Origin of the sequence: Streptomyces tuirus (genome assembly GCF_014701095.1) — a bacterium.
GTDB classification, from domain to species: domain Bacteria; phylum Actinomycetota; class Actinomycetes; order Streptomycetales; family Streptomycetaceae; genus Streptomyces; species Streptomyces tuirus.
Window position 1 is genome coordinate 791,312 of the sequence record NZ_AP023439.1, and the last position, 183,689, is coordinate 975,000.

At 72.1% G+C, this 183,689-nt stretch carries 178 protein-coding genes, 2 rRNA genes, 7 pseudogenes and 2 riboswitches (2 of these 189 running past the window's edge); of the genes and pseudogenes, 91 read left to right on the forward strand and 96 right to left on the reverse strand.

What is annotated here, in order from left to right; all coding sequences use genetic code 11:
• On the reverse strand, window positions 1-1,222 hold the 5' portion of the coding sequence (locus IGS69_RS03715) for a sensor histidine kinase (RefSeq protein ID WP_190896943.1). It extends 1,355 nt beyond the left edge of the window; 1,222 of the gene's 2,577 nt are visible here — the first part of the coding sequence; it begins with the start codon at window positions 1,220-1,222; its stop codon lies off the left edge, out of view.
• 190 nt (window positions 1,223-1,412) lie between these two features.
• Window positions 1,413-2,186 carry an MHYT domain-containing protein gene (locus IGS69_RS03720; RefSeq protein ID WP_190896944.1) on the reverse strand — a complete coding sequence of 258 codons (774 nt, stop codon included), beginning with the start codon at window positions 2,184-2,186 and terminating at the stop codon, window positions 1,413-1,415.
• A gap of 192 nt (window positions 2,187-2,378) precedes the next feature.
• Here IGS69_RS03720 and IGS69_RS03725 point away from each other — a divergent pair, with 192 nt between their 5' ends.
• Window positions 2,379-2,978 (forward strand): class I SAM-dependent methyltransferase, encoded by a 600-nt coding sequence (locus IGS69_RS03725; RefSeq protein WP_190896946.1) that lies wholly within the window; start codon window positions 2,379-2,381, stop codon window positions 2,976-2,978.
• Window positions 2,979-2,987: 9 nt separating this feature from the next.
• On the opposite strand, the gene IGS69_RS03730 is transcribed toward IGS69_RS03725, so the two are convergent.
• Window positions 2,988-3,887: an oxygenase MpaB family protein gene (locus IGS69_RS03730; protein ID WP_190896948.1), complete on the reverse strand. Its 900-nt coding sequence runs from the start codon at window positions 3,885-3,887 to the stop codon at window positions 2,988-2,990.
• A 98-nt stretch (window positions 3,888-3,985) separates the two neighbouring features.
• Here IGS69_RS03730 and IGS69_RS03735 point away from each other — a divergent pair, with 98 nt between their 5' ends.
• Window positions 3,986-4,282 carry a hypothetical protein gene (locus IGS69_RS03735; protein WP_190896950.1) on the forward strand — a complete coding sequence of 99 codons (297 nt, stop codon included), beginning with the start codon at window positions 3,986-3,988 and terminating at the stop codon, window positions 4,280-4,282.
• Between the two features lie 135 nt (window positions 4,283-4,417).
• On the forward strand, window positions 4,418-5,290 hold the full coding sequence (locus IGS69_RS03740; protein ID WP_190896952.1) for a hypothetical protein: 873 nt from the start codon (window positions 4,418-4,420) through the stop codon (window positions 5,288-5,290).
• Between the two features lie 193 nt (window positions 5,291-5,483).
• Here IGS69_RS03740 and IGS69_RS03745 read toward each other — a convergent pair whose 3' ends face one another.
• Window positions 5,484-5,666: a hypothetical protein gene (locus IGS69_RS03745; RefSeq protein WP_010040978.1), complete on the reverse strand. Its 183-nt coding sequence runs from the start codon at window positions 5,664-5,666 to the stop codon at window positions 5,484-5,486.
• A 278-nt stretch (window positions 5,667-5,944) separates the two neighbouring features.
• Here IGS69_RS03745 and IGS69_RS03750 point away from each other — a divergent pair, with 278 nt between their 5' ends.
• Together IGS69_RS03750 and IGS69_RS03755 are read left to right on the forward strand one after the other, a co-directional pair.
• The gene (locus IGS69_RS03750; protein ID WP_190896954.1) at window positions 5,945-8,794 is read left to right on the forward strand and encodes a DEAD/DEAH box helicase; all 2,850 of its coding nucleotides are present in this window, start codon (window positions 5,945-5,947) and stop codon (window positions 8,792-8,794) included.
• Entirely contained in the window at window positions 8,791-10,068 is a 1,278-nt protein-coding gene (locus IGS69_RS03755; RefSeq protein ID WP_190896956.1) for an SWIM zinc finger family protein, read from the forward strand. Before IGS69_RS03750 ends, IGS69_RS03755 begins: the two co-directional genes overlap by 4 nt.
• A gap of 20 nt (window positions 10,069-10,088) precedes the next feature.
• On the opposite strand, the gene IGS69_RS03760 is transcribed toward IGS69_RS03755, so the two are convergent.
• Window positions 10,089-10,439, reverse strand: coding sequence for a hypothetical protein (locus IGS69_RS03760; RefSeq protein WP_190896958.1), 351 nt, complete (start codon window positions 10,437-10,439; stop codon window positions 10,089-10,091).
• A 228-nt stretch (window positions 10,440-10,667) separates the two neighbouring features.
• Window positions 10,668-11,834: a xylose isomerase gene (xylA, locus tag IGS69_RS03765; protein ID WP_190896960.1), complete on the reverse strand. Its 1,167-nt coding sequence runs from the start codon at window positions 11,832-11,834 to the stop codon at window positions 10,668-10,670.
• A gap of 130 nt (window positions 11,835-11,964) precedes the next feature.
• Between xylA and xylB the strand changes: the two genes are divergently transcribed.
• From xylB to IGS69_RS03795, 6 genes are all read left to right on the forward strand, one after another.
• Entirely contained in the window at window positions 11,965-13,407 is a 1,443-nt protein-coding gene (gene xylB, locus IGS69_RS03770) for a xylulokinase (RefSeq protein WP_190896962.1), read from the forward strand.
• A gap of 15 nt (window positions 13,408-13,422) precedes the next feature.
• The gene (locus tag IGS69_RS03775) at window positions 13,423-14,631 is read left to right on the forward strand and encodes an ROK family transcriptional regulator (RefSeq protein ID WP_190896964.1); all 1,209 of its coding nucleotides are present in this window, start codon (window positions 13,423-13,425) and stop codon (window positions 14,629-14,631) included.
• Window positions 14,632-14,855: 224 nt separating this feature from the next.
• Window positions 14,856-15,455, forward strand: coding sequence for an N-acetylmuramoyl-L-alanine amidase (locus IGS69_RS03780; RefSeq protein WP_190896966.1), 600 nt, complete (start codon window positions 14,856-14,858; stop codon window positions 15,453-15,455).
• Window positions 15,456-15,548: 93 nt separating this feature from the next.
• Window positions 15,549-15,947 carry a luciferase domain-containing protein gene (locus tag IGS69_RS03785; protein WP_185013545.1) on the forward strand — a complete coding sequence of 133 codons (399 nt, stop codon included), beginning with the start codon at window positions 15,549-15,551 and terminating at the stop codon, window positions 15,945-15,947.
• Between the two features lie 3 nt (window positions 15,948-15,950).
• On the forward strand, window positions 15,951-17,123 hold the full coding sequence (locus IGS69_RS03790) for a bifunctional class I SAM-dependent methyltransferase/NUDIX hydrolase (RefSeq protein WP_190896968.1): 1,173 nt from the start codon (window positions 15,951-15,953) through the stop codon (window positions 17,121-17,123).
• Between the two features lie 128 nt (window positions 17,124-17,251).
• On the forward strand, window positions 17,252-18,487 hold the full coding sequence (locus IGS69_RS03795; RefSeq protein ID WP_190896970.1) for a phosphodiester glycosidase family protein: 1,236 nt from the start codon (window positions 17,252-17,254) through the stop codon (window positions 18,485-18,487).
• A gap of 1 nt (window position 18,488) precedes the next feature.
• Here IGS69_RS03795 and IGS69_RS03800 read toward each other — a convergent pair whose 3' ends face one another.
• The 6 genes from IGS69_RS03800 to IGS69_RS03825 form a co-directional block, all read right to left on the reverse strand.
• On the reverse strand, window positions 18,489-18,683 hold the full coding sequence (locus tag IGS69_RS03800; RefSeq protein ID WP_185013539.1) for a hypothetical protein: 195 nt from the start codon (window positions 18,681-18,683) through the stop codon (window positions 18,489-18,491).
• Between the two features lie 122 nt (window positions 18,684-18,805).
• Window positions 18,806-19,669, reverse strand: a complete 864-nt coding sequence (locus tag IGS69_RS03805) for a phosphatidylinositol-specific phospholipase C/glycerophosphodiester phosphodiesterase family protein (protein ID WP_190896972.1) — start codon at window positions 19,667-19,669, stop codon at window positions 18,806-18,808.
• Window positions 19,670-20,002: 333 nt separating this feature from the next.
• Window positions 20,003-21,076, reverse strand: a complete 1,074-nt coding sequence (locus IGS69_RS03810) for an acyl-CoA dehydrogenase family protein (protein WP_190896974.1) — start codon at window positions 21,074-21,076, stop codon at window positions 20,003-20,005.
• On the reverse strand, window positions 21,073-22,290 hold the full coding sequence (locus tag IGS69_RS03815) for an acyl-CoA dehydrogenase family protein (protein ID WP_190896976.1): 1,218 nt from the start codon (window positions 22,288-22,290) through the stop codon (window positions 21,073-21,075). The genes IGS69_RS03810 and IGS69_RS03815 overlap by 4 nt, the downstream gene beginning before the upstream one ends.
• A complete protein-coding gene (locus IGS69_RS03820; RefSeq protein ID WP_190896978.1) occupies window positions 22,287-23,252 on the reverse strand; it encodes an NADPH:quinone oxidoreductase family protein in 966 nt (321 codons plus the stop codon). Before IGS69_RS03820 ends, IGS69_RS03815 begins: the two co-directional genes overlap by 4 nt.
• A gap of 117 nt (window positions 23,253-23,369) precedes the next feature.
• On the reverse strand, window positions 23,370-23,942 hold the full coding sequence (locus IGS69_RS03825; protein ID WP_190896980.1) for a helix-turn-helix domain-containing protein: 573 nt from the start codon (window positions 23,940-23,942) through the stop codon (window positions 23,370-23,372).
• Window positions 23,943-24,019: 77 nt separating this feature from the next.
• On the opposite strand from IGS69_RS03825, the gene IGS69_RS03830 reads away from it, so the two are divergent.
• From IGS69_RS03830 to IGS69_RS03850, 5 genes are all read left to right on the forward strand, one after another.
• Window positions 24,020-25,045 (forward strand): NAD(P)/FAD-dependent oxidoreductase, encoded by a 1,026-nt coding sequence (locus tag IGS69_RS03830; RefSeq protein WP_190896982.1) that lies wholly within the window; start codon window positions 24,020-24,022, stop codon window positions 25,043-25,045.
• A gap of 29 nt (window positions 25,046-25,074) precedes the next feature.
• A complete protein-coding gene (locus IGS69_RS03835; RefSeq protein ID WP_190896984.1) occupies window positions 25,075-26,613 on the forward strand; it encodes an ATP-dependent DNA ligase in 1,539 nt (512 codons plus the stop codon).
• Complete coding sequence (locus tag IGS69_RS03840; RefSeq protein ID WP_190896986.1) at window positions 26,610-27,068, forward strand: NUDIX domain-containing protein; 459 nt, start codon at window positions 26,610-26,612, stop codon at window positions 27,066-27,068. The genes IGS69_RS03835 and IGS69_RS03840 overlap by 4 nt, the downstream gene beginning before the upstream one ends.
• A gap of 76 nt (window positions 27,069-27,144) precedes the next feature.
• Window positions 27,145-28,530 carry an NADP-dependent succinic semialdehyde dehydrogenase gene (locus tag IGS69_RS03845; RefSeq protein WP_190896988.1) on the forward strand — a complete coding sequence of 462 codons (1,386 nt, stop codon included), beginning with the start codon at window positions 27,145-27,147 and terminating at the stop codon, window positions 28,528-28,530.
• A 25-nt stretch (window positions 28,531-28,555) separates the two neighbouring features.
• The gene (locus tag IGS69_RS03850; protein ID WP_190896990.1) at window positions 28,556-28,792 is read left to right on the forward strand and encodes a DUF6213 family protein; all 237 of its coding nucleotides are present in this window, start codon (window positions 28,556-28,558) and stop codon (window positions 28,790-28,792) included.
• Window positions 28,793-28,843: 51 nt separating this feature from the next.
• Here the strand turns inward: IGS69_RS03850 and IGS69_RS03855 are convergent, their stop codons facing one another.
• Window positions 28,844-29,281 carry a thiaminase II/PqqC family protein gene (locus tag IGS69_RS03855; protein ID WP_332836575.1) on the reverse strand — a complete coding sequence of 146 codons (438 nt, stop codon included), beginning with the start codon at window positions 29,279-29,281 and terminating at the stop codon, window positions 28,844-28,846.
• Window positions 29,245-29,511: a hypothetical protein gene (locus IGS69_RS35045; RefSeq protein ID WP_332836547.1), complete on the reverse strand. Its 267-nt coding sequence runs from the start codon at window positions 29,509-29,511 to the stop codon at window positions 29,245-29,247. Before IGS69_RS35045 ends, IGS69_RS03855 begins: the two co-directional genes overlap by 37 nt.
• 173 nt (window positions 29,512-29,684) lie before the next feature.
• On the opposite strand from IGS69_RS35045, the gene IGS69_RS03860 reads away from it, so the two are divergent.
• The 3 genes and pseudogenes from IGS69_RS03860 (at window position 29,685) to IGS69_RS03870 (ending at window position 32,041) form a co-directional block, all read left to right on the forward strand.
• Window positions 29,685-30,746: a type III polyketide synthase gene (locus IGS69_RS03860; RefSeq protein WP_190896991.1), complete on the forward strand. Its 1,062-nt coding sequence runs from the start codon at window positions 29,685-29,687 to the stop codon at window positions 30,744-30,746.
• Between the two features lie 40 nt (window positions 30,747-30,786).
• A pseudogene (locus IGS69_RS03865) lies at window positions 30,787-31,512 on the forward strand (cytochrome P450); the annotation flags it as partial.
• 7 nt (window positions 31,513-31,519) lie between these two features.
• Window positions 31,520-32,041 (forward strand): cupin domain-containing protein, encoded by a 522-nt coding sequence (locus IGS69_RS03870; protein WP_190896993.1) that lies wholly within the window; start codon window positions 31,520-31,522, stop codon window positions 32,039-32,041.
• Here IGS69_RS03870 and IGS69_RS03875 read toward each other — a convergent pair.
• Window positions 32,038-33,264, reverse strand: coding sequence for an acyl-CoA dehydrogenase family protein (locus tag IGS69_RS03875; RefSeq protein WP_190896995.1), 1,227 nt, complete (start codon window positions 33,262-33,264; stop codon window positions 32,038-32,040). The two genes, IGS69_RS03870 and IGS69_RS03875, sit on opposite strands and share 4 nt — an antisense overlap.
• Window positions 33,265-33,436: 172 nt before the next feature.
• Here IGS69_RS03875 and IGS69_RS03880 point away from each other — a divergent pair, with 172 nt between their 5' ends.
• The gene (locus IGS69_RS03880) at window positions 33,437-34,084 is read left to right on the forward strand and encodes a TetR family transcriptional regulator (protein WP_190896997.1); all 648 of its coding nucleotides are present in this window, start codon (window positions 33,437-33,439) and stop codon (window positions 34,082-34,084) included.
• A gap of 119 nt (window positions 34,085-34,203) precedes the next feature.
• Here the strand turns inward: IGS69_RS03880 and def are convergent, their stop codons facing one another.
• Window positions 34,204-34,743: a peptide deformylase gene (gene def, locus IGS69_RS03885; protein WP_190896999.1), complete on the reverse strand. Its 540-nt coding sequence runs from the start codon at window positions 34,741-34,743 to the stop codon at window positions 34,204-34,206.
• A gap of 158 nt (window positions 34,744-34,901) precedes the next feature.
• Between def and IGS69_RS03890 the strand changes: the two genes are divergently transcribed.
• The 5 genes from IGS69_RS03890 (at window position 34,902) to IGS69_RS03910 (ending at window position 39,444) form a co-directional block, all read left to right on the forward strand.
• Window positions 34,902-36,140, forward strand: a complete 1,239-nt coding sequence (locus IGS69_RS03890; protein WP_190897001.1) for a MurT ligase domain-containing protein — start codon at window positions 34,902-34,904, stop codon at window positions 36,138-36,140.
• 23 nt (window positions 36,141-36,163) lie between these two features.
• Window positions 36,164-36,892 carry a type 1 glutamine amidotransferase gene (locus IGS69_RS03895; protein WP_190897003.1) on the forward strand — a complete coding sequence of 243 codons (729 nt, stop codon included), beginning with the start codon at window positions 36,164-36,166 and terminating at the stop codon, window positions 36,890-36,892.
• Window positions 36,893-37,095: 203 nt separating this feature from the next.
• Window positions 37,096-38,121: a 6-phosphofructokinase gene (locus IGS69_RS03900; protein WP_190897005.1), complete on the forward strand. Its 1,026-nt coding sequence runs from the start codon at window positions 37,096-37,098 to the stop codon at window positions 38,119-38,121.
• Window positions 38,122-38,233: 112 nt separating this feature from the next.
• Window positions 38,234-39,184, forward strand: coding sequence for a cytochrome c oxidase assembly protein (locus IGS69_RS03905; protein ID WP_190897007.1), 951 nt, complete (start codon window positions 38,234-38,236; stop codon window positions 39,182-39,184).
• Window positions 39,185-39,264: 80 nt separating this feature from the next.
• Complete coding sequence (locus IGS69_RS03910; protein ID WP_030835374.1) at window positions 39,265-39,444, forward strand: hypothetical protein; 180 nt, start codon at window positions 39,265-39,267, stop codon at window positions 39,442-39,444.
• Between the two features lie 27 nt (window positions 39,445-39,471).
• Here IGS69_RS03910 and IGS69_RS03915 read toward each other — a convergent pair whose 3' ends face one another.
• The 4 genes from IGS69_RS03915 to IGS69_RS03930 are packed head-to-tail and all read right to left on the reverse strand — an operon-like array spanning window position 39,472 to window position 43,523.
• Entirely contained in the window at window positions 39,472-40,686 is a 1,215-nt protein-coding gene (locus IGS69_RS03915; protein WP_190897009.1) for a sensor histidine kinase, read from the reverse strand.
• Window positions 40,683-42,398, reverse strand: coding sequence for a sodium/solute symporter (locus tag IGS69_RS03920; RefSeq protein WP_190897010.1), 1,716 nt, complete (start codon window positions 42,396-42,398; stop codon window positions 40,683-40,685). The genes IGS69_RS03915 and IGS69_RS03920 overlap by 4 nt, the downstream gene beginning before the upstream one ends.
• Before the next feature lie 10 nt (window positions 42,399-42,408).
• Window positions 42,409-42,771 carry a hypothetical protein gene (locus IGS69_RS03925; protein WP_190904368.1) on the reverse strand — a complete coding sequence of 121 codons (363 nt, stop codon included), beginning with the start codon at window positions 42,769-42,771 and terminating at the stop codon, window positions 42,409-42,411.
• 2 nt (window positions 42,772-42,773) lie between these two features.
• On the reverse strand, window positions 42,774-43,523 hold the full coding sequence (locus IGS69_RS03930) for a LytR/AlgR family response regulator transcription factor (protein WP_190897012.1): 750 nt from the start codon (window positions 43,521-43,523) through the stop codon (window positions 42,774-42,776).
• A gap of 120 nt (window positions 43,524-43,643) precedes the next feature.
• On the opposite strand from IGS69_RS03930, the gene IGS69_RS03935 reads away from it, so the two are divergent.
• The 5 genes from IGS69_RS03935 to IGS69_RS03955 all read left to right on the forward strand — a co-directional run bounded on the left by IGS69_RS03935 (window position 43,644) and on the right by IGS69_RS03955 (window position 50,384).
• Window positions 43,644-44,159 carry an Lrp/AsnC family transcriptional regulator gene (locus tag IGS69_RS03935; RefSeq protein ID WP_190897014.1) on the forward strand — a complete coding sequence of 172 codons (516 nt, stop codon included), beginning with the start codon at window positions 43,644-43,646 and terminating at the stop codon, window positions 44,157-44,159.
• A 126-nt stretch (window positions 44,160-44,285) separates the two neighbouring features.
• Window positions 44,286-45,107, forward strand: a complete 822-nt coding sequence (ddaH, locus tag IGS69_RS03940) for a dimethylargininase (protein WP_190897015.1) — start codon at window positions 44,286-44,288, stop codon at window positions 45,105-45,107.
• A complete protein-coding gene (gene rocD / locus IGS69_RS03945) occupies window positions 45,104-46,357 on the forward strand; it encodes an ornithine--oxo-acid transaminase (RefSeq protein WP_232543429.1) in 1,254 nt (417 codons plus the stop codon). The genes ddaH and rocD overlap by 4 nt, the downstream gene beginning before the upstream one ends.
• A gap of 265 nt (window positions 46,358-46,622) precedes the next feature.
• Window positions 46,623-49,079, forward strand: coding sequence for a SpoIIE family protein phosphatase (locus tag IGS69_RS03950; RefSeq protein ID WP_190897016.1), 2,457 nt, complete (start codon window positions 46,623-46,625; stop codon window positions 49,077-49,079).
• A gap of 66 nt (window positions 49,080-49,145) precedes the next feature.
• Window positions 49,146-50,384 carry a PP2C family protein-serine/threonine phosphatase gene (locus IGS69_RS03955; RefSeq protein WP_190897018.1) on the forward strand — a complete coding sequence of 413 codons (1,239 nt, stop codon included), beginning with the start codon at window positions 49,146-49,148 and terminating at the stop codon, window positions 50,382-50,384.
• On the opposite strand, the gene IGS69_RS03960 is transcribed toward IGS69_RS03955, so the two are convergent.
• The gene (locus IGS69_RS03960) at window positions 50,385-50,840 is read right to left on the reverse strand and encodes an RpiB/LacA/LacB family sugar-phosphate isomerase (protein ID WP_190897021.1); all 456 of its coding nucleotides are present in this window, start codon (window positions 50,838-50,840) and stop codon (window positions 50,385-50,387) included.
• Window positions 50,841-51,192: 352 nt separating this feature from the next.
• On the opposite strand from IGS69_RS03960, the gene IGS69_RS03965 reads away from it, so the two are divergent.
• Window positions 51,193-51,912 carry a lysophospholipid acyltransferase family protein gene (locus tag IGS69_RS03965; protein ID WP_190897022.1) on the forward strand — a complete coding sequence of 240 codons (720 nt, stop codon included), beginning with the start codon at window positions 51,193-51,195 and terminating at the stop codon, window positions 51,910-51,912.
• A 100-nt stretch (window positions 51,913-52,012) separates the two neighbouring features.
• Here IGS69_RS03965 and IGS69_RS03970 read toward each other — a convergent pair whose 3' ends face one another.
• From IGS69_RS03970 to IGS69_RS04005, 8 genes are all read right to left on the reverse strand, one after another.
• Entirely contained in the window at window positions 52,013-53,614 is a 1,602-nt protein-coding gene (locus IGS69_RS03970) for an alpha/beta hydrolase (protein WP_190897024.1), read from the reverse strand.
• Window positions 53,615-53,750: 136 nt separating this feature from the next.
• The gene (locus tag IGS69_RS03975) at window positions 53,751-54,518 is read right to left on the reverse strand and encodes an urease accessory protein UreD (protein WP_190897027.1); all 768 of its coding nucleotides are present in this window, start codon (window positions 54,516-54,518) and stop codon (window positions 53,751-53,753) included.
• Window positions 54,515-55,192, reverse strand: a complete 678-nt coding sequence (gene ureG / locus IGS69_RS03980; RefSeq protein ID WP_190897028.1) for an urease accessory protein UreG — start codon at window positions 55,190-55,192, stop codon at window positions 54,515-54,517. Before ureG ends, IGS69_RS03975 begins: the two co-directional genes overlap by 4 nt.
• Window positions 55,193-55,305: 113 nt before the next feature.
• Window positions 55,306-55,980, reverse strand: coding sequence for an urease accessory protein UreF (locus IGS69_RS03985; RefSeq protein ID WP_190897029.1), 675 nt, complete (start codon window positions 55,978-55,980; stop codon window positions 55,306-55,308).
• A gap of 10 nt (window positions 55,981-55,990) precedes the next feature.
• The gene (locus tag IGS69_RS03990; RefSeq protein WP_190897030.1) at window positions 55,991-57,712 is read right to left on the reverse strand and encodes an urease subunit alpha; all 1,722 of its coding nucleotides are present in this window, start codon (window positions 57,710-57,712) and stop codon (window positions 55,991-55,993) included.
• Window positions 57,705-58,016: an urease subunit beta gene (locus IGS69_RS03995; protein ID WP_190897034.1), complete on the reverse strand. Its 312-nt coding sequence runs from the start codon at window positions 58,014-58,016 to the stop codon at window positions 57,705-57,707. Before IGS69_RS03995 ends, IGS69_RS03990 begins: the two co-directional genes overlap by 8 nt.
• 12 nt (window positions 58,017-58,028) lie before the next feature.
• Entirely contained in the window at window positions 58,029-58,331 is a 303-nt protein-coding gene (locus IGS69_RS04000) for an urease subunit gamma (RefSeq protein WP_190897035.1), read from the reverse strand.
• A 112-nt stretch (window positions 58,332-58,443) separates the two neighbouring features.
• Window positions 58,444-59,085 carry a TetR/AcrR family transcriptional regulator gene (locus IGS69_RS04005; protein WP_190897036.1) on the reverse strand — a complete coding sequence of 214 codons (642 nt, stop codon included), beginning with the start codon at window positions 59,083-59,085 and terminating at the stop codon, window positions 58,444-58,446.
• A 173-nt stretch (window positions 59,086-59,258) separates the two neighbouring features.
• Between IGS69_RS04005 and IGS69_RS04010 the strand changes: the two genes are divergently transcribed.
• Complete coding sequence (locus IGS69_RS04010) at window positions 59,259-60,251, forward strand: ABC transporter permease (RefSeq protein ID WP_190897037.1); 993 nt, start codon at window positions 59,259-59,261, stop codon at window positions 60,249-60,251.
• A gap of 337 nt (window positions 60,252-60,588) precedes the next feature.
• Here the strand turns inward: IGS69_RS04010 and IGS69_RS04015 are convergent, their stop codons facing one another.
• Both IGS69_RS04015 and IGS69_RS35160 read right to left on the reverse strand, forming a co-directional pair.
• The gene (locus IGS69_RS04015) at window positions 60,589-61,725 is read right to left on the reverse strand and encodes a baeRF10 domain-containing protein (RefSeq protein ID WP_190897038.1); all 1,137 of its coding nucleotides are present in this window, start codon (window positions 61,723-61,725) and stop codon (window positions 60,589-60,591) included.
• A gap of 240 nt (window positions 61,726-61,965) precedes the next feature.
• Window positions 61,966-62,145 (reverse strand): annotated as a pseudogene (locus tag IGS69_RS35160) (hypothetical protein); the annotation flags it as partial.
• Window positions 62,146-62,235: 90 nt separating this feature from the next.
• On the opposite strand from IGS69_RS35160, the pseudogene IGS69_RS34515 reads away from it, so the two are divergent.
• From IGS69_RS34515 to IGS69_RS04030, 3 genes and pseudogenes are all read left to right on the forward strand, one after another.
• Window positions 62,236-62,361 (forward strand): annotated as a pseudogene (locus IGS69_RS34515) (ATP-dependent Clp protease proteolytic subunit); the annotation flags it as partial.
• Between the two features lie 65 nt (window positions 62,362-62,426).
• A complete protein-coding gene (locus IGS69_RS04025) occupies window positions 62,427-62,672 on the forward strand; it encodes a hypothetical protein (protein ID WP_190897043.1) in 246 nt (81 codons plus the stop codon).
• Between the two features lie 345 nt (window positions 62,673-63,017).
• Window positions 63,018-63,219: riboswitch (cyclic di-AMP (ydaO/yuaA leader) on the forward strand.
• Window positions 63,220-63,223: 4 nt separating this feature from the next.
• Window positions 63,224-63,697 (forward strand): C40 family peptidase, encoded by a 474-nt coding sequence (locus IGS69_RS04030; RefSeq protein ID WP_190897045.1) that lies wholly within the window; start codon window positions 63,224-63,226, stop codon window positions 63,695-63,697.
• Window positions 63,698-64,227: 530 nt separating this feature from the next.
• Here the strand turns inward: IGS69_RS04030 and IGS69_RS04035 are convergent.
• Window positions 64,228-64,686 (reverse strand): ATP-binding protein, encoded by a 459-nt coding sequence (locus tag IGS69_RS04035; RefSeq protein WP_190897047.1) that lies wholly within the window; start codon window positions 64,684-64,686, stop codon window positions 64,228-64,230.
• Between the two features lie 213 nt (window positions 64,687-64,899).
• On the opposite strand from IGS69_RS04035, the gene IGS69_RS04040 reads away from it, so the two are divergent.
• Together IGS69_RS04040 and IGS69_RS04045 are read left to right on the forward strand one after the other, a co-directional pair.
• The gene (locus tag IGS69_RS04040) at window positions 64,900-65,760 is read left to right on the forward strand and encodes a helix-turn-helix domain-containing protein (RefSeq protein ID WP_190897049.1); all 861 of its coding nucleotides are present in this window, start codon (window positions 64,900-64,902) and stop codon (window positions 65,758-65,760) included.
• 9 nt (window positions 65,761-65,769) lie between these two features.
• Entirely contained in the window at window positions 65,770-66,000 is a 231-nt protein-coding gene (locus IGS69_RS04045; RefSeq protein WP_190897051.1) for a DUF397 domain-containing protein, read from the forward strand.
• Between the two features lie 72 nt (window positions 66,001-66,072).
• Here the strand turns inward: IGS69_RS04045 and IGS69_RS04050 are convergent, their stop codons facing one another.
• Window positions 66,073-67,200 carry an 8-amino-7-oxononanoate synthase gene (locus IGS69_RS04050; protein ID WP_190897053.1) on the reverse strand — a complete coding sequence of 376 codons (1,128 nt, stop codon included), beginning with the start codon at window positions 67,198-67,200 and terminating at the stop codon, window positions 66,073-66,075.
• A gap of 150 nt (window positions 67,201-67,350) precedes the next feature.
• On the opposite strand from IGS69_RS04050, the gene bioB reads away from it, so the two are divergent.
• The 6 genes from bioB to IGS69_RS04080 all read left to right on the forward strand — a co-directional run bounded on the left by bioB (window position 67,351) and on the right by IGS69_RS04080 (window position 73,320).
• On the forward strand, window positions 67,351-68,562 hold the full coding sequence (bioB, locus tag IGS69_RS04055) for a biotin synthase BioB (RefSeq protein ID WP_190897055.1): 1,212 nt from the start codon (window positions 67,351-67,353) through the stop codon (window positions 68,560-68,562).
• On the forward strand, window positions 68,555-69,907 hold the full coding sequence (locus IGS69_RS04060) for an adenosylmethionine--8-amino-7-oxononanoate transaminase (protein WP_190897057.1): 1,353 nt from the start codon (window positions 68,555-68,557) through the stop codon (window positions 69,905-69,907). The genes bioB and IGS69_RS04060 overlap by 8 nt, the downstream gene beginning before the upstream one ends.
• Before the next feature lies 1 nt (window position 69,908).
• Window positions 69,909-70,634, forward strand: coding sequence for a dethiobiotin synthase (bioD, locus tag IGS69_RS04065; protein ID WP_190897059.1), 726 nt, complete (start codon window positions 69,909-69,911; stop codon window positions 70,632-70,634).
• 60 nt (window positions 70,635-70,694) lie between these two features.
• The gene (gene bla / locus IGS69_RS04070) at window positions 70,695-71,621 is read left to right on the forward strand and encodes a class A beta-lactamase (protein WP_190897061.1); all 927 of its coding nucleotides are present in this window, start codon (window positions 70,695-70,697) and stop codon (window positions 71,619-71,621) included.
• Window positions 71,622-71,632: 11 nt separating this feature from the next.
• Window positions 71,633-72,568, forward strand: a complete 936-nt coding sequence (locus IGS69_RS04075) for an endonuclease/exonuclease/phosphatase family protein (RefSeq protein WP_190897063.1) — start codon at window positions 71,633-71,635, stop codon at window positions 72,566-72,568.
• A gap of 77 nt (window positions 72,569-72,645) precedes the next feature.
• Window positions 72,646-73,320: a class I SAM-dependent methyltransferase gene (locus IGS69_RS04080; RefSeq protein WP_190897065.1), complete on the forward strand. Its 675-nt coding sequence runs from the start codon at window positions 72,646-72,648 to the stop codon at window positions 73,318-73,320.
• Window positions 73,321-73,332: 12 nt separating this feature from the next.
• Here the strand turns inward: IGS69_RS04080 and IGS69_RS04085 are convergent, their stop codons facing one another.
• Together IGS69_RS04085 and IGS69_RS04090 are read right to left on the reverse strand one after the other, a co-directional pair.
• Window positions 73,333-73,707, reverse strand: coding sequence for a fic family toxin-antitoxin system, toxin component (locus IGS69_RS04085; protein WP_142165227.1), 375 nt, complete (start codon window positions 73,705-73,707; stop codon window positions 73,333-73,335).
• A 4-nt stretch (window positions 73,708-73,711) separates the two neighbouring features.
• A complete protein-coding gene (locus IGS69_RS04090) occupies window positions 73,712-73,951 on the reverse strand; it encodes a hypothetical protein (protein WP_020270799.1) in 240 nt (79 codons plus the stop codon).
• Between the two features lie 135 nt (window positions 73,952-74,086).
• Between IGS69_RS04090 and IGS69_RS04095 the strand changes: the two genes are divergently transcribed.
• From IGS69_RS04095 to mug, 8 genes are all read left to right on the forward strand, one after another.
• Window positions 74,087-74,902, forward strand: a complete 816-nt coding sequence (locus IGS69_RS04095) for an ABC transporter ATP-binding protein (RefSeq protein WP_190897067.1) — start codon at window positions 74,087-74,089, stop codon at window positions 74,900-74,902.
• 4 nt (window positions 74,903-74,906) lie between these two features.
• Window positions 74,907-77,474, forward strand: a complete 2,568-nt coding sequence (locus IGS69_RS04100; protein WP_190897069.1) for an ABC transporter permease — start codon at window positions 74,907-74,909, stop codon at window positions 77,472-77,474.
• 55 nt (window positions 77,475-77,529) lie between these two features.
• A complete protein-coding gene (locus tag IGS69_RS04105; RefSeq protein ID WP_190897072.1) occupies window positions 77,530-77,955 on the forward strand; it encodes a GNAT family N-acetyltransferase in 426 nt (141 codons plus the stop codon).
• A 177-nt stretch (window positions 77,956-78,132) separates the two neighbouring features.
• Window positions 78,133-79,473, forward strand: coding sequence for a hemolysin family protein (locus IGS69_RS04110; RefSeq protein ID WP_190897074.1), 1,341 nt, complete (start codon window positions 78,133-78,135; stop codon window positions 79,471-79,473).
• Window positions 79,470-80,483, forward strand: coding sequence for a hemolysin family protein (locus tag IGS69_RS04115; protein WP_190897076.1), 1,014 nt, complete (start codon window positions 79,470-79,472; stop codon window positions 80,481-80,483). The genes IGS69_RS04110 and IGS69_RS04115 overlap by 4 nt, the downstream gene beginning before the upstream one ends.
• A 138-nt stretch (window positions 80,484-80,621) precedes the next feature.
• Entirely contained in the window at window positions 80,622-81,401 is a 780-nt protein-coding gene (locus IGS69_RS04120) for an SGNH/GDSL hydrolase family protein (protein WP_190897078.1), read from the forward strand.
• A 91-nt stretch (window positions 81,402-81,492) separates the two neighbouring features.
• Window positions 81,493-82,935 (forward strand): adenylosuccinate lyase, encoded by a 1,443-nt coding sequence (gene purB / locus IGS69_RS04125; protein ID WP_190897080.1) that lies wholly within the window; start codon window positions 81,493-81,495, stop codon window positions 82,933-82,935.
• 22 nt (window positions 82,936-82,957) lie between these two features.
• Complete coding sequence (gene mug / locus IGS69_RS04130; RefSeq protein WP_190897082.1) at window positions 82,958-83,503, forward strand: G/U mismatch-specific DNA glycosylase; 546 nt, start codon at window positions 82,958-82,960, stop codon at window positions 83,501-83,503.
• Between the two features lie 4 nt (window positions 83,504-83,507).
• Here the strand turns inward: mug and IGS69_RS04135 are convergent, their stop codons facing one another.
• Genes IGS69_RS04135 through IGS69_RS04145 form a run of 3 tightly spaced genes read right to left on the reverse strand, consistent with a single transcriptional unit; the run spans window position 83,508 to window position 85,643 of the window.
• Window positions 83,508-83,939 (reverse strand): hypothetical protein, encoded by a 432-nt coding sequence (locus IGS69_RS04135; protein WP_190897084.1) that lies wholly within the window; start codon window positions 83,937-83,939, stop codon window positions 83,508-83,510.
• Between the two features lie 55 nt (window positions 83,940-83,994).
• A complete protein-coding gene (locus IGS69_RS04140; protein WP_190897085.1) occupies window positions 83,995-84,720 on the reverse strand; it encodes an ABC transporter permease subunit in 726 nt (241 codons plus the stop codon).
• A gap of 2 nt (window positions 84,721-84,722) precedes the next feature.
• A complete protein-coding gene (locus IGS69_RS04145) occupies window positions 84,723-85,643 on the reverse strand; it encodes an ATP-binding cassette domain-containing protein (protein ID WP_190897087.1) in 921 nt (306 codons plus the stop codon).
• Window positions 85,644-85,751: 108 nt separating this feature from the next.
• Between IGS69_RS04145 and IGS69_RS04150 the strand changes: the two genes are divergently transcribed.
• From IGS69_RS04150 to IGS69_RS04160, 3 genes are all read left to right on the forward strand, one after another.
• Entirely contained in the window at window positions 85,752-86,921 is a 1,170-nt protein-coding gene (locus tag IGS69_RS04150) for a sensor histidine kinase (protein ID WP_190897089.1), read from the forward strand.
• 14 nt (window positions 86,922-86,935) lie between these two features.
• Complete coding sequence (locus IGS69_RS04155; RefSeq protein ID WP_190897091.1) at window positions 86,936-87,598, forward strand: response regulator; 663 nt, start codon at window positions 86,936-86,938, stop codon at window positions 87,596-87,598.
• A gap of 88 nt (window positions 87,599-87,686) precedes the next feature.
• Window positions 87,687-88,835 (forward strand): ROK family transcriptional regulator, encoded by a 1,149-nt coding sequence (locus IGS69_RS04160; RefSeq protein ID WP_190897093.1) that lies wholly within the window; start codon window positions 87,687-87,689, stop codon window positions 88,833-88,835.
• Window positions 88,836-88,890: 55 nt separating this feature from the next.
• Here IGS69_RS04160 and IGS69_RS04165 read toward each other — a convergent pair whose 3' ends face one another.
• A complete protein-coding gene (locus IGS69_RS04165) occupies window positions 88,891-89,652 on the reverse strand; it encodes a GntR family transcriptional regulator (RefSeq protein WP_190897095.1) in 762 nt (253 codons plus the stop codon).
• 168 nt (window positions 89,653-89,820) lie between these two features.
• On the reverse strand, window positions 89,821-90,705 hold the full coding sequence (locus tag IGS69_RS04170; RefSeq protein ID WP_190897097.1) for an RNA polymerase sigma-70 factor: 885 nt from the start codon (window positions 90,703-90,705) through the stop codon (window positions 89,821-89,823).
• A gap of 109 nt (window positions 90,706-90,814) precedes the next feature.
• On the opposite strand from IGS69_RS04170, the gene IGS69_RS04175 reads away from it, so the two are divergent.
• From IGS69_RS04175 to IGS69_RS04195, 5 genes are all read left to right on the forward strand, one after another.
• Window positions 90,815-91,468: an NADPH-dependent F420 reductase gene (locus tag IGS69_RS04175; RefSeq protein ID WP_190904370.1), complete on the forward strand. Its 654-nt coding sequence runs from the start codon at window positions 90,815-90,817 to the stop codon at window positions 91,466-91,468.
• A gap of 107 nt (window positions 91,469-91,575) precedes the next feature.
• Window positions 91,576-92,406 carry an alpha/beta fold hydrolase gene (locus IGS69_RS04180; protein ID WP_190897099.1) on the forward strand — a complete coding sequence of 277 codons (831 nt, stop codon included), beginning with the start codon at window positions 91,576-91,578 and terminating at the stop codon, window positions 92,404-92,406.
• Between the two features lie 67 nt (window positions 92,407-92,473).
• Window positions 92,474-93,913: a MocR-like pyridoxine biosynthesis transcription factor PdxR gene (pdxR, locus tag IGS69_RS04185; protein ID WP_190897101.1), complete on the forward strand. Its 1,440-nt coding sequence runs from the start codon at window positions 92,474-92,476 to the stop codon at window positions 93,911-93,913.
• Window positions 93,914-94,040: 127 nt separating this feature from the next.
• Window positions 94,041-95,603, forward strand: coding sequence for an alkaline phosphatase D family protein (locus tag IGS69_RS04190; RefSeq protein WP_190897103.1), 1,563 nt, complete (start codon window positions 94,041-94,043; stop codon window positions 95,601-95,603).
• 109 nt (window positions 95,604-95,712) lie between these two features.
• Window positions 95,713-96,972 carry a GNAT family N-acetyltransferase gene (locus IGS69_RS04195; RefSeq protein WP_190897105.1) on the forward strand — a complete coding sequence of 420 codons (1,260 nt, stop codon included), beginning with the start codon at window positions 95,713-95,715 and terminating at the stop codon, window positions 96,970-96,972.
• An 8-nt stretch (window positions 96,973-96,980) separates the two neighbouring features.
• Here the strand turns inward: IGS69_RS04195 and IGS69_RS04200 are convergent, their stop codons facing one another.
• Complete coding sequence (locus tag IGS69_RS04200) at window positions 96,981-98,201, reverse strand: trans-sulfuration enzyme family protein (protein ID WP_190904371.1); 1,221 nt, start codon at window positions 98,199-98,201, stop codon at window positions 96,981-96,983.
• 67 nt (window positions 98,202-98,268) lie between these two features.
• Here IGS69_RS04200 and IGS69_RS04205 point away from each other — a divergent pair, with 67 nt between their 5' ends.
• Complete coding sequence (locus IGS69_RS04205) at window positions 98,269-98,760, forward strand: Lrp/AsnC family transcriptional regulator (protein ID WP_030835643.1); 492 nt, start codon at window positions 98,269-98,271, stop codon at window positions 98,758-98,760.
• Between the two features lie 31 nt (window positions 98,761-98,791).
• Window positions 98,792-100,483 (forward strand): DUF885 domain-containing protein, encoded by a 1,692-nt coding sequence (locus IGS69_RS04210; protein ID WP_190897107.1) that lies wholly within the window; start codon window positions 98,792-98,794, stop codon window positions 100,481-100,483.
• A gap of 103 nt (window positions 100,484-100,586) precedes the next feature.
• Here the strand turns inward: IGS69_RS04210 and IGS69_RS04215 are convergent, their stop codons facing one another.
• Both IGS69_RS04215 and IGS69_RS04220 read right to left on the reverse strand, forming a co-directional pair.
• Window positions 100,587-101,105, reverse strand: coding sequence for an immunity 21 family protein (locus tag IGS69_RS04215; RefSeq protein WP_190897109.1), 519 nt, complete (start codon window positions 101,103-101,105; stop codon window positions 100,587-100,589).
• A gap of 45 nt (window positions 101,106-101,150) precedes the next feature.
• Window positions 101,151-101,624 carry a rhodanese-like domain-containing protein gene (locus IGS69_RS04220; RefSeq protein WP_190897111.1) on the reverse strand — a complete coding sequence of 158 codons (474 nt, stop codon included), beginning with the start codon at window positions 101,622-101,624 and terminating at the stop codon, window positions 101,151-101,153.
• 93 nt (window positions 101,625-101,717) lie between these two features.
• On the opposite strand from IGS69_RS04220, the gene IGS69_RS04225 reads away from it, so the two are divergent.
• Entirely contained in the window at window positions 101,718-102,164 is a 447-nt protein-coding gene (locus IGS69_RS04225) for an Lrp/AsnC family transcriptional regulator (protein ID WP_190897113.1), read from the forward strand.
• 2 nt (window positions 102,165-102,166) lie between these two features.
• Here the strand turns inward: IGS69_RS04225 and IGS69_RS04230 are convergent, their stop codons facing one another.
• The 6 genes and pseudogenes from IGS69_RS04230 to IGS69_RS04255 all read right to left on the reverse strand — a co-directional run.
• The gene (locus tag IGS69_RS04230) at window positions 102,167-105,163 is read right to left on the reverse strand and encodes an AAA family ATPase (RefSeq protein WP_190897115.1); all 2,997 of its coding nucleotides are present in this window, start codon (window positions 105,161-105,163) and stop codon (window positions 102,167-102,169) included.
• Entirely contained in the window at window positions 105,160-106,323 is a 1,164-nt protein-coding gene (locus tag IGS69_RS04235; RefSeq protein WP_190897117.1) for an exonuclease SbcCD subunit D, read from the reverse strand. The genes IGS69_RS04230 and IGS69_RS04235 overlap by 4 nt, the downstream gene beginning before the upstream one ends.
• Before the next feature lie 200 nt (window positions 106,324-106,523).
• A complete protein-coding gene (locus IGS69_RS04240; protein WP_190897119.1) occupies window positions 106,524-107,150 on the reverse strand; it encodes a YigZ family protein in 627 nt (208 codons plus the stop codon).
• 27 nt (window positions 107,151-107,177) lie between these two features.
• Window positions 107,178-107,720, reverse strand: a complete 543-nt coding sequence (locus tag IGS69_RS04245; protein WP_190897121.1) for a SixA phosphatase family protein — start codon at window positions 107,718-107,720, stop codon at window positions 107,178-107,180.
• Complete coding sequence (locus IGS69_RS04250) at window positions 107,717-108,433, reverse strand: hypothetical protein (protein ID WP_232543430.1); 717 nt, start codon at window positions 108,431-108,433, stop codon at window positions 107,717-107,719. The genes IGS69_RS04245 and IGS69_RS04250 overlap by 4 nt, the downstream gene beginning before the upstream one ends.
• Window positions 108,434-108,535: 102 nt before the next feature.
• Window positions 108,536-108,790, reverse strand: a pseudogene (locus IGS69_RS04255) (ABC transporter ATP-binding protein); the annotation flags it as partial.
• Between the two features lie 146 nt (window positions 108,791-108,936).
• On the opposite strand from IGS69_RS04255, the gene IGS69_RS04260 reads away from it, so the two are divergent.
• On the forward strand, window positions 108,937-109,365 hold the full coding sequence (locus IGS69_RS04260) for a CoA-binding protein (RefSeq protein WP_190897123.1): 429 nt from the start codon (window positions 108,937-108,939) through the stop codon (window positions 109,363-109,365).
• 103 nt (window positions 109,366-109,468) lie between these two features.
• Window positions 109,469-110,709 (forward strand): annotated as a pseudogene (locus IGS69_RS04265) (4-hydroxybenzoate 3-monooxygenase).
• Between the two features lie 15 nt (window positions 110,710-110,724).
• On the opposite strand, the gene IGS69_RS04270 reads toward IGS69_RS04265, so the two are convergent.
• Window positions 110,725-111,093 (reverse strand): ArsR/SmtB family transcription factor, encoded by a 369-nt coding sequence (locus IGS69_RS04270; RefSeq protein WP_190897125.1) that lies wholly within the window; start codon window positions 111,091-111,093, stop codon window positions 110,725-110,727.
• 61 nt (window positions 111,094-111,154) lie between these two features.
• Between IGS69_RS04270 and IGS69_RS04275 the strand changes: the two genes are divergently transcribed.
• Window positions 111,155-112,339 (forward strand): cation diffusion facilitator family transporter, encoded by a 1,185-nt coding sequence (locus IGS69_RS04275; protein WP_190897127.1) that lies wholly within the window; start codon window positions 111,155-111,157, stop codon window positions 112,337-112,339.
• Window positions 112,340-112,399: 60 nt separating this feature from the next.
• On the opposite strand, the gene IGS69_RS04280 is transcribed toward IGS69_RS04275, so the two are convergent.
• Both IGS69_RS04280 and IGS69_RS04285 read right to left on the reverse strand, forming a co-directional pair.
• On the reverse strand, window positions 112,400-112,957 hold the full coding sequence (locus IGS69_RS04280) for a YbaK/EbsC family protein (protein WP_190897128.1): 558 nt from the start codon (window positions 112,955-112,957) through the stop codon (window positions 112,400-112,402).
• Between the two features lie 43 nt (window positions 112,958-113,000).
• Complete coding sequence (locus tag IGS69_RS04285) at window positions 113,001-113,573, reverse strand: XRE family transcriptional regulator (RefSeq protein ID WP_189593772.1); 573 nt, start codon at window positions 113,571-113,573, stop codon at window positions 113,001-113,003.
• A 97-nt stretch (window positions 113,574-113,670) separates the two neighbouring features.
• On the opposite strand from IGS69_RS04285, the gene IGS69_RS04290 reads away from it, so the two are divergent.
• Entirely contained in the window at window positions 113,671-114,528 is an 858-nt protein-coding gene (locus IGS69_RS04290) for a DMT family transporter (protein ID WP_190897130.1), read from the forward strand.
• A gap of 180 nt (window positions 114,529-114,708) precedes the next feature.
• Here the strand turns inward: IGS69_RS04290 and IGS69_RS04295 are convergent, their stop codons facing one another.
• Window positions 114,709-115,503: an acyltransferase gene (locus IGS69_RS04295; RefSeq protein ID WP_190897132.1), complete on the reverse strand. Its 795-nt coding sequence runs from the start codon at window positions 115,501-115,503 to the stop codon at window positions 114,709-114,711.
• A 112-nt stretch (window positions 115,504-115,615) separates the two neighbouring features.
• Between IGS69_RS04295 and IGS69_RS04300 the strand changes: the two genes are divergently transcribed.
• Window positions 115,616-116,143 (forward strand): gamma carbonic anhydrase family protein, encoded by a 528-nt coding sequence (locus IGS69_RS04300; protein ID WP_190904373.1) that lies wholly within the window; start codon window positions 115,616-115,618, stop codon window positions 116,141-116,143.
• 12 nt (window positions 116,144-116,155) lie between these two features.
• Here the strand turns inward: IGS69_RS04300 and IGS69_RS04305 are convergent, their stop codons facing one another.
• The 4 genes from IGS69_RS04305 to IGS69_RS04320 all read right to left on the reverse strand — a co-directional run bounded on the left by IGS69_RS04305 (window position 116,156) and on the right by IGS69_RS04320 (window position 122,569).
• A complete protein-coding gene (locus IGS69_RS04305; protein WP_190897134.1) occupies window positions 116,156-116,797 on the reverse strand; it encodes a DedA family protein in 642 nt (213 codons plus the stop codon).
• Window positions 116,798-116,879: 82 nt separating this feature from the next.
• Window positions 116,880-119,288 carry a phosphoketolase family protein gene (locus IGS69_RS04310; protein ID WP_190897136.1) on the reverse strand — a complete coding sequence of 803 codons (2,409 nt, stop codon included), beginning with the start codon at window positions 119,286-119,288 and terminating at the stop codon, window positions 116,880-116,882.
• Window positions 119,289-119,508: 220 nt separating this feature from the next.
• Window positions 119,509-121,371: an RICIN domain-containing protein gene (locus IGS69_RS04315; protein WP_190897138.1), complete on the reverse strand. Its 1,863-nt coding sequence runs from the start codon at window positions 121,369-121,371 to the stop codon at window positions 119,509-119,511.
• 760 nt (window positions 121,372-122,131) lie between these two features.
• A complete protein-coding gene (locus IGS69_RS04320) occupies window positions 122,132-122,569 on the reverse strand; it encodes a DUF4442 domain-containing protein (protein WP_190904374.1) in 438 nt (145 codons plus the stop codon).
• Between the two features lie 174 nt (window positions 122,570-122,743).
• Here IGS69_RS04320 and IGS69_RS04325 point away from each other — a divergent pair, with 174 nt between their 5' ends.
• Window positions 122,744-123,754 carry a hypothetical protein gene (locus IGS69_RS04325; RefSeq protein ID WP_190897140.1) on the forward strand — a complete coding sequence of 337 codons (1,011 nt, stop codon included), beginning with the start codon at window positions 122,744-122,746 and terminating at the stop codon, window positions 123,752-123,754.
• A gap of 155 nt (window positions 123,755-123,909) precedes the next feature.
• Complete coding sequence (locus IGS69_RS04330; protein ID WP_190897142.1) at window positions 123,910-125,214, forward strand: MFS transporter; 1,305 nt, start codon at window positions 123,910-123,912, stop codon at window positions 125,212-125,214.
• Here IGS69_RS04330 and IGS69_RS04335 read toward each other — a convergent pair.
• Together IGS69_RS04335 and tuf are read right to left on the reverse strand one after the other, a co-directional pair.
• On the reverse strand, window positions 125,176-126,021 hold the full coding sequence (locus IGS69_RS04335) for a spermidine synthase (protein ID WP_190897144.1): 846 nt from the start codon (window positions 126,019-126,021) through the stop codon (window positions 125,176-125,178). The two genes, IGS69_RS04330 and IGS69_RS04335, sit on opposite strands and share 39 nt — an antisense overlap.
• Before the next feature lie 78 nt (window positions 126,022-126,099).
• Window positions 126,100-127,269 carry an elongation factor Tu gene (gene tuf, locus IGS69_RS04340; protein WP_190897146.1) on the reverse strand — a complete coding sequence of 390 codons (1,170 nt, stop codon included), beginning with the start codon at window positions 127,267-127,269 and terminating at the stop codon, window positions 126,100-126,102.
• A 341-nt stretch (window positions 127,270-127,610) separates the two neighbouring features.
• On the opposite strand from tuf, the gene IGS69_RS04345 reads away from it, so the two are divergent.
• The gene (locus IGS69_RS04345) at window positions 127,611-128,402 is read left to right on the forward strand and encodes a TVP38/TMEM64 family protein (RefSeq protein WP_190897148.1); all 792 of its coding nucleotides are present in this window, start codon (window positions 127,611-127,613) and stop codon (window positions 128,400-128,402) included.
• Window positions 128,403-128,423: 21 nt separating this feature from the next.
• On the opposite strand, the gene IGS69_RS04350 is transcribed toward IGS69_RS04345, so the two are convergent.
• Complete coding sequence (locus tag IGS69_RS04350; RefSeq protein ID WP_190897150.1) at window positions 128,424-129,593, reverse strand: thiolase family protein; 1,170 nt, start codon at window positions 129,591-129,593, stop codon at window positions 128,424-128,426.
• 93 nt (window positions 129,594-129,686) lie between these two features.
• On the opposite strand from IGS69_RS04350, the gene IGS69_RS04355 reads away from it, so the two are divergent.
• From IGS69_RS04355 to IGS69_RS04365, 3 genes are all read left to right on the forward strand, one after another.
• Window positions 129,687-130,157 carry a winged helix-turn-helix transcriptional regulator gene (locus IGS69_RS04355; RefSeq protein WP_190897152.1) on the forward strand — a complete coding sequence of 157 codons (471 nt, stop codon included), beginning with the start codon at window positions 129,687-129,689 and terminating at the stop codon, window positions 130,155-130,157.
• 159 nt (window positions 130,158-130,316) lie between these two features.
• Window positions 130,317-131,192, forward strand: a complete 876-nt coding sequence (locus tag IGS69_RS04360; RefSeq protein ID WP_142165174.1) for an undecaprenyl-diphosphate phosphatase — start codon at window positions 130,317-130,319, stop codon at window positions 131,190-131,192.
• 108 nt (window positions 131,193-131,300) lie between these two features.
• Window positions 131,301-131,480: a hypothetical protein gene (locus IGS69_RS04365; protein ID WP_190897154.1), complete on the forward strand. Its 180-nt coding sequence runs from the start codon at window positions 131,301-131,303 to the stop codon at window positions 131,478-131,480.
• A 39-nt stretch (window positions 131,481-131,519) separates the two neighbouring features.
• Here IGS69_RS04365 and IGS69_RS04370 read toward each other — a convergent pair whose 3' ends face one another.
• The gene (locus tag IGS69_RS04370) at window positions 131,520-132,122 is read right to left on the reverse strand and encodes a DUF4291 domain-containing protein (protein WP_190897157.1); all 603 of its coding nucleotides are present in this window, start codon (window positions 132,120-132,122) and stop codon (window positions 131,520-131,522) included.
• A gap of 96 nt (window positions 132,123-132,218) precedes the next feature.
• Between IGS69_RS04370 and IGS69_RS04375 the strand changes: the two are divergent.
• Window positions 132,219-132,721: pseudogene (locus IGS69_RS04375) on the forward strand (nuclear transport factor 2 family protein).
• 250 nt (window positions 132,722-132,971) lie between these two features.
• Window positions 132,972-134,537, forward strand: a complete 1,566-nt coding sequence (gene lnt, locus IGS69_RS04380; RefSeq protein WP_190897158.1) for an apolipoprotein N-acyltransferase — start codon at window positions 132,972-132,974, stop codon at window positions 134,535-134,537.
• Here lnt and IGS69_RS04385 read toward each other — a convergent pair.
• Window positions 134,461-135,366: a Gfo/Idh/MocA family protein gene (locus IGS69_RS04385; protein WP_190897160.1), complete on the reverse strand. Its 906-nt coding sequence runs from the start codon at window positions 135,364-135,366 to the stop codon at window positions 134,461-134,463. The genes lnt and IGS69_RS04385 overlap by 77 nt on opposite strands.
• A gap of 145 nt (window positions 135,367-135,511) precedes the next feature.
• On the opposite strand from IGS69_RS04385, the gene IGS69_RS04390 reads away from it, so the two are divergent.
• Both IGS69_RS04390 and IGS69_RS04395 read left to right on the forward strand, forming a co-directional pair.
• A complete protein-coding gene (locus IGS69_RS04390; RefSeq protein WP_190897162.1) occupies window positions 135,512-136,024 on the forward strand; it encodes a DinB family protein in 513 nt (170 codons plus the stop codon).
• 124 nt (window positions 136,025-136,148) lie between these two features.
• Entirely contained in the window at window positions 136,149-136,670 is a 522-nt protein-coding gene (locus IGS69_RS04395; protein WP_190897164.1) for a hypothetical protein, read from the forward strand.
• Between the two features lie 16 nt (window positions 136,671-136,686).
• On the opposite strand, the gene IGS69_RS04400 is transcribed toward IGS69_RS04395, so the two are convergent.
• From IGS69_RS04400 to fabG, 5 genes are all read right to left on the reverse strand, one after another.
• Window positions 136,687-137,187: a hypothetical protein gene (locus tag IGS69_RS04400; RefSeq protein WP_190897166.1), complete on the reverse strand. Its 501-nt coding sequence runs from the start codon at window positions 137,185-137,187 to the stop codon at window positions 136,687-136,689.
• A 121-nt stretch (window positions 137,188-137,308) separates the two neighbouring features.
• On the reverse strand, window positions 137,309-137,992 hold the full coding sequence (gene ung / locus IGS69_RS04405) for a uracil-DNA glycosylase (RefSeq protein WP_190897169.1): 684 nt from the start codon (window positions 137,990-137,992) through the stop codon (window positions 137,309-137,311).
• A 92-nt stretch (window positions 137,993-138,084) separates the two neighbouring features.
• The gene (locus IGS69_RS04410) at window positions 138,085-139,671 is read right to left on the reverse strand and encodes an ABC transporter substrate-binding protein (protein ID WP_190897171.1); all 1,587 of its coding nucleotides are present in this window, start codon (window positions 139,669-139,671) and stop codon (window positions 138,085-138,087) included.
• Window positions 139,672-139,870: 199 nt separating this feature from the next.
• On the reverse strand, window positions 139,871-140,629 hold the full coding sequence (locus IGS69_RS04415; protein ID WP_190897173.1) for an SDR family oxidoreductase: 759 nt from the start codon (window positions 140,627-140,629) through the stop codon (window positions 139,871-139,873).
• Window positions 140,630-140,641: 12 nt separating this feature from the next.
• Window positions 140,642-141,403: a 3-oxoacyl-ACP reductase FabG gene (fabG, locus tag IGS69_RS04420; RefSeq protein WP_097215411.1), complete on the reverse strand. Its 762-nt coding sequence runs from the start codon at window positions 141,401-141,403 to the stop codon at window positions 140,642-140,644.
• Window positions 141,404-141,631: 228 nt separating this feature from the next.
• Between fabG and IGS69_RS04425 the strand changes: the two genes are divergently transcribed.
• Window positions 141,632-142,102, forward strand: coding sequence for an excalibur calcium-binding protein (locus IGS69_RS04425; protein ID WP_190897175.1), 471 nt, complete (start codon window positions 141,632-141,634; stop codon window positions 142,100-142,102).
• Between the two features lie 14 nt (window positions 142,103-142,116).
• Here the strand turns inward: IGS69_RS04425 and IGS69_RS04430 are convergent, their stop codons facing one another.
• A complete protein-coding gene (locus tag IGS69_RS04430; protein ID WP_190897177.1) occupies window positions 142,117-142,530 on the reverse strand; it encodes a DUF3037 domain-containing protein in 414 nt (137 codons plus the stop codon).
• The gene (locus IGS69_RS04435; protein ID WP_190897179.1) at window positions 142,527-143,282 is read right to left on the reverse strand and encodes a HipA family kinase; all 756 of its coding nucleotides are present in this window, start codon (window positions 143,280-143,282) and stop codon (window positions 142,527-142,529) included. The genes IGS69_RS04430 and IGS69_RS04435 overlap by 4 nt, the downstream gene beginning before the upstream one ends.
• Window positions 143,283-143,480: 198 nt before the next feature.
• On the opposite strand from IGS69_RS04435, the gene IGS69_RS04440 reads away from it, so the two are divergent.
• Window positions 143,481-143,969, forward strand: a complete 489-nt coding sequence (locus IGS69_RS04440) for a Rieske (2Fe-2S) protein (RefSeq protein ID WP_190897181.1) — start codon at window positions 143,481-143,483, stop codon at window positions 143,967-143,969.
• Here IGS69_RS04440 and IGS69_RS04445 read toward each other — a convergent pair.
• A complete protein-coding gene (locus IGS69_RS04445) occupies window positions 143,956-144,606 on the reverse strand; it encodes a cysteine hydrolase (protein WP_190897183.1) in 651 nt (216 codons plus the stop codon). The genes IGS69_RS04440 and IGS69_RS04445 overlap by 14 nt on opposite strands.
• Window positions 144,607-144,740: 134 nt before the next feature.
• Here IGS69_RS04445 and IGS69_RS04450 point away from each other — a divergent pair, with 134 nt between their 5' ends.
• The gene (locus IGS69_RS04450) at window positions 144,741-145,211 is read left to right on the forward strand and encodes a pyridoxamine 5'-phosphate oxidase family protein (RefSeq protein ID WP_030835784.1); all 471 of its coding nucleotides are present in this window, start codon (window positions 144,741-144,743) and stop codon (window positions 145,209-145,211) included.
• A gap of 116 nt (window positions 145,212-145,327) precedes the next feature.
• Here IGS69_RS04450 and IGS69_RS04455 read toward each other — a convergent pair whose 3' ends face one another.
• Window positions 145,328-146,230: a LysR family transcriptional regulator gene (locus IGS69_RS04455; protein ID WP_190897185.1), complete on the reverse strand. Its 903-nt coding sequence runs from the start codon at window positions 146,228-146,230 to the stop codon at window positions 145,328-145,330.
• Between the two features lie 75 nt (window positions 146,231-146,305).
• Here IGS69_RS04455 and IGS69_RS04460 point away from each other — a divergent pair, with 75 nt between their 5' ends.
• Window positions 146,306-147,259, forward strand: a complete 954-nt coding sequence (locus IGS69_RS04460; protein WP_190897187.1) for a DMT family transporter — start codon at window positions 146,306-146,308, stop codon at window positions 147,257-147,259.
• Window positions 147,260-147,294: 35 nt separating this feature from the next.
• On the opposite strand, the gene IGS69_RS04465 is transcribed toward IGS69_RS04460, so the two are convergent.
• Complete coding sequence (locus tag IGS69_RS04465) at window positions 147,295-148,626, reverse strand: aminotransferase class I/II-fold pyridoxal phosphate-dependent enzyme (protein ID WP_190897189.1); 1,332 nt, start codon at window positions 148,624-148,626, stop codon at window positions 147,295-147,297.
• 35 nt (window positions 148,627-148,661) lie between these two features.
• Between IGS69_RS04465 and IGS69_RS04470 the strand changes: the two genes are divergently transcribed.
• Window positions 148,662-149,348, forward strand: a complete 687-nt coding sequence (locus IGS69_RS04470; RefSeq protein ID WP_190897191.1) for a pyridoxamine 5'-phosphate oxidase family protein — start codon at window positions 148,662-148,664, stop codon at window positions 149,346-149,348.
• A gap of 45 nt (window positions 149,349-149,393) precedes the next feature.
• Here the strand turns inward: IGS69_RS04470 and IGS69_RS04475 are convergent, their stop codons facing one another.
• The 3 genes from IGS69_RS04475 to IGS69_RS04485 form a co-directional block, all read right to left on the reverse strand.
• On the reverse strand, window positions 149,394-150,344 hold the full coding sequence (locus IGS69_RS04475; protein WP_190897192.1) for a DMT family transporter: 951 nt from the start codon (window positions 150,342-150,344) through the stop codon (window positions 149,394-149,396).
• Window positions 150,345-150,566: 222 nt separating this feature from the next.
• Entirely contained in the window at window positions 150,567-151,571 is a 1,005-nt protein-coding gene (locus tag IGS69_RS04480; protein WP_190904375.1) for an EamA family transporter, read from the reverse strand.
• 85 nt (window positions 151,572-151,656) lie between these two features.
• Window positions 151,657-152,205: a Clp protease N-terminal domain-containing protein gene (locus IGS69_RS04485; protein ID WP_232543431.1), complete on the reverse strand. Its 549-nt coding sequence runs from the start codon at window positions 152,203-152,205 to the stop codon at window positions 151,657-151,659.
• 222 nt (window positions 152,206-152,427) lie between these two features.
• Here IGS69_RS04485 and IGS69_RS04490 point away from each other — a divergent pair, with 222 nt between their 5' ends.
• Entirely contained in the window at window positions 152,428-152,856 is a 429-nt protein-coding gene (locus IGS69_RS04490) for a type II toxin-antitoxin system Rv0910 family toxin (protein WP_190897196.1), read from the forward strand.
• 61 nt (window positions 152,857-152,917) lie between these two features.
• Here the strand turns inward: IGS69_RS04490 and IGS69_RS04495 are convergent, their stop codons facing one another.
• Complete coding sequence (locus tag IGS69_RS04495; protein ID WP_190897198.1) at window positions 152,918-153,553, reverse strand: PadR family transcriptional regulator; 636 nt, start codon at window positions 153,551-153,553, stop codon at window positions 152,918-152,920.
• Between the two features lie 166 nt (window positions 153,554-153,719).
• Between IGS69_RS04495 and IGS69_RS04500 the strand changes: the two genes are divergently transcribed.
• Window positions 153,720-154,538, forward strand: a complete 819-nt coding sequence (locus tag IGS69_RS04500) for a PhzF family phenazine biosynthesis protein (protein ID WP_190897200.1) — start codon at window positions 153,720-153,722, stop codon at window positions 154,536-154,538.
• Between the two features lie 50 nt (window positions 154,539-154,588).
• On the opposite strand, the gene IGS69_RS04505 is transcribed toward IGS69_RS04500, so the two are convergent.
• Together IGS69_RS04505 and IGS69_RS04510 are read right to left on the reverse strand one after the other, a co-directional pair.
• Complete coding sequence (locus IGS69_RS04505; protein ID WP_385864451.1) at window positions 154,589-155,329, reverse strand: CPBP family intramembrane glutamic endopeptidase; 741 nt, start codon at window positions 155,327-155,329, stop codon at window positions 154,589-154,591.
• 128 nt (window positions 155,330-155,457) lie between these two features.
• On the reverse strand, window positions 155,458-156,975 hold the full coding sequence (locus IGS69_RS04510) for a glutamate-cysteine ligase family protein (RefSeq protein WP_190897204.1): 1,518 nt from the start codon (window positions 156,973-156,975) through the stop codon (window positions 155,458-155,460).
• Between the two features lie 545 nt (window positions 156,976-157,520).
• Here IGS69_RS04510 and IGS69_RS04515 point away from each other — a divergent pair.
• From IGS69_RS04515 to IGS69_RS04525, 3 genes and pseudogenes are all read left to right on the forward strand, one after another.
• The gene (locus IGS69_RS04515) at window positions 157,521-158,105 is read left to right on the forward strand and encodes a hypothetical protein (protein WP_190897206.1); all 585 of its coding nucleotides are present in this window, start codon (window positions 157,521-157,523) and stop codon (window positions 158,103-158,105) included.
• Between the two features lie 446 nt (window positions 158,106-158,551).
• The gene (locus IGS69_RS04520; RefSeq protein WP_030835828.1) at window positions 158,552-158,755 is read left to right on the forward strand and encodes a DUF5999 family protein; all 204 of its coding nucleotides are present in this window, start codon (window positions 158,552-158,554) and stop codon (window positions 158,753-158,755) included.
• A gap of 241 nt (window positions 158,756-158,996) precedes the next feature.
• Window positions 158,997-159,137, forward strand: a pseudogene (locus IGS69_RS04525) (LacI family transcriptional regulator); the annotation flags it as partial.
• 124 nt (window positions 159,138-159,261) lie between these two features.
• Here IGS69_RS04525 and IGS69_RS04530 read toward each other — a convergent pair.
• The 4 genes from IGS69_RS04530 to IGS69_RS04545 are packed head-to-tail and all read right to left on the reverse strand — an operon-like array spanning window position 159,262 to window position 163,502.
• A complete protein-coding gene (locus IGS69_RS04530; RefSeq protein WP_190897208.1) occupies window positions 159,262-160,311 on the reverse strand; it encodes an endo-1,4-beta-xylanase in 1,050 nt (349 codons plus the stop codon).
• 54 nt (window positions 160,312-160,365) lie between these two features.
• Window positions 160,366-161,208 (reverse strand): carbohydrate ABC transporter permease, encoded by an 843-nt coding sequence (locus IGS69_RS04535; protein ID WP_190897209.1) that lies wholly within the window; start codon window positions 161,206-161,208, stop codon window positions 160,366-160,368.
• Complete coding sequence (locus tag IGS69_RS04540; RefSeq protein WP_190897211.1) at window positions 161,205-162,203, reverse strand: carbohydrate ABC transporter permease; 999 nt, start codon at window positions 162,201-162,203, stop codon at window positions 161,205-161,207. Before IGS69_RS04540 ends, IGS69_RS04535 begins: the two co-directional genes overlap by 4 nt.
• A 6-nt stretch (window positions 162,204-162,209) precedes the next feature.
• Window positions 162,210-163,502 (reverse strand): extracellular solute-binding protein, encoded by a 1,293-nt coding sequence (locus IGS69_RS04545; protein WP_190897213.1) that lies wholly within the window; start codon window positions 163,500-163,502, stop codon window positions 162,210-162,212.
• A 422-nt stretch (window positions 163,503-163,924) separates the two neighbouring features.
• Here IGS69_RS04545 and IGS69_RS04550 point away from each other — a divergent pair, with 422 nt between their 5' ends.
• The gene (locus IGS69_RS04550; protein WP_190897215.1) at window positions 163,925-165,904 is read left to right on the forward strand and encodes an APC family permease; all 1,980 of its coding nucleotides are present in this window, start codon (window positions 163,925-163,927) and stop codon (window positions 165,902-165,904) included.
• A gap of 1 nt (window position 165,905) precedes the next feature.
• Here IGS69_RS04550 and IGS69_RS04555 read toward each other — a convergent pair whose 3' ends face one another.
• A complete protein-coding gene (locus IGS69_RS04555) occupies window positions 165,906-166,505 on the reverse strand; it encodes a DUF1707 SHOCT-like domain-containing protein (protein WP_190897217.1) in 600 nt (199 codons plus the stop codon).
• Between the two features lie 128 nt (window positions 166,506-166,633).
• Between IGS69_RS04555 and IGS69_RS04560 the strand changes: the two genes are divergently transcribed.
• Together IGS69_RS04560 and IGS69_RS04565 are read left to right on the forward strand one after the other, a co-directional pair.
• On the forward strand, window positions 166,634-167,029 hold the full coding sequence (locus IGS69_RS04560; protein ID WP_190897220.1) for a TOBE domain-containing protein: 396 nt from the start codon (window positions 166,634-166,636) through the stop codon (window positions 167,027-167,029).
• A 70-nt stretch (window positions 167,030-167,099) separates the two neighbouring features.
• On the forward strand, window positions 167,100-167,519 hold the full coding sequence (locus tag IGS69_RS04565) for a TOBE domain-containing protein (protein WP_190897222.1): 420 nt from the start codon (window positions 167,100-167,102) through the stop codon (window positions 167,517-167,519).
• A 68-nt stretch (window positions 167,520-167,587) separates the two neighbouring features.
• Here IGS69_RS04565 and gcvP read toward each other — a convergent pair whose 3' ends face one another.
• On the reverse strand, window positions 167,588-170,473 hold the full coding sequence (gene gcvP / locus IGS69_RS04570) for an aminomethyl-transferring glycine dehydrogenase (RefSeq protein ID WP_190897224.1): 2,886 nt from the start codon (window positions 170,471-170,473) through the stop codon (window positions 167,588-167,590).
• 175 nt (window positions 170,474-170,648) lie between these two features.
• A riboswitch (glycine riboswitch) is annotated at window positions 170,649-170,744 on the reverse strand.
• Window positions 170,745-170,857: 113 nt separating this feature from the next.
• Here gcvP and IGS69_RS04575 point away from each other — a divergent pair.
• Entirely contained in the window at window positions 170,858-171,232 is a 375-nt protein-coding gene (locus tag IGS69_RS04575; RefSeq protein WP_031104789.1) for a PRC-barrel domain-containing protein, read from the forward strand.
• On the opposite strand, the gene IGS69_RS04580 is transcribed toward IGS69_RS04575, so the two are convergent.
• The 12 genes from IGS69_RS04580 to IGS69_RS04635 all read right to left on the reverse strand — a co-directional run.
• On the reverse strand, window positions 171,151-172,605 hold the full coding sequence (locus tag IGS69_RS04580; RefSeq protein ID WP_190897226.1) for a DNA polymerase IV: 1,455 nt from the start codon (window positions 172,603-172,605) through the stop codon (window positions 171,151-171,153). The two genes, IGS69_RS04575 and IGS69_RS04580, sit on opposite strands and share 82 nt — an antisense overlap.
• A 201-nt stretch (window positions 172,606-172,806) precedes the next feature.
• The gene (locus IGS69_RS04585; RefSeq protein WP_190897228.1) at window positions 172,807-173,490 is read right to left on the reverse strand and encodes a MerR family transcriptional regulator; all 684 of its coding nucleotides are present in this window, start codon (window positions 173,488-173,490) and stop codon (window positions 172,807-172,809) included.
• Window positions 173,491-173,805: 315 nt separating this feature from the next.
• Window positions 173,806-174,279, reverse strand: a complete 474-nt coding sequence (locus IGS69_RS04590) for a bifunctional nuclease family protein (RefSeq protein WP_190897230.1) — start codon at window positions 174,277-174,279, stop codon at window positions 173,806-173,808.
• Between the two features lie 84 nt (window positions 174,280-174,363).
• The gene (gene ftsR / locus IGS69_RS04595; RefSeq protein ID WP_190897232.1) at window positions 174,364-175,101 is read right to left on the reverse strand and encodes a transcriptional regulator FtsR; all 738 of its coding nucleotides are present in this window, start codon (window positions 175,099-175,101) and stop codon (window positions 174,364-174,366) included.
• Between the two features lie 53 nt (window positions 175,102-175,154).
• On the reverse strand, window positions 175,155-176,108 hold the full coding sequence (locus tag IGS69_RS04600) for an FHA domain-containing protein (RefSeq protein ID WP_190897234.1): 954 nt from the start codon (window positions 176,106-176,108) through the stop codon (window positions 175,155-175,157).
• Between the two features lie 61 nt (window positions 176,109-176,169).
• The gene (locus IGS69_RS04605; protein WP_232543432.1) at window positions 176,170-177,108 is read right to left on the reverse strand and encodes a DUF881 domain-containing protein; all 939 of its coding nucleotides are present in this window, start codon (window positions 177,106-177,108) and stop codon (window positions 176,170-176,172) included.
• A 5-nt stretch (window positions 177,109-177,113) separates the two neighbouring features.
• Complete coding sequence (locus IGS69_RS04610) at window positions 177,114-177,446, reverse strand: small basic family protein (protein ID WP_003988855.1); 333 nt, start codon at window positions 177,444-177,446, stop codon at window positions 177,114-177,116.
• The gene (locus IGS69_RS04615) at window positions 177,443-178,357 is read right to left on the reverse strand and encodes a DUF881 domain-containing protein (RefSeq protein ID WP_190897235.1); all 915 of its coding nucleotides are present in this window, start codon (window positions 178,355-178,357) and stop codon (window positions 177,443-177,445) included. The genes IGS69_RS04610 and IGS69_RS04615 overlap by 4 nt, the downstream gene beginning before the upstream one ends.
• 98 nt (window positions 178,358-178,455) lie before the next feature.
• Window positions 178,456-180,951, reverse strand: coding sequence for a mannose-1-phosphate guanyltransferase (locus tag IGS69_RS04620; protein ID WP_190897237.1), 2,496 nt, complete (start codon window positions 180,949-180,951; stop codon window positions 178,456-178,458).
• 114 nt (window positions 180,952-181,065) lie between these two features.
• Window positions 181,066-181,674: a CDP-alcohol phosphatidyltransferase family protein gene (locus tag IGS69_RS04625; RefSeq protein ID WP_190897239.1), complete on the reverse strand. Its 609-nt coding sequence runs from the start codon at window positions 181,672-181,674 to the stop codon at window positions 181,066-181,068.
• 109 nt (window positions 181,675-181,783) lie between these two features.
• Window positions 181,784-181,900, reverse strand: a 5S ribosomal RNA gene (rrf, locus tag IGS69_RS04630).
• Window positions 181,901-181,990: 90 nt separating this feature from the next.
• Window positions 181,991-183,689 (reverse strand): 23S ribosomal RNA (locus IGS69_RS04635) (it continues 1,422 nt past the right edge of the window).

The following is a 183,689-nucleotide window of genomic DNA, read 5'->3' on the forward strand; positions in this document are numbered from 1 at the left end:
TGCGGCGGGCGATCTCCAGGGCGCTGTTGCGCAGGCTGACCAGTTCCACGACGAGGCCGCGTCCGATGCGGACGGAGATGACGAGCGAGGCGGCGACGGCGGCGAGGCCGAGCAGGACGGCGGCGCCGGCCGGGGTGAGCAGTCCCCGGGTGAACGGGTCGGCCCGCTCGGCGACTCCGCGTGCCGCGTCGTCCTCGATGGTGCGCATGCCGTTCTGCACGCGCGCGTAGGGCGTGTTCCAGGTGCTCTCGGGTGCCGCTTCGACCGCCTTCGCGCCCGGCCCGCGGGCCAGGATTCCGTCCTCGACCTCGCCGAGGCCGGTGTAGGCACCGTCGGCGGCGAGGGCGTCCCAGGCGAAGCGTTCGGTGCCGCTCAGGTCCGCGACGGCCGACTCGGTGAGCGTACGGCGCAGATCGACGGCGCCGGTGAAGAGCCGGAGCCGCTCTCCGGTCAGGGTGCCGTCCAGGCGGGCACTCGCCAGTACCGCGTCCTCCCGGGCCAGCGCCTCGCCCGCGCGGGCGAATTCGAGCAGCACGCGCGCGTCCGAGCCGAGGTCGGCGTCCCGGATTCCGGTGAGGGCCCCTCCGACCTCGAACGCGGCCGAGATGGTCCCGGTGTAGCGGTCGTACGTCTCGGCCCAGCCCGCGTGCCCGTCCCGCACGGCGGTGCGCAGCGGCCGCAGTTGCTCCGCGCCGGAGACGAACGCCTTCAGCCGCTGGGCGACTCCGGCGGGCAGTTCCCCGCTGTCGGCGACGGTGGTGCCGTTGCCGAGGCGCAGTTGTGCGACGGCCCGGTCGGTGCGCCGGGCGAGTTCGTCCAGTTCGCCGGTGCGGACGGCGTTCGGGTCGGTGGCGCGGCGTACGGCGGCCGCGCGTTCGGCCTGGAGGGCGGCGACGGCGGCGGAGACGGGGGCGCGGACCGTGGCGTCGACGCGCTGGACCTGGCGGAGCCGGGAGACGTCCTGGGCAGTGGTGACCGTGGCGTAGGCCCACAGGGCCAGGAGGGAGACGACCGGCACCATCAGCAGAGAGATGATCTTGGCGCGCACGGTGCGGGGGCGTATGTGCCAGCGATCCGCGCGCGTGGGGGCCCCTGCCGGCGCGGCGTCCGAGGGCGTGTCGGGGCCTTCGTCGGCCGGTGGTCCGGCGTGCGCGCGGCGGCCGCGCACGGGAGAGGGCGGCGCGTCGGCGCCGGCTGTGGGGGTCCTACGGGGTGTTCGCATGGACTCCTCGCTCGGGAGTGGTTCGGGGCGTACGGGCCGAGGCCATGGCCAGGGGGACCCGGGGCTCGGGGCGTACGGGCCGAGGCCATGGCCAGGGAAACCCGGGGTTCGGGGCATACGGGCCGAGTCCCTGGCCGCAGCGGCCCTCGTGGCTCATCGGCCCTCCGAGGCACGGCCGGCGTCCGCCCGGCTAGGGGGCGACGCCCTGGACCGGCCGCTGGGCCGAGGCGGACGCCGCGCGCTCCCCCGCCGTCGGCGAAAGGGCGACGAAGGCCGAGGTCAGGAAGAGGTAGGAGCCGAGGCCGACGGCGAGGGGGAAGATGAACTGCATCGCCGTCGCTCCGGGCAGGGCCTGCGCGGAGGGCGTCACACGCACGCCCACCGCGAACATGCCGGTGTAGTGCATGCTGCTGACGGCCGCGCCCATGATCAGGGAGGCGATGGTGACCGCCACGGGCGACTTGATGTTGAGGGCCGCCCACAGGGCCGCCGTCGCGGCGACGACGGCGATCAGGACGGAGAGTGCGACGAGCAGCGGATCGTAGGTCACGTCGCCGTGCAGCCGGACGGCCGCCATGCCCAGGTAGTGCATGCTCGCGACGCCGAGGCCGGTGGTGAGCCCGCCGGCGAGCAGGGCCCGGCCGCGGTCCTTGCCGTAGCCGACGGCGAAGACGCCGGCGCAGACGACGACCATGGCGACGAGCAGGCTCAGGAGGGTGAGCGGCACGTCGTAGCGGATGTCGGTGCCGGTGACGCCGAAGCCGAGCATGGCCACGAAGTGCATGGTCCAGATGCCGGTGCCGATCGCCGAGGCCGCGGTGACGAGCCAGTTGCGGCGCGAGCGCCCGGTGGTGGCGAGCGCGCGCACGGTGCAGCGCAGACCGAGCGCGGCGCCTGTGCAGGCCATCACGTACGACAGTGCGGGGGTCAGCCACCCCAGGGCTGCGTGGTCCAGGTGTCCCATGGCCCAGGGACGCTAGACCCGGCAGAGGCGCGCGAAGGGGGCGCAGTTCGAAAGGTGTTGGAATATGACCCAAGGGTGTACCGGAGCGATCGGGTCACGCTCGAACGTGTGCGCTGAGACGTCATCCGTGCCTGTGCAGCGTCACCCCTGGCAGTGAGGCGTCATCCGTACCGGTGAGGAATCATGCGGTACATGAGCGACGAGCAGACGCGTGTTCAGGAGTTCTTCACAGCCCGCGCCGCCGACTGGGACAGCCGGTTCCCTGACGACGGGCCTGCCTATGCCGCCGCGGTCGCCGAGCTGGGGCTGCGGACGGGTGACCGGGTGCTCGACGCGGGGTGCGGCACCGGACGCGCCCTGCCGCCGCTGCGAGCCGCCGTGGGGGCCTCAGGGGCGGTCCTCGGGGCGGACCTGACCCCAGCCATGCTGCGGGAGGCCGTACGGGCCGGACGGGACCGTGACGGGCAGTTGCTCCTCGCGGACGTCGCGGCGCTGCCCCTGCGCTCGCGGTCGCTGGACGCCGTGTTCGGGGCGGGCCTCATCTCGCACCTCGGGAACCCGGCCGAGAACCTGCGGGAGCTGGCGCGTGTGGTGCGCCCCGGCGCGGTGCTGGCGCTGTTCCACCCGATCGGCAGGGCGGCTCTCGCGGCTCGCCACGGTCGCCCGCTCACCCCGGACGACCTGCGCGCCGAGCCCAATCTCGGCCCGCTGCTGGCCGGTTCCGGGTGGCGCCTGACGTCGTACGTCGACGAGGACTCCCGGTTCCTCGCGCTCGCCGTGCGCGAGGACTGAGCCGCCGCGTCACCCGGCCTCGGCGTCCGGCGCCCCGTGCCGCACGGGGCAGCCCCCGAGGCCCGGCACCGGGCGGGTGCCCAGGTCGGTGATCCGGTAGCCGTACGGGTAGCCCTTGATCTCCCGGTTCTGGCGGGCGAAGTGCGGGGCGCGCCGGGGCGGCAGCAGGCGCACGGCGCGGCCCCGGAGCCGCACGGCGCGACGCACCCACGCACGCGTGGCGTCACTGGGCGGGGTGTAGCGGAATGCGCGCAGCAGCGAGTCGTCGAGCAGCGCGAGGGTCGTGGGGCGCAGCAGGGGCGCGAGCGGGCCGGGGTACCAGGAGGCCATCAGGTCGAGCGTGGCATCCGAGACCCGCCGGGCGTCCTCGTCCCAGGCGAAGTGGGCGGCCTCGTAGGAGTCGAGGCAGGTCTCGAACTCCTCGTAGGTGCTGGGGATGTCCTTGATGCCCATGTGCCGGCCCAGAGTGCGGTAGTGGACGACACTGGCGACGGTCTCCTGGCGTGACATCCTGCGCCAGCCGTAGGCGTCGATCCACCGTTTCGGCATCACGACGAACGTGCAGAGCACGTAGCGCATGTCGTCGTCGCTGATGTCGTAGCTGCGGTGCATCTGGTTGATGCGGCGGATCGCGGTGCGGCCCAGGTCGCTGCCGAAGCCGTGCTCGACGATGGCGTCCAGGAGCAGCGAGGTGTCGTCGTAGCGCTTCTGCGGCCGGTCCGTGAGCTCCGCGGTGCGCGCGAGCAGCCGGCCGATGCCAGGGACGGCGTAGGTGCGGTACAGGGCCAGCTCCAGGGCGCGGGTGAAGTCCCAGGGGAACTCGTACGCCACGCTGAGCCGGTAGATCTCTGTAGCCTCCTCGTACGGGTCCATCCGCCGGATCTGTTCGAGCCGCGCATAGCGCTTCACCGTGCCGCCCCCTTCTGCCACAGGTTCTCCAACTTTACGTTGGTGACAGGGAGATGGATGACCGGGCACGGCAGGAGCACAGGGGGAAGGTGGTCAGCATGTGGGACAGGTTCCGCAAAGCCGGGGGACGGGTCGCCGATGCCATGCGCACGGAACCGAAGGCCGACGGGGACAAGCGTCCGCACAACCTCTTCGAGGCCGCGGCGACGTACGTGACGGCCGGGGCGCAGGACGACCAGGAGCGGGCCGACGAGGCGGCCGGCTGGGTGTCGCCGGAGGCGCTGTCGTTCGGCGTGAACGAGCTGGCCCGCCGGGCCGTGATCGCGCTGGCCCGGGAGCGCGGTGAGTCGCCGGAGACCGTGGCGCGCGGGTTGCTGGGACTGCCGGCGGCGTGATGCGCGCGGGCCGGACGGCCGATTCGCCCCGTCCGCCGGAAAACTGCAGCTCGGCGTGCGCATGCGAGGCCGTGACAAGGGGCTTGCGGGCGCACTAGGGTGCGCGCCGGTGGACGAACCGATGGGGAGGCTGGGATGGCCGGGACGGACGAGGAAGCCGTCGCCGCCGAGGACGATGCGCTCTATGTGCTCACGGCGGTGCTGCTGACGCCGGCGAAGTTCCCGAGTGTGCTGGGCGACGACTACCCCGAGGCATGCGCGGCGCTCGGTCTCGCGCCGCTCGCCGACGGGTACGGGCTGGTGCTCGGGCAGGACGGCGAGGGCGCCCGGTGGACGGTGGCCATCGACGACGTTTCCCTGGTGGCCGTCGCGATCGCGTCCTGGGACTGCGGCATGGAGTACGAGCTGTCGCCCGACGAGCGCACGGTCGTCGCGGCTCTGCCCGGCTGGCCCCTCGCGGTCGCCGTCGCGGCCCCCGGGGTGCCCGCGCCGCACGATCCGGGCCCGGAGGCGGACGACCGGCCTCCGCTGACTCCGCCGGACACCAGCGTCTGGGGGCCGGCGCAGCGGCGTCTGGGCGCGGACGAGATCGCGCTCCAGTGGGCGGTGTGGCGGGAGCAGGTCGACGACACGGAGTTCCCGACGCCCGCGGCCTCCGGAGAGCCGGGTGACGAGGGCGGACCGGACAGCGAACAGGACCGTGAGCCGGACGGCCGCGGGGAGAACGGGCAGATGGGGGGCCGCAGCGGCATCCGGCGTGTTCTCGCGGAGGCCCGCACGTACATCGACTCGCCGCCGCCGCTGGGCCGGGTGCGGTCGTCCTTCGCCTCAGGTGACGCCCGAACCCTGCGAGCCGACGGTCCGGGCTGGTCGCTCGTCGCCCGGACCGACGACATCGCCTTTGTGCTGCTCGACGAGGAACCCGGCGAGGTCCTGCCGGTGGGCCGGGGCCCGGAGCTGCCGGGTCTCCTCGACGCGCTGGACAAGATCGCCGTACGGCCGAACTGAGCCGGCCGGGCCGGGCTGAGCCGATTCAGCCGAGTCTGGCCGATCCAGACCGGTTTATCCGATTCGGTAGGCCCTGACTGATACAGCCTGGCCTGACCGACTCAGCCCGGCCTGGCCGACACGGCTGGGCCGAGGCAGTTCGGCTCGGCCCAGCCACCGCCGCACACATGAGGCCATACCGCGTCAGCGCGCCTCAGCGGCCGAGCTCCTTGCGCGTGGCGCGGCGCAGCCTGCGCCGCTGGGATGGATCCAGCGTGAGGTACGCGGCGGCCGGGACTCCCAGGATGATCAGGAGCGATGCCCACCAGGGCAGCCAGATCAGCAGGATGAGCCCGACCGCCACACCGCCCGCGGCGATCTTGGCGTTCTTCGACATGACTGTCGCCTCCTTCGCGGCCACTGCCGCTCTCTGTCTCGAAAACGGACCCGCCTCCACGGCGGTTCCGGACCGCGACCCTGAGACATCCCTGAGGTGCGACCCCGACGCACCCCCGAGACCTCCATGGTGACCCGGCTCACACCTCTTCCACACCCATGTGCACCGGAAGTGCTGTACTCTCGGCGACTCCGCTCTCACTAGTCAAATTTGAGGAATCAGCTATAGCCGAGCATCCGACTCTCCCGGCACCCTCCTCCGACCTCTCCGAACTGGCCATGTGCAGCTCCGTGTTCCTGCCCGGCGACCCCGCGCGCACGGGCAGGGTCGCCTTCTGGCGGCCGGACGGCGTCGCCCCCGTCGTGGATGCTTCGCCCGTCACCGACCTGACCGTCGCACTGCCCCGTGACGGCGGGATCGAGGCAGCCCGTGTCCCCGCCGCCCTGCTGCCGGTGGGCACGGCGCTTCCGGTCCTCACGCGTGCGCGTGCCGTCGGACACGGACATCGGTCCACCGTCTTCTGGGGAGCGGCCACCCTGCACGCCCTGCACCTCGTGGCGCGCGGACTGCTGCTGCCCGGACTGTCCCCCAGCGACCACGACGCCTGGCGCACCGGCCCGCTGCGCGCCCAGGACATCGAGGCCGTACGCCGGCTCGCCGCCGCGATGCCGCCCGAGGCGCACGCCACGCCCCTGGAAGGCGCCGGACCGCTGCTGCTGCCCGACCCTGAGCAGCTCCTGCGCGCCTTCCTCGACGCGGTCGCCGACACCCTGCCCCGCTCCCCCGCGGCGCCGCTGGTGACGGGCGGCCCCGCCTACAGCAGCCCTGAACCGGTGCGGCTGCCCGAGCAGCGCGCCTGGGCCGCCGATGTCGCCGCGGGCCACGACGCGGGCGTGCGGCTGTCACTGCGGATCGAGGCGGATGGACTGAAAGACGCGGCGGACGGTCTGACGGACGCGGCGGACAGTTTGGCCGACGCGGCGGACGAGGGCGCGGACGTCACGTTCCGGGCCGTGCTCCAGGTGCACAGCGTCAGCGATCCGGCGCTCGTCGCGGACGCCGCGGACGTCTGGGCCGGCGCCACGGGCGACGCCTTCGGCCCGCGCGCGCGGATGGACGCGCTGCTCGCGCTGCGCCGGGCCGCCCGGGCCTGGGCCCCGCTGACACCTCTGCTGTCGGCTGCCGTGCCGGACGCGGCCGAACTCGCCGACGAGGAGGTCACCGACCTGCTCGGCGCGGGTGCCCGCGCGCTCCGGGCGGCCGGGGTCGACGTGCACTGGCCGAAGGGGCTGTCCCGTGAGCTCAGCACGCACGCGGAGGTGGGACCCTCCGACGGCGGTCCGGAGTCCGGCAGGGAGTTCGCCGGGCTGCCGTCGTTCCTGTCCGCCGACGCGCTGCTCGCCTTCACATGGTCGTTCGCCGTGGGTGACCGGCGGCTGGACCGCGCGGAGCTGGACCGTCTCGCCGAGGCGAAGCGCCCGCTGGTGCGGCTGCGCGACCAGTGGGTCCTGATCGACCCTGAGGAGGCACGCCTGGCCCGCTCCGGGCAGGACCGCAAGGTGACACCGGTGGACGCCCTCGGCGCGGCCCTGACGGGCTGGGCGGAGGTGGACGGCCGCCGGGTCGAGGTGCGGCCGACCGGCTGGCTGGCGACGGTGCGGGAGCGGCTCGCGGACCCCGAGGGGCAGCAGCCCGTGGAGCAGCCTGCCGCCCTCGCCGCCACCCTGCGGGACTACCAGCGGCGGGGCCTGAACTGGCTCGCCGGTATGACATCCCTCGGCCTGGGCTGCTGCCTCGCCGACGACATGGGGCTGGGCAAGACGATCACGCTGATCGCCCTCCACCTGCACCGGCAGTCCGACGCCGGGTCCGCCGGACCGACCCTGGTGGTCTGCCCGACGTCCCTGATGGGCAACTGGCAGCGGGAGATCGAACGGTTCGCGCCCGGCACACCGGTGCGGCGCTTCCACGGTGCGCGGCGCGGCCTGGAGGGGCTGGCCGACGGGGAGTTCGTGCTCACCACGTACGGCACGATGCGCCTTGACGCGCCCCGGCTCGCCGGCGTTCCGTGGGGCATGCTCGTGGCGGACGAGGCCCAGCACGTGAAGAACCCGTACTCGTCCACCGCCCGGGAGCTGCGTTCCATCGGTGCACGCGCGCGCGTGGCGCTCACCGGCACCCCGGTGGAGAACAACCTGTCGGAGCTGTGGGCGATCCTCGACTGGACGACTCCGGGCCTGCTGGGCCGGCTCGGCACCTTCCGCCGGCGGTATGCGGAGGCCGTCGAGGGCGGTCAGGACCCGGCCGCGGCCGACCGGCTGGCCCGGCTCGTACGGCCCTTCCTGCTGCGCCGCCGCAAGTCGGACCCCGGCATCGCGCCCGAGCTGCCGCCGAAGACGGAGACCGATCACGCCGTGTCGCTCACCCGGGAGCAGGCGGCGCTGTACGAGGCCGTGGTGCGCGAGGCGCTCGCGGAGATCGCCGGCGCCGGCAGCATGGCCCGGCGGGGTCTGATCGTGAAGCTGCTGACCGGCCTCAAGCAGATCTGCAACCACCCGGCGCAGTACCTCAAGGAGGAGCGGCCGGTGATCTCCGGGCGGTCCGGGAAGCTGGAGCTCCTGGACGAGTTGCTCGACACGATTCTCGCCGAGGAGGCAGGCGTGCTGGTGTTCACCCAGTACGTGCAGATGGCCCGTCTCCTCGAACGGCATCTGGCAGCTCGCGGCACACCCTCGCAGTTCCTGCACGGAGGGACGCCCGTCGCCGAGCGCGAGGCCATGGTGCGGCGCTTCCAGGACGGCGAGGTGCCGGTGTTCCTGCTGTCGTTGAAGGCGGCGGGCACCGGGCTGAACCTCACCCGCGCCGAGCACGTCGTGCACTACGACCGCTGGTGGAACCCGGCCGTCGAGGCGCAGGCCACGGACCGCGCGTACCGCATCGGCCAGCTGCGGCCCGTGCAGGTGCACCGGATCATCGCGGAGGGAACGATCGAGGACCGCATCGCCGAACTGCTGCTGCGCAAGCGGAAGCTGGCGGACGCGGTCCTGAGCGCCGGTGAGGCGGCACTCACGGAACTGACGGACGCGGAACTGGCGGATCTGGTCGCGCTGCGAGGGGGCCTGCGATGACTCGGCACGAAGACGGCGACATGGAACGCACCTTCGCGGCACTGCCGCCCGCGCACGGGAAGGGCTTCGCGCAGACCTGGTGGGGCCAGGCCTGGCTGACGGCCCTGGAGAGCACGGCGCTGGACTCGGCGCAGCTCAAGACGGGCCGCCGGCTCGCCCGTGCGGGCGCGGTCGGGACGGTGTCGGTGCGCCCCGGGCGGCTCACGGCCGTCGTCCTGGACCGCGACCGTACGGCGCACCGGGCCGACGTCCTGCTGGAGGAGCTCTCGCCCGAGCAGTGGGACCGCTTCCTCGACATAACGGTGGAGCGGGCCGGTCACGTGGCGGCGCTGCTGGACCGGGAGATGCCGCCGCACTTGGTCGAGGACGCGGCGGACGCGGGAGTGGAACTGCTCCCGGGCCTGGGAGACCTGGAACCGGAATGCGACTGCGAGGCATGGGACCACTGCGGCCACACGGCGGCGCTCTGCTACCAGGTGGCCCGGTTGCTCGATCAGGACCCGTTCGTGCTGCTGCTGATGCGGGGGCGCGCCGAGGGTTCGGTGCTGGACGATCTCCAGAGCCGTAGCGGTACGTCCGCGGCGGAGCCCTCGGCTCCGGAGGGTGTGGACGCCGCCGAGGCGTACGCGGCCGGTGACATCCTGCCTCCGCTGCCGCCCCTGCCCGAACTCCCCGTCGAGCCGGGCGTACCGCCGTCCCTCGACACCGAGACTCCACCGGCCCCCGGCGTCGACCCGGCCGCGCTGGAGTTCCTGGCCGTGCGGACCGCCGTAGAGGCCCATGGTCTGCTCCGGGGAGCGCTCCGGGCGGAGCCCTGTCTGGAGGTGACGTCGGCTCAGGACGCGGTACGGCTGGCCGCGGGTGTTCCCGGGCCGGAGATGACCGACCGGCTCGCCGCCGGGTCGGGGCGCGGCAGGGAGGGGTTGGCGACGGCCGTGTGCGCCTGGCGTCACGGCGGTACGGAGGCACTGTCGGTCCTGGACGAGGAGTGGCAGCCGCAGGACGAGACGCTCGCACGCGCGCGTGCCGCCCTGGACTCGGCCTGGGAGACCGGTGAACGGCCTCAGTTGCGAGCCCGGGCCAACCGCTGGACGGTCGTCGGCGCACCGGTCCAGCTGCGCCTCGGACGGGACGGCCGCTGGTGGCCCTACCGCAAGGAGCGCAGCCGGTGGCAGCCCGCCGGGGGCGCCGCACAGGATCCGGCGACGGCGCTGGCGTCGGTGACGGCTGCGGCGTCGGCGGAGCCCGCCCCCGAAGAAGGGACCTCCCTCTGAAGATCTTGGGGGTGCGGGCGTCAGGGCACTGGTTCGCCGGGGTCCAGGGACGGAAGGAGCGATTCGAGATCGCTCGGAAGGTCACTGGGCAGATCGCTCGGCAGCTTGGTCGGGAAGCCCGACGGCAGCCGGGTCGGCAGATCGCTCGGCAGCCTGGAGGGCAGCTGGGTGGGGATGCCGAAGGACGGGGCGGGAGTGGCGCTCGTGCTCCCGCCGGACGGCTCCTCGTCCGACGAGTCACCCCGGTCCGAGGCCATCAGCACCACGAGCGACACGGCGGCGACGGCCACGAACACGACGAGGAGGACGAACAGCGGGTTCCGGCGCCGGGGAGGCCCGGGCGGATGCGGTGGTACGGGCGGCATGGCCATACCGACCAGAGTCGCCGCGCGCCCCTCGGGCCGGGAGGGGCGCACGGAAGCTGATACGGACTCATGGCGTGGACCGCATGATTCCGGAGCATGTCGGGCCCGCCGGCCGGCCGGACCATGACGGGCCCGCCGGCCGGCCGGACCATGACGGGCCCGTCGAGTCGACCAGCTGTCGGGCCCGGCGGCCGGCCGGAGTGACCGGCCGACGGCCCGCACGCGCGCGTGGCCTCAGCCACGTGCCCCCAGCAGATGATCCATCGCCAACTGGTCCAGGTGCTCGAAGGCCATGCCACGCGCGGCAGCCGCCTCCACGTCGAACGCCTCGAACGCCGACCGGTCGCCGAGCAGCGCCTGGAGGCCGTCCGCGGCGGTGGGCTGCGCCAGCTCGTCGAGACGGGCCGCGCCCAGGGCCTCCTGGACCTCCGGGTCGGCGCGGAAGGCGGCGGCGCGCTCCTTGAGGATGAGGTAGTTGCGCATGCAGCCGGCAGCCGAAGCCCACACGCCGTCGAGGTCCTCGGTCCGCGGCGGCTTGAAGTCGAAGTGCCGCGGACCGGCGTATCCGGCCGACTCCAGCAGGTCGACCAGCCAGAACGCGGCCCGCAGGTCGCCGGCGCCGAAGCGCAGGTCCTGGTCGTACTTGATGCCGGACTGGCCGTTGAGGTCGATGTGGAACAGCTTGCCCGCCCACAGCGCCTGCGCGATGCCGTGCGGGAAGTTCAGCCCGGCCATCTGCTCGTGCCCGACCTCGGGGTTCACGCCGTACAGCTCCGGCCGCTCCAGGCGCTCGATGAACGCCAGGGCGTGGCCCACGGTCGGCAGCAGGATGTCGCCGCGCGGCTCGTTCGGCTTGGGCTCGATCGCGAAGCGCAGGTCGTAGCCCTGGGAGGTGACGTACTCGCCGAGCAGGTCGAAGGCCTCCTTCATCCGGTCCAGAGCCGCGCGGACGTCCTTGGCGGCGCCCGACTCGGCGCCCTCACGACCGCCCCAGGCCACGTACACCTGGGCGCCGAGCTCGGCGGCGAGGTCGATGTTGCGGATGGTCTTGCGCAGGGCGTAGCGGCGCACGTCGCGGTCGTTGGCGGTGAACGCGCCGTCCTTGAAGACCGGGTGCGTGAAGAGGTTGGTGGTGGCCATCGGGACCTTCATGCCCGTGGCGTCCAGGGCCTGGCGGAAGCGCTTGATGTGCGCCTCGCGCTCGGTGTCGCCCGAGCCGAACGGGATCAGGTCGTCGTCGTGGAAGGTCACGCCGTGGGCGCCCAGCTCGGCCAGGCGCTGCACCGTCTCGACGGGGTCCAGGGCACGCCGGGTGGCGTCGCCGAAGGGATCCCGGCCCTGCCAGCCGACGGTCCACAGGCCGAAGGTGAACCTGTCCTCGGGGGTGGGCTGGTAGCTCATGCCGCGGCTCCTTGCTCGCTGAGGCTATTTCGTCATGCCGATTTACAAATTAGTATGCGGGCACCTCTCTGGGAAGAGACAAGGTGCCTCCGAACGGAGACACGTGCCGCGCGCAGTAGGGAGAAGCCCGATGTCAGCAGCCGAGGGTCCGCTCGTCGTCGGTGTGGACTCGTCCACCCAGTCCACCAAGGCGCTGGTCGTCGACGCGTCCACCGGACGGGTGGTCGCGAGCGGCCAGGCGCCGCACACGGTCTCCTCGGGGGCCGGGCGGGAGACCGATCCGCGCCAGTGGTGGGACGCGCTCTGCGAGGCCCTGCACCAGTGCGGTGAGGCGGCGCACGAGGCCGCCGCGGTGTCGGTCGGCGGGCAGCAGCACGGCCTCGTCACCCTGGACGGCCGGGGAAGTCCGGTGCGGCCGGCCATGCTGTGGAACGACGTACGCTCGGCGCCGCAGGCCCGCCGGCTGACGGAGGAGCTGGGCGGCGCGAAGTTCTGGGCGGAGCGCACCGGAAGCGTGCCGGCCGCCTCGTTCACGGTCACCAAGTGGGCCTGGCTGGCCGAGCACGAGCCGGAGGCGGTGCGCGCCACGAAGGCCGTGCGCCTCCCCCACGACTACCTCACCGAGCGGCTCACCGGGCAGGGCACGACCGACCGCGGCGACGTCTCGGGGACCGGCTGGTGGGCGTCCGGGACCGAGGCGTACGACGAGGAGATCCTGGCGCACGTGGGGCTCGATCCGGCCCTGCTGCCGCGTGTGGTCCGGCCCGGCGAGGTGGCGGGCACGGTGCACCGCCACGATCTGCCGTTCTCCAAGGGCACTCTGGTCGCACCCGGGACCGGCGACAACGCCGCGGCGGCACTGGGCCTCGGGGTGCGGCCGGGTGTGCCGGTGATGAGCCTCGGCACCTCGGGCACGGTGTACGCCGTGTCCCGGCACCGGCCCGCCGACCCGAGCGGCACGGTGGCGGGTTTCGCCGACGCCCGCGGCGACTGGCTGCCCCTGGCCTGCACCCTGAACTGCACGCTCGCCGTCGACCGCGTCGCGGCGCTGCTGGGCCTGGACCGCGAGGCCGTGGAGCCCGGCACGGCGGTGACCCTGCTGCCCTATCTGGACGGCGAACGCACCCCGAACCTGCCGCATGCCTCGGGCCTGCTGCACGGCCTGCGCCACGACACGACCGGCGGGGAGCTCCTCCAGGCCGCCTACGACGGGGCCGTGCACTCCCTGCTCGGCGCGCTCGATCTGGTCCTCGACGAGGACGCGGACCGTTCGGAGCCCCTGCTGCTGATCGGCGGCGGGGCGCGGGGCGCGGCCTGGCAGCAGACCGTGCTGAGGCTCTCGGGACGTCCCGTTCAGGTGCCCGAGGCCAAGGAGCTGGTCGCGCTCGGCGCCGCGGCGCAGGCGGCCGGGCTGCTGACCGGGGAGGATCCGGCGGCTGTCGCGCGACGCTGGGGCACGGCGGCCGGGCCGGTGCTCGACGCCGTCGACCGGGACGAGGAGACGCTGGCGAGGATCGCCGGGGTACTCTCCGACGCGGCTCCGCTGCTGGAGCGGCCCACGGACACCCACTGAGGACTGGCGTCAGGCATGACCGCACCGCTGCACGAGGCCCGTCCCGCCGGGCCGGGACGCGCCCTGCCCGACACCCAGCAGGGCATGCGCCGCCGCAACCTCTCCCGTGTCCTGCACGCCGTCCGCGACGAGGGGCCGCTGTCCCGGGCCGCCGTCGCCTCGCGGATCGGTCTGACCCGCGCGGCGGTCTCGACGCTCGTCGACGAGCTCATCCGCTCGGGGCTCCTCGAGGAACTGGGGCCCGAGCGGCCCGGCCGGGTGGGCCGCCCCGGTTCCGCGCTCGCGGTCAGCGCTCGCGGCCCGGCCGGGATCGGCGCGGAGGTCGGCGTCGACCATCTGGCGGTCTGTGCCGTCGACCTGCGCGGCGCGACCCGGTCACGGGCGATACGGCAGGGAGCCAACCGCGGCCGCTCCCCTCGGCCCGTGCTCGCGGAACTCACCGGCCTGATCCGGCAGGTCGTCGCCGAGGCGGAGGGCGAGGGCCTGTGGCCGGCCGGACTCGCGGTGGCCGTGCCGGGCCTGGTGGCGCGCGACGGCCGGACCGTCGTGCGCGCCCCGAACCTCGGCTGGCACGACACGGACCTCGGCGCACTGCTGCCGTCGGACCTTCCGCTGACGGTGGACAACGAGGCCAACTTCGGTGCCCTCGCCGAACTCTGGCTGGGCGACGACACGCCCCGCGACTTCCTGCACGTCTCGGCGGAGATCGGTATCGGTGCCGCGGTCGTGGTGGACGGCGGGCTGCTGCGCGGAACGCGCGGATTCGCGGGCGAGTTGGGGCATGTGCCGGTCCGGCCGGACGGGCCGGAGTGCGCCTGCGGCGGCCGGGGCTGCCTGGAGCAGTACGCCGGTGAGGAGGCCGTGCTGCGGGCGGCCGGCCTGGAACCCGACGAGGACCGGGTCGGGCTGCTCGCCGGGCGTGCCGCCAAGGGCGACGAGTCCGTACGGCGGGCCCTGCGCGACGCGGGTACGGCGCTCGGTGTGGCCCTGACGGGGGCGGTCAATCTGCTCGACCCGGAGAGTGTGGTCCTGGGCGGGGAACTGTCGGGTCTCGCCCCCTGGTTGCTGCCCTCGCTGCGGGAGGAGCTGGCGCGGCGCACGGCAGGTCCGGCCTGCCCCGTGTCCGTGTCCGGGCTGGGCCCTCAGGGGCCGCTGCTGGGGGCCGCGCACTCGGTGGTCCGGTCGGTGCTGGACGATCCGGCGGCCGTCGCCGCACAGGCCTGAGACGAACCGTCGCCCTCGTGGGCCGACATGTCCGAAGTCATCCAATCACCCGACCGGGTGAGGGAGTTGTCCACATCCGCGGGCCCGTCCACCGTTTCGCACCGCATCCTCCCGACCGACCGGCGGGCGCCGTAACTTGATCACAGCGAGCCGCGACCGCAACGGCCGCGGCTCCGCGCAGTTGAGCAAGAGACACCCTCCCGTCGAGCCCGGAAGGCACACCCATGCAACGGACCAGCCCCCTCCCCAGCAGGCGAGGCATCCTCGCGGCCGCCGCCCTCACCGCCGTCCCGGCGGCCCTGCTCCACAGCCCTCGGGCGGTCGCCGGGCCCCAGACCGTGGACCACCCCGGAGCGGCATGGCAGCCGGCGAACCGCGGCAACTACACGCCGTCGAACCGACCCCGCGCCCACCCGTTGCACTACGTGGTCATCCACGTGGCGCAGACGACCTGGTCCGGCACCCTGAACGTCTTCCGGAACCCGGAGAAGAAGGTGTCCGCGCACTACGTGGTGCGTTCCTCCGACGGCCGCGTGGCGCAGTGCGTGCGCGAGTCCGACATCGCCTGGCACGCGGGGAACTGGCACTACAACACCCGCAGCATCGGCATCGAGCACGAAGGCTGGGTGGACCGGCCCGGGTACTTCACCGACGTGATGTACGAGCGGTCGGCCCGGCTCACGGCCGCGATCTGCGAGAGGTACGGCATCCCGAAGGACCGCGCGCACATCATCGGCCATCACGAAGTACCGGGCAGCGACCACACCGATCCGGGCCGGCACTGGGACTGGAAGCGCTACCTCAGACTCGTCAAGTCCGCCTGAACGCCTGGTCGGGGCCCCGCGGTCCACCTCACGTCCCGGTTACAAATCGCTCAACCCCTGGTTGCGGGCGGGTGAGCAGGCGACGATGGGGTCATGACTCTGGCCCAGCGCGCCATGGAGCGCCTGCAGGCCTGGCCCGACCTGATGGCGGGCCCGGCGAGTTGCGGTACCGGAAGGGCCCTCCGTTCCGTCCGTGACGAGATCGTCCACTTCCACTCCGCACGGGATGTGGACCTCCACCTCACCCGCCGGGCCATCCAGCGCTTCCACTACGACCTCGCCGGTTCGAGTGCGATCCACCTGCTGCCCGGATCGTGCTGGGTGACGGTCCACCTCGACTGCGAGGCGGACGTCGACCTGCTGCTGAGCCTGGTGAGCATCGCCCTCAAGGCCCATCAGACCCCGCCCGCCGACGACGGCGAGCCGCGGCTCGCCGGGTGCAACTTCCACCGGGTCACGGTGCTGCCGCGTGACGCCGTGGCGGGCGGCTGAGCCTTGGCGGACGAACCGGAGGCGGTCAACGCCGAGGCCTGGGACGCGTACGGGGCGCACCATGTTCGACGGGGCACGGCGCTGCCCGAGGCAGCTCGGATCGACTGGGGGTTCGACGGCGGCGGGCCGGGCAGCGAGGTGCTGGGGGCGCTGACGGGCCGGCGGGTCCTGGACCTTGGATGTGGTCCGGCCCGGCACGCGGCCCATCTGGTCCGGGACCACGGTGCGCTGGTGGACGCGGTCGACGCCTCGGCCGGACAGTACGAGCGGGCCCGCGCCCGCTACGGCTCGCTGCCCGGGCTGCGGCTGGTCCTGGGCGACGCGGTGGACCAGCTGCGCTCGGCCGAGCCGTACGACGTCGTCTACTCGGTCAACGGCGTTCCGTACATCGATCCGCGCCGGCTGCTGCCCGCTCTCGCCGGGGCGCTGCGGCCGGGTGGCAGGCTCTGCTTCACGGTCCTGCACACGAACAGTCATGGTGACGGGCCGTCGGACCGGGTGGTCGCCCGGCCCGAGATCCTGCGGCTGGCGGGCGGCGGTGAGGTCACCGTCCACATGTGGGTTCTCACCCCGGAGCTCTGGACGGCGTTGCTCACCGAGTCCGGGCTGCGGGTGGAGGGGATCGACGTCCTCGACGCCCCGGAGGCCGGCAACCAGGCCTCCTACCGGCTCTTCCGGGTGACCCGGCCGGTCCGGGTCTCCTCCAGGCCGCGCGTCGACAAGCCGCCTCTGTCACACGCCGCGCTCGGGGTGGGTGCCATCCTGTACGGGCCTCGCGGGCTGCTGCTGGGCCGGCACCGGCGCGGGACGTGGGAGCTGCCCGGCGGGACGGTGGAACCCGGGGAGTCGTTGCGGGAGACGGTCGTGCGCGAGCTCGGCGAGGAGACGGGGCTCGTGGCCCGGCCCGAGGACGTCCGGCTGCTCGGGACGCTGCTGGACGACGCGGGCGGTGTCGTCCGTATGACCGTGGCCGCCCACGTCACCTCCTGGCGGGGCGAGCCGTCGGACCAGCCCGGGGAGAGCGTGGGCCGCTGGCGCTGGTTCGCCTTGGACCGGCTGCCGGAGGAGCTGTTCGTGTGCAGCGCACAAGCCCTCACCGCCTGGCGGCCCGGCCTGCCGATCGACCACACGCCCGCGCACTTCACGCCGTACGCCACCGGAACGGGCGACAGCTGAAGCACCCAGAGGGGTGCGTTTTTTCAGCCGTTCCCGCGTAGTCCGCGCTCAGCCACCCTGCCGGACCGCTGCGGTCTGGTGCACTGCCCCTGAGGATCCTGACAGTTGACGAGGCATCAGGGGGCACGGTGGCAGGTCGTCGCAGGCGATGGGGAGCGGGCAGAGCGGCACTGGCGTGTGTCACGGCGTTCGCCGCACTGACGGGTGCGGCCCTGGCGGGGGCGGCTCCAGCCGCCGCCGTCCAGAAGGGCGGACGGGTCGCGCCGGGCGTGACGTACGAGGAGTTCGACATCAAGGCGGCCAAGGGGGTGACGCACGCACATCTGCTGAGGGTCGACCTCGGTAACCCGCAGGTACGGGTCGATCTGCTCTACCCGGGGGCCGTGGCCTCACGCGCGCGGGTCTCGGCGATGGCGGACACCCAGGGCGCGGTCGCCGGCGTCAACGGTGACTTCTTCAACGTCAGCGAGACGCAGCACCCGGGCGTCGAGGTGACCGGGGCGAGCGTGGGTCCGGCGATCGCGGCCGGGCGGACGCTCAAGGCGGCGGTCCCGAAGGGCCAGCGTTTCGGGCCGGCACTGCCGCCCGGCACGACCACCGAGGACGTCTTCGGCGTCGGCACCGACGGGCGGGCGCGCCTGGACCGGCTCACACTCGCCGGTTCGGTCCGCACGGCCGAGGCGCAGCTGCCTCTGGGCGGGCTCAACCAGTACGCGCTGCCGGTGGGTTCCGTCGGCGCGTTCACCTCCGAGTGGGGCAGCGTCTCCCGGGTGCGCGCCACCTGCGGCACGGACACGGACCGGGCCGCTCCGTGCAGCACGGACACCTATGAGGTGACGGTCCGCGACGGCAAGGTCGTCTCCGCCGCCGACACCCCGGGCAGCGGTCCCATCGCCGCGGGGACGACCGTGCTAGTCGGCCGGGAGGCGGGCGCCCAGCAGCTGCGCAAGTTCTCCACCGGCGAGTCGGTCGAGGTCGAGCACGCTCTCGTGGCGGCCACGGACGGCGTCTCGTACCGGCTCGCCCTCGGCGGCTACCCGGTGCTGTCGGGCGGGCAGCCGCTGCCGGGCCTCGACAACACGACGTCGGCCGTCCGTACGGCCGTGGGGATCGCCGACGACGGACGGCGTCTGCTGCTGCTCGCGCTGGACGGAGCCGCCGCCTACCGCAGCGGTCTGACGATCTCCGAAGTCGCCGGCACCATGCGGAAGCTGGGCTCGCAGGACGCCTTCAGCCTGGACGGCGGCGGGTCGTCGACCCTGGTCGCACGGAAGTCGGGCGCGAGCACGGTCTCCGTGCGCAACCACCCCAGCGGTGGCGCCGAGCGTCTCGTGCCGAACGGCATCGGCGTGTTCTCGGGGTGACTCAGGGGCGCAGGCCGCTGACGATGTCCGCCGTCGCGGTGAGGCCGCTGTGGATGGTGGGGGCGATGCTGGTGCTGGCCAGGTAGAAGCCCAGCAGCAGGCAGACCAGCGCGTGGGAGACCTTCAGCCCGCCGTTGCGCAGGAAGATCACCGCAAGGATCACGAGCAGCAGCACCACAGAGATGGAAATGGCCATCGTCAACTCCTCCGCCACGCCGCCACGTCCGGTTCACGACGTTCGGGCGCAAGTGTGGCGTAGCGGAGGGTTCGTCCGGGCGGCTGACCTGTCCGCCGAACGTGTGGTGTTCTCCTGTGCGCCTAAGCCGGCCGGCGGGCGTCGAGGAAGGCCTCCAGTCCGGCGAGGTCGTCGGTGTTGAGGTGATCGACGCCCGCGTCGAGCAGTTCACCCCAGAGCGCGTCGCGGGCCGGACCGGCCAGGTCCGGAGTCGCCCAGAAGCGCACCTTCTGCCCGCGCCGGTGGGCGGCCTTCACGATGCCCCGCAGCTTCTGCCGCTCGGCGTCCGGGAAGGAGCCGACGCCCTGCCAGGTGAAGTTGAGTGCCCAGTTGTCGCTGATCAGCGGGATGAAGGAGGCCGGCGCCGGGCTTCCGAGGTCGGTGAGGCGGCCGTCGTAGAAGGCGTGCCGGACGGTCTGGGCCTCCATGGGGGCGCGGGCCGCGCGGTCGCCGGAAATCACGGCGGTGACCGGCCCGCGGTGCACGCGACCACGGGCGCAGGTGGTGAACAGGTGCCGGTAGCGGCGGAGATGGCGGGCGAGTTCGCGGTACGTCGAGGAGCCCTCGGTCTTGATGTCGATGAGCAGTTGCAGCGAGCCGCGGTAGCCCCGGTACACCGAGCCGTGGTGGGCGCGCACGCGGGCGGCGAGCGGATCGAGGTAGAGGGACTCGAGGGTGCGGGTCGGGTCGAGGTCCTCCGGGTCGTGGGCGACGAGGAGTTGGCCGTCGACGAGGTAGATGTCGGCCTCGACGCTGCCGAAGCGGTGGTCGAGGGCGTCGAGCAGCGGGCGGGGGTGCTCGTAGTCGTTGTGGGCGTGGGCGCGCCACAACGGCCGGGGCCCGGGCGTGTGCCGGCCCGCTGTCGCGGGGGCGGCGGGAAGGGCGATCGAGCCCGCGAGGGCTGCGCCGAGGGTGGTGAGGGCCGTGCGACGGGTGGTGAGGGCCATGCTCTGCCTCCCTGGAGGTGCCGTACGGGAACCCTGTGAGTATGGGTCCCGGGCAGGCTCAACGGGCAGGCTCGCGCACGGAGTTGGCCGGACGGCCGCCACTCGTTCACTTCGCCGCCAGGGGCGCGGGAAAGGGCCCGCCCCTGGTGACCGAGGCACACGAAAGAGTTCGCACCCGGCGGCCGAGGCACACGGAAGAGCTCTCCCCCGGCGGCCGAGGCACACGAAAGAGCTCACCCCGGGCGGCCGAGGCGCACGGCAAGGCCCGCCCCTCGCGGGACGGGCCTTGCCGAACTCTTCCCCCGCGGCTCGACGGCGTTGGGGAGCTGGACGTCAGGGAGCCTGGAGGTCGACCAGTGCGGCCAGTGCCTCGCGGTGGGCGCCCGGCGTGCCGTAGGCGATCGAGTCGGCCTTGGCGCGCTTGAGGTACAGATGCGCGGGGTGCTCCCACGTCATGCCGATGCCGCCGTGCAGTTGGACGGCCTCCTCGGCGGCGTGCACGGCCACCGGCGCGGCGTAGGCCTGGGCGACGGTGACGGCCACGTCCACGTCCTCGCCGTTCGACAGCGCGTCGGCGGCGTTGCGGGCGGCCGCGCGGGTGTTGACGACCTCCAGCCACAGCTGGGCCAGCCGGTGCTTGATCGACTGGAAGCCGCCGACGGGCCGGTTGAACTGCTTGCGTTCCTTGAGGTAGCGGACGGTCTCCGTGAGCGCCCACTCGGCCAGCCCGTACTGCTCGGAGGCGAGCAGCCCGGCGCCGGCGCGCAGGGCCCTGCGTACACCGGGTTCGGCGTCGCCCAGCAGCCGGCCCGGCGCGCCGTCGAGAGTGACGGTCGCGAGCGGCCGCGTCAGGTCCAGGGAGGGCCGGGGCGTGACGGTCGCGGCGGAGGCGTCGACCGCGTACAGACCGCCGTCGTCGCCCGGCACGAGCAGCACGTCCGCGACGGCCGCGTCCGCGATGCCGGTGAGTTCGCCGTGCAGCAGCCCGTTCTCGTGCCGGACGGCCTTGTAGGCGGCGCCCGGTGCGACGTTCAGGGCGACCGCGAGGGCGCCGATCTTCGTGCCGGTCGCGAGGTCGCGGAGCAGGTCGTCGGTGCCGCAGGCCAGCAGGGCCTCGGTGGCGACGACCGCGCTCGTCAGATACGGCACGGGCGCGACCGCGCGGCCCAGTTCCTCCAGCACGACGGCGGCTTCGCGGTGCGTGGCGCCCTGGCCGTCGAGTTCCTCGGGCACCAGCAGGCCGGCGAGGCCCATGCCCTCGGTGAGGGCCTTCCACAGGGCCAGGTGGTGCGGGGTGTCCGATTCGGTGCGGGCGATGACGCCGGGCGCGTCGCAGTGGTCGGTGAGCAGGTCGCGGACCGCGGCGCGCAGCGCCTCTTCCTCTTCCGAGTACAACAGGTCACTCATCGGGCGAGGTCCTTCCAGGCGACGTCCTTGTCGGTGCGCGGCTCGGCGGGCAGGCCCAGGACGCGCTCGGCGACGATGTTCAGCAGGACCTCGCTGGTCCCGCCCTCGATGCTGTTGCCCTTGGAGCGCAGGTAGCGGTAGCCGGCCTCGCGGCCGGTGAAGTCGACCAGCTCGGGGCGCCGCATGGTCCAGTCGTCGTACAGCAGGCCCTCCTCGCCGAGGAGTTCCACCTCCAGGCCGCTGATCTCCTGGTTGAGGCGGGCGAAGGCCAGTTTCATGCCGGCGCCCTCGGGGCCGGGCTGGCCGGCGACGAGCTGCTGACGCAGCCGTTCCGCGGTGAGGCGCGAGACCTCGGACTCCACCCAGAGCTTCAGCAGCCGCTGGTGCAGGTCGTGGGTGCGCAGCTCGGGCCGCTCGCGCCAGGTCTTCGAGATCGGGCCGATCATGCCGCCCTCGCGGGGCAGTCGCATGCCGCCGATGGCCACGCGCTCGTTGTTCAGCGTGGTCTGCGCGACCTTCCAGCCCTCGCCGACGGCGCCGAGGCGCCCCGCGTCCGGGATGCGGACGTCGGTGAGGAACACCTCGTTGAACTCGGCCTCGCCGGTGATCTGCCGCAGCGGCCGCACCTCGACACCCGGGTCGGTCATGTCGCAGACGAAGTACGTGATGCCCCGGTGCTTGGCCACGTCCGGGTCGGTGCGGGCGATGAGGATCGCCCAGCGGGCGACATGGGCGCTGGACGTCCAGACCTTCTGCCCGTTGACGACCCAGTCTCCCCCACTCTCGGCTTCGCTCGAGCGGGAGGGGCCCCCATCCTCACGGACGGCCCGGGTGCCCAGCGCGGCGAGGTCGGACCCGGCGCCCGGCTCGCTGAACAGCTGGCACCAGACCTCCTCGCCGGTCCACAGGGGCCGGAGGAAGCGCCGCTTCTGCTCCTCGGTGCCGTACTGGAGGATCGTCGGCGCGGCCATGCCGAGGCCGATGCCGATGCGCCGCGGGTCGTTGTCGGGCGCCCCGGCGGCCTCCAGCTCGGCGTCCACCACGGCCTGGAGGGAGCGGGGAGCGCCGAGCCCGCCGAGGCCCTCCGGGTAGTGCACCCAGGCGAGGCCGGCGTCGAAGCGGGCCCGCAGGAAGTCAAGACGGTCGGTGAAGGCCGGCGGGTGGGCGGCCAGCAACTCCCGGGTACGGTTGCGCAGTTCCTCGGCGTCGGTCATGCCGTCTCCTCCAGGACGACCGCGATGCGGCCGGTGGTCAGGCCGTCCGCCACCTTCTGCACGGCGGCGGCCGCCCCGCCGAGCGGCACGCGCTCGCTCACCAGCGGCTTGATCGCGCCCCGGGCGGCCAGCTCGGTGAGCTGCTCGTGGCAGTGCTGGACGAGCTTGGGGTGCTTGGTGTTGTACAGGCCCCAGTGCAGGCCGAGGATCGAGTAGTTCTTCACCAGGGCGTGGTTCAGGCCCGGGCTGGGGATCGTGCCGCCGGCGAAGCCGACGACCACGATGCGCCCCTCGAAGGCGACGACCTTCGTGGACTGGGTGTAGGCCTCGCCGCCGACCGGGTCGTAGATCACGTCGGCCCCTCGGCCGCCGGTGGCCTCCTTGACGGCGGCGACGACGTCCTCGGAACGCCGGTCGATCACCACGTCGCAGCCCAGCTCCCGGGCGACGGCCGCCTTCCCGGAGCCGCCGACGACACCGATGACGGTGGCGCCGGCGGCCTTCCCGAGCTGCACGGCCGCGCTGCCGACCCCTCCAGCGGCAGCGTGGACGAGCAGGGTCTCGCCGGCCTGAAGACCGGCCCGGCGGTGCAGACCGAACCAGCCGGTCTGGTAGCCGATGTGCAGGGCCGCGGCCTCGGCGTCGTCGAGGGCGTCCGGCGCGGGCAGCAGGGCTGCGGCGTCCGCGACGGCGTACTCGGCGAAGCCGCCGTGGGGCAGGGCCGGGTTGGCGATCACCCGGCGGCCGTCCTCGGTCTCACCGCAGATCTCCACGCCCGGGGTGAACGGCAGCGGGGGCCTGACCTGGTACTGGCCGCGGCAGAGCAGGGCGTCCGGGAAGTTGATGTTGGCCGCCCGTACCTTCAGCAGGACCTGGCCGTCACCGGGCGTGGGCGGCTCCACGTTCTCGAGCCGCATCACCTCGCCCGGCTCGCCGTTCTCGTGCACTTGCCATGCCTGCATGCGGGGCCTCCACGGGGGACTGCTTCGTCTGACCGGGGTCGGTTCGCATACTAAGCGGTCGCTTGCCGATCAGGGAACAGTCTCCGGGCAAAGTCACGCGCAGGGGGTTCTCGTACGTCACGCGCCCTTCGGCCGGGCCCGCACATGCATCCGCTCACCCTGTGGCCCGAACAGGCTGAGGAACTCCACGGGCCCCTCCCCCGTCGACCCGAACCAGTGCGGCACCCGGGTGTCGAACTCGGCCGCCTCCCCCGCCGTGAGCACCACGTCGTGCTCGCCCAGCACCACGCGCAGCCTCCCGGACAGCACGTACAGCCACTCATAGCCCTCGTGCGTGCGGGGATCCGGCTCCTGCCTGCGCTTGGGTTCGAGGACCTTGTAGGCCTGCAGACCGCCGGGCTGGCGGGTGAGGGGCCAGGCGGTGCGGCCGCCCATGACGATCGGCTTCGACCGCACGCGTGGATCACCGGGGGGCAGGGTGCCGACCAGTTCGTCCAGCGCCACCTTGTGAGCGCGCGCGATGGGCAGCAGCAGTTCCAGACTGGGTTTACGCAGGCCGGACTCCAGCCGCGAGAGGGTGCTGACGGAGATGCCCGTGGTCTCGGAGAGCGCCGCCAGGGTCACCTCCCGTTCCTTGCGCATCTGCCGCAGCCGGGGGCCCACGCTCGCGAGTACCTCGTCCGTCGTCATGGTCGTATTGCAGGTTCGGCAAAGTTGTTTGTCAATCCCGCAGGGCCGGGGCGACGCTCGGCAGCGGAGGTGGTCACATGACCGAGAAGTACGCAGTGGTCGTCATCGGCGGAGGTGCGGCGGGCCTGTCCGCGGCACTGGTGCTGGGGCGGGCCCGGCACCGCACGCTGGTGGTCGACGCGGGCGAACCGCGCAACGCCCCCGCCGCCCACATGCAGGGCTTCCTCACACGCGACGGCATGCCGCCCGCCGAGTTCCTGGCGCTCGGCCGGGAGGAGATCGCGCGCTACGGCGTGGAACTCGTGCGCGACCGGGTGGTGGAGGTGACGCGGGGCGAGGACCTCACCGGCGTCCAGGGAAGGGACGTCAGCGAGTCACAGGGTGAGGGCCTCACCGCGGCGCAGGGCAAGGACTTCACCGGGGGGCAGGGAGAGGACTTCACCGTGGTGCTGGCCGGCGGCCGGACCGTGCGGGCCCGGCGGCTGGTCGTCGCGACCGGGCTGAAGGACGAGCTGCCCGCGGTCGCCGGGGTCGCCGAGCGGTTCGGCCGGGACGTGCTGCACTGCCCGTTCTGCCACGGCTGGGAGGTGCGCGACCAGCCCTTCGGGGTGCTGGCGTCGAGCCCGGCGAGTGTGCACCAGGCGCTGATGGTGTCCCAGTGGTCGAAGGATGTGCGGTTCTTCCTGCACACGGTGGCCGAGGAGGAGCTGTCCGACGAGGATCTGCGCCGGCTCGCCGCCGCCGGGGTGGAGGTGGTGCCCGGCGAGGTCACGGGGCTGGTGGTCGAGGACGACCGGCTCACCGGCATCCGCCTCGCGGACGGCACGGAGCACGCGCGCTCGGTGCTGTTCCTTGCGCCCCGGGCCGTTCCGCGGACCGGCCTGCTGGAATCGCTCGGCGCCGAGCTGCACGACACACCGTTCGGCGCGTATCCGGTGGTCGACGCGACCGGCCTGACGACCGTGCCGGGCGTGTGGGCCGCGGGCAACGCGATCGGGTTCGCCGAGCAGGTCGTGCACGCGGCCAGCGGCGGATACCGGGCGGCGTCGGCGATCGTCGGTGATCTGCTGATGGCCGACCTCGACGCGGCCGCCCAGGTGTAGAGGGATCGCCTCCGGTGCACCATGGCTGCATGCTGCTGCACCGGCTGGCCCGCGTGTCCCAGGAGGTCGCCGCCACCTCGGCGCGGTCCCGCAAGACAGCCCTGCTCGCGGAGCTCTTCCGGGACGCGGAGCCCGACGACGTGCCGATCGTCATCCCGTACCTGGCGGGACGGCTGCCACAAGGGCGGATCGGCGTCGGCTGGAAGGTGCTGAGCCGCCCGGTCGAACCGGCGGCCGAGCCGGGCCTGACCGTGCGGGAAGTGGACGCGAGACTGGCCGAGCTCGCCAAGGTGTCAGGACCGGGCTCCCAGGCCGAACGGGCCCGGCTGGTCGGGGAGCTGATGGGCGCCGCCACCGAGGACGAGCAGCGCTTCCTGCTCGGGCTGCTCACCGGGGAGGTGCGGCAGGGCGCCCTGGACGCCGTGGCGGTGGAAGGGCTCGCCCAGGCGACCGGGGCGCCGCCCGCGGACGTACGGCGGGCCGTGATGCTCGCGGGCTCCCTCCAGACGGTCGCGCAGGCCCTGCTCGCGGACGGCCCCGCCGCCCTCGACCGCTTCCGCCTCACCGTCGGCCGTCCGGTCTGGCCGATGCTCGCGCACAGCGCCTCCTCGGTGGCCGAGGCGGTGGACAAGCTGGGCGCCTGCGCGGTCGAGGAGAAGCTGGACGGCATCCGCGTCCAGGTGCACCGGGACGGCGACACCGTACGGCTCTACACCCGCACCCTCGACGACATCACCGACCGGTTGCCCGAAGTGACGGCGGCCGCGCTGGAGTTGGGGGGCGAGCGGTTCATCCTGGACGGCGAGGTGATCTCCTTCGACGAGGCCGGGCGCCCGCGCTCGTTCCAGGAGACCGCCGGCCGCGTCGGCTCCCGCACGGACGTGGCGACCGCCGCCCGAGCCGTGCCGGTCTCCCCCGTCTTCTTCGACGCGCTGTCCGTCGACGGCCACGACCTGCTCGACCTGCCGTTCGCCGAGCGGCACGCCGAACTGGCCCGGCTGGTGCCCGAGCCGATGCGGGTGCGGCGCACCCTGGTGTCCGGGCCGGACGACACGCCCACGGCGGAGGAGTTCCTCGCCGAGACCCTGAAGCGCGGCCACGAGGGCGTCGTCGCCAAGGCGCTCGACGCCCCCTACAGCGCGGGCCGGCGCGGCGCCTCCTGGCTGAAGGTCAAGCCTGTCCACACCCTCGACCTGGTCGTCCTGGCCGCCGAGTGGGGCCATGGCCGCCGCACCGGCAAGCTCTCCAACCTCCACCTCGGCGCCCGCACCGCCGACGGCGGCCTCGCCATGCTCGGCAAGACGTTCAAGGGCATGACCGACGCGCTGCTCACCTGGCAGACCGAACGCCTCCAGCAGCTGGCCGTCGAGGCCGACGACCACGTGGTGCGAGTCCGCCCCGAACTCGTCGTCGAGATCGCCTACGACGGGCTGCAGCGCTCCACCCGCTACCCGGCCGGCGTCACCCTCCGCTTCGCCCGTGTCGTCCGCTACCGGGAGGACAAGCGCCCCGAGGACGCCGACACGGTCGAGACGCTGCTCGCCGCGCACCCGGAGGTGACGCCGTGAAGCGCAGCGCCGGTCTGCTGCTCTTCCACCCCGGCGACAACGGCCTCGAGGTGCTGCTCGGCCACATGGGCGGCCCGTTCTTCGCCCGGCGCGACGCCGGGGCGTGGACCGTGATCAAGGGCGAGTACGAGCCGGACGAGCCCGCCTGGGAGGCCGCCCGCCGCGAGTTCCAGGAGGAACTGGGCGTGCCCCCGCCCGACGGCGAGGCCATCGACCTCGGCGAGGTCCGGCAGACAGGCGGCAAGATCGTCAAGGTCTGGGCGATCCGGGCGGACCTCGACCCGGCGACGATCACGCCCGGCACCTTCCGCATGGAGTGGCCGCCGAGGTCGGGGCGGCTCCAGGAGTTCCCGGAAGTCGACCGGGTGGCCTGGTTCGGCCTCGACCGGGCCCGGTCGGTGATCGTCAAGGCCCAGGTGGCGTTTCTCGACCGGCTGGCGGAGCACTCGCCCTGAGGAGACGCTTCCGCGTTGCGGTTCCCTCCGCCGCGCGGGAAGGTCGAGACACAGCCCGCTCCGAGGGAGGTCGGTCATGCCCATCGCAACGGTGAACCCGGCGAACGGCGAGACGCTCAAGACGTACGAGGCCATGGGAGAGCAGGAGATCGAGCGCCGGCTCCAGCTCGCCGAGGCCACGTTCCGCACGTACCGGACGACGACCTTCGACGAGCGCGCCCGGCTGCTGCACCGGGCCGCCGACCTCCTCGACGAGGATCAGCAGGACATCGCCCGCGTGCTGACCACCGAGATGGGCAAGCCGATCCAGCAGGCCCGGGCCGAGGCGGCGAAGTGCGCCAAGGCGATGCGCTGGTTCGCCGACCACGCCGAGGAACTCCTCGCCGACGAGGAACCCGCCGACTCCGACGTGAAGGACTCCGGCGCCTCACGCGTGCGGGTCCGCTACCGGCCGCTCGGTCCGGTGCTCGCGGTGATGCCCTGGAACTTCCCGCTGTGGCAGGTGATCCGCTTTGCCGCGCCGGCCCTGATGGCAGGCAACGTGGGTCTGCTCAAGCACGCCTCGAACGTCCCGCAGACCGCGCTCTACCTGGAGGATCTCTTCCACCGGGCGGGCTTCACCGAGGGCACCTTCCAGACCCTGCTGATCGGCTCCGGCGCGGTCGACGAGATCCTGCGCGACGAGCGGGTCAAGGCCGCCACGCTCACCGGCAGCGAGCCGGCGGGCCGGGCGGTCGCCTCCACCGCCGGAGAGATGATCAAGAAGACGGTGCTGGAGCTGGGCGGCAGTGACCCGTTCGTGGTCATGCCGTCCGCCGACATCGACCGGGCCGCCAAGGTCGCGGTGACCGCGCGGGTGCAGAACAACGGGCAGTCCTGCATCGCCGCGAAGCGGTTCATCGTGCACACGGACGTCTACGACGCCTTCGCCGAGCGGTTCACCGCGGGCATGAAGGCGCTGAAGGTCGGCGACCCCATGGCCGACGACACCGAGGTCGGGCCGCTCGCCAGCGAGCAGGGGCTGCGCGATGTGGAGGAACTGGTCGACGACGCCGTACGCGGTGGAGCGCAGGTGCTGTGCGGTGGCGAACGGCCGGACGGACCCGGCTGGTACTACACGCCGTCGGTCCTCGCCGGCATCACCCGCGAGATGCGGATCCACCGGGAGGAGGCGTTCGGGCCGGTCGCGACGCTGTACCGGGCGGCCGACCTGGACGAGGCCGTGCTGATCGCGAACGACTCTCCGTTCGGGCTGAGTTCGAACGTCTGGACGCGGGACGAAGAGGAGGTCGACCGCTTCGTACGGGACCTGGAGGCCGGCGGCGTGTTCTTCAACGGCATGACCGCGTCCCATCCGGCGTTCCCGTTCGGCGGTGTGAAGCGGTCCGGGTACGGACGTGAGCTGTCCGGGCACGGAATCCGGGAGTTCTGCAACATCACCACTGTTTGGCATGGTGCGTGAGTGTTGCGGGGCTACGATCCCGTCTGTGAACCGCGAAGTGACTCTGCCTCTGATCGTCGACGACCGCGGGGCCTTGCAGGTGTCTGCCGCGGATGTCAGCAAACTCTTGCGGACGGTGGGGGGCCGGTGGGTGCGGCTCGTGGAGGGCGGGGAGTCGGGGCTGGACGAGGACACGGTGGCCGAGTTGGCCATCGAGCTGGCGAAACTGGCCGATCGCATCGATGTGGCGTGTATCGCGCACAGCAGTGGGACGGCGACGTAAGCGCCGGCGGGTGCGGGCGGTCCGCGGCCGCTCGCGCGGTTCCCCGCGCCCCTAGGGGCTCACGCCACTGAGTGCCGACCAGAAGCTCGCCTCGTAGTGCTGCAGGAGACGGCCGTATTCGTGTGCTCGCTCCTTGTCGAGGCGACCGGCGTTCAGGGCCGCCTCCACCGCCGCCACCGCCAGCCGGTCCAGCTCCGGTGCCGGCTGCGCGAAGAAGTCGAAGAAGGCGCAGGCCTCCTCGGTGAAGCCGTACCGCTCCCGCAGCGCGGTCGCGATCGTCGCGCAATAGCCGCCCCACGCCGAGAAGTTGGCCGTCAGCGCAAGGACCACGTCCGCCGGTGAGGCGTTCAGGGCCAGCCAGGCCACGTACGCGGGGTATGCCTGGCAGCCGGGCAGGGGCTCGTACGACGCCTCCCCCCGCTCGTCCACGCCGCACGCTCGGGTGAACGCCGTCAGCCGCTCACCCGCCAGCGCCTCGCCCTCGGCCAGCGCCGTGAAGTAGCCCGCGGCCTCCGGGTCGGTCGCTTTCCGCGCTCCGCCAGGAACGCGAACGCCCTGCGGTCCGCGGGAATCACCCGGGTCTGCTCCAGGGCCAGCGCGGCGAGTGTGGTGAGGGGAGCCGTGCCGTCGGCGATCCGGGGGACCAGCTCATTGGCCCGCGGATCGGGGGCGAGGGCCGCGGTCGTCGTCTCCAGCAGGGCCCGGGCCGGGTGCGTCATCGCGTCCTCCGTCGTCGCAGTGTCATGACGAGCCTGGCACGGCATCCCTGTACGGAGTAGTCCGGCGCGAAGTCGGCGAACGGGCGGGTGATCGTAGGTGGACCACCCTTGAGGTGAACCACCTTCTGACCGGGGCCGAAGGGCCTTCCGGGAGGCGAAAGCAGGCGCGGTTCATGGCGACTTTGTGCAGACCCTCGGTGTCCGTCCCAGAGCACGTGATCACGATGGAGGAGACGCTGGAGCTGGCGCGGGAGCGCCACGCCGGCCACCCCCAACTGCCGCTGGCCCTCCGGCTGATACAGAACACCGGTGTGCGCACGCGGCACATCGTGCAGCCCATCGCGGAGACGCTGAAGCACCCCGGGTTCGAGGACCGCAACAAGCTCTACGAGGCCGAGGCGAAGGCCCGGGTGCCGGCGGTCGTGCAGCGGGCGCTGGACGACGCGGAGCTGCTCACCACCGAGGTGGACCTGATCATCTACGTGTCGTGCACGGGCTTCATGATGCCCTCGCTCACGGCGTGGCTGATCAACGAGATGGGTTTCGACCCGACGACCCGTCAGCTGCCGGTGGCCCAGCTGGGTTGTGCGGCCGGCGGCGCGGCGATCAACCGTGCGCACGACTTCTGCACGGCGTATCCCGAGGCCAACGCGCTGATCGTGGCCTGCGAGTTCTGCTCGCTGTGCTACCAGCCCACCGACATCGGCGTCGGCTCGCTGCTGTCGAACGGTCTGTTCGGTGACGGCGTCGCCGCCGCCGTGGTCCGCGGCCGGGGCGGCGAGGGCGTCCGCCTGGAGCGCAACGGCTCCTACCTGATCCCCAAGACCGACGACTGGATCATGTACGACGTGAAGGCGACCGGCTTCCACTTCCTGCTGGACAAGCGGGTCCCGTCGACGATGGAGCCGCTCGCGCCGGTGCTGAAGGACCTGGCTGCCGACCACGGCTGGGACGCGACCGGGCTGGACTTCTACATCGTCCACGCGGGTGGGCCCCGCATCCTCGACGACCTCAGCACCTTCCTGCACGTCGACCCGCACGCCTTCCGCTTCAGCCGGGCCACGCTCACCGAGTACGGCAACATCGCCAGCGCCGTCGTCCTCGACGCGCTGCGCCGGCTGTTCGACGACGGCGGCCCCGGGGACCAGGCGCGCGGGCTGCTCGCCGGGTTCGGTCCGGGCATCACCGCCGAGATGTCCCTGGGCCGCTGGCACGGCGCGGACGAGACGAGGTGACATGAGGGAAGAGATGGTGCACCGGCAGGTCACCCGGCCGGCTGCCGCGTTCACGGCGCGCGGGGTGGCACGGGTGCGCGAGCGGTCCCGGCGCATGCTGGCGGAACTGGTCGACGAGATGCTCCAGGACGGCCCGCCCGCCGACCTGTGCGAGGCCGTGCTCGGCCCGTTCCCCGTCGCGGTGATCTGCGAGCTGATGGGCGTCCCGGCAGCCGACCGGCAGGGCATGCACACCTGGACCCGGCAGATCCTGTCCGCCTCGCACGGCGCCGAGGCCAGGGAGAAGGCCGAGAGGGAGATGCGCGCCTACTTCTCCGACCTCATCGGGCTGCGCGAGGGCGGCACGGGCGAGGACGTCGCCTCGCTGCTCGGCGCCGCCGTGGGCCGCGAGGAGGTGACCCTGGACGAGGCGGCCGGACTCGCGGTCCTCCTCCAGATCGACGGCGAGGCGGTCACGGGCATCAGCGGCCGGATGGTTCACGTCCTGCTGGCCCGGCCCGGGCTCGCCGATCGGTTGCGCGCCGAACCGGAGATCCGCCCCCGGGCCATCGACGAACTGCTGCGCCCGCTCCTGCACCCCGACGCGGTCGGGCTGTCCCGGATCGTCGGGGAGGACGCCATGCCGGCCCGGCTGGCGGCGGAGCTCCTGGTGGACGCGCTCCTCGACGGCGTGCCGGGCCTGCGGCTCGCCGTCCCGGCCGAGGACGTGCCGTTCGGGAAGGGCACGCGGTTGTCCGGGCCCGAGACCCTGCCCGTGACGTGGTGAGACGGCGATGACGGCGACCGAGGGGCTGCTCGTCCCGCCCGGCCAGGGCCGGATCATGCAGACCCCCGCACAGCACGTCACCTTCAAGGTGACCGGCACGTACTCGCGTGTGGCCTCCACGTTCGAGGTGGTCGTGCCGCCGGGCTTCGACGTCGGCGCCCATGTGCACACGCGCAGCGAGGAGTTGTTCTACGTGCTCGAGGGCGAGCTGGACGTCCTCGCGTTCGAGCCGCGGATCCGCACGCCCGACCGCTGGCAGAGGTGGGAGTCCGCCTCGGGCAACCGGGTGGTGCGGGCGACTCCGGGGACGGTGATCGTCGTACCCCCGGGGTGCCCGCACGCCTTCGCCAACCCGACGGACACCCCGGCCAAGCTGTTCTTCCAGGCGAGCCCGCCGCCGGACCACGAGCGGTACTTCGAGGAACTGCTGGAGATCCTCGACGGCGGGGGCCCGCCGGACCAGGCGGCGATCCGGGAACTGCGGGCGCGCTATGACATCGAGCAGCTGACGCCGCTCCGACACCGTTAGCGGATCGGCACACCGGCGAGGGTGCGGGCGATGACCAGGCGCTGGATCTCGCTCGTGCCCTCGAAGATGGTGTAAATGGCCGCGTCGCGGTGCATCCGCTCGACGGGGTACTCCCGGGTGTAGCCGTTGCCGCCGAGGATCTGGATCGCCTGGCCCGTGACCTTCTTGGCCGTCTCGCTCGCGAACAGCTTGGACATCGAGCCCTCGGCCGCCGTGAACGGCTTGCCGTTGACCGCCATCCAGGACGCGCGCCACACCAGCAGCCGGGCCGCGTCGATGGACGTCCGCATGTCCGCCAGCTGGAAGGCGACACCCTGGTTGTCGATGATCGGCCGACCGAACTGCTCCCTGGTCGTGGCGTAGTCGAGGGCGACCTCGTAGGCGGCCCGGGCGGTGCCGACCGCCATGGCGCCGACCGCCGGGCGGGAGGCCTCGAACGTGGCCATGGCCGCGTTCTTCACCCTCTCCCCACCCTGCTTCGCCTTCTCCCGCGCGCGGGCCAGCCGCTCGTCCAGCTTCTCCTTGCCGCCGAGCAGGCAGGAGCCGGGAACGCGCACGTTGTCGAGGATGACCTCGGCGGTGTGCGAGGCGCGGATGCCGTGCTTCTTGAACTTCTGCCCCTGGGCGAGCCCCGGCGTACCCGGCGGGACGATGAAGGAGGCGTGCCCCTTCGAGCCGAGCTCGGCGTCGACGACCGCGACGACGACGTGGACGTTGGCGATGCCGCCGTTGGTCGCCCAGGTCTTGGTGCCGTTGAGCACCCACTCGTCCTTGGCCTCGTCGTACACGGCCCGGGTGCGCATGGAGGCCACGTCGGAGCCGGCGTCGGGCTCGGAGGAGCAGAACGCGGCGACCTTGACGTCGTTGGCGTCGCCGTACATCTGGGGGATCCAGGTGCCGATCTGCTCCTCGGTGCCGTTGGCGAGGACGCCCACGGCGGCGAGGCCGGTGCCGACGATGGACAGGGCGATGCCCGCGTCGCCCCAGAACAGCTCCTCCATCGCCATGGGGATGCCGAGTCCGGTCGCGTCGAAGTACTGCTGGGCGTAGAAGTCCAGGGAGTAGATGCCGACCTTGGCGGCTTCCTGGATGACCGGCCAGGGAGTCTCCTCACGCTCGTCCCATTCGGCGGCCGCGGGGCGGATCACATCGGCCGCGAAGCCGTGCAGCCAGTCCCGGACCTCCTTCTGTTCGTCGTTGAGCTCCATGGTGAACTCGGCCATGTCGTCCCCTCCAGCGGCACACATGCATGTTACTTGCGGTAACAGCAGTCTGTTACCGACGGGTAGTGGAAGTCAACTCCTACCGACCGGTCGGCACCCGTTCGGTGTCCTGGGCATGCTTCAGTGCTAGTTTGCGCAGGCGTCATCGAAACAGCACGGGTGGGGAGAGACCATGGACACCACGCAGCGGACCGATCAGCAACGGTCCGCCGACCGCCGCCGGCGTGAGCTGCTGGAGGCCGCCGACCGAGTGGTGCTGCGCGACGGCCCGCAGGCCTCGATGAACGCGATCGCGGCGGAAGCCGGCATCACCAAGCCGATTCTCTACCGCCACTTCGGCGACAAGGGCGGACTTTACGCGGCCCTTGCCATGCGACACACCGAGGCGCTGCTGGACTCGCTCCGGGCGGCGCTGGACGCGCCGGCGGACCGGCGGGAGCGGGTCGAGGCGACCCTGGACACCTACCTCACGGCGATCGAGCTGCGGCCCCAGGTGTACCGGTTCCTGATGCACCCGGCGGAGGGGAGCCAGCCCGGCGGCGACCAGGGGTTCGATGTCGGCAAGCACAGCGCGCCGTTGCTGCGGCGGATGGGCGAGGAGCTGGCGCAGGTCATCGAGGAACGGCTGGATCTCGGACCGGGCGGGCAGCAGCTGGCGCGGGTGTGGGGGCACGGGATCGTCGGCATGATGCATGCGGCCGGGGACTGGTGGCTGGGGGAACGTCCCTGTTCCCGGGCGGAGTTGGTGCGGAGCCTGGCTGATCTTTTGTGGGGGCGGCTTGCGGCTGCGGGAGATCGGGTCGGGGGGCCGGGGTTCTGACCGTCGTTCGTCGCGTGCGGGCCGGTGGGGGTTGTTCGCGCAGTTGCCCGCGCCCCTGAGGCGTTGCCGCCCGGGCGCTCCAAGAGCCCGGGCGCCCCGGTGCCCTGAGGCGATGGCGCTCAGGGGTTCCAAGAAGCCCGGGCCACTTGCCGCATCAGCTTGCGGTGGCGCCAGCCCGTGAGATGGTCCGCGTAGATCCGGCCCTCCAGGTGGTCGCACTCGTGCTGCAGGCAGCGGGCGAAGAAGCCCGTGCCGTGGACCGTGACGGGGTCGCCGGTCATCGTGAAGCCCTCGACGACCGCGTGGTCGTGGCGTTCCGTGCCCGCTTCCAGGCCCGGCAGGGACAGGCAGCCCTCCGGGCCCCGGATCACCACGCCGTCCTTTTCGGCCAGGCGGGGATTGATCACATGGCCCACGTGCCGGACGTTCTCGTCGTCGGGGCAGTCGTAGACGAACACCCGCAGGGACTCGCCGACCTGGTTGGCGGCGAGTCCGACGCCCTGGGCGGCGTACATCGTCGCGAACAAGTCCTCGACGAGCCGGGCCAGTTCGGGGCCGAAGTCGGTGACCTCCGCGCAGGGGGTGTGCAGGAGCGGATCGCCGTGCAGGGTGAGGGGTCTCACGCGGCCGTGGGCGCCGGGGATGGAGCTCTGTCGCATGGCGGCAAGAGTAAGGTCCTGTCGGTCCGCGTCTCCCACACGAGTTCGCCACAGTGCCACGGTTCGGGAGTGCGAATGGATCTCGATAGGCTGAGGTCCACACCACGTGGCCGTCAGGCTTCAGGGCGCGGCGCGTACGCAAGGAGGATCGAGAACTGATGGCAGGCAACTCGGACCCGCTCTCGCCGCGGGCCAAGCTGGCCGTGACCGCGGGCAAGGCGGTCGCGGCGGCATCACGCGCCGCAGGGCGCGGCAGCGGTTCGGTGATCGGCGGCCGGGTCGCGCTGAAACTCGACCCCGACCTCCTCGCCCGGCTCGCCCAGAACCTGGACGTGATCCTGGTCTCCGCGACGAACGGCAAGACCACCACGACCCGGCTCATCGCCGAGGCACTGCGCGCGGCGGGCCCCGTCGTCTCCAACGCGCTCGGCGCCAACATGCCGGCCGGCATCACCTCGGCCCTCGCCGGCAGCTCCGACGCCCGCTACGGCGTCATCGAGGTCGACGAGAAGTACCTGGCAGGCGTCGCCCGGGACACCGCCCCGAAGTGCATCGCCCTGCTCAACCTCTCGCGCGACCAGCTCGACCGGGCCGCCGAGACCCGTATGCTCGCCGAGAACTGGCGGGAGGGACTCGCGGGTTCCAAGGCCGTGGTCGTGGCCAACTGCGACGACCCGCTGGTGGTGTGGGCGGCGTCGTCCTCCCCCAATGTGATCTGGGTCGCAGCCGGCCAGATGTGGAAGGACGACGCCTGGTCCTGCCCGTCGTGCGGTGGCGTCATGCAGCGCCCGGGCGACGACTGGTTCTGCGGCGAGTGCGGCTTCCGCCGTCCCACGCCGAGCTGGGCGCTCTCCAACGACCACGTCCTCGACCCGCACGGCTCGGCCTGGCCGATCCACCTCCAGCTGCCCGGCCGCGCCAACAAGGCCAACGCCGCCTCCTCGGCCGCCGTCGCCGCCGTGTTCGGCGTGCCGCCGCAGGTCGCGCTGGAGCGCATGTACCAGGTGCAGGCGGTGGCCGGGCGCTACGACGTCGTCCAGTTCCAGGGCCGTGACCTGCGACTGCTGCTCGCGAAGAACCCGGCCGGCTGGCTGGAGACGTTCTCCCTGATCGACCCGCCGCCCACGCCGGTCATCCTCTCCGTGAACGCGCGCGGCGCCGACGGCACCGACACCTCCTGGCTGTGGGACGTTGACTACACGCGCCTGACCGGCCACCCGATCTGCGTCGTCGGCGACCGGCGACTGGACCTGGCGGTGCGCCTGGAGGTCGCCGACCAGCACTTCCAGGTCTACGACAACCTCGACCAGGCCGTGGCGGCGTGTCCGCCGGGGCGCATCGAGGTCATCGCCAACTACACGGCGTTCCAGGACCTGCGCCGCCGCGTCGGCAACTGAGCACGAGACGTCAGGGGACTTTTGTGAGCGACAACCAACTGCGGGTCGTCTGGATCTATCCCGACCTGCTCAGCACCTACGGCGACCAGGGCAACGTCCTCGTCGTGGAGCGCCGGGCGCGCCAGCGCCGCCTGGACGTGGCCCGGCTGGACGTGCGTAGCGACCAGCCGATCCCGACCTCCGGCGACATCTACCTGATCGGCGGCGGCGAGGACCGGCCGCAGCGGCTCGCCGCCGAGCGGCTGCGCCGGGACGGCGGACTGCAGCGGGCCGTGGAGAACGGCGCCATCGTGTTCTCGGTGTGCGCCGGCTACCAGATCCTCGGGCACGAGTTCATCAACGACCTCGGCCAGCGCGAGCCCGGCCTCGGTCTGCTGGACGTGGTGTCGACGCGCGGCGAGGGCGCGCGGTGCGTCGGTGACGTGCTGGGCGACGTCGACGCCCGCCTCGGCCTGCCCCCGCTGACCGGCTTCGAGAACCACCAGGGCGTCACCCACCTCGGCCCCACCGCCCGCCCGCTCGCCCAGGTGCGCTTCGGCAACGGCAACGGCACGGGCGACGGCACGGAGGGCGCGTACAACGACACCGTCTTCGGCACGTACATGCACGGGCCGGTGCTCGCGCGCAACCCGCTGATCGCGGACCTGCTGCTGAAGCTGGCCCTCGACGTCAACGCGCTGCCGCCGACCGACGACCAGTGGTACGAGGCCCTCCGCAACGAACGCATCGCGGCTGCTCAGCAGCCTGCCTGACCGCGTCCGGGCAGCGTGCAGCGAGCACGCGTCAACCTGCTGGTCAACAGCCCGTCTGTCGGGCCATCCGCACAGGTGAGCGGGGTCGTCCAGCAGGCGGACGCGTGCTTCGGTCCGGGCCCTCGATGCCGCTAGGGTGGCGGGGATTCCAGCCGGACAACGTGGTCCGGTCCCCGGCCCACGTTGAGAAGGTATTTCGGGCTATGCGCATTGGTGTCCTCACGTCCGGCGGCGACTGCCCCGGCCTGAACGCCGTCATCCGGTCCGTCGTGCACCGTGCCGTCGTCGACCACGGCGACGAGGTCATCGGCTTCCGGGACGGCTGGAAGGGCCTCCTGGAGTGCGACTACCTCAAGCTCGACCTCGACGCGGTGGGTGGCATCCTCGCCCGCGGCGGCACGATTCTCGGGTCCTCCCGGGTCCAGCCCTCCCATCTGCGGGACGGTGTGGAGCGGGCCAGGGGCCATGTCGAGGAGCTCGGCCTCGACGCGATCATCCCCATCGGCGGCGAGGGCACGCTCAAGGCCGCCCGGCTGATGTCGGACAGTGGTCTGCCCGTCGTGGGCGTGCCGAAGACCATCGACAACGACATCGCGGTCACGGACGTCACCTTCGGCTTCGACACGGCCGTGGGTGTGGCGACCGAGGCCCTGGACCGGCTGAAGACCACCGCCGAGTCCCACCAGCGGGTCCTGGTCGTCGAGGTCATGGGCCGGCACACCGGCTGGATCGCGCTGCACTCCGGCATGGCGGCCGGCGCGCACGCCATCGTGGTGCCCGAGCGGCCCTTCGACATAGAGGAGCTGACCCGCCGGGTCGGCGAGCGGTTCGAGGCGGGCAAGCGCTTCGCGATCGTGGTGGCGGCGGAGGGGGCGAAGCCTCGCGCCGGGAGCATGGAGTTCGACGAGGGCGGCAAGGACATCTACGGGCACGAGCGGTTCGCCGGGATCGCCCGGCAGCTGTCCGTGGAGCTGGAGGGACGGCTGGGGAAGGAAGCCCGGCCGGTGATCCTCGGGCATGTGCAGCGGGGCGGCACGCCGACCGCCTACGACCGGGTGCTGGCCACGCGGTTCGGGTGGCATGCGGTGGAGGCCGTGCACCGCGGAGAGTTCGGGCAGATGACGGCGCTGCGCGGGACCGACATAGTGATGGTGTCGTTGGCCGAGGCCGTCAAGACGCTGAAGACCGTGCCGGACGAGCGGTACGCCGAGGCGGAGACCGTTCTCTGAGGTTGCCGTAGTCACCGCCGAACCGCCCCCGGTCGTAGCCGCGACCGGGGGCGGTTCTACTCTTGTGGGCGGACAACTTGCTGCACACCCCCACGAAACAGGAGCCGGCGGAATGGATCACAGCGGGCACGGCATGACCATGGATCTGCCGCCGTTCACGCTGGGGCGAGGGCTGGAGTGGTCCACGGACCCGTTTTTCCTCATCGCCTGTCTCACCGGGCTCGCCCTGTATGGGTGGGGCGTCGTGCGGCTAGTCCGGCGCGGGGACAAGTGGCCCGTGGGGCGGACGGTCGCCTTCACCATCGGCGTGCTGAGCGTCGTGCTCATGATGTGCACCCGGCTGAACGACTACGGCATGGTCATGTTCAGCGTGCACATGGTGCAGCACATGGTCATCAGCATGGTGTCGCCCATCCTCATCCTGCTCGGCGCGCCGATCACGCTGGCGCTGCGGGCGCTGCCGCCGGCGGGGCGGGGACGCAAGGGGCCGCGTGAGCTGCTGCTGATGTTCCTGCACAGCCGGTACATGCGGATCGTCACGCACCCGGCGTTCACGATCCCGCTGTTCATCGCGAGCCTGTACGGGCTGTACTTCACGCCCCTCTTCGACACCCTGATGGGCTCCAAGGCGGGCCACATCGCGATGATGGTGCACTTCCTCGCCGTCGGCCTGGTGTTCTTCTGGCCGATCATGGGCGTCGACCCGGGCCCGCACCGCCCCGGCTACCTGATGCGGATGCTGGAGCTGTTCGCGGGCATGCCGTTCCACGCGTTCTTCGGGATCGCGCTGATGATGGCGTCCGAGCCGATGGTCGAGACGTTCAAGAACCCGCCCGGCTCGCTCGGCATCGAGGCGCTGTCCGATCAGAACGCGGCGGGCGGCATCGCCTGGGCGTTCAGTGAGATCCCCTCCGTGCTGGTACTGGTGGCCCTGCTGTTCCAGTGGTACGCCTCGGACCAGCGGCAGGCCAGGCGCACGGACCGGGCCGCCGAGCGCGACGGGGACAAGGAACTGGAGGCGTACAACGCCTATCTGGCCTCGCTGAACACGCAGGGGCGCTGAAGACCTCTTCGGTACGGGCCGTGCGCGCCGGGCGTCCGCCGGGCACCATGGAGGGACCGAACCATGAGGAGGGTGTTGCGATGCCCGGTTCCACGAACGGTTCCAACTCTACGAAGACCATGGGAGCGCTCACACTGGGCGGGCTGGTCGTGGTGACGGCCTACACGGTGGCGCTCGGCAGCAACGGGTGGCTGTGGTTCGGCTGGGTCGTGCTGGGTCTGATCACGCTGGGACTGGTGGTCACCACGCGCAGCACCTGACCACTCCCCGGTCAGCCGGTGGGCGGCTCACTCCCCGGTCAGCCGCCCCGCCGAGTGTACGCCCGGCTGGTACTTCGGGAGCCGGACGGTGATCTTCATACCGGCTCCCGTGGCGGTCTCGATGACCAGCCCGTGGTCGTCGCCGTAGACCTGGCGGAGCCGGTCGTCGACGTTGGAGAGGCCGATGCCGCCCGAGGGGCTGACCTCGCGGGCGAGGATGCGGCGGAGCAGGCCGGGGTCCATGCCGGCGCCGTCGTCCTCGATGACGACGAGGGCCTCGGCGCCCGCGTCCTGGGCGGTGATCTGGATGTGGCACCTGCCGGAGGGCACGGCCTTGCCCTCCAGACCGTGCTTGACGGCGTTCTCGACGAGCGGCTGCAGGCACAGGAACGGCAGGGTCACCGGCAGCACCTCCGGCGCTATCTGGAGGGTCACGGACAGGCGGTCGCCGAAGCGTGCCCGCACGAGTGCCAGGTAGTGGTCGATGGCGTGCAGCTCCTCGGCGAGGGTGGTGAAGTCGCCGTGCCGGCGGAACGAGTAGCGGGTGAAGTCGGCGAATTCCAGGAGCAGCTCGCGGGCGCGCTCGGGGTCGGTGCGGACGAACGAGGCGATCACCGCGAGCGAGTTGAAGATGAAGTGCGGGGAGATCTGGGCCCGCAGCGCCTTGATCTCGGCCTCGATGAGGCGGGTGCGGGACTGGTCGAGGTCGGCCAGTTCCAGCTGGACCGAGACCCAGCGGGCGACCTCGCCGGCGGCGCGGACGAGCACCGCCGACTCGCGGGGCGCGCAGGCGACGAGGGCGCCGTGGACACGGTCGTCGACGGTGAGCGGGGCGACGACCGCCCAGCGCACCGAGCAGTCGAGGCTGTCGCAGGTGAGCCGGAAGGCCTCGCCCCGGCCGGTCTCCAGGGAGTCCGCGAGGCGTTCCATGATCTCGCTGCGGTGGTGGGCGCCGTCTCCGTCCCAGACCAGGACCTGTCTCAGGTCGGTGAGACAGAGGGCGTCCGTGCCGAGCAGGGAGCGCAGTTTGCGGGCGGACTTGCGGGCGGTCTCCTCGGTCAGGCCGGATCGCAGCGGGGGCGCGGCGAGGGAGGCCGTGTGCAGGGTCTCGAAGGTGGCGTGCTCGACGGGGGTGCCGAGTCCGGCGAGGCTCTTGGCCCGGGCGGTGCGGCGGCCGAGCCAGACTCCGAGGGCGAGCACCGGGAGCACGGCGACGCACAGGCCGGCCAGGAACCCGCTCATGCGCTCACCTCCGTGCGCAGTTCCTCGGGCAGGTGGAACCGGGCCAGGACCGCCGCGGTGCCGGGCGGGACCCGGCCGGGGGTGGCGAGGGACACCAGGATCATGGTGAGGAAGCCCAGGGGCACCGACCACAGCGCGGGCCAGGCGAGCAGGGCGTGCAGGGCGGCGCCCTCGCCCGGGTAGCCGGCCATGGTGGCGGCGACGGCGAGCAGGGCGGAGCCGCCGCCGACCAGCATCCCGGCGGCGGCGCCGGGCGGGGTCAGCCGCCGCCACCAGATGCCGAGGACGAGCAGGGGGCAGAACGAGGACGCCGAGACGGCGAAGGCGAGCCCGACGGCGTCGGCGACCGGCAGCCCGCCGACGAGGACGCTCGCCGCGAGGGGCACGGCCATGGCGAGGACCGTCCCGAGCCGGAAGTGCCGTACGCCCCGGGAGGGCAGGACGTCCTGGGTCAGGACGCCCGCGACCGCCATGGTCAGGCCCGAGGCGGTGGAGAGGAACGCGGCGAAGGCGCCGCCCGCGACCAGTGCGCCCAGCAGGTCGCCGCCCACTCCCCCGATCATGCGGTCGGGCAGCAGGAGGACGGCGGCGTCCGGATCGCCGGTGAGAGTGAGTTCGGGGGCGTAGAGGCGGCCGAGTGCGCCGTAGAGGGGTGGCAGGAGGTAGAAGGCGCCGATCAGGCCGAGGACCGCGACAGTGGTGCGGCGGGCGGCCACGCCGTGCGGGCTGGTGTAGAAGCGGACCACGACGTGCGGCAGGCCCATGGTGCCGAGGAACGTGGCGAGGATCAGCCCGTACGTGGCGTACAGCGGGCGTTCCTCGCGGCTCTCGGCCTGCGACGGGGAGAGGTCGCCGCCGCCGCTGCGCTCGGCCCGGGGGACGGGGGCGCCGGCGGGGAAGGTGAGGCGGGTGCCGCGTTCGATGCGGTGGGTGCCGGCGGGGAGTTCGAGGCGGGTGCCGGTGTGCGTCCGGCCGTCGACGGTGCCGGTCACCGCGACGCTCAGGGGCCGTTCGAGGGTGAGGTCGATGCTGTCGTCGACACGGACGACGCGCTGCTCGCGGAAGGTGGCCGGTTCGTCGAAGGCGTGCCGGGGTGCTCCGTCGCTCTGCCAGGTGAGAACCAGGAACAGGGCGGGGACGAGCAGGGCGGTGAGCTTCAGCCAGTACTGGAAGGCCTGCACGAAGGTGATGCTGCGCATGCCGCCGGCGGCGACGATGGCCGTGACGACGACGGCGACGATCACTCCGCCGAGCCAGTCGGGCGCCCCGGTCAGCACGGTCAGGGTCAATCCGGCGCCCTGGAGCTGGGGCAACAGGTACAGCCAGCCGACCCCGACGACGAAGGCACCGGCCAGCCGCCGCACGGCCTGGGAGGCGAGGCGGGCCTCGGCGAAGTCGGGGAGCGTGTAGGCGCCGGAGCGGCGCAGCGGGGCGGCGACGAAGAGCAGCAGGACCAGGTAGCCGGCGGTGTAGCCGACCGGGTACCAGAGCATGTCGGGGCCCTGGACCAGGACGAGTCCCGCGATGCCCAGGAAGGAGGCCGCGGAGAGGTACTCGCCGCTGATGGCGGCGGCGTTGAGGCGGGGGCCGACGGTGCGGGAGGCGACGTAGAAGTCGGAGGTGGTGCGGGAGATGCGCAGGCCGAAGGCGCCGACGAGGACGGTGGCGACGACGACGAGGGCGACGGCCGGGATGGCGTAGCTGGAGTTCATCGGTGGGGCTTCAGCGGTCTTCCACGAGGCGTATGAAGTCGCGTTCGTTGCGCTCGGCGCGGCGGACGTACCAGCGGGCGAGCAGGACGAGGGGGGCGTAGAGGCCGAAGCCGAGGACGGTCCATTCCAGGCTGCGGGCGTCGGGCATCGCCGCGAACAGCAGCGGCAGCGGTCCGACGAGCAGACCGAGGACGGCGAACACCGTGAGGGCGGCGCGCAGTTGGGTGCGCATCAGGGAGCGGACGTAGGTGTGGCCGAGGGTGGTCTGCTCGTCGATCTCGGTGCGCGGGCGGTAGTAGGAGGACGAGGTCCGGCCGGTCCGGCGGGGCGGGCCGGTGACGACGACGCGGCGTTCGGTGTGGTCCGGGGGCACGGTCACGGCCTCCTCATGAGCAGGTCGCGCAGTTCGCGGGTGTGGCGCCGGCTGACCTGGAGTTCTTCGGAGCCGACGAGGACGCTGACGGTGCCCGCGTCGAGGCGGAGTTCGCCGATGTGGCGCAGGGCGACGAGGTGGCGGCGGTGGATGCGGAGGAAGCCGCGGGTGCGCCAGCGCTCCTCCAGGGTGGACAGCGGGATGCGGACCAGGTGGCTGCCCTTGACGGTGTGCAGGCGGGCGTAGTCGCCCTGGGCCTCGACGTGGGTGATGTCCTCGACGGCGACGAAGCGGGTCACGCCGCCGAGTTCGACGGGTATGTGGTCCGGGTCGGGTTCGTGCACGGGGATGCGCGGGGCGGCGCCGCGCAGCTCGGCGGCCCTGCGGACGGCTTCGGCGAGCCGCTCCTTGCGGACCGGTTTGAGGACGTAGTCGACGGCCTTGAGGTCGAAGGCCTGCACGGCGAAGTCCTCATGGGCGGTGACGAACACGACGAGCGGCGGCCGGGCGAAGCCGGTGAGCAGCCGGGCGAGGTCGAGGCCGTCGAGGCCGGGCATCTGGATGTCGAGGAAGACGACGTCGATGGCTTCGGGCCCGCCGGGGCCGGACTCCAGGGCGCGGTTCATGCGGCGCAGCGCCTCGGTCGCGTCGCCGGCGCCCTCGGCGCTGCCGATGCGGGGGTCGGCGTGCAGGAGGTAGAGCAGTTCCTCCAGGGAGGGGCGTTCGTCGTCGACAGCCAGGGCGCGCAGCATGACCCGGAGTGTAGGGGTGATCCGTACGTCCGGGCATGTGCCGGGGGTGGACGTATCCGCTGGGTACGGTGCCCGCGCCGGGCGGGCGCGGGCGGGGGTGCCGGTGGATACAGTGCCCGCATGAGCAGCAGGTCCACGGCGTTCGACGAGCTCGACCGGAAGATCATCACGGCGTTGATGGCGAACGCCAGGACGTCGTTCGCGGAGATCGGCACGGCGATCGGGCTGTCGGCCACGGCGGTCAAGCGGCGGGTCGACCGGTTGCGCGAGACGGGTGTGATCACCGGGTTCTCGGCGACGGTGAAGCCGTCGGCGCTGGGCTGGCGCACGGAGGCCTACGTCGAGGTGTACTGCGAGGGCGCGGCGCCGCCGCGGCGGCTGGCGGAGGTCGTGCGCGACTACCCGGAGATCGCCGCGGCGATGACCGTGACGGGCGGCGCGGACGCGCTGCTGCACGTGCGGGCGCGGGACGTGGAGCACTTCGAGGAGGTGCTGGAGCGGATCCGGCAGGAGCCGTTCATCCGGAAGACGATCAGCGTGATGGTGCTGTCCCATCTGCTGCCGGAGAGTCCGGAGGCGGGGGCGAGTCAGCCGGCCCCCGAGGGGGTCGCAGGGGGCGCAGCAGACGTGCGCTGAGCGGCGACAAGACGCAGCGTTCCTGCGTGAACGCGCAACCTTTGTTTCTTGTCGGGCACCACCCTCAGTTCCTACCGTTGTGTCAACCCCCAGTCACACACCGTAAGGAAGCGGAGGGACCCCTCTGTGCCCGACTCCCGTGTGCCGCGCCGGCGGCGCTACCTCGTCTGCGAACCCAGACACTTCGCCGTGCAGTACGCGATCAACCCGTGGATGCACCCCGACGAACCCGTCGACGTGCTCCGCGCCCTGGACCAGTGGCAGGCGCTGGTCGACACCTACCGTGCCCACGGCCATACCGTGGACAGTGTGAAACCCGTTCCCGGCCTGCCGGACATGGTTTTCGCCGCGAACGCGGCGGTCGTCGTCGACGGCCGCGTCTTCGGCTCGCTCTTCCACGCGCCCGAGCGCCGCCCCGAGTCCGTGCCGTTCGAGGCGTGGTTCAAGGCGGCGGGCTACGAGGTGTACCACCCCGAGTCGGTGTGCGAGGGCGAGGGCGACCTGGTCCCGGCCGGCCGCTGGATCCTGGCGGGGACGGGCTTCCGTACGACCCGGGAGGCCCACAGCGAGGTGCAGGAGCACTTCGGGACGCCGGTGATCAGCCTGACGCTGGTGGATCCGTACTTCTACCACCTGGACACGGCTCTGTTCGTCCTCGACGAAGACAACATCGCCTACTACCCCGAGGCGTTCTCGCCGGGCAGCCGTGAGGTGCTGGCCCGGCTGTACCCGGACGCGGTGCTCGCCACCCGCGAGGACGCGATGGCGTTCGGGCTCAACTCCGTCTCCGACGGGCGCCACGTGTTCATCTCACCGGGGGCGACGGGCCTCGCCGAGCAGCTGGCCGGCCGCGGCTATGTCCCCGTCCCCGTCGACCTGTCCGAATTCCAGAAGGCCGGGGGCGGCATCAAGTGCTGCACCCAGGAGATCCGGGAGATCCGCTCATGACCGCACCCGTCCGCACCGAGGACTCGCAGGGGGACCGTGGCCCGCGGGAGACCCGTGGCTCGCAGGAGCTGATCCGCGCGGAGGAGCCGGTCCTCGCGCACAACTACCACCCGCTGCCGGTGGTCGTCGCCCGCGCCGAGGGCACCTGGGTGGAGGACGTGGAGGGGCGGCGCTACCTCGACATGCTCGCCGGGTACTCGGCCCTCAACTTCGGCCACCGGCACCCGGCGCTGATCGAGGCGGCCCATCGTCAGCTCGACCGGCTGACCCTCACCTCGCGCGCCTTTCACAACGACCGGCTCGCCGAGTTCGCGGAGCGGCTGGCCGCGCTGACCGGCATGGACATGGTGCTGCCCATGAACACCGGCGCGGAGGCGGTGGAGAGCGGCGTGAAGGTGGCCCGGAAGTGGGCCTACGACGTCAAGGGCGTGCCGGCCGACCGGGCGACGATCGTGGTGGCGGCGGACAACTTCCACGGGCGTACGACGACGATCGTCAGCTTCTCCACGGACGAGACGGCCCGTGCGGGCTTCGGGCCCTTCACGCCGGGTTTCCGGGTGGTGCCGTACAACGACCTGGCCGCGATGGAGGCGGCGGTCGACGAGACGACGGCGGCGGTGCTGATCGAGCCGGTCCAGGGCGAGGCGGGGGTGATCATTCCCGACGACGGCTACCTCGCCGGTGTGCGGGAGCTGACCCGCCGCAAGGGCTGTCTGTTCATCGCGGACGAGATCCAGTCCGGGCTCGGCCGCACGGGCCGCACGCTGGCGGTCGAGCACGAGCCGGTGGTGCCGGACGTGCTGCTGCTGGGCAAGGCGCTGGGCGGCGGCATCGTGCCGGTGTCGGCGGTGGTCGGGCGCCGGGAGGTGCTCGGGGTGCTGCATCCCGGGGAGCACGGCTCCACGTTCGGCGGCAATCCGCTGGCGGCGGCGGTCGGTACGGCGGTGGTGGAGCTGCTGGAGACGGGCGAGTTCCAGCGCCGGGCGGCCGAGCTGGGCGGCATCCTGCGCGACGGTCTGACGGGGCTGGTCGGCAAGGGCGTCGTCGGGTTCCGCTCGCGCGGCCTGTGGGCGGGCGTCGACATCGACCCCGCGCTCGGCACCGGCCGCGAGATCAGCGAACGCCTCATGCGGGAGGGCGTCCTGGCGAAGGACACCCACGGCTCCACGATCCGCCTGGCCCCGCCGCTCACCATCACGGCCGAGGAGCTGACGGGGGCACTCGCGGCGCTGGAGAAGGCACTGGGGTAAGGGGCACCCGGGTCACGGGGGGCAGGGGCGGAGCGCCCGGCACGGGCCGGCCGCCCCTGCCCCACGTGCCGCTCCGGGGCCCGGACCAGGGAGGTCCTGCGGACCCGCCGCGTCTCCCCCGCCGACTTCTGCCTCGGAAACCGAACGGTGCCTCAACCGCTTCCCCGCGCCCCGACCGGCCCTCCACAAGCCGCCCCTCGGTGCCAGAAGGGTGAAGATTGGGGCAAGAGGTGGTAGACCACTCTCAGCGACAGAGAGGTCGGCCGTGGGCGCAGACGAGGTGTACGGCGTTGCCCGGCAGCGGTTCGACGTGGCCGACGCGGCGCCCCTGTTGCTCGATCCACAGGGCGTGGTGACGGGCTGGACCAGCGGTGCCCGGCGTCTGCTGGCGTACCCGGCGTCGGAGGCGGTCGGCAGGAAGCTGGCCGAGCTGCTGGCCGCCGAGGACGCCGAGCGCGTGCCGGACCTGGTCGAGCGCTGCCGCAGGGACGGCGGCTGGACGGGACTGCTGACGGCCCGCCGCCGGGACGGGCACCCCGTGAAGGTCGCGGCGCGGATCACCTCGGCCGAGGAGCCGAACGGCGGCTCGCGCTGGCTGATGCTGCTGTCGGAGCTGGCGGACGCCCCCGGCTGGGACATGAGCCGTAGGGTCCTGGAGCAGATGGCGGCGTGCGCCCCGGTCGGTATCGCCATCGTGGACACGGACCTGCGCTTCGTGTGGTCGAACGCCGCTCTGGAGCAGTTCGGCGGCGGTCCGGCGCCGCGACGGCTCGGGCTGCGCTTCGCGGACGTCCAGCCGGGCATGGACGCCCAGGCGGTGGAGGCCCAGATGCGGCACGTGCTGGAGACCGGCGAGGCGGTGGTCGGCTACGAGCACGTGGGCCACGTGCGCTCGGCGCCACTGCGCGAGACGGCGCACATGCTGTCGTTCACCCGGCTCGAGGACGACCGGGGCCATCCGATCGGCGTCTACTACACGGTGGTGGACATGACCGACCGGCACCGTGCGCGGCAGCGGCTGGCGCTGCTCGACCGGGCCGGCGAGAGCATCGGCCGCAGCCTGGACCTCACGCGCACCGCGCAGGAACTCGCGGACGTGGCCGTGCCGGGGCTGGCCGACTTCGTCACCGTGGACCTGCTGGAGTCGGTGCTGCGGGGCGCCGAGCCGGCCCCCGGCCCGCTGGCGGACTCGGAGGAGCCGGTGGAGCTGCGCCGCGCCGGGTACCGGTCCGTGCAGGACCTCGCGGAGGCCGTCATCGAGGTCGGCGAGGTGGTGGCCTTCCGGGCCGGGACGCCGCCCTTCCGCTGTCTGGCCACGGGACGGTCCTGGCGCGCGGAGCAGCTGGACCCGCTGACCCGGGACTGGACCACGGACACCCCGAGCGGCCGCCGGGCCACGTTCCGGGAGCTGGGACTGCACAGCGTGATGACCGTGCCGATCCGTTCGCGCGGTACCACCCTGGGCATCACGACGTTCTACCGGCGCCACGACCGGGAGTTCTTCGGCGAGGAGGACCTGCGGCTCGCGGAGGATCTCGTCGCCCGCGCGGCCGTCTGTGTGGACAACGCCCGCCGCTACACCCGCGAGCGGGACGCCGCACTCGTCCTGCAGCGCAGTCTGCTCCCTCACCGGCTCCCCGAGCAGGACGCCGTCGAGGTGGCCGCGTGCTACCGGCCGGCCGACGAGCTGACCGGTCTCGGCGGCGACTGGTACGACCTCATCCCGCTGTCCGGGGCGCGCGTCGCGCTGGTCGTGGGCGAGGTGCCCGGGCACGGCATCGACGCCGCCGCGGCCATGGGGCAGCTGCGGACCGCCGTACGGACCCTGGCGGCGCTGGAACTGCCGCCCGAGGAGGTGCTCGCGCACCTCGACGACCTGGTGGCGCGGTCGGCGCGGGAGGAGGGTGCGGAGCCCGGGGCGGTGGGTTCCGCGGGGACGCAGGGCGTGGGCTCCGGGTGCCTGTACGTCGTCTACGACCCGGTCGACGGCGGGTGCTCGATGGCCGCGGCGGGGCATCCGGCCCCGGCCGTGGTGATGCCCGACCGCTCGGTGGTGTTCGTCGACCTGCCGCAGGGGCCGCCGCTCGGCGTGGGCGGCCCGCCGTTCGAGGCGGTCGAGCTGCCCCTCGCGGAGGGCAGCACGCTCGCGCTGCACACCGACGGCCTGCTGGCCCGGGGCGAGACCTGGGCCGTGGACGCGGGCCGGGAGCGGTTGCGCCGCGCGCTGGAGCAGGCGGGTCCGCTGGAGTCGTACTGCCGGTCCGTGGTCGACGCGCTGGTGCCGGCCCGCCCGCACGACGACGTGGCCCTGCTGATGGCGCGGACGAAACGTCTCGGCACCGAGCAGGTCGCGGCCTGGGAGTTGCCCTCGGACCCGGCCGTGGTCGCCGATGCCCGCCGCATCGCCACCCGGCAGCTGGCGCACTGGGGCCTGGAGGAGCTCGCCTTCACCACGGAGCTGGTGGTGAGCGAGCTGGTCACCAACGCCATCCGGTACGCCACCGGGTCCATCCGGCTCCGGCTGATCCGGGAGCGTGCCCTGGTCTGCGAGGTCCTCGACGGCGGCGCCACCGCACCCCATCTGCGCCATCCCCGTACGACGGACGAGGGCGGGCGCGGGCTGCTGCTGGTCTCTCAGCTCACGCAGCGGTGGGGCACCCGGTTCGTGCCCGAGGGGAAGATCATCTGGGCCGAGCAGGCCCTGCCGGACCCACCGGAATGAAGCCGGTCGAGGTTGGCTCATACCGTGCGAAACTGGTGTGATTCCGGCAGCGGTGAGGCGGCGGCCATGGCGGAGACGGCGATCGACTACGGTGCGGTGTTCAAGGCCCTGCCCGGCATGGTGGCGCTCCTGACACCCGAACTCGTCTACGCGGACGTCAACGAGGAGTTCGTCCGCGTCTCCGGCCGCTCGCGCGAGCAGCTCATCGGCAAGTACCTGTTCGACGTCTTCCCGGACAACCCGAACGACCCGGCCGCGACCGGCATGCGCAACCTGGAGGCCTCGCTGTACCGCGTCCTGGCCACTGGGGAGCGCGACACCATGGCCCTGCAGCGCTACGACGTCGAGGACCCGGAGCGGCCCGGCGAGTGGTCGAAGCGCTACTGGAGCCCGGTGAACGCGCCGCTGCTCGGCCCCGACGGCAAGGTCGTGCTGATCCTGCACCGCGTGGAGGAGGTCACGGAGCTGATCCGGGCCCGGGGCGGTTCTCCGGGGAACCGGAACAGCCGGGCCCGGGTGCTGGAGGCCGAGCTGTACACCCGCGCCCGTGAGCTGCAGGAGCTCAACGAGCGGCTGCGCCAGGCGCACTCCCGGGAGCGGGAGGTGGCACTGGCGCTGCAGGAGGCGATGCTGCCCGCGCCCCGGCAGGTCCGCGATCACCCGGCCGCCGTCCGGTACCGGCCCGCCGTGGGGTCCCTCAATGTGTGCGGCGACTGGTACGACATGGTCGACCTGGTGGGCGGCGACCGGATCGGCGTGGCCGTGGGCGACGTGGTCGGACACGGGCTGGAGGCGGCAGGTGTGATGGGCCAGCTGCGCAGTGCGCTCAGCGCGGCCTCCCGGGTGGCCGCGGGGCCCGCCCAGGCCCTGGACGTGCTGGGGCGCTACGCGCATGTGATCAACGGGGCCGAGTCGGCGACCGCCGTGACGACCTTCATCGACTGCGACCGCCACGTCATCACGTACAGCAGCGCCGGACATCCCCCGCCCGTGCTCGTCCACGCCGACGGCCGCACGGAGTATCTCGACCAGGCCACGGACACGCCGCTCGACGCCCGCCCGGACCCGATCCCGAGGCCCCAGGCCGAGACCGTGTTCACGCCGGGCGCCACGCTCGTGCTGTACACCGACGGTCTGATCGAACGGCGTCGCGAGGACATCGACAAGGGTCTGGAGCGGCTCGCCGACTCCCTGCGCGACCATCGTGACCAGGATCCCGAGAGCCTCGCCGACACCGTTCTGCTGGAGTTGCTGCCGCCCGGCGGTGCGACCGACGACACCGCGCTGATCATCGTGCGGCTGTGACTAAAGGCGGGTCTTGCCGTGGTCGAGCAGCCGGACGCGGTCCACGTTCTGCCGGTCCTCGGCGTCCGCGCTGGGCTCGCCGGCGAACCACGCGTCGAGGATCTCCGTCAGCAGCGGCTCCGAGGTCAGCCGCAGGCTGAGGGCGAGCACGTTGGCGTCGTTCCAGCGGCGCGCCCCGTCGGCCGTGTAGGCGTCCGTGCACAGGGCGGCCCGCACGCCGGGCACCTTGTTCGCGGCGATCGAGGCGCCCGTGCCGGTCCAGCAGCACACCACCGCCTGGTCCGCCGTGCCGTCGGCGACCTCGCGGGCCGCGGCCTCGGAACACACCGCCCACTGCGGGTCGTCGTCGGGGCGCAGCGCGCCGTGCGGGCGCACCTCGTGCCCCCGCTCGCGCAGCGCGGCCACGAGGGAGCGGGCGACCGGTTCGTCCATGTCGGAGGAGACAGAGATCCGCATGCCTGGCAGGTTACTCGCCGGGGCGGCCGGGACCACCGCCCACAGCAGCCGTCCGCCGGCAAGAGCCACCGGCCCGCCACGCACCCCCGCGATCGCGCCAGGCCACCCGTTCGGCTTGCCCGTCACCCGGGCGGCGCAGCACGCTGGTCCCGCGGTCCTCCCCAGCCGCATGAGCACCACCGGACGCCTCCACCTGACTGACCATCAGTCAATTGGCGAAGGATCTGTGCGGTCCGCCCGCACGAGGTGCCCGGTGGCCGTGCCTGCACCTACACTGGCACCCCACGACATGCCGGTTGACCTGCTGGAACGCGGCGGTTGAGTCCACCGCGAGAGTCGAGGAGCGCCCGCTTTGTTCTACTACCTGTTGAAATATGTATTGCTGGGCCCGCTGCTGAGACTGGTCTTCCGGCCTCGAATAGAGGGTCTGGAGCATGTTCCCTCGGAGGGCGCCGCCATCGTCGCCGGGAACCACCTGTCGTTCTCGGACCACTTCCTGATGCCCGCGATCCTCAAACGGCGCATCACCTTCCTCGCGAAGGCCGAGTACTTCACGGGCCCGGGACTCAAAGGCCGCCTGACGGCGTTCTTCTTCCGCAGCGCGGGGCAGATCCCGGTCGACCGCTCCGGCAAGGACGCGGGCCAGGCGGCGATCCGCGAGGGCCTCGGTGTGCTGAGCAAGGACGAGTTGCTCGGCATCTACCCCGAGGGCACGCGCTCGCACGACGGCCGCCTCTACAAGGGCAAGGTCGGAGTGGCGGTCATGGCCCTCAAGGCCGGCGTCCCGGTGATCCCCTGCGCGATGATCGGCACCTTCGAGGCCCAGCCGCCCGGCAAGGTCATCCCCAACATCCACCCCGTCGTGATCCGCTTCGGCAAGCCCCTGGACTTCTCCCGCTACGAGGGCATGGAGAACGAGAAGGCCATCCTGCGCGCCGTCACCGACGAGATCATGTACGCCATCCTCTCCCTGTCGGAGCAGGAGTACGTCGACCAGTACGCGGCCGTGGTGAAGGCCGAGGAGGCCGCCGCCGCCAAGGAGCGCAAGCGGCGGCGCATGCCCCTCGGTTGAGCTCTGCTGCCGGCAGAGGCACGTTCCGGCCGCCCGCGATATGAGTGAGGGGCGGCCGGTGTCCCGGCCGCCCCTCAGCACCGTGCGGAATCGGCTACGCCTACGGCTTCGGCGTGGCGTGCGGCGCGCAGGTCACGTCGGCGCCGTCCAGCTTGCCGGTGAGCAGGTAACTGTCCACGCGGGAGTTGATGCACGGGTTGACCAGGCCGGTGACGCCGTGGGAGCCGGCGTCCTTCTCCGTGATCAGACGGGAGCCCTTGAACCGCTTGTGCAGCTCCACGGCGCCCTCGTACGGGGTGGCCGCGTCACGCTCGGACTGGACGATGAGCACACCGGGCAGGCCCTTGCCGGTCTTGACGTTCACCGGCGTCTGCTGCTTGGCCGGCCAGGTGGCGCACGGCAGGTTCATCCAGGCGTTGGCCCACGTCATGAAGGGGTGGTCCTTGTGGAGCCGGGTGTTGTCCCGGTCCCAGGTGCGCCAGCTGGTGGGCCACTTGGCGTCGGCGCACTCCACGGCCGTGTAGACGGCGTTGCCGTTCTCCGAGGACGCGTTGCCCGCCGTGTCGGACAGGTCGGGGGCCGCGGCGTCGACGAGCGCCTGGGTGTCGCCGGCGACGTAGTTGCTGAAGACCGAGGCGGTCGGCGCCCAGGCGGAGTCGTAGTACGGGGCGCTCTGGAAGAAGGAGATGAGCTCGGCCGGGCCGACGACCCCGCCGATGGGGTTCTTCTTCGCGGTCGCGCGCAGCTCCAGCCACTTCGCCTGGACGGCTGCGCGGGTGGTGCCGAGGTGGTAGGTCGCGTCGTTCTGCGCGACCCAGTCCTGCCAGTCCTTCCAGCGGCCCTCGAACGCGACGTCCTGGTCCAGGTTGGCCTGGTACCAGATCTTGTCGCGGGAGGGGTTGACGACGCTGTCGACGACCATGCGGCGCACGTGGCCCGGGAAGAGCGTGCCGTAGACGGCGCCCAGGTAGGTGCCGTAGGAGACGCCGAGGAAGTTGAGCTTCTTCTCGCCGAGGGCGGCGCGGATGACGTCGAGGTCGCGCGCGGTGTTCGGCGTGGTCATGTGCGGCAGCATCGCGCCGCTGCGCTCCTGGCAGCCCTCGGCGTACTCGCGGGCCAGCTTGCGCTGGGCGAGCTTGTCCGCCTCGGAGTCGGGCACCGGGTCGGCCTTGGGCGCCTTGACGAACTCCTGCGGGTCGACGCAGGAGATGGGCGCGGACTTGCCGACGCCGCGCGGGTCGAAGCCCACGAAGTCATAGGCCTTGGCGGCGTTGGCCCAGATGGGGTTCTTGGCGGTGACCCGGGCCGGGAAGCGCAGTCCGGAGCCGCCGGGGCCGCCGGGGTTGTAGATGAGCGCGCCCTGCCGCTCAGCCTTCGTGCCCGTGTTGCCGATGCGGTCGACGGCGAGCTTGATCTGCTTGCCGTAGGGCTTGGCGTAGTCGAGCGGCACGGTGACGTACCCGCACTGGATCGGCTTGGCCAGGTTCCAGTCGGCGGGGCAGTCCTGCCAGTCGATACCGGCCTTCGCGGCCCGGGCGGCGGCGATCGCGGCGCCCCGCGCCTCGCGGTCCTGGCCGGAACCGCTGCCCGCGCTCGCGTTCGCGGTGGGCGCCGCGACGGCACCGGCTATCAGCGTGGCCGTGACGAGCGCGCCGGCCGAACCGAGCGCCGCCACCCGCTTCTTCGGTCTCGAACCCCTCAAGGGGGACCTCCCCGTACCTCGTTGCGATCAGTACGGGGGATCCTTCCTGTTGTGGGGTCCCTGACAACAGAGCCGGACGCCCTTCTTTGCCAATCCGATAAACGGAGAGGCCGTGCTGCTCTACGGACGCCTGTGTCTACGGGAGCGACGCGCATGCCTGGTCGAGCAGTCGCCGCAGTCTGAGGGCGTCCGGCGCCACCGCGGTCACCAGCGCCGCGGGTCCGGCGAGCGGCACGACCGAGGCCCCCTCCCCCAGCACCGTCGCGGACACCGGATCGGCGGCGAACTCCGGGCGGACGACGACCAGTTGTCCGACGGCCCGCTGCCCCGCCAGGACGGCGGGCCCGTCCCAGCCGCCCGGCGCGCCGGGCCCGCAGGCCAGTTCCTGGTCGAGCACGGCCTGCCCGCCGACCCGCACGGTCAGACGGCTCGTGAGCCGCCCGGGTTCCTCGCCGACGCGTCCGAGCACCTGCTCCTCGCGCAGCACCAGCCGGGCGGTGGGTGCGAGCTCGACGCGGGTGGTGACGTACAGGTCGCTGCCCTGGGTGGAGATCAACTGCTCGGGCAGCCAGTGCAGTTCGCCGTGACCGGCGACCTCGAGCCGGACGTCGTAGCGGGCCTCGCCCTTCGCCTGCCCGGGCAGCGCGATGGTGGCGGCGGCCGATCCGACGGACAGCCGCGCTCCCTCCTCCACCCGTCCCTCCACGGTGAAGTGGTCTCCGCCGAGCGGCCCGCTCATCGCGCCGACCAGCATGACCCGGGCCTCGGAGCCGGTGGCCCGGGTGCGCCGCAGGGCCAGGGGTCCGTCGCTCTCCAGCACGGGCAGCGACGTCCCGCCGCGCCCGTCGTCCCGGGCGACGATCCGTGCGAGGGAGCGCACCCCGGCCCCGCTCCGCACGTTCACGCGACCCACGCGGCGAGCTGCGCACGCACCCACGCGGCGACGTCCGCCACCCCGGCCTCGCTCCGCAACGACTGGAAGACGACCGGCAGTTCGGCGCGCTGCGCCTTGGCGTCGGCGGCCATCCGGGCGAGGTCGGAGCCGACGTAGGGGGCGAGGTCGGTCTTGTTGACGACGAGCAGGTCGGCGGTGGTGACGCCCGGTCCGCCCTTGCGCGGGATGTCGTCGCCCCCGGCCACGTCGATCACGAAGATCTGCGCGTCGACGAGCCCCTTGGAGAAGGTCGCGGTGAGGTTGTCCCCGCCGGACTCGACGAGCACCAGGTCCAGCGGTCCGACCGCGTCCTCCAGGTCCTCCACCGCCTCCAGGTTCGCGGAGATGTCGTCGCGGATCGCGGTGTGCGGGCAGGCGCCCGTCTCCACGGCGGTGATCCGCTCGGGCGGCAGCACGGCCTCGCGGAGCAGGAACTCGGCGTCCTCGCGTGTGTAGATGTCGTTGGTGACGACGGCGAGGGCCAGTTCGTCCCTGAGCGCCCGGCAGAGCGCGGCGACGGTCGCGGTCTTCCCGGATCCGACGGGGCCGCCGAGTCCGATACGGAGCGCTCTGCGGGTGCCGTCGGGGCGATGGGCGTCCGCGCTCACGGCGGCGGGGCCGTCGTGGGTGTGGTCGAGGTGCATGTGCGGCTCCTTGGGGTGGTGTGCGCTCGGGTCGGAGTGCGGGTGAGTGGGGGCTGATCGCGCAGTGCCCCGCGCCCCTGAGGGGGTCGGTCTTCAGGGCGTTCGGGGGCCGGCTACGACGCGAACAGCCGCACCGGCCACGCCGCATGCACCTCCGCCCCGATCTCCAGCAGAGGTGCCGACCCCGCGGGCAGGGCGTCGACCCCCTCGTCGACCATCTTCCGGGCCGCCTCCACCGCCCGGTCCGCGACCCGGTCCACCTCCGGCGCCAGCCGGGCCAGCACCCGCGTCGCGTCGAACGGATCCAGGCTCAGCAACCGCACGGTCGCCGACGCGGGCCCGCTCACGCTCTCGTACGCCGCGCAGTACGCCGCGTCCGTAGGTCCCAGCCCTGCCGCCCGGGCCGCCAGCCCGAGCACCACCGGCTGATGCGCGCCCTTGGGGAACTGTCTGCCGAGGGCGTCCAGTTCGGCGGACGGCCAGGTCGCCCGGGCGGCCCGCAGCAGCTGACGTCCCAGCTTCCGCGCGGCGACGCGCAGTGCGGGCGACGGCGTACGCGCGTCCGCGGCCCGGTCCAGCGTGACGGGGTCGATCCCGAGCGCCGCCGCCGCGGACAGTCCCGCCGCCGTCAGCCCCGCCGTGTGCAACCGCCCCCGGCAGAACTCCCCCAGGCTCGCCGCCCCGCTGATCCGGCCGGCCTTGACCGCCGCCTCGGCACCGCCGGAGTGCGCATGCCCCCCGGCGGGAAACCGCCCGTCGGCCAGGACGAGTAGCGCTGCACGCGACATCAGACCACCCTCAGAACAGGAAGTACCGCTGAGCCATGGGGAGTTCGGCCGCGGGCGCCGCCTCGACCAGTTCTCCGTCGATGTGCACGGCGAAGCTGTCGGGGTCGACCCGCACCTCGGGCCGGGCGTCGTTCTCGCGCATGTCGGCCTTGGTGACACCGCGGGTCGAAGCGATCGCCGCGAACCGCTTGCCGAGCCCCAGCCGCTCCGGCAGCCCCGCTTCGACGGCCAGGGGCGCGACGAAGTTGAGGGAGTTGGAGGCCGGTGCCCGCCCGATCGCCCCGTACATCGGGCGCGGCAGGATCGGCTGCGGGGTGGGGATCGAGGCGTTCGCGTCGCCCATCTGCGCGTAGGCGATCTGCCCGCCCTTGATGACGAGCTGCGGCTTGACCCCGAAGAACGCCGGTTCCCACAGCACCAGGTCGGCCAGCTTGCCGCTCTCCACCGACCCGACCTCTCCGGCCAGGCCCTGGGCGAGCGCGGGGTTGATCGTGTACTTGGCGACATAGCGGCGTACCCGGTGGTTGTCGGCGCGTCCGTCCCCGGGCAGGGCGCCCCGCCGCCGCTTCATCACGTGCGCGGTCTGCCAGGTGCGCATGACGACCTCGCCCACGCGCCCCATGGCCTGGGAGTCGGAGGAGATGATCGAGATCGCGCCCAGGTCGTGCAGCACGTCCTCCGCGCCGATCGTCGACGGCCGGATCCGGGACTCGGCGAAGGCCAGGTCCTCCGGCACCGCGGGGTTGAGGTGGTGGCAGACCATCAGCATGTCGAGGTGTTCCTCGGCGGTGTTGACGGTGAACGGCCGGGTCGGGTTGGTGGAGCTGGGCAGCACGTACGACTCGGACACCACGGTCATGATGTCCGGCGCGTGCCCGCCGCCCGCACCCTCGGTGTGGTACGCGTGGATGCCCCGCCCGGCGATGGCGGCGAGTGTGTCGCCGACGAAGCCGGCCTCGTTGAGCGTGTCCGTGTGGATCGCGACCTGGATGCCGGTCTGCTCGGCGACGGTCAGCGAGGCGTCGATGACGGCCGGGGTGGAGCCCCAGTCCTCGTGCAGCTTCAGTCCGAGGGCGCCGCCGCGGATCTGGGACAGCATCGCCTCGTGGGAGACGGTGTTGCCCTTGCCGAGCAGCCCGATGTTGAGCGGGTAGGCCTCCATCGCCTCCAGCATCCTCGCGAGGTGCCAGGGGCCGGGGGTCACGGTGGTGGCCTTGGAGCCCTCCGCGGGGCCGGTGCCGCCGCCGACGAGGGTCGTGATGCCCGAGGAGAGGGCCTCGTCGGCGATCTGCGGGCAGATGAAGTGGACGTGCGCGTCGATCGCGCCCGCCGTGAGGATGCGCCCGTTGCCGGCGATGATCTCCGTCTCCGGGCCGATGACCAGGTCGGGGTGGACGCCGTCCATGGTGTCGGGGTTGCCGGCCTTGCCGATGCCGGTGATCCGGCCGTCGCGGATGCCGACGTCGGCCTTGACGATCCCCCAGTGGTCGATGATGACCACACCGGTGATCACGGTGTCCGGCGTGCCCTCGGCGCGAGTGGCCCGCGCCTGGCCCATGGACTCGCGGATGACCTTGCCGCCGCCGAAGACGGCCTCGTCACCGGCGAGACCGGGGCCGCCGGAGCGGTCCTCCTCGATCTCGACCAGCAGGTCGGTGTCGGCGAGGCGGATCCGGTCGCCGGTCGTCGGGCCGAACAGGTCGGCGTACGCGGCACGCGAGATCTCAGGCATCGAGGGCACCTCCGGTCTCCCCGCGCAGGCCGGGCACCACACGGGCACCGGCCAGTGGCACGAGTTCGACGTCGACGGGGATCCCGGGCTCGAAGCGCACGGCCGTGCCGGCGGCGACGTTGAGCCGCCTGCCGCGCGCCGCGTCGCGGTCGAACTCCAGGCCGGGGTTGGCCTCGGCGAAGTGGTAGTGGGAGCCGACCTGGACGGGACGGTCGGCGGCGTTGAGGACGGTGAGGCGGACGACCTCGCGGCCCTCGTTGCAGACAATCGGCCCGTCGGCGAAGAGGATCTCTCCGGGAATCACGGCGCCTCCCCGTCAGACGATCGGGTCGTGGACGGTGACGAGCTTGGTGCCGTCCGGGAAGGTGGCTTCGACCTGGACGTCGTGGATCATCTCCGGGATGCCCTCCATGACGTCGTCCCTGGTCAGGATCTTGCGTCCGGAGGCCATGAGTTCGGCGACGGTGCGGCCGTCCCGGGCGCCCTCGAGGATGTGCGAGGTGATGAGCGCGACCGCCTCGGGGTGGTTGAGCTTCAGCCCGCGGGCCCGGCGCTTCTCGGCCACGTCGGCCGCCACGTGGATCAGCAGCCGTTCTTGCTCATGCGGGGTCAGTTGCACGTCCCACCTCACAGTCGTCACTCCGGGCCGTGCGGGGCCCGGTTGCCGCGGCCACGGGCAAAGTGCCAGGTGGCGTGGATCGGCAGGCTAATTGGACCGCGTTTCGGGCACGTTAACCGAGCTGTGATCCATCGCCGCCCTCGCCACGCATGCCCGTCAGTGCCCGCAGGCCGTCCTGGAGGACCTCGACCGGGGCGGGCCCGAAGAGGGACTGCTGGGCGATGAATCCGAGCACGCAGGCGATCATCGTGCGGGCCACATGGTCCGGCGCGACGTCCGCCCGCATCATGCCGGCCTCCTGATAGCCCTCGACGATCTTTCCCCAGGCCGCACGGACCGAGCCGTAGCCCTCCCGCAGGAGGGCCGCCAGCTCCTCATTGCGCAGCGTCTCCGTCCACACCTGGATGACGAGCCGCGGAAAGGCGGGCCGGCCGTCGACGACCAGGGACTCACGGGCGGCGAGGGTCCTGCCGAGGACCGAGGCGACGAGCTCGTCCGGCGGCGGGGGCGGACTCTGCCGCGCCGCCTCCTCGAAGGCCTCGCGGACGGAACCGAGCGTCTCGGCGACGATCGCGCCGATCAGCTCCTCCTTGCCGCTGAAGTAGCGGTAGACCGCCCCCGCCGAGAGGTCGACCTCCTTCAGCACGTCCTGCATGGACGTGGCGTGGAAGCCGTTGCGGGCGAAGCAGACCGCGGCACCGTCGAGGATCTGGCGGCGGCGGGCGTCGAGATGTTCCTGGGACACGCGAGCCATGATCCCCAAAGTAGAACGAATATTCATTCTTGACAAGACGGCGCGACGGGAGCACGGTGAGGAGACAGCAAAACGAACGATCCTTCTTTTTGGTTCGGTGCCGCTCGCTTCCGGTCGTCCCGTTCGCTTCCGGCCCCGCTCGCTTCCGGTCCCGCTCGCTTCAGGAGACCCTCATGCCTTCCCGCAACCGCCATGTGATCGCGGTCGTCGTCCTCGTGCCCGTCCTGGCCGCCCTCGCCCTGTGGGCCTTCGCCTGGCCGGCCTCCCGTATCGCACCCCGCGACCTGCCGCTGGGCGTGGCCGGACCGCCCACCGCGGCGGCCCAGGTCGAGCGGCAACTCGAGCGGCACGAGGGCGCCTTCGAGATCCACCGCTACGCCGACGAGGCCGCCGCCCGGGACGCCATCGAGGACCGGAGCGTGTACGGCGCGGTCGTGGTCACCCCGCAGGGGCCCGAACTGCTGACCGCATCGGCCGCGAGTCCGGTGGTCGCGCAGTTCCTCCAGCAGGCCGTGACCCAACAGGCCGCCGCTCAGGGCACACAGGTCAAGACGGTCGACGTCGTGCCCACCCCGGAGAGCGATCCGCGCGGCGCGGTGCTGAACGCCGCCGCACTGCCGCTCGCCCTGGCCGGCATCGCGGCGGGCGCTGTCGTCACCCTGCTGGGGCTGCGCGGCTCCCGAGCCGTGATCGCACTGCTCGGCGCATCGGCCTTGGTGGGCGTGATCGCGGCCGGGATCGCGCACAGCTGGCTCGGGGCGCTCAGCGGTGTCTGGTGGACGGAGGCGTCGGTGCTCGGTCTGTCCACGCTGGCCGTCGGCGGCGCCGTCGCCGGGCTCGCCGCCCTCATCGGCCCCGCCGGCACGGGCGTCGGGGCCGCCGTGGTGATGCTGATCGGCAACCCGTTCTCCGGCGCGACCTCGGCCCCGCAGATGCTGCCGGAGCCGGCCGGCGCGATCGGCCAGTGGCTCCCGCCGGGCGCGGGGACGACGCTGCTGCGCTCGGTGTCGTACTTCGACGGCGCGGCGGCGACCGGGCCGGCCCTCACCCTCGCCTGGTGGGCGGCTCTCGGCCTGGGCGCCGTACTGCTCGGCAGCTCACTCCGGGCCCGGAAGGCGGGCGGTGGACCCGCGGCCGAGCAGCGGGAGCTCTCGGCGGTGGCCTGACGCGCGCCGGAGGGGGCCGAAGAACGCGATGGAGTCCTGACCGGCCTGAAGGCGTGGTGCACACAGATGTCGTACACGTAGACGGTCCCCGGACACGTAGACGGTCCCCGGACACGTAGACGGTCCCCGGACACGTTGACGACCCCCGGACGCATAGACGGTCCCCGGAAAGTTCCGATCAACCCACTGCTCGTATCTCAGAATTCGCCGGGGACCTGGCCGGTGCCCGACAGGTACTCCGCGAGGGAGCCCTGTCGTGGTTGACCGGTCCTATTTACTATGATTACTCCGGTTATGCGGGGTGGTCAAAGGATCCGGCGGACTATCTCGCGCCGGTCTACTGCGGGGGAAGTTCGAAGCGCAGCAGTGCCCCGGCCTGGTGCGCGCGCAGTTCCGTCTCCGGCTCGATGTGCCGGACGTCGCCGCCGTCGTCGATGACGGACTGGGTCAGTTCGTCGATGACGTCGGGGACCTCGCGCAGCGGCTCCCCGCAGAGGGGGCAGGTCTTTCCCGAGCGCGCAAGCAGCCCGTCCCGGTCGCAGACGACGCCTGGGGCAACGGCCCCCTCGTCCACCGCCAGCGTCCGGATCGCGGCCAGCGAGGCCGCCCACAGCGTCTCGTCGAGCCCGACGGCGCTGGGCCGCCGGGCCGCCTTGGCTTCGAGGATCTCGCCGACGAGCTGTCGCTGCTCCTGGTGTGCGTGGTCGGAGACGAGCTCCTGCACCTTCTGCTTGATGTCCTCGGGCGTGGCGGTCTCGCGGTCGACGGTGAAACTGCCGATGAGCCGGTCACGCAGTTCGCGCGGGAGAAACTCGGTGAAGACCGGCACCTCATAGGAGTGGCCGCCGACGACGAGCAGGTCGAAGCGCCCGGTCCCGAACAGCTGCTTCAGCTCGCCGACGAGCCGCCGGTAGTGCCGTTTGCTGAGCTCGTCGGCCTTGTTGCGGACCCGGTTCTCGGCGAACCCGGCGGCGTAGTTGGGCTTGCGCAGCGTACGGTCGCGGATCGTCTCCAGCTCCCGTGCCTCGTCGATGTAGTGCTCCCAGACCTGGCCGGTCCCCTTGTCCACGATGACCGCGCAGGTGCGGTAGTACTCGTCGAGCACGCCCAGCATCGGACGGACGTACGGATCGGCGTCCACGACGATGCGTTCGCGGGTGCTTCGCGGCAGCCACACCTGCTCGTAGACGCCGTTGCCGCTGCAGGAGAAGACGGCGACAGCGCCCGGCCTGTGGGGCTCCTCCTCGAGCGATTTCCCGATCTTCGCGATGTCCTCGCGGAGCGAGAGCCGCGCGGCGTGCTCGAGTGAGCGGTCCTCCGCGAGGGGCTGGATGCGGTCCAGCAGGCTCGCCACCCGGGTCAGGAACGCGCGGCGGCCCGTCCTGTCCGGTTCCGCGGGGATGTAGAGCGAGACCAACGGTAGTCCGTTCCCGTTCAGCCGGAGAATTCGATCGACCTGGTCTTGCGTGATCATCACCGCTCCTCGCGCTCCGTGAGCCTCACTCGGCCCCGTTCCAGGTAACGCGGTGGACGCGGGTGCAGCAACCGCAGCGTGACTCGTTCCGTCGCTCCGGGGCTGCCCGCGCCGGGCGGGTCAGGCGCCACCAGGCCCGGGCGGTCGATTTCCCGGGCCTGGTGGCGCGCGGCCGTCCTGCGCTCCGGGCGCAGCACACCCGGTCGACAACGGCCCTCCGAGTCGACGAGTTCCCGATCTTCACTCCCCCGGGTGAGCCTGGTCCCGATCAGTGCCACGACGGCCCACTGATCCAGACGAAACCGCCTGGGCCGGGCCGGCCCGGCGGTGCTCCGCCGCGATGCCGAACCGCTGGGGTGCGCCAGGGGCGGCAGCGGCCTCGCGGACCGTGGAGACCGCGCTGACCACCTGCTGCTCCGCGACCTCCGAGAACCAGATTCCGGTGACGCAAAGAGACCCAGGAACGCGCTCCCCGAGTTCACCGAACGCACGGGCTCCGGGCAACGGACGATCCGTACTCGAAGCTCGACGATCTGCCTGGACCGGGCCGGTGCCGCCGCCTCGGTCCTGCTGGCGGCGGGCACGCCCGGCAAGCGATTCGCGCCGCCCGACGCCCGCCTGGTGATCCATCAGCCTGATCGACGGGATCATCCCGAGCCGCCAGGCCACCGTGGCCCCGCCGACCGGTCGGTGAGGCTCCGGTGCTCCCGGCCGAACTGCCGCCCCTGCCCGCCCTGACGCGGGCCGAGGCGGAACTGATCGAGCGTTACCTCGAGGTCGTCGACCTGCTCGGTCGTATCAACCCCGCCCAGGACGGCGACACCTACCGCGGACTACGCGCCGCCCAGGCCCTGGTCGGCAAGGCGACGGCGCTGCGTGACGCACTGGTGCTGGGCGGCGAGCGGCGCACCGCCCGGCTCACCCTGCCCCCGGAGTCCGTCAGTTGACGCGGAACCGTCGGTCCGGACGCAGCGCCGCCCACGATGCGTCCGGAGCTGAGTTGAAACGGACCAAAAGACGTACCGCTGTTCGGAGTAGGCAGGAGACGGATTTCCGGACCGTTCCGGTTGCGCAACGCGCGTAGCCGGTGGACGGAATGGGGCATTCCATCGCTGGTCCGGGGCTCCGCGAACCAGTGGACAGTGGCCCGAACGCACACGTGTCCACCCGAACGGGTGAGTGGTGAGTAACAACACAAATCCCCGGTTCCGTTGGGAAATCCGGACAGGCATGCGCCAAGATCCCTGTCTGACGACAAGCCCCCGCCGCTGTGGCGGGGCGATCCGGGCGGACGCCGAGTCCTGCCGCCGCCCGGATGACCGGTCGACAGGAGTGGATCGGCAGGAGTGGAGGACCCGAGCACGACGGGTCGCCGGGACGGTCACGCCATGACCGGCCCCGAGCAGCCCTTGGGGTGAAGCCGCGTCAGCGGCCGGGCAACTTTGTCAGCCCGAATCCGACAGGTCATCCTTCACAGGCGGCTGACGAAGGGTTGCGCATGACTGCGCTCAATCGTGTCCCGTCGCTCATGGCCCGGGCCGGCACGGCCTCGGCGCTCACCATCGCCGCGGTGGGCGGCTCCATCGTGGCGCCCGGCTTCGCATCCGAGGCGGCGGCGGCCACACCGGCGACCAAGGCACTCCAGATCGCGGCCTCCAAGAAGGGTGCACCTTACAGGTACGGGGCCACCGGTCCGCACCGGTTCGACTGCTCCGGACTCACGCTCTACTCGTTCAAGAAGGCCGGCAAGAAGCTCCCCCGCACGGCTGCCCAGCAGTACAACAAGACGCGCCACATCTCCGCCAAGAACCGCAAGGCGGGCGACCTGGTGTTCTTCCACTCGGGCAGCAACGTGTACCACGTCGGTATCTACGCGGGTAAGAACAAGCTCTGGCACTCCCCGAAGAGCGGGGACGTGGTGCGACTGCAGAAGATCTGGACCAAGAGTGTCTGGTACGGACGCGTGAAGTGATCCGCCCGGCGTGCGGCGGCGTCCTTGACGCGCCGCCGCTCGCCGGAGCGTGACACGGGGTCATGTGGTTACCCGTCACCACCACCCGTCTGAGCGTGCTGGTGTTCGCGTTCAGCGGTTCCGTGCGCTGCTGGTGGTCGACGTGACGTCGGGCCGGACCGGCGGTGTCGCCGCGGGCGCGACGACCTTCCTGGTCCGCGTCGGCCTGTGGGAGCTGCTCCCGCGGCACGTGCGGCGGGCGGGGCTGCATACGGAGACGGACGGCGCCGATGAGACCTCCGCGGAGGAGACGGCCGGGGGCCGCGTCGCGATCCCGCACCGCTGCGGCACACCGTCGGTCAGCCGTCAGGGCTTCCGGGGGGGGCGGCTGCGCACCGGGAGGTTTCGGCTCAGCACCGGTGACGGGCGCGAGGCGCGGAGCGGGCGTCATACACGTGGGGATGGCCCGGATGTGGGTCCCGCGGCCCGGGGTGCGCGGAGGGCACCCGCTGGATATGCCTTTCGCGTCCTCCTGAGGGGCTCCTGTGTGGCTAGGGCTCCTGCTGCACCGCTGTCGTCACCGGCCCGACCGGGACGACCCAGGGGAGTTCGATCGAGATGGTCTTGCCGCCCTCGCGAGTGGGGCGGATACGGAGCCTGCCGCCGCATTCCGCGGTCAGCCAGCGGATGATGACCAGACCGCGGCCGTTGTCCTGCTGGACGGCGGCCGGCAGGCGTCTGGGGAAGCGCGGATGGCTGTCCGTAACACCGATGCGCAGGTGCTCGTCCCGGTCCAGTTCGACGTCCACGGTGAACGTGGGCGACTGACCGAAGGTGTGCTGGACGGCGTTGGTGGCGAGTTCGGAGATGATGAGCCGGACGGTGTCGGACACTTCCGTGTCCACCGGCAGACCCCACTCCGCCAGCGTGCCCACCACGTAGGCACGCGCTGCGGAGACCGAGGCGGGATCGCTCGGCAGAGTGACGGATGCTTCCAGATGGTCTGCCATGGCGACCTCGTCCCTTTCCCACGGGACCACAGCCCGACACGGAGCGGATGGTTCGAGTACGGTCCCGGACTGGTGCTTCGTCGCCAGACTGCCACCAGAACACCCCCGAAGGACGGCGATCCACCAAGATATGCATATATCTGTCGCTCAAAGCGGTGAACTCTGCGACGCGAGACCGTATTTGGGTGGCTCGGAGGGAGTAAGGAGGAGCCCATGCAGCACGGTCCCGCGGTGCGCCGCCGGAAACTGGGCGCCGAACTGCGTGCGCTGCGCACCTCTGCGGGGCTCACGAGCGGTGAGGCGGCCTTGCTGGTGGGCTGGCACCAGTCCAAGGTCAGCCGGATCGAGACGGGCACGAGCGGGGTGAAACCGGCCGATGTGCGGTTACTTCTGGACGCCTACGGTGTGACAGACTCCCAACTTCGCGAACTGCTCATGGTGTTGGCGGGCTCCGACGACAGCGGCGGCCGGCACCACTGGTGGCACGCCTACCGCGGGGTACTGCCGCCGACCTACCGGGACTTCATCAGCCTGGAGTCGCAGGCCGGTGCGATGCGCACGCTGGAGACCACCGTCGTGCCCGGTCTGCTCCAGACGCCCGAGTACGCGCGTGCGGTGACCAGGGCCGCGGTGGAGGGACTTCCCGAAGACCGGCTCGACACGCTGGTCGAGGTGCGACTGGCCCGGCAGGACGTGCTGCGCGCGGATCCCCCGCTGAAACTCAGCGCTGTCCTGGACGAGGCGGTGCTGCGGCGCGAGGTGGGCGGACCCGGGGTCATGGCCCGCCAGCTGGAGCGACTGGTCGAGGCCGCCCGGCTTCCCCAAGTGCGCCTGCAGGTACTGCCGTTCGCCGCCGGGGCGCACATCGGTGTCACCGGCCCTTTCGTAATCCTGTCATTTTCGAGCACTTCTGATCTGGATGTGGTTGTTCTCGACCACTTGACGAGTAGCCTCTACCTCGAACGGAAAGAAGACCTCCAGGCCTACACGGAGGCCTTCAACGCCCTTCAGATCCACGCCCTTTCGCCCGAGGACTCGTTGGATTTCATCGCCGGGACAGCCGCCGGCGCGTAAGGAGGCACCATGCGTGCACTGCCTCGTCACGTCCCCTCAAGCATCGAACTGCACGGTGTGCGGTGGCTGCGCAGCAGCTACAGCACCGGCGCGAACAACTGCGTCGAGACCGCGCGTCCGGATGCCCCGCCCTGGGCCGGACTGCTCGCCGTGCGCGACTCCAAGGACCCGGCCGGACCCGCGCTGCTCTTCTCCCCGGGGAGCTGGGCGGCGTTCGCGGCCGGGGTGGAGCGCATGTAACCGCGTTCGATCAGTCCGTCATCGTGCGACGCACGGCCGTGTCACGCCGACTCATGGCCGCGTTTCGCCGACTCATGGCCGCGTCTCTCCGATCACCTGTACAGCGCGTTCGATCTGCTGAGCGGTCAGGTCCGCGCGTGCGGTCAGCCTGAGCCGTGAGATGCCGTCCGGCACGGAAGGGGGCCGGAAGCACCCCACGGCCAGGCCCGCCGCGCGGCACTGCGCCGCCCAGCGCACGGCGTCCTCGGGAGAGGGCGCCCGCACCGAGACCACCGCGGCGTCCGGACGCACCGCTTCCAGACCCGCGGCGGTCAGGCGTGCGTGCAGTTCGCCCGCCACCGCGCGGGCCCGCGCCGCCCGCTGCGGCTCGCCGCGCAGCAGCCGCAGGGCCGACAGGGCCGCACCCGCCGCCGCCGGGGCGAGTCCCGTGTCGAAGATGAACGTCCGGGCGGCGTTGACGAGGTGTCCGACGACCCGGGCCGGGCCGAGGACGGCTCCGCCCTGGCTGCCCAGCGACTTGGACAGTGTGACCGTCGCGACGACGTCGTCCGCGCCCGCGAGCCCCACCGCCTGCGGGGCCCCGCGGCCGCCGTCGCCGAGAACGCCCAGCCCGTGGGCGTCGTCGACGACCAGCCCCGCGCCGTGTTCCCGGCAGACCTCGGCCAGCTCGGCGAGGGGGGCCGCGTCGCCGTCGACCGAGAAGACCGTGTCGGACACGGCGATGGCCGTGCCCTCATGGGTGGCCAGCGCCTTGCGCGCGGCGTCCGGCTCGGCGTGCGCCACGACCTGGGTGGTCCCGCGGGCGAGCCGGCAGCCGTCGATGAGCGAGGCGTGGTTGCCCGCGTCGGAGACGATCAGGGAGCCGTGCGGGGCCAGCGCGGTGACCGCCGCGAGGTTGGCGGCGTAACCGGAGGAGAAGACGAGTGCCGCCTCGAAACCGCAGAAATCGGCCAGTTCCCGTTCGAGTTCGGTGTGCAGTTCGGTGGTGCCGGTGACCAGCCGGGAGCCGGTCGCGCCACCGCCCCAGGTCCGCGCCGCCCGGGCCGCGCCCTCGGTGACCTCGGGGTGGCGGGCCAGCCCGAGGTAGTCGTTGCTCGCCAGGTCGAGGAGCGGCGAATCGGCCGGACGAGGGCGCAGAGTCCGTACGAGTCCGGCGCGGGCGCGCAGCTCCGCCTGCTCGTCGATCCAGCCGAACGCCATGGGTGGTCCTCCGCGGAATTTGTAGGCAGTGCACAGACACTAGCGGGACCACCAGCAGGTCAGTGTGTGGCAATACCCACACCTCGAAGCGACTCTGTTGTGCGAACTCTCCTTTGCCCCGAGCACCTCCTTAGGACAGGATCGGATTCCATGGACCTGCTGAACACGCTGGTGGACAAGGGGCTTCGGCGCGAGCTGCCGACCCGCGACGAGGCTCTGGCCGTCCTCGCGACGTCCGACGACGACCTGCTCGATGTGGTGGCCGCGGCCGGAAAGGTGCGTCGGCACTGGTTCGGCCGACGGGTGAAACTGAACTATCTCGTCAACCTCAAGTCCGGCCTGTGCCCCGAGGACTGCTCGTACTGTTCGCAGCGGCTCGGCTCGACGGCCGGGATCCTGAAGTACACCTGGCTCAAGCCCGACCAGGCGTCCGACGCGGCGGCGGCCGGTGTGGCCGGAGGGGCCAAGCGGGTGTGCCTGGTGGCGAGCGGACGCGGCCCGACGGACCGCGACGTGGACCGGGTCTCCGAGACGATCAAGACGATCAAGGACAACAACGAGGGCGTCGAGGTCTGCGCCTGTCTGGGGCTGCTCTCCGACGGCCAGGCCGAGCGGCTGCGCGAGGCCGGCGCCGACGCCTACAACCACAACCTCAACACGTCCGAGGCGACGTACGGGGAGATCACCACCACGCACACCTACGAGGACCGGGTCGACACCGTGCAGAAGGCGCACGCGGCCGGTCTGTCCGCCTGCTCCGGGCTGATCGCCGGCATGGGCGAGACGGACGAGGACCTCGTGGACGTGGTCTTCTCGCTGCGTGAGCTGGACCCGGACTCGATCCCGGTCAACTTCCTCATCCCGTTCGAGGGCACCCCGCTCGGCAAGGAGTGGAACCTGACCCCGCAGCGGTGCCTCAGGATCCTGGCGATGACGCGGTTCGTCTGCCCGGACGTCGAGGTGCGGATCGCGGGCGGGCGCGAAGTTCATCTGCGCACGATGCAGCCGCTGGCGCTGCACCTGGCCAACTCGATCTTCCTCGGCGACTACCTCACCAGTGAGGGCCAGGCCGGCAAGGCCGACCTGGAGATGATCGCGGATGCGGGCTTCGAGGTGGAGGGCACCGGCCAGGTGACGCTGCCGGAGCACCGGGCCGCCGGGGGCTGCCACGACGGTGGCGGGGTCTGCGGTTCCGGGGGCGGCGGAGCGTGCGGCTCCGACGCCGCCCCGGAGGCCTCCGAGACCGGTACGGCCGCCGAGCCCCGTACGGCCGCCGAGCCCCGTACGGCCGCCGATGCCCGTACCGACCTGGTCGCCGTCCGCCGCCGGGGCGCCGGAACGGACCTCGCGCCCAATGCCTGAGCTGACGGTGCCCGGGCTGCTGGAGCTCGACCGGCGGCATGTGTGGCATCCGTACGGTCCGATGCCCGGACGGCAGGAACCGCTCGTCGTGGAGTCGGCGAGCGGGGTACGGCTGCGGATCGCCGACGGCTCGGGGGCGCCGGGTGGTTCGGCGGTCGCGGACGGTTCGGCGGTCACGGACGGTTCGGGCGTACCGGACGGTCCGCGAGAGCTGGTCGACGGGATGTCGTCCTGGTGGTCGGCGATCCACGGCTACAACCACCCGGTACTCAACGAGGCCGCGCGCGGTCAGTTGGAGCGGATGAGCCATGTGATGTTCGGCGGGCTCACCCACGAGCCCGCCGTACGCCTGGCGAAGCTCCTTGCCGACATGTCGCCCGAGGGCCTGGAGCATGTCTTCCTCGCCGACTCCGGGTCGGTGTCGGTCGAGGTCGCGGTCAAGATGTGCCTGCAGTACTGGCGTTCGCTCGGCCGCCCCGGCAAGCAGCGGCTGCTGACCTGGCGCGGTGGCTACCACGGCGACACCTGGCAGCCCATGTCGGTGTGCGACCCGGAGGGCGGGATGCACGACCTGTGGACCGGGGTGCTGCAGCGTCAGGTGTTCGCCGACCCGCCCCCGGCGGAGTACGACGAGGCCTACGCCGAGCACCTGCGGTCGCTGATCGAGCGGCACGCCGATGAACTGGCCGCGGTGATCGTCGAGCCGGTGGTGCAGGGCGCGGGTGGCATGCGGTTCCACTCCCCCGCGTATCTGCGGGTGCTGCGCGAGGCGTGCGACGCGCACGACGTGCTGCTGGTGTTCGACGAGATCGCGACCGGTTTCGGCCGTACGGGTGCGCTGTTCGCGGCGGAGCACGCGGCAGTGACGCCGGACGTGATGTGCGTGGGCAAGGCGCTGACCGGCGGTTACATGACGATGGCGGCGACGCTGTGCACCCCGCGGGTGGCCGACGGCATCTCGCGGGGCGAGGTTCCGGTGCTCGCGCACGGGCCGACGTTCATGGGCAATCCGCTGGCGGCGGCGGTGGCCTGCGCCTCGATCGAGCTGCTGCTCGGTCAGGACTGGCTCGCCGAGGTCAAGCGGATCGAGGCGGGGCTGCGGGACGGGCTCGCGGCGGCCTCGGAGCTGCCGGGCGTGACGGACGTGCGGGTGCTCGGCGCCATCGGCGTGGTGCAGCTGGACCACGCCGTGGACATGGAGGCGGCGACGGCGGCGGCCGTGCGCGAGGGCGTGTGGCTGCGGCCGTTCCGCGATCTGATCTACACGATGCCGCCGTACGTGACGGGCGACGAGGATCTGGCCCGGATCGCGCGGGCCGTGTGCGCGGCGGCGCGGGAGGGATGACATGCCGGTACTGGTGATCACGGGCACGGGCACGGAGGTCGGAAAGACGGTCGTGACCGCCGCCGTGGCGGCGACGGCGCTGGCCGCCGGCCGTTCCGTGGCCGTGCTGAAGGCCGCGCAGACGGGCGTCGGGCCGGACGAGCCCGGGGACGCCGCCGAGGTGGCGCGCCTGGCGGGCCCGGTGACGACGGCCGAACTCGCCCGCTTTCCCGAGCCGTTGGCGCCCGCCACGGCGGCGCGCCGGGCCGGGCTGGCCCCGGTCCATCCGCACGAGGTCGCGGAGGCCGCCGCCAAGCTGGCGACCGAGCACGACCTGGTGCTGGTCGAGGGGGCCGGTGGACTGCTCGTCCGGTTCGACGCGGTCGGCGGCACCCTCGCGGACGCGGCCCGGCTGCTGTCGGCGCCGGTGCTGGTCGTGACCGCGGCGGGGCTCGGCACCCTGAACACGACGGAGCTGACGGCGCGTGAACTGCGGGGCCGGGGGCTGGATCTGGCCGGGATCGTGATCGGCAGCTGGCCCGCGGCCCCCGATCTCGCCGCGCGCTGCAATCTCGCGGATCTGCCCGACGTGTCCGAGGCCCCCCTGCTGGGCTCGGTTCCGGCCGGCTCGGGCACCCTCTCCCCCGCCGTCTTCCGGGCGACCGCGCCACACTGGCTGGCGCCACGGCTGGACGGCTCGTGGGACGCGGAGGCGTTCCGGATCCGGGAGGCGCCCGGGGCGTACTGAGGGCTGGGGCGGGCGCGCGGTGAAACCGAGGCGGGCGTGGTTGCGTGTTGAATTACGTATGTGATCACCTCCGAAGGGACCACCTTGTACTCGAACGGACCACGCCTGTCCCGCCGTACGGCCCTCGCGCTGGGCACGGCCGCCGCTCTCTCGCTGGGCGGCGCCGGCACGGCCCGCGCCCTGCCGGGAACCGACGGCGTCACCGCGCGGCTGCGGGAGCTGGAGCAGGAGCACACCGCCCGGCTGGGCGTGTACGGCCGGAACCTGCGCACCGGCCGGACGGTGGCGTACCGGGCCGACGAACGCTTCCCGATGGCCTCGGTGTTCAAGACGCTCGCCGCCGCGGCCGTACTGCGCGACCTCGACCGTGACGGCGAGTTCCTGGCCCGGCGCGTGCACTACACCCAGGAGTACGTCACCAAGTCGGGCTACTCCCCCATCACCCAGGACCACGTCGCGACCGGCATGACCGTGGGCGAACTGTGCGACGCCACCATCCGCTTCAGCGACAACACCGCGGGCAACCTGCTCCTGAAGGAGCTGGGCGGGCCGACCGCCGTCACGCGCTTCTCCCGCTCGGTCGGTGACCGGATCACCCGGCTCGACCGCTGGGAGCCCGAGCTCAACTCCGCGGAGCCGTGGCGCGTGACCGACACGACCACGCCGCGCGCCATCGGCCTGACCTACGCCCGGCTGGTGCTCGGCACCGCGCTGGAGCCCCGGGACCGGGCGCGGCTCACGGACTGGCTGCTGCGCAACACCACCAGCACCGAGAAGTTCCGCAAGGCCCTGCCCGCCGACTGGCTGATCGCCGACAAGACCGGCGGCGGACGCTACGGCGGCAACAACGACGTCGGCATCACCTGGCCGCCGGACGGTCCGCCGATCGTGATGTCCGTCCTGACCACCCAGCCGGAGGAGGACGCCCCGGCCGACAATCCGCTGGTGGCCGGCGCTGCCGCCCTGCTGGCGGCGGAACTGGCGTAGGGGGTCGCGTGATGGGCACGGGAGGGCTGCGGCCGCGGGACGCCTGGCTCGTCGGCGGTGCCCTCGGGGTCGCCGGTCTGCTCGCCCTGCACTCCGCCGTGCCCAACGGGACCGGTCGGCTGGGGAGCCTGCTGGAGACGTTCCTGCCGTGGCTGGGGGCGGCGGTGCCCGTGTTCGGCTGCCTCGCCCTGCTCGGGCGGTCGGGGGCGGGGCTGCTCGCCTGCCTCGCCCCCATGGCCGTGTGGCTGTGGATGTTCGGCGGGATGTGGTTCTCCTCGCCCCCGGGCGCGTCCGACCTGACCGTCGTCCAGCACAACGTGGCCGACGACAACGCCGACCCCGCCGGCACCGCACGGGCCCTGCTCGCCACCCGCGCCGGGCTGATCGCCGTCGAGGAACTGACGCCCGCCGCACGGCCGGCATACCAGGACGTCCTGGGCGGGTCCCATCCGCACCGGGCGGTGCACGGCACGGTCGGGCTGTGGTCCGTGTACCCGCTGTCGGACGTAGGGCCCGTGGACATCCGGCCCGCGGGCTTTCCCGACAGCTGGCGGCGGGCACTGCGGGCCACGGTGTCCGCGCCCGGCGGCGAGCTGGCGGTGTACGTGGTGCATCTGCCGTCCGTGCGGCTGGGCGCGACGGGGCTCGCCTCGGCGGCCCGTGACGAGAGCGCCGCCCTGCTCGCGGGCCGGATCGCCGACGACCCGGCCCGGCGGCTCCTGGTGGTGGGCGACCTCAACGGCACCGTGCAGGACCGCGGGCTCGGGCCGCTCACCTCCCGACTCGACGCCCCGTCCACGGGGTTCGCGTTCAGCTGGCCGGCCGGGCTGCCGGTGGCGAGGATCGACCAGGTGCTGGGGCGCGGGGTCGAGGTGACAGAGGTGTCCGCACGGGAGGCGACCGGGAGCGACCACCTGCCGGTGCTGGGGCGGATACTCCTTCGGTAACCGGCAGGGGTGCGGCGGGCCCGTGCGGGGGACAATCGCCCTAAGGCGCTAGGCCAGCCTCGTCCGGGAGGTCCCCCATGCCGCTCCGCTCCGGCAAGGTGCCACGGGACGCCGTGCACCATCCGCTGTTCGCCCGCTGCTACGCCAGGGTCAGTGTCGCCGCCGAGACCCGGATGGGCATGGGCCGCATCCGCGGGAGACTGCTCGACGGGCTGTCCGGGCGGGTGATCGAGATCGGCGCGGGCAACGGGCTGAACTTCGCGCACTACCCGGGCACCGTCGCCGAGGTCGTGGCGATCGAACCGGAGCGGCGGCTGCGGCACCTGGCCGTGGAGGCAGCGCTGCGCGCCGAGGTGCCGGTGGACGTGGTGCCGGGCGCGGCGGAGGCGCTGCCGGTCAAGAGCGAGGGCTTCGACGCCGCCGTGGTGTCGCTGGTGCTGTGCAGTGTGCGGGACGTGCCCCGGGCGCTCGCCGAGCTGCGGCGGGTGCTGCGGCCGGGCGGCGAGGTGCGGTTCTTCGAGCACGGCCGGGGCGGTGGCCGGGCGATGACCTTCACTCAGCACGCCCTGGACCGGACGGTGTGGCCGATGCTGAGCGGGGGCTGCCACGTGGCGCGGGAGCCGGTGCGGGCGCTGCGGGACGCCGGGTTCGAACTCGGTCCTTACCGGCAGGTCCTGATGCCGCAGGAGGGGCCGCGGCTGCCCAGCTCGTACTGCGTGCTGGGCACGGCCTGGCGTCCGGTCAGTGGGTAGTGCGGCCGGTGGTCACAGGCTCCACTGGCGCAGCTCCTGCTCGATGTCCCGTACGGACGCCTCTCCGCTCTTGACCAGCCGGGCGAGGTCGCGGACCTGCTCGGGCGAGGTGATGACCTTGACGCCGCTGGCGACGAGGTAGGCGTAGGCGACGGCGGAGGCGAACAGGGCGTTGGAGCGCTCCAGCGCGGGCACGTGGAGCAGGAGCTGGAGGAGTGCCGCAGCGCGGGCGTGCGGGCTGTCGTAGACGGGGACGTCGAATATGGCGGCCTGGTGGCGGGCGACGGCGGCGACGAGGGCTCCCCAGTCGGTGACCTGGGGGTCTCCGGGGGTCTTGTGCTCGGCGAGCATCAGCAGCCAGGCGAGGTCGATCTCGAGGTTGTTCAACGCTTCAGTGGCGACCTTCGCGCGTGCCCTCACGGTCTGCGCCGAACTCCTCGGCGAAGACGGACTCGTACTGCTTCATGAAGTCGGCGGCGGCCTCCACGAAGGTGTGGCCGACCTCGCCGGTGTCCTGCCGGACCAGTTCCTCGATGTAGCGGTTGACGCTCATCCCGCGGGCCAGGGCGCGCTCACGGGCGGCGCGGGCGGTGCCCTCGTCGACGCGCACGTTCAGCTGGGTCTTCGCCATACCTCGAAGCTAGCGCGAGGGTGCTAGCACCGGCAAGGGCGGTGTCCGACCCGCGGAGGATACCGAGTGTGGGCCGGGTCACATTACGCTCGGGCAGGGCCAGGAGGTCCTGACGTCCACCCAGAGGAGGCGGCCTTGTCCACACCTGCTGCGGAGCACGCTCCCGGCCTCGCGCCGGCCGACGGGATCGCGGCCCGCGCCCGCGGTCTCACCAAGGCGTACGGCTCGGGCGAGACGGCCGTGCTCGCACTCGACTCGGTGGACGTGGACGTCGTCCGGGGCCGGTTCACGGCCGTGATGGGCCCGTCGGGGTCCGGGAAGTCCACCCTGATGCACTGTCTGGCCGGGCTCGACACCGTGTCGGCCGGTCAGGTGTGGCTCGGCGACACGGAGATCACGGGGCTGAGGGAGCGCGAGCTGACACGGCTGCGCCGGGACCGGATCGGCTTCATGTTCCAGTCGTTCAACCTCATCCCGACCCTGAACGCGCTGGAGAACATCACCCTGCCGATGGACATCGCGGGCCGGAAACCGGATGAGAAGTGGCTGGACCAGGTGATCGACACCCTGGGCCTGCGGGACCGGCTCCGGCACCGGCCGTCACAGCTGTCCGGCGGGCAGCAGCAGCGGGTGGCCTGCGCGCGGGCGCTGGCCTCCCGGCCCGAGCTGATCTTCGCGGACGAGCCGACCGGCAACCTCGACTCGCGGGCCGGCCTGGAGGTGCTCGGCTTCCTGCGCGAGGCCGTCGACCAGCTGGGGCAGACCGTCGTCATGGTCACCCACGACCCTGGCGCCGCCGCCCACTCGGACCTGGTCCTCTTCCTCGGGGACGGCCGGATCGTCGACGAGATGCGGCGCCCCACGGCGGAGGCGGTCCTGGAGCGGATGAAGAGGTTCGACGTGATCCGCACCCGGTACGAGGACGCCACCGCGTCACCCGAGGAGAACTGAGCCCGTGCTCAAGGCGACCCTGCGGAGCTTCCTGGCCCACAAGGGGCGGCTGCTGCTCTCCGCGCTCGCCGTCCTGCTGTCCGTCGCGTTCGTCACGGGGAGCCTGATCTTCTCGGACACCGTCAGCCGCACGTTCGACCGGCTGTTCGCCTCCACCGCGGCCGATGTCACGGTCAGCCCGAAGGAGGACCTCGACGAGGCGGTGCCCTCCGGCCGGACGGCCACCCTGCCGGCCGCGCTCGCCGAACGGGTCCGGCAGGTCGACGGGGTCGCGGCGGCCCGCGCGGACGTCAAGGTGAGCGGCCTCACGGCCGTCGACGAGGAGAACCGGCCGGTGGGGCCCACCACCGGGGCGCCGACGCTCGGCTACGCCTGGACCCCGAACGAGCGCAGCCCGGTCGAGCTGACCTCGGGTCATGCCCCGCGCGGTCCCGCCCAGGCGCTGATCGACTCCGAGACCGCCGACCGCAGGAACGTGCGCATCGGCGACCCGCTCACCGTGATCGCACCCCCCGGTTCGTTCACGGTGCGGGTCGTCGGCATCGTCACGTTCACGACGACGAACCCCGGCTCCGCGCTGCTCTACTTCGACACGCCCACGGCCCAGACGAAGCTGCTGGGCCGGCCGGGGACGGCGACCGCCATCTCGGTCGACGCGGCGGCGGGCGTCAGTGACGATCAGCTCAAGCGGCGCGTGGCCGCCGCGCTCGGCGCACACACCTACGACTTCAGGACGGCCGGCGAACAGGCCGAGTCGGACGTCGAGCAACTGGGCGGGTTCCTCGACGTCATCAAGTACGTGATGCTCGGCTTCGCCGGGATCGCCGTGCTCGTCGGCGTGTTCCTGATCGTCAACACCTTCTCCATGCTCATCGCCCAGCGCACCCGCGAACTGGGGCTGCTGCGCGCGCTCGGTGCCGACCGGCGCCAGGTCCGCGGCTCGGTGCTCACCGAGGCCCTGCTGCTCGGCCTGGTCGGCTCCACGCTGGGACTCGCCGCGGGCATCGGGCTCGCGGCGGGGCTGATCGGGCTGATGGGCCTGCTCGGCATGAACATCGACGCCGACGAGATGGAGATCGGCTGGGTGACTCCGGTGGCGGCGTACGTCGTCGGGCTCGGCGTCACCTTCGTCGCCGCGTACCTCCCGGCGCGGCGGGCCGCGGGTGTCTCGCCGATGGCCGCCCTCTCGGACGCGGAGGTCGCCGGGGTGGGCCGGCCACTGCGGATGCGCGCGGTGGCGGGCGGGGTCGTCGGGGCGGCCGGTGCGGCGGCGCTCGCGGGGTGCGCCGTGTCGCGGCAGACCTCGTCGGCGGCGTCCCTGCTGGGCCTCGGTGTGGTGCTCACCCTGATCGCGACCGTGATCGCCGGGCCGCTGCTGGTGCATCCGGTGATCCGGGTGCTCGGCGCGGCCTTCCCCGCGCTGTTCGGCTCGATCGGGCGGATGAGCCAGCGCAACGCCCTGCGCAATCCCCGCCGTACCGGAGCGACGGCGGCGGCCCTGATGGTGGGGATCGCCCTGGTGGGCGGGATGTCGGTGGCGAGCGAGTCGATGACCGCCTCGTTCGACCGGCAGATCGACAAGACCCTCGGCGCCGACTTCGTGATCCAGAACACCAACTTCCAGCCGTTCCCCGAGGAGGTCACCGGCAAGGTGCGCGGCACCGACGGGGTGGGCCTGGTCGTGCGCGGGCGGTTCACACCGGTCGCGGTGCGGCTCCCGGACGGCGACCGCGTGGAGACCACCGCCGCGGGCTACGATCCGCGGCTCGACGAGGTCGCCAACATCACCTACGCGCAAGGGGACTCCGCGTCCGCGCTCGGGCCCGGACGGCTCGCCATGGACCGGGACTTCGCACGCGACCACGGCGTGCGGGTGGGCAGCACGCTCCCGGTGGAGTTCCCGGGCGGACGCTCGGCCGAGCTGACGGTCGGCGCGCTCACCGACCAGGACGCCGCCGAGGGATTCGGCACCCAGGGCGGCCTGTTCTTCGGGCTGGGCACCCTGCAGCGGTACGCGCCGGGTGGACAGGACTCCGCGCTGTACGTCAACGCCGCCCCTGGCACGGGCGACGACGACCTGCGCGCGAACCTGGAAAAGACGCTGGATGCGTATCCGCAGGTGCAGGTGCGGGACCTGGCCGACTACAAGCAGTTGGTCCACGACCAGATCGCCGTCCTGCTCTACCTCGTGTACGCACTGCTCGGGCTGGCGATCATCATCGCGGTGCTCGGCGTGGTCAACACCCTCGCGCTGTCGGTGGTCGAACGCACCCGGGAGATCGGGCTGTTGCGGGCGATCGGGCTGGCCCGGCGTCAGCTGCGGCGGATGATCCGGCTGGAGTCGGTGGTGATCGCGGTGTTCGGCGCGGTCCTCGGGCTGGTGCTGGGGCTGGTGTGGGGGGTGTGCATGCAGCAGGTGCTGGCGCTCCAGGGCATGACGGCGCTGGCGATCCCGTGGGTCACGATCGTGCTGGTGGTGGTCGGTTCGGCGGTGGTCGGTGTGGTGGCGGCGCTGCTGCCGGCGTTGCGCGCCTCCCGCATGAACGTGCTGGCGGCTATCGCGCACGAGTGACGTCCGCATGGTGAAACGGTCTGACGCGGGCCGGCCCGGGTGATGTGATCTTGGGATGACCGAGTTGCGCATCCGGGCCGCGACGCCCGACGACCTCGACACCGTGCTGGCCTTCTGGAAGGCGGCCGCCGAGGGCACGAGCATCAGCGACGACCGCGCCGGCGTGGAGCGGCTCGTGGCGCGGGACCCCGAGGCGCTGATCCTCGGCGAACACGGTGGTGAACTGGTGGGCACGGTGATCGCCGGGTTCGACGGCTGGCGGTGTCATCTGTACCGGCTGGCCGTGCATCCGGACCACCGCCGCCAGGGCATCGCGTCCGCGCTGCTCGCCGCCGCGGAGGAGCGGTTCGTACGGCTCGGCGGGCGCCGCGCGGACGCGATGGTGCTGACGCGCAACGAGATCGCGCATCGGGCGTGGGATGCGGCGGGGTACGGGGCACAGGAGCAGTGGCGACGTTGGGTGAAGCCGCTCACCGAGTAGGCGCGGCCAGGGAACCGGTGATCGCGCCCGCAAGAGGACTTTGCCCATCCTTTACTCTTGAATGGCCACTCGGTCCTGCATGAAAGGTTGTGAGCGTCCGCCCATGGGCGAGCCTCCCCGTGCGCGACACCGCGCGTTCAGCCCCGTCCTGGAGAACGATGGAACGGGGGTGAACCGATGACCGAAGTGCTCCTCCTGCTGGTGGCGATCCTGCTCTCGCTCGCCTGTGGCGCCTTCGTGGCGGCCGAGTTCTCCCTCACCACGGTCGAGCGCGCCGAGCTGGAGCGGGCCGTGGAGCGCGGCGAGCGGGGCGCGGCCGGTGCGCTGAAGGCCGTACGGAATCTGACGTTCCAGCTCTCCGGCGCGCAGCTCGGCATCACCGTCACCAACCTGGTGGTCGGCATGCTCGCCGAGCCGTCGATCGCGGCCATGATCGCCGGTCCGCTGGAGGACCTCGGCGTCTCGCGCTCGGCGTCGCACAGCGTCGCGCTGGTGCTCGGTACGGCCGCGTCGACGGTGTTCCTCATGGTCGTCGGCGAGCTCGTGCCGAAGAACTGGGCGATCTCCTCGCCGCTGACCGTCGCCAAGACGGTGGGCAACGCGCAGCGCTGGTTCAGCGCCGCGTTCCGGCCCTTCATCACGCACCTCAACAACACGGCCAACCGGGTCGTGCGGCGGATCGGTGTGGAGCCGGCGGAGGAGCTCGCCTCGGCGCGCGGGCCGCAGGAGCTGGCGGCCCTGGCACGGCACTCCGCGAAGCAAGGCGCTCTGGAGGCGGACACCGCCGAGCTGTTCGTGCGCACGCTGAACCTCGCCGACCTGACCGCGGAGAACGTGATGACGCCCCGGGTGCAGGTCGTCGCGCTGGATGTGCAGGCGACCCTGGAGGACGTCGCGAACGCGACCCGGGCGACGGGCCTGTCCCGGTTCCCCGTCTACCGCGGGACCCTCGACTCGGTCGTCGGAACGGCCCACGTCAAGGACGTGCTGGCGGTGCCGGCCGAGCGCCGCAGGCGGATCCATGTCTCCGAGCTGATGCGCGAACCGCTGCTGGTCCCGGCGACGCTCACCGTCGACCGGCTCCTGGACCGGCTCTCCGGCAAGCGCACGATGGCCGTCGTGATCGACGAGTACGGCGGCACGGCGGGCGTGGCCACGCTGGAGGACATCGTCGAGGAGGTCGTCGGCGAGGTGCGCGACGAGCACGACCCGCACGAGACCCCGGACCTGGCCGCGGCCGGCACCGACGAGTCCGGGCACGCGCTGTACTCGGCCGACGGATCCGCGCGTGTGGACCATCTGGAACGGATCGGGCTGCGCGCGCCGGAGGGGCCTTACGAGACGCTCGCCGGGCTGGTGGCCACGGTGCTCGGCCGGATACCGGCCGCCGGAGACACCCTGGAGGTCGCCGGCTGGCACCTCGAGGTCCTGGACGCGACCGGGCGCAGGGCCGCCCGCGTCCGGCTGCGCGCCCCCCTCGACGACCACAAGCCCGACGAGAAGGGGGTGGAGCTGTGACCGCCGTCCAGTTGCTGATCGGACTGGCGACGCTCGTCGTCAACGCCTTCTTCGTCGGCGCCGAGTTCGCGCTGATCTCGGTGCGCCGCAGCCAGATCGAGCCCTACGCCGACCAGGGCGACCGGCGCGCCAAGAGCGTGCTGTGGGGCCTGGAGCACGTGTCCGCGCTGATGGCCGCCGCCCAGCTCGGCATCACGCTGTGCACGCTGGTGCTGGGCGTGGTGGCCGAACCGGCGATCGCGCATCTGCTGGAGCCGGTGTTCCACGCGGTGGGTGTGCCCGAGGGCGCGGGGCACGCGGTGTCCTTCGTGATCGCGCTGTCCCTCGCGACCTATCTGCACATGCTGCTCGGTGAGATGGTGCCGAAGAACATCGCGCTCGCCGAGCCGGTGCGCAGCGCGCTGGCGCTCGGACCGCCCCTGGTGGCGCTGTCCCGGGCGCTGCGTCCGGTGATCTTCACGGTGAACGCGTTCGCGAACGCCCTGCTGAAGCTGCTGCGGGTCGAGGCCCGCGAGGAGGTCTCCGCCTCCTACTCGGACGCGGAGATAGCGCAGATCGTGAAGGACTCCAGCGAGGCCGGCCTGATCGACGACCGGGCCCAGGAGCGGCTGCGCGACGCGCTGGAGCTGGGCCGCCGTCCGGTGCGGGACGTCGTGATGCCGCTGGAGGACGTGGTGTACGCGAAGGTCGGCGTCACGCCGGAGGAGCTGGAGCGGCTGTCGGCGCAGTCCGGGTTCTCCCGCTTCCCGGTGGTGGACGAGGGGCGGCGGATCGTGGGCTACCTGCACGTGAAGGACGCCCTGGAGGCCGCCGGGCGGCACACGCCGTTCCGGCTGCGGGACATGCGCCCCATCGCGCGCGTGCGTGAGCACACACCACTGGACGACGTCCTCACGGCGATGCGGGGCAGCCGCACGCACCTCGCGGCCGTCCTCGGCACGGACGGACGCATGGCAGGGCTGGTGACCATGGAGGACGTCCTGCGGGAGCTGTTCGGCCAGCGGGCTTGAGGCGGCGGGGCAGCGGGGGTGCTGTGCGGGGTGCCGGGGCTGCCGTGCGGGATCGCGGCCGGGGGGTTCGCTGTCGGTCGGCCCATTCGTGGACCGACCGACTGCTGGGTATGTGCACGGAGTACTATTTCCGTCGCCATGCAGACGAACCCCACCTACAGCAGCCTGGTCGCCGTCGGCGACTCCTTCACCGAGGGCATGTCGGATCTGATGCCCGACGGCACCTACCGGGGCTGGGCCGACCTGCTCGCCGCGCGGATGGCGGCCCGGACGCCCGGCTTCCAGTACGCCAACCTCGCGGTGCGCGGCAAGCTGATCCAGCAGATCGTCGACGAGCAGGTCGACGTCGCCGCGGCCATGGGGGCCGACGTGATCACCCTGGTCGGCGGGCTCAACGACACGCTGCGGCCCAAGTGCGACATGGGCCGGGTCCGCGCGCTCCTGGAGGAGGCCGTGGAGAAGCTGGCCCCCGCCTGCCGGCAGCTCGTGCTGATGCGCAGCCCGGGCCGGCAGGGCCCGGTCCTGGAGCGGTTCCGGCCCCGCATGGAGGAGCTGTTCGCCTGCGTCGACGAGCTGGCCGCCCGGCACGGCGCGATCGTCGTCGACCTGTACGGCGCGCCGTCCCTGAGCGACCCGCGCATGTGGGACGTGGACCGGCTGCACCTGACGGCCGAGGGCCACCGCCGGGTCGCGGAGGCGGTGTGGCAGACGCTGGGCCACGACCCGGAGGACGCCGAGTGGCACACGCCGATGCCGGCGACCCTGCCGCCGGGCTGGGTCATGCGGCGCGTGGCGGACGCCCGGTTCGCCCGGCAGCACCTGCTGCCGTGGATAGGCCGCCGCCTGACGGGCCGCTCCTCGGGCGACGGACTGCCCCCCAAGCGGCCCGAGCTGCTGCCGTACGAGGACCCGGCGTAGCCCCAGGTGGAGAGGGCCGGGTGCTCTCGTAGGTTCCGACAAGGACACCCGCGGCGCTGGCCTGCACGAATCGCCAGTAGAATCCGTGCACGTGACTTCCGCTCCCGCCAAGCCCCGCATCCCGAACGTCCTCGCCGGACGCTACGCCTCCGCCGAGCTCGCCACGCTCTGGTCGCCCGAGCAGAAGGTGAAGCTGGAGCGGCAGCTCTGGCTCGCTGTGCTGCGGGCCCAGAAGGACCTCGGGATCGAGGTGCCGGACGCGGCGCTCGCCGACTACGAGCGTGTCCTCGACACCGTCGACCTGGCCTCGATCGCCGAGCGCGAGAAGGTCACGCGGCACGACGTGAAGGCGCGCATCGAGGAGTTCAACGACCTCGCCGGGCACGAGCACGTGCACAAGGGCATGACCTCCCGCGACCTCACCGAGAACGTCGAGCAGCTCCAGATCCGGCTCTCGCTGGAGCTGGTGCGCGACCGCACGGTGGCCGTGCTGGCGCGGCTGGGCAAGCTCGCCGGCGAGTACGGCGAGCTGGTCATGGCCGGCCGCTCGCACAACGTCGCCGCGCAGGCCACCACCCTCGGCAAGCGTTTCGCCACCGCCGCCGACGAACTGCTCGTCGCGTACGGCCGGGTCGAGGAGCTGCTGGGCCGCTACCCGCTGCGCGGCATCAAGGGCCCGGTCGGCACCGCGCAGGACATGCTGGACCTGCTCGGCGGGGACGCCGGGAAGCTCGCGGACCTGGAGCAGCGGATCGCCACGCACCTGGGCTTCTCGCAGGCGTTCACCTCGGTCGGCCAGGTCTACCCGCGCTCGCTGGACTACGAGGTCGTGACCGCGCTGGTGCAGCTGGCGGCGGCCCCGTCGTCGCTGGCCAAGACGATCCGGCTGATGGCCGGGCACGAGCTGGTCACCGAGGGCTTCAAGCCCGGCCAGGTCGGCTCCTCGGCGATGCCGCACAAGATGAACACCCGCTCCTGCGAGCGCGTCAACGGCCTGATGGTGATCCTGCGCGGCTACGCCTCGATGACCGGCGAGCTGGCAGGCGACCAGTGGAACGAGGGCGACGTGTCCTGCTCGGTGGTGCGCCGGGTCGCGCTGCCGGACGCGTTCTTCGCTCTGGACGGTCTGCTGGAGACGTTCCTGACGGTGCTCGACGAGTTCGGCGCGTTCCCGGCGGTCGTCGCCCGTGAGCTGGACCGCTATCTGCCGTTCCTCGCCACCACCAAGGTGCTCATGGGCGCCGTGCGCGCGGGTGTCGGCCGGGAGCTCGCTCACGAGGCGATCAAGGAGAACGCCGTCGCCTCCGCGCTCGCCATGCGCGAGCAGGGCGCCGAGCGCAACGAGCTGCTGGACAAGCTGGCCGCCGACGCGCGCATCCCGCTGGACCGGGACCAGCTGGACGCGCTGATGGCCGACAAGCTGTCCTTCACCGGTGCCGCCGGCGACCAGGTCGCCACTGTCGTCGCCCGGGTCGAGGAGATCGTGAAGCAGCACCCCCAGGCCGCGGGCTACACGCCCGGCGCGATCCTCTGACGCGCCTGCCGGGTAGCCGACGGTGCCGCGTTTCACGCCCGAGGAGCTGGAGGCCGCCCGCGACCGCGTCGTGCCCGACGTGGTCGCGGAGGGTCTGCACGTCCTGTTCTGCGGCATCAACCCGGGCCTGATGACGGCCGCGACGGGCAACCACTTCGCCCGTCCGGGCAACCGCTTCTGGCCGGCGCTGCACCGGTCCGGCTTCACGCCGCGGCTGCTGAAGCCGTCCGAGCAGCATGAGTTGCTGGCGTACGGGCTCGGCATCACCAACGTGGTGGCGCGGGCCTCCGCGCGGGCCGACGAGCTGAGCGCCGAGGAGTACCGGGAGGGCGGGCGGCTGCTCGCGGCGAAGGTGGAAGGGCTGCGGCCGCGCTGGCTGGCCGTGGTGGGGGTGACCGCCTACCGTGCGGCCTTCGACGACCGCAAGGCCCGGGTGGGGCCGCAGGCGCGGACGATCGGCGACACGCGCGTGTGGGTGCTGCCCAATCCGAGCGGGCTGAACGCGCACTGGACGCTCGACACGATGGCCGAGGAGTTCGGACGGCTGCGGGAAGCCGCCGGAAGCTGATCGCCTACGGGGGGTCCGTCTCCGTGACCAGGGCCAGCAGTCGGACCTCGTGCCAGGGGTCCCGGTCCGCGACCGCCACGGCGACCCAGCGGCCCGTGCCCTCCAGCTCCCAGAGATGGGCGACGCCCGCCCGCGCGCTCAACTCCGCCCACGGCGCGGGTATTTCCTCGCGCTCGGTGCGCAGCAGCACGGTCTGCAGGTTGTACGGAGGTGTGTCGCCCCAGCGGGAGGCGAGGAGCTCGTAGACGGCGTCGCGGTCCTTCTCGAACTGGTCGATCGTCACCGCCCTCGTCGCCGGGTCGTCGTCGGTCGCTGCGTCTAACACCGCGAGGTGGTGACCGGGCCCCGAGACACCGACGTCCGACGGGCCGTGCTCCGCCGGAAAGGGGCGGTAGCACAGCTCGTCGATGAGGGCGATGTGCTGTGCGATGTTCATGGGTCCAGTAAACCCGCCCCCACTGACACTTGGCGGGGCATCAGCCGGCCCGCCCTCAGGCGTCCCTGCGGCGCACGCTCCAGGCTCCCGCCAGCAGGGCGGCGGCCGTCCACAGCCCGGTCACCGCGAGCCCCGACCAGGGCCCGAGCGTGCCGTCGTACGTCTCCCTCAGGACCAACTGCCCGGCCTTGTCGGGCAGGAAGTCGGCGACGGTGCCGGTGGCGTCACCGATCACGAACGACACGACGAGGATGAACGGCACCAGCAGGGAGAGGGTGGCCACGCCGCTGCGCAGCAGGGCGGCGACACCCGCGGCGAACAGGGCCATCAGCATGAGGTACACGCCGCAGCCCACGACTGCGCGCGTCTGCTCGCCGGTGCTGAGCGTGTCGGCCGCCGGCCCCAGCCCCGCCCGGCCCACCAGGAGCGCGGCGAGGGCCGTCACCAGCCCCGTGAGGAGCGCCGGTACGGCGATGACGGCCGCTTTGGCCGCGAACCACCGGCCGCGCCGCGGCACCGCGGCCAGCGAGAGCCGCAGCGCTCCCTGGTGGAACTCCGACGACACGGCCATCGCCCCGAAGGTGATGGCCGCGATCTGGCCCGGGAGGACGCCGGACAGGGACGTGAACAGCGGGTCGAAACCGGGGTCCGAGGCGTCGGAGACCCCGGCGAGCGCGGAGAAGGCCGTGGTCGCCGCGAACAGCGCCAGCAGCGCTCCCGGCAGCGAGCGCAGCGTGCGGATCTTCAGCCACTCGGAGCGCAGTACGGGCGTGATGTCCATGGTCAGGCCTCCTGGTGCTGTGCGGTGAACTCGGTCTCGGCCCCGGTGAGGTCGAAGTAGGCCTGCTCCAACGTGCCCTCTTCGGCGGCCAGTTCCAGCACGGGCACGCCCGCGGCCGAGGCGACGCGGCCGATGTCGTCCACCCGGGCGTCGTGCACGGTCCAGTGCCCGTCCGCGTGCTCTTCCGCGTCGTGGCCGTGCCGGGCGAGGGCCGACTTGAGCGCGACGGGGTCGGACGTGCGGATGCGCACGCGGGGCCGCACGCGCGCGTGGATGAAGTCCCGCATGGGGGTGTCGGCGAGGAGCCGGCCCCGGCCGAGGACGACAAGGTGGTCGGCGAAGGACGCGGTCTCGTTCATCAGATGGCTGGAGACCAGGACCGTGCGGCCCTCCTCCGCGAGCCGGCGCAGCAACCGCCTGATCCACACGATGCCTTCGGGGTCGAGTCCGTTGGACGGCTCGTCCAGCATGACCACCTCGGGGTCGCCCAGCAGGGCGGCGGCGATGCCGAGCCGCTGGCGCATACCCAGGGAGTACGTCCGCACGCGGCGCCGGGCCACCGGCGTGAGGCCCGTTTCCTCCAGGACCTCGTCTGCCCGCCGGTCGGGGATGCGGTTGCTCGCCGCCAGGACGCGGAGGTGGTCGCGGGCGGTGCGGGAGCCGTGCGCGGCCTGCGCGTCGAGCAGGGCTCCGACATGGCGCAGAGGTTCGTGGAGCGCCGCGTAGGGCCGGCCGCCGATCGTGGCGGAACCGGCGGTCGGCCGGTCGAGGCCGAGCACCAGCCGCATGGTGGTGGACTTCCCGGCGCCGTTCGGGCCGAGGAAGCCGGTGACGCGGCCGGGCTGTATCCGCACGGTGAGCCGGTCCACGGCACGCCGGCCGCCGAACTCCTTGGTGAGGTCCTGGACGTCGATGCTGGTCATGGCAGCAGCGTGACGGTCGGCCCGGGGTGCGGTCCTCCCCCGGCGGTGGAGATCGTCTCCCCCGTGCGGGGGAGGCTCGCTGTCAGTGCCGGCTGGCACGATGACGCCATGGTCCGCATGCTGCGCCCCTTCACCCGGGCGGTGACGTACACGCGGTGGCTGCATCTCTCCATGGCCGTCGTGTGGCCGTCCCTGTGGCTGTTCATCGACGAGGCGTGGTGGACGGTGGCCACGGCGACCGTCCTGCTGGGGCTCGCGGGTCTGGTCCCCGCCATGCGGGTCGTGGAGGGGTTCCAGGCCAGGCTGCTGCTGACGGGCCATCGGGACACCGGCGCGAGCGCGAAGATCGTCGTCGCGCCCTCGGCCACCTGGGGCGATCGCGGGCGGATGGTGGTGTGGCTGGAGGCGCGGCTGTTCCTCGGCGCCCTGGTGTCGCATCTCGCCGTTCAACTCCTCCTCCTCGCGGTGGACCTGATGTCGACGGCGTTCAGCGGGGAGCGTGCCGGCGGCGCCTGGCTCGTCGTCATGGGCCACCACTGGTGGCACGCCGTGCTCTCGCCCCTGCCACTGGCCCTGGCGGCCGCGCTCGTGGTCGGTGCGGGGCACCTCGTCACGGCGATCGCCCTGCGCCTGCTCGGCCCGTCCCCCGCCGAGCGGCTCGCCGCCCTGGAGGAGCGCACCGAACAGCTGCTGGAACGCGCGCGGATCGCCCGCGAGTTGCACGACTCCATCGGTCACGCGCTCACGGTCGCCGTGGTGCAGGCGGGGGCCGCCCGGGCGGCGGGCGATCCGGCCTTCACCGACCGGGCGCTGGGCGCTATCGAGGAGACGGGGCGGGCCGCTCTGGAGGACCTGGAGCGGGTGCTCGGCGTCCTGCGCGAGTCGGGGAAACCGGTGAGCGGCAGACCGACCCTCGCGGAAGCCGACCGTCTGCTGGACTCGGCCCGGGCCTCCGGGGCGAAGGTCGACGCCGAGGTGACCGCCCCGGTCGATACCGTGCCCGGGCCGGTGTCCCGGGAGGGCTACCGCATCCTCCAGGAGTCGCTGACCAACGTGCTGCGGCACGCGGGCGCGGTCCCGGTGCACGTGCGCGTGCGGGTCGCCGACGGCACCCTCGTCCTCGCCATACGCAATCCACTGCCCGCCGGGGGCACCGGCTCCGGGCGCGGCAGCGGTCTGCGCGGGATCCGCGAACGCGCGGCCCTGCTCGGCGGCCGGGCCCGGACCGGGCCGGTCGAAGGCGACTGGCAGGTCCATGCCGAACTGCCGCTGAGTTGATCTACGCTGGCCCGATGCCGGTCACCGTTCTCCTCGTCGACGACGAACCCTTGGTGCGCGCGGGTCTGCGGGCCGTACTGGAGGCTCAGCCGGACATCGAGGTCGTCGGGGAGGCCACGGACGGGGCGGCGGTGATCCCGCTCGTACGGCGGTTGCGGCCGGACGTGGTCGCCATGGACGTACGGATGCCGCTGCTGGACGGCATCGAGGCCACCCGGGCGGTGCTGCGGACCGTCGACGACCCGCCGCGGATCCTCGTGGTGACGACCTTCGAGAACGACGAGTACGTGTACGAGGCGCTGCGGGCGGGCGCCGACGGGTTCCTGCTGAAGCGGGCCCGGCCCGCCGAGATCGTGCACGCGGTGCGGCTGATCGCGGAGGGCGAGTCGCTGCTGTTCCCGGCGTCGGTGCGGCAGCTCGCCGCCGAGTACGGCGACACCGGCGGGAACCGTGCGGCACGGGCCGTGCTGGAGCGGGCCCAGCTCACCGAACGCGAGGCCGAGGTGCTGCGGCTGATGGCCCGGGGCCTGTCGAACGCGGAGATCGCCGCCCGGCTCATCGTCGGGACCGAGACGGTGAAGTCGCATGTCAGCGCGGTGCTGGCGAAGCTGGGGGCGCGCGACCGCACCCAGGCGGTGATCGCGGCCTACGAGTCGGGCTTCGTGGCGCCGGGCTGATCCCCGGGTCCGGTGCCCGCCCCTCGCCGGGGTGTGCCCTGCCGAAGTACGATCCGGCCATCACGCGCACGACCTGGGAGGACGGACGGTGGGGCGGCTGACGGGCGGGGATCCCTCGCTGCTGCGAAGGATCAACTCCGCGGTGGTGCTGCACGCGCTGCGCGCCACGGACTGCGCGACGCTGACCGAGATCACCCGGGTGACGGGGCTGTCCCGGCCCACCGTGGAGGGCGTCGTCGAAGGGCTCATCGAGGCCGGGCTCGTCGTCGAGAAGGCAGCGGAGGAGGGCGCGGCCCGACGGCAGGGGCGTCCGGCGCGGCGGTTCCGGTTCCGGGCGGAGGCCGGGCATCTGCTCGGGCTGGAGATCGGGGCGCACCGGGTGTCCGCGCTGCTGTCCGACCTGGACGGCCGGGTGATCGGCGCCCAGGCCAAGGAGGTGCCCGAGACGGCGCAGGCCGACGAGCGGCTGGAGCGGCTGCGCGTGGCCGTCGCCGAGCTGCTGCGGCGGGCCGGGGTCGCGCGCGGCTCGCTGCGGGCCGTGGGCGTGGCGACGCCCGGGATCGTCGAGGCCGACGGCACGGTCCGGCTGGGCACGGCGCTGCCGGGGTGGACGGGGCTGCGGCTGGGCGAGCGGCTGGGCCGGTCGTTCAAGTGCCCGGTCCTGGTGGAGAACGACGCCAACGCGGCGGCCGTCGCCGAGCACTGGAAGGGCGCGGCCACCGAGTCGGACGACGTGGTGTTCGTGCTGGCGGGGCTCAGCCCGGGCGCCGGTTCGCTGATCGGGGGCCGGCTGCACCGGGGCTACGGCGGCGCGGCCGGTGAGATCGGCGCGCTGCATCTGCTGGGCCGGGGGGTGACGCCCGAGACGCTGCTGTCCACCACGGACGAACCTCTCCACCCGCTCGACGAGCAGGCCGTCGCCGAGGTCTTCGCGCAGGCCCGCCAGGGCGACCAGCGGGCCCGCGCGGCCGTCGACCGCTTCAAGCAGCGCCTGGTCCATGACGTGGCGGCCCTCGTCCTCGCCCTGGACCCGGAGCTGGTCGTCATCGGCGGCTGGGCGGCGGGCCTGGACGGCGTCCTGGCCCCCCTCCGCGAGGAGCTCGCCCGCTACTGCCTGCGCCCCCCGGAGGTGACCCTCTCCGCCCTGGGAGACGCGGCAGTGGCGACCGGCGCCCTGCGGCTCGCCCTGGATCATGTGGAGGAGCAGCTGTTCGCGGTGGAGCAACGCTCCATCTAGGGGCGCGGGGCTGTACTGACGTGCGGCTCCGCCGCGTGGGCGCGACCGGCGGAGGTCAGGACGCCTGCCGCTGAGGCCCGGCGTGGATCTCCACACCCCCCGAGTCACCGAAGGTGAGTCGGCACGTGTCAGCGCGATACGTCGCCACGGACAGCGCCGCCGTACGTCCCAGGGCGATGAAGCGGGTCGTGACGACGAGCACCGGCGCCCCCGGCAGCCGGTCCAGCTCCTTCGCCTCCTCGGCCCCGGCGGAGCCGAGCTCCACCGCGTTCTCCTGCCGCTCCAGCGCCAGCCGCTGCAGCTCTCGCAGCACCGCACGCGCGCGTGCCGCTCCGGACGGCGCGTCGATGCCGGAGAGTTCGGGCACCGAGGGCTGCGGGATGTACAGCAGTTCCGCGGCGACCTGGCGGCCGTGCGAGACGCGGGAGCGCCGCACGATGTGCACGGGCTCGTCGCGGCCGGTCTCCAGCGCGTCGGCGACCGCGGCCGGCGGCACGGCCGTGGTGCAGTCGGCGGGCTGCCAGGCGTCCTCGGGGCCGCCCGGCCAGGTGTGCGGGCCGGTGCCGAGGGAGACGCCCATGCGGGGCGGCGCGACGGTCGTACCGACACCGCGGCGGCGCTGCAGCCTGCCTTCGAGTTCGAGCTGCTCCAGTGCCTGGCGGAGCGTGGCGCGGGCGACGCCGAAGCGGGCCGCGAGGTCGCGCTCGTTCGGAAGGATCTCCCCCACCGAGAACTCCGAGTCGAGCGCTTCGCTGAGCACCGTCTTGAGATGCCAGTACTTCGGTTCCTGCACCGATTCCAGCTGCGTGGTCCCCACCCTGTCCTCCGCATCGCCGTGGTCGGCAGCGTTTTAGCGCCCTTGTTTATTAAAGGTTGTTGCACTTCTCTGCGACCATAGGGCGGCCCTGATACTTGGTCAAGACCAATGCCGGGAACGTTCACGGGGCGTGTCCGGCGGGAGGCGCCGACCGTCTCGGCGGGGTGTCTAGGCGGCTGTCAGCGACCGCAGCTTGTCGGGGTTGCGGACGACGTAGACCGACTGCACGCGGCCGTCGGCCACCTCGAGCTGGAAGACGGAGTCGGGCCTGCCGCCGGACAGGATCAGCGCGGCCGGGCCGCCGTTGAGCTCCAGGAACCGCACGGACAGGCCCGGGACGCCCTTCTGCGCGACACCGACGAGGAAGCGGCCCACCTTGTCGGCGCTGTGCAGGACCCGCAGCGGCGCTTGCGACTTGCCGCCGCTGTCGCCGACGAGCCGGACCTCCGGGGCGAGTAGCGCCATCAGGCCCTCGAGGTCGCCGCCGGCCGCCGCGGCGAGGAACCGCTCGGTGAGGTCGCGGCGTTGCGCGGGGTCGACCTCGTAGCGGGGGCGCCGCTCCTCGACGTGCTTGCGGGCCCGCCCGGCCAGCTGACGCACCGCCGGTTCGCCGCGGTCGAGCATGGCGGCGATGTCGGCGTACGGGAAGGCGAAGGCCTCGCGCAGCACGAACACGGCCCGCTCCAGCGGTGACAGCGACTCCAGCACGACGAGGACGGCGACGGAGACGGTGTCGGCGAGCACGGCCCGCTCGGCGGTGTCGGGCACGGTGTCGCCGAAGTCGGTGACGTACGGCTCGGGCAGCCAGGGGCCGACGTACGTCTCGCCGCGTGCCTTGATCTGGCGCAGGCGGTCGATGGCGAGCCGGGTGGTGATCCGCACGAGGTAGCCGCGCGGTTCGCGGACGTCCTCGCGCGGTGCGCCGGACCAGCGCAGCCAGGCCTCCTGGACCACGTCCTCCGCGTCGGCGACGCGTCCCAGCATGCGGTACGCGACGCCCAGCAGGACGGGACGGTGGGCTTCGAAGACGTCGGTCGCGGTCTCGGTGGTCACGGCCCCATCCCAGCCCACCGATGGTGCCCTGTCCAGGCGGAACCACCCCTTCCCGGACAGAATGGCCGGCAGGACGCCGGTGATCGGCGGCACGGCTGCGGAGGTGGCGATGCGGTACGCGGTGCTGGGCACGGGGCAGGTCGGGCGCACGCTCGGCGGACGGCTGGTGGAGCTGGGCCACGAGGTGCGGCTCGGTTCGCGCACGCGGGACAACACGGCCGCCGTGCAGTGGGCCGCTTCGGCCGGCCCGGGGGCGGGCGCGGGGACGTTCGCGGAGGCGGCGGAGTTCGGTGAGGTCGTGGTGAACGCGGTCGGCGGGCGGGTGGCGCTCGCCGCGCTGGAGGCGGCCGGGGCGGACAACGTCGACGGGAAGCTCGTCGTGGACGTGTCCAACCCGCTGGCCTTCGAGGAGGGCGAGTTGCGGCTGTCCCCGGTCGAGTCGGACAGCGTGGGCGAGCAGATCCAGCGGGCGTTTCCGCACGCGCGCGTGGTGAAGTCGCTCAACACGGTCAACTGCCGGGTGATGGTGGATCCGGCCAGTGTGCCGGGCGAGCACAACGTCTTCGTCTGCGGGGACGACCCGGGCGCCAAGGAGCAGGTGACGGCGCTGCTCGGGGAGTTCGGCTGGCCCGCGGAGCGCGTCCTGGACCTGGGCGGCATCCGGGCGGCCCGAGCCGTGGAGATGTGGCTGCCGCTGTGGGTCGGCCTGTTCCAGAAGTTCGGGCACGGTGAGTTCAACCTGGAGGTGCGGCGGGCCCGTTGAGCGGCCCGGCGCCGTGAAGCCGGCGCCCCCAGGGGGCTACCCGCGAGTAGCAATCGCTGACAAGCTGTCTACGGCGTCCGTCAGCGAGTACAGCCGAGGAGCACCCCATGTCCGCCACCGTCTCCTTCGAAGTCGCCTCCGCGCGGGGCGAGCAGAGCGTGACCCTGTCCTACACACGCCGGGGCAGCGGCGAACCGCTGGTCCTGCTGCACGGCATCGGCCACCACCGGCAGGCGTGGGAACCGGTGATCCCCGCGCTCGCGGCCGAACGCGACGTGATCGCCGTGGACCTGCCCGGTTGCGGCGATTCACCGGCGCTCCCGGACGGCATGGCGCACGACCTGCCCACGATGAGCGCGGTCCTGAAGGCACTCTTCGGGGCGCTGGAGATCGACCGGCCGCACGTGGCGGGCAACTCGCTGGGCGGCCTGCTGGCGCTGGACCTGGCCCGGGCCCGGCTCGTCCGCTCGGTCACCGCCCTGTCCCCCGCGGGGTTCTGGAACGAGGCCGAGCGCCGCTACGCCTTCACCGTGCTGTCGACGATGCGGCAGATCGCCCGCCGCATGCCGCAGCCGGTGGTCGAGCGACTGGCCCGCCCGGCCCTCGGCCGCACCCTGCTGACCAGCACCATCTACGCCCGCCCGGGCCGCCGCTCCCCCGAGGCCGTGGTCGCCGAGACGCTCGCGCTGGCCCGGGCCCAGGGCTTCTCCGAGACGCTGCACTCCGGCCGGACCGTGCAGTTCACCGACGACATCGTGGGCACGCCGGTCACCGTGGCGTGGGGCAGCCGGGACCGGCTGCTCATCCCCCGCCAGGGCGTGCGCGCCAAGGGCGTGATCCCGCGGGCCAGGCTGGTACGGCTGCCCGGCTGCGGCCACGTCCCGATGAACGACGACCCGGCGCTGGTGGCCCGGGTGGTCCTCGACGGCAGCCGCTGACCCGCACCGGGGGCGGCAAACCCTCCCAGGTCTCCCCTCTCATGGGCACCCTCTAAGGTCTCCCCTCATGAGACCAGTGCAGCGGGACCCGGGCGACGGTTCGGCGTCCGCCGCCTGGGAGCTGCTGCTCCCCGCCGCCTCGGCCCCGGCACGCACGCGTGGCCGTTCCCTTCAGGCGGCACTGCGCGAGGCGGTCCGCTCCGGCCGGCTCGCGCCGGGCACCCGGCTGCCGTCGAGCCGGGACCTCGCGGCGGACCTGGGAGTCTCGCGGGGGCTGGTCACGGAGGCGTACGAGCAGCTGACGGCCGAGGGGTATCTGCGCAGCGGCCGGGGAGCCGGGACCTGGGTGGGCGCGGCGGTCCGGGCCGCCCGGCCTCGGGCGCACGACCTGGCTCCGCGCATCCCCGGCGCCCGGGCGGACTTCGTGCCCGGGACGCCGGACCTGGCTCTGTTCCCGCGCGCGGCGTGGGCCGCCGCGCAGCGCGGTGTGCTGGCGGAACTGCCGCACCAGGAGCTGGGCTACCCCGATCCGCGCGGGCTGCCGAGACTGCGGACCGCGCTGGCCGAACTGCTCGCCCGGCGGCGGGGCGTGGTGGCCGACCCAGAGCGGATCGTGGTCGTCTCCGGGGTGGCCCAGGCGACGGCGCTGCTCGGTTTGGCGCTGCACGCGCGCGGGGTACGCGCCGTCGGCGTGGAGGACCCGGGCAGTCCCCAGCACGACGCCCTGTACGCCTCGGCCGGCGTCACCGCCGTACCGCTGCCGCTGGACGACGAGGGGGTCGCCCTGGAGCCGCTGCGGTCCTCGGGTGTACGGGCCGTCGTGACGACTCCGGCCCACCAGTTCCCCACCGGCCTCGCCTACTCGGCCCGGCGGCGCGCGGAACTGCTCGACTGGGCACGGTCGGTGGACGGCATCGTCCTGGAGGACGACTACGACGGCGACTTCCGTTACGACCGTGCTCCCGTCGGCGCGCTCCAGGGCCTCGACCCGGACCACGTCGCCTACACGGGTTCGGTCAGCAAGTCCCTCGCGCCGGGCCTGCGGCTGGGCTGGCTGCTGGTGCCGGAGTCCTGGACGGAGGAGGTCGTCGAACGCAAGCGCACGATGGATCTCGGCCATCCGGCGCTCGACCAGGCCCTGTTCGCCCGGTTCCTGGAGCGCGGCGACTACGACCGCCAGTTGCGCCGCTGCCAGCGCGCCTACCGCGACCGGCGTGACGCGCTGGTCGCCGCCCTGGACGCGCACTTCCCCGGCTCGGAGGTGTCCGGGATCGCCGCGGGCCTGCACGTGATCGTGACGCTGCCGCGGCGGTACGGGCCCGAGGAGCGGTTCCTCGCGCGGGCGGCGCAGGCGGGGGTGGCGGTGCGCCCGCTCTCGGCCTACGCCCACGCGCCGGCCGGGACCGAGGGGGACAAGGAGATCCGGCTGGTCCTCGGCTACGCCCATGTGCCGCCCGCCCGGATCGCCGAGGGCGTGCGCCTGATGGCCGAGGCGGCGACCGCGTGAGCCGACCGGTTCGCGCGTTCCCTCACCCCGCGGTCAGTTGTTCACTTGGGGTTCGTGTGCGCGCCGCGGCGTGCCAGTAGGTGTGGCTCCGCACACTTGGCCGGATCCCGTCCCTGGAGGCGCATCCATGTCACACCGTCCGTTGCCCGGGCGCCGTAGCGTCCTGCGGGGCTCCCTCGCCGCGTCGGCGGCCCTGTCCCTGCCCACCGCTCTCGGCGCGGCGCCCGCCTTCGCCCGCTCCGGGCGCCCGACGGCGGGGTGGGGTGTGCAGGCGGGAGACGTGACCTGCGACTCCGGTCTGCTGTGGGTGCGTTCCGACCGGCCGGCCCGCATGATCGTCGAGACGTCGGCGACCGAGTCGTTCCGCAACACCCGCAGCTGGCACGGCCCGCTGCTGGGCCCCGGCACCGACTTCACCGGCACGACACGGCTGCGCGGACTGCCGTCCGGTGAGCAGATCCACTACCGCGTGCTGCTCGCCGACCCCGACGACCCGCGCCGCACCGGCGAGCCGGTCACGGGCACGTTCCGCACGGCGTCCGCCAAGCGCCGTGACGGCGTGCGGTTCGTCTGGTCCGGCGACCTGGCGGGGCAGGGCTGGGGCATCAATCCGGAATTCGGCGGCTACCGCATCTACGACGCCATGGGCGCCCTCGACCCGGACTTCTTCCTCTGCAGCGGCGACAACATCTACGCCGACGGCCCGATCACCGGCACCGTCACCCTGCCCGACGGCCGGACCTGGCGGAACGTCACGACCGAGGAGAAGGCCAAGGTCGCCGAGACCCTCGCGGAGTTCCGCGGCAACTTCCGCTACAACCTGCTGGACGAGAACCTGCGGGCCTTCAACGCCCGGGTCCCGTCCATCGTCCAGTGGGACGACCACGAGGTCGTCAACAACTGGTACCCGGGCGAGATCCTCACCGACGCCCGCTACACCGAGAAGCGCGTCGACGTGCTCGCCGCCCGCGCCCGCCAGGCCTTCTCCGAGTACTTCCCGATCTCCACGCTGCGCCGCCCCGACGGCCGCGTCTACCGGGTGCAGCACCACGGACCGCTGCTGGACGTCTTCGTCCTGGACATGCGCACCTACCGCAACGCCAACTCCCCGGGCGACCAGCCGGCCGACCCGCAGGGCATCCTCGGCCGCGAGCAGCTGGAGTGGCTCAAGCGCGAGCTGTCCCGCTCCCGGGCGGTGTGGAAGGTGATCGCCTCCGACATGCCGATCGGCCTCGTCGTCCCGGACGCGCCGAACATCGAGGCCGTCGCCCAGGGCGACCCGGGCAAGCCGCTGGGCCGCGAGCTGCAGATCGCCGAACTGCTGCGGTTCGTCAAGCACCGCCGGATCACGGGCACGGTGTGGCTGACCGCCGATGTGCACCACACGTCGGCGCAGCACTACCAGCCGTCCAGGGCGGCCTTCACCGACTTCGAGCCGTTCTGGGAGTTCGTCTCGGGCCCCCTCAACGCCGGTGCCTTCCCCGCGAGCGCGCTCGACGGCACCTTCGGCCCGGACCGCGTGTTCGTGAAGGCGCCGACGACCGCCAACGTCTCCCCCGCCGGCGGCTACCAGTTCTTCGGCGAGGTCGACATCGACGGCCACACCGGGGAGCTGACGGTGCGTCTGCGGGAGCAGGACGGCGCCGTGCTGTTCACAGAGACGCTCCAGCCGGGCCTGGTCGGCCAGTAGGTACGGAGCGCGACGTTTGAAGCGTTGACAAAGGGGGCAGACTGCCTCCTTTACCCACCGGTCACAATGCGTTCGCGATCACGCAACACCGTTCCGTCACAGTGGGTGCATGACGCGAGAAGTGACTCAAGTGACGCGCCCCGACGACAACTGCCGCCCCGCCACCTCGTGGCGGCGGGCCGCATCCGCGTTCCACGCCTGGCGGACACGACGCCAGGAACACGCACCGCCGACGAGTGATACCGGGTCCCCGGCACCGGAGCCGGTGCCGGGGGCGAACACGCTGTGGCGGATGCGGACCACGGTTCAGGACGAACCGGGGTCCCTGGCCGCGCTGTGCGCTGCCCTGGCCGGGCAGCGCGTCGACATCCTGAGCCTGCAGACGCACCCGCTGGCCACGGGCACGGTCGACGAGTTCCTGCTGCGGGGTCCGGCCGGTCTGCCGGCGTCCGAGGTCACCGCGGCCGTCGAGTCGGCCGGCGGCACCGACACCTGGATCGAGCGGGCCGACGCCCACGACCTGGTGGACGCCCCGACCCGGGTCCTCGGACTCGCCGCCCGCACCGCCCTGGACGCGGCGGAACTTCCGCTGGCCCTGCGGCAGTTGCTCGGCCGGTGCACGATCCGGTCCCGGCCCGCTCCGGCCGGCGGCGGCCGGGCCACGGGCGGCGGCCTCGTGGAGGGCGCCCTCGACGACACCGTGATGCGGCTGCGCGGCCCGGAAGGCGGCGTGATCACCGTCGAGCGGCCGTATCTGCCCTTCACCCCCACCGAGTTCGCCCGGGCCAGGGCCCTGGTGGAACTCGACGCCCGGCTCGGGCCGCGCCTGCCGCACGGCCGCGACGTGCTCACGCTCGCCGAGGGCAGCGACATCACCGTGCGGCGGGCCGACACCCGTGACCTCGAAGCGGCCAGGGCGATGCACGAGCGCTGCTCGGCGGGCACGCTGAGGCTGCGCTATCACGGGCCCGTCGGTGACGCCGACCGGTACCTCAACCACCTGCTCAGTCCGCGGTACGGCCGCACCCTCGCCGTGCAGACGGCCTCCGGGCGGGTCGTGGGCCTCGGTCACCTCCTGTGGGACGGTGACGAGACGGAGGTCGCGCTGCTCGTCGAGGACACCTGGCAGCGGCGGGGCGTCGGGGCGGAGTTGCTGCGCAGGCTGGTGGGGATGGCAGTCGATGCCGGGTGCTCGAGTGTGTATGCCGTGACGCAGGCGTCCAACACGGGGATGGTCGCGGCCATGCGCGGGCTGGGGCTGCCGCTCGACTACCAGGTCGAGGAGGGGACGCTGGTGATCACGGCGCGGCTGGGTGAGGCGGTCGTGACGGCGGCGGCGGAGGAGCTGGGGAGCACCTCCGCGCCGTGAGACGTCCGTCAGTGGGCGGGTGCGGGTTCGTTGTGGCTTGTCGCGCAGTTCCCCGCGCCCCTATGGGGGCGTTGTCCCAAGGCTGCGTCGAGATCCGACCAGAGGTCCTCCACGTCCTCCAGGCCCACCGACATGCGCAGGAGCCGGTCGCTCACGCCGGCTTCCCTGCGGTCGTCCGGGTCGACGATCCGGTGGCTGATGGAAGCCGGGTGCTGGATGAGGGTGTCCACGCTGCCGAGGCTGACCGCCGGGGTGATCAGGCGCACCGCGCCGATCACCTCGTGCGGGTCGCCGTACACCTCGAAGGCGACCATCGCGCCGCCGATGCGCGGGTAGTGGACTCGGGCGACCCGCGGGTCGGCGGCGAGGCGGCGGACGATTTCGGCCGCCGTGGCGGAGGCCGCCCGGACCCGGACGGGAAGGGTGGACAGGCCGCGCAGCAGCAGGTAGCCGGCCAGCGGGTGCAGGACACCGCCCGTGGCGAAGCGCACCTGCCGCAGCCGGCCCGCGAACTCCTCGTCGCAGGCCACCACGCCCGCGAGGACGTCGCCGTGCCCGCCGAGGTACTTGGTGGCGCTGTGCAGGATCAGCCGGGCCCCTTGCTCGGCGGGGCGCTGGAGGACCGGGGTGGCGAAGGTGTTGTCGACGAGCAGCGGCACCGAGCCGCAGGCGTGCGCGACGGCCCGCAGGTCGACCTCGGCGAGCGTGGGGTTGGCCGGGGACTCGACCAGGACCAGTCCGGTGTCCGGGCGCAGGGCGTCGGCGACGCCGGCCGGGTCGGTCCAGGTCACCTCGGAGCCCAGCAGCCCGGCGGTGAGCAGGTGGTCGCTGCAGCCGTAGAGGGGGCGGACGGCGACGACGTGCCGCAGTCCCATGGAGCCGCGGACGAGCAGGACGGCGCTGAGTGCGGCCATGCCGCTGGCGAAGGCCACCGCCGCCTCGGTGCCCTCCAGCCGGGCCAGGGCGGTCTCGAAGCGGGCGACGGTCGGGTTGCCCAGCCGTCCGTAGACGGGCGGGCCGTCCGGCTCCGCGCCGGTGGCGGCGAACGCGTCGATCCGGGCCGCCTCACCGCGGCTGTCGTACGACGGGTAGGTGGTGGACAGGTCGATCGGCGGGGCGTGCAGCCCCTGCCGGGCGAGGTCGTCCCGCCCGGCGTGCACGGCCTCGGTGGCGAGGGCTCGCGGTGCGGTGCGTACGGCGTCGTGGGCGCGCGTGCTCGTTGTGTCCATGTCCATGGTGGGCAAGGGTGAACATCGGCCGGGCCGCCGGGTGCGGATCCCGTGCTACGTTCGGCCGATGGCTGAATCTGTCGTACTCGATCCGGTGGATCTCCATCTGTTGCGGCTGTTGCAGAACGACGCCCGGGCGACCTACCGGGATCTCGCCGCACAGGTCGGGGTGGCTCCCTCGACGTGTCTGGACCGGGTGACGCGGCTGCGCCGGTCGGGCGTGATCCTCGGGCACCGGCTGGAACTGGATCCGGCCAAGCTCGGGCGGGGACTGGAAGCCCTGCTGTCGGTGCAGGTCAGACCGCACCGCCGGGAGCTGGTGGGACCGTTCGTGGAGCGGATCCGGGTGCTGCCGGAGTCGCGGACGGTGTTCCATCTGACCGGTCCCGACGACTATCTGGTCCATGTCGCGGTCGCCGACATGGCCGATCTTCAGCGGCTGGTGCTGGACGAGTTCACCTCGCAGCGGGAGGTGGCGCGGGTGGAGACCCGGCTGATCTTCCAGCAGTGGGAGTGCGGGCCGCTGCTGCCGCCTTCGCCCTCGGCTCAATCCGCGTGACGTGTGCGGTCCGCCGTACGAGGATGGCCGCATGTCTGAGATCAAGAGCCCGCTGCCCCGAGAGGTCGCCGACGCGTACGTCGACGAGCTCGTCGCCCTCGACCCGATCACCGGCACGTTCCTCGGCGACAAGGAGAGTTCGAGCAGGCTGCCCGACACCTCGCCCGCGGGGCAGGAGGCGCTCGCGGAGCTGGCGCGGCGGACGCTGGCCCGGCTGGACGAGGCCGAGCGGCTGCCCGGCGCGGACAGTGACATCGAGCGCCGGTGCGCGCGGCTGCTGCGCGAGCGGCTGGGCGCCGAACTCGCGGTGCACGAGGCCGACGAGAGCCTGCGTTCGGTCAGCAATCTGAGCTCGATCGCGCACGCGGTGCGGCAGGTCTTCACCGTGACGCCCGCGCAGACGGAGGAGGACTGGGCGGCGATCGCCGAGCGGCTGCGCGGCGTCCCGGCCGCGCTGGAGGGCTACCGGGAGTCCCTGGCGCTCGGCCTGGAGCGGAAGCTGTACGCCGGGCCCCGCGCCACGGCCACCTTCGTGACGCAGCTCGGTGAGTGGGCCGACGCGGACGGCGAGGGGCACGGCTGGTTCGAGCAGTACGCGGCGGCCGGCCCCGAGTCCCTGCGCTCCGAGCTGGACGCGGCCGCCCGCTCGGCCACCGAGGCGGTGGCACGGCTGCGCGACTGGATGCGGGACGTGTACGCGCCGACGATCGAGGGCGCGCCGGACGTGGTGGGCCGGGAGCGCTACGCGCGCTGGGTGCGCTACTTCAACGGCACGGACCTCGACCTGGACGAGGCGTACGCCTACGGCTGGTCCGAGTACCACCGGCTGCTCGGCGAGATGAAGAGCGAGGCCGAGAAGATCCTGCCGGGCGCCGGCACGCCGTGGGAGGCGCTGGCCCACCTCGACGCGCAGGGCACGCACATCGAGGGTGTCGACGAGGTCCGCGACTGGCTGCAGAGCCTGATGGACGAGGCGATGGACGCGCTCGACGGCACCCACTTCGACCTGGCCGAGCGGGTGCGCCGGGTGGAGTCGCGCATCGCCCCTCCGGGCAGCGCCGCGGCCCCCTACTACACGCCGCCGTCGGACGACTTCTCCCGCCCGGGCTGCACCTGGCTGCCCACCATGGGCGAGACGCGTTTCCCGGTGTACGACCTGGTGTCGACCTGGTACCACGAGGGCGTGCCCGGCCACCACCTCCAGCTGGCCCAGTGGAAGCACGTGGCGCAGAACCTCTCCCGCTACCAGGCGAGCGTCGGCATGGTCAGTGCCAACGCGGAGGGCTGGGCGCTGTACGCGGAACGGCTGATGGACGAACTGGGCTTCCTGACCGACCCGGAGCGCCGGCTCGGCTACCTGGACGCCCAGATGATGCGGGCGGTGCGCGTCATCATCGACATCGGCATGCACCTGGAGCTGACGATCCCGGACGACTCGCCCTTCCACCCGGGTGAGCGCTGGACGCCCGAGCTGGCGCAGGAGTTCTTCGGCTCGCACAGCAGCCGCCCGGCCGACTTCGTGGAGAGCGAGCTGACCCGCTACCTGTCCATGCCGGGCCAGGCCATCGGCTACAAGCTCGGCGAGCGCGCCTGGCTGCTGGGCCGCGAGAACGCCCGCGCCCGCCACGGCGATGCCTTCGACCTCAAGGCCTGGCACATGGCGGCGCTGTCCCAGGGGTCGCTCGGTCTGGACGACCTGGTGGACGAACTGTCGCAGCTGTAGGCGCGTCGGCGGGGCGCCACCGTCGCGGAGGCAGGATGGCGGCGCCTCCGCGGGGGCGCCGCCGGCGCGGAGCCTGGATGGCGGCGCCTGCCCGGGGGTGTCGCTAGCGCGGCGCCAGGAAGCGCAGCTCGATCAGGTCCAGCCAGGTCTCCGGGCCCGGCTGGACTCTCGCCGCGCGGACCGCGTATCTGCCGGGTTCCAGGGCCACCCGGACCTGGTCGGTGTCCGCGAGGCCCCTGCCGGGCCAGGCCGCGTCGAAGAGGCGGACGGGCCCGGGCACCTTCCAGGTGGTCTCCGGTCCCCACTCCGCCGTGGCGGTCGCCGGCGGGACGCTCGCCAGGAGTTCGTGCTCGGAGCCGGCGGCGCACCACCGGACGAGCATGCCCCGGTCGGGCAGGTAGGCGGTCGAGGCGGGCTCGTCGCCCAGGACCAGGGCGGTGCAGTCGCCGACCGGGAGGAGCCCGACCTGGCCGTCCACCTCGCAGGCCCGGTCGTAGTCCGAGGCCGTCTCCTCGCCGTCGGCACCCGCCCAGAACGGCAGGACCGTCTCCGGCACCGCTATCAGCGGTCCGCCGCCCGACTCCACCCATTCCACTGCGCCCGGCTCCGCGTATCGCACCATGATGCAAGAACCTACAGGGTCAACTCGCGTCCCAGGAGCGGGGGTTCAGCAGCCGCAGGCGCCGGCGTCCACGGGCGCCGTCAGGGGGTCAGGGGCCCGGCGCCCGCGCCCCTGCCAGGTCTCGAACTCCAGGCCCTCGCGCACCCAGTACTCGAAGCCTCCGAGCATCTCCTTGACCCGGTAGCCGAGTTCGGCGAGGGCCAGGGCCGCGCGGGCCGCGCCGTTGCAGCCGGGGCCCCAGCAGTACGTGACGACCGGCACCGACCGGTCGAGGAGCTGCCCGGCCTGCTCGGGGACGAGCGCGGTCGGCAGGTGGAGCGCGCCGGGGATGTGGCCCTGGTCCCACGCCTCGGTGGAGCGGGAGTCGACGAGGACGAAGCCGGGGTCGCCGCCGGCGTCGAGTGCGGCGGCGACGTCGGACACGTCGGTGTGGAAGGCGAGCCCGCCGCGGAAGTGGACGGCGGCCTCGGCCGGAGCGGCGGGGGCGACGCGCAGGACGGGGTTCACGGTGGTGGTCATGCGGCAAAACTACGGCCGCCGGTGCCGGCCCTGAAGTGACGATCCCCGGTACCCGGCTTGATCCGCCGGGGATTCCCCTGCTATCCCTCGGGCATGACCGAGTATTCCCCGGACGCCACCGACTGGCGCATTCTGGACGTCCTCCAGCGGGAGGGCCGGGCCAGTTTCGCCGAGCTGGCCCGGGCCGTCTCCATGTCCGCGAGCGCGGTCACCGACCGGGTGCGCCGCATGGAGGAGGCCGGGGTCATCCGGGGCTACGCGGCGGTGGTGGACCCGGAGCGGCTGGGCCTGCCGATCCTGGCGTTCGTGCGCCTGAGGTATCCGAACGGCAACTACAAGCCGTTCCACGACCTGGTCGCCGTCACGCCCGAGATCCTGGAGGCGCACCACGTCACGGGCGACGACTGTTTCGTCATCAAGGTCACGGCCCGCTCGATGCGCCACCTGGAGGAGGTGTCGGGGAAGATCGGGGCGCTGGGCTCGGTGACCACGAGCGTGGTGTACTCCTCGCCCCTCTCCCGGCGTCCCCTGGGGCGCTGACGTCAGCCGCTGCCGCGCTGGCGCAGCGTCGAGCCGGACCGGCCCTTGACGACCTCGAGCTGGGCGTGGATCCGCCGCCGCAGGTCGGCGACGTGGCTGACGATGCCGACGCTCCGGTCGCGTTCGCGCAGGGAGTCGAGGACATCCAGGACCTCGTCGAGGGTCTGGTCGTCGAGGCTGCCGAAGCCCTCGTCGATGAAGAGGGTGTCCAGCCGCACCCCGCCCGCCTCGTCCGTGACGACGTCCGCGAGGCCGAGGGCGAGGGCGAGCGAGGCGAAGAACGTCTCGCCGCCGGACAGGGTCGCGGTGTCGCGTTCGCGGCCGGTCCAGGCGTCGACGACGTGCAGTCCGAGCCCGCTGCGGCCGCGTCCGGTGCGGTCGTCGGAGTGGACGAGGGTGTAGCGGCCGGAGGACATGCGGCGCAGCCGGACGGTCGCGGCGGCGGCGACCTGCTCCAGCCGGGCCGCCAGGACGTACGACTCCAGGCGCATCCGGCGTTCGTTGTCCGCCGAGGTGCCCGCGGCGAGGCCGGCCATGCGCGCGACGCGGTCGTACTCCTCGCGCAGCGGCGCCAGCCGGCGCACGGAGGCGGTCGCCCGGGCGGAGAGCCGGTCGAGTTCGGCGCAGCGCCGGCCGGCGGCGTCGTGGGCGGAGGCGGCCTCCCGCAGCCGCCGGTCCGCCTCGTCGGCGGCCTGCTGGGCCGTTTCCGGGTCGGCCTGCGGCTCGCGGGCCGCCGCGGCCGTGTCGGCCTCGGCGAGGACGGCCCGTACGGCGGCGTCCTCGTGCTGCCAGGCGTCGAGACGGCGTTGCAGTTCGCGGTGGGCGGCGCTGTCCAGGAGGGCGTCGGCCGCGGCCTGCGGGGTCTCGAAACCGGCGCGGAAGGCGGCGTCGGCGAGCCGGGCGTCGGCGTCCTTGAGCCGCTGCGCGGTGTCCCCGGCCACCCTGGCGGTGTCGGCGGCGTCCGTGAGCAGCGCGGTGCGCCGCTCGAGCTGCGCGGCCCGCGCGGCGACGCTGTCCAGGGAGCCGCGCGCCCGGTCCAGCTCCTCCTCCAGCAAGGCCCGCTCGCGGTCCAGCCGCTCCCGGTGACCGACCCGGGAGGCGGTCCGGACGGCGGCCTCCTGCCGGGCGGCGAGGCGCCGTTCATGCTCCTGTCCGGCCTGCCGCAGCCGTTCCCGCGCGGTGTGCAGTTCGGCCGCGGCGCTCCGGGCCTGCGCATACTGCTCGTCCAACTCCGCCAATTCCTGCGCGAGTTGTTCGGTGGGGCTGTCACCGGCCTCCGCCGTCGCCGCGGCGAGGGCCTCCCTTACGACGGCGAGACGCCGTTCGTCCTCGGCGCGCTGCTCGTCGGCGCGCTGGTAGGCGGTGAGGGCGTGCTCCTCCGCCTCGCGGTCGACGTGCCCGGCCACCTTGCGGGCGGGGTCGGGATGTTCGGTGGCGCCGCAGACTGCGCAGGGTGCGCCGTCGGTGAGGTGTGCGGCCAGTTCGGCGGCGATGCCGTTCAGGCGCTGCTCCTTGAGCTCGAGCCAGTGCTGCTGGGCCCGGAGCGTGTCGTCCTGCGCGGTGCGGACCCGGTCGACCGCCCGGTCCGTGTCCTGGGCGAGCTGGTCGCGCACGCGGGCCGCCCTCAGCCGCTGCTGTGCGGGCTCGCGCCGTTCGGCGAGCTGCTCGGCGAGAGCGGCGGCCCGCTGCGCGGTCTCGACCCCGGTCTGGAGGGTGGTGCGCGTCTCCTCCCAGCCGTCGAGCCAGGCCTCCGCCTCGTGCAGGAGATCGGCGTCGGCGCGCTCCTGGCGGTCCAGGCCGGCGCGCTCGTCGAGGAGTTCGGCCAGGCGCAGCTCGGCCCGGCGGGCCGCGTCGAGCCCGCCCAGTTCCTCGGCGGCGCGGCGGGCGGCGGCTGCCAGCCCGGCCGCGCCCGCGTCGGCGAAGGTGTCCGGGAGCAGGGCACGCGCGCGTGCCTCGGCGGCGGCCGCACGGCGGTGTTCGGCTTCGGCGGAGTCCCGCAGGTCCAGGGCGGGCGCGACCGCTTCGGCCTTGCGGGCGCGCTCCATGAGCGCCTGGGCCTCCCGGTAGGCCTCGGCTCCCTGCTCCAGGCGCGCCGCCCGTTCCCGCGCCTGCGCGAACCGCTTCTGGAGCCGGGCGAGTTCGCGTACGGCGTCCAGGGCGCGGCCGGCGGCGGCCTGTGCGGACTCGGCGGCGGTGAGCGTGCAGGCGGCGACGGTGAGCTGCTCGCGGGCGGTGCTGCGGGCGAGGGCGGCGGCGTTCAGTACGGCCTCGGCGAGCCCCGGTTCGCCCGGGGCCAGGTCCGGCAGGTCCATGGCGTCGCCTGCGGCCTGCTGCATGCGGTGGGCGTCGGCCAGCAGTTCCGCGTCCCCGTCCCGCACCTGGGTCTCGGTGGTGCGGCGCCGCTCGGCGAGGCGCTTCTCGACGTCGGCGAAGCGGCGGGTGTCGAACAGGCGGCCCAGCAGTTTGCCGCGGGCCTCGGCGTCGGCGCGCAGGAACCGGGCGAAGTCGCCCTGCGGCAGCAGCACGACCTGGCAGAACTGCTCCCGGCTCATGCCGAGCAGCTGGGTGATCTCCTCACCGATCTCCTGGTGGGAGCGGCTGAGGTCCTTCCAGGCCCCGGCGGGCGCGTCGTACTCGCGCAGCCAGGTCTGGGCCTTGTCCAGCGTGGTGCCGGTGCCGCGTTTCTTGGGGCGTTCCCAGGGCGGCTGGCGGGTGACCTCGAGGCGGCGTCCGGCGACGGTGAGGTCGAGGGTGACCTCGGTGCGGGTGGTGGGTGCGGCGTGGTCGCTGCGCAGGGCCGTGCCCTGACCGCCGCCCTGCCGGGCGCCCGGCACCGAGCCGTAGAGCGCGTAGCAGACGGCGTCGAGGACGGAGGTCTTGCCCGCGCCGGTGGGGCCGTGCAGCAGGAACAGCCCGGCCGCCGACAGGTCGTCGAAGTCGACGGTCTGGGTGCCGCCGAAGGGTCCGAAGGCGGTGAGGGTGAGCCGGTGGAGCCTCACCGGGCCACCTCCCGTACGGTCTCGTCGGCGCGCACCGCGTCGAACGCGTCTCGCAGCACACACTGTTCGTGCGGGTCGGGCCCGGTGCCGCGCACATGGGCGACGAAGTCCTCGGCGATCTGCTGGTCGCTGCGGCCGGCGAGGCGCCGGGCGTACGACACCTCGGACTCGGCGTCGTCGCGGTCGGGGTCGAAGACGAGGCTGAGGGTGTGCGGGAAGCGCTCGGTGAGCCGGGCCATCGGGTCGGCCGGGCGGACGGGGTCGGTCAGGGTCGCCTCGACCCACGCCTCCTCCTGCCGTGCCAGGTCCGGGTCGGCGAGCAGGTCCTCCAGGGTGCCCCGGATCCGGGCCAGGGCGCGGGGCACCGGGCAGTCGACGCGCTCGGCGTCGAGGGAGCCGTCCGCGGCCAGGTCGACCAGCCACATGCTCTTGCGGTGGGCGGCCTCGGAGAAGGAGTAGGGCAGCGGGGAGCCGGAGTAGCGGACGCGGTCGGTGAGGGTCTGGCAGCCGTGCAGGTGCCCGAGCGCCACGTAGTCGACGCCGTCGAACACCCCGGCCGGCACCGCGGCGACGCCGCCGACGGTGATGTCCCGCTCGCTGTCGCTGGGTTCGCCGCCGGTGACGAAGGCGTGCGCGAGGACGACGGAGCGGGTGCCGGGCGCGCGGGCGGCGAGGTCGGCGCGGACCCGGTCCATGGCGGCGCTGAGCACGGCCTCGTGCCCGGCCTTCTCCACGCCGAACTCGTCCTTCACCAGGGCCGGTTCGAGATAGGGCAGCCCGTAGAAGGCGACGTCGCCGTCGCCGTCGGCGAGCACGACCGGGGTGCCCGCCGCCGACGGCTCGGTCCGCAGGTGGATGCCGGCCCGCCCGATCAGCCCGGCTCCGACGCCGAGCCGGCGGGCCGAGTCGTGGTTCCCGGAGATCATCACCGTGGGCACGCCGAGCGCGGCGAGGCGGTGCAGGGCGTCGTCGAACAGCTCGACCGCGGCCAGCGGCGGCACGGCCCGGTCGTAGACGTCTCCCGACACGACCACCGCGTCCACGGCGCGCTCCCGCACGGTGGTGACGAGGTGGCCGATGAACTCGGCCTGGGCGCCGAGCATGTTCACCCGGTGGAAGGCCCGGCCGAGATGCCAGTCGGAGGTGTGCAGCAGCCTCAAGACGCCGCTCCGGCCTGCATGTCTCCCCCTGCTTTCCGCACAACCCGCCCGAGCCGGTACGGCTCGCTGTCAGCACCCACCACGCTAACGCGTGCGGGCACCCGCTCCCCCACGAACCCCGGCATTTCACGCCCGCTCGGGGCCAATTCGACGGACATGTCCGTATGTGTACCGCGCCAAGGCGCGAGGCGGAGCCGCCGTCACGCGTCCCCGTACGCCTCCCCGCCCGCCTCGAAGGCGGCCGTGCCGGCGGTGGCGTCGGCGAGCCAGGACCGGAAGGCGGGCACGTCGGCGTCCGGGAGGGCGATCTCGAGGGTGACGGCCTCTCCGTAGCGCACATCCCGGACATCGCGCCCGCCGGTGCGCAGATCGTTCTCCAGCTTGCCGGCCCGCTGGTGGTCGACGGTGACCGTGGCCAGCCGGTACCTGCGGCGGGTGCGGGTGCCGAGGGTGTCCAGGGCCTCGCCGACCGCCCCGCCGTACGCCCGGATGAGCCCGCCCGCGCCGAGTTTGACCCCGCCGAAGTAGCGGGTGACGACGGCGACGACGTACCGCATGTCGCGGCGCAGCAGCATCTGGAGCATGGGGACGCCGGCGGTGCCGCCGGGTTCGCCGTCGTCGCTCGCCTTCTGGACGGAGGCGTCGGCGCCGATGACGTAGGCCCAGCAGTTGTGGTTGGCGTCGGCGTGCTCCTTGCGGACCGCGGCGATGAAGTCCTGAGCCTCCTGCTCGGTGGCCGCCGGGGCGAGGGCGCACAGGAAGCGTGAGCGGTTGACCTCGGTCTCGTGCACGCCGGCGCCGGCGACCGTGCGGTATTCGTCGGGCATACGGCCAGCCTATGCGCGGGTCCGGGGCTACTTCTTGGCGCCCCGGGGCACGGTCACGGACGTGAGCAGCGCGCTGCCGGGGGCGAGCTCCCGCCAGGCCGTGCCGCGCCAGGCCAGGACGGCGATCGCCGACGTGGGGAACTTCGTGCGGACCTGCTCCAGGGTGTCGTCGAGGCCGTCGCCGGCGAGGGCCAGGACCAGTTCCTCCAGGCCGGGGTTGTGCCCGAGCAACAGCAGCGTCTCCACCGCGGCGGGCACCTGGTGCACCACGGCCAGCAGGCCGGAGGGTCCGGCGGCGTACAGCCGCCGGTCGTGCCGGACCGGCGGGGGCGTGCCCCACTCGGCGGCGGCGAGGTCCCAGGTCCGCCGGGCGCGGACGGCGGTGGAGCACAGCGCCAGGTCGGGCAGGAGGTCGGCGTCGGCCAGGGCGCGCCCGGCCGCGGGGGCGTCCCGGCGGCCGCGCGGGGCGAGGGGGCGTTCGTGGTCGACGACGTCCAGGGGCCAGGTGGACTTGGCGTGCCGCAGCACGATCAGGCGGCGCAGCGGGCCCGCCTCGGAGCGTTCGATCATGACGTTGATCCCAGGTCGCGGGTGAGGTCGAGGCCGAGGAGCCGGTCGGCGTAGGCATAGGTCTCGAAGCGGGCGCCGTCCGGCAGTTCCGGCGCGGTCTCGACCTGACGCAGGACGTCCAGTACGCGCGGGACGTCCAGGTCGTCGTCCCAGGCGTCGCGCAGCCGTCCGCGCACGTCGTCGGGGACCGGCCGTGAGGGCTGCCGGGCCCAGCGGGCGACCGCGCCGCGCCAGCGGGCGAGGGTGGCGTGGGCGTCGTCGAGTGCGGCCGCCTCCAGCCGGAGGGGGGTGCCGTGGTGCCGGCTGAGCAGGGCGAGGCGCAGGACGGCGGGGTCACAGGGGTGGGGCGGGCCCGGCTCCGCGGGTGCGACGGCGATCCGCACCCCGTCGGGTGCCGCGCCGTCCTCGGCGGTGACGTGGACGACCTGGGACTCGCCGAGTCCGGCACCGAGGGCGGGGCCGTCCTCGAAGGGGCGGATGCCGAGCGTCGTGGCGTCCGCGCGCAGCTCTGCCTGCCGGTGGCCACCGGTCAGCAGCGCCCACACGGGTGTGCCGCCGAGCTCCAGGGTCCGCACCAGCAGGTCCCCGACGAGCAGCACGCGCAGGTTCGTCGTGTCGGAGCCGGGTGCGTGCACCTCGACACGCGTCAGGCCCCGGCGGGCCGGGGCGGCGTCGACCGGCTCGCGGGTTCGGGCGTCGATGATGCGCAGCACGAGGCGAGCGTAGGCGGGTGGGCGGGCATGCGCGGGCAGGTTCGGCGTTTCCGGCCGCCGTGGCGCGATCGGCCCCGCCCGCGGTGGGTCCGGCCGCTCCTGTCAGGGCAGCGTGCCCAGGAACCGCACATGAGGCCTGCCCTCGGGCCCGTCGGGGCCGACGGCGGCCCGCACCCCATAGACGTCGGCGACGAGCTCGGCCGTGAGGACGTCGCCGGGAGTGCCGGCGGCCACGACCCGCCCCGCGGACAGCACGACGACCCGGTCGCAGTACATCGCCGCGAGGTTGAGGTCGTGCAGGGCGACGACCGTGGTGACCGGCAGGCCCGTGACCAGGGTGAGGAGGTCCAGCTGGTGGTGGGATTTGCACCGGATTCCGTGACCCACGTCCATGGGTTCGAATGGCCTCGGCAAGCTGTCACGGAGGCCGGCCGGGGAATCACCGCGCGACCGCCGCCGTTGCACGAGGAGCAGTTCGTTCACGACTTCCGAGGAGGCCGCCGGTGTACGGCGACGAGGCAACGGTCCGCAGGATCCTCACCGAGCTCGGCGACACCTGGGCCGTGGTGGGCCTGTCGTCGAACCAGCGGCGCGCGGCGTACGGCGTCGCCGCGGTGCTCCAGCGCTTCGGCAAGCGCGTGGTGCCGGTGCATCCGAAGGCGGAGACGGTGCACGGGGAGAAGGGCTACGCGAGCCTGGCGGACATCCCCTTCGACGTGGATGTCGTCGACGTGTTCGTCAACAGCGACCTCGCCGGAGCCGTCGCGGACGAGGCGGTCGCCAAGGGCGCGAAGGGCGTCTGGTTCCAGCTCGACGTCATCGACGAGGCGGCGTACGACCGGGCCCGCGCGGCGGGCCTGGAGATGGTGATGGACCGCTGCCCGGCGATCGAGATCCCACGGCTGTCCCATCACGGCGTACGGAAACCCTGAAGGCCCGGGCCTCGGCCTCCCCGTCCGGGGAGGTCGGGCGGAGCATCGAGGAGGCGGCCGTCGCGGAGGTGCCCGTCCACCGACCGGCCTCCATACTGTGCGCATGACCCAGCCCCCGCCTCCCGTCAACTCCGGCGCCCCGCAACGCTTTGCGGTCGTCGTCGTGGGTGCCGGCCCCGCGGGTCTGACTGTCGGCAACATTCTGCGGGCCGCGTCCGTGGACTGCCTGGTGCTGGAGACCGAGAGCCGGGAGTTCGTCGAACAGCGGCCCCGGGCCGGGGTCATCGAGGAATGGGCCGTGCGGGGCCTGGAGAAGCGGCGGCCTGCGGTGGCCGATCCCTCGCCCGGAACCTGCTGGACCGCGCGGAGCTGCACACCGCGTGCGAGTTCCGCTTCGACGGGGAGCGGTACCGGTTCCCGTACGGCGAACTGACGGGCAGTCATCACTTCGTCTACCCGCAGCCGTTGCTGGTGACGGACCTGGTGCACGAGTACGCCGACGTCCGCCGCGGCGCGATCCGCTTCGGCGTCCGGGACGTACGGGTCCACGACGTCGACGGCGACCGGCCGTCGGTGTCGTACACCTGCCCCGAGACGGGTCAACTCCAGTTCGTGCACTGCGACTTCGTCGCGGGCTGCGACGGGGCGCGCGGGGTGAGCCGGGCCTCGCTCCCGGCCGAGCGGGTCAGGATCGCGCGGCACGACTACGGCATCGGCTGGCTGGCCCTGCTCGCCGAGGCACCTCCGTCCACCGACTGCGTGCTGTTCGGCTGCCACGAGCGCGGCTTCGCAGGCCAGATGCCCCGCAGCCCGGAGGTGACCCGCTATTACCTCCAGTGCCCGCCGGGCGACGACGTGGAGAACTGGCCGCACGAGCGCGTCTGGCCTGAGCTGCGCGCACGGCTCGGGGCGGCAGGTGCGCCGCCGCCGGCCGAGGGCCGGCTGATCGAGAGGCGCGTGCTGGACATGCACGACTACGTGGTCGAGCCGATGGTGCACGGCCGGCTCTTCCTCGCCGGCGACGCGGCCCATCTGGTCGCCCCGATCGCCGCCAAGGGCATGAACCTCGCCCTGCACGACGCCTTCCTGCTCGGCGACGCCCTGGTCGCGCGGCTCACCACCGGTGACGGCGGCGGCCTCGACGGCTACGCGCAGGCGTGTCTGCGGCGCGTGTGGGACTACCAGGAGTTCTCGCAGTGGCTGTCCGAGGTCTACCACGGCGCCGCGGCCGGCGATCCGTTCCGGGCGGGCACCGCGCTCGCCCGGCTGCGCCGTCTGTTCACCTCGCCCACGGCGGCCGCCGCCTTCGCCGAGCAGTACCTCGGGACGGCGGCGCGCTACTGAGCGAGCGAGCCGTGCTCAGTCGTGCGGGGGCCGGTCGCTGAGCCGGTGGTCGGCCACGTTCAGCGCCTCGTCGACGAGCCGGCGCAGATGGCCGTCGCGCAGTGAGTAGACCACCCGGCGGCCCTCCTTGCGCGTGTCCACCAGGCCCGCGAGGCGCAGTCGCGCCAAGTGCTGACTGACGGCCGGCCGGGCCGCCCCGCACGCCTCGGTGAGCGTCGTGACGTCGGCCTCTCCCCCGGTCAGCGCGTGCAGCAGGGCGAGCCGGGTCCGGTCCCCGAGCAGGGCCAGCAGTTCGGCGGCGAGCGCGAACTGCTCCTCGCCGGGACTGCGCGGATGCGCCTCATGCGCATCATCCGCAGATGACAGGTGCATGCGTGCGCTCATACGCACATAATGGCGCCACGGGACGGGTACGTCCACTCTCGCGCACCGGAAGGGGATCCACGTGAGCGACCGGCACGGGCACGCCCACCCTCATGAGCACACTCCCGGGCACGATCACGGAAACCCGCCGGGGCACGACCACGGGCACGATCACGGGAACCCGCCCGGCCACTCCCCCGCGCACCGGCACGACCGGGGGCACCGTCACGACCGAGGGCACGACGACGGCCACGAGCACCGGCACGATCACGGCCACCGGCACGGCCTGCGCCACCGGATGGCCCATCTCCTCGCCCCGCACTCCCACGAGACGGCCGACAAGGTCGATTCCGCTCTGGAGTCCTCGGCCCGCGGGATGCGGGCCCTCTGGGTCTCGCTCGTCGTCCTCGGCGTGACGGCACTGGCGCAGGCGGTCGTGGTGGTGCTCTCCGGGTCGGTGGCCCTGCTCGGCGACACGGTGCACAACACCGCGGACGCGCTGACCGCCGTCCCGCTCGGGATCGCCTTCGTGCTGGGCCGGCGCGCGGCCACGCGCCGCTTCACCTACGGCTACGGGCGGGCCGAGGACCTCGCCGGTCTCGTGATCGTGCTGACGATCGCCGCGTCCGCGGCCTTCGCGGGGTGGACGGCCGTGGACCGGCTGCTGGATCCGCGCCCGGTCCAGCACGTCCCGGCGGTCGCCGTGGCCGCCCTCGTCGGCTTCGCCGGCAACGAGTGGGTGGCGCGCTACCGCATCCGCGTCGGCCGCTCGATCGGCTCGGCCGCGCTGGTCGCCGACGGGCTGCACGCCCGCACCGACGGCTTCACCTCCCTGGCCGTGCTGCTGGGCGCGGGCGGCTCGGCCCTCGGATGGCACCTGGCCGACCCCGTCGTCGGGCTGGCGATCACCGCGGCGATCGCGCTGGTGCTGCGGGACGCGGCCCGGGAGGTGTTCCGCCGGGTGATGGACGCCGTCGACCCGGCCCTGGTGGACCGCGCCGAGCGGGCGCTGAGAGAGGTGCCCGGGGTGCGTGGGGTGGGTGAGCTGCGGCTGCGCTGGATCGGCCACCGGCTGCGCGCCGAGGTGGCGGTCGTGGTGGACGGCGACGCGACGGTGCGCGAGGCCCATCGCATCGCCGTGGACGCCGAGCACGCGCTGCTGCACGAGGTACCCCGGCTGACCGCGGCCCTGGTGCACGCCGACCCCGAGCCGGCCCCCGGCGAGAGCGACCCCCATCTGCCGCTGGCCCACCACATCGCGGCGTAGGCCGGGAGACCCGGGACCTGCTGCCGCCTCCACCGCCGGCCGGCTCATCGTGGCGTCGGGTCAGGAGACCCCGAGCCCCTCCAGCACCTCGGCGTGCGGCAGTTCGGCGAAGGCCTTGCCCGGGACCAGCAGCTTGCCGCGCCGCCGCCCGCTGCCGACCAGCACGTACGGCAGGTCGACGACGGCGGCGTCCACCAGGAGGGGCCAGCCGTCCGGCAGCCCGAGCGGGGTGATGCCGCCGTACTCCATGCCGGTCTCGCCGGTCGCCGTGTCCATCGAGGCGAAGGAGGCCTTGCGGGCACCGAGCCGGCGGCGCACCACGCCGTTCACGTCGACCCGGGTGGTGGACAGCACGACGCATGCCGCGAGCGTGGACTCGCCGCCCCGCTTGCCCGAGACCACCACGCAGTTCGCCGACCGTTCCAGCAGATCCCGCCCGTAGTGCTCCACGAAGGTGGCGGTGTCGGCCCACTCCGGGTCGGTGTCGACGTAGACGATCTGCTCGGCGGGGACGCCGCCCTGCCAGTGGCGTACGGCCTCGGCGACCGGGCCGGTGAGTTCGTCGAGGCAGGCGGGGGCCGGCCGGGCGTCGTCGAAGTGTCCGATGGGTGCGCGCATGACCGCACGCTAACAACAGCGGTCCGGCGGTGTCCCGGGCGTCTCAGGTCACGGGCGGCACCGAGACGGCCATGACCATCTCCATGGGGGCGTCGCCGGTGTTGCCGTAGGTGTGCGGGACGTTGGCCTCGAAGTGGACGCTGGCGCCGGCGGGCACGCGGTGCTCGACGCCGTCGACGGTGAGGGTCAGTTCGCCCGCCGTGACATGGAGCAGCTCGGTCGTGCCGGCGGGGTGCGGGTCCGACGGGCTGCTCTCGCCGGGCATGAGCCGCCAGTCCCACATCTCCAGCGGGCCGGGCGCCTCGGTGCCCGCGAGCAGCCGGTTGTAGCTGCCGGCGTCGGTGTGCCAGAGCCGTACGGCCTGGTCGGCCGGGATGACGCGCACGTTCGGGCCCTGCTCGTAGTCGAGCAGGGTCGTGATGCTGACGCCGAGCGCGTCGCCGATCTTGACGACGGTGCCGAGGCTGGGGTTGGTGCGGGCCTGCTCGATCTGGATGAGCATGCCGCGGCTGACGCCCGCGCGGGCGGCGAGCACGTCCAGGGTGAAGCCGCGTACCGCGCGCCAGTGCTTGACGCTCCGCGCCAGGGACTGGGTCAGCAGGTCGAGGTCCGACACATTCCGTCCAATATTCTGTATGACATAGTGCAACGCGCTGCACTATGATGTGGTTGACCTGATCGTTCACTGAACTGTACTGCGAGGTATCCGTCCCATGACAGCGCTCTTCGCCCTGGCCACCAGCCTGCTGTGGGGGCTGGCCGACTTCGGCGGCGGTCTGCTGACCCGGCGCGCGCCCGCGCTCACGGTGGTCGTGGTGTCGCAGTCGATCGCGGTCGTGGTGCTCGGCGCGGTCGTGGTGGCGACCGGCGGGTGGAGCGAGGCGGGGCCGCAGCTGTGGTTCGCCGTGGCGGCCGGGCTGGTCGGTCCGGTGGCGATGCTCGCCTTCTACAAGGCGCTCGCGCTGGGGCCGATGGGCGTGGTCTCGCCGCTCGGGTCGATCGGCGTGGCGGTGCCGGTCGGGGTGGGACTGGTGCTGGGCGAGCGCCCCGGCCTGCTGCAGTTCACCGGCATCCTGGTGGCCGTGGCCGGCGTGTGCCTCGCGGGCGGTCCCCAGTTCCGCGGCGCTCCCGTCCAGCGGCAGGCCATCGCCCTGACGCTGCTCGCGGCGTTCGGCTTCGGCGCGGTGATGGCCCTGATCGCCGAGGCGTCGACGACACTGACCGGCCTGTTCCTCGCCCTGTTCGTGCAGCGGGTGACGAACGTCGCCGCGGGCGGTCTTGCGCTGTTCGTGTCCGTGCGACGCGGGGCGCCGGCCCTTCCGGCGGACGGCTTCCCCTGGCGCGCCCTGCCCGCCCTCGCCTTCGTCGGCCTCGCGGACGTCGCCGCCAACGGCACGTACTCGATCGCGGCACAGCACGGCCCGGTGACGGTCGCAGCCGTGCTGGCCTCCCTGTACCCGGTGGTGACGGCCGCGGCGGCACGGGGCATCCTGCGCGAACGGCTGCGGGCGGTACAGGCCGCGGGAGCGGGCCTGGCCCTGGTGGGCACGGTCCTGCTGGCCTCGGGCTGAACCCGGCCGCGACGGCGGAATGTCGTGACACCGGGGGAACCCGGCTGCGGGGTGTCGTGAACACCGGGGAACCCGGCTGCGGGGGTCATGACACCGGGCGAACCGACCGTTACCGAAGGCTCGTGCCACCGGGCGACCCAACGCCCCCCAAGCCTCCTGACCCCGGGTGAACCCGGTGGTTCAGGCCCCCGGCTCCAGCTCCGCGAGTCCCGGCGCCTCCTCGTCCAGCTCCGCCAGCCGGGCCGCCGTCTCTTCGTCCAGGCCCGACAGTGCTCGGAGCTGCTCGGGGGTGACGCCGTCGGGTATCGGCACCGGCGCGGGCGTGCGCAGCGGTGGCTGCCAGCCGTCGGCAGGGGTCCAGCGCCGTACGACGCGGGCGGGCGCGCCCGCCACCACGGCGTGGTCGGGCACCGTGCCCCGTACGACCGCACCCGCGGCCACCACCACGTTCCGCCCGATCCGGGCGCCGGGCAGGATCACCGCTCCCGTGCCGATCCAGCAGCCGGGCCCGATCTCCACGGGCTCCATCCGCGGCCACTGCTTGCCGATCGGCTCGTGCGGATCGTCGTAGGAGTGGTTCGTGGAGGTGACGTAGACGTAGGGGCCGAAGTAGCAGTCGCTGCCGATCGTGACCGTCGTGTCGGCGATGACGTGGCTGCCGCGGCCCAGGACGACGCCGTCGCCGAGGCGCAGGATCGGGTCCGGGCCGAGGTCGAGGTCGGGCATCAGGCCCGCGGTGAGGGTGACCTGCTCGCCGATGATGCAGTGGGAGCCGAGATGGATCCATGGCTCGCCGAAGACCGTGCCGAGGGGGAAGGCGAGTCTGGTACCTGTTCCCATCGCGCCGAAGCGGTACCGGCCGGGGTGCTCGGCGGTGACGGAGGCCGTCCGCTGCAACCAGGCCCAGCCCGCGTGGACAGCGCGCTGCGTGAGGCTCCGCCGCCAGGATGAGAACGTGTTCTTGCGCTTCGGCACGAGCTCACGGTACTCAGCGGTAGCTCCGCCCGCGGCGTCGGCGGCCTGTGATCTTCACCCCACCGGGTGGCGTACGGTGTGCGCGTTGTCTACGACGTTTCGGGAGGCGGACATGGCGCAGCGGGCGATGATCACGGGGATCGGCGGCAGAGAGCCGGAGATCGACGCGACGGCGTTCGTGGCGCCGACGGCGTCGGTGATCGGGGGCGTGACGCTGGGGGCGGGGGCGAGCGTCTGGTACGGAGCCGTGGTGCGCGGCGACGTCGAGACGATCTCCGTCGGTGCGAGCAGCAACGTGCAGGACAACTGCACGCTCCACGCCGACCCGGGATTCCCGGTGACCGTCGGGGAGCGGGTGAGCATCGGGCACAACGCGGTGGTGCACGGGGCGACGGTCGAGGACGACTGTCTGATCGGCATGGGGGCGACGGTCCTGAACGGCGCCGTCATCGGGGCCGGTTCACTGGTCGCCGCGCAGGCGCTGGTGCCGCAGGGGATGGTGGTGCCGGCCGGGTCACTCGTCGCCGGAGTGCCTGCCAAGGTCAAGCGGCCCTTGACGGAGGAAGAGAAGCAGGGCGTCACCCTCAACGGCACGATGTACGCCGAGCTGGCGAAGGCGCACCGCGAGGTGCACGCGTAGCGGGAGGACGCCCTACTCTGCGGCGGCCACGGGCTGCGCCTGCTGGGTCTCCTGCGCCTTCTTCGCCTTGCGCTTGATCACCAGCATGGACGTGAGGCCCACCAGGACCGCCGCGACCAGGCCCAGCCACGAGAAGCGCTTCAGCCAGGACTCCGCGACGATGCCGACGTAGTAGATGACCGCGGTCGTGCCGCCCGCCCAGACGATGCCGCCGAGGACGTTGGCGATGAGGAACTTCCAGTACGGCATGCGCAGCACGCCGGCGAGGGGGCCCGCGAAGATCCGGAGCAGGGCGACGAACCGGCCGAAGAAGACGGTCCACATGCCCCACTTCTCGAAGGAGCGCTCGGCGGTGGCGATGTGGCCCTCGCTGAAGTGCTTGGGGAACTTGTTGCCCAGCCAGGCCAGCAGGGGCCGTCCGCCCTTGCGGCCGATGGCGTAGCCGATCGAGTCGCCGATGATGGCGCCGGCGGTGGCGCTGGCGCCGAGGACGACGGGGTCGATCTCGCCGTGCTGGGAGGCCAGCAGGGCGGAGGAGACGAGGATGATCTCGCCCGGCAGCGGAATGCCCAGGCTCTCCAGTCCGATGACCAGCCCCACCAGTGCGTAGACGGCAACGGCGGGTACGGTTTCGAGCCACTCCTGGACGTGCAACGCCGGTTCCTTTCCCTGGGCTTCCTGCGAGCTTCCCTGCCTGCACGGGAAGCCTACCGGCTCCTAGGACGTCCCCCACGGCTCAGGCGTTCCAGCTCCACTCGGCGACCTCGGGCAGGTCGGTGCCGTGCTCGCGGATCCAGGCGTGGTGGCGGGTGCGGGCGTCGGCCATCCGCTGGCGTACGGCCGTGGCGCGGACCGCGAGGCCGGGAACGCGGTCGATGACGTCCATGACCAGGCGGTAACGGTCGAGGTCGTTGCGGACGACCATGTCGAACGGCGTGGTCGTGGTGCCGGCCTCCTTGTAGCCGTGTACGTGCAGGTTCTGGTGGCCGGTGCGGCGGTAGGCCAGGCGGTGGATCAGCCAGGGGTAGCCGTGGTAGGCGAAGATCACCGGCTTGTCGGTGGTGAACAGGCCGTCGTACTCGAAGTCGCTCATGCCGTGCGGGTGGTCGTCCTGGGGCAGCAGCCGGGCGAGGTCGACGACGTTCACGACCCGGACGGACAGCTCGGGCAGATGGCGGCGGAGCAGGTGCGCGGCGGCCAGGGTCTCCTGGGTCGGGACGTCTCCGGCGCAGGCCAGCACGACGTCGGGCTCGGCGCCGTCCTCGGTGCCCGCCCACTCCCAGATGCCGGCGCCGCGGGCGCAGTGGACCCGGGCCTCGTCCATCGACAGCCAGTCGAAGCAGGGCTGCTTCCCGGCGACGATCACGTTCACGTAGTCACGGCTGCGCAGGGCGTGGTCCGCGACGGACAGCAGGGTGTTGGCGTCCGGCGGGAGGTAGACGCGGACGACCTCGGGGCTCTTGTTGAGGACGTGGTCGACGAAGCCGGGGTCCTGGTGGGAGAAGCCGTTGTGGTCCTGCCGCCACACATGGGAGGTCAGCAGGTAGTTGAGGGAGGCGATGGGGGCGCGCCAGGGCAGCCTGCGGGAGGTGCGCAGCCACTTGATGTGCTGGTTGACCATGGAGTCGACGATGTGCACGAACGCCTCGTAGCAGGAGAACAGTCCGTGCCGGCCGGTGAGGAGGTAGCCCTCCAGCCACCCCTGGCAGAGGTGCTCGGAGAGGATCTCCATCACCCGGCCGTGCCGGTCGAGGTGCTCGTCCACGGGCAGGGCCGGGGCCTGCCAGGTCTTGCCGCTGGCGTCGTAGACGGCCTGGAGCCGGTTGGAGGTGGTCTCGTCCGGGCCGACCAGGCGGAAGTCGCGGCGGTCGGCGGTGTCGCGCATCACCTGGGCGAGGAGGTCGCCGAGGAGCCGGGTCGGCTCGTGCAGCGTCGTGCCGGGTTTGTCGACGGGGACGGCGAAGTCGTCCAGGGACGGGACCGGCAGGGCGCGGACGAGCAGTCCGCCGTTGGCGTACGGGGTGGCGCCGAGCCGCCTGGAGCCGTCGGGGACGCAGGCGAGGACGTCCGCGACCGGGCGGCCCTCGGCGTCGAACAACTCCTCCGGCCGGTACGAGCGCAGCCAGGACTCCAGCTGCCGCAGGTGGTCGGGGTTGTCGCGGACGCCGGGCAGCGGCACCTGGTGGGCGCGCCAGGTGCCCTCGACCGGTTTTCCGTCGACCTCGGCCGGGCCGGTCCAGCCCTTGGGGGTGCGCAGCACGATCACCGGCCAGTGCGGGCGCTCGGTCACGCCGTCCTCGCGGGCGGCGCGCTGTGCGGCGGCGATGCGGTCGAGCGCGGTGTCCATGGCCTCGGCCATGGCGCGGTGGACGGTGGCCGGCTCGTCCCCGGCGACATGGATCGGGGCGTGGCCGTAGCCGCGCAGCAGCGCGTCGAGCTCGTCCTCGGGAAGACGGGACAGCACGGTCGGGTTGTCGATCTTGTAGCCGTTGAGGTGCAGGATCGGCAGGACGGCGCCGTCGTGGACGGGGTCGAGGAACTTGTTCGCGTGCCAGGACGCGGCCAGCGGGCCGGTCTCCGCCTCGCCGTCGCCGATCACGCAGGCCACCAGCAGGCCCGGGTTGTCGAGGGCGGCGCCGTAGGCGTGGGCGAGGGAGTAGCCGAGTTCGCCGCCCTCGTGGATCGAGCCGGGCACCTCCGGAGCGACGTGGCTGGGCACGCCGCCGGGGAATGAGAACTGCCGCATGAGCAGTTCCATGCCCTGCGCGTCACGGGAGGCGTCCGGGTACTTCTCGCTGTAGCTGCCCTCCAGCCAGGAGTTGGCGAGGACCGACGGCCCGCCGTGGCCCGGGCCCCAGATGCACAGGGCATCGAGCTCGCGTGCCTTGATCACCCGGTTGAGGTGGGTGTGGACGAGGTTCAGCCCGGGTGAGGTGCCCCAGTGCCCCAGCAGCCGCGGCTTGATGTGCTCGGGCCGCAACGGCTCGGTGAGCAGGGGGTTCGCCAGCAGGTAGATCTGACCGGCCGCCAGGTAGTTGGCGGCCCGCCAGTGGGCGTCCAGCGTGCGCAGCTCCTCGTCGGTGGGCGCGGTCCCGCTGTCGGTCCTCCTGTCGGTCCTGCTGTCCTGGCGCGGGTCCTCGGGCATGGGTGACTCCCTGGGTTCTGCGGGCGGACTCAGGAGGAGTACCAGTTTGTTCCGGTTCGATGCCAGGCGCCTCTCGGCCATGCCCTCGCCGCCCGCGCGGTCCGGGCCCGCCCCGCGCTCGCGTACGGTCCCGGACGCAGATCCGGTGACCACGGGGTCGCCCACCCGGGCGACCCCGCACCCCTTCTACGGCAGTGCGACTTCTACGGCAACGCGACTTCTACGGCAACGCGACGGAGCGCACTGCCGTAGAGGCATCGGACGCCGGCACGACGGAGTGCACCGTCGTCACGGCGTCCGCCACGGTCGCGGTCGCCGGACCGAGGACGCCGGGGCCGGGCCCCGAGGCCTCCTCGTCGGCGCCGGGCTCGGCGTCCTCGCAGCAGCCGACCTGCGCGAACTTCGTCTCGTAGCGCTTCTGCGGCAGGTTCCGGGACGTGGTGTCCGGCGGTCCCGACGGGGCGTCCTGGTGTCGCCGCGTGCGCTGTCCACGGTTCTCCCGCGGAGCGTCCTCGGCCCGCTTCTTCCGGGACTCCCCCGGGCCTGCGGGCGCGGCGGCCGGTTCCAGTGCCCAGCGTTGCGCCTCGGCCCCGTCGCGGCCGGTGACGATCACGTCCCGGCCCTTGCCGGCGCCGACGGCCAGCCCCTTGCCACCGCGGGGCAGGAGTTCGCCGCGCACGGTCAGGTCGTAGCGGACGACTCCGGCGTGCACGAGGCAGGCGGCCAGGACGACCGAGCCCTCGGCCGGGTCCGAGCCCAGGCACAGGGCGGGGTCGGCGGCGCTGCGCAGGACACCGTCGTCCCGGTAGGACCACTGCTGGGCCCCGCCCCCGGAGCAGGCGGCCAGCACCAGGGGCGCGTCCACGCGGACCCGCCCGCCCAGGACGTCGAGACATCGGCCGTCGTCGAGGTTGCGCAGCCGCCCCCGGCCCACTTCGGCGGGGCCGCCGACGGAGGCGGCCGACGGTGAACCGGCGGACCCGGACCGGCTGGAGTCCGGTTCCACGGACGAGGGGCCCGCGCTGTCCGGGTCGACGGAGTGGCCGCTGACCGCGCCCCAGGTGGCGTGCGGGCCGGCGGTGCCGCTCTCCTCCGTCCAGCCCCGGGCGGCGAGCAGGGTGGCGAGCAGCACGAGGGAGGTCACCCCGACCGCGGCGGCCAGCGCCTTCGTGTGCCTCCTCGGTGTCCCGGGCCGGCCGGTCGCCGGCAGGTCATGGGGCCGGAGGCGGTGGCGTCCGCCCGCGGGCAGAGCGCCCCTGCCCGCGTCGCGGCCCGGCCGTGACTCCAGGTAGCGGCGGGCGCCCCAGCCGAGCACCGTCTCGACGAGCAGGTCTCCCAGACCGCCCTCGAAATGACTGAGTTGTTCGGCGGCGTGGCGGCAGTAGCGGCAGGCCATGAGATGCCGCTGCACATCCGGCAGCAAGGCCCCGCCGCGACGCATGGGAACGTCCAGCAGGCGGTTGTAATAGCGGCATTCCCGCGTCGGTGCGAGTTCCCGGTGCGCGCGTACGCACCCGGTCCGGAATTGCTCGCGCGCCTGCTCCAGGGCGGCCGACGCGGTGGCGGCGTCCACTCCGATCAGACCGGCCGGTACGGATATGGTCTCGGCCTCGACCTCCGTGTGCCAGAGCAGGCATTGGGAAGCCCCGGGAAGGCTCCGGAATGCACGCTCCGCGAGGCGCCGCCTTTCGGGTGTCCCGGGGCGGGCGGCACGCAGACCGCGCCCGCCGACGGTTTTGCGGAGTTCCGGCAGCACGGTGGAAATGCCGTCGTCGGCGGCCCACTCCCCGACCGTTTCCCGGACGGCGGTGAGCAGCCGCGGACGCAGGGCGCCGCCGCCCGGCCGGGCCAGTTCCCTGCGGAAGGCGGCGGCTGCCGCCATGGACGCGGAGTCTTCCGGGGCCGCGAGGCAGATCACGGCGTATTCGTAGACCGCGCGCCAGTGCCGCGCCAGCAACAGCGCGACGGCGCGCGGCCCTTCGGCGGGTTCGCCGACCCGGGCGAGAAGATTGCGATCGGACTCCGCGGGCCCCGCTCCAGGTCGTGGCGGGAACGGCGGGCGTGGGGGGTGGGGGGATTGCACGGAACCATGTCCTTCCAGCCGCAGAACGGCATGCGAAGTGCGCGTCCGTCGGAAAGCAGGTGGGTGATTGGTGCATACCTGAGCCGGGTCAGCTGCGGACTCGGCTGTGAGGCGGCTCACTTTCGCACATACGACTGATAGGTAACAAGGAGTTCGGATGACGCAGATTCAAAACGAGGGGAATTCAGATCTGTTACCGGCGGTATCCGTACCGGCTTTCGAAAACATGGCCGCCGGGCACGGCAAGTTGTGTGCACACAAAGGCGGTTGGTCCACGAAATCTCCAACTCCCCAGCGCGCTCCCATACGGCTCTCGGCCCGCTCCCAGCTCCGCGCGCCTGCCCTACGACACGGGCGACAAGGCCGAGTACCTGCGCACCGAGGTCAGGCTGGCGTGTGAACGGCCCGACCCGGGGCCGGAGATCGTCGCGCGGCTCAGGGGGTTCCTCCGGGGGCTGGACGGAGCGCGCCCCGGGCACCGGGACATGGCGGCCTGACATGCGAAAGCCCCGGCACCCGGCCGGGGTCGCGCATCTGCGGCACCTGATCAGCCACCGAGCCACCATGCACGGGCGACCACTCTTCAGTCATCGAACCGCCATGCACGGGCGACCACCTCTTCAGCCACCGAGCCGCCAGGCACGGGCGACCACTCTTCAGCCCCCGAGCCGCCAGGCACGGGCGACCACTCTTCAGCCGTCGGGCCGCCAGGCATGGGCAGCCACCTCGTCGGGCCGCAGGATCCCGGGCGACCGACTGGTCAGCCGTTCGGCCGCAGGGTCCACACCACGGTCATCTCGCCCGTCACGGCACCGTCGGCCCGCTGGATGGCGATGGTCACCGGGAACTCGGGGCGCTCACCGGCGTCCAGCTGCGCGACGACCTCGGTGGCCGGGCGGCCCAGAGTGGCCGTGGCGGTGACGGCACCCATCGCCAGCTTCTTGTAGGAGATCTCGGCGCTGACGGCGAGCGGCACGGCGCGCGAGAGCTGGTCTCCGAACGCGGCCAGCACGATCGCGCCGCTGGCGGACTCACCGAGCGTGAACATCGCGCCGGCGTGCGGGCCGCCCACGTGGTTGTGGTAGTCGCCCTGGTCGGGCAGCGACACCACGGCTCGCTCCGGCGAGGTCTCGAGGAACTCGAGGTTCAGCGTGCGGGCCATGGGAACCGTGGCGGCGAGCATCTCGCCGATGGACATCTGGTCTGCGCTCATGGCCGCATGTTACTCACGAGTAGAGACGGCTGGCCAGGCCGGTGTGACGACCGGCGCATCGGTCCGCACCACATCCGCACCGCCCTGCCCCCGAGTTGCTACGTCTCCGTCCACGGGCAGTGACCGAATCGTGTCGGGGCGCGGCTAGGGTGGCTGCTCATGTGGCCAGGACAGCAGCCGCCCGGGGGCGAGCAGAACCCGCAAGCGAACAACCCGTACCAGCAGCCGGGGTACCAGCAGCCGAATCCGTACCAGCAGCCGGGGTACCAGCAGCAGCCCAACCCCTATGGGCAGCAGCCGCAGTGGGGCACCCCCGCGCCGGCCGGCGCACCGCAGTCCCCGCAGGGCGGTGGCGGCGGCCGGACGAAGCTGGTCGCGATCATCGCCGCCACGGCCGTGGTCGTGGCGGCCGGTGTCACCGGCTTCCTGGTGCTGGGCGGCGACAAGGACGACACGGCGGACGGCGGCACGAAGGGCAAGGGCGGCACCACGTCGTCGAGCCCGTCGGCCGATGAGCCCAGCGCCCCCGCCACGGGCGACAACCCCCGCGGCGGCGAGGACGCCAAGCCCATGGTCAAGGGCTGGAAGGTCGTCATCAACCCCAAGTGGGGCACGGCCTTCGACGTCCCGGCCGACTGGGAGGTGGCGTCCCCGACGTCGTCCGTGTTCTTCGAGGACGAGAAGTCCGACGACGGCAAGCCGCTGATCACCATGTCGGCGCCGGCGTTCTACAAGTCCGAGTGGTGCACGAGCGACGACGACAAGGACGGCAGGACCGAGACCGAGTCCCTGGCCGGGGCGGGCACCAAGGGTGCCGACGGCGCCAAGGACACGGACGAGGTCGCGGTCAACCAGGTGGCCTGGTGGGTGTACGGCGGCTACACCCAGCCGGACAAGAAGAGCGTCAAGACCGACGACAAGGCCAAGCCGTACACCACCGCCTCGGGCGTGAAGGGCAGCGTCGCCTGGGCGCACTCGGAGAACACGCCCGACACGGGCAAGTGCGCGAGCGACGGCAAGGCGATCACGTTCGGCTTCAAGAACTCCGCCGGTGACTTCGTCGCATGGAGCTTCTTCGGCGCCAAGGGCGTCAAGGGCGAGGTGCCCGAGAAGACCGTCCTGAAGATCCTCAGCACGGTCCGGCTGCACGGTGAGCCGACCGGCGGCTGACCCGGAAACGCAACGGGCCCGCCCCTGCCGAGGGGCGGGCCCGTCTCACCGGAGCGTCGTGACGGGCGTCAGCCCCTCGGGTACCCGCGGCAGACCCGGCGGCCCGAGATGGAGTCGGTTTGGCAGGACGGGCCTCCAGCGGCGATAGTCGGCCGGTGACGTCCCCGACCGCCTCCTCCCGGAGCCCCCGAAGACCTGCCTGGGCGGGCCGCAACTACTCCCTGCTGACCGCCGCCGCGGTCGTCACCGGCCTGGGCAGCCACGGCGCCCTGGTGGCGGCGGCGTTCGCGGTCATCGAAACGGGCGGCGACGGCGGTGACGTCGGCCTGGTGGCGGCGGCGCGGACCCTGCCGCTCGTGCTGTTCCTGCTGATCGGCGGCGCCGTCGCGGACCGGCTGCCCCGGCACCGGGTGATGGTCGCGGCCAACGTCCTGAACTGCCTCTCGCAGGCGGCCTTCGCCGTCCTGGTGCTGACCGGGGAGCCCCGGCTGTGGCACATGATGCTGCTCGCCGCGCTCGGCGGTACCGGCCAGGCCTTCTTCGGCCCGGCCGCCGAGGGCATGCTGATGTCCTCGGTCGAGGGCGAGCACGCGGGTCGCGCGTTCGCGGTGTTCCGGATGGCGATGCAGGGCGCGGTCCTCGGCGGTGCCGCGCTGGGCGGCGCCATGGTCGCGGCGATCGGGCCCGGCTGGGTGCTCGCGGCGGACGCGGCGGCCTTCGCGCTCGCCGGGGCGCTGCGGGCCTTCCTCGACGTCGGCCACATCCCGCCCCGCGCGCCGGGCGGCGGCCTGATCGCCGATCTGCGGGACGGCTGGCAGGAGTTCGCCGGCCGCCCCTGGCTGTGGGGCATCGTCGTCCAGTTCTCCATCGCCAACGCGGTCGTCGCCGCCGCGGACGCGGTCTACGGCCCGCTCGTCGCCCGCGACCACCTCGGCGGCGCGGCTCCCTGGGGACTGGCCCTGGGCGCGTTCGGCGCGGGCACGGTCGCCGGCGCCCTGCTCATGACGCGCTGGAAGCCCCGCCGTCTCCTCCTCGCCGGCACCCTGTGCGTGTTCCCCCTGGCCCTGCCCTCGGCCGCCCTCGCCGTGCCGGTGCCGATCGGTGTCCTGTTCGGGGTGATGTTCGTCGCCGGCGCGACGGTGGAGGTGTTCGGCGTCTCCTGGATGACGGCCCTGCACCAGGAGATCCCCGAGCACAAGCTCTCCCGCGTCTCGGCGTACGACTGGTTCGGCTCCGTCGCGCTGGTCCCCCTCGCCACGGCCGCGGCCGGCCCCGCGGAGGAGGCCGTCGGCCGCACGGCGGCCCTGTGGGGCTGCGCCGGTCTCGTCGTCCTGGTCACGGCGGCCGTGCTGTGCGTACCGGACGTCCGCAATCTGCGCCGCCGGACCACCCCGGTGGCCCGGGGCGGCGGCGAGCGTGCCTCAGCCGATGCCGAACGCCCCGTCGGGGGGCTCGGGTGACGGCACGGCGTCCTCGTCCCGCACCGCCCGCGCGCCCCCGATGAACTCCCGCAGCCTCGTGCCGTGTTCGACCCGGGCCGGGAAGACGTCGGCGGCGGTGAGCCGGGCCAGGGCGGCGACGTCGGCCGGCTGATGCCCGGCGACGAGCACGGCGTTCCCGAACCGCCGCCCCCGCAGCACGCCCGGCTCGGCGATCAGCACCAGTTCCTCGAAGGCGGTGGCGAGCGTGGCGAGTTGCGACCGCAGGAAGGCGAAGGGCGCGGCGTCGGGAAGATTCGCGAGGTACACCCCGCTCCCCCGCAGCACCCGCGCGGCCTCACGGACGTAGGCGACGGAGGTGAGGTGCGCCGGCACCCGCGACCCGCTGAAGACGTCGGCGAGCAGAACGTCCGCCGAGGCCGAGGGAGCGCGCTCCAGCCAGGCCCGGGCGTCCGCCGCGTGCAGGGCGATACCCGCGCCCTCCGGCAACGGCAGATGCTCGGACACCAGCTCCAGCAGCCCCCGGTCGGCCTCGACGACGTCCTGCCGCGATCCGGGCCGGGTCTCGGCCACGTACCGCGGCAGGGTCAGCGCCCCTCCCCCGAGATGCACCACGTCCAGCGCCCGCCCCGGCTCGGCCACGACGTCCAGCACATGCCCGAGCCGCCGCGTGTACTCGAACTCCAGGTGCGCGGGTTCGTCGAGGTCGACATAGGACTGCGGCGCCCCGTCCACGGTGAGCAGCCAGGCCCGTTCCCGGTCGACGTCGGGCATGAGCTTGGCGGTGCCGAAGTCGACGACACGGGAGACAGGGAGCAGCTCGTTCACTGCCCCATTGTGTCGCGCCCCATAGGGGCGCGGGGAACTGCGCGACCAGCCCACGGCGGCCCACAGTTCCCCGCAACCTCATACGACCGCTGTCACGGTCCCCGCCCCCACAGTCCGCCCGCCCTCACGGATCGCGAACCCGAGCCCCGCCTCCAACGGCACGTCCCTCCCCAGCTCCACGGTCATCGCAACCGTCTCGCCGGGCCGGGCCACCGCCACCTCACCGAGGTCGACCACCCCCACCACATCCGCGGTCCGGATGTAGAACTGCGGCCGGTACCCGGAGGAGACGGGCGTCGTACGCCCGCCCTCACGCGCGGACAGCACATACACCTGCGCCGTGAACCGGCGACTCGGCACGACACTCCCCGGCGCCGCGACCACATGCCCCCGCCGCACGGCATCGCGCGGCACTCCCCGCAACAGCAACGCCACGTTGTCCCCGGCCTGCGCCTCCTCCATCGGCTTCCCGAAGGTCTCCAGCCCCGTGACCACCGTCTCGACGGAGGCCCCGAGCACCTCGACCCGGTCACCGACGCGCACCACACCCCGCTCGACCGCCCCGGTCACCACGGTCCCCCGCCCGGTGATGGTCAGCACGTTCTCCACGGGCAGCAGGAACGGCGCGTCCAGATACCGCTCCGGCATCGGCACATACGTGTCCACCGCGTCGAGCAGCGCCTCGACCGACGCCGTCCAGCGCGGGTCCCCCTCCAGCGCCTTCAGACCCGAGACGCGGACGACGGGGACGGAGTCGCCGCCGTAGCCGTGCGCGGTGAGCAGGTCGCGGACCTCCAGCTCGACCAGGTCGGTCAGCTCCTCGTCGCCCGCGTCGGCCTTGTTGAGGGCGACCACGATGTGGTCGACGCCCACCTGCCGGGCGAGCAGGACGTGTTCGGCCGTCTGCGGCATGATCCCGTCGAGCGCGGAGACGACCAGGATCGACCCGTCGAGCTGGGCGGCGCCGGTGACCATGTTCTTGACGTAGTCGGCGTGGCCCGGCATGTCGACGTGCGCGTAGTGCCGGGTGTCGGTCTCGTACTCCACGTGCGCGATGTTGATGGTGATGCCGCGCGCCGCCTCCTCGGGGGCGCGGTCGATCCGGTCGAACGGCACGAACGCGCCACTGCCGCGGTCGGCCAGGACCTTGGTGATGGCTGCGGTCAACGTGGTCTTGCCGTGGTCGACATGACCCATCGTGCCGATGTTGAGATGCGGTTTCGTACGGACATAAGCCGTTTTGGACATGGCTGTACCTCGAAGCGTCTGCTCGGCGAAGAAGAAGTGGGACCCCGAGGACCTGCCCGACCCTCCCCTTGCGGGGTCCGCCGGACGAACCGGAGAGGGTCAGCTTCGGGCGCCGTCCATGACGGCCGTGAGATCGACGACGGCAGCCTTCGGGGCATCCGTGACCACGGATGCTGCGAGGGTGAAGGCGTGCCGGAACATGCCGTCGATCATCGCCGACGCCTCACCGCACGTCGAATGGTTTTCGTCCGCCCCGCGCACAGGCGCGCGGGCCGGGGGTTGTGACGCCGGTGAGACGAACCATACGGCGATCACACACATTTGTCGGTTAGTGTCACCGGATGCTCGATGCCACCACCCGCTCTGGGGGCACCGCCACGGCCTCTCCCCGGGCCACCGCCGCGGAGCTCGCCGTCGCCGTTCCCCCGGCAACGACCGTCTCGCCCGCCGTACCGACCCATTTCGCCGCTCGCTGCACGAGAGTTCTGCTCTCGCCGTGGTCGCGGCTGTCCCTGCTCGTCGTACTGCTCGCGGCCGGCGCGTGCGGAGTGCTGCTGTTCGAGCCGCAGCGGCTGCTGACGGAGGGCTGGCCGCCGCAGCTCGGTGGCGCCGCGGCGGCGGCGGTGTTCACGGTGGCGTACGGCGTGTGCACCGTGGCGTTCGTGCCGAGGCCGCTGCTGAACCTGGCGGCCGGCGCCCTGTTCGGTTCGCAGCTCGGCCTCGGCGTGGCCCTGACGGGCACGGTGCTCGGCGCCGGGATCGCCTTCTGCCTGGGCCGGGCGCTGGGCCAGGACGCCCTGCGGCCGCTGCTGCGGGGGCGCTGGCTGAAGGCCGCGGACGGCCAGCTCAGCCGGCACGGCTTCCGGTCGATGCTGATGGTGCGCCTGTTCCCGGGGGTGCCGTTCTGGGCCGCGAACTACTGCGCCTCCGTCTCCCGCATGGGCCTGCTGCCGTTCCTGCTGGCCACGGGCCTCGGCTCGATCCCGAACACCGCCGCCTACGCCGTCGCGGGCGCCCGCGCCTCCACTCCGACCTCTCCGGCGTTCCTGATCGCCATGGCGTGCATCGCCCTGCCCGCGCTGGGGGGCGTGGTGGTGGCCTGGCGCAAGCGGCACCAGCTGCGCCGCCTCTGAGGCGCCGTCACGCCCGACCGGTCAGACCCGTTCCAGGACCATGGCGTTGGCGAGTCCGCCCGCCTCGCACATGGTCTGGAGCGCGTACCGGGCGCCCCGTTCCCGCATGGCGTGGACCAGCGTCGTCGTCAGCCGGGTGCCGCTCGCGCCGAGGGGATGCCCGAGCGCGATGGCCCCTCCGTGCACGTTGACCCGGGAGAGGTCGGCGCCGGTCTCCTGCCGCCAGGCCAGTACGACGCTGGAGAACGCCTCGTTGACCTCGAACAGGTCGATGTCGTCGAGGGTCAGCGACGCCCTGCGCAGCACCTTCTCGGTCGCCGGGATCACGCCGGTGAGCATCAGCAGCGGGTCGGAGCCGGTGACGGCGAAGCTGTGCAGCCGGGCGAGCGGGCGCAGCCCGAGCCGGGCCGCGGTCTCGCTCGACGTGATGAGCACCGCCGAGGCCCCGTCGTTGACCGGGCTGGCGTTGCCCGCCGTGATGTTCCACTCGATCTGCGGGAAGCGCTCGGCGAAGCCGGGGTCGTAGTAGGCGGGCTTGAGGCCGGCGAGGATCTCGGGGGTGCTGCCGGGCCGTACGCACTCGTCGCGTGTGACGCCTTCCAGGGGCGCGACCTCGGCGTCGAAGAGCCCGTTCTCCCAGGCCGCGGCCGCCTTGTGGTGGGAGAAGACGGCGAAGGCGTCCAGCTGCTCGCGCCCGATCGACCACTTCGCGGCGATCAGCTCGGCGCTCACGCCCTGCGGAACGAGCCCCTCCGGGTAGCGCTCGGCGACCCCGGGCCCGAAGGGGTCCTTGCCCGCCGGCACGTTCGACCACATCGGCACCCGGCTCATCGACTCGACCCCGCAGGCCACGACCAGGTCGTAGGCGCCCGAGAGCACCCCCTGCGCCGCGAAGTGCACGGCCTGCTGGGACGAGCCGCACTGGCGGTCCACGGTGGTCGCGGGCACCGACTCCGGGAAGCCCGCGGACAGCACGGCGTAGCGGGTGGTGTTCATGGCCTGCTCGCCGACCTGGTCCACGGTCCCGCCGATGACGTCGTCGATGAGCGCCGGGTCGACTCCGGAGCGCTCGACGAGGGTGCGCAGGGTGTGGGCGAGGAGCTCCACGGGGTGGACGTGCGCGAGGGCGCCGTTGGGCTTGCCCTTGCCGATCGGGGTGCGTACGGCTTCGACGATGACTGCGTCACGCATGTGCGGGCCTCCACGACTACCAGTGAGTAGGAAATCCGAACTCACCGTAGCCCGCTAGGTTGGAAAATCCAACCCTCTTCTAGACTGAGCCTCATGGCCGCCCGCAAAGACCCGCGCCCCTGCTCCATCGCCGACGCCCTCGCGCTCGTCGGGGAGAAGTACTCCCTGCTCGTCCTGCGGGAGGTGTGCCTGGGCAACGGCCGGTTCGACCAGCTGGTGCGCAACATCGGCGCCCCGCGCGACATCCTGGCCACCCGGCTGCGCCGCCTCGTCGACGCCGGGATCCTGGCCAAGCACCTCTACAGCGAGCGCCCGCAGCGCTTCGAGTACCGGCCGACCCCGGCGGGTCTGGAGCTGGAGCCGGTGCTGATGACCCTCATGGCGTGGGGGGACCGCCACCTCCGGGCGGACGGCGACCGGCCGATGGTCCTGGAGCACTCCTGCGGCCGTCCCCTGGCCCCCGCCGTCACCTGCCGGGCCTGCGGCGACGAGGTGCGCCACGAAGACGTCACGGCCCGCCCCCAGGCACCGGGCTGGACGGTGACCGGACCCACCGCCGCCTGAGCGCCCTGGTCGACGGCGGCTTCCAAACCCCTGTGTCCTGGCCGTCTTCCGGGGACGCTACGCTTCCCCCTCGGCACACATGATCCCCCGTTCACCGCGACGGCGGCCCGGTGTGCCCGTCGTCCGTTCCCACGATCGGCACTTGGACTCCGCTACCTCATGTCTTGGTTCGAATCACTCATCCTCGGACTCGTCCAGGGGCTGACCGAGTTCCTCCCCGTCTCCTCCAGCGCCCACCTGCGGCTGACGGCGGCCTTCTCGGGCTGGGAGGACCCGGGCGCGGCCTTCACGGCGATCACACAGATCGGCACCGAGGCAGCCGTGCTGATCTACTTCCGCAAGGACATCGGGCGGATCATCTCGGCCTGGACGCGCTCGCTCACGAACAAGGCGCTGCGCAGCGACCCCGATGCCCGGATGGGCTGGCTGGTCATCGTCGGCTCGATCCCGATCGGTGTGCTCGGCGTGACGCTGAAGGACCAGATCGAGGGGCCGTTCCGCGATCTGCGGATCACCGCGACCATGCTGATCGGCATGGGCATCGTCCTGGGCGTCGCCGACCGGCTCGCGGCCCGCGACGAGAGCGGCGGCAAGCACCGCGCGCCCAAGCAGCGCAAGGCCCTGGAGGACCTGGGCGTCCGGGACGGCCTGATCTACGGCGTCTGCCAGGCCATGGCGCTCATCCCGGGCGTCTCCCGCTCCGGCGCCACCATCAGCGGCGGCCTGTTCATGGGCTACAAGCGCGAGGCCGCGGCCCGCTACTCCTTCCTGCTCGCCATCCCCGCGGTGCTCGCCTCGGGCGCCTTCGAGCTGAAGGACGCCACGGAGGGCGGACATGTGTCGTGGGGTCCGACGATCTTCGCGACGATCATCGCCTTCGGCGTCGGGTACGCGGTGATCGCATGGTTCATGAAATTCATCAGCACCAAGTCGTTCATGCCGTTCGTCTACTACCGCATCGCGCTCGGCATCCTCATCATCGCCCTGGTCAGCATGGGTGCCCTGAGCCCGCACGCGGCCGAGTCGGCGGGCTGACCCGGGCGGGTTCCCGGGCGATGTGACCCCGCTCTCGTGACCAACCGCATAGCGATCGCGTAGCCGTCCGGTAGCGGGCTGTCAGTGGCTGCCCCTAGGCTTGTCCGCATGTCCCCCGATTTCGTGACCCCTGGTTCCGTGCGGTCCGCTGCCGAGGTCAACGACGAGATCCGTGCGCTGTGGCAGCGCACGGGCGGCACCCTGTCGGCCGAGGAGCGCGCCGAGTACGAGCTGCTCGTCGTCGAGTGGGCGGCCGCGATCCGAGGCGCCGTCGTCAAGGCGGCCTGAGCGGCTCCCGCAGTCGCCTTTCCGACCCGCTTTCCCCCTCTAGGCGCGCAGCCGCGCCAGCACCTCGTCGTCGAGGTCCAAGGGCGGCTCCTCGGGCAACAGCCCGGCGGCCGAATCCAGTTGCCCCGCCCGTACTCGCTGGTGGATCTCCGTGGCGAGCGGTGTCACGTCCTCGATCCCCACGATCCACTCGTCCGCGTAGCGCGCGGCGGCCTCTTTGGCGAGCCCCAGCTGAAGCGACCGGTGCGGCAGCGGGTTGAGGTGCAGGTCGCGTTCCGGATCCCACTGCACCCGCGCGGGTGCCTGCCTCAACTGCCGCTTCCAGGAGGCCTGGTCGCCGTGCAGCGCGGGGACGTGATGGGACAGGCAGGCGTTGCGCAGCGCCCAGAGGAAGCCCTCGCGGTCGATCTCGATCGCCAGGACCGTCTCCTGGCCCTCCTTGGTGCCCCAGCCGCGGCGGTACATCATCCACAGGAACGACGGCTTGATCCATGTCATGCGCTCCCGCTTCCATGCGGCCGGGAAGCGGCCGTGGCGGGCGGCGGGGACGCCGATCTCCGGCCGGTAGGCCTGGTAGACGGTGATCGTGGACCCGGTGTGGCGGGCGCGCACCTGGAACTTCTGTTCGTGTCGTTCGTTCACGAAGGACAGGCTGGGCCCCGCCACCGCCCGGCGGCCACCGAATATCCGTCACGCACGGCTCTTGGCCCGGCCCCCGCCATGCCCAACACTGATCCGATGACGCAGCGCGTGGAGCTCGCCACCGTGAGGGACCGGCTGGCCCTGGACGGGCTGATCACCGACTACGCGGTGGCGGTCGACGACGGAGACTGGGAGGCCTACCGGGGGCTGTTCGCCCCTCGTGGGCGGGCGGACTACCGCTCGGTCGGCGGCATCGAGGGAGAGGCCCGGGCGGTCGCCGCGTGGCTCGCGGAGAGCCTGGGCCTGTTCCCCATGCGCCAGCACCTGATCGTCAACCGGCGGGTGCGCTTGGGGATCTGGGAGCAGGACACCGGCGACACCGCCGAGGTCCAGGCCGACTACGTCAATCCCATGGCCACCGCCGGGCCCGCCCCCGACTTCGTGTGCGGCGGCCGGTACGCCTTCGCGGCCCTGCGCACGGACGCCGGTACGCCTTCGCGGCCCTGCGCACGGACGACGGCTGGCGGCTGAGCGAGGTGGTCGTACGGGAGAAGTGGCGGCGCCTTCCCGAGCCGAAGAGCGCACCTGTCGCCACCTGACCCGGCTCGGGTGCAGCGGCGGCGCCTTCCCGAGCCCAGGAACACTCCCGTGGCCACCTGCCCCAGCGCGGGTGAAGCTGCGGCGCCTTCCCGAACCCAAGAGCACGCCCGTCGCCACCTGACCCGGCTCGGGTGCAGCAGCGGCGCCTTCCCCGGCCGGACAAGGCACCTGTGGTCAACTGACCGGCGTCCGGTGTCCTAGATCGTCCGCAGGGCGCACACTGGAGGCACCCGCGGGTAGGAGGCGCCTATGAAGACGCTCGGCCACTGGCTCGCCTCCCCCTGGCGCCGCTCGGCCGCCGCCGCGGTCGCGGGCGCTCTCCCCGTCCTCGCCTTCCCCGCGCCGTCGCTGTGGTGGTGCGCCTACGCCGCCCTGGTCCCCTGGATCCTGCTGCTGCGCACCGCACCGACCGGCAAGCGGGCCGCCCTGGACGGCTGGTGCGGCGGCCTCGGCTTCATGCTGGCCATGCACCACTGGCTGCTGCCGAGCCTGCACGTGTTCACGATCGTCATCGCCGCCCTCCTCGGTGCCCTGTGGGCCCCGTGGGGCTGGCTGGTCCGCCGTCTCCTCGGCGGCCTTCCCTCCCCCGGCCGGGTCGCGGTGGCGCTGCTGGTGCTGCCGTCGGGCTGGCTGGCCGTCGAGCTGGTCCGCTCCTGGCAGGGGCTCGGCGGCCCGTGGGGCATGCTCGGCAGCAGCCAGTGGCAGGCGGAGCCCGCGCTGCGACTCGCCTCGGTCGGCGGGGTGTGGCTGCTCAGCTACCTGCTCGTGGCCGTCAACGCCGCCGTCGCCGTCCTCGTAGCGGTCCGCCGGGCCCGGCTGCCCGCCGTGGCCGGTCTGGTCGCCGCGGCCACCGCCACCTCCGCCGCCTGGGTGTTCTCGCCCCGACCCGCCGTCGACGGCCAGGTCAGGATCGCCGTCGTGCAGCCCGGTGTCATCGTCGGCCCGGACGGCCGGTTCGCCCGCGAGGAGCAGCTCACCCGCCGGCTCGCCGGCCAGGACGTCGACCTGATCGTCTGGGGCGAGAGCAGCGTCGGTTTCGACCTCGGGGACCGGCCGGACCTCGCCCGGCGACTGGCGGAGCTGTCCCGCGCGACGGGCGCCGACATCCTGGTCAACGTGGACGCCCGGCGCTCCGACAAGCCCGGCATCTACAAGAGTTCGGTCCTGGTCGGGCCCGACGGCCTGACCGGCGAGCGCTACGACAAGATGCGGCTGGTGCCGTTCGGGGAGTACATCCCGGCCCGGTCCCTGTTCGGCTGGGCCACCTCCGTCGGCAAGGCCGCGGGCGAGGACCGCAGGCGCGGCTCGCAGCCGATCGTGATGAACGTCGGGGACGGCCTGCGCGTGGGCCCGCTGGTGTGCTTCGAGACCGCCTTCCCCGACATGACCCGCCATCTCACGCGGGAGGGCGCCGACGTGCTGATCGGCCAGTCGTCGACCTCCACGTTCCAGCACAGCTGGGCACCCGGGCAGCACGCGTCGCTGGCCGCGCTGCGCGCCGCCGAGACCGGCCGCCCCATGGTGCACGCGACCCTGACGGGCGTCTCCGCCGTCTACGGCCCGGACGGAGGGCGCATCGGTTCATGGCTCGGTACGGACGCCTCGGCCACGCGGATCTACGACGTCCCCCTCGCCCACGGCACCACGCCCTACGTCCGCCTCGGCGACTGGACGGTGTACGCGGCGATGGTGATCCTCGCCCTGTGGGCCGTCGGCGAGGGCACACGGACCCTGCGGCTCAGGCGGTCCGCTCCTGAACCGCGCGTACCACCCGCTCGCACAGTTCGTGGGTCTCCAGCGCGTCCCGGGCGCTGAGGACCTTGCCGGCCCTGACCGCGTCGAGGAAGGCGAGCACCGCCTGCTCGATCCCGCGCTGGCGGGCCACCGGCACCCAGTCCCCGCGCCGCCGCACGGTCGGCTGCCCCTTGTGGTCGACCACCTCGGCGAGATTGACCACCTGCCGTTTGGTGTCCTGGCCGGACACCTCGAGGATCTCCTCGGCGGAACCGCTGAGCCGGTTCATCACGCCGAGCGCGGTGAAGCCGTCCCCGGCGAGCTGGAGCACCACGTGGTGCAGCAGCCCGTCCCGGACCCGGGCACGCACCGTCACGTCGTCGACCTCGCCGGGCACCAGGAACCGCAGGGTGTCGACGACGTGGATGAAGTCGTCGAGGATCATCGAGCGGGGTTCCTCCGGCAGCCCGATGCGGTTCTTCTGCATCAGGATCAGCTCGCGCGGGTGGTCCGCGCACTGCGTGTAGCCGGGGGCGTAGCGCCGGTTGAAGCCGACGGCGAGGCTCACGTCCCGCTCCTCGGCGAGCGCCACCAGCCGTGCGGAGTCGTCGAGTTCGTAGGCGAGCGGCTTGTCGACGTACGTCGGTACGCCCGCCTCCAGCAGCCGTGTCACGATCTCCGGGTGCGCGAGTGTGGGCGCGTGCACGAAGGCCGCGTCGAGGCCCGCCTCGAGCAGGGTGTCGAGGGTGGTGTGCCGCCGCTCCCGCGGGATGTGCAGGCCCTCCGCGACCCGGTCCAGGGTGGCGGGCGTACGGGTCTGCAGGTGCAGTTCGACCCCGGGCCGGCAGGCGAGGACCGGGAGGTAGGCCTTCTGTGCGATGTCACCGAGTCCGATGCAGCCGACCTTCACGGGGTGATCTCCTCCAACGGTTGCCTGCCGGGGCCTGTCCGGAAGCATACGGGCGCTGCGGGGGCGCCCAGTCGGCGATGCCGTGGAAGCCGCGCAGGCTGAAAATCTTGTGGTGCGGCGGAGGCGGCTCGGAAAGGATGCGTCCATGACGAACGAACGCCGGGAGCCCGCCACCACCGCCGACGAGCGCACGATGCTGGAGGGCTGGCTGGACTACCACCGCCAGACCCTCGCCTGGAAGTGCGAGGGCCTGACCGATGCCCAGCTGCGCACCGCCGCGGTGGAACCGTCCGAGCTGAGCCTGATGGGACTGGTGCGGCACATGGCGGAGGTCGAGCGGGGCTGGTTCCGCAAGGTGCTCGCGGCCGAGGACGCCGGCCCGATTTACTGCACCGATGAGGATCCGGACGGCGAGTTCCATCTGTCCGGGTCCGACACGTGGGAGGAGGCGTACGCCACCTGGCAGTCCGAGATCGAGACCGCCCGGCGCAACGCGGCCCGCTTCGGCCTGGACGACATCACCGAGGGCAAGCACCGCCGCACCGGCGAGCGGTTCAACCTGCGGTGGCTCTACACGCACATGATCGAGGAGTACGCGCGGCACAACGGCCACGCCGACCTGCTCCGCGAGCGCCTCGACGGCGCGACCGGCGACTGACGCCGCCCCTGCCGTCACCCCTGTCACACCGGCGCCCTCCGTACGGGGCGCGAGATCACCCGTGCGGGGCATCCTCCGCCTGTCCGCCGCCCCACCGCGGGCCGGACGCACCAGAGTTGCCCGGGTGCATCGAACGACGACCACAGCGACGCTCCTGGTGACCGTGGCGGTCTCGGCCCTCTCGGGCTGTACGACGGTCCCGCACCCCTCCGCGCCGGCGCCCCCGGCGGCCCCGTCCCGGCCGTCGGCGCCTCAGCCGGAGGGCGAGGCGGAGACACAGATCGTGCAGGCACCGGCCCGTGAAGCCCTGCAACTCATGGAAGAGGCGTCCCACCGCCCGAAGCCGCCCGCGTCGGCACCCCGCCCGGCCACCACGCCCGCGGCCGTCTCGCCGGACCACGGGACGTCCCGGCCCGGCCACCCCGACGCCCGCCCGCGCCCCGCCCGTCCGGAGCGCCCCGAGCCGGCCCCGCGCAGCCCCCAGCGGTCGCAGTCCCGCCCTCCGGACGTGTCGGAGTCGGTGCGGCAGGACGTCCACAGGAGCGTCCCGGACAGCGCGGACGTGTGCGCGCTGGGCAGGCGCTACGGGGGATGGCGGGCGGACAGCCCGGAGGCGACGATCTGCCGCGACACCTACGGGCGTTGACTGCCGCCCCGCCACCTCAGGGACGCTGCCGAGGCGGCGTCCACGTCCCCGGGCCGTCCTCCCCCAGCCGGGCCTCCAGCCGTGCGATGGCCGCCCACACGCCCTCGCCGTAGCTGTCGTCGGCGAGGGCCAGCGCGGCCTCCCGGGCCCACCGCAGGTGCCTGCGGGCGGCGTCGCGGCGATCGAGCCCGATGTAGTCGTCGGCCAGATTCAGGTGCAGGGAGGGGTAGAGCGCGACCACCGCGGTCATCGCCACGGCCTCCTGCCCGGCCTCCTCTGCCGCCGTCAACGCGCGCAGGTCCCAGGCCAGTTCGTCCGCCGGGTCGTCCTGGGTGTCGGCCAGGTAGTGGGCGAGGGTGCAGCGGTGCAGCGGGTCGCCGTGCTCACCCAGTTCCGCCCACAGGCCGAGCAGCCGGTGCCGGGCCTCCTCCCGGTCCCCGGCGTGGTGCAGCATGACGACCTGCCCGATCCGGGTGAGCACGGCATCCGGCGCCGTCTGCTCCTGCCGCTCCGCCACGACGCCCTCCGCGCACTCGCCGGCTGTTGCTGCCGACGCTAACCGCAGGCGGGGGCGATCCGGCTCAGGCGGCTCCGGACGGCGCCGGGCCCGTCACGGCACGGCCGTACGACCGCGGGCCTCAGCCCAGGTTCGGGATCGTCCAGTCGATCGGCGTGTGCCCCTGCGCCGCCACCGCCTGGTCGATCTGCGTGAAGGGGCGCGAGCCGAAGAACTTCTTCGCCGACAGGGGCGAGGGGTGCGCGCCCTTGACCACGACGTGCCGCGACTCGTCGATCAGGGGCAGCTTCTTCTGCGCGTAGTTGCCCCAGAGCACGAAGACCGCCGGGTCGGGGCGCTCGGCCACGGCCCGGATCACCGCGTCGGTGAACTTCTCCCAGCCGCGGCCCTTGTGCGAGTTGGCCTCGCCCGCGCGGACCGTGAGCACCGCGTTGAGCAGCAGGACGCCCTGCTCGGCCCAGGGCATCAGATAGCCGTTGTCCGGGATCGGCGTGCCCAGCTCCTGGTGCATCTCCTTGTAGATGTTGCGCAGGGACGGCGGGACCCGCACGCCCGGCCGGACCGAGAAGCACAGCCCGTGCCCCTGCCCTTCGCCGTGGTACGGGTCCTGACCGAGGATCAGGACCTTGACCCTGTCGTACGGCGTGGCGTCCAGCGCCGCGAAGACCTCCTCGCGCGGCGGATAGACGGGACCCTTCGCCCGCTCCTCCTCGACGAACTCCGTCAGCTCCTTGAACCAGGGCTGCTGCAGCTCGTCGCCCAGAACCCCGCGCCAGGACTCGGGCAGCATGGCGATGTCGGTCACGTCAATGTCCTCACGATGTGCGGTCACTTCCAGGCCACAGAACCTACAGGCGACCACTGACAACGCGCCCGGGAAAGCCGGTGCCGGACCGCCTACCAGGCGGTCTTGCGGTGCAGCTCCCACAGCATCATGATCGTCGACGGGTCCATGGCCCGCTCGGCGCCCGAGATGTCCCGGCTGGCCGCCACGTACTGCCGGCCCTGCCACAGCGGCAGCAGCCGCGCGTCGTCCACGAGAACCTGCTGGGCCTCCTCGAACTCCTTCACCACGTTCGCGCGGTCGCTCTCCCGGCGCGAGCGGGGCAGCAGATCGCCGGTGATCTCGGGGGCCGGGTAGGGCGTGCCGAGGGCGTTCTGGTCGCCGACGAACGGCGCGATGAAGTTCTCGGCGTCCGGGAAGTCGGGGAACCAGCCGCGGCCGAACACCGGGTACTCGCCCTTCTGGTAGCCCTCGACGTAGGTCTTCCAGGGGCGGCTCTTCAGGCTGATCGAGAACAGGCCGGAAGCCTCGAGCTGGCGCTTCAGCTCCTTGAACTCCCCGGCGGTCTCGGAGCCGTAGCGGTCGCTCGTGTACCAGAAGGTGAGCGGGACGCGCTGGTTGATGCCCGCGTCGGTGAGGATCTTGCGGGCCTTGGCGACGTCGGGGTCGCCGTAGTCGTCGAAGAAGCCCGTGGTGTGGCCGGTGAGGCCCTTGGGGACCATGGAGTAGAGCGGGTCGACGGTGTCCTTGTAGACCTTGTGGGCGATCGCCGCCCGGTCGACGACCTGCGCGATGGCCTGGCGGACGGCCTTCTTGTTCGCCCAGGCGTCCTTCGGGTTGAACACCAGGTAGTTGATGTCGGTGCCGGTGCCCTCGACGAGCTGGATCTCCTCGTCCTTGGAGGACTTGCTCTGGAGCTCGACGACGTCACCGGCGGCCAGACCGCGGTAGGTCACGTCGATCTTCTCGTCCCGCAGGGCCTTCACCATGGTGGCGGAGTCCTGGTAGTAGCGGATGGTGACCGCGTCGTTCCGGCGCTCCGCGTAGCCCTTGTAGGAGTCGTTGCGCACGAGGACGGCTTCCTTGCCGTCGGAGTACGAGTCGAGTCTGTACGGCCCGGACCCGACCACGTCACTGCCCTTGCGCAGGCGGTTCTCCGGGTAGGCCTCCGGGGACACGATCGACATGGCGGGGGTGGCGAGCACGAACGGGAAGGTGGCGTCCGGCTTGTTGAGGTGGAAGATCACCTCGCGGTCGTTCGGCGCCTGGACCCGCTCGAGGCTGCCCAGCAGACCCGCGGGACCGCCGTTGACGTTGATCTTGCGGATCCGGTCGAACGAGTACTTCACCGCCCGGGCGTCGAGCGCGTCGCCGTCGGAGAACGTCAGGCCCTCGCGCAGCTCACAGCGGTAGACCTGGTTCGACGCGTCGCTGAAGTCGCACTTCTCCGCGGCGTCCGGCTGGGGCGTGCTCGCGCCCGTCGGATAGCTCAGGAGCGTCTGGTAGATGTTGCGGAACAGCTCCCAGGAGCTGTCCCACGAAGCGGCAGGGTCGAGCGTGCTGGGCGCACTGGTGGTGCCCAGGACGATCGGTCCCTCGTCCTCCGGGGTGTCGGACGACAGCACGCCACATCCGGCGAGCAGGGCCGATATGGACGCGATGGCCGCCACCCGCCGCAGGCACCGGTTCCGGTTGAACACGCGCACGCTCCTCGATCTGCCATACCAAGGGTCGGCAGACCATACCGCAGTGCCGGGCCCGCTGACCCTCCCCGGTACATGACCTCTTGATCGATAAACCCTTGACGACGTTGTCATCGCGATTTGCGGTGTTTTTACGCCGACACGGGCGCCGTTTGTGTCAACGGGCGCCCGTGCCGATCCGCGTGCCCGGTCCTCGTCAGCCGGTTCCGGCGTTGAGGAAGATGCCGCCGTCCACCACGAGCGTCTGGCCGGTGACCCAGTCGGACTGCTCGGAGGTGAGGAACGCGGCAGCGCCCCCGATGTCGGAGGGCACGCCCAGCCGGCCCAGCGGGTAGGCCGCCGCGGCCTCATCCTCCCGGCCCTCGTACAGGGCCTGGGCGAACTTGGTCTTCACGACCGCCGGGGCGATCGCGTTGACCCGCACCTTGGGCGCGAACTCGTGCGCGAGCTGCACGGTCAGGTTGATCATCGCGGCCTTGCTGACGCCGTACGCGCCGATGAACGGCGAGGGTGACAGGCCCGCGACCGAGGCGATGTTGACGATCGCGCCGCCGTTGTCCTTCTGCCAGGCGTGCCAGGTCCGCTGGGCGAAGCCGAGCGCCGAGACGACGTTGGTCTCGAAGACCTTGCGGGCGACGTTCAGGTCGAGGTCGGCGATCGGCCCGAACACGGGGTTCGTGCCCGCGTTGTTGACCAGGTAGTCGACGCGGCCGAAGGCCTCCATCGTGCGCTCGACGGCGACGGCCTGGTGGGCCTCGTCGTGCGCCTTGCCCGCCACGTAGACCGCGCGGTCGGCGCCGAGCTGCTCGACGGCCTCCTTGAGGGCGTCCTCGTTGCGGCCGGTGATGCACACGCGGTCGCCGCGCGCGATCAGGGCCTCGGCGACGCCGTAGCCGATGCCGCGGCTGGCGCCCGTGACGAGGGCGACCTTGCCGGAGAGTTCCACGGAAGTCATGTCAGTTCGTCCTTAGTCGAGCGGTCCGCCGGCCACGTACAGCACCTGGCCGGAGACGAATCCGGCGGCCTCGCCGGTGAAGAAGGCGATGGCGTTGGCGATGTCCTCCGGCTCACCGACCCGGGCCACCGGGATCTGGGTGGCGGCGGCGGCCTTGAAGTCCTCGAAGCCCATGCCGACACGGTCGGCGGTGGCCTTGGTCATCTCGGTCGCGATGAAGCCGGGGGCGACGGAGTTGGCGGTGACGCCGAACTTGCCGAGCTCCTTGGCGAGGGTCTTGGTGAAGCCCTGCAGGCCCGCCTTGGCGGCCGAGTAGTTCACCTGGCCGCGGTTGCCGAGCGCGGACGACGACGACAGGTTGACGATCCGGCCGAAGCCCGCGTCGACCATGTGCTTCTGACAGGCCTTGGACATCAGGAAGGCGCCGCGCAGGTGCACGTTCATGACGGTGTCCCAGTCGGAGACGCTCATCTTGAAGAGCAGGTTGTCGCGCAGCACGCCCGCGTTGTTGACCAGGATGGTCGGCGCGCCGAGCTCCTCGGCGATCCGCGCGACGGCCGCCTCGACCTGTGCCTCGTCCGAGACGTCGCACCCGACCGCGATGGCCTTGCCGCCGGCGGCCGTGATCTTCTCGACGGTGTCCTTGCAAGCCGCCTCGTCGAGGTCGAGCACGGCGACCGCGCGGCCCTCGGCGGCCAGTCGTACGGCGGTGGCGGCACCGATACCGCGCGCGGCACCGGTCACGACGGCAACCCGCTGGTCAGTGGTGGACATGACTGCTACTCCTCAGGTGAGCGACCGCTTAGTACCTTCAGTGGGTGTGACGCTAGAAGCCCTGGCACGCGGTGTCAACGGCCGCGGGCGGCATGTGATCCATCACCCGGGCCCACCCTGCCCGGCAGCGCCCTCAGGGACACCCGATCGGCCCATGGCCACGCGCCGCCGCACGTCTCGGCGCCTAGCGTCGGAGCGCGGCCACCGTGGCCGGAAGGGAGGCGCGCCATGCGCCGTCGCACCGGTGCCATCGGCACGCTGATCGCGATCGCCGCGATCGTGCCGCTGGCCGACCCCGCTCACGCCCGGCAGGACCTGGACTGCCGCGACTTCGCCTTCCAGGAGGACGCGCAGGCCGTCTTCGACGCGGATCCGAGTGATCCCAACAGGCTGGACGAGGACCAGGGCCCCGACGACGGTGTCGCATGCGACGCGCTGACCCGCCGCGGGATCATCAACCCCACGACGTCGCCCACCATGTCCCCCAGCGCCTCCGCCAGTCCTTCCGTCAGTCCCTCCGCCAGCCCCACGGTTCCGGCCACCGTCACGCCCACGGCCGTCCCGACCCAAGGGGTGCGGGGCGGACTCGGGGGCGGGGTGGCCTCGGGGCCGAGCGGCTGGGAGACCGGGATCGGCCTGGCCTTCGCGGCGGGTGCCGCCCTCGCCGCCGGGTACGCGGTGAAGCGCCGCCGGTCCTGACGGCGGGGCGTTCCTCACCTCACCAGCAGGTCCACCAACCGCCCGGTCTCCGCCGCCGGGTCCGTGGTCAGGCCGGTGTGCACCGGGCCGGGCTGGACGATCGTGGAGCGGGGGGCGACGAGCCAGCGGAAGCGGCGGCCCGGGTCGTCGGCAGCCGCCTGCCCGGCCGCGGTACCGCCCGCGCACAGGCTCTCCACGGCCCGCAGGGCGGCCCGCACCCCGGCCACGTCGGCGCGGGGGTCGAGGGCCAGCAGACGGGTCTCGTCGAGGTGGGTGCGGGCACCGACGTAGGACGCGGCGCGGCAGTAGACGAGGACGCCGGCGTTGATGCACTCGCCGCGTTCGACGCGCGGGACGACGCGCAGGACGGCGTACTCGTAGACCTGGCGGTCCCGCGGGCCGCCCTTGATGATGTGCCGGTCGTTCACTTCAGCCCCTGGATGCGGTCGTGGATGTCGGCGGCCCGGGCCAGCAGCGGGCGCGCGTACGCCTGCCTGAGGTCGTCCGGCGTGGCGAAGCCGGGTTCGTCCAGGAGCCAGGTGTCCGGGATCTGCGCGGTGACGTCGGCGAGGAGTTCCTCGGTGACCAGGGGCGCCAACTCGGCTGCGGCGGCGGTGACATCGGGGGCGAAGGACGCCAGCGCGTGGTCGGAGGCGTCGTAGGGGCGGGCGGTGGAGGCCTGGACGCCGGGCCAGTTGTGGTGCCAGATCATCGTCGCGCCGTGGTCGACGAGCCACAACTCGCCCCGCCACCTGAGCAGGTTGGGGTTGCGCCAGGACCGGTCGACGTTGTTGATCAGGGCGTCGAACCAGACGACCCGGCCGGCCTCCCCGGGGCTCACCGGGAACGCCAGCGGGTCGAAGCCGAGCGCGCCGGAGAGGAAGTCCATGCCGAGGTTGGTGCCGCCGCTGGACCTGAGCAGGCTCTGCACCTGCTCGTCCGGTTCGCCGAGGCCCAGTTCCGGGTCGAGTGCGACGGTGACCAGGCGCGGCATCCGCAGCCCCAGCCGGCGGGCGAGTTCCCCGCAGACCACCTCGGCGACGAGTGTCTTGCGGCCCTGTCCGGCACCGGTGAACTTCATCACGTAGGTGCCGAAGTCGTCGGCCTCGACCAGGCCGGGCAGCGAACCGCCCTCGCGCAGGGGCGCGATGAAACGGGTCGCGATCACTTCCTTGAGCATCGCCCCAGGTTACTGACGCACCCGGCGGCCGCGGTGAGGGCCTCGCGGCGGGGTGGGCCGGAACCCGACAGCGAACCGACAGCTCCGCTTTACCCGTGTCCTTCCGGGATCGGGTCAGGATTTCGGCATGGTCTGAACAGCCGGTCCGCAAGGGCCGTACCTCTCCGCAGATCACGAATCCCCGGAAGGAACGTCAGCATGACCAGCGAATCAGTTCAGCCGATGTCGGGACCGAGCCGCCGCACGGTCGTGGCGGCGGTCGGCGCGGCGGGGCTCACCGTGGCGCTGACGGCGTGCGGGTCGGAGGACAAGGCGTCCGACCCGTCCACCGAACAGGGCGCCGCCGGCGGCGGCGCGACGAACGACGGAGCCGGCTCGTCCGGCGGGGCGGGAGCCGGTGGCGCGGCGCTCGCGAAGACCGCCGACATCCCCGAGGGCAGCGGCAAGATCTTCAAGGACGAGAAGGTGGTGGTCTCGCAGCCGGCCACGGGCGACTACAAGGCCTTCTCGACGATCTGCACCCACCAGAAGTGCCCGATGGTGGACCTCAAGGACGACATCATCTCCTGCGCCTGCCACGGCAGTCAGTTCTCCGTCCTCGACGGCAGCGTGAAGAAGGGGCCGGCGGTCCAGCCGCTGGAGGCGAAGCAGATCAGCGTGAACGGCGACTCCATCACGCTCGCCTGACCCCGTCCGGACACTCCAGGCACGCCAGCACCTCGTCCGTGGTCGCGACCGTGGCGACCAACGCGAGGGTGTGGCGGATCATCGCGGGGGTGTAGTCGGACGGCACTCCCGCGATGGCGTCCGCCGGGACGACGACGGTGTAGCCGCGGTTCACGGCGTCGAACACGGCGTTGGGCACGGCCACGTTGGCCGAGACCCCGGTGACGATCAGCGTGCGGCAGCCGAGGTTGCGCAGCAGTGGGTCGACGTCGGTGCCCTGCACGGGTGACAGGCCGTGCAGACGCCGTACGACGAGGTCCTCCTCGGCCACCTCGATCGGGGCGGCGACCCGCACCGCCGGTGTGCCGGTCAGCTGCTGGACGGGCAGCCGTGCGGCGGCGCGGAACAGACGGGCGTTGCCGTTGGCGCCGCGGCCGTCGGGGCGGCGCTCGGCGATGGCGTGCACCACTTGGACGCCCCCGGTGTGCGCGGCCGCCACGAGACGGGCGACGTTGGCGAGGGCACCGCCGGTGCGTGCCTGTGCGGCGAGTTCGGGCAGGGCGCTGTCCTCCCCGACGACGCCCTCCTGGCACTCGACGGTGAGCAGCACGGTGGTGCGCGGTTCGAGGAGCTCGCTGAGGGCTTCGTTCGAGGGCACGGGTTTCCCCCTGTCACCGGCGGCCGGGCGGGCGAGCGTAGCCACCATTGCGCACGGACGGAAGAGCACTCATCCTTTTCTGACGTGATGTCAGAGGATCTCCTCTGGCACGACGTGGGAGAAAGAGGGGGCGCATGACCGTCACGCAGCAGCGCAGAGGCCGGAAGATCATGATGACGCCGGGCGAGCTGGACGACTTCCTGACCACCCAGCGCACCTGCCGGGTCGCCACGGTGTCGGCCGACGGGGCGCCGCACGTGAGCACGCTGTGGTTCGCCTGGGACGGCGCCTCGATGTGGCTGTACTCGGTCGTCCGCAGCAAGCGGTGGACCGACCTGCGGCGCGACCCGCGGGTGGCGATCGTGGTCGACACCGGCGAGGACTACGACGAGCTGCGCGGCGCCGAGCTGTCGGGCACCGTCGAGTTCGTGGGCGAGATCCCGCGCACGGGCGAGCTGCGCGCCGAACTCGACGTGCCGGAGACGCTGTTCGCCCGGAAGAACTTCGGCCTGGAGGAAATGCCGCACGACGGCCGGCACGCCTGGATCCGTCTGACCCCGGAAAAAATCGTCTCCTGGGACTTCCGCAAACTGGCCGGGCAGTAGCCGCCCCACCGGAACGTCGGCCGGAATCCTGACCCGGCGCACTTCGGGTCCATCGGATCTGCGGCATCGGCAGTCGCTCTCCCCGAGTCGCAGCCGCAGCCGCAGCGCTCAGGGCGTCAGCCCACGCTCTCCCCCGCCGCCCGCAGGGCCTTCACCGCCGCCCGGATCGACGGGCGGCGGTCCGCGTCCGCGCGCCAGATGACGTACACGTGCCGCCGGACCCGCTGCCGCAGGGGGACGGTCACGACACCGGCGGGCACGGGGTGGCGGCCGAGCAGCGGGGCGATGCACACCCCGAGGCCCGCGGCGACGAGGGCGAGCTGCGTGTGGTTCTCGGCGGCGCGGTGCCCGACGATCGGCTCGACGCCCTTGGAGCGCAGCGTGAACATCAGCCACTCGTGGCAGAACTCGCCCTCGCCCCAGGTGATCCACTCGTCGTCGGCGAACTCGGCGAGGTCCACCTCCGCACGCTCCGCGAGCCGGTGGCCCACCGGCATGGCGACCTCGGCCGGGTCGTCCAGGATCGACGCCTTGACCAGCCCGTCGGGCAGCGCCATCGGCTTGTTGTACCAGTCCAGCACGACGGCGAGGTCGAGGTCGCCGCGCACGACCCCGGCGATGCCCTGCTCCGGTTCGAGTTCGCAGGAGCGCAGCCGGAGCGCGGGGTGCTGCGCGCGCAGTGCGGCCAGCGCGTGCGGGAACAGCCCCCGCGCGGCCGTCGGGAACGCCGACAGCCTGAGCTCGCCGACGACCTGCCCGCGCTGCGCCTCCAGGTCGGACTGGGCCAGTTCCACCTGGGAGAGGATGCGCCCGGCGTGCTCGGCGAGCAGCCGGCCCGCGTCGGTGAGCCGCACACCGCGGCCGTTCTTGGCGAGGAGCTGCTGGCCGACCTCCCGCTCGAGCTTGGACAGCTGCTGCGAGACGGCGGACGTCGTGATGTGCAGCCCCTCGGCCGCACCGCTCACCGATCCGTGCCGGGCGAGGGCGTCGAGGGTGCGCAGGCGCTCCAGGTTCAACATGTAAGCAATGCTACGCGGTATCGGGTGCGAAATCTCGATTGTGCTACGAGGTCCCGGTGCCGCATCGTGGCCGGCATGAGCACCGTCACCACCCCGGCCGGCCAGGTCGCCTCCGCCCTGTCCGCATCACCCCGCCGCCGCCTCGACTGGCGCCTCCGGTTCGCCGCCCTGTCCCTGATCTGGGGTTTCAGCTTCCTCCTCATCAAGGTGGGCACCGAGGGGTACGCGCCGTTCCAAGTGACCCTCGGCAGGCTGGTGTTCGGCACGGCGGTACTGGCCGCCGCGATGGCGGTGCGGCGCGAGCGGCTGCCGCGCGGGGCGCGCACCTGGGGCCATCTGACGGTCGCCGCATTCCTGCTCAACGCCCTGCCGTTCTCCCTGTTCGCGTACGCCGAGCTGACCATCCCGTCCACACTGGCGGGCATCTGCAACGCGACCTCGCCGCTGTGGGGCATGGCGCTGTCGCTGGTCGCCCTGTCGGAGGACCGGCCGACCCGGGTGCGGGTCGCGGGGCTCGGTCTCGGCTTCCTCGGGGTGCTCACGGTGCTCGGCGCCTGGCAGGGCTTCCACGGCCTGGACGCCACCGGCACGGCACTGGCCCTGCTCGCCTCCCTGAGCTACCCGATCGGCTGGATCTACGTCCGCCGCACATTGGCCGGCACCGGGCACTCGCACCTGTCGATGACCGGCGCCCAGCTGCTGCTCGCGACGGTCCAGCTGGCCGTCGTCACCCCGCTGTTCACGACCCTGCCCACCCGGGTGGCCGTCGTACCGCTGCTGGCGATCGCCGCCCTGGGCGCGCTGGGTACGGGCCTCGCGGTCCTCCTGCAGTACGGCCTGGTCGCGGAGGTCGGCCCGACGACCGCGCAGATGGTCACGTACTTCATCCCGGTCATCGCCACGGCCGCGGGCGTCGCCCTCCTCGGTGAGACGCTCGCCTGGTCGACGCCGGTCGGGGCGGTGATCGTGCTGACGGGGGCGGCGCTGACCCAGGTGCGGCCGAAGCCCCGGCGGGAGTCCCGGCCTTAGCTACGCGAACCCGAAGGGCCCCGGCCGGCGCCCCCTCAGTCGTAGCTCCGCGCCGGGGCGGGTCCGAGGGCCGCGGCGATCGCGTCGGCCAGCACCTCGACCTCGTCCGGGCCGAGCGTGGAGACGGTGACCCGGATGCCGGGCGGTGCGCTCAGCCGGAAGCGGGCGCCAGGGGCCACGGCCCAGCCGGCGTGCAGCAGCCGGGCGACGGCGCCGGTCTCGTCCGGTACGGGCACCCACACGTTCATCCCGCTGCGCCCGTACGCCGCGACACCACGCCGTTCGAGCGCGCCGATCAGCGCGTCCCGCCGCCGTCCGTACGACGCCGCCACCTCGGCGGTGTCCAACGCGCCGTCGGCCCACAGCCGCACCAGGGCCCGCTGCATCAGCCGGCTGACCCAGCCGGGCCCGAGCCGGTGCCGCCCGCGGACCCGGTCGACGGTGACGGCGTCCCCGGTGAGTACGGCGAGGCGCAGATCGGGGCCGTAGGCCTTGGCGGCGGAGCGCACGAACGCCCAGTGCCGGGTGACTCCGGCCAGCGGGTGCAGGGGCACGTCGACGATGCCGTGGCCGTGGTCGTCCTCGATCAGCAGGACCTCCTGGTGCTCCCGGAGCACGGCGCGCAGGGCACGCGCGCGTGCGGCGCTCACCGCGGCGCCGGTCGGGTTCTGCGCGCGGTCGGTGACGATCAGGGCCCGCGCCCCCGCCTCCAGCGCGTCGCGCACGTCATCCGCTCGGGGTCCCTCGTCGTCGACGCCGACGGGGACGGTTCGCAGCCCGAGGGCGGGCACGAGGTCGAGGGTGCGGCCCCAGCCGGGATCCTCGACGGCGACGGTGTCACCGGGCTTGAGATGGGCCGCCAGCACCCGTTCGACGCCGTCGAGGGCCCCGGAGACCACGGCGAGCGGCCCGTCCGGCACACCGTCGGCGTCGAGTCCGGCCCGCGCGATCCTCGCCAGCTCGGGCTCCAGGGGGGTGTCCCCGTAGAGCACGGGCGCCCGGTCTCCCTCCTGCGCCGCAGCGGCGAACGCGCCCGCGAGGGGCGGCAGCAGCGCCGGGTCCGGGTTGCCCTGCGCCACGTCCCGGACGCCCTCGGGGACCTCCACCCGGAAGTGCTCCCGCCCGGTCGTCGCCGGGGCGGGCCGGACTCGGCTGCCGCGCCGGCCCGCGGTCTCGATGACCCCGCGCTCACGCAGGGTGCGGTACGCGGCCGCGACCGTGTTGGGGTTCACCCCCAGCCGTTCCGCCAACTCCCGCATGGGAGGCAGCAGTTGACCGGGCCGCAGCTCACCGGCCCCCACCGCTCGCTCGATGCTCGCGGAAATGTCCGCTGCGCGACGCCCACTGATCCGATACTCTCCTAGCACAAAGCCAATTATGCACTAGTGCAATGGAGAGCGCCATGCAGGGGACCACGCAGACGCCGTCGCAGCCCGAGACCGCCTACACCCCGTCCGACCGCACCGTCCCCACCCGCTCCCCGGACCGGGCCTCGTACGACAGGGACCTGGTGCACGCGATACTCGACGAGGCCTATGTCTGCCATCTCGGGTTCGTCCGCGACGGGGCGCCGGTCGTGCTGCCCACGCTGTACGCCCGCGTCGGCGAGCGGCTGTACGTGCACGGCTCGACGGGCTCGCGTCCGCTGCGGGCGGCCGGTCAGGCCGACCCGGGCCTCGAGGTCTGCCTGACGGTCACGCACGTCGACGGTCTGGTCCTGGCCCGCTCGGCCTTCCACCACTCGATCAACTACCGCTCCGTAGTGGTGCACGGCGTCGCCCACGACGTGACGGAACCCGAGGAGAAGCGTCAGGCCCTGGACGCGCTGGTCGACCACGTCGTGCCCGGCCGCTCCGCGGACTCGCGCCCCGCCAACAAGAAGGAACTGGCCGCCACCGCCGTGATCCGCCTCGACCTGGACGAGGTCTCCGCGAAGCTGCGCACCGGCGGCGTGAACGACGAACCGGAGGACCTCGCCCTCCCGCACTGGGCCGGCGTCGTCCCGGTGCGGCGCACCTACGGCACGCCGCACTCCGACCCCGGCCTGGCCCCCGGCACCGAACTGCCCGGCTACCTCGCGGCCCTGTGACGCTGCTCCACGGCAGGACGCCCCAGGACAGGCCCGGGCGGCACCTCACACGGCCGTCACCGGCTCCTCGGCCCTCCGTGCGCCCCGGGCCTCCCCCACCGCCAGGCCCGCCACCGAGCCCAGCATCAGCAGGGTCCCGGCCAGCGTGGCCACCGTGAGGTGTTCACCGAGCAGGACGACGGCGAGGACCGCCGCGCTCACCGGTTCCAGCAGCATGATCACCGAGACGGTGGCGGACCGTACGACGGCCGCGCCCGCGAAGTAGAGGCCGTAGGCCAGTGCGGTGGGGACGGCTGCGACGTAGAGCAGCAGGAGCAGGAGCCGGCCGGGTTCCTCGGTGTGCGGCAGCAGTCCCTCCGCCAGGGCGAACGGCAGGAGGCACAGGCTCGTGACGGCGAAGGCCCCGGCGGTCGTCCCGGTGGCGTCGCCCTCGCCGCCCCGGCCCCACCGGCGGGTGAGCAGCGTCATCGCGCAGTACCCGGCCGCGGCCAGCAGCGCGAGCAGCACCCCGGTGGGGCGCACGGTCGTGCCTCCGCTCCCGAGGACGAGCACCACGAGCCCGGTGAGGGCACCCAGCACGGCGACGGCACCGCCCCGCCCCAGGCGCTCGGCCAGGGTCAGCCGGGCGCCCAGCGCGATGAGGACGGGACCCGCGCCGAGGGTGACGACGGTGGCCACGGCGAGGCCGGTGGCGGAGACGGCCGCGAAGTACGCGGTCTGGAAGACGGCGAGGCCGAGCCCGGTGACCCCGGTCCGCAGTGCCCGGCGCCCGAGCGGTTCCCGCACGGGCGCCGCGGCGCGCGGGCGCACCAGTCGGACGGCGAGCAGCAGCGCGAGCCCGGCGGCGCAGCGCCAGAAGGAGAGGGCGACGGGCCCCATGTCGCTGGCCCGGTAGACCAGGGAGGCGGCCGCGCCCGCGGTGCCCCAGGCGACACCGGCGACGATCAGATAGAGGAGGCCTCGCCCGATGGGCAGGCCGGAGGCGATGTTCGACACGTGTTCTCTCCGCAGTCGCGCACGACGCACCGCACGCGACAAGCGGCGGCGGGTGTGCGGAAGTTCGGGAAGGCTCCCGGATCAGTGGGGATCAGGGGCCACGGACTTCGTCTGCGGGCGGCACCGTTCCGCGCGGCGGCGCATCGCCGGGCGCGGTTTCCGGAGGGCCCGCCTCAGACGGCCGGAGGCGGAAGAACGAGTGCGGAAGGCATGATCGGCACCTTAGGCGCTCGTTCCCCGCCGGGACAATTCCCTTTCCGGGCCGCCGCTCGCCACCGGCCGCTCGGAACCCTTCGAGGGTGTCGAGGACTGCGCGATGAAGGCGCCCACCAGCACGATGGCCCCACCGGCGATCTGCGGCGCCGAGAGATGCTCGCCGAGCAGGACCCAGGCCAGGACGGTGGCGATGACCGCCTCGAGACAGGCGACGACCCCCGCGACCTGCGGGGAGAGCCGCCGCACGGAGAGCACGCCGGTGACGTAGGCGACGACCGTGGCGACGAGGATGATCCACGCCAGCAGCACGACGGCGGCGACGGGCCGGCCGTCCATGGTCGCGGTGCCCCGGAGCACCGACCAGTCCATGCTCCAGGGCCGGGCGACCACGGTCAGCACGGCCGCTCCGACGAGCAGTCCGTAGGCGATGACACCGAGCGGGTCGGGCGCTTCGTCCCCGGCGTCGCTGCCCTGGTCGGACAGGACGAAGTAGCCGACCTGGCAGCAGGCCGCGCCGAGCGCGAGCAGCAGTCCGAGGGCGTCGAAGCCGAGGCCCGACCAGACCTCGACGACACAGGCCAGTCCGCCGACCGCGAGGACGACACCGACGGCCGCGGCCCGCGTCACCGGCCGTTTCTGCACGAACCGCACCCAGCCCAGCACGAGCGCGGGCGCCAGGTACTCGATGAGCAGCGCGACCCCGACGGGGATCCGGGAGAGCGCGGCGAAGTAGCAGGCCTGGACACCGGCGACGGCCAGCAGCCCGAAGCCGGCGAGCAGCCCGGGGCGCCGGCGCAGCAGCGCGCGATGGCGCACGGCGAGCGGCAGCATCACCAGGGCCGCCCCCGCCACCCGCAGCCACACCACGTGCAGCGGGTCCAGTCCTGCTTCGATCAGCGGCTTGGCCGCGACACCGGATCCGCCGAAGGCCACCGCGGACAGGAGCGCGAGGCCGAGCCCCACACCCCTGCCGCGCCCGCTCACGCTGCTGTCAGAGGTACGCACCGGCACATGATGGCAGGCCATGACAGGAGCGTCATCCCCTATGGCACCTGTCTCACTGCCTGGACGGGGCGAAGTGCCCGGCGTGTGCCGCTCAGCAGGTGGTTTCGCCGCACTCCTCGCTGAGTCCGGACCAGCCGTCGAGCCGGGCGATGACCTCGCGCGGGTCGACGCCGGCCCGTTCGAGCACCTCCACCGCGCGCGCCTGCGGGTCGACGGCGATCGCCGCGAGCAGGTCGGTGCCGCGGGCCGGTCCGCCCCGCCCGGCGGCGCGCTCACAGGCGTACTCCATGCAGGCGGCGGCGAGCGGGGAGAAGCCCGCCGCCTCCGTCACCCCGGGGACGGCGCCGGAGTCCTCGACACCGCTCTGCCAGCGCAGTCCGTAGCCGATGCTGCGCTGGACGAGATAGCCGAGCAGCCGCGCGATCTGCGCCCCCTCGCCGAAGACGGCACGCGCGTCGGGGTCGGATTCCAGCAGCGAGTGGAGCAGATGGGCGGTGTCGATCTGCCGGTCCCCGTCCCGGACGGCCCGGCGCCGGGCACCGCCGACCACCGAGGCCAGCTCGTCACTGAGCCGGGCATCGTTGTCCACGCGCTGAATGCCGTGCTCATGGGCCGACTGCCGGGGGATACGGGGTTGCACATCCGCTACCCCATCAGTCCCGCGGGCCCGGGTCATCCCCGGCGGGAAGCATCTTCGCGTCCCGCGGAAAGTGGACCCCAGCGAGCGGAATCTCCTCCTTACGGAGGAGATCAGGCGGATTCAGGAGGGAGACCCGCACGGCTGACGGTTCGTCAGTATTGAACATTGCGGCCGCCGCGGCTACCTTCCGCGACACCCAGCCCGACACGAAGAGGTGGTCGCATGGCCGAAGTCAGTGCGGAGACACGCATCGGGGCGCCGGCCGAGAAGGTGTGGGCCAGGCTCACGGACTGGTCCGCGTACGGCGAGTGGAACGCGACCCACACGAGCTTTCCGGCGGGCGGCCCGGAACCCCTGGAAGTGGGCGCGACGTTCCAGGAGAACATGCGGCTGATGAACTTCCCGGCCGAGGTGATGTGGACCGTCGAGGAGCTGGAACCGGCCCGCGTGCTCGCCATCCGCGGCAAGGGCCCGATGGCGGTGACCGTGGCGACGCGCTACACCCTCACACCCGGCGGCGACGCCACGACGGTCCGCATCGACGGCGAGTTCACGGGCGCGACGGTGTCGCTGATGGCGGGCAAGCTCAGGGACTCGGCCACGGCGGCCCTGCACGAGTCGCTGCGCAAGCTGGACGGGCTGGTGACCTGACACTTCCGGCACGACGAAGCGCCCCCGGACCACTCCGAGGGCGCTTCGTATCCTGCCGGGTTCAGTCCTCGTCGGCGAGGATCAGATACAGCTTCTTGCGGGCCTCGTTGATGACGCCGACCGCCTTCTCCCGCTGCTCCTTGCTGCCGGTCTTCCAGACCTGGCCGAAGGCCTCCATCAGACCGAAGCCGGCCTGACGGATCTCGCCGAGGGCTTCCCAGTCGACCCCGCGGGAGGCCTCCTCCCAGGGCGCCTCGGGACCCTCCTCGGCGGCCTCGCGGCCCGCCTCGGTGAGCGAGAACAGCTTCTTGCCGCCCTCGGAGGCACTGACGATCAGCCCCTCGTCCTCCAGCAGCTGAAGGGTGGGGTACACCGAGCCGGGGCTGGGCTTCCACGCCCCGCCGCTGCGCTCGGCGATCTCCTGGATCATTTCGTAGCCGTGCATCGGCCGGTCCTTCAGCAGGGCCAGGATCGAGGCGCGTACGTCACCGCGCCGCGCCCTCCCCCGTGGCCCTCCGCGCCCTCGTCCGCCCCAGGGTCCCGGGCCGAAGCCCGGTCCACCGGGCCCGCCCCAGCCGGGGCCACCGGGCCCGCCTGGCCCGAAGGGACCGAAGGCCGCGCGCAGCCCTTCGAAGCCACCCCGGCCACGGTGCGGGCCGCCGTGTCCATGTCCACGCTCGAATCCGTGGGTACGCATCGCAACCACTCTCCATTCCATCGTTGATCTGTCGCGATACTTCAACGATATATCGGTAACGCTCGACCGACAAGGCCCTGCCCGTGCGACCCGACCGGCGGAAGTCGGGCCGCCACTCGCGAATTGGCCTTGGCCCGCGGCTTCCTGGGAGCCCTAGCGTCGGGGCATGAGGATCCGAATCGTCGACGCCTTCACCGATCGCCCCTTCTCCGGCAACCCGGCCGGGGTCCTGCTCCTGCCCGGCGCGGACGCCTTCCCGGACGACACCTGGCTGCAGAACATCGCCCTGGAGGTCAACCACTCCGAGACGGCCTTCGCCCACCCTCTCCCCGGCGGCGGCGAGGCGGACTGGGCCCTGCGCTGGTTCACACCGGCCGCCGAGGTCGCGATGTGCGGCCATGCCACCCTCGCCACCGCCCACGTCCTGCACACGACCGGCGTCCACACCGGTCCGGTGCGGTTCGCCACCCGCAGCGGCGTCCTCGTCGCCACGCCCGCCGCGGACGGCTCCGTCACGCTGGACTTCCCGACGGCCCCGCTCACCCGGGCCGACCCGCCCCGCGGCCTCGCCGAGGCCCTGGGCGCCGAGCCGCTCACGGTCCTCGACACCGGTCCGAACATCGGCGACCTGCTCGTCGAGGTCGCCGACGAGAAGACGGTGCACGCCCTGCGTCCCGACCTGAGGGCCCTCGCGGCCCACTCCGAGCGCGGCGTCATCGCCACCGCCCGCGCCGAGGACCCCGACCGGGGTTACGACTTCGTCTCGCGCTGCTTCTTCCCGAACGTCGGTGTCAACGAGGACCCGGTGACGGGCAGCGCCCACACCGCCCTCGCCCCCTTCTGGTCCGAGCGCCTGGGCCGCCCCCGTCTCACCGGTCTCCAGGCCTCACCCCGCTCCGGCCGCGTCCGCACGGAGCTGCGCGGCGACCGCACCCTGCTGACCGGCACGGCGGTCACCGTCATCGAGGGCGACCTGCTGATCTGAGACGCACGAAGGGGCGTACGCCACCGTCGTACGCCCCTGCCCGTGTCACCTCACGCCGTCGGCAGCCAGTCCACCTTGCCGGCCAGCAGCGCGTAGCCGACGAACGCCCCGATGTCGAGCAGCGCGTGGGCCACCACGAGCGGGCCGACCCGCCCCCAGCGGCGGTAGAGACAGACGAAGACGACGCCCATGAGCATGTTGCCTACGAAGCCGCCGATGCCCTGGTAGAGGTGGTACGAGCCGCGCAGAACGGAGCTGCCGACCAGAGCCGCCGTCGGGGTCCACCCCAGCTGGCCCATGCGGCGCAGCAGGTAGCCGATGACGATCACTTCCTCCAGCACGGCGTTCTGGATCGCCGAGAGGATCAGCACGGGGTACTTCCACCACACCTCCGGCAGTGCCTCGGGCACCACGGTGAGGTTGAAGCCGAGGCCGCGGGCCGCGAGGTAGAAGGCGATGCCGGTGCTGCCGATGACCGCCGCGATCGCCGCCCCGCGCCCGAGGTCGGACCAGGGGCGGGTGCGGTCGAAGCCGATCGTGCGCAGGCTCGCGCCCTCCCGCAGCAGGAAGTGGGCGACCAGCGCGACGGGCACGAGCGCCGTGGTGATCCCGAAGAGCTGCCAGGCGAGGTCGAGCCAGGGCCGCCCGGGCGCCGCCGAGGCGTTCATCGTGGCCGCCTGGTCCCTGAGGCCGCCCGGCTTGGTGACCGACCCGATGAAGCTGATCAGCGCGGACACTCCGCTCGCGCCCAGCGACAGCGCGAGGACCAGCAGCGTCTCGTCGCGGAGCATCCGCCGTGAGAGCCGTTGCTGGGGAATGGAATCGCCCACCGGGCTCGTCTCCGCCTGCACACCCGCCTCCACTTCACCGACCTGTCGGATCAGTATGGCGGCAGCGGGATCTCATCCCGGCGGCGGCGTCAGCCCGGCGACACCGGCTCCCCCAGCCCGACCGGCCAGGTGTGCACCGGGTCGCCCTTGTGCATCAGCTCGCGGTAGCGCCGGGTCGTGGCGGCCAGCGCGTCGTCCCGGGAGTGGCCGGCGTCCAGTGCCGTGTGGAACGTGGCGGCCTGCCAGCTCGCCCCGTTCACCCGACGCCGGCACCGCTCCTCGATCACGCCCAGATACAGATCCCGGTCGGCCGGCTCGACTCCCCAGGCGTCCAGCCCGGCCTCGGCGAGCGGCAGCAGCTCGTCGCGGATCAGGTTCACCGCGTCGACCTCGGCCATGCCGCTGTACCGGCCGCGCCGGGGCCAGGTGAAGCGGGCGTCGATGCCGTCCTTGCACGCGGCATCGAAGTTGGCGGCGGCCGCCTCGAACGGCAGCCGGTTCCACACCGGCCGCGACTCCTCGGCGAGGGCCCTGACCACCCCGTAGAAGAAGGCCGCGTTCGCGACGACGTCGATGACCGTGGGTCCGGCCGGCAGGACGCGGTTCTCCACGCGCAGGTGCGGGACACCGTCGGCGATGCCGTAGACCGGGCGGTTCCAGCGGTAGATCGTGCCGTTGTGCAGGACCAGTTCGGCGAGCGACGGTGTGCCGCCCTGGTCGAGCACCTTCAGCGGATCCTCGTCGTCGCAGATCGGCAGCAGGGCCGGGTAGTAGCGCAGGTTCTCCTCGAAGAGGTCGTACGCCGAGGTGATCCAGCGCTCCCCGAACCAGGTGCGCGGCCGGACGCCCTGGGCCTGGAGCTCGGGCGGGCGGGTGTCGGTGGACTGCTGGAACAGCGGGGGCCGCGACTCGCGCCACAGCTCGCGGCCGAAGAGGAAGGGCGAGTTGGCGCCGACGGCGATCTGCGCGGCGGTGACCGCCTGGGCCGCGTTCCACACGTCGGCGAAGCGGGCCGGGGTGACCTGGAGGTGCAGTTGCACCGAGGTGCAGGCGGCCTCCGGCGCGATGGACTTCGAGGTGCAGCTCAGGTGCTCCACGCCGTCGATGTCGAGGGTGAACTCCTCGCCGCGGGCGGCCACGATCTGGTCGTTGAGGAGGGTGTACCGGTCGACGTCGGAGAGGTTCGACGACACCAGGTCGTCACGGCCGAGAGTCGGCAGAATACCGATCATCACAATTCCCGCGTCGACCTCGCCGGCTTTTCGGTCGGCATATGCCAGTGACGTACGGAGTTCCTCCGTGAGCCGGTCGAAAACCCGGCCCCCCAAGCGGTGTGGGGGGATGTTCACTTCCAGGTTGAACATGGCGAGCTCTGTTTGGAAGTCGCGACTCGCGATGCGTTCGAGGACTTGCCCGTTCAACATTTTCGGCATGCCGTCGGCACCCGCGAGATTCAATTCGATCTCCAGCCCCATCAGGTTCTTGGGGCGATCGAACCGCTGCTCCGCCAGGAGTCGCTCCAGGCCCGTCAGACACTGACGCAGCTTGTCGCGGTAGCGCTGGCGATCGGACAGGTCGAACCGGCCTGCCGCGACCTTCTCCCCCATCGAAGCGTCCCTCCTCGGATGATGCGGGCCGTGATCCCGCTGCCGGGGTCCCGGTCAGGTGGAGGATGCCCAGTGAAAGCGATCGATAACGTCCCGGGCGGACGCTCCGGCCGCTACGCTGGTCGTGTGTGACCGGTGGCACATTCACTCGGCATGTCGCACAGGACGGGTATCGGGCCCCGGGAACTCGTGAAAAACGCCGACGAGAATGGGCCGACCGGTTCGCGGACATGCGCCGAGGTCATCGCAGTGCACCCCGCCTGGAACCGGGATAATTCTCGCGTAACGCCGACCGAATGTACCCTTGTTCTACTCGCCGGAAACGGCTAGACGAAACACAGTCTGAACCCGTGTCGTATAAACTCCGCGAACAAGGCAGAAGGTTGGCGCCCACGGTCGATGGGTCCTGCCGCCGAGGCGACGCGGACCCCACCCCCCTCTCGTTCTCATGACCCCGGCCCCTGCCTCTCTGACCCTCGTGAGCTGACAGCGCCGTCCGCCCCCGCCCTCGCGCCACCGTGCCTTTGAATGAGAGGCGACCCACCATGCCGCTGCATGTCCCGCCGGCTCCCGCGCCCGCACTCCGTTCCGTCCTCACCGCCCTCTCCTCACCCACCGCGGTGCGCGAAGCCCGAACTCCCTCCCTGCTCGGCACCCAGGGACCCGCCACACCCGAGCTCCCCCTGCCCGTGCACGTCCTCGACCACGTCACCGCCGAGGGCGTCTCCGCGACGCGACTGGCCGGGTGGCGCTTCCTGATCCGCTGCGGCGACCACGCCGTGGCCGCGGCGGAGACCATACTGACTGCCGACGGCTGGACCTTCTCCCACTTCTTCGAGGGCCCGTACATCACCTCCACCGAGCGCGCCCTGCGCCAGGCCGAGACGATGCCGCAGCCGTACCAGCCCCGCCTGCTGTCGGTGCCCGGCCTGTACATGCTGACTCTCTGGCTGCACGAGGACTGCACCGCGGACGGTGCCACCGGTCACCCCGCCGCCACCGACCTGCTCGTCCCGCTGGCGCCGGCGCCTCCCGGCATCGCGGCTCACCGCCCGCACCGCGTCGCCGAACTCCTCCCGGTGCTGACCCACCGGGCCGCCCCCACCAGACTGCTCGGCTCACCCGCCTGAGACACCGCGCGGTTCTCCACGACCCCGTCGCCGAATTCACAGCGGCGGGGTCGTTCCTTTACCGCGCGTCCGGCCACGAACCGCTCGCACGATCGCTTTATCGCTCACACGATCGCTCGTACGAGCGTTCATCGGCTCGCACGAGCCGAAAAGGGCGCCGACCCCAGCCGACCCGAGCGGACTAGCCCTATCCGGCCAGGGCGAACCACCCGAAGGGACAGTGCAGTTGGGATGAACCGTCCGCGCGGGTGATGCGTCCTGAACCTGTAAGAAGCGGTGCCGCGAAATCCCTGCGGATTGACGCCCGTGGGGCAACACTGGGTTCCGACGACTTATCACAACGGGGGGCGGCCATGAACGACACTTCTAGCCGCGGAACAGACACGACATCCGACTCAGCCGACGCAATCCCATCGTCCATCTCGACCCAGCGAAAGATCCCACCCATGTGCCAGCACCAGACCCAGTGCCCGTCAGCCGACTCCGCCGACCGGGAATCCGCCCGCCTCGTGGCGCACCACCCGGAACAGGGGTGGAGCCTGCTGTGCAACGGCGTGGTGCTCTTCGAGGACACCGGCGAGCTGCTGCCGGACGGCCGGGCCATCGCCCCGCACCGCCCGCTGGCCGGCCAGGTGATGACGGCCGCCTGAGGCCGTTCGGCGGGGTGCCGCCCCGCCGGCAGACATGAGGGGCCGGCCGCAGGACGCCCTGCGCACCGGCCCCGACGCATGTCCGCAGGTCGTCACTTTCCGTCACCCGCCGCCACGTCCCGTTCCCGCTTCGCGCGCCTTCCCACTCATCCCGTCGTCCGGAAACTCCGGGAACTTTCGCGGTCACCCGTCGACGGAGGTGGGGCACGTGGGAGCACGTGGGGCCGACGCCGAGGGCAGGGTCCGCCAGCCCCTGGCCGACATGGGCAGACTCGCCGTGCACACGGTGCTGCGCCTGACCCGCGACGAGCAGCCGGACTCACCTCGCGTGGAACTGGGCACCGACCTGGTGGTCCGGGCGAGCACCGCGCCCCCGGCCTGACCTCCGCCCCGCGGAACGGCGCCTGCCAACCTCCGCCATGACGAACGGCGCCCCGCCACCCGACCTCTGCTACAAGGAACGGCGCCCCGCCACCCCCTGTCCGGCAGGGCGCCGCGCCGCCCCGCTACCTGCCCCCGAGCGCCTCGCGCAGTGCGAAGTACGCCGGCTTGCGCCGCAGTTCCTCGTCCCACGGCAGGGCGGCGCCCTCGCCCGGGAAGAACGCCGGGATCCACGAGTACTTGTCGGTGTAGTCCCACAGCGTGACACCGACGCACCGCCGTACCGCCAGGCACGCCTCGGTCACGTCGGCGTACCACTGGGCCTGCTGTGCCAGCTTCTCCTCCGTCGCGGGCAGCTGCATCCGGATGTCGACCTCGGTGAGCGCGGTGTCGAGGCCGAGCCGGGAGAAGCGGCGGAGGTTGTCCTCCAGGGTGTCCGGATAGCCGTACTGCAGGGCCAGATGGGCCTGGAGGCCGATGCCGTGCAGCGGGACGCCCGCGGCCTTCAGCTCCTTGGCCAGGCGGTGGTAGGCATCGCTCTTCGGGCCGATCCCCTCGATGTTGTAGTCGTTGAGGTAGAGCTTGACGCGCGGATCCGCCTGGTGCGCCCAGCGCAGGGCGTCGGCGATGTAGCCGGGCCCGAGCGTCTTGTAGAAGACCGACTCCCGGTACGTGCCGTCCTCGTTGAACGCCTCGTTGACGACGTCCCAGGCGAACACCTTGCCCCGGTAGTGCCGTACCTCCGTCTGGATGTGCTTCTTCAGCACGGCCCTCAGCTCCGGGGCCGTCCACTCCCTGCTCGTGAGCCACTCCGGCAGCTGGCTGTGCCAGACCAGGGTGTGGCCGCGTACCTTCTGCCGGTTGGCCCGGGCGAGGTTCACGATCTCGTCGCCCTGAGAGAAGTCGAACACGCCCTGCTGGGGCTCGGTCGCGTACCACTTCATGCCGTTGCCGGGCGTGATCTGGTCGAACTCGCTGCCGAGCAGGGCCGTGTACGGCCCGTCCATGAGCTCGGGGTTGTCGGTGGCGCTGCCGAAGTAGCGGCCGTGCCGCTGGGCGAGGTCGGCGAGGGTGGGCTGCTGGTGCCCCGCCTGGGCGGGTGTGCCGGCGCCGATACCGGCGGCGACCAGGAGCGCGGCGACGGCGCCGGCGAGTCTGAGACGGGTGGTGCGCATGGTGCGACTCCTCACGACGGGTGGGTGGGCAGAGCCGTACGTTCACGGCGCGGGTCAGCCCTTGGTGGCGCCGGCGGTGAGGCCGCCGACGAGCTGACGCTCGGCGACCGAGTAGAAGGCGAGGGCGGGGACCATGGCCAGCACCAGATAGGCGAAGACCTTGGCGTAGTCCGCGGAGTACTGCCCCTGGAACTGCTGGACGCCGATCGGCAGCGTCCACCACTGGGCGTCGGTGAACACCAGCAGCGGCAGGAAGAAGTTGTTCCAGCTGGTGACGACGGCCAGCACGGAGACGGTGCCGAGCGCGGGGCGGGCCATGGGCAGCAGCACCCGCCAGAAGAAGCCGAAGGAGCTGCACCCGTCGAGCGTGGCCGCCTCCTCCAGCTCGCCGGGGATCTGCCGGAAGAAGCCCCGCAGGATGATGATCGTCATCGGCAGTCCGAAGGCGGCCTGCGGGAGGATCACGCCGAGGGGGTTGTCCAGCAGGTCCAGGGAGCGCAGCAGCAGGAACAGCGGCAGGGCGGCCACCGCGAACGGGAACATCAGCCCCATGGTGAACAGCGTGAACAGCGCTTCCCGGCCCCGGAAGGCGAACCGTGCGAAGGAGAAGGCGGACAGGGCGGAGACGGCGACGATCAGGACGGTCGTTCCGATCGCGATCAGCGTGCTGTTGCCGATCAGCCGCCAGAAGTCGCCCGAACCGAGGATCTGGGTGTAGTTGGAGGCCACCCACGACTCGGGCAGACCGATCGGGTTGCGGGAGAGCTCGTCGGTGGACTTGAAACCGGAGAGCACGGCGTAGAGCAGGGGGACGGCCATGACCGCGCCGACGACAACCAGGACGAGGTGCAGGCTCCAGGTGTTCAGCCGCGCACGGGTCTTCTGGTTGGCTGTCATTTTCCGTCACCCCGCATGGTCGTGGTGGCCCCCTCCAGGTCGCGCCGGAGGACGAACCGCTGGTAGGCGAGGGCGAAGACGAGACTGATGCCGAACATGACCACGCTGATCGCGCTGGCGTAGCCGACCTGGTAGCGCTTGAAGCCGTACTGGAACATGGTCACGGCCATGGTCTCGGAGTGGTGGTCGGGGCCGCCCGCGGTGGTCACCCACACCAGGTCGAAGAGCTGGATCGACCCGATGACCGCCAGGAACACGCTGATGCGCAGGGTGGGTGCGAGCAGCGGCAGCGTGACGTTGCGGAACCGCTGCCAGGCACTCGCCCCGTCGATGAGCGCCGCCTCGGTCAGTTCCCGTGGGACGGCCTGGAGTCCGGCCAGGTACAGCATCATGTGGAAGCCGAAGTACTTCCAGGTCATGACCAGGAACACGGTCGCCATGACGGTGGACGGATCCGCGAACCACTGCCCGCCCAGCCCCTCCAGCCCGATCTTGCCGAGGACCTGGTCGGCGAAGCCGTCGTCCGGGGCGAAGATCATGCCGAAGAGGATTCCGGTGATGGCCTCGGACAGGACGTACGGGGCGAAGAACAGCATCCGGTAGACCGCCCGGCCGCGCATCCGCTGGTTGAGCAGGACCGCCATGGCGAGCGCGAACGGCAGCTGGATCGCGAGCGACAGCACCACCAGGACCAGGCAGCGCCACAGGTCGCCGAGGAAGACGTCGTCCTGGAAGAGCCGGGTGAAGTTCTCGCCGCCGATGTAGTCGGAGGGCATGCCGAAGCCGCCCCAGCGGAAGAAAGCGGCGTACAGGGCGAACAGCATCGGCAGCAGCACGAGCCCCAGGAACAGCACCAGGGCGGGGAGTTGGAAGCCGGCCGCGGTGAGCCAGTGCAGCGTGCGGCGCCGGGCCCGCCCGGTGGGCCGGTCCGCGGCCGGGGGCGGGGAACCGGCGCCGGGGCCGGTCCGTTTGTCCGGCAGGAACGTGGAGGTCATCGCCGGCTACTGCTCTTCCTTCGCGGTCTTCGTGATCGACTGGGCGACCTGCCCGGGCGACTTGGAGCCGGCGATGAGCGCGGCCACGCTGTCGTTGACCTCCTGGCCGACGGCGGGCGCGTACGCCTGGTCGAGGTAGAGCTGGAAGCCGGTGGCCGCCTTCAGCTGCGCCTGTACGGCCTTGATGTTGGGGTCGGCGATGGCGCTCTCGGCCGCCGGGACGACGGGCAGCACACCGGTCTTCTTGACCAGCTCCAGGTCGGTGGCCTCGGACGCGAAGAACTTGAGGAAGTCGACGGCCTCCTGCGGGGCGCCCCGGCGCAGTGCGTGCCCGCCGCCTCCGCCGAAGACCTCGGTGATGGCGCCCTTGCCGCCCTCGACCGCGGGGAACGGGAAGAAGCCGAGGTCCTTGCCGAGGCCCTTGCCCGCGTCGGCCTGGACCGTGGGCGCCCACTGGCCCATGAGCTCCATCGCCGCCTTGCCGTTGCCGACGGTGGCGGCCTGGCCGGTGGGCGTGGAGTAGGCCGCGCCGAGGTAGCCCTTCTGGAACGGCCGGAGGCCGACGAGCTCCTTCAGGTGGTCGCCCGCCTCGACGAAGGGGGCGCCGGTGAAGTCCTTGTCGTCGTACGCCGTCTGGAGCGCTTCGGCGCCGGCGGTGCGCATCGCGAGGTAGGCCCAGTAGTACATGCCGGGCCACTTCTCCTTGCCGGCCAGGGCCAGCGGCGTGACCTCGGCGGCCTTCAGCTTGCGTACGGCGTCGAGGAACCCGCTCCAGGTGGTGGGGGGCTCGGCGATGCCGGCCTTCTCGAAGAGGGCCTTGTTGTACCAGAAGCCGATCATGCCGATGTCGAACGGGATGCCGTAGGCCTGGTCGTCGATCAGGTACGGCTCTTTGGCGACCGGCAGGAGGGCGTCGCCCCACGGCTTGGTCCGGTCCGTGAGGTTCTCGACGAGCCCGGCGTCGACCTGCTGCTTCAGCACGCCGCCACCCCAGGTGTGGAAGATGTCGGGCAGCTTCCCGGAGGCGGTCAACGCCGTCATCTTCGACTTGTAGGCGTCGTTCTCCATCTGGACGATCTTTATCTTGACCTTGGGGTTGCGCGCCTCGTACTTCCGGGCGAGAGCGGCCCAGACGTCCTTGGCCGGCTGGGTGGTGGAGATGTTCCACCATTCGATCGTGGTCGTCCCCGACGACCCTCCGTCCGAGTCCCCGCCGCATGCGGTCAGTGCCGTCGTCCCCAGACCGGCCGCGGCGGAGGCCGCCAGGAAGCCGCGGCGGGACAGTGCCGGGTCGCCCATCATGCTCTCCTCGAAAGTTTCGAATGAGATCCAGAAAGCTTCGTTGCTGCCGCACCCTAGAGACAGCGGCCAAAGGGTGGCAACCCCTTGTACCCAGTCAATCTCCCTGCGAAGCACGGAGCCGACGGGATCGCGAAACATTCGGCTACACAGACGAACGTTCCGAAGGGGATCCCCGGCCATCACGCAGGGTGTCCGCGTGCGAGCCGTGCATCGGCACCGCCCACTCCGTGGCCGGAGTCGTCCCACGCGCTCTCATCTCGCGTTTTCACCCTGCGGCCGACGGGCCCGGCAGTCTTAACGGAAGCTTGACGCGCACAGCCCCCTCATTCACGAGCCAGGGCATCACGCTCCGCTTACGCTGATCGGGCCGTCCAGTGATGGCCGGAAACCACGCTGAGCCGCACCTCGGGAGCACGTCGATGGCCACCACCGAGCACCCGGCACCGGGCCGTCCGCAGTCCACCCCACGCGACCGTCTGCGCGCCTGGCTGCTGGAAGGCCTGTCCGACATGGGCAAGCGTGGTGGCCACACCGGGCCCCACGCCCGGCCGGAGCCCCCGCACCGGGGGCAGCGCTGGTGGCGGGTGATGTGCCTGACCGGCGTCGACTACTTCTCGACCCTCGGCTATCAGCCGGGCATCGCGGCCCTCGCCGCCGGACTGCTGTCACCGATCGCGACCATCGTCCTGGTCGTCGTCACCCTGGCCGGCGCCCTGCCGGTCTACCGCCGCGTGGCCGAGGAGAGCCCCCACGGGGAGGGCTCGATCGCGATGCTGGAACGGCTGCTCTCCTTCTGGAAGGGCAAGCTGTTCGTGCTGACCCTGCTCGGGTTCGCCGCCACCGACTTCCTCATCACCATCACGCTGTCGGCGGCCGACGCCTCCACCCACCTCGTGGAGAACCCCCATCTGACCGATGCCCTGCACAACAAGCAGATGCTGATCACCCTGGTCCTGGTGGCCCTGCTCGGGGCGGTGTTCCTCAAGGGCTTCCTGGAGGCGATCGGCGTCGCGGTCGCCCTCGTCAGCGCCTACCTCGCGCTGAACGCCGTCGTGGTGGTCGCCGGCCTCTATCACGTCATCACCGCCGGTCATGTGATCACCGACTGGTCGAGCGCCCTCACCACCGAGCACAGCAATGTCTTCGCCATGATCGGCGTCGCCCTGCTCGTCTTCCCGAAACTGGCGCTCGGGCTCTCCGGGTTCGAGACAGGCGTCGCGGTGATGCCGCACGTCCAAGGCGATCCGGACGACACGGAGGCACGGCCGACCGGCCGCATCCGCGACACGAAGAAGCTGCTCACCACGGCCGCGCTGATCATGAGCGTCTTCCTGATCACGACCAGCTTCATCACCACCCTGCTCATCCCCGAGAAGGACTTCGAGGCGGGCGGCCAGGCCAACGGCCGTGCGCTCGCGTACCTGGCGCACGAATACCTCGGCAACACCTTCGGCACGGTCTACGACGTCTCGACGATCGCCATCCTCTGGTTCGCCGGCGCGTCCGCGATGGCCGGCCTGCTCAATCTGATGCCGCGCTACCTGCCCCGCTACGGCATGGCCCCGCACTGGGCCCGTGCCGTGCGGCCCATGGTCATCGTCTTCACCTTGATCGCCTTCCTGGTCACCTGGATCTTCGACGCCGACGTCGACGCCCAGGGCGGCGCCTACGCCACCGGCGTGCTGGTCCTCATCAGCTCCGCCGCGATCGCGGTGACCATCGCCGCCCGCAAGGCCCGGCAGCGGAACTGGACCATCGCCTTCGCGGTGATCTCCGCGGTGTTCCTCTACACGACCGTCCTCAACGTCATCGAGCGCCCGGACGGCGTGAAGATCGGCGCCTGCTTCATCGCCGGCATCATCCTGGTCTCCCTGCTGTCCCGACTGGCCCGGGCCTTCGAGCTGCGCGTGACCAGCGTGACGCTGGACGACATGGCGGAGCGCTTCGTCCGGGACATGGCCAACCGCCGGATCCGGTTCATCGCCAACGAGCCCGACCAGCGCGACGTCGCCGAGTACCGCGACAAGATCGAGCAGATCCGGCACGACAACGACCTGTCCGGCCGGGAGGACTTCGTCTTCGCCGAGGTGACGGTCACCGACCCCTCCGAGTTCGAGACGAGCCTGACCGTGCGCGGTGAGGTGCTGCACGGCCGCTACCGCGTCCTGACGCTGGAATCGTCCTCGATCCCCAACGCCCTGGCCGCGCTGCTGCTGCACGTCCGCGACGAGACGGGCCGCATCCCGCACATCTACTTCGAGTGGACCGAGGGCAGCCCCTTCGCCAACTTCCTGCGCTTCTTCCTGTTCGGGCAGGGTGAGGTCGCCCCGGTGACCCGCGAGGTCCTGCGTGAGGCGGAGCCGGACCGCCGGCGGCGGCCGAGGGTGCACGTGGGCTGAGTCAGGCCGTCGCGCCCTTCCTGCCGAAGCCCCTTCGCGGCGGGCGCACCACGACCTGCCCGTAGTGGATCTCGCCCGTGATCCGTATCCGCAGCAGGACGGGGGCCGCATTGGCCGGCCGGCGGGCCTTGATCTCGGAGTAGTGCAGCACCAGGCCGCCGGTGTCGACCACGACACCCGGCCGGGTCAGCAGCTTCAGAGCGCCCGCCCGCAGATCCAGGTCGACGTCCAGGGTGTCGTGAGTGATCACCGCGTCGGTGAAGTCGAGAGTCACCTCGCCCCACGCCGAACGGACCTCCAGCCGCCGCGGCACCACCCAGCCGTCACCCCGGCGGCTCGAGGCCCCCTCCTGCCGGATCCGGACGACGTCCTCGGCCTCACCGGACGCCTGGCCGGCCACCGCGGGCAGATCCGCCGTCAGCACGGCGAGCTCGCCCAGCGTGCGGGCGGACAGCGCCGTCTCCAGCCGCTCCTCGAGCTCCTCCAGGGTGAGCCGTCCGTCCCCCGCGGCGACGCGCAGCACGTCCACGACCCGGTCCCGGTCCGCGTGCGAGGCCCTCACCTCGGGCGATCCACCGGCCCGCGCGATCTCAGCCGCCATCACTCCACCGCCGATCCCCCGGGCACGCCGCCCGGCCCGCCCACTCGACCACTAACGCTATATCGCGTTATACCCAACGGCCAACCCCGCATCCACCGTTCCCTCGCCCCGCCCCTATCGTCATCGGCATGCAGTCCTACACGATCGGCCAGGCAGCACGGCTGCTCGGCGTGAGCCCGGACACCGCCCGCCGCTGGGCGGACGCGGGCCGCATCACGACCCACCGCGACGAGGCCGGGCGACGGCTCGTCGACGGGCGTGACCTGGCCGCGTTCTCGGTCGAACTGGCCAGGCCCGGCGCCGCCGAGGAGGACACCCCGTACACCTCGGCCCGCAACGCCTTCCCCGGCATCGTGACCGCGATCAAACTCGGCGACGTCGCCGCCCAGGTGGAGATCCAGGCCGGCCCGCACCGGCTCGTCTCCCTGCTCACCCGCGAGGCGGTGGAGGAACTGGGCCTGGAGGTCGGCATGGAGGCGACGGCCCGCGTGAAGTCGACGAACGTCCATATCGACCGCGTCTGAGGCGGGGAGAGAAGGAGGGGCAAAGGGCGCATACCAGGCCCAGCACGCCCCACCGGGCTACCGTGCACCCATGAGCCTGAGCATCCGCAACCAGCTCCCCGGCACCGTCACCGCCGTCACCCCGGGCGAGGCCATGGCGACGGTCAGGGTCCGCCTCACCGGGGGCCAGGACCTCACCGCGGCGATCACCCGGGAAGCCGCGCAGGACCTCCGTCTCGCCCCGGGCACCCCCGTGCTTGCCCTGATGAAGTCGACGGAGGTCTCCCTGGCGACCGCGCCCATCGAGGGCCTGTCGATCCGCAACCAGTTCCCCGGCAGGATCACCGGCCTCACCGCCGGCGAGGCGATGGCGTCCGTCCGCGTCACGGTGGAGGGCGGTGAACTGACCGCCGCGATCACCCGGGACGCCGCGGAGGAGCTGGCCCTCATGCCCGGGACCCCCGTCGTCGCGCTGATCAAGGCGACCGAGGTATCACTCACCACCGCGTGACGCGCGGGGTGAACGACGGGAGGGGCCCCGCACCGCGGAGCCCCTCCCTGTGACCGGTCGGCCGGTCGTCAGTCCTCGTACGCGTCCAGCGGCGGGCATGAGCAGACGAGGTTCCGGTCGCCGAAGGCCTGGTCGATGCGGCGCACCGGCGGCCAGTACTTGTCGGCGGTCGACACCCCGGCCGGGAAGACCGCCTCCTCACGGCTGTAGGCGTGCTCCCACTCACCGGCGAGCGCGCCCGCGGTGTGCGGGGCGCCGCGCAGCGGGTTGTCCTCCGCGGGCCACTCGCCGGAGCCGACCTTCTCGATCTCCGCGCGGATGGCGATCATCGCCTCGCAGAAGCGGTCCAGCTCCGCCAGGTCCTCCGACTCGGTCGGCTCGATCATCAGTGTCCCGGCCACCGGGAACGACATGGTCGGCGCGTGGAAGCCGTAGTCGATCAGCCGCTTGGCCACGTCGTCGACGCTCACGCCGGTCGCCTTGGTCAGCGGCCGCAGGTCGATGATGCACTCGTGCGCGACGAGACCGCCGGGGCCGGTGTAGAGCACGGGGTAGTGCGGCTCCAGGCGCTTGGCGATGTAGTTGGCGCTGAGCACGGCCACCTGCGTGGCCCGCTTCAGCCCCTCGCCGCCCATGAGCCGGACGTACGCCCACGAGATGGGCAGGATGCCGGCGGAGCCCCACGGGGCTGCCGAGATGGGCCCGACGCCCGTCTCCGGGCCGGCCTCGGGCTGAAGCGGGTGGTTCGGCAGGTAGGGCGCGAGGTGCTCGCGCACCGCGACCGGGCCGACGCCGGGGCCGCCGCCGCCGTGCGGGATGCAGAAGGTCTTGTGCAGGTTCAGGTGCGAGACGTCGCCGCCGAAGTGCCCCGGCTTGGCGAGCCCAACGAGCGCGTTGAGGTTGGCCCCGTCGACGTAGACCTGCCCGCCCGCCTCGTGCACCTGCGCGCAGATGTCGGCGACGTGCTCCTCGAACACACCGTGCGTGGACGGGTAGGTGATCATCAGCACGGCCAGCTCGTCGCGGTACTGCTCGATCTTGGCCCGCAGGTCCTCGACGTCGATCTCGCCGTCCTCGGCGGTCTTCACGACCACGACCTTCATGCCGGCCATCACGGCGCTGGCGGCGTTGGTGCCGTGCGCGGACGACGGGATCAGGCAGACGGTGCGCTGCTCGTCCCCGTTGGCCCGGTGGTACCCGCGGACCGCGAGGAGTCCGGCCAGCTCGCCCTGCGACCCGGCGTTCGGCTGGAGGGAGACCTTGTCGTAGCCGGTGACCTCGGCGAGCCGGTCCTCCAGCTCGTGGATGAGGGTGAGGTAGCCCCCGGCCTGCTCGGCGGGCGCGAAGGGGTGCAGCTGCCCGAACTCGGGCCAGGTGACCGGCTCCATCTCGGTGGTCGCGTTGAGCTTCATCGTGCAGGAGCCCAGCGGGATCATGCCCCGGTCGAGCGCGTAGTCGCGGTCGGCCAGCTTGCGCAGGTAGCGCAGCATGGCGGTCTCGGAGCGGTGCTGGTGGAAGACGGGGTGCGTCAGGTAGTCGTCGGTCCGCAGCAGCGCACCCGGAAGCCCGTCCTCGGTGGCCGCGTCCAGTGCCTCGACGACACCGTCGACACCGAAGGCGGCCCACACGGCGCGCAGCTGGGCGCGGGTGGTGGTCTCGTCGCAGGCGATCGAGACATGGTCGGCGTCGACGTGGCGCAGGTTGACCCCGTTGTCCCGGGCGGCGGCCACGACCTCGGCGGCCCGGCCCTCGACCCGCACGGTCAGGGTGTCGAAGTACGCCCCGTGCACGACCTCGACGCCACCGCCCGCGAGCCCGGCGGCCAGGACCGTGGCGTACCGGTGGGTGCGCCGGGCGATGCCCTTCAGGCCCTCCGGGCCGTGGTAGACGGCGTACATGCCGGCCATGACGGCGAGCAGCACCTGCGCGGTGCAGATGTTGCTGGTCGCCTTCTCACGGCGGATGTGCTGCTCGCGCGTCTGCAGCGCCAGCCGGTAGGCCTTGTTGCCGTCGGCGTCCACGGACACGCCGACGAGCCGCCCGGGCAGGCTGCGCGCCATCTTGTCCTGGACCGCCATGTAGCCGGCGTGCGGTCCGCCGAAGCCCATGGGGACGCCGAAGCGCTGCGTCGTGCCGACGGCGATGTCCGCCCCGAGCTCACCGGGCGACTTCAGCAGCGTCAGCGCCAGCAGATCGGCGGCGACGGTGACCAGCGCCCCGAGCTCGTGCGCCTGGTCGATGACCGGCTTGATGTCCCGCACGGCCCCGGAGGCGCCCGGGTACTGGAGCAGTACGCCGTTGATCTCGCGCTCGGCGAGCTCGGCGGGGATGCCCTCGCCGAGATCGGCGACGACGACCTCGACACCGGTCGGCTCGGCGCGGGTCTGGATCACGGCGATGGTCTGCGGCAGCGTGTCCGCGTCGACCAGGAACAGGCCCTTCTTGTTCTTGCCCAGGCGCCGCGACAGTGCCATGGCCTCGGCGGCCGCGGTGCCCTCGTCGAGCAGGGAGGCGCCCGAGGTCGGCAGCCCGGTCAGGTCGGCGACCACCGTCTGGAAGTTGAGCAGCGCCTCGAGCCGGCCCTGCGAGATCTCCGGCTGGTACGGCGTGTAGGCCGTGTACCAGGACGGGTTCTCCATGACGTTGCGCATGATGACCGGCGGTGTGAACGTGCCGTAGTAGCCGAGTCCGATCATGGAACCGAGGACCTGGTTGCGGTCGGCGAGGGAGCGCAGCTCGGCGATCACCTCGGCCTCGCTGCGGGCGCCCGGGAGGTCCAGCGCCTCGGCGCTCTTGATCACGGCCGGGACCGCGGCGGCCGTGAGCTCGTCGAGTGAGCCGTAGCCGACGTGGGCGAGCATCTTGGCGCAGGCCTCGTGGTCGGGGCCGATGTGGCGCTGCTCGAAGGGGACTGCCTCTTCGAGCTCGGAGAGCGGAATGCGGTGGGCGGTCATTACGGAGGCCTCCTGGTCGACACGACCTGCGAGGGGCACCACGGCACGGGTACCCGGACGGCCTCCCCCTCTGTCATCTCAACCTGAGAGCTTCACCGGATCGCCCGAAGGCCTCCGGCTTTCACCGTCGGTGAGAGCGGAAGCCGTCGACACCCGCCCTGCTTTCCAGAGTGACCTCGTCCGCGCGGTACGTGAGCCTGAGAGATTCCGGGGAGGATTTGCTCCTTCGGCGCCTCCGATGATGTCTGGAGGACTCTCCCGCGCGGGGTCAGCAGCCGCTGCCAGCGTACCAGCGAGGTCGACGCACGAACCTTCGAGTGGCCGCATCCCCGCTTGTACCGTTTTGTAGTGTTTACGGATGAGGTGCGACCATGTGGAGGGCCCGTGCGAACCGACATCGATCCGCGCAACCTGATCGGCCGCAAGGCGTTCGACCGCAACGGGACCAGGATCGGCACGATCGACGAGGTCTACCTCGACGACGCCACCGGCGAACCGGAGTGGGCGGCCATACGGACCGGCCTGTTCAGCAGGGACGCCTTCGTCCCCCTGGAGCCCAGCGAACTGATCGAGGGCGCCCTCCACGTCCCCTTCGAACGCGCCCTGATCAAGGACGCCCCCGATTTCGGCGTCGGCCGCCACCTCTCCCCCGAGCAGGAACTGCAGCTCTACCACCACTACGGTCTCGACGTCGCCGCCCCGCCCCCGCTGCCGGACCACGACTTCGGCAAGCTCGCGGGCACCGACGAGACGGCCTGAGACTCCGCCACGGGCACATCCCCTCCCCCATCCGGCCCTCGTAACACCAACGGCAATGGATCCGCCGCCTCCAGGTCCGGATCGTCGACCCGGAACGTCCGGACCCGCCCGGGCTCCGAGTCGGGCGTCTCGAACCGTACGGTGACCCGCCCGAGGCCGCTGCCCTGCACCCACCCGTGCCCGAACTCGGCGTGCCGCACGTCGTGCCCGGCGGGCCACCGCCGCTCGGCGAGCGACGGCTGCTCCTCGGCCGCCGTCAGTGCGTGCTCCTCGACCGTGCCCTGAGCGACCGCCCGCTCCCCCGCCGCCTGGGCGAACAGGTCCTCCTGCGTGTAGTCGGCCAGGCCGCTGACGCCCACCCCGAGGAGCCGCACCCCACCGGTCGTATCGACCGAGTCCAGCAGTCTGGCCGCCGCCTCGCGGATCACCGCGGGATCATCCGTGGGCCCGCGCAGCGTCTCGGACCGGGTGAGCGTCGAGAAGTCGTACCGCCGCACCTTGAGCACGATCGTCCGCCCCGACAGCCCGGCCCCGCGCAGCCTGCGCACACAGCGCTCGGCGAGCCGCTGCACCTCCAGCCCGACCCGCGTCCGGTCATGGATGTCCACGTCGTAGGTGTCCTCGACCGAGACCGATTTCGTCTCGCGCTCCGCCACCACGGGCCGGTCGTCGCGCGCCAGCGCCATGGCGTACAGACCGTGCCCGTGCGCCTTCCCCAGCAGCCGGACCAGCTCGTCCTCGCCCGCTTCGACGATCTCCTCGACCGTGGTGATCCCGGCCCGCCTCAGATGGTCACCCGTCGCCGGCCCCACCCCCGGCAGCGTCCGCACCGGCATCGGCCCGAGCATCGCCCGCTCGGTCCCCGGCTCGATCACCACCAGCCCGTCGGGCTTGGCCTCCTCCGAGGCGATCTTCGCGAGCATCTTGGAGGCGGCGAGCCCCACCGACCCCGTGAGCCCCGTGACGGCCCGTATGTCCGCGCGCAGCTTGACCCCGGCCAGCCGCGCCGATGGCTCGTCCCATGCCACTCCCCCGGCCTCCAGGTCCACGAACGCCTCGTCCAGACTCAGCGGCTCCACCAGAGGCGACAGCGCACGCAGCAGCTCCATCACCCGCTCACTGATCGACTTGTAGAGCCTGAAGCGCGGCACGAGATACGCCGCGTTGGGAGCGAGCCGCCGGGCCTGCCCCATGGGCATCGCCGAATGCACCCCGAAAACCCGCGCCTCGTACGACGCGGTAGCCACCACCCCCCGCGGCCCGAGCCCGCCCACGACCACGGCCTTCCCACGCAGACTCGGCTTGGACGCCTGCTCCACCGAAGCGAAGAAGGCATCCATGTCGAGATGCAAGATCGTGGGCGCGGTTCTCACAACTCCGATGCTGCCCTACACCACTGACAACGCCCCGCGCGGCAACTCCGACGCCCCACCGGAAACCGCTGCGGAAAACCATCTGCCGCCCCACCGGAAACCGCTGCGGAACCACGCGAGGCCCCATCGGAAACCTCTTACGCCCGGGCGCGGAAACGTCCCGCCTCCTGCGACCGCGTGCATCCCGCGCCGCTCGACGGCTCAGACGGCCCGGTTCCGCCGGCGCGCCAGCTCGTCCGCCGGGTTGGGCCCCACCAGGGTCTCGCCGGTGTCGATGCGCTCACCGTGCAGCTGGGACAGGGCGCTCTCGACGTCCCGCCACACCACGCCCACGGCGATCCCGAACACACCCTGACCGCCCTGGAGCAGGGCATGGACCTCATCGGGCGAGGTGCACTCGTAGACCGTCGCACCGTCGCTCATCAGCGTCATGCGCTCCAGATCGCTGAACCCGCGTTCCCTGAGGTGCTGGACGGCCGTGCGGATGTTCTGCAGCGACACCCCGGTGTCGAGGAACCGCTTGACGATCTTCAGGACGACCACGTCCCGGAAGCTGTAGAGCCGCTGCGTCCCGGACCCGTAGGCGGGGCGCACGCTCGGCTCGACGAGCCCCGTCCGGGCCCAGTAGTCCAGCTGCCGGTAGGTGATCCCGGCGGCCGCACAGGCCGTGGGGCCGCGATAGCCGATCTGCTCGGACGCCATGGACGTCGTCCCTCCGCTGCTCGGCACCGCTGTCGGTCGCTGCGGAGCGTGATCGGCCGCACCACCGGCCTTGGGGCATCCCCCGCCCGGGAGGGGCCGTGAGCCGGGGGGAGGGTACGGACCGCTCGCCCTGAGACTGCGCTCGGGGCCGCCCCCAGCCGTACCGTCGCCGCTGCTTCTCACGCCGACCTCCGTCCTTGACCTGCCTTCTCGACGGTAGGCAGTCACCAGGGGTGCGTCAACGATCGCCACACTCGCCACGCCGAGTGATAATCACCCTGAGAGTGGTTTCCCGTGCCCCACCGCGGGGAAAGGCTAGCCGAATGTGTGCGGGACAAGCCGTATGACGCTCTCACGCGCCACCGGCACATGCGGGCATTTCACCCATCCCCGCAAACGGCGGCCCATCCCACAAACGGCGAGGCGGCCCCGTCACGGACCACACCGTCCGCCGGGCCGCCCACACGACTCTTCCGACCGCTGCCGCTCCCGAGGAGCTCACTGACTGCTGGTGCCGAAGTCCTCCGGAGAGATCTGGTCGAGGAACTCGCGGAACTTCTCCACCTCGTCCTCCTGCTCGTCCGGGATCGCGATACCGGCGTCGTCGAGCACCGTGTCACTGCCGTAGATCGGCGTCCCGGTGCGCAGCGCGAGCGCTATGGCGTCGGACGGGCGGGCGCTCACCTCGACGCCGCTGGCGAAGACCAGCTCCGCGTAGAAGACGCCGTCACGCAGGTCCGTGATGCGCACTTCCGTGAGCTCCTGGCCGACGGCTTCCAGCACGTCCTTGAACAGGTCGTGTGTCAGCGGCCGCGCGGGAGCCATCCCCTGCTGGGCGAAGGCGATCGCCGTCGCCTCCCCCGGTCCGATCCAAATGGGGAGGTAACGGTCGCCTCCCACTTCACGCAGCAGCACGATCGGTTGGTTGGAGGGCATTTCGACCCGGACACCTACGACATCGAGCTCGTTCACACAGCAACCCTAGGCTGTGCCCGGGACGTTTGGGTAGTCGGGCCGGGATCGGGTGCCTGATCCGGCCCCTGGCAGCCGGCCGCCTCAGGGCAGCCGCACCCCGAGCGCCGTCCGCACCAGCGCGGCGTGCAGCTTCACCGTGAGCCCCGCCAGCTCCTTGATGCGGGCCTCGGCATGAGCCCTGGTCTGCGGGTTGCGGTGCCGTCTGAGCGGGGCCACCACCTGGTCCACCAGACCGGCCTCCCGCTCCGCGGCGGCCTTCATGGCCCGCAGGTGCCTCGGCTCGATGCCGAACCGCCCGAGTTCGACGACGAGCAGCGCCACCGTGACCGCCTCGGCGTCGTACGCCCCGTCCTCCAGTGGAGTGAGGAGCCCGTAGGACTCCCACTCCTTCAGCTCCTGCTGCTCGACGCCGACCGCGGCGAGCAGCTCATCGCGCCCGATCCTGGCCGCTGTGGGCCCCTCGGGCGGCTCGGGGACGGACGCACCGTCCCGCTGACGGCCCACGACCGGCAGCTGCACGGCCTCACCGCGCTCCATGGCCGCCAGATGCTCCCGGATCACCTTCAGAGGCAGATAGTGGTCCCGCTGCATCCTCAGGACATGGCCGAGGAGCTCGACGTCGTGTGCGCTGAACTTGCGATACCCCGACGGGGTCCGCTGCGGCTCGATGAGCCCTTCCGACTCCAGGAAGCGGATCTTGGAGATGGTCACTTCGGGAAACTCGTCGCGCAGCGCGTTCAGTACCGCGCCGATGCTCATCAGCCCACTGTCCGTGGCGGCGGTGCCGTTTCCGGCACCGCCGCTCGGTGTTTGAAGCATGGACCTTCCCTGACGGATGGACCTTCGCCGAGGCCTGTCCGGACCGAGCCCGGTCAGTAGCCCCGCTGGCTGGCGTAGAAGACCAGCCGGTACTTGCCGATCTGCACCTCGTCGCCGTTGTTCAGGGCGACCTGGTCGATCCGCTCCCGGTTCACATACGTGCCGTTCAGGCTGCCCACGTCGGCCACCGTGAACGAACCGTCCTGAGCACGACGGAACTCCACGTGCCGCCGGGACACCGTCACGTCGTCCAGGAAGATGTCGCTCTGCGGATGCCGGCCGGCCGTGGTCAGGTCGCCGTCCAGCAGGAAGCGGCTGCCCGAGTTCGGCCCGCGGCGCACAACCAGGAGCGCGGAGCCCAGCGGCAGCGCGTCGACGGCGGCCTGCGCCTCCGGCGACAGGGTCGGCATCTGCGTCTGGCCGGTGGTCTCACTGTCGTAGGCCTCGAGACCCGAAATGGAGATCGTGGAGGTCGTCTCGGACGGACGCTCCGGCGTCGCTCCCGCCCTCAGCGGCGCGCCGCAGTTGGAGCAGAAACGGCTGTTCTCCGCGTTGCGGTTACCGCACCTCGTACACACCAGGGCCGACATGGGATCCTCCTGCCGCGGCTGCCCACCGGGGGCGTTGGACGCATACGGGTCGGAAAACCCTCCACCCGCACTTGAGGTTGACGGTTGCCCGAAACCTATGCCGCCGGGCTGCGCAGGGTCAACCGACGGCGCGCCCTGACCACCGGAAACATCGCCGCCCGGGCCGCCGACCTGGTCCCGGAACAGCGGCCGCTGGCCCTCCGCGTCAGGCTGTGCGCGATGGCGAGCGGTCGCATTGTCGCTGCCTTCTCGCGCGCTCTTGCCGAACAACTTCGCAAACAACTTCACGGGCGATTCCCCTTGACCGAAACAGACCCGCCCGTGGGGCAGGACGAACCCTGACTGAACACTCTGGCCGACCCGGACATCCTGACAACGTCCGTCTGCACCAGACAGTTTCCACCACGCACCGCCCATTCGGTGCGCCGACCCCCCGCAACCTCATGCCCTCGCCGAACGCCGCCCATGCACCCCCGGTTCACTGCGAGGACGACCGAGCGTAGTCAGGCCGCTTCGCTGCTCGCAAGGCGTCCACGACGATGTCGGCGGACCGCTCGATCGAGACGGTCGCCTGTTCCTTCTCGAGAGTCTGCACCACACCTCCGGGGATGTTGAGCGCCGGCTCGAGGTCCTGCGACTTGCCGATGACCTTGAAACGATAGGGCGCGTTGATCTTGTTCCCGTCGACGCCCACGCCCTTGCCCGAGTCCGTGAGATACGTGCTCGCGACGACCCGTACGCCGTTGACCTGGATCGCCTCCGCACCCGCCGCGCGCAGCTCCTGGATCGCGTCGAGCAGCATGTCCGCCTCGACCGTCCCCTTCGTGTCCTGGATCGTCATGGTGATGCCGGGCCCCTGCGCGGCCACCGTGCCCGCGAGGATGCCGAGTTGCCTCTCCTTCTCGATCGTCTGCTTCCGGGCCTCCTCGGCCTGGTCGGAGCTGTTCTCCAGCTCGTCGCGCTGCTTCTCGAGACCTTGCTTCTCGTCCTCAAGACGTTGAGTACGGTCATCCAGTTCATCGAGGATGCGAACAAGATCTTCCTGACGTGCGCCACGCAGGGCACTGTCGCTGTCGCTGTTCGAGGCCACCTGCACGGCCAAGCCGAATCCGAGACCGAACAGCAGCACCGCGACGATCAGTTGTGCCCGGGTGACACGCGGCGGCCACACCCCCTGCACCAGCCGCTCCCGCCCGGTCAGCCGCGGCTCGGGGTCGGGCTTCGGTTCCGGCGTCTGCTGCGGTTCCGCTGCCTGCCGGCGCTCCGGCTCCTCGGGAGTCTCCCGGGCGGCGGGCACCGTCGCGGGCACCTCCTGGGGCAGCTCCTTGCGCAGCCCGTTCCCGGACCTCGCGCTGTCGTCGCGCGCGTCGCCCCGCTCCTCGGCGGGCTTGACCGGCTTCTCGTCGTGATCGCTCATCGGCCTCACGCCCGGAACACGTGCCGGCGGATCGCCGCGGCGTTGGAGAAGATCCGGATGCCGAGGACGACCACCACACCGGTGGACAGCTGGGCGCCCACGCCCAGCTTGTCGCCCAGAAACACGATCAACGCGGCCACGACCACGTTCGACAGGAACGACACCACGAAGACCTTGTCGTCGAAGATGCCGTCGAGCATGGCCCGCAGACCGCCGAACACGGCGTCGAGCGCCGCCACGACGGCGATCGGGAGATAAGGCTCGACCACCGCCGGAACCTCAGGCCGGACCAACAGGCCGGCCACGACTCCCACGACGAGGCCCAGTACGGCGATCACGATGTGCCCTTCTCGCTCTTCTCAATGCTCGGCTGTGCTGTGCGTACGGTCACACTCGGTGCGGCAGGCAGCCGGAGGTCGTCCTCCACGGAGATGCCTGTCCTGATGCCGTAGCTCTCGTGCAGCGCGTTCAGATACAACCCGTCCGCGCTGTTCTGGAACCGCGTGTTCAGCCGGTGCCCGTCCCCCACCGCCTGCACCGTGTACGGCGGTACCAGCGGCTTGTTGTCGACCAGTATGGCGTCCCCCGCGGCCCTGATCGCGGACAGCGCCGTCAGCCGCTGCCCGTTGATCGAGACGGCCTCGGCGCCCGACTCCCACAGCCCGTTGACCACGCGCTGCATGTCCCGGTCACGCACCCGGCCGGTGTCGGAGAAACCGGAGGTCGCACGCGGGTCGCCGTCGCCGCCCGAGGCGGCTTCCTTGGCGTCGTTCACCACGAGCTTCAGACCGGGGCCGTGCACCGCGACCGCGCCGGACAGGAGGCCGACAAGATCGGAGTCCGCGCTGCCACCGCTGTGCTTCAGCGCCTCGCGTTGCCGTGCGCTGACGTCCGCGCGCAGCTCGTCGACGGAGTCCTCCAGCTTGTCCGCCGCCTCGGTCTCCTGGTCGATGCGGTCGACCAGCTCTTCCCGCTCCTTGGCCACGACCGGGGCGGCGACCCGCGCCTGCGCCGCTCCGACGGTCACGACCAGGGCCGCGAGCACCAGACCGGCGGCGAGCCCCAGCTTCGCCCGGAGCGTCTTCGGCATGCCGCTGTCACCCGCGGCCTTCTTGCGCTCGGCGGCCTCGGCGTATCCGTCGTCGAGGCTGTGGTCCATGACGTTGGTGAGCAACGACATGGACGCATCCGGGCGCCTGGGCCGCGTGGGTGTGCTCCGAATGGGGGGTTGCTGCGGCATGCCGCACATCGTCGCACGTCGCGTGCACTACCTCCGAACGGCCCCACCGGCGTGCCGGACAGGCCCCGTTGGGGACACTTGTCCGGCACGCACGCGTGCAGCCCGTTCTACCGGCCGGCGCTGTCCACGACAGCCGACCATTCGTCCAGCAGGGCCTGCGCGGAGGCGTCGTCCGGCCCTTCGGCCCACAGGTGGGTCACGGCCTCGGCCGGGTCGGGCAGCACCATCACCCAGCGGCCGTCGGTCTCCACCACCCGCACACCGTCCGTGGTGTCCACGAAGCGATCTCCGGCCGCTTCGACGACCCGCCGCATCACGAGCCCCTTGACGGCCCACGGGGTGGCCAGGTCTCGCTTCAGGACGTGCGCCCGCGGAATGCGCGCGTCGATCTGGCTGAGCGTGAGCTGCGTCCGGGCCACGAGTCCGATGAGCCGCACGAAGGCCGCGGTGGCGTCGTACACGCTGCTGAACTCGGGGACGATGAAGCCGCCCTTTGCGTCGCCGCCGAAGATCGTCCCTTCCTCACCGCCGACGCGCGTGAGGTCGTCGGGAGAGGTGGTCGTCCACTCGACCTGTGTCCCGTGGTACGCCGCCACCTGCTCGGCGATCCGGGTCGTGGTCACCGGCAGCGCGACCCGCCCACTGCGCCGCTCGGCGGCGACCAGGTCCAGCATCACGAGCAGCGCCCGGTCGTCCTCGATGATCCGCCCCTTCTCGTCGACGAGCGACAGCCGCTCACCGACCGGGTCGAACCGCACACCGAACGCGGCTCCCGAGGACGCCACGATCTCCCCGAGTCGCACCATTCCCGACCGCCGCATGTCGGCCGTCTCGGTCGGCCTGGACTCGTCGAGACCGGGGTTGATCGTCAGCGAGTCGACTCCGAGCTTGCCGAGCAGGCTCGGCAGCACCAGTCCCGCGCTTCCGTTGGAGGCGTCCACGACCACCTTCAGCCCGGAGTCCGCGATCCCGGTCGTGTCGACGTTGCGCAGCAGCGACCCGGTGTACGAGTCGAAGACACTGGCCGGGAAATGCAGGTCACCGATCTCACCGGGGAAGGCCCGGCGGTACTCCTGCCGCGCGAACACCCGGTCCAGCTTCCGCTGGCTGCCCTGCGAGAGGTCGGCACCCTGCCCGTCGAAGAACATGATGTCGACGGAGTCCGGAACACCGGGCGTGGTACGGATCATGATGCCGCCCGCACTGCCACGCGCGGTCTGCTGCCGGGCCACGGGCAGCGGCACGTTCTCGAGGTCCCGCACGTCGATCGCGCTGGCCTGCAGCGCGGAGATCACCGCCCGCTTCAACGCACGGGCACCACGCGAGTGGTCCCGCGCCGTGGTGACGGTCGAGCCCTTCTTCAGCGTCGTGGCGTACGCGCCGGCGAGACGCACCGCGAGTTCCGGCGTGATCTCCACGTTGAGGATGCCGGAGACCCCACGGGCACCGAAGAGGTGCGCCTGGCCCCTGGATTCCCAGATCACCGAGGTGTTGACGAAGGCACCGGCCTCGATGGTCTTGAACGGGTAGACCCGGACATTGCCCTGGACGATCGATTCTTCACCGATCAGGCACTCATCACCGATGACCGCCCCGTCCTCGATCCGCGCCGCGCGCATGATGTCGGTGTTCTTACCGACCACGCAGCCGCGCAGATTGCTGTGGGGCCCCACGTAGACGTTGTCGTGGACGACGGCCTTGTGCAGAAACGCGCCGCTCTTGACGACCACGTTGGAGCCCACGACGGTGTGCTCGCGGATTTCGGAGCCGGCTTCGACCTTGGCGTAGTCGCCGATATAGACGGGTCCACGGAGTACGGCGTCGGGATGGACCTCCGCTCCTTCGGCGACCCAGACGCCCGGGGAGATTTCGAACCCGTCGATGTCGACGTCGACCTTGCGCTCCAGGACATCGGCCTGCGCCTTCACATAGCTCTCGTGCGTGCCGACGTCCTCCCAGTAGCCCTCGGCGATGTAGCCGTAGATGGGCTTGCCTTCCTTCATCAGCTGCGGGAAGACGTCACCGGACCAGTCGACGGGAACATCGGGCTCGACATAGTCGAAGACCTCGGGCTCCATCACATAGATGCCGGTGTTCACGGTGTCGGAGAAGACCTGGCCCCAGGTGGGCTTCTCGAGGAAGCGCTCCACCTTGCCTTCCTCGTCGACAATGGTGATACCGAATTCAAGCGGATTGGGCACACGCGTCAGACAGACCGTGACCAGCGCGCCCTTCTCCTTGTGGAAATTGATGAGCTCGGTGAGGTCGAAATCCGTCAGCGCATCGCCGGAGATGACGAGGAAGGCATCGTCCTTCAGCGCTTCCTCGGCGTTCTTGACGCTTCCGGCGGTACCGAGTGGCTTCTCCTCGTTGGCATAGGTGAGCTCCATACCGAGCTCTTCGCCGTCACCGAAGTAGTTCTTGACGAGCGAAGCCAGGAACTGGACAGTCACGACTGTTTCGTTGAGCCCATGCCTTTTGAGCAGCCGAAGAACATGCTCCATGATCGGCCGGTTGGCCACCGGCAGGAGCGGCTTGGGCATGCTTGAGGTCATCGGACGAAGGCGCGTGCCTTCGCCTCCGGCCATCACGACGGCCTTCATGTCGGAAGCGTCCTCCTCAAAGAGACGGTCTAGCCGACTTCCCCCGCCAGGATTGTCCCTCACTTATCCAGCACGGGCCATCGCTCCGCTACGGCAGCAGGACCATCCGAGAGTTCAATCGGCCATGGCGTCCGCACGGACCAGGCGGCGGACTTGTACCACGTAGAGGACTCCTGCCCACCAGTACAGCGTTGTACCCCATCCGGCGAACGCCCATCCGAAAATGGCAGCCAGTGACGAGATCCATCCGCTTCCGTCACTGAGCAGAAGCAGGGGGAAGGCGTACATCAGGTTGAAGGTGGCGGCCTTGCCCAGGAAGTTCACCTGGGGCGGCGGATAGCCGTGCCGGCGGAGGATGCCCACCATGATCAGCAGAACCAGCTCCCGCGCCAGAAGTGCAGCGGTCAACCAGAGGGGCAGAATCTCCCGCCAGGTGAGGCCGACCAGGGTCGAGAGAATGTAGAGCCGGTCAGCCGCGGGGTCGAGGAGCCGGCCGAGGCTGCTGATCTGGTTCCAGCGCCGGGCGAGCTTGCCGTCCAGATAGTCGCTGACGCCGCTCAGGGCCAGCACCAGGAGGGCCCACCCGTCACTCTTGGGCCCACCGAACTCAGGACGCAGGATCAGCCACAGGAAGACGGGCACACCGACGAGGCGGGCCATGCTGAGGATGTTCGGGATGGTGAGCACACGGTCCGTCTGGACGCGAGTCTCCTGAACCTCCACCCGGGGGCCTCCTGTGGGAAACGAGCCAACGATGCTCCCTGACCTTACCTCAACGCAAAAAAGCTCCGGCTCTCGGGCTGTATGCCCAAGAGCCGGAGCTATAAAAGGAGTTCGGCGGCGTCCTACTCTCCCACAGGGTCCCCCCTGCAGTACCATCGGCGCTGTAAGGCTTAGCTTCCGGGTTCGGAATGTAACCGGGCGTTTCCCCTACGCTATAACCACCGAAACACTATGAAACTGTCGAACAATGCCGCACCACGTGTGGCACGTGGGGCTGTTCGTGGTTTCAGAACCAACACAGTGGACGCGAGCAACTGAGGACAAGCCCTCGGCCTATTAGTACCGGTCAACTCCACACGTTACCGTGCTTCCATATCCGGCCTATCAACCCAGTCGTCTACTGGGAGCCTTACCCTCTCAAGGAGGTGGGAATACTCATCTCGAAGCAGGCTTCCCGCTTAGATGCTTTCAGCGGTTATCCCTCCCGAACGTAGCCAACCAGCCATGCCCTTGGCAGAACAACTGGCACACCAGAGGTTCGTCCGTCCCGGTCCTCTCGTACTAGGGACAGCCCTTCTCAATATTCCTACGCGCACAGCGGATAGGGACCGAACTGTCTCACGACGTTCTAAACCCAGCTCGCGTACCGCTTTAATGGGCGAACAGCCCAACCCTTGGGACCGACTCCAGCCCCAGGATGCGACGAGCCGACATCGAGGTGCCAAACCATCCCGTCGATATGGACTCTTGGGGAAGATCAGCCTGTTATCCCCGGGGTACCTTTTATCCGTTGAGCGACGGCGCTTCCACAAGCCACCGCCGGATCACTAGTCCCGACTTTCGTCCCTGCTCGACCCGTCGGTCTCACAGTCAAGCTCCCTTGTGCACTTACACTCAACACCTGATTGCCAACCAGGCTGAGGGAACCTTTGGGCGCCTCCGTTACTCTTTAGGAGGCAACCGCCCCAGTTAAACTACCCATCAGACACTGTCCCTGATCCGGATCACGGACCCAGGTTAGACATCCAGCACGACCAGACTGGTATTTCAACGACGACTCCCCCTGAACTGGCGTCCAGAGTTCACAGTCTCCCAGCTATCCTACACAAGCCGAACCGAACACCAATATCAAACTGTAGTAAAGGTCCCGGGGTCTTTCCGTCCTGCTGCGCGAAACGAGCATCTTTACTCGTAGTGCAATTTCACCGGGCCTATGGTTGAGACAGTCGAGAAGTCGTTACGCCATTCGTGCAGGTCGGAACTTACCCGACAAGGAATTTCGCTACCTTAGGATGGTTATAGTTACCACCGCCGTTTACTGGCGCTTAAGTTCTCAGCTTCGCCCCACCGAAATGGAGCTAACCGGTCCCCTTAACGTTCCAGCACCGGGCAGGCGTCAGTCCGTATACATCGCCTTACGGCTTCGCACGGACCTGTGTTTTTAGTAAACAGTCGCTTCTCGCTGGTCTCTGCGGCCACCCCCAGCTCACCGTGCAAAACGGATCACCAGGTGTGGCCCCCCTTCTCCCGAAGTTACGGGGGCATTTTGCCGAGTTCCTTAACCATAGTTCACCCGAACGCCTCGGTATTCTCTACCTGACCACCTGAGTCGGTTTAGGGTACGGGCCGCCATGAAACTCGCTAGAGGCTTTTCTCGACAGCATAGGATCATCCACTTCACCACAATCGGCTCGGCATCAGGTCTCAGCCTTATGTGCGACGGATTTGCCTATCGCACGGCCTACACCCTTACCCCGGGACAACCACCGCCCGGGATGGACTACCTTCCTGCGTCACCCCATCACTCACCTACTAACCGCTTGGTCCGGCGGCTCCACCACTCCCCTTTGCCCGAAGGCTCCGGGGCGGCTTCACGGCCTTAGCATCACGATGCTCGATGTTTGACGCTTCACAGCGGGTACCGGAATATCAACCGGTTATCCATCGACTACGCCTGTCGGCCTCGCCTTAGGTCCCGACTTACCCTGGGCAGATCAGCTTGACCCAGGAACCCT

What these genes read in the sequence shown, in the direction of transcription:
- IGS69_RS04045 (WP_190897051.1), top strand. Translation starts at nt 65,770, where the DNA reads ATGCGTGCACTGCCTCGTCACGTCCCCTCAAGCATCGAACTGCACGGT.
- IGS69_RS04495 (WP_190897198.1), bottom strand. Translation starts at nt 153,553, where the DNA reads ATGCGTACCCACGGATTCGAGCGTGGACATGGACACGGCGGCCCGCAC.
- IGS69_RS04040 (WP_190897049.1), top strand. Translation starts at nt 64,900, where the DNA reads ATGCAGCACGGTCCCGCGGTGCGCCGCCGGAAACTGGGCGCCGAACTG.
- IGS69_RS04205 (WP_030835643.1), top strand. Translation starts at nt 98,269, where the DNA reads ATGGCTGAATCTGTCGTACTCGATCCGGTGGATCTCCATCTGTTGCGG.
- IGS69_RS04355 (WP_190897152.1), top strand. Translation starts at nt 129,687, where the DNA reads ATGGCCGCCCGCAAAGACCCGCGCCCCTGCTCCATCGCCGACGCCCTC.
- IGS69_RS04105 (WP_190897072.1), top strand. Translation starts at nt 77,530, where the DNA reads ATGACCGAGTTGCGCATCCGGGCCGCGACGCCCGACGACCTCGACACC.
- IGS69_RS03805 (WP_190896972.1), bottom strand. Translation starts at nt 19,669, where the DNA reads ATGGCCCTCACCACCCGTCGCACGGCCCTCACCACCCTCGGCGCAGCC.
- IGS69_RS04435 (WP_190897179.1), bottom strand. Translation starts at nt 143,282, where the DNA reads ATGCTCAAGGAAGTGATCGCGACCCGTTTCATCGCGCCCCTGCGCGAG.
- IGS69_RS04010 (WP_190897037.1), top strand. Translation starts at nt 59,259, where the DNA reads ATGCCTTCCCGCAACCGCCATGTGATCGCGGTCGTCGTCCTCGTGCCC.
- ureG (WP_190897028.1), bottom strand. Translation starts at nt 55,192, where the DNA reads ATGCACCTCGACCACACCCACGACGGCCCCGCCGCCGTGAGCGCGGAC.
- IGS69_RS04060 (WP_190897057.1), top strand. Translation starts at nt 68,555, where the DNA reads ATGCCTGAGCTGACGGTGCCCGGGCTGCTGGAGCTCGACCGGCGGCAT.
- IGS69_RS04190 (WP_190897103.1), top strand. Translation starts at nt 94,041, where the DNA reads ATGTCACACCGTCCGTTGCCCGGGCGCCGTAGCGTCCTGCGGGGCTCC.
- IGS69_RS03920 (WP_190897010.1), bottom strand. Translation starts at nt 42,398, where the DNA reads ATGAACTCCAGCTACGCCATCCCGGCCGTCGCCCTCGTCGTCGTCGCC.
- IGS69_RS04145 (WP_190897087.1), bottom strand. Translation starts at nt 85,643, where the DNA reads ATGACCAGCATCGACGTCCAGGACCTCACCAAGGAGTTCGGCGGCCGG.
- IGS69_RS04455 (WP_190897185.1), bottom strand. Translation starts at nt 146,230, where the DNA reads ATGTTGAACCTGGAGCGCCTGCGCACCCTCGACGCCCTCGCCCGGCAC.
- tuf (WP_190897146.1), bottom strand. Translation starts at nt 127,269, where the DNA reads ATGTCCAAAACGGCTTATGTCCGTACGAAACCGCATCTCAACATCGGC.
- IGS69_RS03880 (WP_190896997.1), top strand. Translation starts at nt 33,437, where the DNA reads ATGGACACCACGCAGCGGACCGATCAGCAACGGTCCGCCGACCGCCGC.
- gcvP (WP_190897224.1), bottom strand. Translation starts at nt 170,473, where the DNA reads ATGACCGCCCACCGCATTCCGCTCTCCGAGCTCGAAGAGGCAGTCCCC.
- IGS69_RS04365 (WP_190897154.1), top strand. Translation starts at nt 131,301, where the DNA reads ATGTCCCCCGATTTCGTGACCCCTGGTTCCGTGCGGTCCGCTGCCGAG.
- IGS69_RS04195 (WP_190897105.1), top strand. Translation starts at nt 95,713, where the DNA reads ATGACGCGAGAAGTGACTCAAGTGACGCGCCCCGACGACAACTGCCGC.
- IGS69_RS04535 (WP_190897209.1), bottom strand. Translation starts at nt 161,208, where the DNA reads ATGACAGCCAACCAGAAGACCCGTGCGCGGCTGAACACCTGGAGCCTG.
- IGS69_RS04545 (WP_190897213.1), bottom strand. Translation starts at nt 163,502, where the DNA reads ATGGGCGACCCGGCACTGTCCCGCCGCGGCTTCCTGGCGGCCTCCGCC.
- IGS69_RS04240 (WP_190897119.1), bottom strand. Translation starts at nt 107,150, where the DNA reads ATGCCCGACGAATACCGCACGGTCGCCGGCGCCGGCGTGCACGAGACC.
- IGS69_RS04140 (WP_190897085.1), bottom strand. Translation starts at nt 84,720, where the DNA reads ATGGACATCACGCCCGTACTGCGCTCCGAGTGGCTGAAGATCCGCACG.
- IGS69_RS03740 (WP_190896952.1), top strand. Translation starts at nt 4,418, where the DNA reads ATGGCCGGGACGGACGAGGAAGCCGTCGCCGCCGAGGACGATGCGCTC.
- fabG (WP_097215411.1), bottom strand. Translation starts at nt 141,403, where the DNA reads ATGTCCACCACTGACCAGCGGGTTGCCGTCGTGACCGGTGCCGCGCGC.
- IGS69_RS04450 (WP_030835784.1), top strand. Translation starts at nt 144,741, where the DNA reads ATGACCGTCACGCAGCAGCGCAGAGGCCGGAAGATCATGATGACGCCG.
- IGS69_RS04150 (WP_190897089.1), top strand. Translation starts at nt 85,752, where the DNA reads ATGGTCCGCATGCTGCGCCCCTTCACCCGGGCGGTGACGTACACGCGG.
- IGS69_RS04490 (WP_190897196.1), top strand. Translation starts at nt 152,428, where the DNA reads ATGGCCGAAGTCAGTGCGGAGACACGCATCGGGGCGCCGGCCGAGAAG.
- IGS69_RS04280 (WP_190897128.1), bottom strand. Translation starts at nt 112,957, where the DNA reads ATGCGCGCACCCATCGGACACTTCGACGACGCCCGGCCGGCCCCCGCC.
- lnt (WP_190897158.1), top strand. Translation starts at nt 132,972, where the DNA reads ATGAAGACGCTCGGCCACTGGCTCGCCTCCCCCTGGCGCCGCTCGGCC.
- IGS69_RS04360 (WP_142165174.1), top strand. Translation starts at nt 130,317, where the DNA reads ATGTCTTGGTTCGAATCACTCATCCTCGGACTCGTCCAGGGGCTGACC.
- IGS69_RS03845 (WP_190896988.1), top strand. Translation starts at nt 27,145, where the DNA reads ATGCCCATCGCAACGGTGAACCCGGCGAACGGCGAGACGCTCAAGACG.
- IGS69_RS03875 (WP_190896995.1), bottom strand. Translation starts at nt 33,264, where the DNA reads ATGGCCGAGTTCACCATGGAGCTCAACGACGAACAGAAGGAGGTCCGG.
- IGS69_RS04215 (WP_190897109.1), bottom strand. Translation starts at nt 101,105, where the DNA reads ATGGTGCGATACGCGGAGCCGGGCGCAGTGGAATGGGTGGAGTCGGGC.
- IGS69_RS04415 (WP_190897173.1), bottom strand. Translation starts at nt 140,629, where the DNA reads ATGACTTCCGTGGAACTCTCCGGCAAGGTCGCCCTCGTCACGGGCGCC.
- IGS69_RS04180 (WP_190897099.1), top strand. Translation starts at nt 91,576, where the DNA reads ATGTCCGCCACCGTCTCCTTCGAAGTCGCCTCCGCGCGGGGCGAGCAG.
- IGS69_RS03810 (WP_190896974.1), bottom strand. Translation starts at nt 21,076, where the DNA reads ATGAGTGACCTGTTGTACTCGGAAGAGGAAGAGGCGCTGCGCGCCGCG.
- IGS69_RS04220 (WP_190897111.1), bottom strand. Translation starts at nt 101,624, where the DNA reads ATGACCACCACCGTGAACCCCGTCCTGCGCGTCGCCCCCGCCGCTCCG.
- IGS69_RS04470 (WP_190897191.1), top strand. Translation starts at nt 148,662, where the DNA reads ATGCAGGGGACCACGCAGACGCCGTCGCAGCCCGAGACCGCCTACACC.
- IGS69_RS04345 (WP_190897148.1), top strand. Translation starts at nt 127,611, where the DNA reads ATGCTCGATGCCACCACCCGCTCTGGGGGCACCGCCACGGCCTCTCCC.
- IGS69_RS03960 (WP_190897021.1), bottom strand. Translation starts at nt 50,840, where the DNA reads ATGCGGATCTCTGTCTCCTCCGACATGGACGAACCGGTCGCCCGCTCC.
- IGS69_RS03870 (WP_190896993.1), top strand. Translation starts at nt 31,520, where the DNA reads ATGACGGCGACCGAGGGGCTGCTCGTCCCGCCCGGCCAGGGCCGGATC.
- xylA (WP_190896960.1), bottom strand. Translation starts at nt 11,834, where the DNA reads ATGAGCTACCAGCCCACCCCCGAGGACAGGTTCACCTTCGGCCTGTGG.
- IGS69_RS04320 (WP_190904374.1), bottom strand. Translation starts at nt 122,569, where the DNA reads ATGTCCATCGGCGAGATGCTCGCCGCCACGGTTCCCATGGCCCGCACG.
- IGS69_RS04135 (WP_190897084.1), bottom strand. Translation starts at nt 83,939, where the DNA reads ATGAACATCGCACAGCACATCGCCCTCATCGACGAGCTGTGCTACCGC.
- IGS69_RS03955 (WP_190897018.1), top strand. Translation starts at nt 49,146, where the DNA reads ATGGCGGAGACGGCGATCGACTACGGTGCGGTGTTCAAGGCCCTGCCC.
- IGS69_RS04500 (WP_190897200.1), top strand. Translation starts at nt 153,720, where the DNA reads ATGAGGATCCGAATCGTCGACGCCTTCACCGATCGCCCCTTCTCCGGC.
- IGS69_RS04520 (WP_030835828.1), top strand. Translation starts at nt 158,552, where the DNA reads ATGTGCCAGCACCAGACCCAGTGCCCGTCAGCCGACTCCGCCGACCGG.
- IGS69_RS03990 (WP_190897030.1), bottom strand. Translation starts at nt 57,712, where the DNA reads ATGCCTGAGATCTCGCGTGCCGCGTACGCCGACCTGTTCGGCCCGACG.
- pdxR (WP_190897101.1), top strand. Translation starts at nt 92,474, where the DNA reads ATGAGACCAGTGCAGCGGGACCCGGGCGACGGTTCGGCGTCCGCCGCC.
- IGS69_RS04015 (WP_190897038.1), bottom strand. Translation starts at nt 61,725, where the DNA reads ATGATCACGCAAGACCAGGTCGATCGAATTCTCCGGCTGAACGGGAAC.
- IGS69_RS04555 (WP_190897217.1), bottom strand. Translation starts at nt 166,505, where the DNA reads ATGGCGGCTGAGATCGCGCGGGCCGGTGGATCGCCCGAGGTGAGGGCC.
- def (WP_190896999.1), bottom strand. Translation starts at nt 34,743, where the DNA reads ATGCGACAGAGCTCCATCCCCGGCGCCCACGGCCGCGTGAGACCCCTC.
- IGS69_RS03720 (WP_190896944.1), bottom strand. Translation starts at nt 2,186, where the DNA reads ATGGGACACCTGGACCACGCAGCCCTGGGGTGGCTGACCCCCGCACTG.
- IGS69_RS04440 (WP_190897181.1), top strand. Translation starts at nt 143,481, where the DNA reads ATGACCAGCGAATCAGTTCAGCCGATGTCGGGACCGAGCCGCCGCACG.
- IGS69_RS04560 (WP_190897220.1), top strand. Translation starts at nt 166,634, where the DNA reads ATGCAGTCCTACACGATCGGCCAGGCAGCACGGCTGCTCGGCGTGAGC.
- ftsR (WP_190897232.1), bottom strand. Translation starts at nt 175,101, where the DNA reads ATGCTTCAAACACCGAGCGGCGGTGCCGGAAACGGCACCGCCGCCACG.
- IGS69_RS03785 (WP_185013545.1), top strand. Translation starts at nt 15,549, where the DNA reads ATGACTCTGGCCCAGCGCGCCATGGAGCGCCTGCAGGCCTGGCCCGAC.
- IGS69_RS03755 (WP_190896956.1), top strand. Translation starts at nt 8,791, where the DNA reads ATGACTCGGCACGAAGACGGCGACATGGAACGCACCTTCGCGGCACTG.
- IGS69_RS35045 (WP_332836547.1), bottom strand. Translation starts at nt 29,511, where the DNA reads ATGACGCACCCGGCCCGGGCCCTGCTGGAGACGACGACCGCGGCCCTC.
- IGS69_RS03760 (WP_190896958.1), bottom strand. Translation starts at nt 10,439, where the DNA reads ATGGCCATGCCGCCCGTACCACCGCATCCGCCCGGGCCTCCCCGGCGC.
- IGS69_RS04155 (WP_190897091.1), top strand. Translation starts at nt 86,936, where the DNA reads ATGCCGGTCACCGTTCTCCTCGTCGACGACGAACCCTTGGTGCGCGCG.
- IGS69_RS04310 (WP_190897136.1), bottom strand. Translation starts at nt 119,288, where the DNA reads ATGCCCGAGGACCCGCGCCAGGACAGCAGGACCGACAGGAGGACCGAC.
- IGS69_RS04270 (WP_190897125.1), bottom strand. Translation starts at nt 111,093, where the DNA reads ATGAGCGCACGCATGCACCTGTCATCTGCGGATGATGCGCATGAGGCG.
- IGS69_RS04530 (WP_190897208.1), bottom strand. Translation starts at nt 160,311, where the DNA reads ATGCGCACCACCCGTCTCAGACTCGCCGGCGCCGTCGCCGCGCTCCTG.
- IGS69_RS04075 (WP_190897063.1), top strand. Translation starts at nt 71,633, where the DNA reads ATGGGCACGGGAGGGCTGCGGCCGCGGGACGCCTGGCTCGTCGGCGGT.
- IGS69_RS04210 (WP_190897107.1), top strand. Translation starts at nt 98,792, where the DNA reads ATGTCTGAGATCAAGAGCCCGCTGCCCCGAGAGGTCGCCGACGCGTAC.
- IGS69_RS03835 (WP_190896984.1), top strand. Translation starts at nt 25,075, where the DNA reads ATGCTGCTGCACCGGCTGGCCCGCGTGTCCCAGGAGGTCGCCGCCACC.
- IGS69_RS04050 (WP_190897053.1), bottom strand. Translation starts at nt 67,200, where the DNA reads ATGGCGTTCGGCTGGATCGACGAGCAGGCGGAGCTGCGCGCCCGCGCC.
- IGS69_RS04425 (WP_190897175.1), top strand. Translation starts at nt 141,632, where the DNA reads ATGCGCCGTCGCACCGGTGCCATCGGCACGCTGATCGCGATCGCCGCG.
- IGS69_RS03815 (WP_190896976.1), bottom strand. Translation starts at nt 22,290, where the DNA reads ATGACCGACGCCGAGGAACTGCGCAACCGTACCCGGGAGTTGCTGGCC.
- IGS69_RS03935 (WP_190897014.1), top strand. Translation starts at nt 43,644, where the DNA reads ATGAGCAGCAGGTCCACGGCGTTCGACGAGCTCGACCGGAAGATCATC.
- IGS69_RS04090 (WP_020270799.1), bottom strand. Translation starts at nt 73,951, where the DNA reads ATGGCGAAGACCCAGCTGAACGTGCGCGTCGACGAGGGCACCGCCCGC.
- IGS69_RS04505 (WP_385864451.1), bottom strand. Translation starts at nt 155,329, where the DNA reads ATGCTCCGCGACGAGACGCTGCTGGTCCTCGCGCTGTCGCTGGGCGCG.
- IGS69_RS03915 (WP_190897009.1), bottom strand. Translation starts at nt 40,686, where the DNA reads ATGAGCGGGTTCCTGGCCGGCCTGTGCGTCGCCGTGCTCCCGGTGCTC.
- rocD (WP_232543429.1), top strand. Translation starts at nt 45,104, where the DNA reads ATGACCGCACCCGTCCGCACCGAGGACTCGCAGGGGGACCGTGGCCCG.
- IGS69_RS04120 (WP_190897078.1), top strand. Translation starts at nt 80,622, where the DNA reads ATGCAGACGAACCCCACCTACAGCAGCCTGGTCGCCGTCGGCGACTCC.
- IGS69_RS04510 (WP_190897204.1), bottom strand. Translation starts at nt 156,975, where the DNA reads ATGGGGGAGAAGGTCGCGGCAGGCCGGTTCGACCTGTCCGATCGCCAG.
- IGS69_RS03750 (WP_190896954.1), top strand. Translation starts at nt 5,945, where the DNA reads ATGTGCAGCTCCGTGTTCCTGCCCGGCGACCCCGCGCGCACGGGCAGG.
- IGS69_RS03735 (WP_190896950.1), top strand. Translation starts at nt 3,986, where the DNA reads ATGTGGGACAGGTTCCGCAAAGCCGGGGGACGGGTCGCCGATGCCATG.
- IGS69_RS04620 (WP_190897237.1), bottom strand. Translation starts at nt 180,951, where the DNA reads ATGAAGGCCGTCGTGATGGCCGGAGGCGAAGGCACGCGCCTTCGTCCG.
- bioB (WP_190897055.1), top strand. Translation starts at nt 67,351, where the DNA reads ATGGACCTGCTGAACACGCTGGTGGACAAGGGGCTTCGGCGCGAGCTG.
- IGS69_RS04460 (WP_190897187.1), top strand. Translation starts at nt 146,306, where the DNA reads ATGAGCACCGTCACCACCCCGGCCGGCCAGGTCGCCTCCGCCCTGTCC.
- IGS69_RS04550 (WP_190897215.1), top strand. Translation starts at nt 163,925, where the DNA reads ATGGCCACCACCGAGCACCCGGCACCGGGCCGTCCGCAGTCCACCCCA.
- IGS69_RS03930 (WP_190897012.1), bottom strand. Translation starts at nt 43,523, where the DNA reads ATGCTGCGCGCCCTGGCTGTCGACGACGAACGCCCCTCCCTGGAGGAA.
- IGS69_RS04600 (WP_190897234.1), bottom strand. Translation starts at nt 176,108, where the DNA reads ATGGGCGGTGCGTGGTGGAAACTGTCTGGTGCAGACGGACGTTGTCAG.
- IGS69_RS03890 (WP_190897001.1), top strand. Translation starts at nt 34,902, where the DNA reads ATGGCAGGCAACTCGGACCCGCTCTCGCCGCGGGCCAAGCTGGCCGTG.
- IGS69_RS03985 (WP_190897029.1), bottom strand. Translation starts at nt 55,980, where the DNA reads ATGTCGCGTGCAGCGCTACTCGTCCTGGCCGACGGGCGGTTTCCCGCC.
- IGS69_RS04350 (WP_190897150.1), bottom strand. Translation starts at nt 129,593, where the DNA reads ATGCGTGACGCAGTCATCGTCGAAGCCGTACGCACCCCGATCGGCAAG.
- IGS69_RS04605 (WP_232543432.1), bottom strand. Translation starts at nt 177,108, where the DNA reads ATGAGCGATCACGACGAGAAGCCGGTCAAGCCCGCCGAGGAGCGGGGC.
- xylB (WP_190896962.1), top strand. Translation starts at nt 11,965, where the DNA reads ATGTCAGCAGCCGAGGGTCCGCTCGTCGTCGGTGTGGACTCGTCCACC.
- IGS69_RS04325 (WP_190897140.1), top strand. Translation starts at nt 122,744, where the DNA reads ATGTGGCCAGGACAGCAGCCGCCCGGGGGCGAGCAGAACCCGCAAGCG.
- IGS69_RS04390 (WP_190897162.1), top strand. Translation starts at nt 135,512, where the DNA reads ATGACGAACGAACGCCGGGAGCCCGCCACCACCGCCGACGAGCGCACG.
- IGS69_RS04565 (WP_190897222.1), top strand. Translation starts at nt 167,100, where the DNA reads ATGAGCCTGAGCATCCGCAACCAGCTCCCCGGCACCGTCACCGCCGTC.
- IGS69_RS04515 (WP_190897206.1), top strand. Translation starts at nt 157,521, where the DNA reads ATGCCGCTGCATGTCCCGCCGGCTCCCGCGCCCGCACTCCGTTCCGTC.
- IGS69_RS04110 (WP_190897074.1), top strand. Translation starts at nt 78,133, where the DNA reads ATGACCGAAGTGCTCCTCCTGCTGGTGGCGATCCTGCTCTCGCTCGCC.
- IGS69_RS03905 (WP_190897007.1), top strand. Translation starts at nt 38,234, where the DNA reads ATGGATCACAGCGGGCACGGCATGACCATGGATCTGCCGCCGTTCACG.
- IGS69_RS04540 (WP_190897211.1), bottom strand. Translation starts at nt 162,203, where the DNA reads ATGACCTCCACGTTCCTGCCGGACAAACGGACCGGCCCCGGCGCCGGT.
- IGS69_RS04200 (WP_190904371.1), bottom strand. Translation starts at nt 98,201, where the DNA reads ATGGACACAACGAGCACGCGCGCCCACGACGCCGTACGCACCGCACCG.
- IGS69_RS03825 (WP_190896980.1), bottom strand. Translation starts at nt 23,942, where the DNA reads ATGACGACGGACGAGGTACTCGCGAGCGTGGGCCCCCGGCTGCGGCAG.
- IGS69_RS03860 (WP_190896991.1), top strand. Translation starts at nt 29,685, where the DNA reads ATGGCGACTTTGTGCAGACCCTCGGTGTCCGTCCCAGAGCACGTGATC.
- bioD (WP_190897059.1), top strand. Translation starts at nt 69,909, where the DNA reads ATGCCGGTACTGGTGATCACGGGCACGGGCACGGAGGTCGGAAAGACG.
- IGS69_RS04035 (WP_190897047.1), bottom strand. Translation starts at nt 64,686, where the DNA reads ATGGCAGACCATCTGGAAGCATCCGTCACTCTGCCGAGCGATCCCGCC.
- IGS69_RS03800 (WP_185013539.1), bottom strand. Translation starts at nt 18,683, where the DNA reads ATGGCCATTTCCATCTCTGTGGTGCTGCTGCTCGTGATCCTTGCGGTG.
- IGS69_RS04080 (WP_190897065.1), top strand. Translation starts at nt 72,646, where the DNA reads ATGCCGCTCCGCTCCGGCAAGGTGCCACGGGACGCCGTGCACCATCCG.
- IGS69_RS03725 (WP_190896946.1), top strand. Translation starts at nt 2,379, where the DNA reads ATGAGCGACGAGCAGACGCGTGTTCAGGAGTTCTTCACAGCCCGCGCC.
- IGS69_RS04005 (WP_190897036.1), bottom strand. Translation starts at nt 59,085, where the DNA reads ATGGCTCGCGTGTCCCAGGAACATCTCGACGCCCGCCGCCGCCAGATC.
- IGS69_RS04030 (WP_190897045.1), top strand. Translation starts at nt 63,224, where the DNA reads ATGACTGCGCTCAATCGTGTCCCGTCGCTCATGGCCCGGGCCGGCACG.
- IGS69_RS04225 (WP_190897113.1), top strand. Translation starts at nt 101,718, where the DNA reads ATGACCGAGTATTCCCCGGACGCCACCGACTGGCGCATTCTGGACGTC.
- IGS69_RS03780 (WP_190896966.1), top strand. Translation starts at nt 14,856, where the DNA reads ATGCAACGGACCAGCCCCCTCCCCAGCAGGCGAGGCATCCTCGCGGCC.
- IGS69_RS03775 (WP_190896964.1), top strand. Translation starts at nt 13,423, where the DNA reads ATGACCGCACCGCTGCACGAGGCCCGTCCCGCCGGGCCGGGACGCGCC.
- IGS69_RS04615 (WP_190897235.1), bottom strand. Translation starts at nt 178,357, where the DNA reads ATGTGCGGCATGCCGCAGCAACCCCCCATTCGGAGCACACCCACGCGG.
- IGS69_RS04245 (WP_190897121.1), bottom strand. Translation starts at nt 107,720, where the DNA reads ATGATCGAACGCTCCGAGGCGGGCCCGCTGCGCCGCCTGATCGTGCTG.
- IGS69_RS04300 (WP_190904373.1), top strand. Translation starts at nt 115,616, where the DNA reads ATGGCGCAGCGGGCGATGATCACGGGGATCGGCGGCAGAGAGCCGGAG.
- IGS69_RS03820 (WP_190896978.1), bottom strand. Translation starts at nt 23,252, where the DNA reads ATGCAGGCATGGCAAGTGCACGAGAACGGCGAGCCGGGCGAGGTGATG.
- IGS69_RS03910 (WP_030835374.1), top strand. Translation starts at nt 39,265, where the DNA reads ATGCCCGGTTCCACGAACGGTTCCAACTCTACGAAGACCATGGGAGCG.
- IGS69_RS04175 (WP_190904370.1), top strand. Translation starts at nt 90,815, where the DNA reads ATGCGGTACGCGGTGCTGGGCACGGGGCAGGTCGGGCGCACGCTCGGC.
- IGS69_RS03900 (WP_190897005.1), top strand. Translation starts at nt 37,096, where the DNA reads ATGCGCATTGGTGTCCTCACGTCCGGCGGCGACTGCCCCGGCCTGAAC.
- IGS69_RS04290 (WP_190897130.1), top strand. Translation starts at nt 113,671, where the DNA reads ATGACAGCGCTCTTCGCCCTGGCCACCAGCCTGCTGTGGGGGCTGGCC.
- IGS69_RS03745 (WP_010040978.1), bottom strand. Translation starts at nt 5,666, where the DNA reads ATGTCGAAGAACGCCAAGATCGCCGCGGGCGGTGTGGCGGTCGGGCTC.
- IGS69_RS03830 (WP_190896982.1), top strand. Translation starts at nt 24,020, where the DNA reads ATGACCGAGAAGTACGCAGTGGTCGTCATCGGCGGAGGTGCGGCGGGC.